The following is a 230686-nucleotide window of genomic DNA, read 5'->3' on the forward strand; positions in this document are numbered from 1 at the left end:
ACATATTGGGCCGCCACGTTGAGAGGATCGATCACCGCATCCAGCGTCTCGTTCACGCCCTGGACAATCTTGCGGAACTCGCCCTGGTGCTGGCTCGCATCCGCACGGGTGGACAAACGCCCTTCTACGGCAGCATGCACCAGCTCGTCAGTATCATTGACCAGACGCTTGATATTGGTACGCACTTGCTCAATGGCTTCGTTCACAAAGGCTTTCTTGCCTGGGAATTGCTCCAACGGCATATCCAGATTGCCATCGCCAAACGCTTTCACCACTTCAATCGCACTGCGGTTCATGGCAATATGCCCAGCCACCATTTTATTGATCCCGGCGGCCATTTCTGCGTAGCCGCCTTTAAAGCGGTTTTGATCAACAGTGCAATCAATATCGCCTTCATCATGCTGCTGGCTGACATAATTCAATGACTGTACCAGGCCATCCAAGGTACGTTGCAGTACACGGATAGAATAAGCAACACTGGTTTTGTCATCTTCAGGCAACACAATCTTCTGGGTCAGATTGCCCTCTACAAAGTTGCGTGCAATGACAGTTAAATCGGCAGGCTCCATACCCAATTGCTTAAACAGGCTGCGTTTGATATAGAAACCAATCGAAACCACGACAGCCAAGGAGAGGCCGGCAATCGCAATCAGCATCAACAATGCATTTTGCTTAACCTTCACCGCTGCAGCAGCCCCTTGTTTAGCAATCTCATTGTTGTAGGCCCGATGTTCACGAATCGCTTTCTGAACATGCTCAATCACCGCCTGATTAGCCAGCAACACATCCCTGGCCTCTGTTTTCTTGTTAGAGAGCGAAAGCGTCAGCGCGCTGCTACCTAGCTCATCATAAGACTTGATCGCCTCATAGTCTTTTTGCAGTAACTGCTTGTCTCTATCATCGCTGATCAGACTGTCGTATTTTTTAAGTGCAGCCATCAGATCACCATGCACCTCAGCAACCTGCTTTTCAATCTGCTGCATTTTGACGTTGTCTGTATTCAGCATATGCTGCCAGATCAAGCTATTTAATAGCTCAAACTCAGCGAGCGTGTCATCCAATGCCTCAATGCTGGGTGCCGCATTTTCATTGGCAACGTTGGTGTATTTAAATACACGATCAGTCTGAAAGTAGCTGAGCGTCGCTAGCGTAAATAGCCCCAGCGCTGCAACTGCAATCAGAATATACATTCTCTTCGCAATGGTCATAATTAAAACTCCAAATCCAGATTTTTATTCGCCTTTATCAGACTCTCGTTTATTTTGTAATACTCCAAACATATTTCATGCGCTAATAAACAAGCTTTTTACAGGTCTTTTCCTACTCAAGTTTTCATATATTTTGCCGGGGCTACAGCTTGGCGATACGCATAAAAAATCCCCCTTTGCAGAGGGGGATTTTCAAAGCAAGAAATGCATTACTTCTTGGTTTTTTCAGCTTCAGCAACATCTACCTTTTTCTTCGCTGCTGAAGATTCAGCCACTGCGTCACCTTTCATGTGCGCTGCAGTCAATTCTGGGCTGCCCTCTTCAAAACAGACACGGCCCATCATAGACACTTTGCACACTTCAGCCGCAAACAGCGGTGTTGCCAATGTTGATAATGCAATAATACTTAACGTTGTTTTCAAATGTTTTTTCATAAAGTCTCCATCAAATTATTAACCATGGTTTAGGTGGCTTTTCACTACCACTTATTGTTAATAACGACAGACCTTATGATTTCTTTAGTGTTGTTACAAAACAATTACAACTTTATTTTTAGCCATGCGTGCCGGTTCTGCGCATGACTTGATGCCCCGCTGTAGAACGGCCACTGTCCACTTTAAAATGGCTGATCGCTTGAGCCAAATGATTGGCTTGATCCACCAAGGATTCAGCCGCCGCCGCCGCTTGTTCTACAAGCGCTGCGTTTTGCTGTGTGGTTTCATCCATACTGGTCACCGCTTCGTTGACCTGATCAATCCCCGTGGTCTGCTCAATAGAAGCTGCGGAAATTTCACTGATAATATCGGCGACCCGCTGTACAGAACTGACGACCTCCTGCATGGTGGTCCCCGCATGCTCCACTTGACGGGTCCCTTCCGCCGTTTTATTGACAGAGTCCGTAATCAGTTCCTTGATTTCACGCGCCGCGGTCGAAGAGCGTTGTGCCAAATTGCGCACCTCACCGGCCACCACGGCAAACCCTCTGCCCTGCTCACCTGCACGGGCGGCCTCAACCGCCGCATTTAACGCCAGGATGTTGGTCTGGAAAGCAATCCCATCAATGACTGAGATGATGTCCTCAATCTTCTTGGCGCTTTCATTAATCGCGCTCATGGTTGCGACGACTTCATCTACCACTTCGCCCCCTTTGGCTGCAACACTAGAGGCTGACAGCGCCATCTGATTGGCCTGTTTGGCATTCTCGGCATTTTGTTTAACCGTAGAAGCAAGTTCTTCCATACTGGCCGCCGTTTCTTCGAGGCTGGAGGCTTGCTGTTCGGTACGGGCAGACAGATCAGAGTTACCGCTGGAGATTTCATTGGCTGCGGTAGTGATGGTTTCCACCGCCTCAGTCACCGCACTAATCGGCCCAACAATCAGATCCAGCGTATTGTTGATACCATCGATAATATTACGGTAATCGCCAGGGTGCCGCGCCGCATCCGCACGGACACTGATGCGACCATCTCTGGCGGCCTCGGCTAACATGCTAGTGTCTGTATTTAAGGCTTTCAAATTGGCACGCACCTGCTCGATGGTGTCATTGATAAAGGCTTTTTTGCCTGGGAATCTTTCCAGTGGAGTATCAAAGTTGCCTTCGCCCAGTCCCTGCATGCAGGCCATGGCTTTTTTCTTGACAGCAATGTGGCCGCCCACCATTTGGTTGATGCCACCAGCCATGGTGCGATAAGCGCCATCAAATTTGGTGACATCGATCTCAACATCAATGTCACCTGCGTCGTGCTCGGCACTCATATGGTTCATTTCAGCGATCAGGGTACTCAAGGCATCGATACACTGGTTCAGGTTGTTTTTTAAGGTATTAAAGTCACCCTGATAAGTATCCGTGATTTTTGCCGGGATATGGCCTTTGGAAATGTCTTCAACATATTTGGCGGCGACATTAAGCGGATTAATCAAGGCATCCAGAATCTGGTTAATGCCTTTACCGATTTCAAGCACAAAGCCTTCAGGCAGTTTTCCCAGATCTACACGTTGTCTCAGGTTGCCCGCAGAAGCTTCACGCACCAAGCGGAAGACTTCTTGCTGACCAATGTCTTCAGCGGTTTTATCATCCCACTGCGTCATACGGCCCAGATATTCGCCCTTGGCGGTATACACTGAAACAATGGTCGCTTGAATTTTTTTGCCATAAGCAGCAAATTCAATCACCCGAGGTATCTTGGAAACTTCGGCAAATGCCGCGCGGTAAGCCTCAGGTAAATAACTGGAAATCGCATTCCCAAACATCTTTTCCAAGGTAAATCCTGGCTGTTCTTTGGCAATCTCTTCTACCAGTTGTTGCCAAAGGCTACGGGCCGCAGCATTCATATATTGCAATTGATGTTGACTGTCGCTGTAGGAAAAGGCGGTGGCACTTTGATCCAGCGCGGTTTGCAGACGACCCGCCTCTTCAGCCATTTTCCTAGAATCGTTGACATCAAAGCCCACCTTGATTTGCATGGACTTCAGTGTCTTCATCAAACTGCCAAATTCGTCGTTGCCACGCGTATCAATCTTGAGATTCAACTCGCCACCAGCCAAGCCTTCAATCGCATGTGCCATCACAGCCATCGACTTTTTCAGTTTTAGCGAGAAAATGCCGCCAGCCACCAATGCAGCCGCGATCCCCATCCCCATGCCTACCCATGCGCCAGGATCATGACGATAAAAGCCCACTGAAGAAACAACAGCCACCGGGGTCAGCATAGCTGCTGACAGCTTGTAGAAAATCGGCAGGTCATGTACTTTTGCGGCCAGTTTTTCACCCCAGCCAGGTTGTGGAAGGTTGCCGTCACGCATCTGTTGATACAGTTTTTCAGCCTGTTCAATCTGCGCGCGGCTCACTTTGTTGCGAACAGACATATACCCTATCACCTTAGCACCTTCACGGATGGGGGCCACATTCGCTTCTACCCAGTAGTGGTCACCATTTTTACAGCGATTTTTCACCATACCGTTCCAGGGCTTCCCTGCTTTCACCGTCCGCCACAAGTCCTCAAACGCCGCTGCTGGCATGTCCGGGTGACGGATAATATTGTGATTTTTACCTATCAGCTCCGCCTCACTGAAGCCGCTGATTTCAATAAACTCACGATTGATATAGGTGATGGCCCCTTTTAAATCCGTCTTGGACACAATAGAGGCATCCTCTTTGAGTTCAATCTCTTTTTGTGTCACGGGCAAGTTGATTTTCATAATCTGATCTCTTTCGATATTTTGTATTTTCACTAGGACGAAATTACAATTTTTACTTCTGCCTGTGAGTTTATTAGATTACGACTGCAACATAGATACCGAAAAAGCATGTGATCGCGTGTTAAATAGCAGATTTGAAAAAAGAAAAAGCCGACTTTACAGTCGGCTTCAATCAGAGTTTGCTAGGTCCTAACAACACTTCCACCATTCAATGGATCAATTGTAAGTACCTGTTCGGGATAGAGGTGGTTTGGCTTTGTTTTGAGTTGCTTCATTCAGATTGAAATCAGCCACCAGATCAGACAATTGGCTGGCTTGTTCAACTAAAGACTCGGCTGCGGCCGCCGCCTCTTCAACTAACGCTGCATTTTGCTGCGTCACATCGTCCATGCTAGTGATGGCTTGGTTAACACTATCAATCCCTGAGGTCTGTTCAATCGAGGCTTCAGAAATTTCACTGATAATATCGCTGACGCGCTTGACTGACTGCACAATCTCCACCATGGTTTGACCGGCACCTTCGACCAGTTGTGTACCTTCCGTGGTTTTATTGACAGAGTCAGCAATCAGATCCTTGATTTCTCTGGCAGCACTTGCAGAGCGTTGTGCCAGATTACGCACCTCTCCAGCCACAACAGCAAACCCTTTACCTTGTTCGCCAGCACGCGCAGCCTCAACCGCCGCATTCAATGCCAGAATATTTGTTTGGAAGGCAATCCCATCAATCACTGAAATGATATCTTCAATCTTACGCGCGCTTTGACTGATCGCAGTCATGGTATCCACGACCTGATTCACGACTTCCCCACCACGCTCAGCCACTTTGGAAGCCGCCTCTGCCATTCGGTTGGCCTGCAATGCATTCTCAGCATTTTGCTTCACCGTTGCGGCCAGTTGGCTCATACTGGAGGAGGTTTCCTGCAAGCTGTGCGCTTGTCTTTCTGTGCGCGTAGATAAATCAATATTGCCCGTTGAAATTTCATTGGCTGCGCTATTGATCGTGGTGGTGGCCTCTTTGACTTGCAACAGAATTTCAGACACACGGTCCATCAAGCGATTGATACCGTTGGACAAACTAAGTATCTGATCCGTTTTACCATGCAAGTCTATGCGTGCGGTCATGTCTCCGTGCTGAGCCGCTTCCAGTAATTGCTCAGTAGATAGCACGGCCTCCATCAAGCCTGTTTCAGCACGTTTCTGCTGAGTAATATCTGTTGCATACTTCACTACCTTGATGGGTTTCCCATGCTCATCCAGCACAGGGTTATAACTCGCTTGGAGCCAAATTTCCTGGCCGTGTTTATCTATGCGTTTAAACACACCCTGCATGAATTCGCCGCGACCAAGGCGATGCCAAAAGTTTTTATACTCCATTGAATGACGCTCTTCCAGTGGCATAAACATACTGTGATGTTTGCCAATCAGTTCCGCCGCTTGATAACCCACGACTTGCATGAAATTTGCGTTCACTTTAGTAATATGACCATCCAGCGAAAACTCTATCGTTCCTAATGAGCGTTGGATAGCGGTCATTTGCCCTTGGTTATCGATATCACGCAGGCGCTGCTCAGTCACATCAATCGCATACTTGACAATTTTGTAGGGCTTGCCATTCAAGTCTAAAATCGGATTGTAGCTGGCTTGCAACCATAGTGGGTTGCCATTCGCCGCGACACGTTGATAAACATCCGCTTGTGTGTTTCCTTGAGCCAGCTTTTGCCAAAATTGCGCATACTCAGCGGATTGTTGAACGTCGCTTGGAACAAACATTTTATGATGCTTGCCCACAACAGCGCTTTTCTGATAACCAACAGTATTTAAGAAGTTATCATTGGCATCCAGAATATTGCCTTGCAGGTCAAACTCAATCACAGCCATGATTTGCCGAATGGCGGACAACTGGCTGGCCAAGTCTAAGTCTCGCGCCTTTTGCTGTGTGATATCAGTAGCAAATTTAATGATCTTCAACGGCTTGCCGTCACTGTCTAAAATAGGATTATAGGTCGCCTGTAACCAGACCTCTTGTCCATTTTTCGCAATGCGTTTGTAAATCCCCGATTTAAACTCACCTCTGGCAAGATCTTGCCAAAATCTGATGTAGTCCGAGGAGCTGGCTTCTGAGTGTGGCATGAAAATGCGATGATGTTTACCAACCACTTCAGCAGCATCGTAACCGGTCACCCGCGCAAAGTTCTGATTCAATGCCAGAATCGTGCCATCCAGCGAAAATTCAATGACTCCAAGCACCCGGTTTAAGGCATCAATTTGGCCTTGGCTCTCAAGCTCACGTGCCTTAAGCGCGGTGATGAGACTAAAGTAGTTGACGATTTTAACCACTTGCCCGTCTTGGTTTTTTAACGGGATAAAGCTGCCTTCAATCCAATCTTCGCGGTTTCCTTTGCTTAAGCGTTTAAATTGGCCCGTCAGCGCCTCTCCTTTGCAAAGCTTTTGCCAAAACTGCTTATGCTCTGGCGCATCAAGGTTTCCCAATGGCAGGAACATGCGATGATGCTGACCGAGCACTTCGTCACGCTTATAACCGGTTAAGTCAAAAAATGTTTGATTGGCATCAAGCACGTTCCCATCTAGATCGTACTCGATCATCGCCACGACGCGATGGAGGGCCTCCATCCTGTTCAAGCGTTCTAGATCCACCTCACTGAGTTGAGAATGATGAGATCCAGTCATCCATTGCTTGAGTATGCCTAGCCAGGTTCTCATTGTATTTCTACCTTCAAAATGACAAAGCCCTGCAACAGGACTTTGAAATCACAACTTTTTACCACAGAGGATAACCGCTCAATAAGGAGGCCCACAATTTCAGGCCTTCAATTATTTTTTCTATCATTGCAGGACATCTGATCATGTTGCACCTCCTTGTATTGAGCGCTCACATTAAAACTCTTCCCACTCCTGGTCATCCGTGCCGGTTTTTGCGGCTTTGACTGGCGCATGATTGACCGCAGCTACCGTCGGTTTGGCTTTGCTTACCGCAGGTGCGGCCGCCACTTTGCTTGTCATCGTCGGGCGGCTGACAGCACTGCTCTGGCTCACGCCACGTAATTTAAATCGATTCACGGTATCCATCAGCGTCGCAGCCTGCTCTACCAGCGATTCTGCTGCCGCAGCGGCTTCTTCAACCAAGGCAGCATTCTGCTGTGTGACTTCATCCATGTGATTGACCGCGTCATTCACCTGGTTAATGCCTGAGCTTTGCTCTGCTGACGCCGCGGTGATTTCACTCATGATGTCGGTCACACGTTGTACGGAAGTGACCACCTCATGCATGGTTACACCAGCACTTTCCACCAGTTTGGTGCCTTCAGTGGTTTTGCTGACAGAGTCAGTAATCAGTTCCTTGATCTCTTTGGCAGCACTGGCGGAGCGTTGAGCCAGGTTACGTACCTCACCAGCGACCACGGCAAAGCCTCTACCCTGCTCACCTGCACGGGCAGCCTCAACTGCGGCGTTCAATGCCAAAATGTTGGTCTGGAAGGCAATGCCATCAATGACAGAAATAATGTCCTCAATTTTGCGCGCACTTTCGTTGATCGCGCTCATGGTAGTCACTACATTGCCAACGACATCGCCACCACGAAGCGCCACTTGTGAAGCTGCTTCAGCCATTTGGTTGGCCTGGCGGGCATTTTCGGCGTTCTGTCTAACGGTTGATGCCAGTTCTTCCATGCTGGAAGCTGTCTCTTCCAGATTAGAGGCTTGTTGTTCAGTTCGGCTGGACAGATCATTATTGCCACTGGAAATTTCATGGGCTGCCGTATTAATCGTTTCGCCCGCTTCACGCACACGTAACAAAATATCGCTAAACGTGTCCAGGAGCTGGTTAATGGCTTCCATCGTTTTGACGGCAGAACCTTTTGCACGATTCGCATCCAGTCTTGTAGACAAATCACCATCCACGGCATTTTCAACCACAGATTTCATTTCGTTTTCAAGACGTTTTTCCTCGGTCAAATTGACCCACTCCACCACGCTGCCAATACGTTCGCCTTGCTCATCAATGAGAGGATTTGCAGTGAGTCTGAAAAACATCTCGCCAATCGGTAACTCAGCAACATGCTTGCCCTTCAGGCTTGCCAGTAAATTGCGTTGATGCGCAGGACTTTTGTGGAACAGATCAAAGTTCTGCCCAATCAACTTGTCTGGGTCAAAAGATGGGAAGATGGCTCTGAACGTATCAGCAGCCTCGCGCATTAAGCTCAAGGTTGTTGGATTCATATAGGTAATGACACCATCGTTATCCGCAACCATCAAGTTGTTAGAGGAAGACTCCAACGCTTGCTTGATCATCGAAGCTTCTCTGGACTTTTCTTTTTGCTGTTTGTCTGCCAGCACTGCTTTGGTGATGTCAGTAGCATATTTAACTACTTTCATCGGCTTACCATCTAACCCTAAAATGGGGTTATAAGATGCCTGCACCCATATATCCTTACCATTTTTAGTATAGCGATGATAAACCCCTTCATCGTACTGACCGCTACTTAACTTTTCCCAGAAAACTTTATACTCAGGGCTATTCTTGTAACGCTCACTAACAAAAATGCTATGGTTCTTACCAACCACCTCAGCCAGTGAGTACTCTGTAAGTTTTAGGAAGTTGTCATTGGCATGCAAAATATTGCCTTGGAGGTCAAATTCAATGACTCCCTGTACCTTGTTAATCGCAGCCACCTTACCCTGAAAGTCAATTTCTCGCTGCTTTTCTTCAGTAATACAGTACGAATAGACTTTGACCTTGGCTAATTGGCCGCTCGCATCTGGGATAGGCACATAGCTGGAACTAAACCAGTACTCTTTGCCAGACTTTGCCACACGGCAGATTTCCAGTTTTGCATTCTGCCCCTTGTTCAATTTTTCCCACATTTGCTTGTACTGATCGCTTTGCGCGGTAGAAGCCTTGAGCAACATGGACACATGCTTGCCGATCACCTCTTCACGGCGAAACTCAAGCGGGGTCAGAAAAACATCATTACATTCGAGAATATGCCCTTGCAAGTCACATTCCATGACACCAAAACACTGGTTGAGTGCGTGCTCTTCCTCTTGCAGGATGATGTTGCGCAGCTTGTCTGCTGTAATGTCTGTCAGGTACGCAACTACTTTGCGCAGCTGGTTGCCTTGCATCACTGGGGCGTAATACCCTTGAAACCAGACATCCTTGCCCTCTTTGTTGATCAGTTTAAAGCTACCCACTTGCGACTTGCCACTGCCTAAGGCACTCCAGAATTGTTCATATTCTGGTTTTTCTGTATCAACACCAGCCAACAGGGCGCGATGATGCTTGCCGACCAGCTCATTGGCTGCGTATTTTAAAGAGTGGCACAGATTCTCGTTCACATGGCTGATTTCACCCTTGTCATTTAACTCAACAATGGCACGTGCCTTGTTGATTTCTGACTTCAGGGCACTAAATTCAGCCACCTGATTCAACACATTCTGATAGCCCCTTGTGTTTGCTGCCAATTTGTTGATGATTGTAGAAAACATGGTTGTTACCCCTTGCAAAAGATCTCTATGAAACGAGTTGCAATTTTTATAATAATTATTGTGTCAATGCTTTAATTGCATTCTCTCTATTTAATGTACGGCAGCATCCATCAGTTGCATTTCGTCACTGGTCATGAGTTTCTCAATATCCACCAGGATCAGCATTTCCTGCTCAATAGTGGCCAGACCCACAATGTATTTGGTGTCGATACGGGTGACCAGCGTGGGGACCTCGCGCAAATGTTCATCGCGCAATTCACGGACATCAGACACACCATCCACCACGATGCCAACGATGCGGCCATTCAGATTCAGAATGATGACGACAGTAAACTCGTCATACTCCACTTTGCCCAGATTGAACTTGATACGTAAATCGACAATCGGCACAATTTTGCCGCGAAGATTGATCACGCCCTTGATAAACGATGGCAGATTGGCAATTTGCGTCACGGCATCGTAGCCACGGATTTCTTGCACCTTGAGGATTTCAATCCCATATTGCTCGCTGCCAAGCACAAAGGTCAGGTACTCGCCGGCCGCCGTTTTCAGGCTGCCGCCAGTGTTATTGGCCGATGTATTTGCTAATTCTGTTGTTGTACTCATTGCATATACTCCTTATGCATTGATATGTGTTTGTGAAGTCGAATAGTTCTGGTTGGAAAATGCCAATCCACCAGTCACATAATTGGTTGTCTGACCCATCTGGATAATGGCTGGCACATCCAGAATCAATGCCACCGAGCCATCGCCCATAATGGTGGCGCCAGAAACACCGGGAATCCGCTTGAAGTTGGTTTCCAGGCTCTTGATCACCACTTGCTGCTGACCAACCAGACGGTCTACAAACAGGGCAGATTTCTTGCCATCGGCTTCCAGAATCAGCAAGACACCATCAGTCGGATTGGTGATCTGGGTAGGATGGTTAAACAAGGCATGCAAGGCGATAATCGGCAGATACTCTCCACGGACATGCACCATCAGCCCCTCGCCTGTGACCGTTTTCAGGTCTTCTGCACGAGGTTGCAAGGTTTCGACAATCAGGTTCAATGGCACCACATACACACTCTTGTCCAGCGACACCGACATGCCATCGAGGATGGCCAGCGTCAGTGGCAAGGAAATCGAGATGGTCGTGCCATAGCCCAGCGCTGAGCGGATTTCAATATTGCCGCCCATGGCGGTGATATTCCGTTTCACCACATCCATGCCAACCCCGCGGCCAGAGACATCGGTCACCACCTCAGCGGTAGAAAAGCCTGGGGCAAAAATCAAACTATAAACGTCAGCGTCAGACATGCTTTCACTGACTGGCAAGCCGTTAGACATGGCTTTAGCCAGAATCTTGTCGCGGTTGAGGCCGCCACCATCATCGGTGACTTCAATCACGATGCTGCCGCCCTTGTGTGCCGCAGAGAGGGTCAACGTGCCATTCTCGGCTTTGCCTAGCTGTTTACGCACTTCCGGTTTTTCAATACCATGGTCTACACTGTTACGCACCAAATGGGTCAGTGGATCCACAATCCGCTCAATCAGGCTCTTGTCGAGCTCTGTCGTGGCACCGCTAGTGACAAAGTCCACTTTTTTGCCCAACTTGCCTGCCAGGTCACGCACCATACGAGGGAAGCGTGAGAATACAAAGTCCATCGGCATCATACGGATAGACATCACGGACTCTTGCAGGTCACGTGTGTTACGAGTCAGTTGGCTGACACTATTAATCAGTGCTTCGTTATCCACAGGGTCCAGTGCATTGACACGCTGTTCAATCATGGCCTGGGTAATCACCAGCTCGCCAACCAGATTAATTAACTGGTCAACTTTTTCAATCCCGACACGGATGGAGCTGCTTTCTGCATTTTGCGCTGCCGCCGGTTTATCGGACTCACGGCGTTGTTGTGACCTGCGGTCCTCTTTCACTTCTTTAGGCGCCGCTTCAGCCACTTGTGCAGGCGCCGGTGTTGCCGCAACTTGCGCTGCGACGGCAGTATCGTCACCGATCAATTGTGCTTTGGGGGCATCTGGGTGTGGCTTGAATGGGGCAAAGAAGCCGTAACCATCCTCCTGACGCTCCTCATTATTAGTGCCAAACAGGCCATAGCCCATTTCTTCAGCCACCTGAACTTTGCCATTACCAGTCACTTCTGCAGCGACCGGCTGAACCGGGGCGGCCTCCGCTGTTGCTTCAGGCTTGATAATCGGATCATCATCGAAGAAGCCATAGCCCAGATCTTCCTCAACGGGTGCGGCAACCGCGACGGCAGCGGCAGGCGCAGCCTCTGGTGCGGCGGCGGCTTCTGACGCTTTGGCGGTCTCGCTCGCAACCTGAATCACCAGTGCGTCAGGGTCTACAATAAAGGAGCAAATCGAAACAATGTCGTCTGCGCTAGAATCGGTTTTAACCAGCAGTGCATGTGAGCCTGGCGCACGCTGATACACGGCCACCTCACCTAACAAGGCTAACTCGTCTTTCAAGTTTGCCAAGTCGCGCTCAGTGACTACCGGCAAGCCGACGTCATATAAGGTGATGCCTTTGGCTTTTTCATCTTCACTGACAGACAAGGCTGGCTTTTCAGCACCGACGACCAACACTTCCGGCTCCGGTGTCGCAGCAGCAATGACAGGGTCTTCGGGAATGGCGCTTTTGCCTTCAGACAAGGACTTCAGCATCATGGAGACATCGCCGACTTGCTCAGCATCTACTGCTGAACCATGTCTATGCCCGTCCAGTTGCATCTTGATTACGTCTTTGGCGGCCAAAAAGGCGTCCACATGCTCTGTGGTCAATGCCATTTCCTGCTTGCGAATCTTATCAAGCAGGTTTTCCAGAACATGGGTAATCTCTGCCATGTCCATAAAGCCAAACGTTGCCGCGCCCCCTTTGATTGAGTGCGCAGCACGGAAAATCGCGTTTAACTGCTCGATATCAGGTGACTCTACGTCAATATCAAGCAACAGGCGCTCTGCTTCGGCCAATAACTCTTCAGCCTCGTCAAAGAACACCTCATAAAACTGGCTCATATCCACTGTCATTGTTTACTCCAGTCCCTTAACCTTGTGCCCTTAGGCACCAATTACTTTTTGTACAACTTCAATCAGACGTTTTGGATCAAATGGTTTGACCAACCAGCCATTTGCACCAGCCGCTTTGCCTTTTGCCTTCATTTCGTCTGATGACTCAGTGGTCAGCATCAAAATAGGCACCTTCTGGTAAGAAGCCAATGTACGCAGGTTGGTGATCAGCGTCAGCCCATCCATCACGGGCATGTTCTGATCCGTCAAAACCAGGTCAACGGTTTTCTCTTTTGCTTTGTTCAAGCCATCCTGACCATCGACCGCCTGTACCACATCATAGCCAGCCGCTTTCAGGCTAAAAGCCACCATTTGACGCAATGATCCGGAGTCGTCTACTGTTAAAATTGTTTTCGCCATGTTTGATTCGCCTTTTTCACTAATTTTGTAAAACGCCGCTGTGACTAAAATAAATCGATATCACCGGTTGCCAAGTCCTGCTGGTTCACTGACTTGCGTAAATTGCCGGTCAAATGCTGGCTACCCTGATCAAAATTCTGGTTCAATTGCTGAATGAAGCTTCTGATTTCCTCATGCTCGTCATCCGCTGCCATCGGAAACTGATGGCTGGATAACTCATGTAACAGCACTTTTAAGCCGTTCACCCGATTAATCGTCCGTTGCAGCAATTGATTGGTCATGTCCTGAAACTGCATGCCAGTCACCACTTTATTCACTTCCTGACCAATATTGTCCTGAAACACCTGCAACTGCTGCATTTCTTCAGGCTGCAACTTGCCGGCCTCTACCAATAACTGGAGGGCAGACTGTTGCTCCATTAACTGGGCATACACATTCATAAAGCTGGCACTGAGCTTTTCAATCGCCTCATTGAGCAAAAAGCTGGTTTGCTGTAAATCGGTTTCGATTTCGAGCAAATGCCAATCACCATGGTGCGAAACTGCAGCCAGTAACTCTCTTAGTTCTTCTATGGGCAATGTTTTCATAGTGGTCCTATCTTGCCTGATTCCCCTGATTTTCAATCAAGAAATAAGCATCATAAAAATGACTTATTTCTTGCGCTTTTACCGTTCCCTGTTTTTTTACTCCGCAGGTGTATCGGCGGTTTTCTGCAATGCATCGACTTGCGAATGGTCTTTCTCACTAACAGAAATTTTTTCGTTATCCTTGAGTAAATCCTCTTCTGCTTCTTTGTTCATCACGATCAGACTGATCCGGCGGTTAATAGGATTGAACGGATTTTCCTTGTCCATCATGATGGCCGAGCCCATGCCAACCACACGCAATAACTTGGTCTCATCCATGCCGCCGGCAATCAGTTCTCGCCTTGAAGCATTGGCACGGTCGGCTGAGAGCTCCCAGTTACTGTAGCCCTGATCACCGCTGGCATAAGGCGTGGCATCGGTATGCCCAGACAGGCTGATTTTGTTATCCACGCCATTGAGTGTTTTACCAATCTCTCGCAAAATTTTCTTGGCGTAAGGTTGCAAGTCAGCGCGTGCGTTTTCAAACATCGGGCGATTCTGTTCGTCGATAATTTGTACGCGCAGGCCTTCCGCTGTCATATCCAGTTTTAATTGGGATTTGAATTGCTTGAGCTCAGGGTTTTCATCAATCGCCTGTTCAATCTTGGCCTTGATTTCTTCCAGCTTGGCTTTTTCTGCCTTCTTGAGGACTTCTTTTAACTCTTCTTCCTTAATCGTTTTGTTACGACCAGGGTCGCCATCGACCGGCTTCACCTGACCTTGCTTAAGTGTCACATCCTTGCCGCCGGTATTTTTCAAGGCGGAATCACTGGCACCCACGCCCGGGCCCATGAGCACGACTTTGAGCGGGGTTTTAAAGTATTCAGAAATGCCTTCACGTTGTGCTTTAGAGGTGGAGCCGAGCAGCCACATCAGCAAAAAGAACGCCATCATCGCCGTCACAAAGTCGGCGTAAGCGATTTTCCAGGCACCCCCGTGATGACCGCCGCCGCCTTTCTTGATTTTTTTAACGATAATGGGGGCAATATGTTCTTCTGCCATTTTCGTGGTCCTCTAGGGTTGGTCCTGTGCTTTATTTGGATTGATCTTGTTTGCCAGGCTTATTTTTTAGCTTGCTTGACGTAATCTTCAAGCTCAGAGAAACTTGGACGCTCAGTGGAGTACAAGACCTTGCGGCCGAACTCAACAGCAATTGCAGGCGCATACCCATTCAGGCTGGCAAGAAGCGTCACCTTGATGGTTTGAAAGACCTTGGAGCTTTCTTCCAGCTTGGCTTCCAGCACCCCAGCCAGCGGGCCAACAAAGCCATACGCCAGCAAAATACCGAGGAAGGTACCCACCAGGGCATGGCCAATCAGCACACCCAGTTCGGTGGGCGGCAAATGCAAACTTTCCATGGTGTGTACCACCCCCATCACCGCAGCTACAATACCAAAAGCTGGCAAGGCGTCACCGAGCTTTGCAATACAATGCGCTGCCACATGGCCCTCCTGATGGTGGGTTTCAATTTCGTTATCCATCAGGTTTTCAACCTGGAAGGCATCCATGTTGCCGGACACCATCAAACGCAAGTAATCACAAATAAACTCGACCACATGATGGTCATGCTGAATTTTGGGATATTTGCCAAACAAGGCACTGGATTCAGGATCTTCAACATCCTTCTCGATCGACATCAGCCCTTCTTTACGAATTTTGGTCAGAATCTCGAACAGCAAAGCCAGCAAATCCATATACATGGCTTTGTTGACATGGGAGCCTTTGAAGGCATTTGGTAAGTCTTTAAGTGTGGCTTTCAATGACTTGGCATCATTGCCGACAACAAATGCACCTACAGCCCCCCCGAAAATCATCACGACTTCCAATGGCTGCCATAGGCCACCCAAGTGCCCCCCGGCCGCTGCGTACCCGCCAAAAATCGCCCCTAAAATAACGACATACCCGACAATGACTAACATGCCTACACTCCACAATGGTTTTACCAATGTTAAAAGCATAGCAACAGGCCAAGGAATTCAATTATCCAAATAAAAGGGCTTTAGCCCCTTATTAAATATGGTTAATTCTGGTTAGATTTCATGCCAGCAACGACAGGCCTAAGCGCCTGCGATGGCGGATACAAGAAAGGAATAAAGGCTGTCTACAGGCTGTAGACGTACAAGGCAGGGGCGTTTTTTTGCGGATAGATGATTCGTTGCGCCGTCATGTCTGGCACCGGAAACTCGGAGCTGACAAACAGCGTGCCAGCCGGCATCTCTGCCCTCACCTTTTGCCAGACATCGGGCATCACAGCAGGCGACAAATAAGCAAAGATGACATCAAATTTTGCAAAGTCCAGTTCGCGGTAGTCACCGAGCGTAAATCTGGCACTGGTGCCAGAAAACAAGGCTCTGACCGCACTGACCGCCCATGGCAGCGGCGCAATTTCGATACCTGAAACCTCGTCATGCACACGCTGGCTCGCCAAAAACAGGGCGAGATCCCCAATCCCGCTGCCAATATCCAGCACTTTGAGCGGAGCATCATCGCCATGCTGCTCCAGCACGTGATGCAGCGCGCGCCAGGTGGGAGGGAAAGAAGGATAAAATGGGACCCGGGTGTTGTGTACAGACCAGTACAGGGTCAAGGTAATGATAAATCCAGCCAGGTAAACCGTGGCAGGCAAGTTAATATGCTGCATGCCAAGGACAGCGACTGGAAAAATCGCATGAATCCAGCGCCACCAGACTGGCATCTGCGCGGCTTTGGCCAGCAGGCTGACCAGACAAATATGCAGGAGCAGCCAAATCCAGACATGCTCTAGCGAAATGCCAAGATGGCTTAATTCAAATGCGAATACACTGTTGATCACGCCTGGCGCGAGGCCCGCGATCAACAGTATACTCAGTGTCTGGATCAGTAATGCCTGGCACCACAACCGTTTAGGTAGCAGGCGCTGTAGCCAGGGTTTGGGCAACAGCGTCTCTACCGAAAGTTTGGCCGATGGCATGCTGAATCCTTTCACTCACAGAGTGTCGTGACACTGATCCGGCTGATCAGGCAGTCATGGAAACCAGTTTGTAGCTCAACTCTTTTGCCTTTTTGGTTTTGCCGGCACGTGAAGGCACATGGCACAAGTTGCAGACATAGTTCTGGTTCAAATCATAGCTATTGACGATGTATTGACCACCACAGCAATGACAGACTTTAGTTGTCAGCATCTTGCTTTCAATAAAACGTACCAGTGTCCAGGCGCGTGTCAGTGACAACACAGGCTCTTCTTTGGCGTCGGCATCAGGATGCTGTACTTGTTGCATATACAAGGTATAGGCTTTGATGATGGCCTGGATGCCGTCTACCCCTGCGTAATCAACCATAAAGCGATAAATGTTGTAGAAAATCGAGGAGTGAATGTTTGGTTGCCAGGTCAAGAACCAATCGGTAGAGAATGGCAACATGCCTTTTGGAGGAGAAACGCCTTTCATCTCTTTGTACAGCTTGATCAAACGCTCACGTGACAATGTGGTTTGTGATTCGAGCAACTGCAGGCGGGCGCCCAGTTCGATCATTTGCATGGCCAGTTGAATTTGTTCTGCTTCGTTTACTACACTCTTCTTTTGCATGATATCCTCTTTTCTCTTTCTAATCGCCGTGTGGTGACAACTACGCTGCTTATACGGTGGAATCTGCGGCCTGGGCTGACATTAATACCGCAGTATGCAGATGGGCTTGGGCAGGGTCTTTGGCATAGCTGGTCAACATTCCCAGGATTTCGCTGTCATCAAAGCGGAAGCGGGTCAGCAGCATGTTGGTGTTACAGAGTTTCAGTAGCTGCAGATTGGTCAAGTTTTCGAGCAGATCTGCAATTTCCTTATTAATACCCAAGCGGAAGATGGCAGTGGCTTTGTCAGCACGGATCAGTTGTTGCGCCAACATCAGGTAGTTCAGGTTGGCATCCTTGATTTCAGCGAGTAAATCGTTTTGCATGTTCATGATCTTTTCTCCGTTTTTTTGCGTAAATTTAAGTCCGCCTGAGCGTTAGGCGTACTTTGCGCGCAATCATGAACTGCAACAATCAGGGTTTGTCGGTTTATTTTGTAAGACAGACGAAAACAGCCGTGTAGGAGTTTGTCTTACAAACCCCTACACGGCATTATTCACTAACAATAATATCAATCACTTATCGCTCAAACCTAAAGTTGAGCTACAAGTTCGTTATGTGCAGTCTGTCAGCATTTTTTGATTTCCAATTCAAAAATTAATTCAAGTTTTCTTGTTGTATTCCGTAAACAATGACTTTTATTCGTTTTCAAGCCGTCTTCATGATGGCCAGATACTTTTTCAGATATTCCGGTTAACGTCCCTACTTGATAAAACTTTAGGGTGCACAATCAAAAAAAATCCAAAAATTTGATAAGTCACTGTTTATTAATAAAAAATATTTTTAGCTTTTACACCCCTTAACAACAGGCAGGCAGCAACTGTGAGAAAGCGGTCAATTCGCCCTTTTATTCCCAACTTAGAAATACATTTATCTAGCCAATAATCACTCACAAGACACACGACATGGCGTGGTGTGCAAACCCGGAACGAGTGAAAGACATGGCAGCTGAAGACAGCGATATGGAAAAGACCGAAGACGCGTCCCCCAAGCGATTGGAGAAGGCACGCGAAGACGGCGATGTTCCCAGGTCGCGCGAATTGGCCTCTTGTGCGGTTTTGTTTACCAGCGGCATTGCCATCATGATGATGAGCAAGCCGATGGGTGAGGCCATGAAGGATGTATTGCGTCAGGGCCTGAGTCTGGACAGGGCCATGGCGTTTGAGCCGCAGCTGTTGATTGTGCATATGATCAAGGTGGTGGAACAGGCGATGTGGGCCTTTTTGCCACTGGCAGTCATTGTGGTTGCCGTAGCGATTGCTTCACCGATCTTGGTCGGTGGCTGGGTGATGTCGCAGAAATCGCTGGTGCCCAACTTTGGCAAACTCAACCCGATGAAAGGCTTGTCCAATCTGTTCTCCAAGAACTCGCTGGTGGAGTTGGTGAAGTCGATTGCAAAAACCATCCTGGTTGGTTCTGTCGGCTACACGCTGGTGAAAAAGGATTTGCAACCGATGTTGGGCTTGTCCAACATGCCGCTGGAATCCGGAATTAGCACTGTCAGCGAACTTATGGTGACCGGCTTTTTAACATTGGCTTCTGCGCTGGTCCTGATCGCCGTGATTGATGTGCCCTACCAGCTGTATCAATACGCGCAAAAACACAAAATGACCAAACAGGAACTCAAGGACGAATCCAAGGAGTCCGAAGGCAGCCCTGAAATTAAAGGCCGTATCCGTCAGCAGCAGCGTGAAATGGCGCGCAGAAGAATGATGAGTAATGTGCCCAAGGCAGACGTGGTGATTACTAACCCGACCCACTATGCCGTGGCGATCAGCTATAAAGAAGGTGAAAATGCAGCGCCTGTCGTCGTTGCCAAAGGCGTCGATGTACTTGCGCAAAAAATCAAGGAAATTGCTGCAGAACATAATGTGATGACGCTGGAATCCCCCAAACTGGCACGGGCCTTGTATGCCCATGCCGAGCTGGAGCGCGAGATTCCACAAACCTTGTATGCCGCGGTAGCGCAAATTTTGGCTTATGTGTTTCAACTGCGCGTGTTCAAGCAGCATGGCGGCGTCCGTCCGGTCATCCCTACTGATGTACCGGTCCCGGACGCACTGGATCCACATGCACTGGTCGCAGCGCCTGCCACGGCAACAGATATTGAATAAGCAAGACTGAGGAGTATTTAAATGAATAACTGGCAACAAATAATGGGGAAAATGGACGGCCGCAGCATCGCCGCCCCGCTCATTATTGTTTTGCTGCTGGCCATGATGATCTTGCCGTTACCGGCCATCATGCTCGATGTGTTTTTCACTTTTAATATTGCCTTGTCCATCCTGGTCTTGATGATCGGTCTGCAAACCACCAAGCCGCTGGACTTTATCGCCTTCCCGACCGTACTGCTGATGACCACCATGTTGCGCTTGTCGCTCAACGTGGCTTCGACCCGTATCGTGCTGACCGAGGGCCATGCTGGTCCTGATGCCGCCGGTAAAGTGATCGAGGCCTTTGGTCACTTTCTGATTGGCGGGAACTATGCGGTCGGAATTGTGGTGTTCGTCATCCTCACCATTATCAACTTTACCGTGATCACCAAAGGTGCGGGCCGGATTGCAGAAGTGGGTGCACGGTTTACCCTGGATGCGATGCCAGGCAAGCAGATGGCGATTGACGCGGACCTGAACGCGGGCCTGATTGGCGAAGATGAAGCCCGTCGCCGCCGTAAAGAAGTCGGCCAGGAATCCGAATTCTATGGCGCGATGGACGGTGCAAGCAAGTATGTGCGCGGGGATGCGATCGCCGGGATTCTGATCATTATTATCAACATTGTCGGCGGGTTGATTGTCGGCATGGTGCAACATGACCTGAGCTTTGGCGATGCAGTGAAAAACTACACCCTGCTCGCCATTGGTGATGGCCTGGTCGCGCAAATCCCTTCGCTGGTGATCTCCATTGCGGCCGGTGTGGTGGTTTCACGTGTGGCCAACAATGAAGACATCGGCGGCCAGCTGATTAGCCAACTGTTTGAAAATCCACGTGTGCTGACCATCACCGCCGGCATTATTGGCGGTATCGGCCTGATTCCAGGCATGCCTCACCTGGCCTTTATCGGGTTGGGGGGCTTGTTGGGTGGTATTGCTTATTCAGTCAAACAAAAACAGGAAAAAGCCAAACAGCAGACGGTGATTGAACCACAACCAGATGATAAATTGGCCCCGGCCAGCGAGGCGGAAGAAGCCACCTGGAACGATGTGCTGCCAGTAGATACCATCGGCCTCGAAGTTGGCTACCGTTTGATCCCGCTGGTCGATAAAGGTCAAGGCGGTGAATTGCTCAAGCGTATCAAGGGCATTCGCAAGAAATTTGCCCAGGAGATTGGTTTCCTGGCACCGACGGTCCATATCCGCGACAACCTGACGCTTAAACCGAACGCCTACCGCATCACCATGAAAGGCGTGGAAATGGCGACCGGGGAATCTAACTATCATCAAATGCTGGCGATTGATCCAGGTGCGGTGACCGGTGATCTTGAAGGCACCCGCACTACAGATCCAGCCTTTGGCTTGCCGGCAGTGTGGATTGATCCCGAGCAGAAAGAATTCGCACAAAGTCTGGGCTATACCGTGGTAGATCCAGGCACCGTGATTGCCACTCATTTAAACCACATCATTTCACTCAATGCCGGTGAGCTATTGGGCCGCCAGGAAGTCCAACAGTTGCTGGATCACATGAGCAAAGAATCCAGCAAGCTGATTGAGGAAATTGTGCCCAAGATCATCAGCTTGTCCACCTTGCAAAAGGTCTTGCAAAACCTGCTCAATGAGGGCGTGCATATCCGTGACATGCGCACGATTCTGGAAACGCTGGCAGACCATGCCCAGTATTCGCAAGATGCCAATGACCTGACCGCCATGGTCCGCATCAAGCTGGGGCGTGCAATTGTGCAGGACCTGTTCCCCTACAGCAACGAAATCACCGCCATGACCTTAGATGGTCAATTGGAAAAACTGTTGTTGCAAGCATTACAAAACAACCAGTCTAGCCAGGGCGTGATCGAGCCTGGCATTGCCGAAAGACTGTCACAAGAGACCGAAATGGCCGCCAGACAGCAAGAGCAGATGGGCTTGACACCAGTCCTGCTGGTGGCTGGCCCCCTCCGCCAGGCTTTATCCAGATTTTTAAGAAGGACCGTCCCGCACCTCAGAGTGTTATCCCACGATGAGTTGCCAGACAACAAATCGATTCGTGTCACCAGTTTAATCGGAGCGCAGTAATATGAACATCAGAAGATTTTTTGGCAAAAACGCACGTGAAGCCCTGGCCCAGGTCAAGCAGGCCCTGGGGGAAGATGCCATTATTGTTGCGAATCGCAGTGTCAACGGTGGGACCGAGATCATGGCCATGCTGGAGTCGGATGTCGATGCCAGTGCGAGTCAGGCAACTGCTGAGCAAGGCAGCGAGCAAACCCGCAGCCTGCTTGATTTTGTGCATGCAAAAGAGCAACCCCGGCAAGCAACTCCAGTACCGGCACCGCGCGCCGTTCAGCCGCCGGCAGCAACGGTCTCTGAAGAGGCCAGTGTCAACGAATCGGCCATCATGGACATGCTCAAGCAGCACAGTGAACAACAAGAGCATGCGTATCAGCTGGCAACACAAACGCTGGAAGAAAAAATGCAAGGCATGATGGTGGAAATGCGCCAGATGCGCAGCCACTTTGAAACCCAGATGAGTGCCATGACCTGGCAGCATCATTTACAACATAGCCCGGCCAAATCAAAAGTGCTGGGCACCCTGCTCGCTGCCAACTTCAGTGCGTCTCTTTCGCGCCAGATTGCCGAAAAAATGCCGCAACACATTGATGTGAACAAGGCGCCAATGTGGGCCAAAGAAGTGATCAGCCGCAATTTGCATACGCTGGACGACGAAGATGCTTTGCTGGACCGTGGCGGCATCTATGCCTTGGTCGGCCCGACCGGGGTCGGCAAAACTACCACCACGGCCAAATTGGCCGCCCGCTATGTGATGAAACATGGCACCCAAAACCTGGGCTTGATCACCACGGACAGCTACCGGATTGGCGGCTACGAGCAATTACGCATTTACGGCAAGATTCTGGGCGTGATGGTGCATGCGGTCAAAGATGAAGAAGACTTAAAAATAGCCTTAAACGAACTCAAGAACAAACATATGATTCTGGTGGATACCGTCGGCGTCAGCCAGCGTGACCAGGCGGTGACTGAGCAACTTTCCATGCTGAGCCGTGCCGACAGCCCGATACAGAAACTGTTGTGCCTGAATGCGACCTCAACCGGCGATACCTTGACTGATGTGATGCGTAGCTACAAAAAGCATGATATCGCTGGCTGTATCGTCACCAAACTCGACGAAGCGGCTGCGATTGGCAATGTACTGGACGTGTTGATTCGCGAACGCATGCGCCTGTTTTATACCACCAGCGGTCAGCGTGTGCCAGAGGATATCGAGGTTGCAGACAAGCAAGCCCTGGTCGAGCGCGTGTTGACACCACACCAGGCCAGCCTGCCCTACCAGTATCTGGATGAAGAGTTACCGCTGGTGATCTCCAGCATGATGCAAACCGCCAGCCAGGAGCAGCCACATGTTTAATTACCGTGACCAGGCGGACGGCTTGCGCCGTATCATGGCCAAAACCTCTGCCCGCATTATCAGTGTGATTGGGGCCAATGGCCAGCCAGCCAGCCAGTGGATGCGTCAACTGGCGACCAGCATGCTGACGCCAGAACAGCGTTTGTTGCTGGTGCACGCGCACCGCCAACCCGCGATGACACATTCCCTGCAAGGCATCGCCGTGCAACGTCAGGCCATCCAGCGGGGCATTTTCAAACACCCGCAAGGCTATGACCTGACCTGTTTGGGCGAAAATGACCTGTTAACCTCGCCTTTATCTCACGATTTAAAAACGCAACTCAACGGTATAGTGGAGCAACTTGCGTACGATTACGACACTGTGATGATTGAAGCACAACTGGATAGCCAAGACTACAGCCTGCTGCTGCCGGTAATTGCCGCGCATGAGCTGGTGATCCAAATGGATAGAAGCGAAGCCGCCATTAAGTCTGCATATGCGACCATCAAGCACATCAGCCAGCAGCATGGGCAGATTCCGTTGGGTGTCGTCGTGACAGACGCTAACCATGATCAAGGCAATCAGTACTTTATGCGCCTGAACCAGGTGTGCAAACAATTTTTGGGCATCACGCTGGAGTTCATTGGGGCCATGCCTGCTGAAACCGCCAAGGCAGTCACTGCCAACCCTGGGCGCGCGACTGCAGAAGTGAGCAAACAGCTTTCCAGCACACTGGCGTTTAAAACCGTCGCCCATCGTCTAGAACAACAACGGATTTCCATGCCATCCATGGCTGTTGCCTAAAGTCAAAAAGGAAAAACATGTATACCGCTAAAGGCACGACTCAAAATACCGATCAGATGCTCAAAATGCATAGCGGCCTGGTCAAGAAAATGGCGTATCAAATGAAGGCCAAGCTGCCCTCCTGCGTCGAGCTGGATGACCTGGTGCAAGCGGGCATGATCGGGCTGATGGACGCGATACAGCGTTACGAAGATACGCATGGGGCACAATTTGAAACTTACGCCTCTCAGCGCGTACGCGGCGCCATGCTGGATGAATTGCGCGGTGCCGACTGGCTGCCGCGCGGTATCCGCAAAAACATGCGCGATATCGAGTTGGCTGTGCAGCAACTGGAACAAAAACTGGGTCGCCCGCCAACTGAATCCGAAATCGCCAAGCACATGAATTTTAGCCTGGAAGATTACTACGAGGTCTTGAGCGACTGCCAGGGTCACCAGCTGATTTATTACGAAGATTTTCAGGACGATGACGGTAGCGAGCACTTTCTGGATCGGTATGTGGACGATGATAGCAGCGACCCGGTGAAAGCCCTGCTCGAAAGCGACTTCCGTGAAGCCTTGATTGCCTCTATCGACAACTTGCCAGAGCGCGAAAAGATATTGATGGCCTTGTATTACGAGCAGGAGCTTAACCTCAAGGAGATTGGCGCCATCATGAATGTGTCCGAATCACGCGTTTGCCAGCTGCATAGCCAGGCGGTCGCCCGCTTGCGTGCCGCCATGCGTGAAAAAGCCTGGACCGGAGTTGCCTGATGGATTGGGGTAGCCTGGCCGGACTGCTGATTGCACTCGGCGGCCTGGTCCTGGGCCAAGTCATAGAAGGGGGCCACCTCAACTCCCTGATGCAACCTGCTGCCTTTGCCGTGGTTATTCTCGGCACGACTGGCGCCGTCTTGCTGCAAACCGAACTCAAAGTGTTTATCAAAGGCCTGCGCATGTTGAAGCTGGCCTTTGTCCACCCACAAGATGACCGTAAAAAACTCGCCGTTAAAATCAATCAATGGAGCCAGCAGGCGCGCAAAGAAAGCGTGCTGTCGCTGGAAAGCTACATCAAGCGTGAGCAGGATCCTTTCGTACGCAAGGGCTTGCAATTGCTGGTGGACGGCACCCCGCCTGACCGCATCCGCGAAGTCTGTGCCATTGATATGTATTACTACGAAATGCAACAGCGCGACGCTGTCAAAATCTGGTCAGCGGCAGGCGGCTATGCGCCCACCGTAGGCATTCTGGGTGCGGTGCTCGGCCTGATTCATGTCATGGAGAATCTGTCTGACCCAAGCAAGATCGGTAGCGGCATCGCAGTGGCCTTTGTTGCCACCATTTATGGTGTAGCGCTCGCCAACCTGGTGTTTTTACCCATCTCCAATAAACTCAAAGGCCATGTCCAGCATGAAATGTCCAGGCGCGAAATGCTGCTCAATGCCTGGGTCTCCATCGCACGGGGCGACAATCCAAAACTGGTCAGTGAGCGGCTGGAATCTTATCTGCATTTGAGACAATCGTGATGTACAGACGCCACAAGCTCGAAGATGAAGAGGAAAGCCACGAACGGTGGCTCATTTCTTATGCAGACTTCATTACCCTGCTGTTTGCTTTTTTCGTCGTCATGTATGCCACCTCCAACATTAACCTGAATAAATACCGCGCCCTCTCCAGCTCGGTCGTCAATGCGTTTCAGGGGCAACCGGGGGCTGTCGGCCAGCCGCAGAATATGCCACAGGGCTTACAAACGCCTGGTTTGCCAGTTCCTGGCGCACAGAATCAAAATGGGCAAGTTCCAAGTGCGGTGATGAAGCCTTTGCCGCTCAGCTATCTATATCAGGAAAAAAAACTGCGTGATCAGGAGAAAATTCGTGCCATGGCTCAGCAACTGGCCAACACTCTGGGGCAATGGATAGAGCAAAAACAGATCACGGTTTACCAGTCAGACTTGGGGGTGGAAATGGATATTTCCACCCATCTGCTGTTCCAGAACAACCAGGCGGCATATACACCCCAGGCCAGCCAGGTACTGCACATCATCAGCGCACAACTAAAAAATGAATACCGCACCCTCCAGGTTGAAGGGCATAGTGACAAGCACACCTTCAGTGGCATGGTTGACGCAGAAAGCAAGCGTTGGACATTGACGGCGACGCAGGCAGCACGCGTCGCGGCAACACTGGCCGCCGATGGCATCGCAGCCAAACGGCTTTCAGCCCTTGGCCTGGCAGAAACAAGGCCGGTCTCCAGCAGTGACAACAATCTGGCGCAATCGCTCAACAGCCGTATCACCCTGCGCATCCTCACCGCAGAGGCAGGTGAGCAACTCACCACCAATCTGGCGAACCGCCAGGAAGTCTCGCCAGCCGAGCCAGAAGCAACCGCAGAGATTCCAACGATGGCAACGCCAGCTACTTTGCCATCAGCAATGACAAACAAGCGCAACAGTCAGCCTTGACCTTGGCTGTGCGGCCGTAAAAGTTATTTTTTAAACCATCGCCTTTTAGGGCATCATTTCTAAACCAACGCTTGTTGCAACCAATCATTAAATGCGTCTATTGGCATGGGTTTACCAAACAGGTAACCCTGGTAGCGGCGGCAACCATTGTTTAGCAACAGTTCCAGTTGTTCTGGGGTTTCAACCCCTTCGGCAATCACGCCGAGGTACATGCTCTGCGCCATGGCAATAATGGTACGCACAATGGTGCGGTCATGACTATCGGTCACAATATCATTTACAAATGAGCGGTCTATCTTGAGTTGATACAGTGGCAATTTTTTAAGATATTGCAACGAAGAATAGCCGGTGCCAAAGTCGTCTAGGGAGAACTGGATGCCTGACTGGCTGAGCTCTGTCATGATGCGTACCGCATCGTCCACATTTTCCAAAAGCAGGCTTTCGGTTAACTCCAGACGCAAGGCATTAGGATTGATTTGATGTCGCTGTAAACAGGCTTTGACCATGGCGGTGAAATTGGCCTGACGGAACTGACGCGCGCTGATATTCACCGACAAACTGAGTTCACGTGTTTTTTGTGCCCGTTGCCAAACGGCAATTTGTGCACATGCCCGGTCGAGTACCCACATGCCGATTTCAACAATCAGGCCACTGCTCTCGGCCACCGCGATAAATTGCAGCGGTGAAATGAGGCCTTGCGTGGGGTGTTGCCAACGCAGCAAGACCTCTGCGCCAAACGGCCGGCCAGTGTGGTCCACTTGCACCTGATAATAAACCCGCAACTGTTGCTGGACGATGGCTTCGCGCAGCTCGGCTTCCAGGCGCGCTTGCGTCGCAATCTCGGTCTGCATGCCAGGCTCATACAGACAGGCATGGTTGCGGCCAGACTGCTTCGCTTTGTGCAAGGCGATGTCCGCGGCTTTCACATAGTCCGTTTCATCCATGTCTGTCCCGCTAAAACTGCACAAACCCATGCTGGCGGTCACCGGTAGCTTGAGTCCTGCCACGTTAAACGGCCGTTGCAGGGTTTTGTGCAATTTACGCTGCAAGGCCCAGACCTGTTGTACCGCCTTGTCTTTTTGAGTCGACAGCCCGGAAAGCAGAATCAGAAACTCATCGCCGCCCATACAGGCAATAAAATGCGGTTGTGCCGCCTTTTGCAGGCGCTGCGCCACTTGCTGCAACAGCGTATTGCCTGCATTGTGGCCATGGGCTTCATTCACCCATTTGAAATGGTCGAGGTCGATATAAATGAGACCGCCATGTTGCTCTGCGGCGGATTGATGATGCAAGGCATGCAATACTTCATACATTTTTTTGCGGTTAGGCAAGCCGCTCACCGGCTCAAGATAGGCCAGGGTTTGCATCGACTGCTGTGACAAATGGCGATCCACGACGATGCTGACCAGTCTGGCCGCCTGCCCGATCAGGGATTGCTCAGCGGCTGTAGGTAGTTGTACCTGACGCGAATACAAGGCAAACGCCCCGAGCACTTCCCCCGCAGCATTGAGAATAGGCTCTGCCCATCCACCCTGCACTCCCGAAGCCTGTGCTGCCGTTCGGTGGTACTGCCAGTAAGGATGGGTCATGACATTTTCAACCATCACGCGCTGGCGCGTGGCAATCGCGGTGGCAAGAGAGCCATTACCGGCCTCCAGCTTGAGTTGTTGCAAGGTTTGCAGTAGCGGGGCTGGCAAACTGGGCGCGATCACGGTTTGTACACGTTGCCCCAGATCCTGCGTCAGCACGATGGCACAAAAGGTCTCGGGATGCAGCGCTTCGATCTCGCCAGCGATCCAGGCCAGGATGTGTTCGGTATCCTGTTCTTTAAGAATCAGCTCCAGCATAGAAAACTTGAAGCGATCATAGTCTCGCACTCGTTGTTTTTCTTGCTGGTAAAGCAAGGCAGCTTGATGCAGCTGACTCACATCCCGCACCAGCAGCAAACAACGTGGCTCGTTTTGCCCATGCAAAAAATAATGCACTCGACACTCTAGCCACTGCACTCCCAGCTGGTCGCAGGCAATCTGTATGCATTGTTGGGTGGTCTGATCAGTGGCGGGCGTTAACAGGGCTTTTATCAACGCATGACTTTCGGCGGGTAAGGCTTGCCAAAGGCCGTTGCTATTCAAGACTTGATGCGCTGGTGTAGTCGCAGCTGGCCCTTGCGCTAACACAGACAAACAATCACCGGCGGCATTGGTCTCAACCGCCAGGTAATACTGGGCCGGATCAAGCAAATCAGACCACTGTTCAAGAAGCACACACAGTGCAGGATTGGCCAATATTGAAGCACTTGGCTCAGAGATTACTGAAGACATCGCAAACTTTCACAACTGCAGTGCACAATCTCTGTCCCTCCAACGCAGGTAAATACGCTGGTCATGAGATGGCACACCCCCGAAGAATATTTTTAGAATAGCACTACCAATGGATGGCTGCGCATTATATTTACAATAATGTGTCCAAAAAGCAGTGCGATGTCAAGCACAGATACCTTAACACTTGTCTGGCTGCAAGCAAGTTCGCGGGTAGAAACAGTGCGCGACCATCCCCCTCCCCGGCCTCACTTTGGGGTAAATCCGGCGATTGGAGTTCGTCCCACGTAAGATGGCTTTGCATCATAAAAAATCAAAGAAAAATCGCCCAAATCTACTTTCTACTAAAGACAGGCAAACGCAAGAGCATGATCAAGCCAAACACCCCGCTGTAAATGATCGGTTCGGTCAGGTCTTTTTTGACCAGCCACCAGAAATGCAGCAAGGCCAAGACCGCAATCACATACACCAGTTGATGCAATGTTTTCCAGCGCTGTTTAAGGGCATGCATGGCTGCCTGGTTAGAAGTAGCCGCCAACGGCACAGTCAATAATAAAGCCAATGCCCCAACCAGCACATAGGGATGCTTGACGATATCTTTGACCATGTCCGACCAGTCGAACTGATAATCCAGCCAGACATAACTGGTCACATGCAAACTGGCATAGGCAAACATCCATAACCCTAACAGGCGCCGCACGGCGATCAACCAGCCTAGACGGGTGAGAGATTTAAGCGGTGTCACACTCAGTGACAGTAACAAAAATACCAGTGCCCACGTGCCGGTCGAACGCTCAATAAATTCAACCGGATTCGCCCCCAGGTCATTGGTAACCCCCAGATAGACCAGGCGCAGTATCGGCAGTAATGCGCCTAGCCAAACCAGCATCTTCACCGCCTTGATGCGGTCTTTCACTGAAAGAGAAGGCCATGTGAATAAAGGACTCATATTAGAAATTTTTCTTCAAGTCCATGCCTGCATACAAGCTGGCGACTTCTTCATAACCATTAAACAGCTTGGTTTTCACGCGCCCGGCAAACAGTCCTGCGCCGATACGCTTCTCTGAGGACTGCGTCCAGCGTGGATGATCGACTTGCGGGTTTACGTTGGCGTAAAACCCGTATTCACGCGGACTCGCCCGCATCCAGGTTGTCGTTGGCATCTGCTCTACAAAGCGAATGGTAGAAATGGCTTTGGCCCCTTTAAACCCATACTTCCATGGCACCACCAGACGCACTGGTGCACCGTTCTGATTTGGCAAGACCTTGCCATACAGTCCCACCGCCAGAATCGTCAGTGGTTGCATGGCCTCATCCATACGCAACCCCTCCACATAGGGCCAGTCCAGTATCGGCATGCGCGCGCCAGGCATATGCCGGGGGTCGTTATACGACACAAATTCAATATACTTTGCATTGCCGGTCGGTTGCGCCCAGTCAATCAGCGCCTTGAGTGGCAACCCTATCCATGGGATGACCATAGACCACCCCTCGACACAGCGCATACGATAAATCCGCTCTTCAAGCGGTGCCAGCTTCATCAGTTGCTCAATGCCTATGGTTTTCGCTTGCTTGACCGCACCTTCTATCTTGATGGTCCATGGCGTCGGCTTGAACAGCACCGCCTCGCGCGCCGGGTCTTCTTTGCCGGTGCCAAACTCATAATAATTATTGTAATTGGTCACGTCCTGCAAAGCGGTGAGCGTCTCCTCCTTGCCATAGGCGGTTTTTTGAAACTCCAGCGTTTGCGCTGCCTGTGCCGTGGTTGGCAACCACAAACTGGCAGCGGCGATACCAGCAGCCTTGATCAAGGTCCGGCGTTGTTCAAACAGCGCTTGCGGCGTGATTTCTGAGGGTAAGATTCCGCTGGGGTTGCTGCGGTGAGGGTCAAATTGCATGTTGTTTCCTGTGTGGTGACAATTGTATGTTTGTCGCGTATGACAGGAAAACCTTACAGGGGATTCCAAATAAAAATAAATCTTTAACTGCCAGGGAAGTTTGACAGGGCTAAATGCGTCACTTGAGGCCCTTAACTGGGCCTCAAGCGCAAATCATCCAGTTTGATTGGGAATGCTTTACTTTGCCTGTGTCAACAAGGCGTCCAGTTCAGCATCTTTTAATTTGGCGGCAATGGTACGGGCTTGCTGTAGTAACTGTTGCGCAGCCGCGTGATCCCCTTGTGCTTTTTTTGAAGCGGCCCATTGAATGGCGGTCTTGGCTTCATAAAATTCGCCGCCATTTTCATGCGCATAGTCCATCAAGCGCTGGTAGGTTTTGTCTGCCCCGACAAAGTCTTTTTTATCGGTAAACAATTGCCCCAAAGTCAGGCTGGCTTCAGCATATTGGTCAGGGGTGCCTGATTTGCGCAGCATCAGGACACCTTTGAGCTGATATTCAATCGCTTTTTCAGCCTGTTTTAACTGCTGATAGGTCATGGCTTCGTGGATATAGCTATCCGCGCGCTCGTCGTCGTTCAAGGAGAGCTTTTCGCCGGCTTCAAATGATTTGAGCGCGTCAGCATACTGCTCCATTTCAAAATAGGCTTCGCCGATGAGGTTGTGGGCAACGCGGGCATAGCGGCGCATGTTTTGCTGCTCGCTAAATTTCAATGCTTGCTGATAACTCTCCAGCGCTGCGGCATGCACTTTGGCTTCCAGCTGCGCATTGCCCAACAACATATGCGCCGCAATCAGATCCAGCCCTTCCGGCTTGAGGCTGAGTGCCTGTTTAAAGCTCTGCTGGGCGGCGGTGTTATCCCCTAAACCCGATTGCGCGCGGCCTTTGCAAAGCCAAAATTCAGCCTGTTTTGCATGCTGCTCCGCAAGTTTGACGGCTTCAGCGTATTGATGTTTTTGGACGGCAGTATCGCAGGCATCTAATGCAGCATCCTTAGCCATTGATTCATTGATAATCAATAGATTAACAGCCAAAATTAAAGTTAATTTTAAGTTCATATTCAGAATAAACTCGATTGTTTTGAGAGAGGTTCGATTGAATCAGAGGGCGTTTCCGTTGTCGTGTCATCTTCAGAAGCGGCCTGTAACATGGCGAGCAATACAGCTTCATCCAGAATGGCGATATTCAGTTGCTGCGCTTTTTCAAGTTTGCTGCCCGCCTCTTCTCCGGCCACCACATAGCTGGTTTTGGCCGAGACACTGCCGCTGACCTTACCGCCCGCGGCTTCAATCATCGCTTGGGCTTGGTCACGCTTGAGCGTAGGCAATGTGCCAGTCAGCACAAAGGTTTTGCCAGCAAACGGGGTCAAAGCGGCCTTTTTTTCAATGTCGGCCCAATGCACGCCTAAATCGCGCATGGCAGCAATCACTTCGCGGTTATGCGGTTCCTGAAAGAACTGATATGCAGCTTCCGCCACAATCGGCCCGACATCCTTGACTTGCGTGAGTGCGGCTACATCGGCCTGCATCAAGGCATCAAGATTACCAAAATGTTGTGCCAGGTCTTTTGCAGTGGCCTCACCCACATTGCGAATCCCTAATGCATAAATAAATCTGGGCAAGGTCGTTTGCTTGCTTTTTTCAATGGCTACCAGCACATTTTGTGCAGATTTTTCTGCCATGCGTTCGAGGTCGCTGAGCATGGGCAGGGTCAAACGGTAAATATCATCCAGATGATGGACGAGTTCGCGTGCAACCAGCTGGTCAACCAGCTTCTCACCCAGGCCCTCAATATCCATGGCACGGCGAGAAGCAAAGTGTGTAATGGCCTGTTTACGCTGTGCCGGGCAGATCAATCCGCCAGTGCAGCGTGCCACTGCTTCATCCTGCGGACGGACCACATGCGAGCCACATTCCGGGCAGACGGCAGGCATTTCAAAGCGGCGCGCATCTGCCGGGCGTAATTCTGTTTTTACCGAAACAACCTCTGGGATCACATCCCCTGCCCGCCTGACAATCACGGTGTCGCCGATCTGGATATCCTTGCGCCTTAATTCATCCTCGTTATGCAAGGTGGCATTCGTGACCGTCACGCCGCCTACAAATACGGGTTTCAATCTGGCAACAGGTGTGATTGCGCCAGTACGGCCCACCTGCACAGAAATATCTTCAACAATGGTCGTTGCCTCTTCGGCCGGAAACTTGTGTGCCACCGCCCAGCGCGGCGCACGCGAAACGAAGCCTAGGCTGGCCTGCAAGGCAAAGTCATTCACTTTGTAGACCACGCCATCAATGTCAAACGGTAACTGGTGACGTTTTTCGCCAATCTCGGCATAGTATTCACGCAACCCCTGAGCGCCTATTTTCACCGCGCGCAAATCACTGACAGGAAAACGCAAGTCAGCCAGGTATTGCATGGCTTCAGAATGGGTATGTAATTCCGGCACGCCTATACTCGCGCCCAGGCCATAGGCAAAGAAATGTAGAGGACGTTTGGCGGTAATGTGAGGATCCAGCTGGCGCAAGCTACCTGCTGCGGCATTGCGCGGGTTGGCAAACAGTTTGCCATTAGCAGCGGCCTGTTGCTGATTGAGCTTCTCGAAGTCTCTTTTCAACATCAAGACTTCGCCGCGCACCTCAATTAAGGCTGGTGGCTGCGCAATATTCAAGCGGCTGGGAATGGCGCGTATGGTTTTGAGGTTATGGGTGACGTTCTCCCCCGTATACCCATCGCCACGGGTCGCGCCCTGCACAAATAGCCCGTGCTCATAGGTCAGGGTAATCGCCAGGCCATCAAATTTTGGCTCGACGGCATACGCCACCACGGCCTCCCCGGTACCTTCACGCACTCGGCGGTCAAACGCTTCTAGCTCGTCGTCTGCAAAGGCATTATTCAGGGAAAGCATGGCTTGCCTGTGTTGCACACTTTCAAAAGCAGCCAGCGCCTGTCCCCCCACCCGCTGGCTGGGGGAGTCCGCAGTAATCAGCGCTGGATATTGCTGCTCAATCCCGACCAGCTGGCGGTAGAGGCCATCATATTCACTATCGCTGACCAAGGGCGCGTCCAGCACATAATAGTGATAGTCATACTCGGCAATACGTTGCTTGAGCTGCTGCAACGCCAGCGCAGCCTCTTGCATGGACATCATCAGGAGAACAGGCGCTTGGCATGGCTACTACCGGGGATAATCCCCTGCGTCGCCATTGCATTAGAGATATTTTTGAGTTGCTGGCGGATTTTATCCAGCTGTGGATCACCAATCGCTTTGCGGTTGACGTCAATCAGGGCGGCATTGAGGCTAGTCGCCAGATGACGTGCAATTTCGACCATCTGGTCAAACACCTGCAAACTGTCAGGCGTAGTAGGAATATCCAGCTGGAAAGTCACCCCAGTCATCACTGCGGATTTCAACATATCTGCAGAAAATGGCTTGCCCTCGTAATTACGTACTGAAAACACTAATTGACCGTCAGCATTCAATAACTCGAAGCGGCCTTCGGCACTCAGCTGCATGCCGCAAGCTTCAGCCAAGCCACGCAGCTTGGTCGCATGAAACATGCCCTGGTTGGCTAACACATGAAATTCAACGGCTTTATCAACGTCGATACAGAAAGCATCTATCGCTTGTGCTTGCAATGCAGGCTCATATCCGCCCTGCCATACCACAGTCAGGCCCAAGGCTCTGGCCAATGTTTCCATGGACTTCTGAAAGCGCTTGAGCGTTTCCTGATCAACCGGACCGCCACGGTCAGCCAATTGCAAACTGCAAGCGACCTGACTGGCTGGCGTTTGTGTTTGCATGGCGGCAGCATCCAGAGCCAATACATCCTGCCACTCGCCTGTTGTTGCGCTCTGCGCCCAGAGTGTGGCATGTTGTGGGAACGTACGTACCTCAGCTTGCATATCTTCCAGCTCAACCAACATGACGCCTAGCGGCGCATCAATCAAGCCGATCCAATCCATAGAGGGGTGCACTTCAGCAGGCAAGTCCGGCAGTGTCGGGGACAAGGAAGCCGGTTCTGCCGATGGCATCTCTTCCAAGGCCTGGACTGGCGGTGCTTCAAAAGCAAAAGTCGGTTGCTCTGCCACCACAGCCGGCTCTGGCACTGCGACTGGCGGTTGATAAGCCGACACCTGTGGAGTGACCGGTTCTGGCTTGGTCACATTGATCACTGGCTCATGAATCGGTTGAACAGGCGCTGTTTTAACTGGAGAAGTGGCAGGCGCTGGTTTTGGTTTAAGCTTGGCGGGCTCTGCGGCTTTTGCCGGGGGGGGATTGGAAAACTCCGGCTCAACTTTAACAGAAGGTTGAGTTGAAGGCCGCACGCCGGTTTGGCGGACACGGGGCTCAGACATCCAGCCCTCTACCTCCTCGGACACAGGCGCGGTATCCACGGCAGTTTTCTTGGCAGCCTCTTTGACTTTGGCGGCAGGCTCGCCATCCAGCAAATCGCTACGGGTATGACTAAAACGGTATTCAACGTCTCTACGATATTTTTTTTCCTGCCACCAGTTAAATACAACCACTGCCAGAACGATGCTGACCCCGAGCAACACCAATATCATCCACAAATCAGACATGTGACTTAACAATCCTTTATAACGCTTGCATTATGATACAACAAAACTGGCGCTAAGCCGCATGCATGCGGATGGCCTCTTCGATATCCACATCGACAATCCGTGACACGCCCGACTCTTGCATGGTGACCCCAATTAGCTGTTCAGACATCTCCATGGTGATTTTGTTGTGAGAAACAAACAAGAATTGGGTTTTTTCTGACATCACGCGCACCAGTTGGCAGAAACGCTCGGTATTGCTGTCATCCAGCGGGGCATCCACCTCATCCATCAGGCAAAACGGTGCCGGATTTAACCTGAACAGCGCAAATACCAGCGCCATGGCCGTCAGCGCTTTTTCGCCCCCGGATAATAACTGGATGGTCGTGTTTTTTTTGCCTGGCGGTTGCGCAAAGACTTGCACGCCGGTATCCAGAATTTCATCACCCAACAGCACCAGCTTGGCATTGCCGCCATTAAACAAGGTATTAAATAATTCGCCAAAGTGACGGTTGGCTTCATCAAAGGTTGCACGCAGTTTTCCGCGGGTTTCGCGGTCTATTTTCTGGATCGCCTCTTCCAGCGTTTCGCTGGCGGTGAGCAGGTCTTGCAGTTGACTGTCCAGATACCCTTTACGCGCTTGCTCGCTGGCTAATTCTTCAATCGCAGCCAGATTGACCGCACCGAGTTGCTGGATCTGCTGTTGTAACCTTTGGGTCGTTTGCGCCAGTGTTTCGGCTTTGCTGTCATGATTTAGCCCTTGCTGAAGCAAGGCTTCATCCAGCCCCGTTTCAGACAAAGACTGCTGGCATTGCTCGACTTGCAGCTGACAGGCCTGCTGTTTAAGTCTTTGTTGCTCCACGGTGTCGCGCAAGGGATGCAATTGCTGCTCGATTTGCATGCGCTGACGCTCTTCTGTCTGCAAAACGGCTTCTTTCTGCGTCAGATCGTTACGCACATGCGCCAGCGCCTGCTCACAAGTGTGCTGCATGTCCAAGGCCTGTGCCAAATGTGCCTTCAAGGTTTCCATAGCACTGACGGCCAGTGTTTGCTCGGTTTCTTGCAGGCGTAATTGCAAATGCTCACGCTCTTGGCTGAGCTGACTCAAGCGGTGCTGCAAATCATTGACAGCATTTTGCAACAAGGTTTGCTCGAATACTTGTGACTGATGGGCTTTTTCAGCCTGCTGTACGCTGTCACGCGCATCAAAATAGGCTTGCTCTGCATGATGCTTGAGGGCCTGCGCTTCGCGCGCCGCCTGTTCCAGGCTGGCAAACTGCGCCTGATACTGCGCGATCCTGGCTTGTGCTTGCGAAAGCTCGTCATTGAGACTCTGCTGTCGCACTTGCAGCGCAGACAGGTCTTGTTGCAAGGCGGTTTGCCTGCGCGACGCGTTGTCATAGGCCTGCTGCAAGCTTGACTGTTGCATCTGCGCCTCATGCATGGCTGCAGTGTGTTGTTTGATCCGTGGATGTGCCTGTTGCTGTTGCAAGCGCAACTGTTGCAGCGCCTGTTCAATCAGTTGCACCTGCTGCTGGCTGTGATTAACCGCTGCTTGCGCGGCTTCCAAACCGGCCTGTAACTTGTCCAGTTGCTGCTGCCGTTCCAACACGCCTTGCATGGCATTCTGGCGGCCATGATAAACCACGCTATAGCGTTGATAGAGATCCCCTTGCTTGCTAAGCAGACTCACGCCTGCCGGGAGTTGCGATTGAAACTGGCCCACTTGGGCAACATCCTCAATCACGTAAATACCCATGAGCCAGTGCTGCAAGGCACCAGCCATTTCCGACTGCTTGAGCGTGAGCAAACTATATAAGCTGGGTAATCCTTGCCAATGGTCTGGCAAGCTATCGCGTGCCGTTCCAGGCATGGCTATGGCTAAAGCGGCTTGCGGATGCGGTAATTTAGCCAAGGTCGGCAAAGAATCAGTGAGCAAGGCATTCAGTTTATAGCCCAGGACCGCTTCGAGCGCGGGCTGCCATGCGGCATCCACCTGTACCGCCTGCCACAAACGCGCCGCTGATTGCAAACCGCTTTGTTGCAACCAGGGCCCTAGTTGCTGGTCTTGCTTGAGGCTTTGCTGCAACTTTTGCAAAGACTGGATTTCGGCTTCAAGCTGGTTCAGCTGGCGTTGAGCCTGCTGCCAGTCTTGCCTGGCTTGCAGCAACCATTGCTGTTGCTGCTGTTCATCTATCCGCCATTGTTGTAGCTGCTGTTCTTCTTGCTGCAACTGAGCTTGCTGTTGCGCCTGCTGCTGCTTATACCCCTCCAAGGCCTGCATATCTGGCAAGGCCCAGGCTGATAGCTCACCTTGTAACTGTTGCAAGCGCTGGTTGGATTCCGAAAGATTGCGTTGCAAAAACTGTACGTTATTCTGCTCCAGTTGCATCTGCTGGCGGCATTGCTGCACGGCTTGCTGTGCTTCACTGGCGGCTTGCTGTATACCTTGCAACTGTAATGACTGTGCAGGCAAAGCCTGTTGCAAGGCTTGCAACTGCTGCGCTTGTTCGGTCAGCGTTTGTTGTGCGGAGGCGAGTGCCGTGGTTTTTTCGTCCAGTTGCTGTTGTAATTGCGCTTGCTGCTGGCTACCACGTTCAATCTGCCCCTGCAGCTGTTGCTGCTGTTGCAGCAGTCTTAAGCGGGCCTCTTCCGATTGCTTGACTTGTAAATCCAGATTGGAAACTTGCGCGTTGGCCTCGTAAAAGGCCGCCTGTGCCGTATGCAATTCGCCTGATGCGGCCTGATGCTGCTGTCGAGCCTGCTCCAAAACCAGCTCGCAACGCCTTAACGCCGCAACTTTCTCCTCCAGCGCATTCACTGCGTGCGCTACCGCTTGTGAAGCGGCCTCGTAAGCCAGCACAGCATCTCGCTTGCGCAACCACCACCATTGCGCCTCAGCCAGTTGGTACGCAGCTTGCAGTGACTGATATTTCTGCGTCACCACGGCTTGCGCCTCCAGCTTGAGAATCTGCTTGTTCATCTCGCGTGAAATATCTTCCACGCGCGCAAGATTCTCACGTGTATCACGCAGGCGTAGCTCTGTTTCACGCCTGCGCTCTTTATATTTGCTGATCCCTGCGGCTTCTTCGAGAAATACGCGCAGCTCTTCTGGCCGGGCTTCAACAATACGTGAAATCGTGTTTTGACCGATGATGGCGTAAGCACGCCCCCCAAGGCCGGTGCCCAAAAACAAATCTGCCACATCCCGACGGCGTACCGCAGTGTTATTAATATAGTAGCTTGAGCCCTTATCGCGCTCGATTACACGCTTGACCGAGATTTCGGCATATTGATTCCACTCGCCACTGGCACCACCCAGGCTGTTATCAAAAATGAGCTCGACACTGGCCCGCGAAATAGGTTTGCGATGCGAAGATCCGTTAAAAATCACTGCATCCATGGCATCGGCGCGCATTTCCTTGGCGGAGGATTCGCCCAGCACCCAGCGGACCGACTCCATAACGTTAGACTTGCCACAGCCATTTGGCCCTACCACGCCCACACGCTGCCCATGCAGGTGGATGGTCGTTGGATCAACAAAAGACTTGAACCCCGCAAGTTTTAAATGTGTCAGACGCAAAGTAAGTAAACTGCTTATAAGAATTTGAGTGGTCGCTTAAGCGTTATAATACCCATTTTTAAGACGAAACATGCGCACAATGAACGAACATTTACTTGGTGGGAAACCCACTGCACAACCGACTAAAACACTGGAAACCTTTGAAAATCCCAATTCGCAGAGAGACTTCCATATCCATATGGAAATTCCAGAGTTTACCTGCCTGTGTCCAAAAACCGGTCAACCTGACTTTGCGGTGATTTATCTGGACTATATTCCCAACAAATTATGTGTTGAGCTCAAGAGCCTTAAACTTTACATGTGGTCATTCCGCGATGAGGGCTGCTTCCATGAAGCGGTCACCAATCAGATTCTGGATGATCTAGTCTCTGCCATAGACCCGAAATTTATGCGCGTAACCGCCAAGTTTTATGTCCGTGGTGGCATTTTCACCAATGTGGTGGCCGAACATCGTGCCCCAGGCTGGCAGCCACAACCTTTTGTCGAGCTCTCTCAGTTTTCTGCGCAAAGTAATATACGCGGATAAGCCATTTGACCATGCAGAAAAACAAAAGCCCGGCAATGCCGGGTTTTTTACTGCGTAACCTGTACGCAGCTTTACACCATAGCCTTAAAGAAACTTAAGCTTTAATAAGCAGGTGATTTAAATAAATATGAAATTTAAAGCTAGAAATCACTGAGTGATTTTTGGCGTCCCCACGGGGATTCGAACCCCGGTCGCCTCCGTGAAAGGGAGGTGTCCTAGGCCTCTAGACGATGGGGACCTAAGAAATTTAACAACCCGTGCATTATACCAGTTTTTCAAATAATTAAAATATTTATTTTTTAAAAAATTCAATATTTTCAATCACTTGGTGGAGATAAGCGGGATCGAACCGCTGACCTCTTGCATGCCATGCAAGCGCTCTCCCAGCTGAGCTATACCCCCAAATCTCTGGTATTGCAGTTCTTTGTTTTGCAGTGCAATTCAAAGAAGGCGCCATATTAATGATGCCCAGATATCTTGTCAACGACTTTGATAAGAAAACATGAAAAAAACTTTATATCGTTTTGTTTTATGAGGCCCTGCCTTGTGTTGCACAGAGCCTGCCGTGAAAAAACTTGAGAAACTTACTTGAGATGGGGTTTGATCTTGCCGAGAATTTCTTCACTTTCCGGACGTGTCATACTGTTAAAAGAATAAACCTTCTGCCCGCCTGGCAAAATCAGATATTTGTAAAAATTCCATTGTGGTGCCTGCCCTGTTTGTTTGATCAGTTGCTGATAAAGCGGATTGGCGCCACTTCCAGTCACGCTGGACTTTTCAACCATAGGAAACTTGACCGAATAAGTCAGCTTGCAAAAGTCGCCAATCTGCTTGTTGTTGCCAGGCTCCTGACGGAAATCATTGGAGGGGAAGCCAATCACCACCAGCCCTTTATCCTTATATTGCTCATACATGGCTTCCAGCGCTTCAAACTGTGGCGTGAATCCGCATTTGCTGGCAGTGTTCACTATGAGCACTGGCTTGTCCTGAAATTGACAAAAATCGACAGTTTGACCTTGCAGTGTCTTAAACTGGTGCTGGTATAACGGTAGACATTCTGCCTCAGCCATGGATACCCCCCCCAGGGTTAAAAACATCAATATAAAACTGCGCATTGCATCTCTCCAAATAGTTATGATTGTGTTATGCCTTTGTAGACAATGTGTTAGCTTGATTGTTCTCAATTAAGTTTTCATATTTTACTTTTTTTAATAGGTGCCGTTAACCTTCTTGTAAGGAACCTTTGCCATGCTTGGCACAGTCTATGCTAAAGATGTTCTAAAGCAATTTGATACTGACAGGTTTTGTTAACAGAATAACGTCATGGGAGATCATCATGTTACAAAAAGCAGCACCTAACGATAAATTCAAGAAAATTGATCAAATGCTCGAAGACTTTGCCGGCGATGAAGTCGATGATTATGACAGTGGCTATGGCAGCTATGAAAAAAGTCATAAGCACTACTCTGCCGATGAAGATGCGTTGATGAATATTGATGATTTGTATTAATGCATGCACTTGCATTTGCAATCCGTGATCGCGCATCAGCGTGAGCCGTGGTTGCTGATATAATGGCGTGATGGAAATTACTACACGCTTGGAATTCGATGCGGGCCATCGCATTCCTGATCACAAGAGTCAATGCCGTAATCTGCACGGTCATCGCTACGCAATTGAAATTACACTGTCTGGAGAGGTGATTCAGGCAGAGCATGCCTCTGAAAATGGTATGGTAATGGATTTTGCTGATGTAAAAAGAATTGCCCGCGAAACCATTGTCGATCGCTGGGACCATGCTTTTCTGGTCTACCATGGCGATACGGCGGTGCTGGATTTTCTAAATAGCCTGCCCAATCACAAGACTGTGGTGTTCCCAACCATCCCGACGGCAGAAAACATGGCTGCGGAGGCCTTTAAGCTGCTCAAGGCGCAATATCGTGATACCTTCGGCAATCAGCTCAAGCTGGTGAGAGTTCGCCTTTACGAAACGCCCAATAGCTGGACGGATGCATTCGATCAGAAATAGTCGGCGATCAGAATTAATTTTCCAGCGCACTCAACGCTGGCATGACTTGCGCAAGTGATGTGTCCCATCCCGGCAAACGCACACCAAACACCTGCTCCAGCTTATCACTGACCAGCCTTGAGTTTTGAGGGCGTCTGGCAGGCGTTGGGTATTCTGCAGTTGATATGGCTTGCAGCTCTTTAAGTAGCAAGGCGGGCCAGCCCTGTTTTAGCGCCAGCGCTTGATACTGCGCCACAATCTCACTGGCAAAACCATACCAGGTGGTTTCACCTCGATTCACCAAATGATAAATCCCGGTTTCTTCAGCGTTGCGCGGATGCCAGCGTTCAATTAATTGTGCTACCGCTTCAGCAATCGCGATATCGGCCGTGGGGGCGCCATGCTGGTCTGCCACAATGCGTAGTTGTTCCCTACTCTGTGCTAACCGAATGATGGTTTTGAGGAAGTTCTTGCCGTAGCTGCCATAGACCCAGCTGGTACGCAGGATGAGATGCGGGAGGCCAACCGCAGCAATCGCCTGCTCGCCTGCAAGTTTGCTGGCGCCGTAAACACTGACTGGATTAACTGCATCAGTTTCAAGGTAAGCTGTGGCTTTGCTGCCGTCATATACATAGTCAGTCGAGAAATGGATCAGCGCTGCATTCAGTCGTGCGGCTTCTTCTGCAATGATTTGTGGGGCCGTGGCGTTGATGGCAAAGGCCAGTTCACGCTCGGTTTCGGCCTGGTCTACCGCAGTATAGGCGGCAGGGTTAATAATCAGGTCTGGTTTGACCTGGCGGATGACTTGCCGGATGTGCGCTGGCTGACTGAGGTCCAGTTGTTGGCGGGTACAGCTGATTAGCTGTACTTGAGCAATGGGCTGTTGTTGCAGCTGTGCGGCAAGTGCATGCCCCACTTGACCATTGACGCCTGTTAACAGGATTTTTTTCATATGCGTGAGCAAGGTCCGAATCAAAGAATATGCTAATAATTAGTCAAATTTAGGCGCCTGTGCCCAGGGGAGCCCTTGCTGATCTTTGGCAGACAGGCTGGGGGGCATGTCCAGCGGCCAGTCTATGCCAATCGTCGGGTCATTCCATTTAAGGCAGGCCTCATGTTGTGGCGCATAGTAATCCGTTGTTTTATACAGAAAGTCAGCCGTGTCAGAGAGCACGACAAAGCCATGCGCGAAGCCAGGCGGAATCCATAGCTGACGGTGATTGTCAGCGCTTAAATGCACGCCTTCCCATAGTCCAAAGGTCGCTGAACTCTGGCGCAGATCGACCGCGACATCAAACACTTCTCCGGCAACCACTCTCACCAGCTTGCCCTGCGCTTGCTGGACTTGATAGTGCAGGCCGCGTAATACGCCCTTGGCCGAACGGGAATGGTTATCTTGCACGAATGTCACCTCCAGCCCCGTGGCTTGTTTAAAGGCTTGCGCATTGAAGCTCTCTATAAAAAAGCCTCGTGCATCGCCGAATACCTTGGGTTCTAGAATCAACACCTCTGGAATTTTGGTCGCAGTCACCAGCATTAAAACACCCGCTCTTTTAAAATCATCTTCAAATACTGTCCGTACCCATTCTTGGCATATTTGTCCGCCAGTTTGTCCAGTTGCTCTGCATTGATAAAGCCTTGGCGATAGGCGATTTCTTCCAGACAGGCAATCTTCAGGCCCTGGCGCTTTTCAATCGTTTGAATAAAGCCACTGGCTTCCAGCAGTGATTCGTGGGTACCGGTATCCAGCCAGGCCATGCCACGCCCCATGACTTCGACATTGAGGTCCCCAGAGGCCAAATAATGCTTGTTGACGTCAGTGATCTCGAGTTCGCCACGGGCCGAGGGCTTGAGGTTCTTGGCAATCTCAACCACGCGCTGATCGTAAAAATACAGCCCCGTTACCGCATAGCGCGATTTGGGTTGTGTAGGCTTTTCTTCCAGGCTGATGGCCGTGCCGTGCGTATCAAACTCGACCACGCCATAGCGCTCGGGGTCGTTGACCGGGTAGGCAAACACGGTGGCGCCCTGCTCGCGTTTACCGGCAGTCATGGCCATGTCACCGAGCTCATGCCCGTAAAAAATATTGTCACCGAGCACCAAGGCGCTGCTGTCGTTACCAATGAACGACTCGCCGAGGATAAAGGCTTGTGCCAGCCCATCGGGTGAGGGTTGTACCTGATACTCAATGCGCATGCCCCACTGGCTGCCATCGCCTAGCAGTTCTTTAAAGCGTGGCGTGTCCATCGGGGTAGAAATAATCAACACTTCCCGGATGCCTGCCAGCATGAGTGCGGACAGGGGGTAGTAGATCATGGGTTTGTCATACACCGGCAACAGTTGTTTGGAGACGACTTGCGTCACTGGATATAAGCGGGTGCCGGAGCCACCGGCCAATACGATGCCTTTTCTTGCCATTATGCCAACTCCTCGCCACGTTCATGGTAGTTTGTACTGAGCCAGTGCTGGTATTCACCGCTGGTGACGCGTGCCACCCATTGGGTATGCTCCAGATACCAGCGCACCGTTTTACGGATCCCGGTTTCAAAGGTTTCCTGAGGTTTCCAGCCTAAGGTCTGCTCGATCTTGCTGGCGTCAATGGCGTAACGCAGGTCATGACCGGGACGGTCTTTGACAAACGTAATCTGATCGCGGTAGCTGCCTTGTGCTTTGGGCTGCTCCTGATCGAGGATGTCGCACAGCGTATGTACAACGTCCAGATTGGTTTTCTCATTCCAGCCACCAATATTGTATGTCTCGCCAGGCAGGCCCTTGGCCAGCACTTCACGGATGGCATTGCAGTGGTCTTCGACATACAGCCAGTCACGGATATTGCTGCCATTCCCATAGATCGGCAAGGGTTTGCCAGACAAGGCGTTATGAATTACTAATGGAATCAGTTTTTCTGGGAAGTGGTAAGGGCCATAATTGTTGGAACAATTGGTGGTGAGGGTCGGCAGGCCATAGGTGTGATGATAGGCACGCACCAGATGATCTGAGGCCGCTTTTGAGGCTGAATATGGACTATTGGGCTGATAAGGGTTGGTTTCCTTGAATGCAGGATCATTGGGTTCCAGTGAGCCATAGACTTCATCGGTAGACACATGCAGGAAACGGAACGACTGTTGTGACTCTACCGGCAATGCTTGCCAATAGGCCCTGACCTCTTCGAGCAGATTAAACGTACCGACCACATTGGTCTGGATAAACGCATCCGGCCCGTGGATAGAGCGGTCTACATGACTTTCTGCAGCAAAATTAAGCACCGCCCTGGGCTTGTGGGTTTCCAGCAAAGTTTTAACCGCAGCGCGGTCACCGATATCCGCATGAATGAAGACATGGTCCGGGTCGTGGCTAATCTCCGCCAGATTTTCCATGTTGCCAGCATAGGTGAGCTTGTCCAGATTGACCAGTTTACCCAGCTTCAGCTTTACCCAGGCATTGACGAAATTGCTGCCGATAAAACCGGCACCCCCGGTCACTACAATGGTGTCTGTGTGCATAAAATCTCTGCTTAATAGTGATTACAACTTGGAAATATCTTTTGATACTACCGCAAGCACCCGGCATGTAAAGAGTGAATAAGCGCAGCAGAGCCGCATCAAATCACAACAAAAGACGGTCGTCACCAGGGTGAAGCGCCAGACTTGCTAAGACTTTCTATATATTGCTGATGGCTGGCCAACTCCTCTTCGCTCGGCGGCAATCGCTTCAGTGCAGAAAAGTCGACGTCAATATGGCTTTGCGTGGTTTGCTGCTCGGAGGTTGAGAGTTCCATCAACAGGCTCTCTTGTCCGCGCGTCATGGCAATGTAGACATCGGCGAGCAATTCCGCATCGAGCAAGGCGCCGTGCAAAGTCCGCTGTGAGTTATCAATACCGAAGTGGCGGCACAAGGCATCCAGATTGTTACGCTGGCCGGGACGCATTTCCTTGGCCATTTTCAAGGTATCAACGATACCACTGACGAATGACGGCAACGGGTCCAGGTTAAGCCTGGACAACTCCATATTGAGGAAGCCGACATCAAACGGAGCGTTATGAATAATGAGCTCTGCACCACGAATAAACGCAATGAAATCCTGTGCAATTTGCGCAAAAAGCGGCTTATCTTGCAAAAACTCCAGCGAAATGCCATGTACTTCCTGCGCACCGGCATCAATCTCACGCTCGGGATTGATATACAAGTGAAAGTGACGCTGGGTTGGTCGGCGGTTCAGCATCTCCACCGCCGCAATTTCAATAATTCGATGTCCCTGATCGGGATAGAGGCCAGTGGTCTCGGTATCGAGGAAAATCTGTCTCATTTAAGCTACACTCCTATCCTATCGCCACGGTTAATACACCTTGATTTGCCAAGGCATCCGCACGCTCGTTGCCCTCGTTGCCAGCATGACCTTTCACCCAAATCCATTCAATCTGGTGAGGCTGGGCGATGACATCCAACTGTTGCCATAAGTCCGCATTTTTAACCGGCTTTTTATCCGCCGTACGCCATTGCTTGAGCTTCCAGCCTGCCAACCACTCGGTCATGCCTTTTTGCACATAGCTGGAATCGGTATACACCCTGACATGCGAGGGTTTCTTGAGCGCCTGCAAGCCTTGAATCACCGCAGTCAGTTCCATACGATTATTGGTGGTCAGCGCTTCGCCACCGTAGAGGGATTTTTCGTGCGAGCCCGCTTTAAGCCAGACCCCCCAGCCACCGACGCCAGGGTTGCCCTTGCAAGCACCATCAGCGTACATTTCTATCCATTGTTGATTCGACATCCGCGCATTCTAACTGCTTTTGGCCGTTTTTTTGTATGCTGGAACGGCCTTTTCTGACCTGCAACGCCGGATTCAGCGGCAACATTTTCCAGTCTGGTTTTAACAAACGGATGTTGAGGACTCTTTTTTTGGCGATCAGGAAATAAATGCCACCACTCATGCCACACAAGCGTGGCCCCCACCGTTCCAGGCAAGACTGGCGCGCCAGCCAGTCAGGATCATTGAATGGAAAAGCGTGCATCAAATAACCACTGCGCACAACCTCAAATCCCAACACACCCAACCAGTCACGAATGCGCCAGGCTGTAAACAATCTGCTGAAACCGCCTGCCTGCCTGAGTTGCCCGACTCTAGCGCGCATGCCTAAACAACTGGCAGGGCTAATCCCGGTCAGCACCAAAGTACCTTCAGGCACCAGTACCCGAAACACTTCGCGTAACGTCTGCTGTGGATCCGCGCACTGCTCCAGCACATGTGGCATGCAAACCAAGTCAACTGAATTTTCGGCAAATGGCAAAAACTCGCTTTCGCATAACAACGAGGCATTGGCCGAGGCGGTTAGCTGTAGGGAGTGTTTGTAAGGAATCCGGCACTGCTCGAGCAGGTCATGCGCAGACCATCCGATCTGCAGAGCATGAAAGCCGAACACATCAGCCACGGCTTGCGCGTACAAAGGCGTTTCACGCGCGACAATATATTGACCCAGAGGCATTTGTTCAAAGAACACTGACTGGCTTGATTGCAAGATAGATTCCCTCACGCACTTAAAACACCTCTTGAATACCGTCCAGGGCATCTCCCTTGACAAGCATCATGATTTTTTCAATGATGCGTGATGGACAAAAGTTCTGCAAGTATAGAAATCATCCCCCTGCCCGCTTTTAGCGACAATTATCTGTGGTTAATTCAGTCTGGCTCGCTGGCCTGGGTGGTTGATCCGGGCGATGCCGACGTGGTTGAACAGGCTTTGAGCAAGAGAAAACTGAGCTTAAAAGGGATTTTACTCACACATCATCATGCAGACCATGTGGGCGGCGCTGCCAGCTTGCAAAAGCATTGGCGCTGTCCTGTCTATGCCCCGGACAGTTCACAGCCGTCTTATCAGGCCATGCAGCCCATCCCCGTCCACGCCGGGGACACTATCAGTCTGCTGCCAGAAGACATAATAAGCTGCGAAGTGCTTTCGCTGCCGGGCCATACACTTGATCATGTGGCTTATTATGTCAATCAGCAGCATTTGTTTAGCGGCGACGTTCTGTTTGGTGCAGGGTGCGGCCGCCTGTTTGAAGGCACGCCTGCACAAATGTATGCCTCGCTACAGCAGATTGCCGCGCTTCCCCCAGAAACACTCGTTTACCCGGCGCATGAATATACCGCGCACAATCTTGCTTTTGCGCAGACCATAGAGCCGGATAACCGCGCATTACTCCAACGTATCGCAACCACCCGCGAGTTACGCCATCAGCAACGCCCCAGCCTGCCAACGTCCTTGGCACAAGAATTGGCGACCAATCCGTTTTTGCGCTGTGAACAGTTGCGTCTGCGCCCTGAATTTCAATCGCGCTCGGCGCTGGAAGTGTTTACCGAGATCCGCACCCGTCGCAATGACTTCTGATCGCGCAACATTGATGCACAGTCTGGGCTCGCTGGCAAGGGCTTGTCTCCCCCCGAATTTAACGTAGAATGATGTCCTCCTTAAAGCGCTTGTGTGCGTTAGGCCTATCTCAAACAGATCGGCGCGGCCGCTACGGCCATCCGGATTTAGCAATCCATGTGTATCCGCCCTGCCGGATGCACAACACTCTCAGGATAAAGTATTACCGTCATGCGTTTTAAAAGATTCATCGTCTGCATTGCACTGTCAGCCTCGCCATGGTGCGGATCGGCTGAATACGTGGAACCAGCCACCTTGTCCGATGACAATGGCAGTTATGACGAAAGCTATGGAGAGACTGGCGTAGAAGGCTACACCTCCAGTTATCAGTTTGAAGATAGCCTGACCTTGCAAAACAGCTTGTGGGACCGCGTGCGCGATGGCTTTAACATGCCTGACATCGACTCAAGCTACACCAACAAACACGAACAATGGTACGCCTCTCGCCCCGACTACGTTTCACGCATGCTGGAGCGGAGTAAAAAGTATCTTTACCACATCGTTGTTGAGGTTGAAAAAAGAGGCATGCCCACCGAGATTGCGCTACTGCCCATGATAGAAAGCGGCTTTAACCCTAAAGCGCTATCTACCAGCAAGGCGTCAGGCATCTGGCAATTCATTCCCTCTACCGGCAAAGATTTTGGCCTCAAGCAGAACTACTGGAAAGACTCACGCAAAGACGTGACTGCCGCCACCCAGGCTGCGCTCAATTATCTGCAAAAGCTTTATACCATGTTTGGCGCCTGGGACTTGGCACTGGCCGCTTACAACGCGGGCGAAGGCACGGTTGCACGCGCCATCGAGCGCAATGAGCGCCTGGGCTTGCCGACCGATTACCAGCACTTGTCCTTACCGGATGAAACTCGCAATTACGTGCCCAAGCTGCAGGCCATCAAAAACATTATTTTCCGGCCTGAACAATATGGATTGACGCTCAACGAAATTCCAAACCGGCCTTACTTTACCACCGTCCAGGCCCCCAACAAGATTGATGCAAAACTGGCTGCAGAGTTGGCAGGGATTACGCTGGAGGAGTTTAGCGCACTCAACCCAAGTTTTACGCGGCCGGTCCTCATCACGGAAAACAGTTATCAAAAACTTCTGCTACCAACCTGGGCGGCCAGCAACTTTACACAAAATCTAAATGCGTATAACCGTCCCCTCTCCAACTGGCACAGCTACCAGCCCAAGCGTGGTGAGCGTCTGGGTGTGATTGCCAGCAAGTTTGATATCAGTATTTACGAATTGAGCGCAACCAATAACCTGAAGCCGAATCGCAATCTGATTGTCCGTCGACCATTGTTAGTGCCCGCCAGCGTGGAGTCAGCTGGCCTGACCAAACCGATTGATGTCGCAGCCATGGCCAAACTTTCCGTAGAAGTGCCGGTTGAAAAAGCGTCATCCAGCGAACCAACGACTTTTTCCCATAAAGTGAAAGCTGGCGAGACCTTGTCTACTCTGGCCAAGCGCTATGGCATTAGCAGCCAGCAAATCATGCAACAGAACCATCTCAAGTCTAAAAAACTGGCGGCTGGCCAGGTATTGCAACTGCAAAAACAAGAAAGCCATGCCAGCAAATCAAGTAAAGGGAACTCTGGAAAATCGCATGACTCGAAAACAAGCGTAAAATCTGGTGCTAAGAAAGCAGGCAGCCACAGTAAACATAGTGCCTCTTCATCAGATTCAGCTAAAAAGAGCACAACATCGCATCATAAGAAAAGTCAGTCCAGCAAACATTAAATCGGCCCATCATGCGCACTGCACACTCTCCGCTCAATTTGCACGTTGTGTCTCATCCGCAGAATGCGCAAGGCAAGCGCCGAGGATATGTGCGCCATGCCATGATGACCATGGCTCTGGCGGCCATGCTGTCAGCCTGTAGTCCAGAGCAAGCCAACCAGGAGACACTGGCGTTTGATCATGCCTACCCACCACAGGCCGGGGGCACCCTGATGAGCGCCATGCCCTCAGATCCGAGCAGCATGATCGGTATGGTGGCTGGCGAATCCGCCTCGCTGGCAATTGGCAGTTACCTGTTTAATTCACTGCTCAAATACGACCAGAATCTGGATTTGGCCGGCGAATTAGCCGCTTCCTGGCGAGTCGCAGACGACAATAAGACCATCACTTTCAAGCTCAAACCCAATCTGCAATGGGCCGATGGCAAGCCGCTTACCAGTGCGGATGTGCTTTTCACCTGGCAGCTGATCACAGACGAAAAAACGCATAGCCCTTATGCCTCTGATTATCAACTCGTCACCCAGGCAGAAGCGCCAGATCCACAAACGTTTATCGTGCACTATTCGCAGCCCTTTGCACCCGCGCTCGAAAGCTGGGCCAGTTTGCAAGTGCTACCCAAACACAAACTGGCAGGACAGGATATACATACCACCAGTTTTGCGCAAAAACCGTTAGGCAGTCATTATTACCAGCTTCAGGAGTGGCGACACGGCGAATACATCAAATTAAGCCGCAACCCCAAGTCTGTCATGGGAGCCGCCAATATCGAAACGCTGGTCGAACGCGTGATCCCTGATCCAGCCGCCCAATTTCTCGAGCTCATGGCGGACCATATTGATAGCATGAACATGGATCCGATTACCTATGCACGCATTATTCCTTCGCGTCCGGCACTCGCAGCCAGGCTCAACCAATACAAAGAGCTAGGCAACAGCTATACCTACCTGGGCTTTAACCTCAAACGCAAACCATTTGATGATGTGCGTGTGCGTAAAGCGATCAACTATGCCATTGATAAACAGGAAATTATTGACGGCGTCTATCTTGGCCTCGGCATTGCGATTGCCTCCCCGTACAAGCCGGGCACGCGCTGGAGCAATCCTGATCTTCACCCCTATGCCTTCGATCCGGCCAAAGCCAGACAATTGCTAGCCGAAGCAGGTTACACAGACAGCGATGGCGACGGTTATCTAGACAAAAATGGTCAAAAATTGTCATTTGAAATCCTGACCAACCTCGGTAACAAGCAGCGCGAGAAAACCTCGGTCATTATTCAGCGCAGACTCAAGGAAGTCGGGATTGATACCCGCTTGCGTACGCTGGAATGGGCCAGTTTACTGACCAATTTTATCAAACCGGGTAATTTTGATGCCGTGGTAATGGGCTGGGGACTGGGTCTGGACCCTGACCAGTACAATATCTGGCATTCCAGTCAGCAGGATCCCGGGCAATTCAACTTTATCGGCTACCACAATCCTCAAGTAGACCATCTGCTGGAGCAAGGGCGGCTTGAGTTTGACCCGGAAAAACGCATGCAGATTTATCATGCATTCGCCAAGGCCCTCTATGACGACAGTCCTCTGGTTTACCTGTCTGCCGGCTACGGGCTGACCGCCATCCACAAACGTGTGCAAGGGATTATGAATCCTATACCACCGGCGGGTGTCGGCTACGACTCACAAAAATGGTATATTCCGGCGCCGCTGCGCCGCGCGCAAATACAGGCTGAATAAAACATGCTACGTTATTTAATCAGACGTGTGTTATGGATGATCCCGATGTTGATCGGCATCAGTCTGATTTCGTTTTTTATCATGCATCTGGCGCCTGGCGATATCACCAGTACGGAATCTGCGTTCGACCCCAAATCCTCAGAAGAGTCACGGCAAAAACTGCGTGAGCTTTATCATCTGGATAAACCCATTATCGTGCAGTATGGCTTATGGCTGGAGCGCATGGTGCACCTTGATTTCGGCCATTCGTTTGCCAGCCATCAAAAACCGGTGTTTTGGTCAGAAACCGACAAAGACGGCAATACCACCAAGGGCATGATTGAAGAAGCCTTGCCAGTGACCTTGCTCATGAATTTAGTTGGTTTGTTGTTGACGCTGAGCCTTGCGATTCCGCTGGGCGTCATGGCGGCCAAAAAACATGGTCATTGGCAAGATCGCAGCATTACCTTATTTAATTTTATTGGTTTTTCTATCCCCGGCTTCTGGTTATCCCTGTTGCTGATGTACTGGCTGGGTGTGATTCACCCCTGGTTTCCGATTTCTGGCCTGCATAGCCTCAACTACGACCAACTCAACGCCTGGCAGCAAGCACAGGATCTGTTCATGCATTTGTGTTTGCCTGTGATCATTCCAGCATTGACGGGCCTCGCAGGTGTCACCATGTTTGTGAAAAACGGCATGCTGGACGTATTGAGCCAAGACTTTGTGATCACCGCACGCGCCAAGGGCTTGAGTGACCGGGTCGTGACTTATAGACATGCTCTGCGCAATGCCCTGCTACCACTGATTACTTTGGTCGGCCTGTCACTGCCCGGCTTGATTGGCGGCTCGGTGATTGCTGAAACCATTTTTGCCATTCCAGGCATGGGTAAACTGTTTTATGAAGCGGTGATGATGCGTGATTTTCCGGTCGTCATGGGCATACTCACCATAGGCTCAGCCTTGACACTGGTGTGCAACTTATTGGCTGATCTAGCCTACGCGTGGGCGGATCCGCGTTTGCGCAAAGGGGTCATGCCACAACGCTAGGCTATCCAGACATGAAAAAAGTCCTGCAAAATCCCTTAGCCCTAACCGGGTTGATCATTATCAGCATCATCTTGCTGCTGGCGCTACTTGCGCCCTGGATTGCCCCTTATGACCCGGATGCGATCCAGGTCAAGCAGATTCTGGTGGGGCCTTCGGGCCAGCACTGGATGGGCACCGATGGTCTGGGGCGGGATGTCTGGAGCCGGATGCTGTTTGGCGGCCGCGTCTCGCTATTGGTAGGCCTGGTCGCGGTGGGGATTTCGACTGCCATCGGGGTCGTGCTCGGTGCTTTAGCTGGCTACTATCGTGGTTGGGTAGATACGCTGATCATGCGACTGGTTGATTTGATGTTGTCTATTCCCAGTTTTTTCTTGATTTTAGCCGTGATTGCCTTTTTAAGTCCTTCGATCACCAACGTCATGGTGGTCATCGGCCTCACCTCCTGGATGGGCGTCACGCGGCTGGTGCGCGCTGAATTCCTGAGTCTGACACAACGTGAATTTGTCACCGCTTCCACGGCGCTTGGTGCTCTGGACAGTCGCATTATTTTCAAGCATTGCCTGCCTAACAGCCTCACCCCTATTCTAGTCAGTGTCGTGCTGGGCATCGCCAGCGCCGTGCTCCTTGAGTCTGGCCTCAGCTTTTTAGGTCTGGGCGTGCAACCGCCGCAAGCCTCCTGGGGCAACATCCTCACCGATGGTAAAGAGTATATCCAGTTTGCCTGGTGGTTATCCGTGTTTCCCGGACTTGCCATTTTAATCACGGTGTTAGGGTATAATCTGCTCGGCGAAGGACTGCGGGATGTGTTCGACCCACGTTCCAACACAGTACGCTAACCCTTCAATCAACTGACCAAACGAACTAACAACCACACAGGAACAAGCATGGCATTTCTTGCTGGAAAAAAAATCCTGATTGCCGGTTTGCTGAGCAACCGTTCAATCGCTTATGGCATCGCAGCCGCAATGAAACGTGAAGGTGCCGAACTGGCATTTACCTATCAAGTCGACAAGCACGAAAAGCGTGTACGTGACCTGGCCGCAGACTTTGAATCCGAGATCGTTCTCCCCTGTGACGTTGCTGAAGATGCACAAATCGACAACCTGTTTGTAGAGCTGGCTAAAGTCTGGGATGGCCTGGATAGCCTGGTGCACTCGATTGCTTTCGTCCCTAAAGTCGCTCTTGATGGTGACTACCTCGAAAGAATCGACCGCGAATATTTCCGCATTGCACACGATATCAGCTCCTACAGCTTCTCTGCGATGGCCAAAGCAGCCTACCCGATGATGCAAGGCCGCAATGGCAGCCTGTTGACCATCAGCTACCTGGGCGCAGAACGCACCATGCCTAACTACAACGTCATGGGCGTAGCCAAAGCCAGCCTCGAAGCCAACGTGCGTTACCTGGCACAAAGCCTGGGCCCACGTGGCATCCGTGTTAACGCTGTCTCAGCCGGCCCAATCAAAACGCTGGCTGCCTCTGGCATCGCTGACTTTGACAAAATGATCGGTTTTAACGAAAAACACGCCGCCTTGCGCCGTAACGTGACCATCGACGAAGTTGGCAATGTCGCCGCCTTCCTGACCAGCGACCTCGCCTCTGGTGTGACTGGTGAAATCACTTATGTAGATGGTGGCATGAATATTACTGCTGCCGGTCAAATTGACTAAAGCTGACCACTAGCAAAACAAAACGCCTGAGCTGTAAAAAGCCAGGCGTTTTTTATGGCTAAACGCCGAATACTTGCACTGTTTAACAACAATGCGCTAAATTGCCCAGTATCTCAAAGCAATCAAAAAAATTAATAAAGGTGCACTAAAATTTAACTCCCATTTAATTATGGTGCACTAAAAATATATAATATATTGTATTTTAATAATAATTTATTTTTTAATATTTATAGACCCTATTCAAAATAAAATTTTTGGTTCGTTTTTGGAGTCTAATCAACGTTAGATTTTGACAGCTCTTCGGACGAAGAAAAAAAGCGGGTGTATAAACTCTGGAAAAGCTGGTAAAAAACGAAGGACGAAGTATGCGTCGTCGCATAACTGAGTTGATGCGAACGCCGCATTTTAGCTCTTGGTACGTGACGCTTCCTTGTAGTTGAATGGCCAGCTGGAATAGGTGAGGAGTGATGAAGATCACAGTATTGCAAAAAGAGATTGTTTCACTAAGAGGCGCAGCAACAAAATCTAACGTCTCGTTTGAGCATACATCGTTTCCGTTGCTCACGACTCCGGCCACTTGCGCGGGTGCGGTCAATCACGAACCCCAATTGACCACTTCATCCCGCGCTGCGGGGTGGTGCTCAACTATGTAAGTTAGGTTCTCGATGATTATTGTAAAAGCACTACTCATTTTGGTCTTAACGCTCTTTTGGGCAGTTATTTCGTTGGTGGTACTACACTCTCCTTCAAGCCCATACACTCCTATAGCACTTGTATCTCTAATTTACATTCTGCTCGTTTACTTGATTTGGCCACTCGGCACTACTTACTCAGAAGTAGCATTCAATAGGTTTTATATTGTGTTTGGTATAGCCACTCTCTTGCTTGCTAGCGATGTTTTATTAAACAACCAGTGCCCATCATTTCCATTCTCTTCTGTAACTGCTATTCCTAAATCTCAGGGCTTAGCAGCAGATTTATTGTTTACCTGTATTTATCTTGGCAAAGTACCAACAACATTATTACTTTGTTTGTTTAGTGGGTGGCTTATATATCTAGGCCACACAAAAAAACCTAACCCATCACTCAAGCGGGACTGGTGATAAGATTCTTTTATGAGAAAATTATTAATAACGAGGGTTGAGCCACTAGTCTCTCCAGCCCTTACTTCAAACTTTAGAGAGTGAGTAAATGATCAAGTGGATTGGAAGCATTCTAATTAACTTTGCGGTCATCTTTCCACTCGTATGCGGAGCAGATACGTCCATAGTCGGTACGTGGGTTTTGACTTACGTAGCGCCGCAGGACGTGGAAAATACCATACCAGGCGGTATTACAAATACAAAAATGTACTTCACACACGATGGAAAGCTATTCTCTTTGAGGCCTGATGCAATATCGATTGCGAATTTCACCCCAACTGATTACACCTTCGACGGAAAGCAGTTGAAGGTAACCTTCCCGGGTGGGCAAGCGCGAGTCATGACTGTGACATTTCCTGATACTGAGACTATGATCATCACCCAAAAATATGAAAGCCAACGTACCTTCAAGCGCATCATAGGTTTTGACAAAAAGCTTGAACCAATGAGTTTACAACTGGTAAATGATAATTCGAGTAGTCCCGCAGCAACGGCATACGATGTCAGAGACTATTCAAAGTTGCCAACTATTGAACGGTTGCAAGGGGTCTGGGAAGTCATCGCTTACGAGAATGTCCTGCGTAACCAAGCTCCACCATACGGTTTTTTTAATGACATATGGACCATCAAAAAAGAAGCAGTTTCTATCTCACGTCGAGCGCCGCCGACAAGCGATTCACTACCGCTCACTTTCGTAGACGGACTACTCACCAGCAGTGGTATTGGCCTCGGCGGTCCAGTCGGATCGAAGCTACTCTGGAATGCTTCGTTCAACGAGTGGGGTAATCTTGTTCTTGATAGCACTTACTGCCGACTAATTCTTAAACTAGTTTCAAAAGACACTACTAATGTACCGGCCGTTCCGCTGAAAATAGTTTTGCTAAGTGTAAAGCAGTGAACAAGGGTTGCGCTCTCTAACCCGCTGCTCCTGAGGGACGCTACGCCGATCAGCCGGCTTCGCGCCCCTTACCTCAAACGTTAGCGGGTTATGAGAACGCTCGCAAAAGCTGCAGCCATTCTCGTCTCCTTATCTTTAGTAGATTATCAAAGAATTGCAGAGTTCATGCGCTATGAAGGCGAAACCTAGCGAGTCATATCAAACGGACTCTAACAAAGATGAATTATGAAATGCACTCGTTATCAAGGCAGAGTTACCACCTGGAAAGACGAACAAGGGTTTGGCTTTATCACGCCCAATAGTAACGGAAAGCAAGTGTTTGTTCATATCACTGCATTTTCAAACCGGCGGCGACGGCCGATTGGCAACGAGATTGTGAGTTATGAAGTCAGTAAAGATGCGAGTGGGAAATTAAAAGCCGAGCGTGTTCAATACATTGATGCACCATCGCGATCAAAGGATGGGCAGTTTCTATTGCTATTTGCCATCATTTTTCTTGTTTGCATGGCAATATCCGTTTTCGCCGGAAAACTGCCATTATGGGTGTTAGGGATCTATTTGCTGATGAGCAGTTGCACACTCATTGCTTACAAGCTGGATAAAAGTGCTGCAAGGCAGAACAATAGACGTACCCCTGAAAAAACCTTGCATCTATTGGCATTAATCGGTGGCTGGCCTGGGGCCATTATTGGGCAGAAACTGTTTCGCCACAAATCAAAGAAGCTTTCTTTTCAAGTGATTTTTTGGGCAACTATTATTCTGAACTGCGCGACATTAGCGTGGCTGCTTTCCATAGATGGATTTGCTTTTACAGAGCGCGTGATTGGCGCATTTTTAAATTAGCCAGGTGTATCAATTACAGAGTGACATCAAATAAAAAAGGAGGGCTATGCCCTCCTTTTTTCACTTCAGTTCGCTAATTATTCGTTACCTTTAGATAACAACACTTTGGCATTGAACTGAATATCTTTCTTGGCTTTGAGCGAAGCGACATAAGCATGTGACATCTCTGCCCCCAGTGCCATCTGATACACTTTAAAGGCTCTGTCCGCCACATCTGGCTGGTCTTTGAGCTTCTGGTTCACCGCAATCACTTTAATCACGGTATAGCCTTTGTTGGCCTCGTTAAAGCCATAGTACGCTGGCAGTGTATGTGTGTTGACCTTGAACACATTTCTCATCACACCATCGCTCAAGCCCTGCGCATTTCTGCGATCAACCGTCACGGGCGTAATCCAGTCTGCATTGCTTGCTTTACCGGCCTTTAGCTCAGCCAACAAGGCCTCGCCTTTTTGCTGCACCAATTTATCTGCGGCTTCAGCTTTGAGCAAGCCTTCAATACCGGCTTTAACTTCATCAAAGCTACGAGGCGCTTCTGGGCTGTACTCAACCACGCGTGCAGACACCAGGTTATTCGGTGATACCTCAACGGCTTCGGTATTGCGTTTATCTTTAAGCACGTCATCGGAGAACACCAAGGAAGCAAAACGATCGCTTTTGAAGAACTTGGCGACTTCATCTTTGCTCATGGCTGGAGAAGACTGCAATTGCAGGTTAAATTTCTTGACCGCTGGCTCCAGGCTGCCGGATTGCTCATACACAGTATTGCCAAAATCATCGGCCAATTCTGCATATTTAGCTTGTGCTTTCTGGAACAGCAATTCGGCTTTAATTTTGAGCTTCATCGAATCAAAATCAGAAGACTCGCCTGTAATGCCTGTCAGCTTGATGATATGGTAGCCGAACTCAGATTCCACCAAATCGCTGATATCGCCAACTTTCATCGAGAAAGCTGCATCCTCAAAAGGCTTGACCATCGCACCACGGCCAAAACTGCCTAAATCGCCGCCCTTGCCTGCTGAGCCTGTGTCTTGGGAGAACTCAATTGCCAGCTTTTCAAAACTCTTAGGATTGGCCTTGACTTGCTTGAGAATGGACTCTGCCTTTTCTTTGGCAGCGGCTTTTTCAGCAGGTGTGGCAGTGCTATTAAAACCGATCAAAATATGGCTGGCCTGACGTTGTTCATTGCCCTGAAATTTAGCCGCATTTTCATCATAGTATTGCTTAACTTCTTGGTCAGTCACGCTGACTTGGCCCATCAAGCCTGCAGCAGAGAGCAAAGCAAACTGTAACTTCACCTTGGCTGGTGCAATGAATTTAGTTTTATGCTGGTTGTAATACGCTTGTACCTGCTCAGGCGTCACCGTCACCTGATTCATAAAGTCAGCTACTTTAATATCGGTCACGCTGACTTCACGCTGTTCAAACTCGGACATCAGCGATTGCTCAGCGACTTTTTTCGGCATAAAGACCAGATTGCTCAGGCCTTCTCTTACCTGCTGGACCGCGAGGTCTTTGCGTATGCTCTGCTCAAATTTGGCTGGTGTCAGCTTGTTTTGTGTCAGCAACTGGTTGTAGGTTTCCTCAGAAAACTTACCGTTGCTTTGAAACTCCGGCATGCCAAGAATATGCTGGCTGAGTTGCTCGTCACTGATTTTAAAGCGGTAATCATGAATCGCACCCTCAATCAGCCGACGTGTAATGATGCCTTCCAGCACAGATTGCTTGAAAGCCGGGCTTTCGAGCAAAGCCGTATCGACTTTTTGTCCCTGGGACTGCATATAGTTACGCGCATTTTCCACGGCGTTAGAATATTCCTGCAGGGATATCTTCTGGCCATCAACTTTGGCCACTGCAACCTGCCCACCCGCCTGATTCAAATAGGAGTCGATGCCAAACAATGCAAACGGCACCACAATCAGTGCCAGAATGATTTTTGCCATCCATCCTTGTGTATGTTTTCTAAGTGCTTCCAACATTTTATCGTTTCCATTACCTGATTTTTTGCAACAGCAAACTATACCATAAAGCGATTAAAACCGCCTGAGTGCAACACCCTTCAGGCATTACACCCAAAGATTTGATCCAAAAATAAACCGTACGTTAGCCAATGCACTCGATCAAATAAGCGCTGGAGGTCTGAGAGATTAAAACGAATGGGAAAGAACAGCAGTCGATACTGACAAACATACAAGATAAACCTGATTCCAAATTTGGAATATCAAGTGAACAAATGAGAAGTGTTTTAATCGAATAAAAAGAAAAAAGCCCTGAATAATCAGGGCTTTTATTTGGCGGAGCGGACGGGGCTCGAACCCGCGACCCCCGGCGTGACAGGCCGGTATTCTAACCAACTGAACTACCGCTCCCGGTAATCGTTAAGCTGAAATTATAACATTGTTTTTTATAAAATCAACTAATTTTTTTAATTACTTATTCGGTACTTAGCATTGCTAATTAAAGTAACTTCTTAAGTACCGTGTCACTCAAAAAATTAAGAGCGCAAACTTCGCACTCTTAATTTAAATTGTTTGGTGGGTGCTAACGGGGTCGAACCGCTGACATTCGCCTTGTAAGGGCGACGCTCTACCAACTGAGCTAAGCACCCGTAACAACCACTGGTGTTGCTACTGCAGTTAAGCAACAAACGCTGCTCAACCAAAGAATGCTAGTTTACAGCATCTTTAAGGCCTTTACCAGCCCTAAATTTAGGAGATTTAGCAGCTTTGATGTTAATTGTTGCGCCGGTACGAGGATTACGGCCAGAACGGGCAGAACGCTCACCTACATAGAATGTACCAAAACCAATCAAGGTCACCATATCACCTTTTTTCAATGCACCGGAAATAGCCTCAGTTGTTGCATCCAGAGCACGAGCCGCAGCGGCTTTAGAAATACCAGCAGCACTTGCAATATGATCTATCAATTCTGATTTATTCACGTGTTTCCCCTAATAACTAGTTAAAAAGACAGGTACATCCTGTACCGTCTTTATATCAAGCCGCAAAACGAGCTGTCAAGCGGTATTCCGGCCTTTTGACAATAATTCGCATCAATTTTACTAATGCGTGACAGCTTGCTCGGCATTCCCTTCGCCAGCGGCAACAATCTCGACTGCAGGCGCTTCCACAGCCAAAGGTTGCGGTGCTCTTTCCAGCGCAAGATCCAGCACCTGATCTATCCACTTCACGCAATGAATGTCGAGATCCTTTTTGATGTTGGCAGGGATTTCAACCAGGTCTTTTTCATTGGCGGAAGGAATCAATACCGTTTTAATCCCTCCACGGTGAGCGGCAAGCAATTTCTCTTTCAAGCCGCCAATCGCCAGCACTTCCCCACGCAAGGTGATCTCGCCTGTCATCGCCACGTCTGCTCGGGCTGGAATGCCCGTCAGCACAGACACAAAGGCAGTGGTTAAGGCAATACCCGCACTTGGACCATCTTTAGGCGTCGCACCTTCTGGCAAGTGGATATGAATATCCTTCTTCTCGTAAAAGTCGGTCGGAATACCCAATCCTTCTGAACGGCTACGTACCACACTCATGGCCGCAGTGACAGACTCTTGCATCACATCGCCTAACTTACCTGTGGTGATCGTTTTACCCTTACCAGGCAAAGTCACCGCCTCAATGGTCAGCAATTCACCGCCTACCGAGGTCCATGCCAAGCCTGTCACCTGCCCTACCTGGTTATCTTTAGCGGCAACACCAAAGTCATAGCGCTTGACGCCCAGATATTGTTCAATATTCTTGCTGGTGATGTTAATCTTTTTAACGGTTTTGGTTTTGCCTTTGGCCAGCAATTGCTCTTTGACTGCTTTACGGCAGACCTTGGCAATTTCCTGCTCCAGGCGACGCACCCCCGCTTCACGGGTGTAGTAACGCACGATATCGCGCAACACACTTTCCGCCACCGAAATATCGGTAGACTTCAAGCCATGGGCTTTAAGCTGCTTGGGTAACAAGTAGCGTTGCGCAATATTGATCTTCTCATCTTCGGTATAGCCTGACAGACGAATAATCTCCATCCGGTCCAGTAACGGCTCGGGGATATTCATACTGTTAGCCGTCGCGACGAACATGACGTCACTCAGGTCATAATCAACCTCGACATAGTGGTCAGCAAAGGTATGGTTTTGCTCTGGATCCAACACCTCCAGCAAGGCGGAAGACGGATCACCACGCATGTCCTGGCCCATTTTGTCGACTTCATCAAGCAGGAACAACGGGTTTTTCACACCGACTTTCGTCATGCTTTGCAGCACTTTGCCAGGCATGGAGCCAATATAAGTACGGCGATGGCCGCGAATCTCCGCCTCATCACGCACACCGCCTAAAGCCATGCGCACAAACTTACGGTTGACCGCTTTGGCGATACTCTGTCCCAGCGAGGTTTTACCCACCCCTGGAGGGCCCACCAGGCACAAAATTGGGGCTTTGAGCTTGCCAACACGCTGCTGTACTGCCAGATATTCCACAATACGCTCTTTGACTTTATCAAGACCATAGTGATCCGCATCCAGAATCGCTTCTGCTGCCTGCAAGTCTTTACTGATTTTGGTTTTCTTTTTCCATGGCAGATTTAACAGAGTATCGATGTAGTTACGTACCACAGAAGCTTCAGCTGACATCGGTGACATCAGTTTCAGCTTCTTGAACTCGGCGGTGACTTTGGCTAATGCCTCTTTAGGCATGGCTGCGTTTTTAATGCGCTGGTCCAGCTCTTCCATCTCGGCATTTTCATCCTGCTCACCGAGTTCTTTCTGGATGGCTTTCACCTGCTCATTGAGGTAGTACTCGCGCTGACTTTTTTCCATCTGCCGTTTAACACGGCCACGGATGCGTTTTTCTACCTGCAGGATGTCAATTTCAGACTCCATCAGGTAGAGCAAATGCTCCAGACGCTCAATCACGCTGAGCATCTCAAGCACTTTCTGCTTTTCTTCCAGCTTGAGCGTCAAGTGGGCTGAAATGGTATCAGCCAAACGACCAGGCTCGTTAATTGTTGCCAGTGAAGTCAGAATTTCGGGGGGGATTTTTTTATTCAGTTTAACGTATTGATCAAACTGGGTCATGACCGTACGCATCAAGGCTTCGGCCTCTTTGTCATCCTGGTCTGTTTGCTCAACTTCTTCACCCAAGGCCATAAAGCACTCGTCAGTCTCCACAAAATCGGAAACGCGTACGCGATGCAAGCCTTCTACCAGGACTTTCACTGTACCATCCGGGAGCTTGAGCATTTGCAGCACGGTCGCCAGGGTACCGATTTCATACAAATCTTCAGCCACAGGATCGTCTTTGTTGGCTGACTTTTGTGCAACCAGCAAAATCTTTTTGTCACCCTCTGAAGCGCGCTCCAACGCTTTGACCGATTTAGTCCGGCCAACAAACAATGGAATCACCAGGTGGGGATAGACGACGACATCGCGCAAAGGCAATAAAGGGATTAAAGCGTTTTCCGGTGTCTCGGAGTCAAGCAAAGTGTGTTCTGTCATAGCGTCTTTCAATAAGTGTCAAAGGAACAAGTCCTTTGCATATAGATGGGAACATTCTTTGAGAATTCAAGAGAGCAGGCATCTCATGCTATTAGATGCTATCTTGCAATAGCCGGACGGCTATTGCAAGCGGGATTTAATGTGCGTTTTCAACGCGTTTTTGTGCATCCTGATAAATCAGAATTGGTTCGGAGGTGTGTTCAATCACGCCAGCATCTACAATCACTTTAGACAAGTTTTTGAGAGATGGCAGCTCATACATCAGGTCTAGCAAAGCGTGCTCGAGAATCGAACGCAGGCCACGTGCACCGGTTTTACGTTCCAGCGCTTTTTTAGCAATCAGACGCAAGGCAGACTCTTCAAACTCCAGCTCAACGCCTTCCATTTTGAACAGCTTCATGTATTGCTTGGTCAGCGCGTTTTTGGGTTCTACCAGAATCGTCATCAGTGCAGCCTCATCAAGAGACTCAAGTGTCGCCACGACTGGCAGACGTCCAATGAACTCAGGAATCAAACCAAACTTGATCAGATCTTCCGGCTCCACTTCACGCAAAACTTCGCCAACCGCGCGCACATCTTCTTTGCTCTTCACTTCGGCACCAAAACCAATACCGCCTTTTTCTGAACGGTGACGAATGACTTTTTCCAGCCCGTCAAAAGCGCCGCCGCAGATAAACAGAATGTTAGTGGTATCCAACTGCACAAACTCCTGGTTAGGATGCTTGCGTCCACCTTGTGGCGGCACCGAGGCAATCGTGCCTTCGATCAGTTTCAACAAGGCCTGTTGCACGCCTTCACCAGACACATCACGGGTGATTGACGGGTTATCAGACTTACGGGAAATCTTGTCGACTTCATCAATATAAACAATGCCGCGCTGTGCTTTTTCTACATCGTAATCACACTTTTGCAGCAGTTTCTGCATGATGTTTTCAACATCCTCACCCACATAACCGGCTTCGGTCAGTGTGGTCGCATCCGCCATCACAAAAGGCACATCCAGCAAACGTGCCAAGGTCTGCGCCAGCAATGTTTTGCCAGAGCCGGTTGGTCCAATCAGCAAAATGTTGCTTTTTTGTACCTCAACATCATCTTTGCCAGACTGGTTGCCGTCAGACAAAGGGTTATACCCCAGACGTTTGTAGTGGTTATACACCGCAACAGACAGATTTTTTTTCGCCTGTATCTGACCAATCACATACTGATCCAAAATAGAGCAGATTTCTTGTGGCGTCGGCAATTTTTTGTCTGCGGACTTGATTTCGTTAAGGCTCTGAATTTCTTCACGAATAATGTCATTGCATAAATCAACGCATTCATCACAAATAAACACAGAGGGGCCTGCAATCAGTTTTTTCACTTCATGCTGACTTTTGCCACAAAACGAGCAATATAACAGCTTCTCGCTGTCAGATTTGTTTGCCATGCTATTCCCCTGCTAGTTACGCGCTGATTAAGCAGCGCTACGTGCGGCAATCACCTGATCTACCAAACCATAAGCTTTGGCAGCGTCAGCACTCATAAAATTGTCACGATCGGTATCGTTGGCAATGGTTTCAATACTTTGGCCAGTGTGATGGGCCATGATGCCATTGAGTTTGTCCTTCAGGTACAAAATCTCTTTGGCATGAATCTCGATGTCAGACGCCTGCCCCTGGAAGCCACCAAGCGGCTGGTGAATCATCACGCGTGAGTTAGGCAGGCAGAAACGCTTGCCTTTCGCACCAGCGGTCAGCAGGAACGCACCCATGCTGGCAGCTTGACCGATACACAGCGTGCTGACATCGGGCTTGATGAACTGCATGGTGTCATAGATAGACATCCCCGCAGTGACCGAGCCACCGGGAGAGTTAATGTAGAGAGAAATGTCCTTGTCAGGATTCTCGGCCTCGAGGAACAGCAACTGCGCCACCACCAGATTGGCGGTCATGTCATTGACCGGCCCCACCAGAAAAATGACGCGTTCTTTGAGCAGCCTGGAATAGATGTCATATGAACGCTCTCCTCGGCCACTCTGCTCAATAACCATAGGGATATATCCCAGGCCTTGTGGCTCCATACGTTGTTGCATCATGCCTTCGTTCGCGTTCATATAATTCATGGTTTAAGCACCTGCCATCATCAATTCATCAAATTTAATTTTTTTGTTTGTTACTTTGGCTTTTTCCAACACCCAGGCAACAACATTTTCTTCGGTCGCCAAGGCCGCTGGCTCATCCAGACGTTTCACATCTGCATAATACCAGTTGACCAGCTCTTCAGGTTTCTCAAAACTTTGCGCGAAAGTATCTACCATCGCACGTACCTGATCGGCATTGGCCTGCAAGTTGTTGGTGTTGACCAACTCAGTTAAAACCAAACGCAACTTGGCATTGCGCTGTGCCTGCGTTTCAAACACAGAAGGCTCCATAGGCACTTGTGCCGGATCCACACCGCGCTGACGCAGGTTTTGTGCAGCAACCTGCATCAAACGATTAGTCTCGGCCGCAATCACCGCTTTAGGCAATTCAAAGCTGCTCTCATCGACCAAGGCCTGGAAGACAGACTCTTTAACCCGTGCCTTGATACGTTTATCTACTTCTTGCTCAAGGCTTTGCTTGATTTCAGCTTTCATGGTGTCGATGTTGCCATCTTCCACCCCGAGGCTTTTCGCAAACTCAGCATCCACTTCAGGGTAGACTGGCTGCGACACAGAAACAAACTTCACCGCATAAGACACAGTTTTACCTGCCAACTGCGCCGGATTGTGATCTTCCGGATAAGTGATCTCAAATGTTTTTTCGGTACCAGCTTTGCCACCGATCAACGCATCGTCAAATTCTTTCACACGGCCTGGTTCACCGATCACAAGATCAATACCACGGTCGCCAGTACTTTCAACCTGCTCACCATCAATAGAAGCGGTCAAAGTAATGTTAATGCGGTCACCCTTTTTCGACATGCGCTTGACCGGCTCATAGCTCACGCGCTGCTTCACCAACACATCCAATGTTTTTTCCACATCGGCATCGGTCAACTCCAACGCTGGACGCTCAATTTTGACTTTGCTCAGATCGCCCAGTTTCACTTCCGGGAAAATTTCGAAAGTAGCAATGTATTCAAATTCCTCTGCAGCATCCTTAAACGGAATGTGTTCGATATTCGGGAAGCCTGCCACACGCAGCTGATTCTGCTCTACCGCTTCACCAAAGCTGGTTTCTACCGCTTTGGAGTACACTTCATCGCGGACCTGATTGCCGTAGTGCTGGTTGACCAAACCCATGGGCGCTTTGCCCGGACGGAAACCAGCAAACTTGGCGGTACGTGAAATTTGCTGTAAACGTTGTCTGATTTGCCCTTCCAGCGGTGCCAAAGGGACTTTGATTGTCATGCGACGTTCCAAGTTGCTGACTGTTTCAACAGATACTGCTGCCATGCTGAACTTCCTGTAAAAATCGTTATTTAACGATGGGTTATGTAAGTGAGCGCCATTGAATGCGCATTTAATAATGTTTTCACACAACCTGACCACACTCTAAAGGCAGAGGCCGGCGATCAAATGATGAAAAAAGAGCGTAAAAATATAACACAAGTCTGAATTGAAATAAACTTAAAGCCAGTTTAGCGCAACTGCGCACAACACATGGCTAAAGACACTGTACTTTTAAACGACAACCCCATCAAAATGCGAAATACTCACTACATGAATCGAAGATGGGGCTAAGCACTTTAATTGCAAGCCGCCTAGCTTAGCAATGTTTACTCGCCATATTAAGCAAGCGCAACAATCGTCTCAATCTCAACCAGCACATCGCGCGGCAATTTGGCCACTTGTACCGTGGAGCGTGCCGGGGTATGCGTGCCGAACACTTCGGCATACACCTGATTCATCGCCACAAAATCATCCAGATTCTTGAGAAACACGGTTGTTTTCACAACTTGCTGCAAACTGCCCCCTGCAGCCTCGATAATGGCCTGCAAATTGGATAGTACCTGACGCGTCTGGCTCTCAATATCGCCATCATTGAGCGTACCATCAGGGCGCAAGGCGATTTGGCCTGAGGTATAAAGCATATTCCCGACGACAACACCTTGTGCGTAAGGCCCGATCGCGGCTGGTGCATTCGCTGTTTGTACAATATTCATTTTTCGTTCCTTTCAGAGCGTCATTCAAAGATGACTCGCTCAAATCACTCAAGATCATTTGCTTAGGCCGGTCTATCATGACCATTGAACGGCCGCCAAAAACAACAAAGGCCTCCGCAAAGGAAGCCTTTAATTTGTATCCTCCCCCATCGGGTGAGGTGGTGCGAAAGGAGAGACTCGAACTCTCACGCCGCGAGGCGCTGGAACCTAAATCCAGTGCGTCTACCAATTTCGCCACTTTCGCATACTGCCATCGTTCGCTGACAATTCGATAGTATACCCTAATTGCATCAGCTTTCACAAACTTGCCGAGTTCAGATTGACAAGCCAGCCGTTCAACTGCAAGATGCCAGATTAATCATCATAAAAACGTTGTTATAGGACAGGATATGCATTCAGCCGAAGAAAACATGCTTAGAGCGGAACTTGAGCTCTTGATGCGAGAGCGTGAAATTTTGCTCAAAATCACCGGGGTGGCTGCCGGACTCATTGCAGAACTCAACACACCGGATTTGCCAATTCGCACGGTGGAAGCTGCTGATTTATTGGCCACGACCATTAATCAGCTGCCAGAAGACCTGTTACAAGACGCGCTGGACGCTGTTCACGCGACCATCGTCAACTAAGTTCTGGTGAAGTGCATGTCTGACATGCGGGCTTGAGATGTGATGCGTCTGCTAGCTTTTGCTTTTCCATGGTTACTGACTGCTTGCGGCACTGCTTTTCAGCCACACCCGATTCCTCAACAAGAAAACATTACCACCATCCATGAAGCGGTGCCGGATGAAGATGGCTTCAAGACGTTTGTTCTAAGCAATGCACCCCAGACCGCCTGGCCTATCCAGACCTGGGATTTGGATAGCCTGACCTTATCTGCGCTTTATTTTCATCCAGCCCTTAAAGTTGCAAAATCCGATTACGCAGTTGCGCTCGCCAGCATCACCAGTGCCGGACTCCGGCCGCAAGTCGGCTTGAACAGCCAGTTAGCGCATAGCAACCAGGCCAATGGTGACATCAGCCCCTGGGCTTATAGCCTGCAAGTGAGTATCCCGCTGATTACTGCTAACAAGCGACAAATCAGCATTGAAATCGCGCAATATCAAGCTGACATCGCCAAAATACAGATCGCGGAAACGGCGTGGATGCTCAGGCAGCAATTGAGCGTAGACTTGATTTTGCTGGCAGAGCAGCAAGCCATGCTGGCAAACTTGAGCAAATTGCAAACAGCACAGGATCAATTGCTGGATGCTTACCAGAAACGGCTGGATGTGGGAGTCGCAGGGCAATCTGACGTGCTGCCGATTCGTTTGCAGCGTGACCAGTCAGCCTGGCAGTTGCAGCAAACCAGTGTTCAAATCAAACAGACCGAGCAGAAAATCTTGCATGATGCCGGACTGACCACACAAAACAACCCGCTGTTTAAACTGGCGCCAGTCCAGCTTTCCCAAATTCTCAAGGAGCGCTTTGCGCATGCAGCGGTATATGCCGATGCGACCACCATACAACATTATGCGCTGACCAACCGCATGGACATTCAACGCGGCTTAGCACAATATGCCAAGGCTGAGTCGCAACTGAAACTGGAGATGGCCAAGCGCTACCCCAACCTCTCGCTCAGCCCCGGCATCATGTATGAATATGGCGATAAAATCTGGTCATTGGGATTGAGCACCATGCTGAACCTGCTCAACCGCAATTCGGATTTGTGGGCACAAGCCGAGCAAGTGAGACTGAATGAAGCTGCGCGATTTTATGCCTTACAGCATCAGGTGATTCAATCTTCAGAGCAGGTGCATGTCAAATACCGCGATAGCGCACGTTTGCTGGTCACATTGACACAAACCTATGAACAGCAAATGCAGAGAAAAGCCCAGCTTGCAAAACAGTGGAGACAAGGGCTGATCGACAAAGTGGAATACTTGCAAGCCGAAATTCAATTTTACAATGCGCAGCAACGGCTCATTTTGCAGCAAGCCAATGTCATGCGGGCATTGCAAGAGATTGAAAACGTAATGCAAACACCCATCGCGCTGTCACAGCGCCCGGTGGTCACCCTAAAACAACAGCAAAAGGCAACAGCCAAATGAATAAAAAAACGCTGTGGATTATTGTGGTTCAGGTTTTACTCATTGTAGTTTTGATATGGTGCGTTGCCATTGTCGGTCGCGACGAGTATGAATCCGTCCAGAATGACGGAGATGAAACCATTGAAGGCCCGTCAAGAGTAAGCGAGCAAAATGGGTTGCAAGTGGTCAAATTAAATGCAGCCACGCAAAAAAACAGTGGCATCCAGGTGCAGCCCCTGCAAGCTTACCAATACCATGGCAATATCAAGGTGCTGGGTTCGGTGATCTCGATCCAGACACTGGTGGACTACAACAGCCAGTATCAGCTACTCAAGTCACAATTAGCACTGGCTGAAAACATGTTGCCTAACCATCAACTGCAATACCAGCGTTACAAGCAACTGAACGAAGACGACAAAAATATCTCGGACAAGGCACTACAAGAGGCGCAGTCAGTGATGATTAGCGACCAGACGCATATCAAAACGACACAAGAGCAACTCAGGGCGCTCACAGACACCATCGTGGCACAATGGGGCAAACCGCTAGCCACCCTCATCACCCAGCAACCTTCGCAAGGCCCGCTCAATGACTTGATCAAGCAAAAAAAAGTACTGGTACAAGTCAGTTTTCCGTTGAATTATGAGGTACCAGCCACCGACTCCGTTGTTTATCTGACCCCGATTCAAGATGAAGTCACCCCCATCCGGGCAGAGTTTGTTTCGCAATCGATCCAAACCGATATCAGCAATATCGGAAAAACCTATTTTTACAGTGCGCCCGCCGATTATTTGCGGGTAGGCATGCGGGTCAATGTGGTTCCGGCCGAGGCCTCGTCAAAATCACTCAAGGGCGTACTGGTGCCTAACCAGGCGATTGCCTGGCACGGGGGCATCGCCTGGATTTACATCAAGACCCAGCCAGATACCTTTTTGCGCAAACCGGTGGCCTCTGATATTGAACTCGAGCACGGCTGGTTCGACACCCATTTAACGCCCGGCACAGAAGTCGTCACCCATGGTGCACAGTTGTTGTTGTCGGAAGAGTTCAAATTTCAGATCAAGAATGAAAATGAAGATTAATCTGCAACTGTTTGAAAAAAATAGAGATTTCAAACCATGATGGCAGCCCTAGTCAGATTTTCCATCCGCTTTTACGGTGTCATCATCGGCCTGGCCCTGCTGGTAGTACTGTATGGTGTTTATAGCCTGCAGCAGAGCGACCTGAATGTTTTTCCAGAGTTTGCGCCAACACAGGTGGTGATTCAAACCGAATCGCCGGGCTTGTCCGCCAGCCTGGTAGAAAAAATGGTGACACAACCGATTGAAAACGTGCTCTCCGGATCGATAGGCATCAAAAGCTTACGTTCGCAGTCGATTCCAGGCTTGTCCATCGTCACCGTCGTTTTCCAGGACAAGTCAGACATATACCGCAATCGGCAAATGGTTGCGGAGCACCTGAATATGCTGGGCAATCTGCTACCTGCAGGCATTATTCCCAAAATGACCCCGCTGACCTCGTCCGCCAGTACCGTTCTCGGGCTGGGTATTACCTCGGAGAAGCTGTCGCTGATGGCGCTACGGACCCTGGTCGATTGGCAACTGACTCCGCATTTGATGAGCATACCTGGCGTGGCTGACGTCAATGTCTATGGCGGACAAGTGCGTCAGTTTCAAATCAAGATTGATCCGCGCAAATTGATGCTATACCAGCTGAATGTGCAAGATGTCGTCAATGCGGCCTCCCGCGCAACTGGAGTCAGAGGGGCCGGGTTTATCCAAAATGACAATCAGCGCCTCATTCTGAATATGCAAGGGCAAACCACGACACCACAGCAACTCGCACACATTACCCTGCTCCGCAAACTTGGCCGGACCATTCGCATCAGCGATGTGGCCGAAGTCGCAGAAGGTGCGGCCCCCTCCATTAGCAGTGCGGCGATCAATGGCAAGGTGGGCGTCTATCTATCGGTGCAAGGGCAATTGGGGGCCAACGTATACGCCCTCACCAAACAGCTGGAGCAAAAACTGGCAGAGATACAGCCCAGCTTGCAACGCGCGCAAGCAACCTTGCACACCGGCCTGTTCCGCCCGGCCAACTTTATTGAAACGGCGATTCACAGCCTGCGCTCCGATATCTTGATTGGTTCCATACTAGTCATCGCCGTCTTGTTTGTATTTTTGTTCAACGTGCGTACGGCAGTCATTTCTGCCACCGCCATTCCCTTGTCACTGCTAACCGCCATTGTGGTGCTCTACCAGTGTGGTGCAGGCCTCAACATCATGGTGCTGGGGGGACTGGCGATTGCATTGGGCGAAGTGGTGGATGACGCCATTATTGATACGGAAAATATTTTCCGCCGCCTGCGCGAAAACCGCCAGCTCGCACAGCCACAACCGCTGTCAACCGTGGTTTTTCAAGCTTCGATGGAGGTGCGCAGTTCGGTGGTCTACGCCACCATGATTGTCGCGCTGGTATTTTTACCGTTGCTGACCTTAACAGGGGTGGCAGGCAAATTGTTCGCGCCATTGGGCTACGCTTATATTTCTGCCATCTTAGCCTCATTATTCGTCGCGCTCACCCTTACCCCCGCACTCTGTTATCTGTTGCTGGCGAAAGCGCCTTTAGATGCGCAAGAATCACCTTTATTACACTGGCTCAAGCACCGTTATGTCGCCCTGCTCCACCGCATTGAACAGCATTATCAGCTCATTCTGCTGAGCAGCTTTGTGTGTATTGCACTCGGCCTGGCCCTGCTGCCTTTATTCAGGAGCCAATTTATTCCCTCCCTGCATGAAGGGCACTACGTACTGCACATGACTACTGTGCCGGGGACTTCAGAGCTGCAGTCACTCAAGCTGGGCAATCAGGTTACTAAAACCCTGCTGGAAATCCCCGGAGTGAAAACGGTCGCCCAATGGGTAGGCCGGGCCCCGAATGCAGCAGATACGTTTGGCACGCACTACAGCGAGTTTGAGGTCGAAACTGGCACCTTGCCCGGCGCTGAGCAGGAGCGTATTTTTCATGCCATCCGAGAGGAGCTGGCTGGCGAATCCACGGACGAAGAGGATGACGGTAAAGTGGAGGTTGGATTTGTCGGCGCCAATTTTGCCATGAATACTTTTTTAACCGAGCGGATTGAAGAAACCATCTCGGGTTACGCCGCTGGCCTGGTGATTAATATTTACGGCCAGGACCTGGATGCCCTGGACAGGGATGCACAAAAAGTCGCCAGTGTATTGGCCGGGATACGCGGCATTCGTGATGTTATGGTGCAATCCCCGCCTGAAACGCCAGAGATTGTGATTCGGCTCAAACAGGAAAAACTGGCATTGTGGGGGTTGCAGCCTATGGACGTCCTGGAGACGGTTAAAGCCTGCTATGAAGGGGTGCCGGTCAACCAGGTTTACATTGGCAATCGAGCGGTCGGTGTCAGCGTGCTGCTCAATGATGCTGCACGCGACGATATTGCCGATATGCGCAACCTGCCCATTTTCAACCCCGAAGGCCAGATGCTCAAGCTGTCTGATGTCGCTTATGTTGCGCAGGAAGGTGGACGGTCAAAAATCCTGCATTCAGGTGCCAAACGCATCCAAACTGTCACCGCCAATATGGCCGGGCGTGACCAGGCATTATTGCTTAAACAGATACAAAGCGCTTTACATGAAAAGATGACACTCAATCCCGGCAACTATCTTGAATTTTCGGGTGAGGCTGAAGCTAACGCGCAATCGCGTCAGGACCTAATTGTTCATTCGCTGGTCGCTGGCATCGCCATTTTTCTCATGCTATACATGGCGTTTGGCCGGCTGCGTAACCTGCTGCTAGCCTTTGCCAATCTGCCTTTTGCCTTGATTGGCGGCGTAGTGGTGACCTTTTTTAGTGGCGGCTGGATCTCGGTAGGCACATTGGTGGGGTTCGTCACCTTGTTTGGCATCACGTTGCGCAACTCCATCATGATGGTATCGCACTTCCAGCATCTGGTGGATCATGAAGGCTGTGAATGGAATCTGGAAACCTGCATTCGTGGCGCCTCAGAACGGCTGCCTTCGGTGCTGATGACCGCATTGGTAACGGCGTTAGGCTTACTCCCGCTCGCCATTGGCAGCGGCGAACCCGGGCGGGAGATTGAAGGCCCGATGGCGACCATTATTGTCGGCGGGCTGGTGTCTTCAACAATTCTTAATTTGCTGATTCTGCCCACGATCATGCTGCATTTTGGCAAGTTTGAGCAGACAGCCCCTCAATAATGCGCCTGGCTAAACCTGCATTACGCAGTTGAAATACTCGTCACGCCACAACGATCAAAATGGCTGGCATCAAAGCCGTGCTCGCACAGCATGTATTGACTCTGATGCACCACCCGGGTTTTAAACCGCGCCAGCTTGAGGAGCGCAGTAACTCCAGTGTCTATCATGCCCATCTCCTGCAATTGCGGCAATGTCAGCGCCTGGTCTAGGCTCAGCAAGCGTTCATCAGACTTCACCAGCAACAACTGACAAGCATCCAGTTGCAAAGCCAACCACGCGGCCAGGCTATCCGAGGTCACGTCCCAGCTGTGCGGCAGCGGATATTCCGTGGCAAATGCCTGGTTTAATGCCATTTCACTCGGCAACCAGACCAGGCCACGGTGTTGCCAGCCACGCTCTGCAATTTCAAAGGGATTACGCACCAGAGTTAGCGCGGGCATCATCGCTACCAGGCTACGTGCCATTTGATCCATGGCGTAAATTGCCAGCGCATGCGCCTGACTGTCATCGATATGTCCCTCAGGCATCGTCGCCCGCAAACGCTGGAACTCACGTACCGCATCAGCATACACACCGCCCCCGGGGACGATGATCACCTTACCATCCCCCCAGCGCACCACCAGCTTTAGCCATTGCATCAGGCTATCATAGTGGGTCACGCTACCCCCTAGCTTGATCACCCACATCGCATCTTCCTGAACATTAGTTTTTTGCTGACCATTCGTTTTTTGTTTTAAATGCCGCAACCAGCTTGAAGAACTGCGACGCCTTGTCAAAGGTTTCCTGATACTCTTTGGCGCAATCCGAATCAGCGACAATGCCACCGCCGGCAAAAAACGTCATGCGGTCTTGGGCAATGACCGCCGTTCTAATCGCAATATTCGTATCCATACAACCATCAAAGCCAATGTAGCCGATACTGCCGCAATAAATCCCACGCCGATGCGGCTCCAACTCCTCAATAATCTCCATCGCACGCAACTTGGGCGCACCGGTAATGGAGCCGCCAGGGAAGCAACCGCGCAGCAAATCCAGCGCATGAAACCCATTGGCCAGCTGACCACGAACGATGCTGACCAGATGATGCACATTGGTAAATCGCTGCAATTTGAATAACGCTTCGACCTTCACCGAGCCGACGGCACACACTTTGCCAATGTCGTTGCGCAGCAGATCAACAATCATGAGGTTCTCGGCGCGGTCCTTGATACAGCCGGATAACTCCTGAGCAATCGCCGCATCTTGCTCAGCATCTTGGTGACGCGGACGAGTGCCTTTGATCGGACGCGTTTCCACCTGTTGATCCACCACCTGCAAAAAACGCTCAGGCGACATGGAAAGAACCGAAACAGGCAAGCCCTCTCCGTCCTCCACTTGCATCAACGCCATAAAAGGCGCACGGCTCAATTGCCGGAAATGATCATACGCCTGACAGGCGTCACCGCGCACCTCCACGGCAAAACGCTGCGCAAGGTTAATCTGATAGCAATCCCCGGCACGGATGTAATCTTTGACGCGTGTAAAGGCCTGAGCATAAGCGGCTTGATCCAGATTGGCCTCTACGTTGCCGACGACTTCAAATGGTACGCTATTGCGTTCTGGCGCCGTGGATAGCAGCCTGGCATGCAGCTGCTCAAGCCCTGCTTGATCCAGATAGCGTAAATGCGAAACCAGCTTGCACTGCCGTGCGTGATGATCCACGATGATCGCCCAGTCATAAATGCCCACCATCATCTCTGGCAACGGCACGTCCTGTTGCGCCATCACTGGGATTTTTTCAATACTGCGACCCAAGTCATAGGCAAAATAGCCGAGGGCGCCCCCCGCAAACGGAACCTCAGGGGTACGTTCAACAGGATGAGAGAGCAACCATTGCTGAATGGCTTTGAAAGGATCTTCTTCCGTGCGGGTGCGCTGCTGATCAACCAGCACGTCTGTGTGCGGATGCCGATGAATTATTCTCGCCACAGGGGCAGCCACCACAATATCAAAGCGCGCGCCCAGGCTGATCTCTTCATCCACGGTCGCGACTGCATCTGTTTTCTCAATCTGCCCACTTTCAAGCAACATGGGCCAAGTGAGGTCTCTCACCTGCTTGAACCAATGCATGCCTTCAGCATACGGGAGCGTCAGCGTATTCAATGTCATTGCTGCCATAACCTCGCCACTGCATAGGCCGGAAAACACACCTCTGCATCCTTTTTTAAACTTGCCTCAGCAGCCTCTACCACAGCAGAAGCAGCGTAGTACTTCATCCCCAATTCGTCAGCCAATTGGCTGACCAGAAAGCTGCCCGCACCAAGACCCACCAAGGTCTGCGGGCGGTCTTGCCCCTGCGCGATTACTGCCTGAATACTGTGCTTGATTAAGGTGAGCTGCGCCGCTTTAAACGCCTGCGCCAGAGACTGCCAGAGGTTGTCCTCGGCTGATTCGACATCATGCCCAACCATACGAGCGATGCGCCGCATGCTTTCTAACAGCGATTTGCCTTGACCATCCGCCGTGTCTGCCAGGTCATCGCTGGCCGGCAGCTCGCCCAAAATACGGTAGACATCCGCCGTGGTGGCAAAATACTCGGCAGCGATATGCCGCTGTGCACCTTGCCATTCAATAAATGGCCCCAGCGCCATCAGCGGCGTGCGGACGACACCGGTATAACAGAGTCCAGATTGCCGCATACGTTCGGCATCTGTCCAGCCTGAGGGCAAGACCTGTTGCTGCTGACATCGTGTCAGATCGCAAGTCGTACTGCCGATATCAACCACAACCATCGCGGCATCAGGCAAGGCCATGGCAAGACATTGTGCTGAGGCATGCCAATTCATCGATGCAATCGTTTCCGCCTGGCCTGTCACATTGTCGGTAAAGGTCATGCCTGAACGCTTTGTGGCCTGATAAAACCTGGCGGCTGGCAAATAGCGATGGACCGTTTCCGCAATTGCTTGTACGCCTTGTGCCCGATTTTCAAATAAATCCACTAACTCGCCGGTCATGGTAATGACATGATCACATTCGTCCGCCGACAATTGCCAGTCATGCAACAGCTGCTTGATGGCCTCTTCCAATCTCGGCAGGCCTTTCCATAAAGCGCATGCCTGCTGTGAAACGTTGAGTACCTGCGATTGTGTATCCAGCATCACCGCTTTGACATGCGCACCGCCAATATCCCATCCAATGACAGGTTTAGACCTGGTCATATCCCCCCTCTTGCAATGTGTTCAGCGTGAGTCTTAGCGAGCTGCTAGCCACGTCTGCTTGTAACTGATTGTTTAATACTGCCTGCAGAATGACTCCTGCCGGATTGCTGTTCATTATCCTCGACAATCCAATATACGGAGTGGTTAATCGTGGATTGATTTCAACCAGAACCAAGGCGCCCGCTGCATTCAAAATCATATCCGCCCCCCAATAACCGATCAGGCCCGGGATCGCACGATGCACTTGCTCGGCCAGTCGCTGCATGGCGAGGATCTGATCCGTCGCTTCGTTGACACCAGCCCCGTTAAAAGTAAATTCACCATTGACGATTTTCACCTGCTGGCGATGCGCAGCGATCACTTTTACCTCGGTAGTGGTGGCCACCACCGACATGCTCAAGGCGATGCCAGGCACATAGGGCTGTAGCAAAAATCGCGTCAGACTCAGCAAGGAATTATTGATTAAATTATTTTTAAATTCAATCAGTTCAGAATCTTTTTTAAAGTAATATGTTGCAGTGCAACCCGCGCCATCATCAGGTTTCACTACCCAGCCATGGAACTGCCCCTGACCATACCAGGGGAGTGACTCCAATGTTATCAATTCATCCAATAAGACATGCGGCATCACTGACACACCGGCCTGGTGACAAAGCTCAGCCATGCATGCCTTGCTAGTGGTATCGGCAATAGCCTGTGCCGTGCATCCGACCCAGGGAATGCCAATGTCTTGCACCAGATGACACAACGCTTGCAGAATCCCCTGCGTTTCGGGTGCGATCACCCAACAGGCATCAATGTCTTGCTCAGCGAGTTGCTGTTGCCATACCGAATGCGCATTTTCATGCGCCTCTATAACAACACTCTGCGCCATTGCAGGCGGCATCACGCGGTAGTCATGGCTAGTGATACAATCCATGCCCAGCGCAGCCAGGTCTGCCAATAGGGCATCTCGCATCAACAGCCCTTCCTGCAGCAAACTGGCAGGCAAGGCTTCTGCAACCAAGCCGCCGGCGCTGATGTATTCACAAACCCAGATTTTGAAACGAGTGGTATTTTGCATATTATTCCCGTCATCGATTTGATGCATGGCCAGGTGGTCCAGGCCATACAAGGCCAGCGCCAGCACTACCGTCCTATTCAATCGCAACTGACGGAGAGCCATGCCCTGATCGATATCGTGGCAGCTATTTTACAAGTTTATCCGTTTGACTGCCTGTATATTGCAGATTTAAATGCCATCACTGGCCAAGGCACGTTGCCGAACCACCTGTCCTTGATCCAGCAGGCGATGGTCGAGTTCCCGCAATTAGCCTGGTGGATAGACGCAGGTTTTCAAACCGCCGACCAGCTGATTCCTTGGCAATCTGCCCGCATCACCCCTATTCTGGCCAGTGAGTCTATGCAAGATGATCAAACCTATGCACAAATGCGGCAAACGTGCCCAAACAGCCTACTCTCGCTGGACTTTTTCCAAGATGGCTTTCATGGGCCCACCCAACTGCTCTCAGCGCCACAGCAATGGACACACCCCACCATCGTCATGAGCTTGTCCAAGGTCGGGGCAAATCGCGGCCCAGACCATACACAACTGGCCACGCTCAAAGCGCAGCATCCGCAACAAGCTTTATATGCCGCTGGTGGCGTACGTGATGCGCAAGATATTGAAACCTTATCGCAGGCAGGCGCCAGCGGCGTATTGATCGCCAGTGCGCTACATCAAAAGCAACTCACAGCACATGATTTATCCAAATGGGGCGCATAAAAAAACCGGTCATACGACCGGTTTTTTATAGGCCAAGCCTAAACACTTACTCAAGGTTTGCATGCAATGCGCGCATGCCTTCTTCTGTCAGGCCTTTAGCATGAATCAATTCAGAAATCGCGCCTTCAAGGAATACCAAGGTCGACAGCTCGAACTGACCACCCATAGGCATGCCTTTGACCAGTGGGAAGCTGTCATCCTGACCAATTTGAATCACCAGGTCAGCCACATCTGCCATGGCAGAAGTTTTCTTCATGGAGATAACCACCAGTTTTGCGCCCACTTCTTTGGCTTTTTTCACAAATGGCAGCAACGTCGCTGTACCACCGGAACCAGAAACCAATACCAGCAAGTCACCTTTTTTGATGGCTGGAGTCACCACTTCACCGATCATGTAAACGCTGTAACCGGAGTGTACCAGGCGCATGGCAAAGAAACGTGAGACCAGCAGTGAGCGACCTGCGCCACCAATGAACGTAGAACCTGCCTCATCAACCAACTTGAGCAGCTCAGCTGCTTTTGATTTGTCGGTCACGTCAAGAATGCGTTTCAGGTTGTCCAGAATAAATTGTTGATGATCCATTTTTAAATCCTGTGTAAACATAAAATTGAATAAAAAACCCGACACATTACTGGGTCGGGTTTTTATGATCGCTAATCAATAATTGCTTATTGATGCTTAAATGAATTAAGCGTGAGCGATAGCAGTGATTTCTGCAGCAGCAGCAGCTGGGTCAGCAGCGCCGTAGATAGCAGCACCAGCAACGATGATAGTCGCGCCAGCGTCACGTACTTGAGCAGCTGTAGCAGCTTTAACGCCACCAGCAACAGAGATGTCAACACCCAGGTTCAAACCGGCAACAGCAGCCAGGTCAGCAAATGGAGTTTGACCAGCAGCTTGTTGGTCCAAACCAGTGTGGATACCGATGATGTGTGCACCAGCAGCAGCAACTTCTTTAGTTTTAGCAACTTTGTCTTCAACGCTGATCAGGTCAACTTGAGCTTTTTTGCCGTATTTGTTAGCCGCTTTGATTACGCCTTTGATTGTACCGATGTCGGATACGCCCAAAACTACGCAGATGTCAGCACCAGCTTTGTAGAATGGCTCAGACTCGTACTCACCAGCGTCCATAGTTTTCAGGTCAACCAGGATCTTGTTGTTTGGGAACTTAGCGCGCAGAGTTTCCAGCAATTTGATACCGTTGTGCTTGATGCATGGTGTACCGATTTCCAGAATGTCAACGTGTGGAGCAACTTTTTCTGCCAAAGCGATAGTTGCGTCGAAATCCAATGAGTCTAATGCCATTTGTGTTAATGCCATGTTTTTCTCCAAAAGTTAAAATTTAAATGCTATTGCTAGCGTACTACCAATTCAAGCTGGTCGCCCATAGTAAGCTCGCAGCCAAAATAAGTCAATGTTGCAGGCCAATTTATGCCTGACTTAAAAGCCACACGGGCAGATCACTGCCCGTGTGCATTATCGCATGGCGATATTACAGTTTTGCGGCTAATGCAGCTTCCAGTTTGTTCTGGTCAGCCACGAAACCACGGATACCTTCAGCCAATTTTTCTGTCGCCATTGGATCCTGATTCAATTCAAAGCGGAACTGCTCTTCTGTCAATTTGGCAGGCACTTCTTTGGTTTTTCCACCATCTTTCAACACTTGAGTCAATGTACCTTCAGTTGCAGCCAACTCTTGCAGCAGGTTTGGAGACACGGTCAAACGGTCACAACCAGCCAAGGCAATCAGCTCGCCAGTGTTACGGAAAGAAGCACCCATTACCACGGTTTTGTAACCGTGCTCTTTATAGTACTGGTAGATTGCGCGCACAGAAACTACACCTGGGTCAGTTTCTTGTGTGTACTCAGTGCCTGGGTTTTTCGCTTTGTACCAGTCGAGGATACGGCCAACGAATGGGGAGATCAGGAATACGCCAGCTTCAGCACACGCACGGGCTTGACCAAAACCAAACAGCAAAGTCAGGTTACATTGGATGCCTTCTTTTTCCAGAATCTCACCGGCCTTAATACCTTCCCAGGTAGAAGCCAGTTTGATCAATACGCGATCTTTGCTGATGCCAGACTCTTGGTACAGGCTGATCAATTTGCGACCTTTAGCAACCATCGCGTCGATATTGAAAGACAGACGTGCATCCACTTCTGTAGAAATACGGCCTGGAACCACTTTCGTGATTTCAGCGCCAATCAACACAGCCAATTTATCCGCTGCGTTTTCAATTTGTTGCTCTTTAGAGCCGCCTTGTGCTTTAGCATAAGCAATGGCAGTGTCAATCAATGGTGCGTATTCAGGGATTTGGCTAGCCTTCAACACCAGAGATGGGTTTGTGGTTGCATCCACAGGTTTAACACTTTTGATTGCTTCAACATCACCAGTGTCAGCCACGATGGTTGTCATTGCTTTCAACTGATCTAATAAATTTGCCATTCGATTGCTCCTAAAAATTGCAATTATCGTTTACGTATTGTTATACACAAAAACCTCGAACATTATAACTGAATTTATTTGAGTTGGTTAAGCCTCGTTTTGGCCTTGGATAAGCCCCGGGGCCAGGTCTACCTCACACACAACGCGTATTTTTTTGATTAAAATCAAATGATTGAGCCGGATTTTTACAGTGAATAAAGGCGCTTTGACTTTTCATTTACCCCCTTTTCGGGCACAATTCACCTTTTTTGCAAGTAATCTATCCGTTGGGCATATGGGCTCTGTCACCTCTTTAAATAAAGAACACCATCAGACTCGCTTCGCACAATTACCCGTAGACTGGTATCTCAACCCGGAAATCTATGCGCTGGAGCAGGCGCATTTGTTTTCCTTGCTGCCACAATACATGGGGCATACGCGCATGGTGCCTAACGCCGGAGACTACCGGGCGCTGGATTGGATGCACGACGCCGTGGCCTTGGTCAACCAGCAAGGCACGCCTCAACTGATCAGCAATATTTGCCGTCACCGGCAAGCAGTCATGCTCAATGGACAAGGCAATACGCAACATATCGTCTGTCCGCTTCATCGCTGGACATACGACCTGAGCGGACAATTGCTCGGCGCCCCGCATTTTGAGCAAACCCCTTGCCTGCACCTTGAAAAACAATCCCTGACAGAATGGCAAGGCCTGCTTTTTAAAGCGAACGAGACCACTGGCAAACAAAAAGGTCTGGAGATTAGCCAGGTGTTAAAAACGCTTGGTTGCAAGCAGGACTTTGACTTCACCGGCTATTATTTTGATTCGGCGATTGTGGATCACTATGATTTCAACTGGAAGACTTTTATCGAAGTCTACCTGGAAGACTACCATGTAGGCCCTTTCCACCCTGGCCTGAACCAGTTTGTTGATTGTGGTGAACTGCACTGGGAATTTGGCGAACACTACAGCGTACAAACCGTGGGCTACAAACCGCTGCCAGATTACAGCCTGTCGCCAGTCTACAAGCAGTGGCAACAAACGGTCACCGATTACCAACAAGGCACCGCGCCCAAATACGGCGCCATCTGGTTCGTCATGTATCCTTTCCTGATGATCGAGTGGTACCCCAATGTGTTGGTCGTCTCCCACATCATCCCGACCGGCGTCGAGTCGTGCAAAAACGTGGTCGAATTTTACTATCCAGAAGATATTGCGCTGTTTGAGCGTGAATACATCAAAGCGCAGCAAGCGGCTTATTTTGAGACCGCAGTAGAAGATAAAGAAATCTGCCAGCGTATGCAGGATGGCCGCAAAGGCTTGTATCTGCTAGGTAAAGATGAGCGTGGCCCCTATCAGCACCCGATGGAAACAGGACTGGAACACTTCCATCAATGGTATCGCCGCCAGATGGAACCGCATCTACCTGCCCACTTGCCACGCTAACCGAACACACACCTTACTGTTTCCGCTTGAAAAAACCACCTTCCCCACGCTCCTGGCACCCCCAACATTGGCAGCTGGGTAGCTACTGGATGTTGCTGGCAGGCTTGGGGTTTGCCATCATGGGCGCATTTGTCAAAGCAGGCGCAGCACGCTTCACCACCAGTGAACTGGTGTTTTACCGCTCTGCCTTTGGCTTTGTGATGATTGCCGCCATCGTTTACGGTCAAGGCAAGCAGATAAAAACACCACTACTCAATATGCAGTTACGCAGGGCCGGCGTGGGGTTCACGGCCTTGCTGCTATTTTTCTATGCCATCGCGCATTTACCGCTGGCCACAGCCATTACACTCAATTACACCTCGCCCATGTTCCTCGCGCTGCTCTCCCCCTGGCTGCTCACAGGCGACCAGCCACTGACGCGCCAACAGCGGTTGAGGCTTAATCTATGCGTGGTGGGAGGCTTTATTGGCATTTGCCTGCTTTTGCAACCTACGTTCCATCGCGAGCAATGGCTGGCCGGGGGCGTGGGTCTGCTCTCAGGCATTGGGGCAGCGCTCGCCTATGTCCACGTCAAACAACTGGGGATACAAGGCGAACCCGACTGGCGTACCGTCTTTTACTTCACACTGGTGTGCACGATTGCCAGTGGCGGCTGGATGTTGATCGACCATGTCACAGCTCTACGCTGGCAAGACCTGCCATTATTGTGCGGTCTCGGCCTGTCGGCAACCCTGAGCCAACTGGCGCTTACCCGCGCTTACCGCACAGGCAACACCTTGACGGTGGCAAGCCTGGCTTATAGCACCATCGTCTTTGCCACCCTGCTTGGGATCCTCTTCTGGGCAGAAGCCCTGAGTCTGCTTGAAACAGCAGGCATGCTGTTGATTATCGCCTTTGGTGTTTTAAGTACCCGCAGCCGCGCTTAAAGTAATCCCAAGGCCTTACCCTCCCCCAAAAATGCAATAAAAAAAGTCATTCTTATTGCTAAGAATGACTTTTTATTAAAGACCTAAGCTGGTTTTAATTGAACGCTTATGGCTCTAGCAAGCCACAACGCATCGCAATCAGCGCAATCTCGGCAGAGTTTTGTGCGTTGAGTTTTTGTTTGATGTTATACAGGTGCGTGCCCACGGTACGCGGACTCAAAAACAAGGTTTCAGCAATCTCGTTGGTGGATTTGCCTCGCGCCAGCGACATAAACACTTCAAACTCACGTTCGCTGAGCACATCGACTGGATTTTGCTCACCTGATAATTGCTGAATCGCCATTTGCTGGGCCACGCTGGCTTCAAGATACTTTTTGCCTTGTGCCACACTGCGGATGGCTTTGATCAACTCTTCCGCCGCACTGCGTTTGGTGACATAGCCCATCGCACCGGCATTTAGCACGCGCTTGGGATGCACGGAGTCTTCATGTGCAGACAGTACAAGGATACGCGCGTGGCTGTCTTTGGCGAGAATCCGCTCAATCGCCTCCATGCCGCCGATACCAGGCATGGTGATATCCATCACCACCACTTGCGGATGATGCTCCTGATAGGCCTTGATGGCTGCCTCGCCGCTTTCAGCCTCAGCAATCACCTTGATATCCTGGTCGGACTCCAGCAACATTTTAAAACCCATCCTGACCACGGCATGGTCATCCACCAGCATTACACTAATCACACTTGTCTCCCCTTTATTTATGCTGATTGTATAGGCAACCGAACTTCCAGGGTGGTTCCACGGCCAGCATCTGGCTGCGAAACTACTTTAAATTGCCCATGCAATGCTTGTACACGTTCACGCATGCCCAGCAAGCCAAAATGCTTGGTCTGGTCCACGTTGTCGATATGCATCCCCACGCCATCATCACAGATCATCAGGCGCAAGCCATCCTTATCCAGCAGCAAATGCACATTGATACATTGTGCATGCGCGTGCTTGATGGCGTTATTCACCGCCTCTTGCACAATGCGGTAAAGATTGATGTTCACATTCTCGCCCATGGGCTGAAACTCGCCAGAGACATGCAGCTGTATGCTTAATTCTGGATGCTGCGCCTGGTAACCAGATATCATATCGCGCAAGGTTTCCACCAGGCCCATATTATCCATGGCGGCCGGACGTAACTGGCGGATGATATTGTGCATGCCGTCGTAAATATGGTTGGCCGCCGCCACGATGGTCTGCGCATTGGCAGAGATATCAGGCGTGGTCGCCTTGGTTTTGTTCACAATAGCCACGGCAAAGGTTTTGATCGCGGTCACATACTGGCCGAGCTCATCATGCAGCTCACGCGCCAGGCTGCGCCGCTCGTCTTCAATATGCTGCTGTATCAGTTGCGTAAGCTGGCGGTTTTGCTCCAACTGGCGCTCGGCATCCAGCGAGACAGCCATCTGGTTCAAGCTTTGGCCAATACGGTCAAACTCGGGCAAAGAGAAGCGCTCCAGGCGCGTTGTCAAATCACCCTGCTCTATGCGGTTAATCGCATGCAAAATATGCCTGACCGGGCGCAAGGCATGACTCAGCAAGCCATACACTAGCAAGTTGAGCAGCACAAAAAAACCAATGCCCATAATCATCAATTGCCTAAAGCCGGACCAAGCCTCCCGAATCGAGCCTTCTGCACTGGAGTGAACAATCAGCACCCCATACCGCACCCGGCGCGTCACGGTTTCGACCTTGGGAGCCACCAGGCGTACAAACCATTGTGGCGGGATGACCTCAGACTTAAAAGTGGAGCCGGGGGAAAGATACAACGGGTTATTGGCGTAGTCATACAACTCAATCCGGCTGCTGCGCACATAGCCCAAAGAGCGCAAAAAGTCCTGCAACACATAATGCGTCGGCCCCAGGCTGGGATTCATGGCAGAACTGACAATCACCGTATCCAGCAATTGCACCGTCACCCGCGTAGCCGCCTCCACCCGCTCACGAATACTGTCTTTGGTGTCGCGCACCAACACCACGCCTGCCGCGACCAAAAAAGCCAGCGACAGCATGGTGACTAAAAGATTTAACCTGAAACGTAAACTCATGGAGAGTGATGATAATCGCAATTGCCCTATTAGACTTTAACTACCGCGCATTCTCACAGCGTAAAATCATTAAATTCAACCAATCCGGCGCTTAGTCTTTAATCTTCAAAGCATCCCATTCCTTGGGTTTAGGCGGGTAAGCCAATGGCAGTTGATTCAGCGTCTCCAGCAACAAACGTGAAATCAGCAGATTGCGGTTGGTTTTAGAATTGGCCGGGATCACGTACCAAGGCGCATGTTCGGTAGAAGTGGCTTGCAAGGCAGACTCATACGCTTGCATATAATCCTCCCAAAGCGCGCGCTCCTCCAGGTCTTTCGGATTAAATTTCCAATGCTTGGTCGGTTCATCCAGACGCTCTTGTAGGCGCTCTTTTTGTTCCTCTTTCGAGATATGTAAAAAACACTTGATCAGTGTCGTGCCCGTCTCGGTCAACATACGCTCAAAATCGTTGATTTGCTGGTAACGGCGCTTGCATTCCACATCATCAATCCAGCCATGCACCTTCACAATCAGCACATCTTCATAATGACTGCGGTTAAAAATCACCAACTCACCTTTAGCCGGCACCTGCGCATGCACCCGCCACAAATAATCATGCGCCAGCTCATCAGCGCTAGGCGCTTTAAAACTCGCCAGACGAATGCCTAACGGGTCACAAGCACTGAACACATGCTTGACTGTGCCATCCTTGCCGCTGGTATCCATGCCCTGCAACAGCAAAATCACCTTATGCTTGCCCTCAGCATGCAAAATATCCTGCCGCGCATTAATCGCCTCAGTCAGTTTTGCCAACTCAGCTAAATCCTGCGCTTTATCTTCACTCCGCGCAGAACGGTCATCGGGAGAATATTGCTTGAGGGAGAATTTTTTAGGGTTGACGCGGTATTTTTCCAGCTTTTCCATAAGGCCTGCCAAGATCACAAAATCACAAGCAGTGTATCTCAAGCTGAGAGGGTTGCAAAAGGTCTGATTAGCTTGGGATCACAATACGTGGGCAACGAGTTGCCCACCCTGCTCGACAGGCCTGAGAAGTCCCGTCGGATCCTACTTCCAGCTTCATAGAACGGCTAGGTGTTTTTTACATACTGAAGCCAAGCCTCATTTGCAACCACTCTGGATTGTGTGATTGGTATATTTTCACAACCCTCAATAGACAATAATGTTTCTTTAGTAGCCTCAAATAACGATGGTGCCATCCAAGGGCTAAGCACAATTGAACGAATAACATCCAATTCTATAGTAATGGTTTTATATCTAAGAAATTCTGTTTTCGATGAATAGATAACTCTGTATTCGATTTCGTCTCGATACGCCTCTGCTTTAGTGAATGGCATATCGTTTAATTCAGAATATGAGGCCAGCAACTCCGTTGGCGACTTGTAATCAACAAGCCGGTGAGAAAAGCCCTGTTTTGGAATTGCCTTTAATAGCTTGTCCTTAAAGTAGTAGATACATACTCCTGCTGAGCCAGGGGAAAATACTTTCCAATGATGATACGTCTCAATCGCTTGAGAGAAACAGGCACTCAACAAAGTTTTTAACTCTCGACGTTCTGCATAGTGCGCTAATGTTCCGCGATCATTTGTATCGTCCCAGGTCATAGGGCTTAGTAGCGTTAATTCGCGATTCCGCAATACCGCTAAAGTTGCTGGCAAATCGGTATAACGCTTTAAGAAGCTTGCCTTGATGGACTTACTAGACATACGACAACACCTAACATAAATCAGACAAAAAACCGAATACACCCTCTTATTAAAGATACTGTAATAAAAACATACCAATTAATTTTTAGCACAAAATCAATTATTAATTTTATTATATCTCACCCAAATAAGGGTTTTTATGTAAAGCATATTAAGCAAACCTTTTTAAAGTTGCTAACTTTAATTGTTGACTAATTGCGGGTTGGGCTAACAGCAATCACTCCAAAAGCTGCTGATCTCTTTGGATTAAACGCCACACTTTTAATCATGACAAGTGCGTAGCTTTCATTCATGACCACTACTGATTACTCGCAATCAAAAACGCCAGCTTTCGCTGGCGTTTTTTATCAACATATCACTTAGTCTTTAGAAGCACGTTTACGCTCGTGCTCTAACAGGTAGCGTTTACGCAGACGGATGGTTTTTGGTGTGATTTCGACCAATTCGTCATCGTCAATAAACTCTACGGCACTTTCCAGGCTCAGTGAGACTGGTGGAATCAAACGCACCGCTTCGTCTGTACCAGAAGCACGCACGTTTGTGAGTTGTTTGCCTTTGATTGGGTTAACGACCAGGTCATTGTCGCGGCTATGAATGCCGATGATCATGCCTTCATACAATCTGTCGCCTGGGCTAGAGAACATTTTGCCGCGATCTTGTAGCTTCCATAAGGCATAGGCAACGGCCTCACCTTGTTCAGCTGAAATGAGCACACCGTTACGACGGCCTGGCATGTCTGCTTTTACCGGGGCGTATTCGTCAAAAATATGCGCCATCAAGCCAGTACCACGGGTTAAGGTTAAGAACTCACCCTGGAAACCAATCAGGCCACGTGCTGGGATGCGGTATTCCAAACGTGTGCGACCGTTACCGTCAGATTCCATGTTAGTCATTTCACCGCGACGACGACCTAACTCCTCCATGACCGCGCCCTGATTTTCATCTTCAACGTCTACAGTCAGGATTTCATAAGGCTCACATTTTTCGCCATTGATTTCTCTGAACACAACGCGTGGTTTACCTACAGCAATTTCAAAGCCTTCACGACGCATGTTTTCCAGCAAAATGGTCAGGTGCAATTCGCCACGACCAGACACACGGAAAACATCGGTGTCTTCAGTATCTTCAACGCGCAAAGCAACGTTAACCAACAACTCTTTGGTTAAACGATCACGAATTTGACGTGAGGTGATGAATTTACCTTCAGTCCCTGCTAATGGTGAGGTGTTGACCATAAAGTCCATGGTCAAAGTTGGCTCATCTACGCCCAAATGTGGCAAACCAACAGGTTTGTCGCGATCACAGATGGTGAAACCAATACCGATTTCTTCGATCCCTGAGATGATCACAATGTCGCCTGCTTCGGCTTCTTCAACCGGCACACGCTCCAAACCTCTAAAACCGAGCACTTGGTTAATACGGCCTTGTGCGACTTGTTCATCTTCGCGCATCACTGCTACGACTTGGCCTGGCTTGATACGACCGTTAGTGATACGACCAACGCCCAAACGACCTGTATATGTCGAATAATCCAAGGCTGAAATTTGCAATTGCAATGGAGCATCGCTGTTGCCTTTTGGCGGCTCAACGTGACTCAAAATCGTTTCAAACAAGGCACGCATATTGTCTGAAGGATTTTTCAGGTCCAGCGTTGCAAAACCATTCAAGGCAGAGGCATAGACCACAGGGAAGTCTAATTGCTCATCCGTTGCACCCAAATTGGCAAACAAATCAAAAGTGTGGTTGATCACCCAATCCGGACGGGCACTTGGACGGTCTACCTTGTTAATCACGACAATAGGCTTCAAACCTAGTGCCAGTGCTTTCTTCGTCACGAAACGGGTTTGTGGCATGGGGCCGTCAACGGCATCCACCAACAGCAATACGCCATCCACCATACCCAATACACGCTCTACCTCACCACCAAAGTCGGCGTGGCCCGGGGTATCAACGATATTGATATGCGTGCCTTCATACGTTAAGGCGGTGTTTTTGGCCAAAATGGTAATGCCACGCTCTTTTTCGAGATCATTGCTATCCATCACACGCTCAGTCACCGCTTGGTGTGAGGCAAAAGTACCTGACTGTTGAAGTAGCTTATCGACCATGGTGGTTTTACCGTGGTCAACGTGGGCGATAATTGCGATATTTCTTAAATTGCGTGCCATGTGAACTGCCATCTGTTTGGAAAGGGCGCGATTTTATCACAAATCAACTAAATAATTGACTTTTAAAATAAAATGGATATACTGCGAGCAACTTTAAAGCGTTGCTGGTGCTCTACTAGCCCAATACGTTTTAAATTCATTGCCCTGACCTGTCGATAACTCGCGAATTTTTGAGGTTATCATCTTTAGATGAAGTCTTGATGACACCATCTTCTTTTATCGGTTAGTGGCCATGCCCAAGCGCCGGTAAAAGCAATCCATTCCTGATGTTGCTTTCGCTCAGCAAGTACTACATGCGCACTTTGTGCAATGTAATTGACTGGCTTTGCATTTGCTTTACTAGCGCCCTTTTTAATTGTTGATGAAAGGGACATTCCTTGTCTTTTGCAGATTTAAATCTCGACCCCTCCATTTTGCGCGCATTGACCGACGCAGGCTATGAAAACCCAACACCGATTCAGGCACAATCTATTCCTGAAGCATTGCAAGGCCGTGACATTATGGCTTCTGCACAAACCGGCACCGGCAAGACCGCTGCATTTACCCTGCCCGCTTTAAACTTGCTGGCAACACCACACCCGGTGCGCAGCCGTGGCCCACGTATCCTGGTACTGACACCAACCCGTGAACTGGCTGCACAAGTGAATGAAGCCGCACGTAAATACGGTAAATTCTTGCGCGCACGCTGCATCAGCATTGTGGGTGGCATGCCTTACCCATTGCAAAACAAGCTGCTGTCGCAACCACTGGATATTCTGGTAGCAACGCCAGGCCGTTTTATTGATCACCTTGAGCGTGGCCGCATTGACCTGAGCCGCCTGCAGATGCTGGTGCTGGATGAAGCTGACCGCATGCTGGACATGGGTTTTATGCCGGATGTAGAGCGTATTTGCGAAGCCTTGCCTGCTGAGCGCCAAACTTTGCTGTTCTCTGCCACACTTGACGGCATTATGGATATCGGCAAACGTTTCCTCAATAATCCACTCACTATTCAAGTGGCTGGTCAAAAAGAAAAACATGCCAACATTGAACAACGTTTGCACTTTGTGGATGACATGAACCACAAGAACAAACTGCTGGAGCACTTGCTGATTGCACCAGATGTCAATCAAACCATTATTTTCACTAGCACCAAGCGCCATGCCGATTTGTTGGCTGAAGACTTGTATGCTGCCGGCCATAGCACTGCGGCATTGCACGGCGACATGACTCAAGGTGCGCGTAACCGAACGCTGACAAAATTGCGCCACGGCGATGTAAAAGTGCTGGTAGCGACAGATGTCGCAGCGCGCGGCATTGACGTACAAGGTATTTCACACGTCATTAACTACGACCTGCCTAAATTTGCTGAAGACTATGTACACCGCATTGGCCGTACTGGCCGCGCCAACAATACCGGCGTTGCGATTTCGTTTGCTTCAAACGCTGATCGTCATTTGCTGCGCAAAATCGAGCAATATACTGGCCAGAAATTACAGGCTGAAGTGATTGCCGGTTTTGAGCCAAAACGTGCGGTACGCATGGATGATGGCGATAGCCGTCGTGGCAAGCGCCCTGGCAAACCACAAGGTAAAGGTGGCTTCCGTCGCGACGAGCGTTCAGCACAGCCAAAATCATTTGGTGAACGTGTTGCACGTGAAGGCCAGCGCGATGCGCAAAACAATAAGCCACGTGCACCGCGTACCCCAGAAGCTGGACAAAGCAAAGAAGTCAACGGTAACAGCAAGAGCTACAACAAGGATACCGACTTCCAGTTTGCCCGCGCATTGGCGGACGAGTTTGGCCAGCGCCGCCCACGTCCAACCAATAGCCAGGAACGCTTTGGCAACCCTAACGCCAGCCGTAGCAATCAAAAACCACGTCCAGCGGGAAAATCCTTTGGTGACAATGGTGGTGGCGCCGCCAAACGTCCTCGTTCATTTGCCTAAGCCTAGCCTATGACTGAGCAAACCATTGTAGATTTTCGTGCGCTCGGCCTGGCCGAGCCGCTGTTGAAAGCGATTGAGGAATCCGGGTATACCACGCCGACGCCGATTCAGGCGCAGGCGATTCCTCTTGCCTTGCAGCACATGGATTTGATGGCCGGTGCGCAAACAGGGACGGGCAAAACGGCGGCGTTTTCGCTGCCAATTTTGCATACCTTGCTGCCATTGGCCAGCACCAGCACCTCGCCAGCCAAGCATCCCATCCGGGCCTTGGTGCTGGCGCCGACACGTGAGCTGGCGATTCAGGTATACGACAACATCAAAACCTATGCCAAACACACGGCTTTGCGTAGTACTGTGGTGTATGGCGGTGTAGATATCAAGACGCAAACGCCTATCCTCAAGACAGGCGTTGAAATCCTGGTCGCGACACCCGGCCGCCTGCTGGACCATGTCGAGCAAAAAACCTTGTCGTTAAACCAGGTACAGTTTCTGGTATTGGACGAAGCCGACCGCATGCTGGATATGGGCTTTATGCCTGACTTGAAGCGCATTCTGGCCTTGTTGCCAAAACAGCGGCAAAATCTGATGTTCTCGGCGACGTTTTCTGATGAAATCAAAAAACTGGCAGATGCGTTTTTAAATAATCCGACATTGATTGAAGTGGCACGCAGCAACGCCACCAACGACAATGTGGAACAAAAAGCGTTTTTGGTGAACACTGACCAGAAACAACGTTTTTTGGTACAACTGCTCAAGCAATACCCCAATCAGCAAGTGATTGTTTTTACCAAAACCAAGCTTTCGGCCAGCAAACTGGCCAGAGCACTGGAACGTGATCAGGTGCCTTGTAGCGCGATTCATGGTGACAAGTCACAAAAAGAACGGATCGAAGCGCTTGATGCGTTTAAGGCGGGCACTATTCACGCCTTGGTTGCAACCGATGTTGCCGCACGCGGTCTGGACATCACGGACTTGCCATTGGTGGTTAACTACGAAATCTCTACTGCGCCAGAAGATTACGTGCACCGTATTGGCCGTACAGGCCGTGCAGGCGCTAAAGGCATTGCCATTTCGCTGATCGACGAGGATGAAACCAAGTATTTTGACGAGATTGAAAAGCTCATCAAAAAACAGATTCCAAAAGAAAAAGCGAATGTCAGCAGCAGTACGACCCCTGCGCGTTCACGCCCCTCTAAAGCCTCCAGCGGCAAAGATGCCTGGTTTGAGCAGCCTTACCAGCCAGCCGCCGCCACGGCCGCGCCCAAAGCGGTCACGGCAAAATCTGCAGCAAACGTAAAACGCAAAGTGGTTGCCGCGCTGCTGGGCGGATTTGGCTTTAAAGCGACGCCGCAAAACCGCACGCAAGCCAAGCGCACAACAGGCAGGTCTAAGCAGAAATCAGATCTCCCTGCTCAGCAACCTGCTGAAAATACAGCGGAGACCGCGAATATTGAGTCCTAAGCCTGCAATCCCAGAGACGACACTGAAGTCCTAGAACTGGGATCGCGATGATGACAAAGCCCCGAGATTCGGGGCTTTTTCTTTCTGCAGATGAGAGTTTGAGCTTGCGAATATTAAGGGGATTAACCCTCGCGATTGCGCATAAAATCCGCCACGCCATACAATTGATTGGCAATATGCTTCATCAGCGACTCGTCAAACTGTAAGGTATGCATGGCTTTAATCATGCAATACATCCATTGATCGCGCTCGGACTCACCAATGGAAAACGGCAAATGCCGTGCCCGTAATCTGGGATGACCATAGCGTTCGATATACAACTGCGGCCCGCCCGTCCAGCCAGTTAAAAACATAAACAGCTTTTCGCGTGCCTCGGTGAGATCTGGCTGGTGAATGGCGCGTAACCCCGCCGCTTTTGGGTCGCTATCCATGATGTCATAAAAGGTTTCCACCAGCTGTCGGATGGTCTCAGTCCCTTTTTCTGTGCCGCCCAGCCAGTCAAACAACGATTGTTTGGAAGCATTTGGCTCTTGAATTTCAGTCATTGCCACACCAGTTATCCTGCGACTTTAGGCGTGACCAGACCCGCAGCCTCTTTGGCACGCGCACGCGCGAGGTCAGTATTGTCAGCGGTCGCCAAGGCGACGCCCATGCGACGCCGCACAAAAGACTCCGGCTTGCCAAACAAGCGAATCTCGCTGTTAGGTACTGACATGGCCGCTTCCAGACCGTGATAGGCCAGTGTTTTGGTATCTGCACCGCCATAAATGACGGCGCTTGCGCCAGTCTCACGCTGAGTCACATCCACAGGCAAGCCTAAAATCGCACGCGCATGCAGTTCAAACTCATTCAGGCGCTGCGTGCACATGGTGACCATCCCAGTGTCGTGCGGACGAGGACTAACCTCAGAGAACCAAACCTGCTCACCTTTGACAAACAGCTCAACGCCAAACAAGCCCTGACCACCTAAGGCATCCGTCACTTTTTTGGCAATGTCCTGAGCATTTTTCAAGGCTAGCGCATCCATTGCTTGTGGCTGCCAGCTCTCAACGTAATCGCCCTGCTTTTGCACATGGCCAATCGGCGCGCAAAAATGCGTTTCAATCTCGCCAGCGGCATTTTTGGCACGCACGGTTAACAAGGTGATTTCATAATCAAAATCAATCTGACCTTCGACAATCACCACCCCTTGATTGACACGCCCCGCACTGGCGGCATACTCCCAGGCGCCCTTCACTTCTGAGGCTTGTGTAATGCGGGATTGACCTTTACCAGACGAAGACATGGTGGGCTTGATAAAGCATGGATAACCAATACCACCGTCAATCGCTGCTTGCAATTCAGCTTCAGAACGGGCAAACGCATACGGTGACGTCGGCAGGTTTAATTCTTCCGCGGCCAGCCGGCGTATCCCTTCACGGTTCATGGTGAGTTGCACGGCACGTACAGTAGGCACCACCGTGACGCCTGTGGCTTCAATCTCGGCCAGCGCCTGCGTATTCAACGCCTCGATTTCCGGGACGATATAATGTGGTTTGACCTGACTCACCAAGGCTTTAAGCGCATCCGCGTCAGTCATATCAATCGCATAGGCATGATGGGCAACTTGGTGACCAGGCGCATGCTCATAACGGTCAACCGCAATGACTTCCACCCCCAAACGCTGCAAGGCAATAATCACCTCTTTGCCAAGTTCGCCACTGCCCAACAACATGACTTTGGTCGCATTTGCGCTTAACGGGGTACCAATCATTTTTAGCTCCACTGTAAAAGCGTAATGATACCATGCGCGATTTATGTGCAAGAGGCCGTACGCTTGATTTACATCATGCAACAACCACGCACGGGCATAACAAAACGCCCCGCAGTTGCGAGGCGTTTTATTCAGGATGACAGAGATTCAGCGCGTTATACAGAGATGCCATGTTTATCCATACGATAGCGCATGGTCATTCTCGTGATGCCCAGCAATCTTGCGGCCTTAGAGACATTATTACGCGACTGCTCCAAGGCATTTAGCAGCATGGCCTTTTCTGCATCATCCAGCGTCACCTGGCTGTCGCCTTGCAAGACACTCGCCACCTGGTTCATGCCAACCTGAGGCAAGCCCAAGTCAAGCTCGGAAATCATAGACTGTGTGCACATCAAAACCGCACGGCTGATTTGATGACGCAATTCACGGACATTGCCCGGCCAGTGATAGGTTTGCATTGCCATCAATGCCGCGGCGCTGAACTCATGATGCGGCAAGGCGTAGCGCTTCTCAGTCAGTTGCCGGAAATAATTAGCCAGCAACAAGACATCTGCCCCACGATCACGCAAGGGAGGCATTTTCATGGTGATCACGTTCAGTCGATAATATAGATCCGAACGGAAGCGCCCCTCATTCGACATCTGGTATAAATCACGATTGGTGGCGGCAATAATACGCGCGTTCACGGGACGTTCCTTGGTAGAACCCAAGCGACGCACCATTCTGCGCTCAAGTACATTGAGTAATTTTGCCTGTAAACCCAACGGCAACTCGCCAATTTCATCGAGGAACAAGGTACCATCTTCTGCAGATTCGATCAGGCCTGGCCGCGAGGAAACTGCATTGGTAAATGCGCCTTTCTCATGCCCAAACAGCTCGCTCTCAATCAACTCAGCCGGCAAAGAGGCACAATCCACATGCACAAAAGGTTTGTCATGATTGGCACAACTGCCATGCAAAAAACGTGCAACAACGTCTTTGCCCGTCCCGGTTTCCCCTGTAATCAACACCGTCGGTTGCACGGCATCACTGAGCGCACTTAACTGGGCAATACGCGTGATCTGTTGGCGCACACTTTGCATAGGCGTACTTTCGCCTATCAGTTGAACGGAGTCATTAGCAACGGCATTGCGCTGGCGCGAGTAATCCAGGCTGGTTTGCAGTTCTGTCGTCTTCTCGTTTTTCTGAATAATGAGCAATAACTCTTCAAGATCAATGGGCTTTTTTAAGTAATCAATGGCCCCCAGCTTGATGGCATTGACCGCATCACTCACGTCACCAAACGCAGTCATGACAATCGTATTGATATTTCTGGCAATAAACTCTGATAACAGGTCTAGACCATTGCCATCGGGCAGGCGCATATCCAACAGCGCCATATCCGGTTCAAACTGCTTAATTAGCAGTCTTGCATCGCTTAAAGATTCTGCGTGCTCGCACTCAAATCCTGCTTTTTGCAAACGCTTAACCACCGCGCGCGCAAAAAGCGCCTCATCCTCTACCAGCAAGATTTTTTTCTTGAGAGGCATTAAGCTGGATTTATCCACTGATGATGAAAGTTGTGAAAGCACGCATCCTCCTCGCTTATTTAGTCTTTATCATAAGAAGCGACGGACTTTTTGACGCCAAAATCGTAACGCGCACCGATCCAGCCTGCTCTTGGCGCACCAGGGGCATAAAACGTATCGTTGGTTTCATTGCCGCTAAACTGGCCGGTAGTCGGGTCAATCGGATTCTGACCCAGCATGCCCAAGCTGTAATACTCGCGGTCAAACACATTATTCACACGGGCGAAGATGTTCCAGCCATTGTCAAAGCGGTAGTTTGTGAACAGATTGACTACCGTATAACCACGGACTTTTGCGCCAGAGCTTGTATCCTTATTGTTTTCGTTGCCACGGGAGTACTGGCTGGAGAAGGCCACAATATTGCTGCCCACATTCCAGGCAGAAGTCACGTCATAGCCCAAGCCCAGTTTAAGCTGATGTTTTGGGATACCTGCCAGGTAATCTCCCTTGTTCACCTGAATAAAGCTGTTGCCTGAAACAGGATCTACAGTAGCGCTGGTATTCACCTGATTCGCAATCTGGAAAGAAGACTCGTAGGTAGCCTGCACAAAGCTATAGCCCAGATTCCATGAAAACGCATCCATACGCCCTGCAAGACTAGCATCAAGCCCCTGACGCTTGGTTTTACTGATATTAGAGAAAAAGCCAGCACCGTTATTGAGGGCGGTCGCAGAGGTCAGAAACTGAATGTCATTAGTGTTGATCGTATGATAGGCACCCAGACTCCAGGTGACTGTGGGTGTCAGGAAGCCACGCAAGCCGGCATCATAGGTTTTGCTAACCACTTGCTTGAGTGGTGGGTCACCGGCCATTGCGTTTGGCAATTTACAAGGATTGTTTTCATCCGCACATCCCAGCTCGATAGAGGTAGGCGCACGGCTGCTTTCACTATAAGAGGCATACGCCGTCAATTGATTGCTGGGCGTAAAATTAATCCCCAAAGACGGATTCAGCCGATTGAAGGAATGCGTGCCGGTGAGCGAGCCAGAACCACTGGGGGTGATCTTGTCATCATTATCAATTTTAGTCGTGTTGTAACGCGCAGAGGCTGTCACATGCCAGTAGGGATTCAAAGACAAGGTATCCGTCGCAAAGACGCTCCAGGTGCGGTTCACACCGCTCAAATTCACTTGGTCAGTCAAGGCATTAAGTTCGCCAGTACCATCCACGCCACGGTAGCTGTTTAACAAGCCAAACTCGGTATTCTGCGAGAACTTGGTCTTACCGCGGTTGTAGCCCAAGCCGCTGATAAACTGATTTTTCAGGCCCAGTAAATCCTGAGAAAAGGTTAACTGTGAAGTAAAGCCGTAACTTTTCTGCGTTAATCTGCTGCGGTTAATCGCGCCAGAGCAGTTCTCATCAGCATCATTGCCAGCCAAGCAATCTGAATTATTGTCACCTAACCCGCCAGCAGCCAATTCAAAACCATCATTTAAGTCACCATTGAAGGTTTTGGTACGCACATCACGATAATAAACATTCCCACTTAACTGAATGTCGTCAGCAAAGTAATGGCTCAAATTAAGGTTTACAAAAGCCATGTTGTTCTTGGTCTGGTCAGGCACGGTAAAATTGCTTTTGTAGCCCAAAGAATCCAGCAAACTGCCTGCTTGCAAGCCATTGCCACGCATTTTGTTATCTGCGAGCGACAAACTGACATTGACAGCCGTTTTTTCATTTTGCCAACCGGCCTTGGTAAACAACTGCTTGACGCGGGAGGCTGAAAAACTACGCCAGCCATCCTCTTCAAAACTGTTGCCAGAGATAAAGAAATCTTTAGAACCGTCTTCGGACACGCCACCATATTCTGCATTCAACACATGACGGCCCCAGGAACCAGTGTAGGCCTCAACAGCGCCGCCCTGATTGGTACGGCCACTCTTGGTCTGCACTGAAATCGCCCCGCCTAAAGTGTTCAAACCAAACAATGGGTTAGAGCCTGGAATCAAAGTCATCTGATTAATGGCGTTCATCGGAATCAGGTCCCAGTTCACCACGTCACCAAAGGCTTCGTTCACACGTACGCCATCGACATACACGGACAATCCTTGTGGCGTGCCAAGCAAAGGGGAAGCGGTAAAACCGTGATAGTTCACATCGGGCTGGAATGGGTTGTTCTGTGTTTCATTCACATTCACCCCAAGCATATTCTGGTTCATGTAGTCGCCTAATGTCAGGCTCTTTTGCTTAACCAGCTCTTTTTGTTTCACTTGCTGCACGCCGGCAGGAATGTGCTCAAGAGGCACACCAACCCCATTCAGCGGCGTGGTGCTGATGACCTCGACTTTATCCAATTGCACCTCTTCAGCTTGCACAGCGACCACATGCGCCGCATAAGCAGAGAGAATGGCCATCAACAATGGTTTGACTGCTTGTTTATTCATAACGAATGATCCTTTTCCCGAGAATACTTAAATGAATGTCTTTTGGCTGCAAAAAACACTCAAGGTATTGAGCAAAAATCATTCCATTGGCAGGCTAAAAAAATATCTTTTTTTAATCAATGAGATAAAAATAAATCTGGTTTATTACAACCAGATTTTATCTTAAAATTGGTTTATTACAACCAATTTAACAACCACCATTGGATATATACAACCAATTACAGAAGAGAGGGAGACGGCGTCAGGCTGATTTCCAGACCGTAAGCATTGCGGCCAGGCTGCCAGGCGGCATCCACCGCCAGCCCTGCCAGTGAGACCAGCGTTTCAGAAGCACCTGGATGGGTGGTGGCCACTTGGACCAAAGGATAAAAAGCACGTTGCCATGGCGGAATGCCCAGCATTTGAAAAAGGACTTTCAATTCACGCCGAGGACGCTTGGCGTCAGGCTGCAAACTCTCACCCCCTGCCCTAGGCATCAACTTGAGCGAAGTGCCTTCAGCAAGCACCAAAGGTTGCCCATACCGCCGGTTAAGGGTAATCGCTGCCGGGGAAACCCCCAGTCTGGCCAAAGCAATCCCGCGCGCTTTCACGACTTTAAACTGCACTTGCCAGTCACCCCATTGCTGCGAGGCTTGCCCTTGCCACACCAGTGGTGTTTGTGGCAATGCGCTTGGTTTGGTAACGCAATACAGGCGTTGCTGGTAATGGTGCAAATAAGCTGACTGATGCGAGGCTTGCCCTTGTAACGGCAAATGCAGATAACGGTTAGGTTTGACCGATGAAAGCTGCTGCCAATATTCTTGCAATTGATCCTGATTGGGCATCCGTAACTGCAACTGTTGAAACCAATGACGGAGCAAGTTTTTGGCGCGGACATCGCCCAATGCATACAGCTTTGACATCGCAATCGATTGCCCCAGCCATTCGGCTTGTAAATCACATTGCGCCAAGTCCTGACTGGCCAGTATATCCAGCAAACTCTGCGCGTCTGCCATGTGCCCCGCCGTTCTCAATAACGACTGATCCACTTGCGGATAACGTTCGCGCAACACTGGCATCACTGCATGACGCATAAAATTGCGGTCGTAAGCCGTATCTGCGTTGCTTTCGTCTTCTACCCATTGCAAGTGGTGTGCGGTGGCAAACTGTAAAAGTGTGGCTTTTGGCACACTTAACAGTGGCCGATACAAGCGGCGTGCGCCATCCCACGCGGCCATGGCACTCAAGCCCTTGACCCCAGCGCCTCTTACCAGTTGCAGCATCAACGTCTCTGACTGGTCTTGCAGATGATGAGCCGTCACAATCGCATCTGCACCGATCTGCTGACGCTGTTGCTCCAGGGCATGATAGCGTGCTTCGCGGGCGGTGGCCTCCAGACCTTGTCCGCTTTGCAAATCTACGCGCACCTTGTCAGCAAAAAAAGGGACATTGTAGGTCTGGCAATGGTGTTCACATTGTTGCAACCACGCATCGGCATGGGGACTCAAGCCATGATGCACATGCATGGCTGACAGCCGAAATGGCAATTGCTGGCAGAGCTCTGCGAGCAGATGTAACAACACCACAGAATCTACGCCACCGCTCAGTGCGAGCAGCAGATGTGGTGTGTTGGCATCCGGATTTGACAGCCCAGCCAGAAAACCAGATAACTGGCTTTTCAGGCTGGTCATAAGAGAAGCATTATTTTTCACTGGCCGCTTTAAATTTACCGTAACTCATCAGGCGCTGGTAACGTGTCTCCAGCAACTGCGGTATTTTTTTGGCCTGCAATGCTTTCAGCTGTTGGCCGATCGCTTGCGAGACCTTCTCCATCACATCTTCATAATTACGATGTGCGCCACCCAGCGGCTCGTTGATAATGGTATCAATCAAGCCCAAAGACTTGAGCCTGTCTGCGGTAATGCCCAAGGTTTCGGCGGCTTCCGGGGCCTTGCTGGCGCTCTTCCACAAAATGGACGCACAGCCTTCAGGCGAAATCACCGAGTAAGTGGAATATTGCAGCATATTCAAATGATCCACGACACCCAAGGCCAGCGCACCACCAGAACCGCCCTCACCGATCACCACGCCAATAATCGGCGTTTTCAGTTCGGCCATGACATACAAATTGCGTGCAATCGCTTCTGACTGGCCGCGCTCTTCAGCCCCAATGCCGGGATAGGCGCCTGGCGTATCAATAAAGGTGATAATCGGCATCTTGAACTTTTCGGCCAGACGGAACAGGCGCAGCGCCTTGCGGTAGCCTTCAGGACGCGGCATACCGAAATTGCGGTATTGGCGTTCTTTGATATCGCGGCCTTTTTGATGGCCCATGACCATGACCGGAATGCCTTTAAAGCGCGCAATGCCGCCGACAATGGCCGGGTCATCTGCATAGGCACGGTCGCCATGCAACTCCTGGAAATCAGTAAACAAGGCATTGATATAGTCTGCAGTATAGGGGCGCTGCGGATGGCGGGCCACCTGGGAAATCTGCCAGGCAGTCAAGGCCTGGAAGGTATCCTGCAATAACTTGGTATTCTTCTTTTGTAACAAATCCAGCTCTTTGGAAATATCCAGAGAGTCATGTTCGTCATGCGAAACTTGTAGCGCGTCAATCCGCTTTTCCAGTTCGGCAATCGGTTGTTCAAAATCAAGATAAGTCAGTTTACTAGGCGTTAAACGTTTTACACTCATTGGAATTCCAATATGAATTCTTTAGAAAAAAGTTCAGGCATTATAAAGGATTTTGACGTTTTCTTTAGACAACCAGCCCTGTAAATTGTGTAGCAGATCGTCATGCAGCACGACTTGCCAGTCATCGCCTAGCATCAAACTCACCTGCGCAGACTGATTATGGTAGTCGACTTTGATCGGACAACGCTTCTGTTCCTCACCGGCGTAGCGATAAGGCGTCAATACTGTCATGAGACGCTGCACATCCGAAGTGCCATTGCAGCTCAAGGTCAGCATTTGCGCAAAACGGTTACGCACGGCGGCCAGATCATAGAGTTTACGGGCGCTGACGCGGATGCCACCGGAGAACTCATCATTACTGATGCGCCCTTCTACCACCAGCAGCTGGTCTTCCTTGATCCACTGTGCGTGCTGATTCAACAGTTCGCTACCGACGACCACATCCACGCGACCGACGGCATCATCCAGCGTCACAATCGCCATTTTCCCACGCTGCGTCATGCGGACACGTACACCCATGACCACCCCGGCCAGCAGTTTCGGCTGCTCTTGTGGCGCAAGCTCACCCAGATTGCCTTTGATAAAGGGGCCAAGCTGCGCTTTGTAGCTTAAATAAGGGTGACCACTCAAGTAAAAACCCAGCGCCGTTTTTTCTTCTTGCAAGGCCTGCTCAGGGCTCCAGGCGGCAATATCCGGTAAAGCATGCTGCGTTTCGATCACCCCGCCAAACAGGCAATCTTGCCCGGCGTGTGCCGCGCCCTGCTCTGCGACACTGATCGCCCTATCCAGGCCCGCCAGCAACGCAGCCCGGTTAGGTTCCAGCTTGTCAAAAGCGCCGGCGCGGATCAGGGATTCAATCACCCGACGGTTGACCTTGCGCAAATCCAGGCGCTGACAAAAATCGAATAAGTCTTTGAAAGGGCCTTGAGACTGACGGGACGCCATAATCAACTCAATCGCCGCCAGGCCGGTGCCTTTAATAGCGCCCAGGCCGTAAAGCACCTGCTGCGCATTGAGCGGCTTGAACTGATAGACACTGGCATTGATGTCTGGCGGCAACACTTCGATATGATTGGCGCCGCAGTCATCAAAAAACGTATGCACGTTATCGGTATTGTTCATATCGGCAGACATGGTCGCCGCCAGAAAAGCCGCCGGGTAATGCGCTTTGAGGTAAGCGGTATGATAAGCCACCAAGGCATACGCTGCCGCATGCGACTTGTTAAAGCCGTACCCCGCGAACTTTTCCAGCAAGTCAAACAAATCGTTGGACTGCTGCAAGGTCAGGCCATTTTTGAGCGCACCTTCATTAAAGATTTCGCGCTGTTTGACCATCTCTTCCGGCTTTTTCTTACCCATGGCGCGGCGCAGCAAGTCTGCACCACCAAGACTATACCCGGCGACCACCTGGGCGATCTGCATCACCTGTTCCTGATACACGGCAATACCGTAAGTTTCCTTGAGAATAGATTCGGTCGACGGGTGCGGGTATTCCACGCGCTGCGTGCCATGTTTACGGCGGCAGAAGTCTGGAATCAGATCCATTGGGCCAGGACGGTACAAGGCAACCAGCGCAATAATGTCTTCAAACAAGTCTGGCTTGGCTTGCTTAAGCATATCTTTCATACCGCGCGATTCCAGCTGGAACACCGCTGTCGTATTGGCTGTTTTCAGCAGATGGTAGCTACGCTTGTCATCGAGCGGAATCGTCTCAAAACTCAGTGGTGGCAACGTTTCTTGCGCGCGCTGCGCATTGGCGTTTTCAAGCGCCATATTGAGGATAGTCAGCGTGCGCAGGCCCAAAAAGTCGAACTTAACCAGACCGACCGCCTCCACATCATCCTTATCATATTGACTGACCAGACTGTCGCCATTGGGCTGGCAATAGACGGGCGAGAAATCTGAAATCTTGCCAGGCGCAATCAACACCCCCCCGGCGTGCATACCGATGTTACGGACCAGGCCTTCCAGCCGCAATGCCAAAGACAGTAATTCTGCGACCTCTTCTTCTTTTTCGCGGCGCTCTTGCAGTTGCGGCTCTTTTTCCAGTGCGGATTCAAGCGTGATGCCCAGCTCCATTGGAATGAGCTTAGCGATGCCATCGACAAAGTTGAACGGCAAATCCAGCACGCGGCCCACATCGCGGATCACCGCTTTGGCCGCCATGGTCCCGAAGGTGGCGATCTGAGACACCGAAGCCAAGCCATATTTGTGCTTGACGTAATCGATGACGCGATCTCGCCCTTCCTGACAGAAGTCAATATCAAAGTCGGGCATGGAGACCCGCTCCGGGTTTAAGAAACGCTCGAACAGCAGGTTGTATTTGAGCGGGTCGAGGTCGGTAATCCCCAAACTGTAAGCGACCAAAGACCCCGCACCGGAGCCCCGGCCTGGTCCGACTGGCACGCCGTTGTTTTTTGCCCAGTTAATAAAATCGGCCACGATCAAAAAGTAGCCAGGAAACCCCATCTGAATGATGATGCCGCACTCAAACTGCAAGCGCGCTTCGTATTCAGCTCGTTTGGCTTCCCGCAGCTGTTCATCCGGGTACAAATAGGCCAGGCGGTGCTCCAAGCCTGCTTTAGACTGGTCCACCAGATATTGATCCAGACTCTCACCATTAGGCGTCGGAAAATCGGGCAGGTAATTTTTCCCCAAAGTCAGCGTCAGGTTGCAGCGCTTGGCAATCTCCACCGAGTTTTGCAAGGCGATGGGCATATCGGCGAACAAAGCCTGCATTTCTGCCTGGGTTTTCACATACTGGGTGGCGACAAACCGCTTGGGTCTACGCGTATCGGCCAGCACATAGCCTTCCGCGATACAGGTGCGCGCTTCGTGCGCCATAAAGTCATCCTGCGTCTGGAACTGGATCGGATGCGTGGCCACCACAGGTAAATCAAGCTGCTGTGCAATGGCGATGGTTTGTCTGATCAATTGCTCTTGGGCATAGGCTTCGGTATTGCCGGGCACATGTACGCGCTGAACTTCCAGGTAGTAGCGGCCTTCAAATACCCCGGCCCAGTGTGCTGCCGCTTGCAAGGCTTGAGCCTGGTTGCCAGCCTGCAGTGCCTGTCCAATGTCACCGGCAGCAAAGCCCGACAGCAGCAATAGCCCTGCGTTTTTTTGCTGTAACCACTCGGGTTTGATTTCTGCCCGTTCACGGTACTGGTTCTCCAGATAGGCGCGACTGAGTAATTCACACAGATTGCGATAGCCCTGCTGCGTTTGTACCAGTAACAGCAAGCGGTGAGGCTGGTCGCGCTGGAGCGGATTCTCGATCCAGACATCACAGCCCAGAATCGGTTTGAGCCCCTTGCCACGGGCAGCCTTGTAAAACTTGATCGCCCCAAACAGGTTAGCCAGATCGGTCAGCGCAATCGCTGGCATGGCATCACTTTTTGCAGCCTTGACGTAATCATCAATGCGCACCGTGCCATCCACAATGGAATACTCACTGTGGCAACGCAGGTGAATAAATGCAGGTTGGAGAGAGGGTGTTTCAGGCGCTTCCATCACTTTATTTTAACCGCCAACCTGCTTTTTTGTACCCATGCCGACGACAAATAATGTCATTGACAGCCTCAAAAAAGCCATGCAAACCTCGTAAAAAATGGATTGTTGATAGTTGTAAAAAATTGAAACGAACCGGGATTATGTTCTATGATGGCAGGCGTTTTTGTCATAAGCGATAGATCACATGCCCAATGCCACTGCCCTGCTCGATGACCCGATACTGGTGGAGGACGAGCTGCCTGCCGTGGGGCAGCCCCTGCCGTATTTCCAGCTAGTTAACCGCGAGCTTGAGGACGTTGCGCTGGATGCCTTTGCAGGTCAGCGCAAGATACTGCATTTTTTCCCGGGCATTGATACGCCCACCAGTGCTAACAGCGTGCGTATTCTTGAGCGCATGGCGCTAGATCTGACTAACACCGCCATCCTGCATATTTCACCGGATTTACCATTCACCATGGCCCGCTTCTGCGCCATGGAAAGCCTGCCGCAATGCATGACTTTATCCACCTTGCGTGGCCGCGACATGCTCAAGAATTATGGCGTGCTCATGATGACCAGCAAACTGGCAGGCCTACCTGCACGCGCCATCATCGTCGCGGACGAAAATGACCGCGTCCTCCACGTTGAATTGGTCAAGGACCTGGTCATGGAACCAGACTACGAAGCCGTGCTTGCGGTGCTGCCCGCCTGATTCCCTTACTTTTTATGTGGTTGATTGCGTTGCGCTGACACGTTAAAGTGCTTGTTTAAGTTTTATTCATCACATTTTGGAGAACACTATGTCTAGCGTTACGCTCAAAGGAAATCCGGTCGCGGTTGGCGGTAAATTTTTAACCAAAGGCGACAAGGCTCCTGATTTTCAATTGGCAGATGCCAAACGCAACCTGCTTGGTCTGGATGCGTTTTCAGGCAAGCGTAAAGTCTTGAACATTTTCCCTAGCATTGATACGCCCACCTGCGCCACCTCAGTGCGCACCTTCAACAAGGAAGCCAGTAGCGTCAGCAACACCGTCGTGCTGTGCGTGTCTGCAGACCTGCCTTTCGCACAAAGCCGTTTCTGCGGTGCAGAAGGTCTGGAGAATGTTGTAACCCTGTCTACCTTCCGCGATACAGCCAAATTTGGCAATGATTATGGCGTCCTGATCACCGATAGCAGCCTGGCAGGCCTGACTGCACGTGCAGTGGTGGTACTGGATGAGAACAATCAGGTATTGCATAGCGAACTGGTTGGCGAAATTGCTGACGAACCAAACTATGCTGCTGCCTTGGCAGTCCTCAAATAAGTCAGCAGATTTGAGTAATAAAAAAGCCAGCATTAAGCTGGCTTTTTTATTACTGCTTTTATATTGCTAAAGACCCGTCTTAAATACTTTTAAACGCGCTTGAACAACAAGCTGCCGTTAGTCCCACCAAAACCAAAATTGTTTTTGAGGGCATATTCAATCTGCAAGTCACGTGCCGTGTTAGCACAGTAATCCAGATCGCAATCCGGATCAGGATTCAACAGATTGATGGTCGGTGGTGAAACCTGATGGTAAATCGATAACACCGTAAAGACCGACTCCAGACCGCCTGCGCCACCGAGCAAGTGACCAGTCATCGATTTGGTCGAATTGACTACCAGCTTGTAGGCATGATCGCCAAACGTTGCCTTGATGGCATTGGTTTCGTTGGTATCGCCCAGGGGCGTCGAGGTCCCGTGCGCATTCATGAACTGGACTTGGTCCGGGTTCACCCCTGCGTTTTTGAGCGCGTTGACCATGGAGCGGCGTGGACCGTCCATATTCGGTGCGGTCATGTGATAGGCATCGGCACTCAAGCCGTAACCTGCCACCTCGGCATAAATTTTGGCACCGCGTGCTTTGGCATGCTCATACTCTTCGAGTACCATCACCCCTGCACCTTCACCGATGACAAACCCATCACGGTCTTTATCCCAGGGACGGCTGGCCGTCGCGGGATCGTCATTGCGTGTAGACAAGGCTCGCGCAGAGGCAAAGCCACCGACACTGAGCTCGGTAATGGCGGCTTCGGCCCCACCTGCCACCATGACATCGGCGTCACCATACTCAATCATACGTGCGGCTTCACCAATGCTATGGGTGCCTGTGGTACAGGCAGTCACCACCGCAATATTCGGCCCTTTGAGACCCAACATGATGGACAAATTGCCCGAGATCATGTTGATGATGGTGCCAGGAATAAAGAATGGCGAGATCTTGCGTGGGCCACCTTCGTCATAACTGTCGTTGGTGGACTCAATCAAGCCCAAACCACCAATCCCGGAACCAATGGTCACGCCAATGCGTTCTGCATTTGCGTCGGTCACTTCAAGGCCGGAATCACGGAAAGCCTCCAAGCCAGCAGCCAGACCGTACTGGATAAAAGTATCCATGCGGCGCGCATCCTTGGCTGGAATAAAGTCCTCAGCGTTGAATCCTTTAACCTCACCTGCAATTTGCGAGGCAAATGGGGTAGGATCAAATTTAGTGATACGGGTAATGCCTGATTGACCAGCGACCAGATTGTTCCAAGCGGTTTGGGTACCAATCCCTACTGGAGACACCACGCCCAAGCCAGTTACTACTACTCTGCGTTTCGTCATAATAGAAAATCAGCCCTCTTGCGAGGGCTGATTGAAGAATGAAGTCAATGAATTACTTGAGGTTTGCGTTGACGTAGTCAATCGCTTGCTGCACTGTAGTGATTTTTTCAGCTTCTTCGTCAGGGATTTCGCAATCGAACTCTTCTTCCAAAGCCATTACTAATTCTACGGTGTCCAGAGAATCTGCACCCAGATCATCTACGAAAGATGATGTGTTTTTTACGTCAGCTTCGTTTGCACCTAATTGTTCACAAACGATTTTCTTTACGCGTTGTTCGATGTCGGACATCTAAAATACCCCTTTGTTGATAAGTGTCGTGTACAGTAAACCAGTATTCTAGCAAAACTTGCCCAGAATACCAAAGAAACTAAATATTAAGCGCAGTACATGCCGCCATTGACATGGATGGTTTCGCCCGTGATATAAGCGGCCGCTGGCGAAGCCAGGAAAGCCACTGTCGCCGCGATTTCATCCACAGCCCCCAAACGCCCAAGCGCAATACGCTCCAGCATTTTGGTCTTGATATCGTCAGGTAGTTCAGCGGTCATATCCGTGGCGATAAAGCCAGGCGCCACACAGTTCACAGTAATACCGCGACTGCCGACTTCTTGCGCCATAGACTTGGTAAAGCCAGTCATCCCAGCCTTGGCCGCTGCGTAGTTGGTCTGCCCGGCATTGCCCATATGACCCACCACGCTGGAAATGTTGATAATACGTCCCTGACGCGCTTTCATCATTGGACGCAATACCGCCTGACTCATGCGGAATACGGACTTCAGGTTGGTCGTCAAGACCGCATCCCAGTCTTCGTCTTTCATGCGCATGAGCAAGGTATCTTTGGTGATGCCGGCATTATTCACCAGGATGCTGACATCCCCATACTGCTCGGCAATCTGCTTTAATACCGCCTCAATTTGTTCAGGCTGTGTCACATCCAGCGACATCCCGACGCCGTTGACCCCAGCTGCTTTCAAATGGGCGGTGATTGCTTCTGCGCCACTGGCAGAGGTCGCCGTACCAATCACGGTGGCTCCCTGCTTGCCCAGGGCTTGTGCAATCGCTGCACCTATGCCGCGGCTGGCGCCCGTCACTAATGCGATTTGTTGGTCAGACATGGTCTCTCCCTTATTGCGTAATCAATGTTTGCATGGCTTCGTCATTGACGAGCGCAACACAGCTCACCTCGGCCACAATGCGCTTGGCTAAACCAGCCAGCACCTTGCCGGGGCCACATTCAGCGGCGCTCAGCACCTCTTGTGCAGCCAGCTGTTGCACGGTCTCCACCCAGCGGACCGGGCTATAGAGCTGGCGAACCAGCGCGTCTTTAATCTGCGCGGCATCCGAGTAGGCTGCGACATCGGCGTTATGCAAGACAGGCACGATCGGCGCCTGTACATTCACGCCATTGAGATATTCGCGCAGCTTTTCAGCCGCTGGCTGCATGAGGTCGCAGTGCGAAGGCACGCTGACAGGCAATGCGAGCGCACGCTTGGCCCCTTTCGCCTTGGCTAACTCCATGCCACGCTCAACCGCCGCTTTGTCACCGGCAATGACAACCTGGCCTGGTGAGTTGAAGTTAACGGGCTGCAAGACTTGACCTTGTGCCGCCTCGGTACAAACAGCACGCACGGTATCATCATCCAGCCCCAAGATCGCAGCCATGGCCCCCTGGCCTTCCGGCACGGCTTGCTGCATAACCTGGGCGCGAAATTTTACCAGTGGCAAGGCATCCGCAAATGAAATGGCATTGGCTGCAACCAGTGCAGTGTACTCACCAAGACTATGACCCGCCATCTCGGTTGGCAACTGGCCACCCAGCGCCTGATAAACACGCCAGGTAGCAATACCGGCGGTCAGCATGATGGGTTGTGTGTGTTCAGTCATATTAATTTCTTCATTTGGCTCGGTGGCCATTTTCCAGAAATCCACACCCAACACAGCAGAGGCTTCGTCAAAGGTTTGTTTGACGATGGCATGCGCTGCTAGCCCTTGCATCATGCCCACAGACTGTGAACCTTGACCAGGAAAGAAAAAAGCAAATTTAGACATATTGATTCAGTTATTTATTCAATTAAAACGGTCATGCAAGCACGGCATGCTTCATTGTAGAACCTTGGTACTGTTAGCACTGGTTAGTACTTTACCAAGACTGAGCCCCAGGTAAATCCACCACCAAAGGCCTCCATAAGCAAGGTATGTCCCCGCTGGATGCGCCCGTCACGCACAGCCACATCCAGTGCGAGTGGAATTGAGGCTGCGGAGGTATTGCCATGGCGATCCACTGTCACGACGACTTTATCCATCGGCATTTCCAGTTTTTTGGCCGTTGCCTGCAAAATACGGATATTAGCCTGATGCGGCACCAGCCAGTCAATATCTGACTTTTGCATCTGGTTAGCCTCCAGCGTCTCATCGACGATCTGATCCAGTGTATTGACCGCCATTTTGAACACAGGATTCCCTTCCATCACCACCGTGTCAGGCCCATCAGGATTGCGCGGCACATGTAAATAGGTTTCGTAGTTACCATCGGCGTGGATGTGGGTAGAAAGAATACCGGGTTGCTCACTGGCTTGCAGGATCACCGCACCGGCACCGTCGCCCCATAAAATGCAGTTGCTGCGGTCGCTGTAATCAGTAATACGGGTGAATGTATCCGCCCCAATCACCAGGACATTGCGGGACTGGCCAGACTTGATGAACTGGTTGGCGGTGGTCAGCGCATAGACAAAGCCACTGCATACCGCCTGTACATCAAAAGCGGGACAGCCGCTGATGCCCAATTTGCGTTGCACCATGGTCGCCACACTTGGGAAAATCTTGTCAGGCGTGGTTGTTGCCACAATAATCAGGTCAATCTGTTCAGCCGCGATGCCGGCCGCGTCAATCGCCTGACGCGCCGCGTGGGTCGCCAGATCGCTGGTACGCTCATCCGTGACGCGGTGGCGTTGTTTGATGCCAGTTCGGGCGTAAATCCACTCATCGGTGGTATCCACCATTTTTTCCAGATCGGCATTGGTCAAAATATGGGGTGGCAGGTAGCTTCCAGTACCTGCAATGCGAGCGTAAATCATTCGTGCGATTATGCCTTAATTGGTTTGAAACACCTAACAAAAAGGGGTTCAGGGTTGCTCGGAGGTCGTCAGATGCTCAATCTCCAACTGCGACTGAATACGCTTGAGGACACCACTCTGCGCCTCTTCCATCGCGACATGAATCGCATGGTAAAAACCGACGCTGTCTGCGCCACCATGACTCTTGACCACAATGCCACGCAAGCCCAAAAAGCTTGCCCCATTATAAAGTCTTGGATCTACCCGCTTTTTAAAGGCCTTTAGCACCGGGAAAGCGCCCAGCGCCATCAATTTGGTCAACCAGTTACGTTTAAATTCCTGGGTGAGGAATTTACCCATCATATGCGCAAGGCCTTCGGTGGTTTTCAACGATACGTTGCCCACGAAACCGTCACAAACGACCACATCTGTCGTGCCCTTGAAGATATCGTCGCCTTCTACATTGCCGTAAAAATTCAAATGACTGCCGCGTAACAACTCCGCCGCCTGCTTGACCACCTCATTGCCCTTGATATCTTCAGAACCGATATTGAGCAAGCCCACGGTTGGATTCGGCTTATTGGTCAGGCAGCTCACCACCATCGCGCCCATAATGGCAAACTGGTACAAATGCTCAGGCGTACAGTCGGCATTCGCCCCCAGATCCAGCATAAATGTACTGCCTTTTTCAGAGGGTAAAGTCGAGGCAATGGCTGGCCGGTCAATCCCGGGCAAGGTTTTGAGGACAAAGCGCGCGGTCGCCATCAATGCACCGGTGTTACCGGCACTCACGCAAGCCTGCGCTTCTCCCGTTTTCACCATATTAATAGCCACCCGCATAGAAGAATCTTTTTTGTTCTTCATCGCACTTTGTGGCGACTCATCCATCAGCACCACTTCACTGGCATGGCGGATACGCAATCGCGGCCCCGGCTGGACATTCAAGACCTTAAGCTCGGATTCAATTGCCTCTTGCAGGCCGACCAGGATAATGTTTAATTCAGGATTTTCGTTCAGAATTCGAACTGCCGCGGGCACAGTCACATGCGGACCGTGATCTCCTCCCATGGCATCAATGGCAATCACTACTTCATGTGAATGCACGTGTTGACCAGTTGTCATGTGATTTTCCAAGTTTGTTAACTTTGCGCGTTTAAGCGCAGCCATCACAGCGGCTTACGTCAGATACGCAAACGCCGCGCATTTTACTGCGCGGCGCGTTTTAAAGCGGTTCGCTTTAATGTGGCGATTATTCGCCTTTTGCAGGCATCACTTTGCGGCCACGGTAAAAACCGTTAGGGCTCACGTGATGACGCAAATGCACTTCACCTGTGGTTGGCTCAATTGCCAAAGGTGGGTTAGTCAAAAAGTCGTGGGAACGGTGCATACCACGCTTGGAAGGTGTCTTTTTGTTTTGCTGAACGGCCATTTAAGTTACTCCAATATCAAACCGCCACACCTCATGTATCGAAGCTCAATGACAGTTTATAAAACAAACTCGGTTATTAATAAATTAAAAATGCTACCTAATCCAGCATTATAAAATAACTCAGGGATAACTGCAAATAAATCATGCAAATATCGCTTTTCATTGGTTTATTTGCCATGATTCGCGGCATGAACACCCAGCTTACGGGGTTATTTGTCCAGCTTCAACTGCTTGAGCACAGCAAATGGATTCGGCTTTTCACCCGCAGACTGCTGTAATTGTGTACACGCCTCTTCATGCATGACAGAGATAGGCAGCGCCATCAACAACTCATCCTCGACCAACACTTCCAGTGACGACTCATCCGTAGATTCCAGCCAATCCACCGTTTCATCTTCTAGCAATGCTTCCGGCGGCTCATCACAAAGCGCAAATTCAAAGGTCATCTCTAGCGACTCTGGCATGGGCTCAAAGCAGCGCTGGCACACCAGCGGCAAAGTCGTCTGCAAACTTAGCGCCAGCATAGGCAGCGACACCTCACCAAAATAGCGGGATGGCAAGCCTTGCAACCGATAATGCACCTGCATGCCGTCGAGCGCGGCCGCATCCGTCACTCCTAGCGCTTGCAACGCCTCATGTAACCTGGGCATAGCGCTCAGCGCTAACACCCCCTCAACGGTTTTTTGCTGCTTTGCCAGCTCCTGAAAATGCGCCATGATCTTTACCAAACAATTCAATCAACTATTAAGCCGGCACTATAACAAACTCAATGATCATTGACGACTAAAACACGGACAAGGCCAGCACTAAAATGACAGGCCTCTGTTTAAGCGCAAGGTTTGTTGTTATAATGACACCGCATCACGCGGCGCTCTGTTCAAGGGCGCACCCATGGTGCCGGTTTGCCTGATCGGCCATTTGTTGCTGTAGCAAAGACGACTCCAAACCACAACCAAATCAACTTGAACCGTTTTATATTCAGTCTCCTGGAGATTGAAAAACTCGGTTGAGTTACTAAAAGACTCTAGTCCTTTTTTCTTGCTTTAAGGGTAATGTGTGTTTAAGAAAATTTTAGTCGCGAATCGCGGTGAAATTGCGGTGCGCATCGTACGTGCCTGCTCTGAAATGGGCATTAAATCGGTAGCTATTTACTCCGATGCTGACCGCCATGCGTTGCATGTTAAAAAGGCAGACGAAGCCTATAACATTGGCTCAGACCCTGTCGCAGGCTACCTGAACGCACACAATATAGTCAACATTGCTGTGGCTGCAGGCTGTGACGCCTTGCATCCTGGTTATGGCTTCCTGTCAGAGAATCCAGAACTTGCTGAAGTCTGCGCACGTCGCGGCATCAAGTTCATTGGTCCTGATGCCGACGTCATCCGTCAAATGGGTGACAAGATCCAGGCACGTAATGCCATGATTAACGCAGGTATTCCTTGCGTGCCAGGCAGTGAAGGCAATCTGGAATCGGTAGAGGCCGCAGTGACTTTGGCCAATAAAATTGGCTATCCCGTGATGCTCAAGGCGACGAATGGTGGCGGTGGCCGCGGAATTCGTCGTTGCGATAGCGAGAAAGAGCTGCTCAGCAACTATGACCGCGTCATTTCAGAAGCCAGCAAAGCCTTTGGCAAGCCAGAAGTCTTTCTCGAAAAGTGCGTGGTGCATCCGCGCCATATCGAAGTGCAAGTGCTGGCCGACTCACATGGCAATGTCATTCATTTGTTTGAACGCGATTGTTCCATCCAGCGTCGTAACCAGAAACTGATCGAGATCGCCCCCTCTCCACAACTGACTCAAGCCCAACGTGAATATATCGGTGGTCTGGGTGTGAAAGCGGCTAAGGCCGTCGGCTATGAGAACGCAGGCACGGTTGAGTTCTTGCTGGATTCAGACAATAACTTTTACTTCATGGAAATGAACACGCGCTTACAGGTAGAGCATACTGTGACCGAGACCATTACTGGCGTGGACATTGTTCAACAGCAGATTCGTGTTGCGGCCGGCTTACCGCTGCAATACAAGCAAAGTGAAATTGCTTTCCGTGGCTTTGCCATGGAGTACCGGATTAACGCAGAAGACCCGAAAAAGGACTTTTTGCCCAGCTTTGGTAAAATCACCCGCTACTATGCGCCCGGCGGTCCGGGTGTACGTATGGATGCGGCGATTTACAGCGGATATGTCATTCCGCCTTATTACGACTCCATGTGTGCCAAACTGACGGTCTGGGCCCTGGATTGGGAAAGCGTGATTGAACGCGGTCGCCGTGCCTTGAATGACATGATTGTCTATGGCGTCAAAACGACCATTCCATACTACCAGCAGATCATGCAGCATCCGGACTTCCGCGCCGCTGATTTCAATACCAGTTTTGTGGAGCAACACCCCGAGCTGACTGAGTACGACGTAGGATTACCCAAAGAGTTAATGGCAGCCGCCATTGCGGCTGCGATTGCCGCCCATGAAGGTATTTGATTAACCCGCATTGCAAGATATTTATTTAGATCGACAAGACTATGAGCAAAATACATGTCACCGAACTCGTTTTAAGAGATGGTCACCAATCCCTGATTGCAACGCGCATGCGCACCGAAGACATGCTGCCGATCTGCAGCAAGCTGGATGAGATTGGGTTCTGGTCTCTCGAAGCCTGGGGCGGTGCAACCTTTGACGCTTGCGTCCGCTTTTTGAAGGAAGATCCATGGGAACGCCTGCGCAGCTTGCGTAAAGCCTTGCCCAATACGCCTATCAATATGTTGTTGCGTGGCCAGAACTTGCTGGGCTACCGTCATTACTCTGATGACGTCGTGCATGCCTTTGTCAAACAGGCAGCTGATGCCGGTGTCGATGTGTTCCGTATTTTTGATGCAATGAACGACATCCGCAACCTGAAAACCGCGATTGAAGCCGTTAAATCGGTCAAGAAACATGCCATCGGCACCCTGTCCTTTACGACCAGCCCGGTGCATGATGTGGCCTACTTTGTGAGCATGGCCAAAGAGCTTGAGGCGCTGGGCTGTGACAGCATTGGTGTCAAGGACATGGCTGGCCTGCTGACACCGACCATGGCCGCCGAACTGGTCAAGGGTCTGAAGGCTGCGGTCAGCGTGCCCGTACACATGCACAGCCACGCCACCTCCGGTCTGGCCAGTATGGTCTTGCTCAAGAGCGTGGAAAGCGGCGTGGATATTATTGATACCTGCAACTCTTCATTCTCCGAAGGTGCCAGCCATCCGACCACAGAAAGCCTGGTGGCCGCATTGAAAGGCACGGAATACGACACAGGCCTCGATTTAGGCAAATTGCAGGAAATCACCGCCTACTTTAAAGAAGTGCGCAAGAAATACTGGCAATTTGAAAGCGAGTTTACCGGCGTGGATACACGCGTCTTGGTCAACCAGGTACCAGGAGGCATGATTTCCAACCTGTCCAACCAGCTGAAGGAACAAGGTGCGCTTAACCGTATGGACGAGGTGCTGGCCGAGATTCCACGTGTGCGTCAAGATCTTGGTTATCCTCCGTTGGTGACGCCCACCTCGCAAATCGTCGGGACACAAGCTGTACTGAACGTATTGACCGGTGGCCGCTACAAGTCCATTACCAACGAAGTCAAAAATTACTTGTTAGGCCAATATGGCAAAGCTCCTGCGGCAGTGAATGCTGAGGTGCGTAAACAAGCGGTCGGCGATGCTGAAGTCATTACCTGCCGTCCAGCAGACTTGCTGCAACCAGAAATGGTCAAGCTGCAGTCCGAGGCCGAGCGCTTTGCCAATAACGAGCAAGATGTATTGACCTATGCCATGTTCCCGGACATTGGTAAAACCTTCTTGCAAGAACGCAATGCAGGCTCATTAAATCCCGAGCCATTGTTGAGCAAAGACGCGGTCACCCAGCAAACAGCGGCCGCCCGTTATGCGCCGAATGAGTTCAACATTACCCTGCACGGTGAAACCTACCACATCAAACTGACCGGCAGCGGTCACGCGGGTGAAGAGCGCAGACCTTACTATGTCAAGGTAGACGGCATTTCTGAAGAAGTGTTTGTTGAGACCTTGAGCGAAATGGAAGTCAGCGGTGGCGGCAGTAACGGCAGCAAGAAAAAAGCCGCTGCAGTCGCCGCGAGTGGGCGTCCACGCCCTCACCATCCAGGCTGCGTCACCACGGCAATGCCAGGCACGATAGTGACGGTAAAAGTGAATGTGGGTGACAAAGTCAATGCCGGTGATGGCGTGTTGGTGATCGAAGCCATGAAAATGGAAAACGAGATCCAGGCCAGCAAATCGGGCACCGTGGTCGCCATTCACGTGGCCAAGGGCGACAGTGTCACGCCAGATGAAACACTGATTGAAATTCAACCTGAATAATTACAATCAACAAAAATCCCTGAAGCAATTCAGGGATTTTTGCTTTTGAGCTGCCTGATCCATGAAACAATCACTGATTCTTGCCTCCTCTTCACGTTACCGTCGTGAAGTACTGCAAAAGCTGCATTTACCGTTTACCTGCTTGTCACCAGAGATTGATGAAACCCCGTGGCCAAATGAAAGCCCCGAACAGACTGCTTTGCGCTTGGCAGAGGCCAAAGCCCGCAAAGTGGCAGAAACCCAGCCTGATGCGCTGATTATTGGCTGCGACCAGGTCGCGACCGTGGATGGTATGCAGATAGGTAAACCTGGTAATCATGCCAATGCTGTCACGCAACTCACCATGCTCAGCGGCAAAGAGGTGGTTTTTCATAGTGCCTTGTGCCTGTATGACAGCCAACGGCAGCACCTTCAAGCCACCATCGTGCCCTATTTCGTTAAATTCAAATCCTTAAGTGCCAGCCAGATCGAGACCTACCTGCGCCTTGAACAACCTTATGATTGTGCAGGCAGTGCCAAATCTGAAGGCATGGGCATCGCACTGCTGGACTATATGCGCGGCGATGACCCGAATGCGCTGATAGGACTGCCCTTGATTGCCTTGGTCGAGATGCTGCGACAAGCGGGTGTAGACGTATTATCGGCTTCAACTCGATAGCATAAAACAAAGTCGTGTGTTAACTTTTGAACGGCCAATGCGTTTAGGCAGTCTCATGCTTAAAACGCAAATAACCCATAACGAAAGGATACACATGCGACTCAGCACCCTGCTATTTTTCTCCATGGGGACGGCTGCATTGACGTATGCAGCCGCTGCACAAGCGGAAACCACCCTCACCAGCCCGCAATCTGACCAGACCAGTGTGGCGGTGACGATTTACAATGAAGACCTTGCGCTGGTCAAAGACAGTCGCAAGTTAAAGTTAAGCAACGGGCTTTCTGCCGTTTCTTTCCGCGATGTCAGTGCGCAGATCAAGCCTGAAACCGCCTTGTTGCGTAGCTTGCTCCCTAACACCAGCTTGCAGGTGCTGGAGCAGAACTTCGACTTTGACTTGCTCACCCCGCACAAACTGCTGGAAAAATATGTCGGCCAACAAGTCACCGTGATTCGTACCAACCCGAACACAGGTGCCGAAACAGAAGAAACAGCCACCGTACTCTCTGCCCAGGATGGCCCGGTGCTCAAAATAGGTAACCGTATCGAAACCGTGATCCCGGGCCGTATCGCCTATCCTAACGTCCCCGGCATGCTCAAAGACCGTCCAACCCTGACGACGCAGTTGCAATATAAAGGCGGTGAACAGTCCACTCTGGAGCTCAGTTACCTCACAGGCGGCTTGCAGTGGAAAACCGACTATGTCGCTGAGCTCAGCAGCAAAGAGGATGCGATAGATCTGTCTGGCTGGGTCACGCTCACCAATACCAGCGGCACCAGCTATCCCAACGCAAAAGTGCAACTGGTGGCAGGGGATGTCAACCGTGTGCGTGAAGTCATGCACCCCAAAACCATGATGATGCGCGCGGATGCCATGGTCGCCGAAGCCGCCATGCCCACCGAGCAAGCATTACTCGAATATCATTTATACACCCTGCCACGCCCCACCACCATTGCAGAAAACCAAACCAAACAAGTGGCCTTGCTTTCTGCGCAACATATCCCGGCGCATAAAGAGCTGGTGCTGAATGGCTCGGAGTATTATTTCCAGGGTCAGTATCCTGATATCGACAAAAAACTCAAAGTACAGGTCTTTGTAGAATTTGATAACAAAGAAAGTAGCCAGTTGGGCATTCCTCTGCCTAAAGGCACCATGCGCGTTTACAAAAAAGATCACGACGGCACGGCACAGTTTGTGGGCGAAGACCAGATCGACCATACACCAAAGAACGACAGGGTGCGCCTCAAACTTGGCAATGCCTTTGATGTGACGGCTGACCGTGTGCAAACCGATTTTAAAAACCTGAGCAAGCAAAACCAGCCACCCGTGTATGAAAGCGCTTATACCATCACTTTACACAACGCGAAAAAAGAAACGGTCACCGTCACCGTGCAAGAGCCGATTGCAGGTAGCTGGAAAATACTAAGCGAATCACAGCCACACCAGAAAACCAGTGCCCACCAGGCCAGCTGGAAAATCAATGTGCCTGCCGATGGCGATACCACGCTGAAATATCGTGTGCAGGTGAAATATTAGCCTGCCACACTCCCGCTCAACATGCTTCAAGGGCGTCAACAAAAGCATTCTTGCAAAAGAATGCTTTTTTGCTGTCTGGCCGTGGGATAATCACGCTGTTTAACTCATTAAGATTGCCATGACTGCTGGAACCCTCTACTTTATTCCCGTCCCCCTCACGGAAGACACCACGCCCCAACAAGTCGTACCGCCTGAAGTCATACAACGTATGCACAGCTTGCGTCACTTTATCGTCGAGAACGAAAAAACGGCCCGTCACTTTCTAGGCGCCAGCGGGCACCCAGTGCCTATGCGTGAAATCACGCTCACGGTGCTGACTAAAGATACACCGAATAAAGACCTGCAAAAGTTACTGCAACCTGTGCAACAGGGCATGGATGTTGGCTTGATGAGTGAAGCCGGTTGTCCGGGTATCGCCGATCCAGGGGCCGCGCTCGCCGCCGTCGCTCATCACAAAGGCATACGCGTCTCCCCGCTCATCGGCCCCAGCAGCTTGCTGCTGGCACTGATGGCCAGCGGCTTGAACGGCCAGAGATTTACGTTTTTAGGCTATCTTCCCAGCGATAAAAATGAACGTATCAGAACCATCAAAGGCATTGAGTTTGACTCAAAAAAACAGCAAGCTACCCAGCTGTTTATTGAAACACCCTACCGCAATCAGCATGTATTAGAAGACCTGATTGCTAACCTGCAAGCACAAACAAAATTATGTGTGGCCTGCAATGTGTCAGGCAAAGAAGAATTGATTGTGACAAAAACAGTGGCTGACTGGAAGAAAGCACCCCTGCCAGATTTGCATAAAAAACCGACCGTTTTTTTGCTGCTAGCCTAAGGGATCAAAAACGTACCACCCGCACACCAGAGGCAGCCTCGATATTAGAGGCTGCCTGCTGCGCCTGATCATAATCACGTTGCGCTTGCAACACCTCATCCATATGCGTCTCAGACCAGTCCCGCAATGCGGCTAGCAGGCCCACCAGCGTGTTCCCCAGTGGTGTCATCTTGTACTCCACTCTTGGCGGCACCTCAGGATACACCGTACGCGCAATCAGCCCGTCTCGCTCCAACCCGCGCAATGTTTGCGTCAGCATCTTTTGTGAAATTCCACCAATCTCGCGCTGCAAGGTGCTAAACCGCTTGGTTTCATTCTCCAGCAACCCCAATACCAGTACCGTCCACTTATCTGCTATCCGGTTCAACATCAAACGTGTCGGGCACGCTGCCTGATACGCATTCCAGCTACTGACAATCTGCAACGGTTGTTCTATCTGTTCCAGCATGGTTTTCCCTCGGTATCCAAGACGTTCAAGTGAGTAACAAGTGCATAAGTTACTTTAAGGTGCCTACTTACTAAAAGTAACCATTGAAATTATGATGCGCAACACCTACAGCACGCAAGCATTTTCAACTCACTTAAGGAAGCCATATGCATCTATTCAAATCGCTGCTTACCACCTTGCTATTCACCACCCTGTTAACCAAAGGAACCCTCACCATGGCACAAGACCAAACGCAACAAAACAAACAACTGCTGGCAGACTTTGCCACTGCCGTCTTTGTGAAAAAAGACCTGAGCCAACTGCCCAACTTCATGCAGCCAGGCTATATTCAACACAACCCGCTCGTGCCACAAGGCCTGACTGGCTTCGAGCAATTCTTTAGTGCCTGGTTTAAAGCTGTACCAGACTGGCACTATCAACTGGAAAAGCTGGTCGCCGAAGGGGATACCGTTTGGGCGTACGGCGTGTACTCCGGGACGCAAAAAGGCGACTGGTTAGGCATCCCGGCTACAGGCAAACACTACAGTATTTACGCCGTGGATATTTTCAGGATCGAGAACGGTAAACTGGCCGAGCACTGGGATGTGCTGGATGCTTATGGCTTGTTCAAACAACTAGGTGTTATTCAGTAACTTTCACCGATTAAAAAGGCCTATCCAAGATAGGCCTTTTTTGCGCCTACAGCAATATCCGCTACCGCACTGCTTAAAGCGATTTAAACTATATGATCCAACCGCGGTATTAATCAATCAGTACATCGCTGTTGAAAAAACGCATGCAACACAATCATTACCGAGAAACGGAATGAATAGGCCGCCCAAGTGGGCTATTCTTACGGCGGTTTTCATAGCGGATAAAGCAATGGTGATTGTAGAGGCCGTTTAAAAAAGCACTCTTGGACAAGAATTGTTTTTAAGTACTATCGTGGGATAATCCGGCTTTGCAATCTCCTCTATCTCTTTGGCTGCCATCCTTGATACTTCATTTTATGCGTAAATCTCTGATTGTTAATCTGCTGATCAATTAGTGAGTGCCGGACATGTCAGACCAAGAGCACAGACGCATCGCACATATTGATATGGATGCTTTTTTTGCATCTTGCGAATTGTCACGCTACCCGGAGTTGAAAGGCTTGCCCATGGTGGTGGCCGGTGGCTCCTCACATGTGCCGAGGATCAGAGAAGATGGTACACGCGAATTCTCGCGCTTGCGTGATTACGCAGGGCGCGGCGTGTTGACCACAGCCACCTATGAAGCGCGGGCGCTAGGCTTGAACTCGGCCATGCCCACCATGCAGGCAGCCAAACTCGCGCCCGATGCGGTCTTGCTACCGGTCAACTTCGAACTCTATCGCCATTACTCGCAATTGTTCAAAGCAGCGATTCGTAGCATCAGCCCGCAGGTGGAGAATATTGGGATCGATGAAGTCTACGCCGATGTTTCAACGCTGCCAGGAGACGCCACCGAGATTGCACAACAGCTGAAATCGGCCGTATTCGCTGCCACCGGCCTGACCTGTTCAGTCGGGATCGCCCCCAATAAACTATTGGCAAAGTTATGCTCTGAAATGCAAAAGCCAGATGGCATCACGGTCATCACGATGTCAGATGTCCCCAGCCGCATCTGGCCGATGGCGGCAAAAAAGATCAATGGCATTGGTCCCAAAGCCAGTGCAAAACTCGAATCGTTGCAGATTAAGACCATAGGCCAAATCGCAGCTATGAGCGAAGCCTGGCTTGTTCAACATTTTGGCAATCGCTATGGCAGGTGGCTATACCGTGTTTCTCGCGGGCAGGACGACAGACCGGTCGTGACAGAAAGCGTTCCGGTCTCCATGAGCAGGGAGACCACTTTCGAACGCAACTTGCATCCGGTGAGAGACAAACCAGCACTGAGCGAGGCATTTACCCGCTTATGTGAACGTGTCGCCAACGATCTGCAAAAGAAAGGCTATACCTGCTGCAAGGTCGGGACCAAGCTGCGTTTTGAGGACTTTAAAACGGTCACGCGTGACCTCACCTTGTCAACGGCGATCAGCGATGCGAAATCGTTACGGCTTTTTGCTGGAAAATGCCTGAAAAGGATAGATTTAGATAAGAAAATACGATTGTTAGGCGTTAAAGTCAGCGGTCTGCTGCGTGCTGATCGTATAGACCAAACAGATTCAGCGCAATTTACCCTAGACTTTGACGAGTAAGACGCACACGCGTTTAAACTCGGGGCTAGACGGCTACTGCCCCCGCATAAACATCTTGTCCAAATCGGCCAAACTCACCTGAAACCAGGTGGGTCTGCCGTGATTGCACTGCCCGCTTCTTTCAGTCGCTTCCATATCACGCAACAAGGCGTTCATTTCAGTAATGGTCAGTTGCCGGTTAGCACGAACGGCAGCGTGGCAGGCCATGGTACCCAGTACTTCATTTTGGCGTTCTAGCAGCACGCGGCTGGCGCCATATTCGTGTAAGTCGCGTAATACAGCACGGGCCAACGTGACGGCATCGGCATCTTGCAGCATGGTGGGGATGGCACGAATGGCAATCGTGGTGGGTGACAAGGTAGCCAACTCAAAGCCCAGTTGCTGTAATGTGTCGCTGCCTTGCAAGGATTGCAGCGTGGCAACTTCAACTTTTTCGGCATAAAAACTGATGGGAATCAGCAACGGCTGAGTTGCGATGGCCTGCTCGCTCAGGGCATTTTTCAGGCGCTCGTACATGATGCGCTCATGCGCGGCATGCATATCGACCACCACCATACCTTGGGCGTTTTGGGCAAGGATATAAATCCCATGCAACTGCCCCAGCGCAAACCCCAACGGGTATTGTTGCGGCAGATCTGGCGTGGGTTGTATCGGCTGATCCAAGGCCACCACCGAGGCAAAAACCTCTAAAGAATTACTTTCAAGGATGGTCGCTTGATCCATCGCGGCCGGTTTTAAGTCGCCGTAGAGTTGACCATAAAACTGCTGCGCCATGTCACCCCCGTTGCTGATATTGGGGGGGTAGCTGCCGCCAAAGGCCGGGCGATTGTGCAGTGGCATTTCCACTTGTTCGCGTGGCATGCTAAACACAGAGGCATCCGTGCCTGGGCGGAAGGGATTAAACGGCGCTTGCACAGGCTGACTGGCTTGTATCTCGGCAGATGTTTTGCCCAGGGCCTTGTGCAGGCTATGAAAAATAAAACGATGTACCGCTTGCGATTCGCGGAAGCGGACTTCGGTTTTGGCGGGATGCACGTTGACATCGACCAGGGAGGGATCCAGCTCAAGAAACAGCACAAAAGCGGGATGTTTATCGCCGTGCAACACATCCTGATAGGCTTGCTTGATGGCGTGTGCAATCAGTTTGTCGCGCACAAACCGGCCATTCACAAACACATATTGGCTATCGCGGCTGTGGCGCTGGTAAGTGGGCGAAGCGGTCATCCCCCATAGGCGCAAGCCACCGCTATGCTCTTCTAGCCAGAGGCTTTGTGCAGCAAATTCGCTCCCTAACACATCGGTGATGCGTTGCTGCGGGGTATTGGCCGCCAAGCGGCTAATGGCTTTGCCATTGTGCTGCAACAAAAAACCGATATTCGGACGCGACAGGGCGACGCGGGTAAAGGCATCTTCACAATGGCCAAACTCGGTATTTTCGGTTTTGAGAAACTTGCGCCGCGCCGGGGTATTAAAATACAAATCATGCACCTCAACAATGGTACCTGCATCCAGTGCGGCCGGGCTCAGCTGTGGCGCTTGCGTGCCTTCTGCAGCGATTTGCCAGGCATGACTGGCGCTTTGCTGACGACTGGTGAGCACAGTACGCGAGATAGAGGCGATACTGGCCAATGCCTCGCCCCTGAAGCCCAGGCTGCCAACTTGTTCGAGATCTTCAAGACTCTCAATCTTGCTGGTGGCATGCCGTGTCAGCGCCAGGGCCAATTCATCCTTGGCAATCCCGTGACCATTGTCGGTGACTTTCAGCAACTTGATACCGCCTTGTTGCAAGGCCACCTGAATCTGCGTGCTTCCAGCATCCACACTGTTTTCAAGCAGCTCTTTCAGGGCGGAGGCTGGGCGCTCAACCACCTCACCGGCGGCAATTTGAGAAATCAGTTGATCGGGGAGAAGTTTAATTTGCATCTTGGCATTTTAAACCGTTTGGTAGAATGACTGTATGTTCTCACAAGAATTTCAGGCGTATTTATCTCGCTTTACCCTCGCCCGCCAGCTGGGTCGCCAACATCATTTTTATGTCGGGCCCACCAACTCAGGCAAAACCTATCAGGCACTCGAAACCCTGCGCCAGGCTGAGTCTGGCGTTTATCTCGCGCCGTTACGACTGCTGGCAATGGAGGTCCGCGACCGGCTGATGCAGGCCGGCGTCCCTTGCAATCTGGTGACTGGCGAAGAACGTGTCATGGTGCCCGGTGCCAGACACACCGCCTCCACCATCGAAATGCTGCGGCCAGACCACGCCGTAGACGTCGCAGTGATTGATGAAATCCAGATGCTGATGGACCCGGACCGTGGCAGTGCATGGACGGCGGCGCTGGTCGGGGTCCCGGCAAAACAAGTATTTATCTGCGGGGCCAATAGCGTCACCAGCAGCTGTACCCGCGTGCTAGATGCGCTCAACGAGCCCTACACTCTCACTCATTTACAGCGCATGACACCGTTGCTGATCGAAGAACATAGTATTTGCGGTGCACGCTACCACGCCGCCAAACTACGCAAAGCACTACACACCGGTGATGCCATCATCGCCTTTAGCCGCAAAGATGTGCTCACACTGGCTGCGCGTATCCGCCAATGGGGGCTGTCTGTGGCCACCATCTATGGCGCCCTCTCGCCTGAAGTCCGCCGCGTCGAGTCTGCGCGTTTTGCCAGCGGCGAGGCGCACATCCTGGTCGCCACAGATGCCATAGGCATGGGGCTCAACCTGCCGATTCGCCGCGTGATTTTTGCCAATATCCATAAATTTGACGGCATCGCCTCGCGGCCGCTCAATGCCACCGAAATGCGCCAGATTGCCGGTCGCGCCGGACGCCATGGCTTATATGACACGGGATATGTCACCGTCCTGGAAGACGACGAGCAATGGCATTTACAGGCCATGTTAGACGCCGATGACACGGTGCCACCATTTGCCTTGCCGATTGCGGTTGGTGGCGGGGATATTGAAGCGCTGAGTTTACGCATCCCTACCTGGCGACTGGCCGAATGCATGGAGTACATGCACAAGCAATATGCCAGGTCACCCGGCCAGCATGTCTTGCAGTGGCAAGTGACAAGCCTGCAACACCAGCAAGCCATGCTGATAGACCAAACCGCACCGCAACTCTGCATGCGGGACAAATACCGCTTGATGTGCGCCCCGCTCGCGATCCAGGTGCCGATTGCACGGGACTATTTTTTGCAATGCGTACAAGCCGTCGCTACGCAACAAGCCAGGTCATTGCCGCAAATGCCAGAATGGCTGAATGGCCAACAGGCGCAATATCTGGAACAGGCCGAACTCATATGCCAGCATTTGAGCTTGTATAGCTGGTTATCGTATCAATATCCACACATCTTTGTGGATAGCGCATTGATTGATGACGCCAGGAAAAAGCTCAATGGTTTTATTGGTCGGGCGTTGAGAGTTCAGGCGGGCTATGGGAAGACGCAGCGAGAGGCGGAATTAGGGCAATACTTTTAATAGCACTTCTACCAAGAACGCTTACGGCGTCCTTTTCGCATGTAGGCAAAGATAAGCCCAATCATCGAATGACTTTTGAACCAAATAAATAACGCTTATTTTTTAGCGAAGGAAGGATTGGTCGCAATATAAGACTTCACGCCAGACAAAATCGCATTGACCAACTTATCCTGATAAGCATCATCATTCAACCTGGCTTCTTCTTCAGGATTGCTGATAAACGCCGTCTCGACCAGAATCGAAGGGATATCCGGTGATTTAAGCACCGCAAACGCCGCTTGTTCAACATACTTGGAATGGAGCGTATTGATTTTAGCGATGCGTCCCAGCACGGCTTTACCCATGCGGATACTGTCGTGAATAGTGGCCGTTTGCGACAAATCGAGTAAGGTTCTTGCCAGGTCCATATCGCGGGTATCAATCGCCACACCACCAATCAAGTCTACCGCGTTTTCCTTTTTCGCCAGGTAGCGGGCGCCAGCACTGGTGGCGCCACGCTCAGACAGGGCAAACACAGAAGACCCTTTGGCGGTGCTGTTCACAAACGAGTCGGCATGGATGGAAATAAACAGGTCGGCCTTGGCCGCCCGTGCTTTTTTGACACGGTCCCCCAGTGGCACGAAATAATCGCCATCGCGGATCAGGATCGCTTGCATGTTTTCTTCGGCATCGATCTGTTGCTTGAGCTTGCGCGCAATGGCCAGAGTAATGTTCTTTTCGTGGCTGCCATTGGAACCGCGTGCACCAGGATCTTCACCGCCGTGACCGGCATCGACGGCAATGGTAATGAGTTTTTGGCCAGGTTTTGCCTGTTTGAGTGGTTTTTCAACTGGCTTGTCGGCCACTTTATCCGCCGGTTTTTCGGCAGATTTTTCCACCGTTGGATTGGCATTGTCTGGTGTGGGCTCGGCTGCTTTTTCAGCGGGTTTGTCGTCTTGACGTGGCACTTCTTGCAATTGCCGGGAAGGTGTCAGTACCGGGCTCGCCATGGCTGACTCGACAGGACCACCCGCAGGGCCTATGCTGATGGCCAAGCGTTGTTGCGAGCTGCCCGCATTCATATCGGTGACCTGCGGTTTAATATCAGATTTGATGTCAAAAACGATACGCGCCGTTTTCTCGGTAAACGGCGCAATGCGGATTTTAGACAGGTAAGGATGTTGGGCATCCAACTGCAGCGCGAGCGCTTTCAGGGTCGGGCTGATGGCAACACCGTCCATATCAATCACCACGCGAAATGGATTATCCAGCGTGAAGACACGGTATTTGACTTGCTGGTCGAGCAAAAGCTCGACATGTGCCTGACCGCCTTGCTGCTGCAAATTGGCCAGGATGACTTCAGCGGCATGTGCGGCCTGACTCAGGATGAAGAACAGGACTGGCAATAGCCAGCCCAGGCAATGCTTACGATTTACTGGCATAGTGTTTCCAAGGCCAGCGCCTGCTGACTTGTGATGTGCAGCACGCGGCCGTGCGGCAGGATATCAAAGCGAATCTCGATGTCTGCGACAGGCAATAGCTCGGCTGCACGCTCAGGCCACTCGACCAGACAAACACTGGCAGGGTTGAAATAATCGCGGAAGCCGGCAGCTTCCCACTCTTCTGCATCCTGAAAGCGGTAAAGATCAAAGTGATAGCACGTGGCGAATGGCAGCATATAGGGTTCCACCAGCGTATAGGTGGGGCTTTTCACTTTGCCGACATGCCCCAAGGCATGCAGCATGCCGCGCACCAGCGTGGTTTTACCGGCCCCCAGATCACCGTGCAGGTAAATGACCTGCCCAGGCTGCAATTGCTTTGCCAGCACGCTTGCGGCATGCACGGTCGCTGCTTCGTCTTTTAAAATCTGTGTAGAATACGTTTCTGTCATGTCACATCAATCACATCCCGTCCCGATTCAACTGCCTGATGTTCATGTCGCTGCGCAAATGGCAGCGACCATCAAGGGCTGGGCGCGAGAACTGGGGTTTGGCAATATCGGCATTACCGATACCGACTTGTCTGCCGCGGAGCCTGAATTTTTAAAGTGGCTGGACAAACAATACCACGGCGACATGGATTATATGGCAAAACATGGGACCAAGCGAACCCGTCCGGCAGAATTGGTGCCTGGCACCTTGCGCGTGATCTCGGTCAACCTCAATTATTTGCCCGCAGATGCAGCCGACGGCTGGCAGGTGCTGGAGAGCCCTGAGCAGGCTTATGTCGCCCGCTATGCCATGGGGCGCGATTACCATAAAGTGATGCGGCAAAAATTGCAGCAATTGTGTACCCGCATCAGCGAGACCTTTGGCAGTTTTGAATACCGTGTATTTGCGGACAGTGCGCCGGTGATGGAGGTAGCACTGGCGACCAAAGCGGGTGTGGGCTGGCGCGGCAAACATACGCTGCTACTCAATCGCCAGCAGGGATCATGGTTTTTTCTGGGGGAAATTTATACCAACCTGCCGCTACCCGTGGACCCGCCCATCTCAGCACATTGTGGCAGTTGCACTGCGTGTATTGATGTCTGCCCGACCGCTGCCATCGTTGCACCTTACGAACTAGACGCCCGCCGCTGTATCTCTTACCTCACCATAGAACATCAAGGCAGCATTCCCGAGGAGTTAAGGCCACTGATGGGCAACCGGGTGTATGGCTGTGACGATTGCCAGCTAACCTGCCCGTGGAACAAATTTGCCGTCAGGACCTCAGAGCCCGACTTTGCGGTACGGCATGGACTCGACAGCTTGAGCCTGGTGACCTGTTTTGGCTGGACCGAAGCTGAATTTCAGCAAAAAATGGCGGGGAGCGCGATCTACCGCATAGGCTACACGCAGTGGTTGCGCAATATTGCCGTCGGCTTGGGTAATGCACCGACGTCGATGGCGGTGATTGCAGCACTGAAGTCACGGGCACAAGACGAAAATGCCTTGGTGCGGGAGCATGTAGCCTGGGCACTGGCGCAACACCAGGCGCACGCGCATGAAGGGTTATGCTGAGCGGGTGGTGGACTCGGCCAGCAAGGCAGCACCCAACATGCCCGCAATATCGCCAGAACGAGATAGATGAACCACGATCTTGCCTCTGAGTACCGGGATCAAGTCAGCTTCTAGCCGTTGATAAAACGCCTCAGACATCAGCGACCATGCGGCAACCACGCCACCGCCAATCAAAACGGTGCCAACATCAACCACCTTGAGTACACTCGCCAGCATTTGCGCCAGTTTGCGACCAGCATCCGCGTAGACTGCGCGCGCATGTTCATCGCCCTGCTCCGCAGCCAGCGCAATCTCCAAAGCACTCCTTGCCTGGCCAGTCAACTCGGCATAGCCTTTGCTGATGCCGGTGGCAGAAGCATATTGCTCGACGCAACCTCGGTTACCACAGCCACACAAGCGGCCTTGATGCTCGACAATAATATGCCCGGCCTCGAGCGCATAACCATGCTGCCCGGCCCAAACATGACCATTCACGACCAAGCCGGCACCCACTCCGGTGCCCAGGCCCAGATACAGCAAACCACCAGCTGGCTGACCAAGCAGGCTAAATTCCCCAAAGGCTGCAGCATTGGCATCGTTCTCGACCCGGATATTGAAACCAAGCCGGGCACCCAGATCGTGGCCCAGATTCACGTTCAACAAGCCCGGTAAATTGGGCGATTGCGCCAGGATGCCCGTGTGCGGATCAATAAAGCCGGGAAAACCAATGCCGATACTCTGAATCGTCGGATATTTTTCAAGCAATGGCTGGATGGCTTCTGCCGTAACCGCAATAATCTTTTGCCAGGCCTGTGCTGGCGAGTGCTGCTTGCAAATGGCAGAATAGTTTGCCTCAAAACGCGTTTCTTCAATCAGGCGCAGATCAGAAAACACACCTAAACGCAGATTGGTCCCGCCCACATCCAGACCCAAACGATAAACCGGAGTCACATCACGCATGGAAGCGGCCACTTTCTTCAACACTGTGTCTAAAAGACAATAATTTCTCTTCACTCAGTTGCGACCATTGCATGCGCCAACACCAGTTGCCTTCTATGGTGCCTGGCGTGTTCATGCGCGCCTGGCTATCCAGCGCGAGAATGTCTTGCATGGGGATAATTGCCAGCTTGGCCTGGCTCTCCAGGGTCAGTTTAATCAAGGCAGCAGGCATTTGCGGAGGATGTTGATTCAGGTAATCATGTAAATGATTGCGCACATGCTCTGGCGCGGTGAGGTACCAGCCCAGGGTGGTATCGTTATCATGCGTGCCGGTATAAGCGACGCTGTTTTGTTCTATGTTTTCTGGCAAGTAAGGATTGTCTTCACCGCCACCAAACGCAAACTGTAAAATTTTCATGCCAGGCAAGTCGAATCCATGGCGCAAGGCATCCACTTCTGCGGTGATGATGCCCAAGTCCTCAGCCACCAGACTCAGCTCCGGGAAGGTCTCGGTGATGGCGTTTAACAGCGCTTCACCTGGCGCCTCTTGCCAAGTCCCGTTAATGGCAGTGGGCTCTTCTGCGGGGATTTCCCAAGCGGCCTGCAAGCCCCTGAAGTGATCAATCCGTAGCACATCAAACAGCTGTGCCTGCGTATCGATACGCCCCAGCCACCATGAAAACCCATCTTTTTGCATGGCCAGCCAGTCGTAATGCGGATTCCCCCAGCGTTGTCCGGTTTCAGAGAAATAGTCTGGCGGCACACCCGCTACGACGGTCATGTTGAGGGTGTCATCCAGCTTGAACCATGCGGGATGCGCCCAGACATCGGCACTGTCGTAAGCGACAAAAATCGGGATATCGCCAAACAAGCGAATGCCGCGCTGATTGGCGTAACGCTTGAGCTGCGCCCATTGCTGAAAAAACACATACTGCGTGAATTTAATCAGCGTCAACGGCTCCTGGTGCGTGACCCGATAAGCTTGCAAGGCTTGTGGATCATGCTTGCGGTAAGCTTGTGGCCATTGCTGCCAGCTTTGATTATGGTGCTGCTCACGCAAGCAGCCAAACAAGGCAAAATCTTCCAGCCAGTATTGCTGCGTCTGACAGAATCTCGCAAACCCGGACCACGACAGACCATGGCCTTCACCATGTGTGGGGGCGCTGCCTGACTGCACGCGCGCCATGACTTTGGCCATCAATGCAGGCAAACTCAGCGTCAGCTCATTGGGCAGACACCAGCCATCAAGCTGCAATTGCTGCGCGCTGATCATGCCGCTATGTCCTGCATGCGCGGAGACACTTTGATAGGGCGACTGGTCTCCATGTGGCTGGTTGACCGGCAAGGTCTGCCAAACCGATACGCCCATTTTGACCAGGGTGTCTACAAAACGATAGGCCTCTGGGCCGAGATTGCCCTCAGGCAATGAAGTGATGTGCATCAGCACACCCGCTTGTCTATGTTGCGTCATGGATTGGCATTCAAATCAGTTGAAAGAATCAGGCATTGCCCCGGCGCATGGTGCCTGCATTTTCGGCATCGCCACCGCCCAGGCTGATGGGTTGTAACAAATGTGCAGGGGCTGTCAGGCCAAGTAATTTGTACAGGTTGCTCAAATTACGGCGATAGAGCTGGTCAAAACTTTTTACGCTTTGGGCGCTGTTGTAATCGCCAAACCACCAGAACCAGTCCGAACCTTCGCACAGGGCCAATTGCTGCTGGCACTTTTGTTTCTGTTCGGCTGAAAGTTGGTGTATCTGTTGATCATAATGCCGCTTGGCTTCGCACAACAGATCCCAGGCACGGTTTTTGGCCGGCTCCCCAATCCAGGTACTAAAGGTGCCATAGACCCAACTCCCGGCGCAAATATCATCCAGCAAGCGTGGCGCTGGCAATGTGTGTTTCTGCTGCAAGGCGAGAATATCGCTAAAAGTCGTCATCTGGATATCCGGATGCTGCGCCAGCGCCTGATAGAGCTCGTGCAAGAAATAATAACCGTTGTATGGATAGTATTCCCAGGCATTCTCGCCATCCAGAATCACGCTAACCACCGGCGTCTCTTCACTGTTGGCCAGGATATGCTCCAGCGACTGAATAAAGTCATGCACCGCTTCACTTGCGTATTGCTTGGAATACTCAAAACCAATTTTGTCAGACAGATGGTCGTCACGGAAAAAGCACACAATATCTTGCTGACCATTGGTGATCTTATAAGGCTGATACAGGTATTGCGATGGCGTGTCGTGCGGCAGCCCAAGTTTACGCAAGCTGTTGGCGAGCACACCCTGGCCAGTGGCTGCCCAGGCCACGCCCTGCTCGGCCAGCAACGATAGTGCAGGATGTGAGACCGCGCCTTCAGCAGGCCACATGCCATTGGCGGGCTGACCAAATATTTTTTCATGATAGCGCTGTGCCGCCTGCACATGAGCAATCGCACGCGGATAACCGTCTGGATAGGTGGCTGACTGCGGCAACGGCGCATCGGGCATGGCGTCACGCGCACTTTCCAAATCAATGAGCAATGGCAAGATGGGATGGTAGTAAGGCGTGGTGGTCATTTCAATGCGGCCTTTTTTCAGCAAGGCCTGATAGCGCGGCAAAATGCCTTGCAAGGTCTCGCTGATCACGTCTAACAGCGCTTGCCTGTCTTCCAGGGTAAACAACACGCCTTTTTGCATCAGGGTTTGCACAGTTTTGTTTTTGCGGCGCAAGCTCTCCCCCGTCCATGCCAGGTGATACCAGACCAGCAAGTCCACTTTATATTGTGCCGAGAGATAATGAAACTGGCCGTTTTGCATGATAGGCGCCACCAGTTCATACAGCTTGAGCAAACGCTGATAATGCGGAAAAGGACTCAACATTTTTTCATGATGTGCCTTGAAACAGCTGTCCACAATCAGGCGACACTCTTCATCCGTGATGTTTTCCAGATTGGGATTTGCCAGCAAACGCAGTAATGGGTCGCGCCACTGTCCGGACCGTGACTGCTCAGCATAATCTTCGAGCTGCTCCACCAGAATAGGTACAAAATTGAACGTTACCCTGGCGTTTGGATTTTGCTCCAGGTGAAAGGCCATATCACTGTAATCCTTGAGCGCATGCAAATACGTCCATGGCAGCACAAACTCGCCTGTCACCAGATCACGGTAATCCGGTTGGTGCATGTGCCAATATAAATTTAAGAGCAATTTTTTATCGGACATCCTTCAACCTCTTTCACTCACTCAATGACTTTTAAACTACTTCACACGGTATAAATCTTGGCCCAGCATGTCGGGTGTGACCAGTACGATGCCTTTTTCAGAGACATGAAAGCGCTTTCTATCGCGCTCCAGATCGACACCGATCTGCATGCCAGCAGGAATCTCGCAGCCGCGGTCTATCACCGCGTTGCGCATGATGACCCCCTCGTTAATTTTGACCTTGGGCAGCACTACAGCGCCATCCAGATCGGAATAATCCGCTACATGCACGCCGGAAAAAAGCACTGAGTTAGACACGCAAGAACCACTGATCAGGCAGCCCCCTGACACCAGCGAGTCTGTCGCCTTGCCCGTACGGCCTTCATCCTTGAATACAAATTTGGCCGGCGGCAGTTGTTCCTGATAAGTCCAGATCGGCCATTCACTGTCATACAGATTGAGCTCTGGAATCACCTTGGTCAGCTCCATATTGGCTTCCCAGTAGGCATCTATGGTTCCCACATCCCGCCAGTAAAAGTTGTTGCCTTGTGCACCGACGCAACTATCGGTAAATCGGTGCGCCTGTACCCGGTATTTTTTGATGATGTAAGGAATAATGTCCTGCCCAAAGTCGTGGTGTGACTTGCGGTCATAAGCATCCCGGATCAATTGTTCGTACAAAAACTTGGCATTGAAGATATAAATACCCATGCTGGCAAAAGCCACCTCGGGATTGTTCGGGCTAGGCTTGGGATGCGCTGGCTTTTCATCAAAGGCGATCACGCGGTCGGTGGCGTCCACCTCCAATACCCCAAACCCTTTGGCGTCTTCGAGCGGCACATTGATGCAGGCAATGGTCATATCGGCATTGCTGCGCGCATGCGTCGCCAGCATTTTGCCGTAGTCCATTTTATAGATATGATCGCCGGCCAGGACCAATATATATTCGCCGCCATTCTCTCGCAGCAAATCAATATTCTGATAGACCGCATCAGCCGTGCCTTTGTACCACTCCTCGCCCAGACGCTGCTGGGCAGGAATAATGTTGACGTATTCGTTAAACTCCCCACGCAAAAAGCCCCAGCCGCGCTGAACATGCTGAATCAGGCTTTGCGCTTTGTATTGGGTCGCCACATTAATGCGGCGGATGCCAGAGTTAATGCAATTAGACAAGGGGAAGTCGATAATGCGGAATTTACCACCAAACTGTACAGCCGGTTTGGCCCGCCAGTCGGTGAGGTTTTTTAACCGGCTGCCACGACCACCCGCCAGGATAATGGCAACGGTATTTTTCGTCAGGTTACTGATAAACCGGTCGGAGGGACGTTCTTGCCGCCGGTTGGCTTTACGACGTTCAACAAACTCTGCTACTTGAGACATGATGCTATTCCTGTTTTTCCTGATCCTGGGAACCAGCCTACAGTCATTATTGTCAGCGTTGCGCGTTTCAGCAGAGACGACACAAGGCTTTGCATCTGCAGGTCTGACATCCACAGTCTGCATGATAATTGGGGTAAAGACAACGAAATTCCGGGGGCGAATGACGTAAATCTTAACTTTTTTTGATAGCATGGAATCTGCTTAACCGGATACCGACAGCATGACTGCCAAAGCTTCTCATCAAATTGCCACCGACAATCATCATTTGCAACGGATTTTAGACGCCACCCATCATAATCCCTTTGAATATTTGGGGTCGCATCAGGATGCGAAAACCAAGCGCTGGCAGGTGCGTGTGTTCATACCAACGGCAGAACAAGTATGGCTCAACAATGGCAAAAATTGGCAGCCCATGCAGCAGGCGCATGCCGAGGGCTTGTTTATTTACGAGTCAGATAATCCGATTTCAACCCCTGCCCCACTGCAAGTTCAGCCCAAGGGGCAAACTAGTCGTTACGAAACCCTGGATGTCTATGGTTTTGACAGCACCGTGTCTGCCGATGACCTGTATCTGTTTGCTGAAGGTCGTTTTTACCAGGCCTACAATACCCTGGGCGCGGTCCCCATGCAGGTGAATGGGGTGGCGGGCGTCCGGTTTGCTGTCTGGGCGCCCAATGCGTCAAGGGTCAGTGTGGTCGGCAACTTTAACCAGTGGGATGGCCGTATCCATGCCATGCGTGTCATTGGTAGCACCGGCGTTTGGGAGTTATTTATTCCCCACCTGAGCGAACATGATCTATATAAATTCGAAATCCGCAACCGCGAGCATGGCTACGTCATGCTCAAGGCCGATCCCTATGGCAGAGCCTTTGAGCCTAGACCCGGCACGGCCAATCGCATCTGCCATAGCGAGTACACCTGGCAAGATGATGGCTGGTTGCAGCAACGCCAGCAGCATGACTGGCTGCATGCACCCTTTAACTGTTATGAAGTGCATTTAGGCAGTTGGCAACGAGACCCAAATGGCCACTTTATGGGCTATCGCGCCATGGCAGAGGCGCTGATTCCACATTTGCTAGAGATGGGCTATACCCATATCGAGCTGTTACCAATTGCCGAACATCCGCTGAATGAATCCTGGGGTTATCAGGTGACGGGCTACTTTGCCCCCACCCAGCGCTATGGCAGCCCGGATGATCTTAAATATTTTATTGACCGCTGTCATGCCGCCAATATCGGTGTCATTCTGGACTGGGTCCCTGGTCACTTCCCCAAAGATGACTGGGCGCTGGCGCGTTTTGATGGCACGGCGCTGTATGAACATGCAGACCCCCGCCTGGGCGAACATATGGACTGGGGCACCTATATCTTCAATTATGGCCGCAATGAAGTCCGCAGCTTTTTACTCAGCAATGCTTATTACTGGTTGCAAGAGTTTCATATCGACGGCTTGCGTGTGGATGCCGTGGCGTCCATGCTTTACCTGGATTACTCGCGTAAAGATGGAGAATGGTTGCCTAATGTCTATGGCGGACGTGAAAACCTGGACGTGATCGAGTTTCTCAAGCAACTGAACGTGATGGTGGGCGAACGCTTCCCCGGCGCATTGACGATAGCCGAGGAATCAACGGCCTGGCCCGCCGTTTCGCGACCAGTCTATGCCGGGGGCCTGGGGTTCAGCATGAAATGGAATATGGGCTGGATGAATGATGTACTGACCTACATGCAACTGGATCCGGTCTACCGCCAATACCACCATAATCGCCTGACCTTTGGTCAGATGTACGCTTATTCCGAGAACTTTGTCCTGCCTTTCTCGCACGACGAAGTGGTCCACGGCAAAAAATCCTTACTCGAAAAAATGCCTGGAGATGATTGGCAAAAATTCGCCAACTTGCGTCTATTGATGACCTTGCAAATGACCATGCCAGGTAAAAAGCTCAACTTTATGGGCAATGAAATTGCCCAGCGCCGTGAGTGGCGCGTCAACCAAAGCCTGGACTGGCATTTGCTTGAAGACACCGCCGCTGAACATGACATGCATCGCGGCATACAGCGCGTTTGCAAGGACCTCAACTGGCTCTATCGCCAACAAAGCGCACTCCATGCCCATGACTTTGATGCACAGGGCTTTCAATGGATAGACTGCGAAGATGCCGCGCAATCAATATTAAGCTACGTCAGACGCGGCAAAGACCATAGTTTTGTTATAATCCTACTTAATTTCACACCGGTACCGCGCCATCAATACCGTTTGGGCGTACCACAATCGGGTTACTATCAGGAATTGTTTAACAGTGACGCCGCTTGTTATGGTGGCAGCAATGTTGGTAATGGTTCCGGCTGTCCTAGTGACCCCGTGCCATGGATGAACCAGCCAGCCTCCATCAGCCTAAACTTGCCGCCACTTGGGGGTGTCATACTTCAGTTACAATAACTGGTTACACTGACTATATGATGTAGCCTGGCAGTAAAGATTTTTGGCCAGACAAGAAAATTCAGAGATTGCCTTGTCTGGCCCCGTAAATTTAATTGACTTGAAAAACGATAGTAACAACACGACATGGCAAAACTAACCACACATCCGAGCTGGCATGCGCTGAACCAGCATCAAATTGAAATGCGCGATGTTCAAATGCGCGATCTGTTTAACCAAAACCCCAAACGCTTCGAAGAATTCAGTTTAACGGTGGACGACATCCTGCTGGACTACTCCAAGCACCGCATCACTAAAGAAACCCTGTCCCAGTTATTCCAGTTAGCGCGCGACTCAAATATTGAGCAATGGCGTAGCCGCATGTTCAGCGGCGAAAAAATCAACATTACCGAAAAGCGTGCAGTGCTGCACACCGCCCTGCGTAACCGCAGCAATACACCGGTGTATGTGGATGGCAAGGATGTGATGCCAGAAGTGAATGCCGTACTGGCGCAAATGCGGGCCTTTACCGAGCAAGTACGCAACGGCCAATGGACAGGATTTACCGGCAAACGGATTACCGATATCGTAAATATCGGTATTGGTGGCTCAGACCTCGGTCCAGTCATGGCATGTGATGCGTTAAAACCCTACGCCAGCCCCAACTTGAAAGCCCACTTTGTTTCCAACATTGATGGCGCGCACTTGATGCGTGTATTGGAAGTCTGCGACCCTGAAACCACCCTGTTCATCGTCGCCTCCAAAACCTTTACCACCCAGGAAACCATGACCAACGCGCACTCAGCGCGCCGCTGGTTCTTGCAAGCAGCTAAACAAGACCAACATGTGGCCAAGCATTTTGTCGCGCTGTCCACCAATGCCGAGGCCGTGCAGGCATTCGGCATAGACACCAACAACATGTTTGCTTTCTGGGACTGGGTCGGTGGTCGTTACTCCCTGTGGTCAGCCATCGGTCTGTCGATTGCGCTCTATGTCGGCATGGACAACTTTGAACAGTTGCTGGCAGGCGGTCACGCCATGGATCAGCACTTCTTGTCGGCGCCACTGGAACAGAACATGCCTGTTATCATGGCCTTGCTGGGGGTCTGGTACAACAATTTCTTCCATGTTGATACGCACGCGATTTTGCCTTATGACCAGGGCATGTCTCGCTTTGCGGCCTATCTGCAACAAGCAGACATGGAAAGTAATGGCAAATTTATTTGCCGTGACGGTAGCCGCGTCAGCTACAAAACGGGCCCGGTCATCTGGGGCGAAGCTGGCACCAACGGCCAGCATGCGTTTTACCAGTTGATTCACCAGGGCACACAAATGGTTCCGGCAGACTTTTTGATGCCAGCCAACAGCCATTACAAAGTGGGTAGCCCAGACGATCAGCACCATAAAATTCTGCTGGCTAACTTCCTGGCACAAACCCAAGCCTTGATGTTGGGCAAAACCCGTGAAGAAGCACGCGCCGAACTGGAAGCACAAGGCATGAGCGGCCAGGCACTGGAAGATCTGCTGCCGCATAAAGTGTTTGAAGGCAACCGCCCAACCACGTCTATCCTGTTTAAACAGCTCACACCCTTTACCTTGGGTAAACTCATTGCGCTTTATGAGCACAAGATTTTTGTGCAAGGCATGATCTGGGACATTAACAGCTATGACCAGTGGGGTGTGGAATATGGTAAGCAGATTGCGAGCCAAATTCTGCCACAGTTGAATACCAACGAGCCGGTAAACAGCTTTGATAGCTCAACCAACGGCTTAATCAATTACGCGAAGAAAATTTCATAGCATATTGATTAATATTAAAAAAGGCCTCGATTGAGGCCTTTTTTTATTGTGCGGTGCTACGTCAAGCGCCCTTAAACCAATTGGTTTTTAATGGCGTAAGGGTGATATCCGCATTATGTTTGAGATGCATTTTTTCGAGCAGCCGCGTCCGGTACATGCTGACCGTTTTCACCGACAGTGCGAGTTTATCTGCAATCTCACTCACTGACTGCCCGGAAGCAATCATGCGCATGACCTGAAACTCGCGATCTGAAAGGGTTTCGTGCAAGGCCACCGCATAATCATTCCCCACCTGCTCGGCCAGAATCTCTGCCACATTGGGGGTAATATACTTTTTGCCTTTGGCCAGCGTGTGTATGGCGGTGAGCAATTCTTCTGACGCCGTATGCTTGCACAGATAGCCAGAAGCGCCGGAACGAATGGAGCGCACGGCATACTGCTCTTCCATGTACATGGAAAGCATCAAGATGTTGAGCGCAGCATTTTCTCGCTTGATGAGCTTTAAGGCTTCTATGCCAGTTTTATCCGGCAACGAAATGTCCAGTAGCATGACATCGGCAGCCACTTCACGTACACATTTAATCGCCTGCGCAACATTCTCCGCCTCACCGACGACATCAATATCCCCACTCGCAAGCAATATTTGCTTGATGCCAGAACGTAAGATGGCATGGTCATCTACGATAATGACTTTTATTTTTTGTATATCCAACCTGATCCCTCTGTTTTGCTGGTTGCACCATGGCTAATCCAGAAACTGCGCTGTTGATTGTAAATCGGATCAGCCATTCTGTCACGACTCTGCGGGCTTGAACGGTGCTTGCACCCGGATACAAGTGCCAGATGCGGCGCTGGAAGATTCAATCTGGCACTCGCCCCCCAGTGCCGCCGCTCTTTCCTGCATACCTCTCAGGCCAAATGCGTTCGATTTGATCTTGTCGGCAGGGGCAATGCCGATGCCATTATCCGTGATGTTCATGAATAACAGCTGATCCTTGAGGCTGAGCTCCACTTCGACCGCATTGGCCTGCGCATATTTGGCGATGTTAGAGAGCGCCTCCTGACAAATCCGGAACAACGCCATGGATTGGTCGGGATCACACTCCAAATCATGACAATTGGTGATAAATTTTGCCGAGATGCCTAATTGCTTTTTGAACTGGCTCACCTGCCACTCCAGCGCATCCACCAGCCCCAGATCGAGAATATTGGGCCGCAAATTGCCAGAAATACGATGTACGGAATCAAACGTCTGGTTGATGATCCCTTGCAATAAATGCGCTTGCTCGAGGTTGACCGGCTCACCGGCCTCAATTTGCTGGATGATGGTCGACAAGCCCAGCTTCATCGCGGTCAGGTTGCCGCCGAGGTCATCATGAATTTCACGCGCAATCGACACGCGCTCCTGCTCTTTGACCTGGTTCAAGTGCGCCGTCAGTGCCTGCAGATCTTGCCTGGCTTGCTCGATCTCCTGTTTTTCATGCTTGCTTTGGCTAATATTGAGCATAATGCCATCCCATTGCACCGCGCCCTGCCCCAAGTCTTGCACGGTAGCCCGGATATTGACCCATTTCATGTCTTGCCAGTCGGCAATCCAGATTTGTCCTTCCCAATCCAGGCGTTTGTGTTGCCGGGCGGATTTTTGCAAGTTTTGCTTGAACAGATGGGCGGAAGGTTGATCCATGGCATCAAACAGGGTGTTGGCATCCTTGAGCAATGCTGCGGCCGGGATACCCAGCAAGGCTTCGCAGCCCTCACTCACATAAGTAAAAACCACTTGAGCATCTGCAGTCATATGCATCTGGAACACGAGTCCAGGAATGCTGGAAACAATGGCGGAGAATCTGCGCTCGCTTTCATGCAAGGCATGTTGGACACTATCAATAGGAAAATGGCTGGCTGGCGTAGACACATGGCACCTCAATCAAGATGCCAGCTAGCATATCATGCCAACCCACGGCTGGATATGACAGTCAGTGATCCCGGATAAAACCGCTGTCGATCAACGAAGCGCTGACCAAGCGCACAAGCTAGGGATTGACGCTGCCAACTAGATCAGTTTCAGTCATCACCCGGTTTTTGCCGCTTTTTTTGGCCAGGTACATGGCCTGATCTGCGCGCAACAAAATGGCACTGACATCGTCCTCTTTCTGGAACAAGGCGACGCCTGCACTAAAGGTGATCAGCAGCTTTTGGTTATTACCCATGAAGTACTCTTTGGTCAGTGATCGCTGCAAGCGCGACATAATGATCACCGCCTCTTGCAAGTCGGTCTTGGGCAGAATGACAACAAACTCTTCGCCCCCCATTCTGGTCACAATATCCGTCGGCCTCACCGCACGTTTTACCACTGAAGCCAGATGTTTGAGCGCAGCATCCCCGGCGGCATGCCCATGCTGGTCATTGAGCGATTTAAAATTATCGATGTCGAGCAAAGCCACACTAAATGACTCACCGCTACGCTGAAAACGCGCAATCTCGGCCTGGAAGGCATCGTCCATACCGCGGCGATTGAGCACGCCGGTGAGTTGGTCAATTCTGACGACCTCACTCAACTGCTGCAACTCCAGTTGCAATTGATCAATACGGTCTTGCGTATCCGTTGCCTTGCGCTGTTGGATAAGCAAGTCATCGCGCGAACGCAGGATGTCGGTCTGCATGACAGAAGTATCGCGCATCAACTGGTTGACCAGCTCATTAATTTTAATCAAATCATCAGTTTGAGAGAGCTCTTTGGCATAGGTCTCGATTTTGCCACTGTAGAGTTCGCTGGCTTCACCCATATATTTGAGCTTATCAATAAAAGTACTGATTAAGGTTTTAAATGAGTTCCTCGCCTCAATCAGACTGTGCTTGACCAGCCCTTGCTTGTAAATGACTTCTTTGAGGCTTTTTTCGGCTTGTTTAAGCTTGGTTCTATCCAGCGGACCGGTAATAATCGACTGCACAGCATAAACCTGACCACTCAGCCAGCTATCTTCAGCCACCAGTTCGCCGATATTTTCCAGTAGCAAATGCAACAAGTCGATAATGTCGCCGCGCACGTCATCTTCTTGCGCGCCCATCACCTCGACCCGCATCAATAACGCTTTGAGTGACTTGGCCAAAGCCTCCCACTCTTTCAGCTTTTTGGCGCGCTCGGCAGATTCCTGCAGGGCCACCGCCTCCGCCTGCAAGTCTGGATACCCTTGCAAACGGGGAATCAAGCCCAGGTAAAGTGTTTGCTTCAATAAGGTCTGCAAAATGGTAAAAGCGCCATGGAACTGCTGTACTTCAGAGGGCAAACCTTGTTCACTGGATATATCCAAGACAGGTTGCGACGTCGAAGCTGTGGACGCGTCAGCCGCATCAGTCAAGGCAATCCCCTCAACCCGGGCTTCAGAAGGCAACCACATATTCGCCATGCCGATCAACTTGTCGGACAGGCTCTCGTCATCACCAAAATTAATGAGCACACGTTCCAGCGTCTCACGCTTTCTGGCAGTATCTATGCCACTGCGCTTGTCGTCCCAGGCTTGCAATAAAACACGAATCGCCTTGGGCCATTTGGTGGAATGACTAAGCTGCTGTTGCATGGCCTCAGTCAGCAATTCCCCCAGCCCTTGCCAGTTATCCTGTTTAAGCACTTTTTCCCAGCGGTTAATCCAGTTGGTTTGCTCCAGCGTGTCGTGGGGCAACTGCTTCAATGCCTTGCGCAACGCACTGGCAGCATCCTCCTTCACCGGTTTACCTGCAATCTCATAGTAAATCTGCATGTAATTGTCCGGTGTCGGTTCGACACGCCTGACAGCCATTTGCTTGATGGTTTCACGTGCAACTTCTGAAGCTGTCATGGATGATCCGTTTGCTGCCATCGTTTTCTGCCAAATCACACTAAAATTAATAGGATGCAAATATTATGCGGGGCGATGATTGGAATTTATTGGTGTATAAGAAGGTAAATAATTGTTTATTTCAGAAGCTTTACCTCTGCAGGTGAAATGAGGCACGGCGAAAATAAGGCGGTAAAAAAACGTTTTTGCGTTACAATAGCGTCCGCGGGCCTCCCCGCATTGTAAGGTAGCCAACCTGGTCAGGTGCGGAAGCAAGCAGCCACAACTATCAAGCAAGTGCCGGGGGTTGGGCTCGCCCCTTCTCTCCAGCCCTTCTGTTTGTCATGCCAGCGTTGATCTTAATGTTATGGTTTGTGGCAAGCATGAGTCGGCAAAATAGGCTAAAGTACAGGTTTGCCTTATTGCTTTTAATCAGTAGAGTGCGCGATGTCTTACCAAGTGTTGGCGCGTAAATGGCGCCCCAAATCTTTTGCCAGTCTGGTGGGCCAGGACCATGTGGTCCAGGCCCTGAGCAATGCTCTGAGCCAACAGCGCCTGCATCATGCTTACCTGTTTACCGGCACCCGTGGCGTTGGCAAGACCACCCTCTCCCGTATTCTGGCAAAATCGCTGAACTGTGCGACCGGCATCACCGCAACGCCTTGCGGCGAGTGCGAAGCATGCCGTGCGATTGATATCGGCCGGTATGTAGATTACGTGGAAATGGATGCGGCCTCTAACCGCGGTATTGCAGACATGGTGAGCTTGCTTGAGCAGGCGATCTACGCGCCGTCCTCCGGCCGCTTCAAGGTCTACATGATAGACGAAGTGCATATGCTGACCAAAGAGGCGTTTAATGCCATGCTGAAAACGCTGGAGGAGCCGCCTGCCCACGTCAAATTCATTCTGGCGACCACAGATCCACAAAAAGTCCCGGTCACCATTTTGTCGCGCTGCCTGCAATTCAACCTGCGCCAAATGGCCAGCAGTACCATTACCGCCCACTTGCAAGACATTCTGGGCCAGGAGCAAATTCCATTTGAGGCGCCCGCATTACAGCTGATAGCGCGTGCGGCCAATGGCAGCATGCGTGATGCGCTCTCACTGACCGACCAGGCAATTGCTTATGGCAACCAGTCCGTCCGCGAAAGCGATGTGCGCAGCATGCTGGGGGCGATTGACCAAAGCTATCTGTATGATTTGTTGCGGGCGTTGATCGCACAAGATGCAGCCAGCCTGCTCAATATCGCACAGCAAATGGAGTCGCGCAGCATCGGCTTTGAAAGTGCCCTGAACGATCTTGCAGCTTTGTTGCATGTGCTAGCTGTCGCGCAATACGCGCCCCAATCAATTGCAGACGATCACCCCGAGCGGCAGAACTTGCTGGAACTTGCCGCAGCCTTGCCCGCAGAAACCCTGCAGCTGTATTATCAGATTGCTATTTTAGGTCACCGCGATATTGGCCTGGCCCCGGATGCTTATGCAGGCTTTACCATGACGCTGTTGCGTATGCTGGCATTTAAAGCCGATGCAACGGCCCCCACACCCGCGCCCCCGTCAAGCACAGAAGGTCATGGCCGTGGCAGCGCTCCGAGTGTTGGCAGCGCGCGCGCCGCCTTGGCGCAAAGTTATCAAGCCAGCAGCGCAACCAACCCTGCAACAGCTGATCATGCGATGCGCAAGCGTGCGGTGGAACAGGCTCCCGAAAGTGCTACTGAACCAGGCGCATCTTTCACCACTGCCCCCCTGGCAGAAATGTCGCAGCCAGCGCTTTCGGCCCCAGCACCGACAGCCGTTGCCAGTGAAGCAGTACATGTTGCAATGCCTGAGACGCAAGAAACAAGCGCTGCATTGGACTGGGATGGCAACTGGCGCGCGCTGGTAGAGAACCATTTGAGCAAATTGGGCCTGGTACGCGCACTGGCACAAAATTGCGAGCTGGTCCAGTTTGAGGACGATGCCATGACATTGCGGATTAGCGAGTCACATAAACACCTGGCCAGTGCCAATTATCTCGAAAAACTCAATGCTGCTTTAAACAGCCATTTTGGCCGCCGCTTGCAACTGATCATCACCACCAGCCAGGAAGCCAATACGCCCGCCAGACAGCTGGCCGTCGAAAAAGCAGAATTACAGGATCAGGCTACACAAGCGATTATGAGTGACCGCTTTGTGCAAGGCCTGATGCAGGAAATGGGCGCAACGATAGTGCCAAATTCCATTAAACCCTTACATTAACCACACGTAACTTCAGGAGCAGACAATGATGAAAGGTGGCATGGGCAATATGATGAAACAGGCCCAAATGATGCAAGCCAATATGCAAAAAGCCCAGGCAGAACTGGCAAACACTGAGGTGGAAGGTATTGCCAGCAATGGCATGGTCAAAGTGACCATGACCTGTAGCAATGATGTGAAACGCGTACAGATTGATGACGCGGCCATGGATGACAAAGAAACACTGGAAGACTTGCTTATGATTGCGTTGAAAGATGCGAAAGCGAAAGCCGAAGCGACCAGTTCAGCGAAAATGAGTGGCCTGATGCCACCAGGCTTCAAGTTGCCGTTCTAGTGCCTGACGCCCACCCATATTATCGTCGACGCGGAGACCAGGCGTGAATCACCCGGCAGTTCTGGATCAGCTGATCAGTGCCCTGCGCTGTCTGCCGGGCGTGGGGCCTAAATCCTCCACGCGGATGGCCTATCACTTGCTGCAACGTGACCGTGAAGGTGCACAAAAGCTGGCAGCCAGTCTACAACAGGCGCTGGATAAGCTGGCGCATTGCGATTATTGCAACAACTTCAGCGAGCATCGCGTATGCAGCGTGTGCCAGGATACCCACAGAGACAAATCCACGCTATGTGTGGTGGAGATGCCGACCGACCTCATGATGCTGGAGAATACGCGTAGCTATCAGGGCCAATATTTTGTATTAATGGGAAAACTCTCGCCCATGGATGGCATTGGGCCCAAAGACATTCACCTGGATAAACTGCTCAAACGTGCACAGGACAGCGCGATAAACGAAGTGATTATTGCCACCAACTTTACCTCCGAGGGTGAAGCCACTGCACACTATATTGGGCAGATGCTCAAATCGCGTGGCATTCGCGTCAGCCGGATTGCGCGTGGGTTGCCGATGGGTGGTGAGATTGAGTATGTGGACAGTGGCACGCTGTCTACCGCGTTGCTGGAAAGAAAAGCCGTCACTTAACTGCAAAGCAATCGTCAAGCAGTCAAGATGACTGCCCGATTTGATGCCCTTTTGCCAAGACCTTAACAAGTTTTTAAGCACACTTGTCTTTTATCTTCGTTTTTTCTCTTCATAAACACTCTGTCCTGTCGTTATACAAATGACGCCCTCCCGGTTTTCAATCAGGCGAGACGTCATTATCGTGAGCTAATAAAAATAAAAGCAAGGTCGTATTCCATGGAATTATTTCTGCATACTTTTGACGCCAATAGTCATACCAACTCTGAAAGTCCGCATTTTTCAGGCATCAACACCGCATCTTTCAGTTATGAGACTGAAGCAGAACTACTGCAGATTTTAGACCGTGTCATTGCCGAGGAACCTGCACATACGCTCAGAGATACCTGGGTGCTGGTGTCACAGGACAAGCAGGCCATGCATCCAATGGAAGCCTTGCAGGCCACCATGCCATTCAATACCTTTTATGCTCGGCATAAATACCCGTGGCTGCTGTCTGAGCTGACGCCACATGTACAAATGCATTATCAACCGATTGTCGACTTTGGCCAGAGCGGCAAAGTCTTTGGCTTTGAAGCCTTATGCAGACTGAAAACACCAGAAGGCAAGTGGCTCAACGGCATGGAGGCTTTCGCCCTTGCCGCCGAGGTTAAACGCAGCCACGAGTTAGACCTAGCCTGCCAACAGTTGGCGCTGATGGGCAAGTCACAATCAATTTCTGTGGACAAGCCCCTCTTTATTAATGTGCTGCCACAAACAATCATGAGTCCAGGGTGGCTCAATTTTATTTTAAACCTCTTGAACCAGCAGCAGATTGATCGACGGGATATCGTCATCGAAATTGTTGAGAGTGAAAAAACCAATCCCGAAGTACTGGCGCGCTACTGCGATGAAATCCGTATGCATGGTCTGCGCATCGCACTGGATGACATGGGTTCCGGTTTTAACGGTTTGCGCATCCTGGCTGAGGTACGGGCTGACTTTATCAAGATAGACCGTGCCATTGTGCATGAAGCACAAGGCAGCCGTGTGAGGACAGTGTTACTTGAGGCGATTATTTCGATGGCGCAACGACTAGGATGCACCATTATCGCTGAAGGGCTGGAGCGCGTAGAGGATATTACCTATTGCCAGGATTTAGGCCTGCATTATGCCCAGGGCCATTATTTTGCCCAGCCACAAAGCACGCCGAGCGACAAGGTTGCGGCACTGCCCGTACGGGATGAAGCCCACCGTTCGCATATTCCTGATGATTTTCATATTGGTGAATATATTAGTCACGGCTTGACAATTGATGTCAGCAGCACGCTGGCTGAAGCCAGACGCTTGTTTAACGCGCATGCCGATATTGCAACGGCGGTGGTGCTGGACGGGCAAAAACCGCTGGGGGTATTGCGGCGGGGCAAAGTATTCTCCAAGAAACCCACAGGCCTGGGCGCTTGTTGCGACCCCTTGCCCAAGGTCATCAACCATAAACTGCCCTCTTCGGTGTTGGCGCGCATTTTTTATCTGGAGCGTGGCAATATCGACATCTGGATCACCGTCAATGACGAAGGCGGCTATGTCGGTATCTTGCAGCCGATGGAAATCATGGCTCAGTTGATCAGCCGCAAAACTGCTACCGGCAATCTTCACCCCTTAAGCCATCTGACGACAGGCCCCACACTCCGGCAAACCCTGGATAACAGCTTGCGTAACAATCCCAATACGCAACTGATCTACATAGATCTGGATCATTTCAAGGCCTATAACGACCGCTACGGTTTTATCCGTGGCGATGCCATGATACGACTCCTCTCCGAAATCATCCGACAGGAGTTTCAGGATAAAGCGGGCGTGATGGTGGGCCATATTGGTGGCGATGACTTTGTGCTGATCTATGATCATAAGGCGCCTACCCTTAATGACACCTTATTGCATATCATTAGCCAGTTTCAGGCCCTGGCCGTGCATCTGTATGACGCGACAGATCTGGAACGAGGATTTTTTACTACTGAAGACGGTAAGGATCACCCGGTCGCCAGTGTCTCGATTGCGGTGGTGAATGGCAAACAAGGCAAGCTCGAAAACAGCGTCATTGCCGCGGAACGCGCAGCGCTGCTTAAAAAGATAGGCAAAGCCAATATCGGCAGCATTGTGGTTGTAGAAGATACGCCGCCACAAACCATCCTGCCGAAAAAAGAATTTTATTCAGACTGGCAGCAAAAAGCACTGTCCGCCTTACAGTCGCTGCTACACACGCAACGCTCGACAGGCGCCCATGATTTGGATAGCTGCTTTGCCGAATTCCCCTTCTTTGAGGTGATCTTTGAGTTGGAGCCAAACGGTGTACAGCGCTATGCCAACTGGATAAATCCCAACATGTATGGAAAAATCAAGGCTGGCGGTGCAGGCATAGACCGGAGCCAACAAGCCTATTATCGTCGCGTGGCAGAAACTCAGGCGCCTTATATTTCAAGCATTTATCTGTCTACCGCAACCGAAGACTTCTGCCTCACGGTCTCTTTGCCAATTTTGGGTGAGGACGGCCAGCTGGCTAGTATTTTAGTCGCAGATATTAATATTGCGGCGATGGCGGTACTCAGCAGCAAGCGCAATTAGCTGAGCGGCAAGCGCAATGATAAATTGGCGCGGAATCTGCTCAGTTATAAATACGCCAGCAAGTCCTGGGGCTGCTGGATACAGCCATCCGCACCCCATGCCTCAGGCCGATCCATGTCTGACAGGTAGCCAAACAAAGCCACCAGCGTTGTCATGCCCGCTGCATTACCGGCCTGCACATCTCGCTCGGCATCGCCAACATACACCACCTGTTCAGGATCAAGCTGCATACGTTCACAGGCCAATAACAGTGTTTGGGGCGCCGGCTTGGGCTGGGGCGCATCATCCCCGCTGATGACCGCACCCGCGCGGCTATCCAGCGCCATGTGTGTAATCATAGGCAAGGTAAACCGGCGTGGCTTATTGGTGACAATGCCCCAGCGGAGCCCCCGCTGCTCAATCTCCTGTAACACCTCTGCCATGCCGTCAAACAATTGTGGCTGACGGGTCATGACTTTGGTGTATAACTCCAGATATTCAGTGCGCATCTGTTCAAACTCAGCATGATCCGGTAACAGACCAAATCCGACTTCCAGCAGCCCTCGAGACCCATGCGAGGCATAGGGGCGAATCGTCGCTTCTGGTAAAAAGGGCAATCCATGCCGTTCACGCTGCAAATTAAGTGCATATGCTAAATCTGGAGCGGTATCTACCAACGTCCCATCCAGATCAAATAATACGGCTTGCATGCGCTCAATCCTCTTTGACCGCATGTAGCATGTAGTTGACGTTGGTATCTGTTGTCAATTTATATTGTTTACTGAAAGGGTCATAAGTGACGCCAGTCTGATGCTGTAACTCCAGTCCAGATTGACGTAACCAGCTCGCTAACTCAGACGGCTTGATAAACTTGCTGTAATCATGTGTGCCTTTGGGAAGCAGATTGAGGACATACTCAGCCCCGACCACCGCCATCAGGTATGCCTTGGCATTGCGATTAAGCGTGGAAAAAAACAATTGCCCCCCCGGCTTGACCAGCGCAGCGCAAGCACGCACCACGCTGGATGGGTCGGGCACATGCTCCAGCATTTCCATGCAGGTCACTACATCAAACTGCTCCGGCATTTCTGCAGCCAACGCTTCCACGGCAATACAGCGATACGAAACCTGGGCAGCCGCTTCAAGCGCATGTAATTGCGCCACCTGCAGCGACTTGTCTGCCATATCAATCCCCATCACGTGTGCACCACGTTGTGCCATGGACTCGCTCAGAATACCGCCGCCACAGCCGACATCGAGCACCTGTTTGCCCTTAAGCAACGCGCGACTGTCAATATAATTTAAACGTATAGGGTTCAGCTGATGCAAAGGTTTGAAGACACCTTGCTGGTCCCACCACTGGTGTGCAAGTTCAGCAAATTTGTTTACTTCTGCAATTTCGACATTGTCCATGATGTTATCCTAAACAAAATTAATGTGCGGGCTGTTGCATCTTGAGCTGCCACTGCAAAGCGATAGACCGTAATGCCTCGGTCTCAATGCCTGCAAATTGTGGTTGGCCATCTGGTAAACGCTGATACCGTAATTGACCATTGACCCAGGTATGCGTGACCTGCTCGCGGCTAGCCACATACACCAGATGCGAAATGGGGTCAAAACAAGGCAAGCTATTCAGCTCATCCAGACGAACCGCTATCAGATCAGCCTGCTTACCGACGCTAATGCTGCCAATCTGTGCTTGCAACCCCAGTGCCGTGGCTCCATTAATGGTTGCCATCTGTAGCGCCTGATAAGCTGGCACAGCCTCTGCCTGTTGCGCTGATACCTTGGCAAGCAAGGCTGCTGTGCGCATTTCCTGCCACAAATCGAGCCGGTTATTACTGGCGGCACCATCAGTGCCTAAACCGATATTGATCCCCGAACGCAACGCAGATGCCACCGGCGCAATCCCACTCGCCAATTTCAGATTAGAACTTGGACAATGCGCGATATGCGCGCCTAAAGTTGCTAGGGTCTCCTGTTCATACTTTTCAAGGTGTACTCCATGCGCCAATACGGTGCTGGGACCAATTACCCCCAGCGCTTGCAAACGCTGCAACGGCCGTACACCAAATTGCTCCTGACTTTGCGCGATTTCCGCCTGGGTTTCATGCAAATGCGTATGAATCCCCAGATTCAACTGTTCGGCAAGTGTGACAACGTCGGTAAAGGTTTGATCACTCACCGTATAGGGGGCATGCGGCGCAAAAGAAAAACTGATAGAGGACTCGGATTTATACTGATCGCGCACTTCTGTGCCCAAGCGGATATATTCACTGGCAGTTGCCGCATAATTACTGGGAAACTCCATAATAGTTAAGCCAATATGTGCGCGTATCCCTGTGCGTTTGGCAGCCTCTATGGTCGCTTGCGGAAAAAAATACATATCGTTAAATGTGGTGATTCCGCCTGCCAGCATTTCCGCACATGCCAGCAAGCTGCCATCCTGTACGAAAGCGGGTGAGACCCATCTCTTTTCTGCTGGCCAGATATGCTCATTCAACCACGGCATCAACGCATAATCATCAGCATACCCCTTTAACAGGCTCATACTGCTATGAGTATGCAAATTGATCAGCCCGGGCATCACGACATGTTGTGAACAATCAACGACGGGCCAGTCAACCGCCCAATCCGGGATATCGGATTTGGGTACAATCGCCTTGATTTTTCCAGCATCCACAAGAATTGCATGCTGCTCCCGCACTTGTGGCCCTTCATCCATAGTAACGAGCCAGCGTGGTTTGATGATAAATTGGGATTCACTCATGCTTGGATTATAACTGAGGCAGGCTGGCAAATTGAAAGTCCACCTGCGTGCAGCAACAAAAAAGCCACGCAATTGCGTGGCTTTTTTAAACTCACAAGTCAGTGCTTATTGGCAACCTTCTTGTTTCGTACCTTCTGCACGGATTTCAACGCGGCGGTTAGGTTGCAGGCAAGAGATCAATTTCTTGCTTACTTTTTTACCTTCGCACTGAACCACTGGCTCAGATTTACCTTTACCTTCAGCAGTGATCAAGCTGCTGTCTACACCTTGAGCAACCAAGTAGTCCGCCACTTGTTTTGCACGGCGCTCAGACAACTTCTGGTTGTAAGCTTCAGAACCGATACGGTCTGTGTGACCAGTGACGATCACAGCTTTGATTTCAGGATTTTCTTTGATCTTGGCAGCAACTGCATCCAGTGTAACGCGGCCTTTTTCTTTCAGGTTAGCCTTGTCAAAACCAAACAACTCTTCAGCAGATACAGTCACAGTCTCATTCACTGGCTTGCAAACAGGTGCTGGTGCCGGAGCTGGTGCTGGTGCCGGAGCTGGTTCAGCCGCAGCAACAGGTGCTGGTGCTGGCTCTGGTGTTGGCTCTTCAACCACTGGTGCTGGTGCACCAAAGCGGAAGATACCACCCAAATTAACCAAGGTGTTGTTGATTGTACCATCGGCATCCACTGTGCCAGCAGCGTTACGCGCATCAGCACGGCTCCACTGGTGACGTACATCTGCCTGAACACCAAATTTGTCGTTAAACAAATATTGAGCACCCAAACCAACGTTTGCCATCCAAGAAGTGTTTGATTTGTCAGTCAAACCAACATTGCTGTAGTCAACGTTGTTGCGTGCTGCGCCAATCCCAGCCAGCAGGAATGGGCGGAATTTTTCGCGGCTAAACATGTACAATGCGTCCAAACCCAAAGTGGTTTGTTTGTACTTGCCACCTGCGCCAGCAATGCCTGTATCTTCATCAGCACGGTTATAACCCAGACGACCTTGAATGTCCCAGTGCTCGCTCAGCTCTTTACCAATGGACAAGAAACCACCACGGGCATTGTCAGCTTCGAGATCACTGTCAGTGTGCATGTAGCTGGCACCTGGAACAACATACCAAGCACCGCGGTACATGTCTTCAGCTTGCGCAGCTTGCGATGCAAAAACAAATGCAGAAGCAATTGCCAAGCCTAAAAAACTTTTTTTCATTCATTGACTCCTTTGTTATTGGGCATTTTCGCCACATCTTTGAAAATACTTACAAACCCAACTATACGCAAACAGTGCAAGAGGCGCAAGCCTAGAGAGCTACAAGCCCAAGTATTTATTGGTTTAGGCGCTCATTTTGCAACAGTTTCCTGACAGCTGCCTGACAACGCTCACAATCGATTCAGCCAACAGGTTTGATTGCCTTAACCCTTTTTCACATAAACCACTACGAAAACCCAAAAAGTCCGCCTCTAACGAACACAATTGCGCCAAATACGCCGGTCTGAGTCCGCCGGCCACCCCGACCATTAACTGCAAGCGTCTGGCCATCTCGGTAAATTTCTGAATATGCAATATAGAAACGCAGTCCAAGACTGAGCTAGACTTGTCTATCGTGTCGACCATAACCCCAACATACCCTTGTGTGGCGAGCTTGTTCAAGCGCAACTCAAGCATAGATGTTTGCAATAAACTATCAGGGCTAAACACCGCAACCATCCGCGTGCCTGTCACAAGCACTTGGCCAATCGCCGCTGTAAACAAAGGATGATCCCAAATGGCTTCCGGCAGCTTGATAATGTCCACGCCAATCTCTAGACGGGATTGGATCAACTCCAGCAATGCAGCCACGGATTCAGCAGTATCGCCCACGGTGGCACTGACCAGAATATCCGTATGGGCATGTTGCTTTTTGTAACCATTCACTGCCTGCATGATGGCAACTGACTGCGACATACTTAATGCAGAGAGCGCACCATGACTGGTGTCTTTCAAATCAATCAAGCTGACTCCAGCGGCCAGTACCAACTGCGCCTCGGCAACCGAATTTACACTGACTAATATGCGCATAGATTCCTTATGCCTGTTGCATGCCTGTTTGCTGTGCCTGGTGGTTGTTAACGCAATCCACCAGCCATTGCCAGGCTTCAAGCTCGTTGGGGCCGGCTGTTTTATCAATCGCAATTTGTAAATACTGCATTTCTTGCGTAATTTTCTCAGCAGGCAACAGATGCAGCCTGCTGACAAGCACGGCCAATTCAACCACTGCCGCCTGGGCACGGTTAAAGCCCATAAATGGCGCATGTGTCTGACTTTCAACCACTTGCATCCATAATTTTGGTCGATTTTCATCCGGCTCAACTGTATCAAGACGCAATACATGATGCGCCAGACAGTCAGTTAGCCGCACGCTGTGGCCATGCTCGACTGGCAAGGTGGAAAACATTTTTTTTCTGGCAATAGCGGCAGCAAAAACACGAACATCATCGGTCAGATTTAAGACGGCCGACCGGGTCTGTAAAATATTCTGCAAGGTAGTTGAGGGCTGGTAAGGCATGATGAGCACGCGCCCTGCCTGCCATTGGATCCCAAACGGCGCAATATGCACCTCACCTTCAGGAGAGCACGTGGTGATGATGGTTTCGTAAATCATTCTTTGTTTTCCGGGCTGGTTGAATTTCCAACGTGCTCTTTCGCTGATGCGTGAACCGTGGCACCACTGGCTTGATCAGGTTTGACCGTTTCCTGACGCTCTTTGATAGACGCCTCACGATGCGCGACTTTAGCTTGCTTGTTTTGGGCGACCGAGGCAACACCCCATTCCAGCATTTCATCCTGCACATAGCGTTTCTTCAGTTGCCAGGCAATTTGCGCGCGGGCCAGCTCTACCCCCAAATAAAACGCATGCGAAGCATCGTCTTGTACCTGCAGTTCTGGATAAAATACATAGGGATCCGTCGCTTGCTGCAGACCATCCCGATTATAGACATGTACACCCGCTTCGCTCACCATGATGCGAAAACTGGGGTCCTTAATTTGCCTGGCCATCTCAGCAATTTCCGCCGCACTGTAAGGAAATGGCTTGCGATCATGCAGGCCAAGCAAGCCGGCATCATAGCCACGGGGCAACCGTTTGTCCTGTTTGGCGCGGTACATGACACGGCGGGCAATATCAGCCTCAGCCACAGCCTCGCAGGCATGCGCGCTGACCGAGGTCGCCAGCACAGCGTTGATATTCAGCTCACTGATCATCCCGAACAGCATGGCGTTAATCCCGGTGGTGTCGGCATCTGTCAATTCGGTCAGATTGCCCACGCCCATCATGATCGCGATATCCGGATATTTTTTGCGTAGCTTGTGATAACGTACAATCGATTCGGTGAAACCAAAATGGATGGGATCCAAAATAGGATCGGCAATAAACGCAAGCTCCCGTTTAAGGCAGTGCTCGATGGCACGTTGCAAGCTGGGCATGCTGCCAGGCTTGGCTGGAATCAACACGGGGGTAGAAGCGACTTCTTCTGCAATCCAGAGACTGTTTTCATGCAGACTTAAGAGGTAATCGGCACCGGCTTTACCAGCTGCCAGCAGATCGTCTTCACGCATGGAATCTACACTTACCTGAAAACCTGCTGACTTGAGCGCACGCACGCTCTCTGTCATATGCGCAAATGCTTTTCCCGGCAGGCAGCCGAGGTCGATGACATCCGCCCCCTGCTGTTTGAAATGCTGCGCTTTGGCGATGATTTGCTCAACCGTCAGATCTGGTGCATCGACGATTTCAGCAAAAATCAGCACACTATGCTGGCTTAAATCGGGCACTTTTCCTTGCTGACCAAAATATTGTGGCAAATCCTTCAAGTCTTTAGGTCCTCGCTCTACAGGCACACCCCACTGCGACTCCAGCAGGCCGAGATCGCCCTGACAGAGACCAGGTAAAATGACTTTATCAATATTCTCGACTTTGGGTAAGCGGCGGGCGATCAGGGGCGGCGTCATCAATGCCGCAACAGACACCCCTATCTGTTTCACTTCATATTCAAACGGAGACTGTTTACTGTCGGCCTGTATCGCTTGTAATACCTGATGCAGACTGTGTTCTGCCAGTTTTCCGGTAAGGAACAGCAGTCGATTCATGGTGTTAGTCGTGAGTGTGCTCTACCTGTACGCCCTGGTGCAAATGCAACTCATGCACGGCTGCCAGACGCGCCATAATCGCATGCTGCAAACCAGCCATGTCTTCAACGACTGTGGTGTCCGCAAAGCGTTTTAACTGGGCCACATTATCCAGGTCGATCTGGCGTGGATAGACTTTGACCACATTGTCTCTGGGTGCTTCCGACTCCAACTCTGGCGCCGTATCACATGCAAACACAATGCTTTGGATCCGCGTTTTACCTGCTTGCGCGAACAGGTTGGTGACCAGGCTATCCGAAAAGCCATATGCCATTTTGGCGATAGTATTAGACGTCGCAGGTGAAATCACCAGCGTGTGATATACGCCCTCATAAAAACGCTCGACCGGGACGCTGCTTGCTGTTTTGTCCTGATAGACCTTGTGGCCAGTGGCTTCCAGTGCAGCCTGAAAGCCATATTGCTGGATAATTTCGGCCGCTGCACGGCTCAGGTAGATATCGACCTCCTGCAAGGTTTGCAGAATGGTCAACGACTCCCGCAGATAATGGCCGGAACCGGTAATTGCCCATGCCAATCGTTGTGCACGCATGTCAAGTCACCTTACTCAGGCGAAAGGATGTTGCAGCACGATGGTTTCATCCCGCTCCGGGCCAGTCGAGACAATGGCAATCGGCACGCCACAGACCGCTTCCAGACGCTTGAGGTAATGCTGCGCATTTTTGGGTAATGCATCCCAGGTTTTGACACCGAAGGTGGTTTCGCTCCAGCCTGGCACGGTTTCATAAATCGGCTCACAACGGGCGACGTCATCCGCACCGACCGGCAGCATATCAACCACTTTGCCATCCAGCTTGTAACCCGTGCAAATATCCAGTGACTCAATGCCATCCAGCACATCCAGCTTGGTAATACACAAGCCAGTCAAGCCGTTGATTCGCGCAGAGCGACGCAAGGCGGCAGCATCAAACCAGCCACAGCGGCGTTTACGTTTGGTCACGGTCCCGATTTCCTGTCCCTTGTGAGACATCTGGTAACCTGGTGCGCCTTCTGTTTCAATATCCAGCTCGCTTGGGAAGGGGCCGCCACCCACACGCGTCGTGTAGGCTTTGGTAATACCAAGCACATAGTGCAGCATGTTGGCACCAACACCGGTCCCTGCTGAGGCTTGGCCAGCGATACAGTTGCTGGAAGTCACATAGGGGTAAGTGCCATGATCCACATCCAGCAAGGTGCCTTGTGCGCCTTCAAACAACAAGTGTTCGCCACGGGCATTGGCTTCATATAACGCCGCAGAAATATCAGCCACCATCGGCTTCAACGCCACAGCGTGCTGCATGCTAGCATCGTATTGCTGCTGGAAATCTACCGCAGCAGCCCCCAGATAATTGGTCAATACAAAATTGTGATAATCCATGACTTCGCGCAGCTTTTCGGCGAAGCGCTCAGGGTGGAACAAATCATAGACACGCAGGGCGCGGCGTGCGACCTTGTCTTCATAGGCAGGGCCAATGCCCTTGCCTGTAGTACCAATTTTTTTCTCGGCGCTGCGCTTGGCTTCACGTGCCAAATCAACCGCAACGTGATGAGACAAAATCAATGGACAGCCAGGACTGACTTTGAGACGGTTTTTAACATCCAGCCCGCCTTGTTCCAGCGTGGAAATCTCATGCAGCAAATGGGTGGTATCCAGCACCACGCCATTGCCGATATAGCAATTGACGCCATCGCGCACAATACCAGAAGGCACCAGGTTTAACTTGTAGACTTTTTGCGCATCCCCTTGGCCGACGACCAGGGTGTGACCCGCATTGTGACCACCCTGAAAACGCACCACGCCTTGCGCATGGTCGGTCAGCCAGTCAACAATTTTACCTTTACCTTCGTCGCCCCATTGGGTGCCAATCACAACGACGTTCTTTGCTTGCTTAAATTGTGTCATGTTCAATCAATATCTTGTCTATACAAATTAAAGAGGCGGCGTATTACACAGCCACCACTTGCCAGCGACCATCCACCTTTTGCAGCAGACGGTCACAGGCCAATTCAGAATAATCCACCTGCGCATCAGGCAAGGCTTCAACCACCACCTGACCTTGCGCGCGTAAGGTCTCTATCAGGGCTACCAAGTCAGCATCCTGCGTTGCAGGCGCCAAAATCCCTTTGTCCATGGTCGCAGGGCCCAAGGCGAGTAAAGCACCACGCAGATCCAGGCTAAAGCCTGTCGCCGGACGTGCCCGGCCAAAGGCAGCCCCCACCTCATCATAGCGGCCACCCAGCGCAATGGGGCCAGCATAGCCTTTGGCATAGGCAGCGAAGACGATGCCGCTATGGTAGTGATATCCACGCAACTCACTTAAATCAATGGTCACCGTCACATTACGATCACCCAGCGCTTTCGCGACTGCCTCCAACTCAAGCAAAGCCTGTTCAATCTCTTCTGAGTCAGGCAATACTTCACGCGCCTGATCCAACACCTCAATGCCACCATTGAGTTGGGCCAGGGCAATAAAAGCTTGCCTGGATTTTTCGGGCAAATTCACCACCAGTTGCTCTACCAATGAAATGTCTTTGGCTTGCAAAGCCGCTTGCAGGGCTTGTTCTTGCGGCAGGCCTAATTGCGCGGTATGCGACAGGCTGGCGAAAATCGCTGCATGACTCAGGTCCACAAACAAGGTTTGCATGCCTAACAACTGCAAGGCTTTGACCATCAGCCGCTGCACTTCAATATCGCTGGCAATACCGGCATGACCATACAATTCTGCCCCGAGTTGCAAAGGCTCACGGGTGCGCGCCAGGCCATCCGGCTTGGTTCTCAAAACGGTCCCGGCATAACACAAGCGCGAGACACCGGCATGATTGAGCATATGCGCATCAATGCGCGCAGCCTGTGGCGTCGTATCAGCACGCAAGCCCATCAAGCGCCCGGTCAGTTGATCCACCACTTTAAAGGTGGCGATATCCAGATCGTGACCGGTCCCGGTGAGCAGGGATTCAACATATTCCATCATGGGCGGCATCACATACTGGTAGCCATGGACACGGAACAAATCCAGCAGTTGCCGACGGTAGGACTCAAGCCGTGCTGCTTCAGCAGGCAGCACATCTTCAATATATTCAGGGAGTAACCAATTATGCATCCCGCCATTATACCTGCAAACCCCTGCCGAAAGCACGGCTTTAGCAACCTGCCAGCAAGTCGCGTCAGCCTTGCACTCCGTTAAAATCCAAACAAAAAAGCACACCCAAGGTGTGCTTTTTTTAAAACGCTTAACCATATCAGCTTGGTGGCATTCACCCGTTAACGATTTAACCAGAGAATGAACAAACCAAACAGCATGGAAATAAAGCCAATGAAACGGATTTGACCATCCCGCAGTTGTAGCATTCGCTCAAAAGTATTGCGCCAGGCTTTGGTTAATAACAGCGGCATCAAGCCTTCAATCAGCAACACGCCGCCCAGCACACTCCACCACCAGTTCATGGCGCAAGTATTACTTTTTACCGCTGCTACGCATGTATTTAAAGAAGTCTGAACTTTGGTCAATCACCATCACGTCAGACTTGCTCTTGAAGCTGTTTTTGTAAGCTTCCTGGCTGCGGTAGAAGGCATAAAACTCAGGATTTTTACCAAACGCCTGAGCATAGACTTCTGAGGCCTTGGCATCGCCCTCGCCTTTGATTTTCTGCGCATCGCGATAGGCTTCAGCAATAATCACTTCACGCTGCTTGTCAGCATCGGCACGAATTTTTTCTGCCGCTGCTGCACCTTGTGAGCGCAACTCATTGGCCACCGATTTACGCTCGGCCTCCATGCGTTGATACACGGATTCGCTGACTTCTTTCGGCAGATCTACACGACGCAAGCGCACGTCCATAATCTGGATGCCCATTTGGCGGCTTTCCTTGTCTGCGCGTTGACGCAGGATTTCCATGATCTGCGAACGCTCGCCAGAGACGACATCGTGGATTGTGTGTTTACCAAATTCGGCACGCAAGCCGTCATTGACCATCTGCGACAAACGACGCTCGGCCTGCACTTCATCGCCACGCACAGAAACGTAGTATTTGGCCGGGTCGATAATGCGCCATTTCACAAACGAATCCACCAGTACGTTTTTCTTTTCACTGGTGATAAACCGGTCTGGTTCTTCCCAGTTCAGCGTCAGAATCCGCTTGTCGTAATAGCGGATGTTCTCCACCATAGGCATCTTGAAATAAAGACCAGGGTCTTTTTTCACCGAGACAATTTCGCCCAGACGGAAGACCAGCGCATATTCACGCTGATCGACCGTATATGCTGATGATGTCACCAAGACCAGCAAGACAAACACCCCAATTAACAAACTTCCAATATTTCTCATCATGTATTTTCCTTGAGGGGCAGACTAGCGATATTCGCGATCACGACTACGCATGGCATCCCTGGAGCGGTCTAGCACACTCGCGTCAGCCGGTGGCTCGATGGCTGGCTTATCCGCCGGGACGGCAGACCCAGCTGCGGCATTACTGCCTGCACCACTCATGCTCATGAGTTTATCCAGTGGCAAATACAGCATGCTGTTGCCATTTTTCTGATCAACCAGCACTTTGCTGGTATTGGCCAAAATATGTTCCTGCGTATCGAGATACAAACGCTGGCGGGTTACTTCTGGTGCCTTGTTGTACTGCGCCAGAATCTGCTCGAAACGGTCTGCATTACCCTTGGCTTCGTTCTCCACCCGCAGCTTGTAACCCGCGGCCTCTTCGGCCAACCGCGACGCTGTACCACGTGCTTTAGGGATCACATCATTGGCATAGGCCTGACCTTCATTTTTCTGGCGTTCCAAATCTTGCTTGGCCTTGACTGCATCATCAAATGCCGCCTGTACCTGTTCTGGGGGCTGTGCATTCTGCATGGTGACGTTAACAATATTGACGCCGGATTGATATCTGTCCAGCATGTCCTGCATGAGTTTTTTCGCTTTGGCAGCCACATCATCCCGGCCTTCATACAGCACGAAGTCCATCTTGCTCTTGCCTACCACTTCGCGGATGGCTGTTTCTGCCACACCACGCACGCTTTCTTCGGTGGAGCGGTTGCTAAACTGATAATCTTCCACCGACTTCAGGTTGTATTGCACAGCCACCTGCAAATCAATAATGTTTTCGTCATCGGTCAACATTAAAGACTCTTTCAGCTCTTTGCTACGGCCAGATTCGCCCTCATAAGAACGGTAGCCCATTTCAATGGTACGCACCTGCTCGAGGTTCACGTTTTCCACGGTCTCAATCGGAAATGGCAAATGCCAGCGCGGGCCAGGCATGGTGGTTTCCACATGTTTGCCAAAACGTAACACTACACCGCGAGAGCCCTGGTCAACAATATAAAAGCCAGAGCCCAGCCAGATCAGCGCCACCAACCCTAAAATCGGAGCCACTGGCAAGGATTGTGGCGCAGGTGCTGATCCACGCGGACCACCCTGCCCGCCTTTATTGTTGCCAAATAACCGGTTCAGCTTTTGATTCAAATCCTTGAACACCTCGTCCAGATCGGGCGGGCCTTCATTGTTTTTATTCCAAAAGCCTGGAAATTTTTTCATGCGTGTACTCCGTATGTTTTGATCTTTTTAAACGTAAGCACTTTCTTCGGTGCTGAGTTTTTTCAGGTATTGCTGATGCTCTAACAGCGCCTGGCGTAAATCCTCTATGCCTATGCCATCTCTGGCTGACACACGAACAGTTCGGATATTACCATACTCGTCGCGGTCGACTCCGGGCGGCATGCCCATGCGGTCAATCTGGTTAAGCACCAGAATCTGTGGGACCCTGGCAGCACCAATCTCGTTCAATACGATATTGACTTGTTCGATTTGTGCATCGCGGTTCGGGCTGGCCACATCAACCACATGCAGTAATAAATCGGCCTGCGCGGCCTCTTCAAGCGTAGCACCAAAGGCTTCAATCAAAGTCGTAGGCAAATGCTTGATAAAGCCGACCGTATCTGACAACACCACCGGATAACCTTCCGGCAGGTGCATTTTACGAGAGGTGGTATCCAGTGTGGCAAACAGCTGGTCCGCCGCATAGACACCCGAGTGTGTCAGGCGATTAAACAAGGTAGATTTACCCGCGTTGGTATAGCCGACCAGAGAAACGGTCATCAGGTTGGAGCGTTTGCGCGCACGGCGTTGCATGCCACGTTGCTGCTTGAGTTTATCCAGTTTTTCACGCAACTGCTTGACGCGCACACGCAGCATGCGTCTGTCCAGCTCGAGCTGGGTTTCACCAGGGCCACCCCGCACGCCAATCCCGCCTTTTTGTCGTTCAAGGTGGGTCCAGCCACGCACCAACCGCGTAGACAAATGCTCCAGTTGGGCAAGCTCGACTTGCAGCTTACCTTCGTGCGATTGCGCACGTTGGGCAAAGATATCCAGAATCAGGCCAGTGCGGTCTACCACACGTGCTTCAAGCAACTTTTCAAGGTTGCGCTGTTGCGAAGGGCTCAAGTCGTGATTGAAAGCCGCGACTTTGCTGTCATAGGCGGCCATCAAGGCCTTTAGCTCATCTGCCTTGCCAGAACCGATAAAGTATTTGGGATCAGGCGCATGACGCTTGCCCTCCAGCGTCGCTGAGATATTGAGGCCAGCAGTCCCGGCCAGGTGGCGGAGTTCTTGCAAACTTTCTGCGTAGTCAGCATCACCAAAGTTGACGCTGACCAGAACGACGGCATCTCCGCCGCTTGGTCTATCAAACATGCATTAAGATTCTTGTGCGGCGTCGTGCGATCCGAGGCTGACTGGACGTGCAGGAACGATGGTGGAAATGGCGTGCTTGTACACCATTTGTGTCACGGTGTTTTTTAACAAAATGACATATTGATCAAAAGAATCGACCTGCCCTTGCAATTTAATGCCGTTTACCAGGTAAATGGACACTTGAACGTGCTCTTTTCTGAGTGCATTCAAAAACGGATCTTGCAGCATTTGGCCTTTATTATTCATGGAATTGCTCCTTGTTTGTTTTAATCGTATTGGAGTTTTATTATCTTGAACACCAATCCCTCATAGTGACTATGATTGTACTAATTTGTTCCTTTTTCAATCCCCGCGCTTTACTTTTTTGGAAATAAAGCGCGGATGCGCTGCAGACATGCCTCTTTACCCAGAATTGACATCACCTGATCAATGCTAGGCGACTGTGCTATGCCAATCAAAGCTACCCGCAAAGGCATCGCCAGCTTGGGGAACTTGATCTGCTGCTCAGTGACCACCTGATTTAGCGCATCGTGAAGCATATCGGCAGTCCAGTCAGAATCTTGAGTTTTTTCTAAAAAAAGTTCGATATAGCCGGCGGTTTCCGGCAACACATGTTTGGTTTTATCCGCCTCATTGATCTCAGGCATCTGGTAGAAGAAGGCAATTTCCCTGGCCAGTTGATTGAGGTTATTGGCACGCTCACGGTATAAATTCAATACTGCCAGCAAATCTGGCGACTGTGTTTCTGTGACGCCTAATGCAGTCAAACGGGGTTTGACTTCATCAGCAATCCGCTCCAAGGGCAAGGTTTTAATGTAATGCGCATTGAGCCAGTTGAGTTTTTCAGTATTGAACTGTGCGGCGGACGGCGTGATATGGTCCAGATCAAACCACTCACAGAACTGCGCCATGCTGAACACTTCATCATCGCCATGCGACCAGCCCAGGCGCGCCAGGTAGTTGAGTACCGCCTCACGCAAATAACCGTCTTCATGGTATTGCATGACGCTCACGGCACCATGGCGCTTGGACAGCTTCTGACCATCATCGCCCAAAATCATGGACAAGTGCGCATACTGCGGCACCTGTGCACCCAGTGCCTTGAGCATATTGATCTGGCGCGGAGTGTTGTTGACATGGTCATCACCGCGAATCACCTGCGTGACGCCCATTTCCCAGTCGTCCACCACCACACAGAAGTTATAGGTTGGCGTACCGTCAGCCCGCGCAATAATCAGGTCATCCAGCTCGGCATTGGCAATCTCAATGCGACCCTTGACCATATCCTCCCAGGCCACCACGCCTTCGGTCGGGTTCTTGAAACGCACGACCGGTGGCACATCCTTAGGCGGCTCAGGCAACACTTTACCGGGCTCAGGCCGCCAGCGGCCATCGTAGCGCGGCTTCAATCCCTGCTGCATCTGGCTTTCACGCAAGGCATCCAGCTCTTCTTTGCTGCAATAGCAATAATAAGCATGGCCAGCATCCAGCATCTGCTGGATCATTTTTTTGTAAGTCTCCATGCGCTGCATCTGGTAAAACGGACCTTCGTCATGATCCAGTTGCAACCAGGCCATGCCATCCAGAATGGCCTGCACGGCTTCCGGCGTGGAGCGTGCAACATCCGTATCTTCAATACGCAAAATAAACTTGCCGCCATGGCGCTTGGCATACGCCCATGAGAACAAGGCGGTACGTGCACCGCCAATATGCAGATAACCGGTAGGACTGGGGGCAAAACGGGTTTTAACAGCTTGCATGATGACTCTTGAAATTAAAACAGGCGTGCATTTTAACATGCCGCCTGTCAACACCGTGTTTAGTCTGGTTAAGATTGAAGCCGTGGGCGCAGAGGACGCATTGAAGCTGGTTTAAAATCACGCTAAGATGCGCGTATGCAAACTGCTCCATTAGATACAAACTTGGAAATTCATGTAGGCGAGCTCTATGGCAAGCCAGACGCCGATGGCCACATTGCCGTCTTGTATCACGTGCTGGCTGTTCACAAACAGGGCATCACCTTGCAAAATATGGACAATCCGCTCAGTCAGTTTGAGACCACAGCAAGCAAGCTACTGCAATCCGGCTACATCCGCCTGAGTCAAACACCCTACGTCAACTTGCAACAAGCCAACAAACGTAAAAAAAATGCAGCCACCAAGCTCACACGCTGTCCGTTTACCACCGATATTTTTGCTGAACGCGCGGATAGCGAACGGCCACAGCTCGCCATTTAAAAAGACGCTAGGCAAGGCCGTTGCCTGCCCAAGCTGAAACGCGTCAACCTTTTATCTCAACACTGATTGAACACTACGACAGCGATCTGCTTAAAAACCTGCCTGATTTAAGCGGGCCTGAATCAACGCCTTGGCCCAGCAGCCCTAAAACTCCGGTGGCGCCCCGATCAAATCATGGCCTTGCGCATCGATAATCTGTACATCCACAAAATCACCCGGGTTCAAGCCATCTGCATCTTGCAGATAAACAATGCCATCAATTTCGGGCGCATCTGCCTTGGTGCGAGCAATACCGATGATGTTTCCATCGTCATCTTCAGTGAGTTCATCCACTAGCACGGTTTGCAGGCTGCCGATTTTAGCCGCCACCTTGGCGGCACTGATGCGCTCTTGCACTTCCATAAAGCGGCTCAGGCGCTCCTGTTTGATTTCTTCAGCCACCGGATTAGGCAAATGGTTGGCCGTAGCCCCATCCACTGCCGAATAGGCAAAGCAGCCGACGCGGTCCAGCTGCGCTTCTTCCATAAAGTCGAGCAGCATTTTAAAGTCATCTTCAGTCTCGCCGGGGAAGCCGACAATAAAGGTACTACGGATAGCGATTTCCGGGCAAATCTCACGCCAGGCCTTGATCCGGGCCAGGTTGTTTTCACTGCTGGCCGGACGCTTCATGGCTTTAAGCACCGCCGAGCTGGCATGTTGGAGCGGCACATCCAGATACGGCAAAATCGCCCCTTCTGCCATCAATGGGATCACGTCATCAACATGTGGGTAGGGATACACATAGTGCAAGCGCACCCAAACGCCCAGCTCGCCCAAGGCTTTACTGAGTTCGGTCATGTGCGTTCTAACTGGCCTGCCGTTCCAGAAGCCTTTGCGGAATTTCATGTCCACGCCATAGGCAGAGGTATCCTGCGAAATGACCAAAATTTCGGAAACGCCGGCATTCACCAAGCTCTCAGCCTCATTGAGCACATCACCAATCGGACGGCTGACCAAGTCGCCGCGCATGCTGGGGATAATGCAGAAGCTGCAACGGTGGTTACAGCCTTCGGAAATTTTAAGGTAAGCATAGTGCTTAGGCGTGAGACGGATGCCTTGCGGCGGCACCAGGTCGGTGTAGGGATCGTGCGGTTTGGGCAAGTGTGTATGTACATGCCCCATCACCTCTTCCAGAGCATGCGGGCCAGTCACGGCCAACACGTTGGGATGTGCGTCCGTGACCACGTCTTTTTTCGCGCCCAGGCAACCGGTCACAATCACCTTGCCGTTTTTGTTGAGTGCCTCGCCAATCGCATCCAGCGACTCTTGCACCGCAGAGTCAATAAAACCACAGGTATTCACCACCACCAGGTCAGACTGCTCGTAACTGTTGCTGATTTCATAGCCTTCGGCCCGCAATTGGGTCAGGATACGCTCGGAATCGGAGCCTGCCTTGGGGCAACCCAATGAGACGAAACCAACTTTAGGTGAACTTTGCATGATGCTTCCCTCTTAACCTTCTACCAACCATTTGGTCAGGGCAACTGAAGCCACCCCCAACACAATTAACAATAACTGATTCATGGTATCGCGCAATGCAGTACGCTTGTGCAAGCCCGGAATCAAATCTGCCACCGCCACATAGAGCATGCTGGCCGCGGCAAGACTCAAGATATATGGCACCCAGTGCTGTACCGCATGCAGCGCAAAATAAGCAATAATACCGCCAAGCAAGGTGGCCAGGCTGGAGCCGATATTAAACAAAAAAGCTTTTTGTTTGCTGTAGCCGGAATGTAACAAAATCAGAAAGTCGCCGACTTCCTGCGGAATCTCATGGGCGATAATCGCCAGTGCAGTCACCACGCCCACCTGCATATCCACCATAAATGCCGCGCAGATCAGGATGCCATCAACAAAATTGTGAAAGGTATCGCCTACCATGATCATCAAACCACTGCGGCCACCATCATGGCCGTGCGCGTGACCATGTAAATGAGGATGCCCTATCATCTGGCTAGGCTGCGCCGCGGGCAATCTGAACTTGATTGCGCCTTGCGGCTTTTTGGTAACAGGCTGGCCTGGATGTAACTCGGGGCAATGGGCCTCGTCATGCATGGCATGTATTTCACAGTGCTCGCCATGACAATGCCGCCACAGCACCAGTTTTTCCAGCGTAAAAAACAGTAGCACACCAAACAGCATGGTACCGGTCATTGCCTCGATATTGGGGCTGCTTTCAATCGCGTGCGGCAAAATCTCAAGAAACACCGCGGCCAGCAAGGCGCCAATCGCATAACTCACCAGCAAAGGCACCCAATGCTTTTGAGCATTGAGCGCAAACAGGGCTGCGACACACACACTGAGCACGCCCCCTAGCAAACAGGCCAGCATCATGCCGGTAAAAGGCGAAATATCAGTCAACAAAGGGGTCAAAGCAAGCATGCCGAGTGATTAAAGGAAGCCGCGCATTATACGTGAGTTATCAAAAAAACAAAGCATAAACAATTAGTTAACGCGTGCAGATGCCAGGTCACCTGGCTCAAATAAACTGCGCAATAATGTAGCCAATCACAATGCCGATCAGCAAGGCCATGGTCAATCCGCGGTAGGTCAACACATCCCGTGAGTAACCACGTCGAATGGCAATGTAAGACATCAGGTAACCTACGGCATTGAGCAGCCAGATAAAGCCAAAGCTGAGCACCTTGACAATGATTGGGCCAATCAATGGCACCAGGCCGATCACGCCGATCAGCCACACCAGCAACCCTGACAACAGGCCGAACAACAGTGTGACCGCCGCCAGTACCCGCGTATCCCAATGGAAATGCTGCCCCAGTAAAAACAAGCAAAGCAAAGCCACCGCGAACAATACCATTTGTGGCCAGGCGCGCAATGTACTACGCGTAGCGCTCACCTCCCCTGGTGTATTTGCCGGGTGCCGTCTGGCGCGCAATCTTTTCATCATAAGACACTGTCCGCACATAGCCCGGCCACCAAGGCAGGCAAGTCAGGCACAGCGTCGCAGCACTGCCAATGCGGTTGACGCAAGGCCACATCGCCGGCATAGCCCCAGGTCACCAGCACGAAGTCCATCAGGTTGGCCTCGGCCGACTGGCCATCTTCAAGACGGTCACCGATATACAGGCAATCCTGGATTTTTAAATCATGCTCGGCGACCACGCGCCCTATCATCTGCGCTTTAGACTTCAATGCCGGGCTGAAATAATCCAGTGCATAGACGCCCGCAAAAAAATCCTGCCAGCCCAGATAGGCCATGATTTTTTCAGTCGGATCAAAGCGTTTATTGGTCGCAATATACAGCCTATAGCCCTCTGCCTTGAGTTGCTGCAGCATGGCCGGAACACCATCAAACACCACTGACTGCTGATAACCGGTGCTGTCATAATGCTGCTTGAAAGCTGCGGCCAAGGCGTTCAACACAGCCGCATCTTCGCTGCCAGACAGCCGTTTAAGCGTTTCCATGAGCGGCGGGCCAATCACCTCATTGCCCAGTGCCATCCCGAGTGGCGTATTGGTCGAACGGAAAGCCGACTCAAAACAATGCAGAATACTGGGTGCGGAATCGATGAGCGTGCCATCGAGGTCAAAAATCAGATGTTTTTTCATTATTTAAATAATATATTGGGTTGAGCCACAGGGCACTCAGAGATCAATCTCTATCAACCAGCTTGCAATAGCGCAATATTCACATACTCCAGCGTATGAATCCTCATGAGGATCCAATACGTTCGTGCCTGACGCTGTATCCACTATGGCGAAATACACTACTCCAGCCAAATCAAGCTGGCCATACGCCCGGTATCGCCATCACGCCTAAAGCTGAAAAACGTCTCTGGTTCACGATAAGTACAGCGTCCACCGCCATAGACCTGCGTCACTCCTAGCCTGGAAAGCCGTTGTCGCGCAATCGTATACAAGTCTCCCAGCCATTTTTCACCATGCGCCTGAAATGCATGTTCTGCCTGCGCATCTTGCGCCATAAATTGCGCGCGCACTTCACTCCCCACTTCAAACGCTTGCGGGCCAATGGCCGGACCTAACCAGGCCATGAGCGTGGCGGGCTCAACCGGCATGGCTTTTACCGTCGCTTCTATCACCCCGTCACACAAACTGCGCCAACCAGCATGCACAGCCGCCACCACACTCCCCGCCTGATCACAGAGTAATACTGGCAGGCAATCGGCGGTCATGGTGACGCAGACCACCTGTTTGCGGGTGCTAAAACTGGCATCTGCGCTTTCCAGACATGAAGATAACGCAGCATCAATTACGCGCACCCCATGCACCTGGTTAAGCCACACCGGCTCACTCGGCAAATAAGGACTCAGTAATTGTCTGTTGGCCGCCACATGCTGAGGCAAATCCTTCACATGATCCCCCAGGTTCAGACTGGCATAGATGCCCTGACTGACACCGCCAAGACGTGTGGTTTGCAAGGCCTTCACGCAAGCAGGCGCGGGCCAATCAGGCAAAATAACAGGCAAATCAGCCATTATGCCCCATCCTCTTCGCCTTCTTCATCCCAGGCATCCTCATCCAGCTCAGCATCGAGATCTTCGTCAAAATCTTCATCGCCCCAATCTTCGTCATCTTCACCAATGAACAAGCCGTTTTCATCCACATTGAAATCGACAGGCGCCAGCGGCTCATCGGGCAAGTCGGTCGTGCGCATAGCGTCTAATAGTTCACGCATGTCATCAGCAAGCTCAATCTGCCATTCCATGGGCGCATTCGTCACCGGATGAATCAAGCCGAGCTTGATCGCATGCAAGGCCTGACGCTTGAAATTGCCGATGACCTCACGCAATTCCGGCGTCATCATCTTGTGCGGAATAATATTGCCTATGCCATACAGCGGATCACCGACCATAGGCGCTTTCAGATGCTGCAAATGCACGCGGATCTGGTGGGTACGACCGGTTTCCAGGTTACAGCGCAAATAGGTATTGGTGCCAAACCGCTCAAGGATCTCGTAATGCGTGATGGCGGTTTTACCTCGTCGCACCACCGCCATTTTGGTTCTGTGGTGCGGATGGCGCCCTATCGGCTGATCCACCTTACCATTACGCCACAACTGGCCCCAAACGATGGCCCGGTACTCACGTTTAACCGTGCGCGCCTGCAACTGACGCACCAGGCTGGTCTGTGCTTCCAGCGTTTTGGCAACCACCAGCAAACCGCTGGTATCCTTGTCCAGCCGGTGCACAATACCGGCACGTGGCACCTCTTTGAGCGCCGGCCAGTGAAACAGCAAGGCATTGAGCAAGGTGCCACTCCAGTTGCCGGCCGCCGGATGCACTACCAGACCAGCAGGCTTGTTAATAATGATCAGTGCATCGTCTTCGTATACAACATCCAGTGCAATGTCTTCTGGCTCAAACGCATTGTCCTGCGCATTTTTAGGGGGAGTCACCACCAGTCGCTCGCCCCCCCACACCTTGGTTTTGGCCGTGGGCGCCTTACCATCGAGCAAGACCAGACCTTCTTTTATCCAGGCCTGCAGGCGGCTGCGAGAATGGTCTGGCAACATCTGCTGCAAGGCCAGGTCCAGGCGCTGCCCGCCAAGGTTGCTGGGGACGACCAGCTGTAAGGAGGTGCTTTCTTTCATATTTTCAAACAGCATCAGTTATAATGCTTTGAGTTCCCTTGATAAAACAACATAAATCAACATGCTTCGCATTTTACCGCTTAACACCCTGTTCACGCGTGCTTTTATTTTGATTGGCGCGCTGGCCTTGAGTGCCTGTGCCATTTTCGGCAATCCGAATCCCCCTGACGAAACCAAAGGCTGGAGCGAACAACGCCTTTATGCCACGGGCCAGGAAAAAATGGTTGACCGTAACTATGACAAGGCGATTGAGTACTTCCAGAAGCTGGAGGCACGTTATCCGCATGGTGCGTATGCGACACAGTCCCAACTCGAAGTTGCTTATGCCTACTACAAAAAATCAGAACCGATTCTTTGCCTGTCTGCGATAGACCGCTTTATCAAGCTCCACCCTAATCACCCCAACCTCGATTACGCCTACTATCTCAAGGGCCTGGCCACCTTTAACGAGCGCGGCGTCATTGAAAAATATACCAAGCAAGAAATTAACGACCGCGACCCCAAAACTCTGCGTATTTCGTTTAACGCCTTTAAAGAACTGGTTGAACGGTTCCCTACCAGCCGCTATAAAAACGACGCCACCCAGCGCATGATTTACCTGGTCAATACACTGGCACTGCACGAAATGCATGTCGCGCGTTATTACATGCAACGCAAAGCCTACGTCGCCGCACTCAATCGTGCTCGCTATGTGCTTGAGACCTATCCCAATTCCAGCTCCATCGAAGATGCGCTGGTCATGGAGATCAGTGCTTACGATGCCATGGACATGACAGACCTGAAAAATGAAGCGCTGCGTGTTTTAAAAACCAACTATCCTGATAATCCTATGATTGCCGGTAAGGTTCAGGAAGAAGAAAAAGTCTGGTGGAAATTCTGGGAAAGCTTGTATTAAGCGCCTTCCATCCCCTAGAAAAACGCCAGTCTGCTGGCGTTTTTTTATTGCCCTTTCGTGATCACCGCCTGCGGCAAGCGCTTAAAGTGACGGCATTCAGCGGCCACGGCTGCCTTTTCAAACGGATGATCGTGATAGACATGGCGTCCGCGTAACAGCTGCCACAGTCCAGCCAGCAAATAGGCCGGAATAAAAAACAGGCCCCAGCATTCAGCTTGCCGCACATGCGTATGCTCATGTACGCGCAACTGCTGCAAAGCATGCGCGGAATAGCCAAGCACCACGTGACCGAATGTTATCGCAGCAAAGCCGCTATACCGGGCCAAGCGGCTGGCCAGCCAACCGCCATAGACTTCCAGCACGCCCGCCACTTGTCGCATTCGCGCGCCCGTCAGCATGAGCAGGCTGGCAAAGAGCAATCCAAGTACGGTATTAGGTGCGGCCCACAGATAGCGCAAACAATCCACGATAAATTTAGGCATAGGGCAGGAGATTGCGCAAAGAATGAAAAGATACCGGGTTAAGGGAGCCGATTTAAGCGCGATTGACGCCAGTACAGCAGCATGCCAACCAGCATATTTAGTGTCCCCTGCCAGACGGGCAAAAACAGGAAAATCAGACCGCCCTGCGCATCGGGATACATGACCACGGTCTGGAAATATAGCCAGGCGACGACAGCCACTTCAATCACGCTAAAGCTCAACCATTGTTTTTGTATGCGCGGATGCTCAAAAAAATAATAGCCTGCATGCAGCGTCAGATAAGGGATTATCGTCCATAAAGTGATCAGCAAACCGCTCGCGCTTTCCAAAAAAGCAAATCCGCGCGCAGCATATAGCTCAAAGCCAAGTGCCAACAGGGCACCTATCATAGCCGTAATCATGAGCGCTGCTTTGAACATGCGCTCACCTCACCATCCACTGCATAGCACCCACGATGTTTATAGCTCGTCACCGCTATCATTTTCGCCCCTCCTGGTTTCCCTGGTCCGTGCTATTTGGACTCAGGCGGCTCCTGCTCGGAAATCAGTAATTGATTGTGGTCGGTTTTAAGATAAAACGTCCCATTCTGGTCAATTTGGATGGCACGAATCCGGTAACCACTTAACACAGGTTCGGCATACACCAGAGTCGTGCCCTCTTTGCGCACGCGATACAACGTAGTATTACCCATGCCAGCCACAAACAAATCATGGTCCCAAAAATCATTGCGGCCAGTGGCCGGATACTTCACTAGCGGGCCGATGCCTATGGAAGGCACAAACGTCATGGCCGGTTTTTCGTAGCCTTCGTGGCTATTAAACTTGTTGCCATAATAGCCGCTCATACCGTCGCGCTCGTAAATAGTGCCATAACTGACAATCGGCCAACCATAATTTTTGCCGCGCTTGATCAGGTTGATCTCGTCGCCGCCCCTGGGGCCGTGATCCGTCAACCATAACTCGTTACTGTCGCGGTCAAAATACAAGCCGCCAGAGGGGGAGCGGAAACCACTGGCATACACCTCTGCATTCAAGCGCTGCAAGTCTATACGAATCACTTTGCCAACCGAGGTGGTCTTGTCCTGCACACGGTCGGGTTTGGAAAAATCGCCTATGCTCAGGTACAAGGTCCGCTCGTTTTCGCCCAGCGCCAGTTTGCCACCCACCTGATGCCCGAGTATCGGCTCTTTCATCGCCGGCCGGCTTATATAAATTTCGCGGTTAAAACTGACTTCGCTGTTCTCTACGTCGACCTCAAATTCGCTGACAGCCAGTCGTACGCCGTTATTGGCCTGATCCCAGGCGGTATAAGCCACATACAGGGTCTTACCCACCAGTAATGAATCCTTGACACCCGACAGTTCACGGCAATACACCAGCGATTTACTGCTACTTTCATCGGCAGAAGTTTCTTCACCCGGAATAAACTTCGCCAGCGGCTTGCCCGGCTTCACCAGCTCCATGGTTTCATTCTGGCGAACAAAATAAACCTCGCCACACTTGCTGATAAACAGGAATAGTTTTTTATCCAGGCGCTCAAACGGGCCCGTCGGGTACTGATCCTCAAACGGTAATTTATACTCTTTGAGGGCTTGCGTCCCAAACACGGACACAATCTTTGGTGTCTCCGGCTCCTGCTTTGCCTCTTTGTCGGCTTGGGCAGCATCACTGCCGGAGAGCAATAACTTGGGCACTGTCGCATCCTCTGCCTGCACCTGGCCCAACCACCCGGACAACAACAAAACAAAGAAAAAATGAATCAAAGATACGCGCGAGGCACGGCACGCGCTTTTGAGTGAATAATGCAATGAAGGCTCCCTATTAGTTTATTTTTTCGAGTAGCCTTTGCTAAAAAAGTTTAAAAATAAAATTAAAAGATATTTTAAAACAATACGTTATTTATTTTTATTAAAGTAATTTGTGATATAAATTTTAAGCAATAGTCCGGCGATCAGTACGCCCCAAGCGATCAAGGTGAGCTGAATAAAGGCGGCAAATGCGTCCTGCTGGCAAACCCCTTGCAAGGCGGCAAAAGACGCATCGCACCCAAATGCAACCACTGCAAAGGCAAAGCCTGGACCTAAATGCAAAATGGTTAACCCGTAAATTAAACCTCGCAACACAGCGTCACCCAATCCCAAATACTTAAAGCCAGCATTGTAAAGTGGGCTGCACGGATAGACTACTGCATGCCTTTAAAAATCTGGTAACTGCCGCCCGTATAATTGCCCTGAAACGAAGTCGCCCGCATGCCTGCCACTAACTCCATTTCCAGCGGGACATGTTCGTAGGAATAAAGCGCGTGCCCTTTTTGGATGCAGCGCGGGCAAGCAATATTGTCATAGCTGTATACGTCCACCTGCACCTCATCCAGCCCGACGATACGTTGCGTGTGATAAGCCCCCAGGATGACTTTCTGAATCACCACACCCGGCGCCAGCTGAATATGCCAGGTGACAGGCTCATAAGCCATCAGGCCCAGAATCATGGGTTTGCTATCGTCAGTGATATTTACAGTGACTGTGCGCTGATCACGACCCGCCAGTAAAAACGCATCGCATTCACCTGGCACAAGTGGCCCCAACTTGCCCACTGCCGCCCTGGCTGCCTGACATTGCGCCCACCAGGGCCGCTGGTCTGCCTCTGGTGGCAATGTGCCTTGGTAAACACCAACCACATGCAAAGCCACGCTGGATTCCGCGGCAGATTTGAGGGGGATAGGCTGGGTAATGCTGGTCGGCTTAGGCGTACAACATCCAGCCAACCCTAAGGCCAGGGTGACGGCAAAAGCACGGTAAAAGGACAGTGAAGATGGCATGCTGAATACTTTCAACGCTGGTTTGTTGGCTAGGCATCACGTCATCAAGCATAAAAAGCTTCATTCGCCGTGATCACCGCATGCATTTATCAATAAATTCACAGCGCAAGCAATAGCCATTTGGGGCTATCAGCCCTGGGTACAACTAACGCTTCAGGGCTAGCAGCAACACGCCTGCGGCAACCAGTGCTAAGCCCAACCACTCGCGCAAAGACAAGCGCTCACCCAAAAACAGACAGGCAAATAGTGCAACCAGCACCAGACTGAATTTATCCACCGGCGCCACTTTCGACGCATCACCCAATTGCAGGGCACGGAAGTAACACAGCCAGGAAGCGCCCGTCGCCAGCGCTGACAAGCTCAAAAACAGCCAGGCACGTCCCGGCAAACTCAAGGGATTACTCCACTTACCTGCCAGCCAGACAAAGGGCGCCAGCACCAGCGTAATCAGCACGGTACGAATCAATGTTGCAAAGTCTGAGTCTATGCCCTGAATACCGACCTTGGCAAAAATTGCCGTTAAGGCGGCAAAACAGGCCGACAGTGCTGCCCAGAAAAACCAATCGCCCGTCATTTACACCCTCCCCGTCCTATATAAACTTAAAGCGACCTAATCCACATTCTGGCCGATGCGCCACAACACGCCAGAAGGATCTGTCAGACAAAAATCGCGCATCCCCCATGGCTGTAACTGTATCGGCCAGAGCTTGATGCCATATTTTTGCACGATACCCGTTTGCTCAATCTGCTGCCACCAGGCATCCACATCCGGGACCAGCAAATGCATCATAAAGTTTTCTGCCAGATTTTCTGCACAAAAATCCTGCAATAAAAAACTCACATGCTCAAAGTGAAAATAAGCTACCCCGCCGCCCTCAGAAGCCATCTTGAAGCCTAAATCAAGATAAAACTGCTTGGATAACGCAAAGTCTTTGCTCGGCACAAACGCCTTGATTTCAGTGACCTGGAGAGTTGACATCTCAGCCCCTTTCGCTATCTAACCAGTAAATAGATCATCGCGATGGTTGTTGTCGCAGATAACCCCAACGACAAAAACAACATGGTCTTGTATGTCGTTACCTGTGTTCTGGCCTCCTCAGCGGCGTCTTCCAGAGCGAGGATGGCCTGCTGCATTTTTTCTGCCAGCAAGTGAATAGACTCGGCATTCTGCAAAGTCGCTGTCTGCAACTCCTCAATCTGCTTGGTCAATACAGGATCAACCTTTTCCGCCTCAGGCTTGGCGGTAAATGCCGGAATGGCAGCCGTTGCCACCTGCGCCAGATAAGGCGCAACGGCTTTAAGAATGGGTAAAAACTGAATGGCCACGTGTATCCTTTCTGCCTCAACGCAATACATTGATGCTCATGGTAAAGGCTATACATGCACGCGTCCAGCATGGATTTTCGGAACTCACGACCACACCCACGTAAGTTTCAGGCTAAGGTTACGGTTTAAATAACCAACCTTTGCGCATTAACAGCGCAATCACAAATGGCCAAAAGAGCGTATTGATCACATCATGCAAACTGGCATCCCAGCGCCAATATCCCAGGCTATGCAGGTCATCCTGCATATCCAGCACTTCACCGCAGCAGGCCACGATAAACACAGTGAGCAAGGGCATAAAACGATGCCCCTGCCTGCGAAAAATGCGCATCGCAGCAAAAAATACCACCAACCCAACGTAAATATGCAATGCGTCTTTTGAAAGGCCCGTGACACTCACAATCGCCAATTTCACGGCTTGAAAAGTTGAAACCGTCATACTCCCCCCTCATACTCTGGCGCGATCAGCAGCCACTAGTTGATGACTTTTGCCGAAACCTGATTGCATATTACCCAGGCTCACTGAGATATTGCGAGATCAAACTGACTTGCAATTGCTTCAATGACCTCTACCGGCCCCTCAATGCGCCACTCATCACAGGGATCCCACTCACATTTAAGCTTTATGCCAGCACGCTTTAAGCGAATGCAGTCGTAATCAATCCCCGCATCAAAGCCACCGTAACGCGCATAAACTTTCCACCCCATCTGCTCAAGCTGGGGCAAAACACAGTCAAACTCTTGAGGCCCGATATTGGCAATGGCTGAAAAAGCTCTCCTCCGAAACGGCCACATTACCAACCGGCGCATCAAATTAACGAACAGCTTCATAGCGTTTTGGAAAGAAAGTCTGGACTCTAACGTGTACCCAGTGTGCCGTTAGACAGGACCTAACCGGAGAGCTGTGACAAGGCAGCTACTTTTGATTAGAGCGCTCTTTTTCATACTCTTCATAGGTTTTCTTGTTCAAATTCTCTAAACAACGGTCAACCTCACTCGGCGGCTGATTGCGGCAATTGTTCTCAGCGCCACGCTTGACCCCCTCATACCAAGACTGGGAAGTGCAGCCTGAAATTGCCATGATCCAAAAAGAAAATGAGACAAAGTTGATGTATTGTTTTGTTTTTACTGGCAGATTCATATTTAAATGCTCAATAAGTCTAGCGTTAGTTTAATGGACTAGCGAGGATGGCAGCGCAGCCGGAATTATTAAACTTGCGCGCATCGAAGTAAGTTCTCGCCAATCCCGCTTCATGGATGAGTTAGCCAACATGCTTAACAACAGAGAGCAAATGATAGACTCTCTCTGGCGAAAGTGCATGAGTTAATAATGGGTTCGCAAGCTCGAAAAGAACCTCACTAACGACAGGTTCGGATAATGCCAAATCATCTCTGCACTCAAGAGCATTGGCCCAGCTCTCAACATCTGACCGAGTGATTGAACCCTCGGCAAATAAAGTTAAAACCCGCTCTAGGTTTTCTGGAGTTAAGACAACTACATACTCTTCACTGTCCCATGCAAATTCAGACATTCGTGCAATTGCTTGAGCAATTGGTAACTCAGCATAGACAAGAGCTTTGAGAGCATCTACGCGGTTCATATGGTTAACGTTGAGGAAGGGGCTGCGCTTTAGCGCAGTCCCAGCATAGCGAACTTGACCGTATGTTAGACATTGCTTTCCCTATGCGCAAAAAGTTTATTGATTTCCAGATGCGCAGAAATATTACGAGCATATGTTTTTTCGTTACCAGCCAGCGTAGATGTGACACTCGAAAGATATGTACTTCGTAAATTTCTGCCCAGATGATCGAAGAGCGTGTTGCAGAGCTTTATACCCGCAATCTTTTGACCATTCAAATGCAGATAACAGGCGAGAGCAAATGTATCTCTGTAGAGCACCCTTTCTGTTGCCGTTTTGCTTTCTTCATCAATGATTGAACAAAGTTTATTGATGTCGACGATCTTCATAACTACTCCTTGGAATTATGCCTAACGAAAAGTAGACCCAAAAAACGAACCTAAACTTTATATAGGCCGGTGGCTGTAAATTTAATAAAATGATTTATCATAATTAAATCAATTATTATTTGATTTTTATTACACCTTAATAAAAGGATCGCAGTATGGAAAACACACCTGAGGTAAAACCAGCACCAAAGTTGTTTCCTTTAATCGTAGAGCGATTGCGTTTAAAAAATTACAGCAACCGCACCGAAGAAGCTTATATACAGTGGATTAAACGCTTTATTTTGTTTCATGACAAGCGGCATCCCAGAGACATGGGCGCAGCCGAAATTGAGGCGTTTTTGAATCATCTGGCAGTAGAAAAAATGGTGGCGGCGAGCACGCAAAGCCAGGCTAAAAGCGCCCTGCTGTTTTTGTATGATGAGGTGTTGGAGCGGAATCTACCCAAACTTGAAAACTTGACCAAACTCCCGGCAAAAAAAGAGTTGCCTGTGGTCTTGAGCAAGCAGGAGGTACAGGCAGTGCTTTCTGGGTTGGAGGGGATGATGTGGTTGATGGTGAGCTTGTTATACGGTAGCGGCTTGCGGGTGATGGAGTGCTTGCGCTTGCGGGTGGCGGATATTGATTTTGATCGGCAGGAAATTTTGGTGCGCGACCCGCAAGGTTATAAAAACCGTACGACATTATTACCAGGAACGTTGGTGCATCCTTTAAAAACACATTTGGCGTCTATTGAGGCATTACATGCCCAGGATTTGAGTAAAGGTTTAGGGGAAGTCTGGATGCCTGAGGGATTGGCTAAACGCTACCCCAATGCGGGTAAGGATTGGCAGTGGCAATATGTGTTTCCCTCAAGCCGTTTATCGGTTGCGCAGCAATCAGGCGGAGTTTACCGCCACCATGCGGATGAAAAACCAATACAGCGGGCGGTGAAAAATGTGGCCAAGCAATTAGGCATTAAAAAAACCGTGACGCCGAATACACTGAGGCACAGCTTTGCCACACACTTGCTGGAAGGTGGCCATGACTTGCAGACCGTGCAGCGCTTGTTGGGTCATGCCAATGAGGCAAACACTAAAGTCTATGCGCAACTGGTCAACACTGGCGGACGGAGCGTGGCCAGTCCACTTGATGTGATCAAACCAATTGTGTAATCAAGTCTCGCTAAGGTGTTTGCTTTATCATCGAGAGATTTTCACAGCCGATTAATTGGGAAAATTTATCAGCAGGCATGGGTTTGCCAAACAAATACCCCTGCCCTTCTTCGCATTGTTTGCTTTTAAGGTATTGATATTGCTCTGCCGTTTCTATGCCTTCGGCAATCGACTGTAAATCAAAGCCATGGGCGATATCGAGGGTAGCGCACACCACGGAGTCGTCTTCTTTGTGTTGCAGCATACCATTGACAAAGGTGCGGTCGATTTTAATGCGTGTGAGGGGATAAGTCTTGAGCAGGCTGAGCGAGGCGTAACCGGTCCCAAAATCGTCAAAGGCAATACCGACGCCGTGCTGCTTGAGTTTGCGTAGCGTGGCTAACACAATCTCATCTTGATCCAGCGCGATATTTTCGGTGATTTCGAGTTCCAGCGCTTGCGCGGGTAGGCCATGTTTTGCCAACACCAGCATCACCTCATCGACCAACTCGCCGGTATGAAACTGCGCGCTAAATAAATTCACCCCTACCTGCAAATGCTCAGCACCTTGGCGGCGCCAAAATGCCAACTGGCTACAGGCTTCATCAAGTACCCAGCTGCCCACCGTGGCGGCCAGTGGCCCGCTCTCTAGTGCGGATAAAAAAGTAATAGGTGGCAGAAGACCGCGTAGTGGATGATTCCAGCGGATCAAGGCCTCGGCGCCAGTGATAAGGCCAGTTTGCAGGTTCACTTGAGGCTGGTAATACAACAAAAACTCGCCTTCATCGACAGCACGATGCAATTCAAGTGCATGTTGGCGGCGCGATACCGCGGCCTGGCGCAACTCAGGCACAAACAAACAGGCGCGGCCACGTCCTTGTGCCTTGGCTTTGAATAAAGCAAGGTCGGCATTGCTGACTAACTCTAATGCTTCAAGCGTATGCAAGGGCGAAAGCGCAACTCCGCAACTGGCAATCACCCTCACAGACTGGCCTTGCATTTGCATCGGTTGCTCAATGCCATCAATCAGTTGCTGCGCAAGCTGAGTGGCGTCAGTTGGCACTTGCAGGCCGGGCACGACGACCGCAAACTCATCCCCACCCATACGCGCAACCAGACCATGCGCAGGGACAATCCGTAATAACCGTTGCGCGATTTCTCTCAATACGGCATCGCCAACGGTCCCCCCCATGGTGTCATTGATATCTTTAAAACCATCCAGATCTATCATAAACACCGCGGCAGCATGTGGCTGGCTGAGTGTTTCTTCAACAAAACGGTAAAAGCGGACCCGGTTATACAGGCCTGTGAGTGTATCGAGCAACGACTGCTTGCTTTCCGCTTGCAGCGCGACTGCAGTGGCTGGCACAGGCTTGAGCACGGCTTCGAATTGCAGCTGGCCTTCGGCTTGCCAGGAAAATAACGATAGATTGACCAGAAAGCTCGTTCCCTCTTTATGAAGCCCAGTGAGCTCACACGAACTCGCCACACGGTCTAGTGACCGAGACTGCAAAATGGTGTCTATTTTCTCTTGTAAAAGCGCAGCATCCGAGCTGGAAAACAATGTTTGCAGTGGGTGGCCCTCACCCTCGATGAGACGGTAACCAAACATATCGGCCGCGGCCTGATTCCAGGCAATGATCTGCTTGGCGGCATTAAACCAGACGATAGGGGTCGCAGCATGCGCCGCATATTCTTCAAAGTGTGGCCGGGTACGGCTGGCTGAAATTTCAATGCGGCGTAACTCAAGCCGGTCAGATACCATTTGCGCCAGCGCCCGCAATCTGGCCTGGTCTTCTAAAGAAAAGTCAAAATGAGGTTGGTGGTCGACAATACACAGGGCGCCTAAGGGGAGGCCTTCTGGTGAAAGCAACCTGACCCCGGCATAAAAACGAATATTCGCCTCACCCGTGACCAGTGGATTGTCATGAAAGCGCTCATCCAGCAAGGCATCTGGGACGACCATGACCTGGTTTTCGTTGATGGCATGGGCACAAAAAGAAACATCACGGCGCATATCCATTTCGCCAGCACCGACGGCGGCGGCGAAAAACACATGGTCGCTACCTATCATATTGACGGCCGCAATCGGCATGCGAAACATGCGTGCCGCAATGTCTACTACCGGCTCCAGATTGGCAATGACTTCTGGCTGATGCAGGCCATGGTCAAATAGCGCTTGCAACCTTTGCGGTTCATTAGCAAGTATTACTGGGCATTTCATCACAACCCCCTAGGCAAAGAGCATAGATGAATGACATGTCAATTTGCTTTTATGTCAATTCATAAAATTAAATTTTTTGTAACACTACTAATTTTATGCCATCAGCGCAAGCGCGCTGATCAAAGGGTTATTGACTGTCGCCGATGTGATTTTGGCCGCGCAATCTGGCCAGCTTCACCTGCTTTTGACGCTCACGCAAAGACTCTTTCTTTTCTGCGGTCAATTTTTCGTAGCAATAAGGGCAAGAAATACCGGCTTCATATTGCTCACTTTGCATTTCCTCTGTGGTGAGTGGCATGCGGCAGGCATAACACTGGTCATGGTCCCCTACCTCCAGGCCATGCTTGACCGCCACGCGCTGGTCAAAGACAAAACACTCACCTTCCCACAGGCTTTGCTCTTTGGGCACGGTTTCCAGATATTTAAGGATGCCGCCTTGCAGGTGATACACCTCTTCAAACCCTTGTTGCTTCATGAAAGAAGAGGCTTTTTCGCAGCGAATGCCACCGGTACAGAACATGGCGACTTTTTTGTGCTTGGTTTTATCCAGGTTTTCGGCAACATATTTGGGAAACTCGCGGAAGGTGGTGGTCTTCGGGTCCACCGCGCCTTTAAAGGTGCCAATATGTACTTCATAGTCATTGCGCGTATCCAGCACAATGACGTCCGGGTCTGAAATAATGGCGTTCCAGTCTTCGGGCTTAACATAGGTGCCCACGACCAGATTGGGATCCACCTCTGGCACGCCCATGGTGACGATTTCTTTTTTAAGTTTGACCTTCATGCGGTAAAACGGGTGAGAATCGGCCCAGGATTCTTTGTGCTCGAGATCGGCCAGTCGCGGATCCTGGCGCAAGTAGGTGAGCACGGCGCGGATATCTTCCGGCTTGCCGGCAATGGTGCCATTAATGCCTTCATGCGCCAACAGCAAGGTGCCTTTAATCTGGTGTTGCTGGCAGGTCTCTAAAATCGGTTGTTGCAGGTCTTTGTAATTATCCAGCGTGACAAATTTATAGAGGGCAGCGGTGAGATATTGGCTCATGAGAAATCTGGCTTGATTGCAAAAGCGCGATTTTACCACTCTAACCTACTGATGCAAAAAGAAAAACGGGCACGCGGCCCGTTTTCATACGCACACTGATTGGCTTTAAGGCTGAATCACCAGTATCTCAGCTTTACCGAGGCCACCCATATCCCCCATCCAGCGTTGTACGCGCTGACTGCTGATTAGCGCAAAGCGGCTATCCAGCAACTTAAATGATTTATACAGAATATTGAGGAAAGGCAGCTTGTGCAAACCACAGTCTATCCAGGTCGCCTGCGGCGCTGGCGATTGTGCCAATAATAAAGTCCCGCGTTTCATACCGTAACCAAGATAGACACCTGTGCTGCCCAGTACGCCCAGCGTCCCCGCCATCATGTCCGAGCCGCAATAGTCACCGGCATCACCTTCAATCAACAGCATGCCGCGACGCATCCGGTCACCTGCACGTGCGCCAGCGTTGCCTTTGCAAATCAGAATACCGTTTTGCAGTTGCGCCCCTAAAAAGTCACCCGCATCCCCCTCAACCAATAGCTGGCCAGCCGTCATGCCGAAGCCGATGTATTGGTGCGAAGAAGTTGTGTTTTTAAAAGTCAGCTTAGTTGCCTCTGTGGCTGCGTCCACGCTCACCTCAAACGCGTCGGCAACAGACAAATTGGCGGCCAGTTTGATGGCGCCGATCTCGGTCTCGGTTTTGCCTTGCAAGGCCAGCGGCAATAAGGCACGGCAATCGACCGTGCGCGAGATTGGCTTGGCGGTTAATACTATATGGCTCATGCGGTCACCTCCCCGCTTAAAATTGGACGCAGTTTAAAGTGATGCTGGCCCAGCTTGCCGCCGTAGTTACCAGCAGAAATACGCAAGATGCCATTGTCTTTACCCAGGCTACAGGCCGCTTCAATCCCAGCTTTCATCGAAACAGCAATATCTTCAAAAGTCAGGCCATTGACCACAATTTCCATCACGCTTTCCACCCGTGGATCGAGCTCGCTCTTAACCACGCCTTTAAGGGTTGGGCAGAATGCGTCGTTGGTACTGGCAAACATTTTGGGGTACTTGCTGCCCACCTTGGAACCAGAGCGCACCACCCCGCCCGGGAAAGGCATAATCACATTGGGCAGTTTGCGCATGGCATCAATGGCGGCTTCACAGGCCGTCAATACTTGTGCCTGACTGGCCCCCAAGACCAGAAAGTTACCGCCGCCAATGGCACGTACCATGCCCGTAGTTTCTTCGGTTAAAAACTCGCCATCCATGACCGGAATACGCCAGTAGCGCTTAAGCTTGCCCGTGGCATCGGGGATTTGTTTGGAGACCTGATAACCATCGCCAAAAAAGCGCAAATGTTTGCCGAGGCTGATCATGTCTTCTGACTCAATCCCGGCAAAGGCCGCCGCGGTTGGGCAAGTGAGAATACATTGGCCCATGCGCGTTTCGAGCTGTTGCATCAGCACTTTGCTGCCCATGGCAAACATGAGCACACTAACGCCCGGACGGCCGTCCGGGGTTTCATCCTCGGACAACTCCCGCTCTATGCCCGCCTCGACGCCACAGCCAATCACACTGGTGGCAAAACCCGTCATGGCATTGGCGGCGTTATATGCCCAGCGCAAATTTTGCGCCGTAATCAGGATACGCGTGCCGCGCATATTAAATGCTTCAGCAAAGGTATCGTCTATGTCTACGCCATTTAACTGCATATTCACCCCTGGCTATGGTTAATGACATGGTTGCGGCCATCTTCCGCAATCTGGTCATCCGAAATTTTAAAGTTGTGCATTTGCATGGTGTGGTAGTGGTCAAAATACTGCTTGATGTCTTTTTCCACACCCAGATCAAAGGCTGGTTTGGCGGTATGTGTTGCGCCCCACACCACCTTGACCACTTTGCCCTCTTTCACCACCAGCTCACCGTCTTTAAACACCAGGTCTGGCTTGGCAAACATCGCCTCCTTGTCAGCCTGATCGGTATAGACGGTAATATCAGCCGCAGCGCCCACGCCCAAATGGCCACGGTCTTGCAGGCCAATCAACTTGGCCGGTGCTGAGCGGGTCATAGTGGCGATTTCATACAAGCTATATTCGCGTTCCAATGATTTCAGGTTACTCATGGCTTGCGCATCGAGGTTGAGCTTGTCAAACGCATCATTACGGAAGGTTTTATCCATGAGCAAACGGATCAAATGCGGATAGCTGGTAAACGGCGCACCGTTCGGGTGATCTGTAGTCAGGAAAATGCGCCAGGGGTCATCCACACTGAGGAATACCTCGAGGCCAATCGCCCATTGCAAGGCGTTGACATAGTTCTGGTCGCGGTATTTGAACGGGACCACGCCACAACCTGCGTCGCATTCAATGTCCATGATCACCGATTTTTTCGGGTTGGCCACTTTGGCGTTTAAATGCTGCATCATGTTGTCGCCAGACGCGGTCACGGTCTGTCCAAACAGAATCTGGCCGACATCGGCAGTGATGTGTTTGTTGTTGTTGATCGCTTCGGCAATATTGGCGGCGGCGGAAGAAAATTTCTTGTCACCCTCAGTGCCATAACTGTGAAACTGGATATGGGTCAAATGCATGGGGATGCCATCGCTGGCGCCCATGGTATCCAGCGTGGTCTGAAAATTACCAGCCACACCCAGGTTATTACAGTGCACATGCAAAGGTTTGGCAATACCTATCTCATTTACGGCACGGCTCAAAGCCTGCAAAATGCGGCGCGGCGTGATATTGTAATAACTGTGCAGTTGATCCAGGTCCTGGCGGCGCTCATTGAATTTAAATGCGGAAATGCCGCCCGGATTGACCACTTTGATGCCTATGGTTTGCGTCGCATGCAGTGTCCACGCCACATAGTCATTAATGGTTTTCTGGTCAGCATTCTGGCTCAGCAAACGCAGCAGGTAATCATCGTTACCCAGCATGGCGTAGCCGCCTTTATCAATCATCGGCGTGTCACCCATTTCCATATGCGCCTGACGCGCATTCACGGCGAGCACGGCCGGCTCAAAGGCAGCGGTATAACCCATTTCGATATAGCGCATGCCGGTATCGGTGGTATTCGGTGTCGCATGGTGGCTGCAGTTGGCGCCGCAGATGTGAGCTTCAGGCTCCTCCAGCTTGCGCATGGCCTGGTATTCAGGCAGCAGCATGCGGGCAATATTGACTTTGCCGCCACCGATATGGCTATGCATATCAATCGCCCCAGCCATGACGATCTTGCCATTCAGGTCGTACACCTGCGCAATTTTTTCACTGTCGGCCGGTTTGGCAATAATGCGGCCATCGCGGATATAAATATCCTGCACCACGCCATCCTTACCGTGCGCGGGGTCAATCACTTTCGCGTTCTTGAGTACGGTAATCATGCCGTCACTCCTTTAAGTTCTGTTTCTATCATGGCGATCACTTGTGACAAGGTAGGCAGGTCAGAAGGCTTGGCTGTGCTGAGCGGCAAGGTAACCGAGCCATCGACACGGAATTGCTGGCCGTTGCAGTCTAGCCCTGGCGTCGCAACGGGGATAAACACTGCAGGCGTCTCTTCACATTGGCTGTCAGCAGCACCGAGCACAATCACGGGTTTAGTGCCTGCAGGCGGCATCGCATCCGGGCTGTAACTATTCACCCATACCACCGCGTCATGGCTTTCCCAGTCTGGCGTATCAATAATCACGCCATTGAGCCAGGTATGTGCGTAATTGACGCTGGTATCGCCATCACTGCCGCCAAGCGACAAACCCATGGCGCGGCTCTTCTGGTTCAAGGCGACCACGGTTTCAGTGATATTTTCAATGGTTAATTCGGCATGCGCATAGTGCAGGTCTTTGGATACCCACACCAAGGTGGCGTACTTGGCTGCCTTCAGGGTCTCAGCCACGGTTCTCAAACGGCTCACGTCTACCCCGGCCACTGTTTCCGCAGTCACTGGCTTGCCCATCACCAGGGCCCTTAAGGTGGCGACCACCTCCGGTAACTGTTCGCTCGCACAAGGAATGACTTCAGGTGCGCGTCCATCGGGAGAGACGCCAGGCTTGGTATTCAGGTCATCGCCGCCCAGGTAGATGATCTTGCGGGCGGCAGGCGCGGTAAACATGGCCTCAGGCACCCACACCACGCGCTCGAAAAAACGGGTATTGTGGCTCACCACATCAGTGCCTATCATCAGGATGACATCTGCACGGTTGCGTACCTCGGTCAAGGTGGTGGTCTGCCAGCCGCGATGCTGTAATACCTGCATGTTGCGCAGCGTGCTGCTGGCATTGAGATGCGTCATCGCCGCATGCGTATGATGCGAAAGACTGACCAGGGCACGCGCACCGTGAACATCGGTACTGCTGCCGGCGATCAATGGCGTTTTGGCTTGCTTGAGCAGTTCGACGGCGGTATGTACGGCCTGGGTCAGCGACACGGGTTGCCCCGCCACCCGAGGTTGCGCACCATTACTCGTTCGCGCATAGAACTTTGCGGCTTTGCCACACGAAAACTGCTGTTTGGCAATGGCCTCCCCCGAAATGTCGTCACATAGCAAGCCGCAAGCCGGGCATGCATGCATACTGTTTTGTTGATTTGTCATGGCTTTATAGTCTCTCGTTTTGATCTTTATGTATTCAATCCTGAATATCCACCTGACCGTGGGAAACCATCACATCATAAAACATCTGCTGACAATAGATAAAAAAAATAAAGCAATGAATGCCTGCTATTTAACGCAATAAAAGCCTGTCATCAGTATCTAAGGTTTATCAATCACAGTAAAAATAGTAGAATAGTCGTTTGTTTTTCTTGTTCATTACTTTATTTGGAGTTCTCATGGCTTTAGAGCGTACACTCAGCATCATCAAACCAGACGCCGTTGCAAAAAACGTGATTGGTCAAATCTACACCCGTTTTGAAAACGCCGGTTTGAAAATTGTTGCAGCTAAAATGACCCACCTGACTCAAGCTGAAGCTGAAGGCTTCTACGCTGTGCACAAAGAGCGTCCTTTCTTCAACGACCTGGTTAAATTCATGATCTCTGGTCCAGTGATGATCCAGGCATTGGAAGGCGAAAACGCGGTATTGAAAAACCGTGAACTGATGGGTGCAACCAATCCTAAAGACGCAGCCCCTGGCACCATTCGTGCTGACTTCGCTGAAAGCATTGATGCTAACGCCGTGCACGGTTCCGACTCTTTGGAAAATGCGGCCATCGAAATCAAATACTTCTTCGGTTAATCACACCCTTCGTCACTTAACGACGATCACATTGATACCGAACTAGGAATACACTTGGTTAACTTACTGAATTTTAACCAATCGCAACTCGCCGAGTACTTCACCAGTCTCGGCGAGAAGCCTTTCCGCGCCAAACAATTGATGCGCTGGATGCATCATTTCGGGGTACTTGACCTCGACCAGATGACCGATATTGCGAAAACCCTGCGCGAAAAACTGCGTCAGGAAACCGAATTTGCGCTGCCAGACGTGCAGTTGGAACAAGTGTCAGATGATGGCACCCGCAAATGGCTGATCGGCACTAATAACTTAAGAGACGGCACGTCTAACAGTGTGGAAACCGTCTTTATCCCTGAAGATGACCGCGGTACGCTGTGTATCTCCAGCCAGGTAGGCTGTGCACTCGAATGCACATTCTGCAGCACCGGTCGCCAGGGCTTCAACCGCAATCTCAACGTCTCCGAAATTATCGGCCAACTATGGATTGCCAATCACGCCCTGCGCCAGGCGCCTGGCTATGACTTGCTGCCACCCGGTGAGCGCATTATCTCCAACGTGGTGATGATGGGCATGGGTGAGCCACTGGCCAACTATGACAACGTCGTCACGGCCATGCAAATCATGCTGGATGACAGCGCTTATGGCTTAAGCCGTCGCCGCGTCACCTTGTCGACCAGCGGCATGGTGCCAGCGATGGACAGACTCAAGGAAGACTGCCCCGTCGCCTTGGCGGTATCGTTACATGCGCCGAATGATGCGCTACGTGATGAGATCGTCCCAATTAATAAAAAATATCCAATTAAAGATCTGATGGCCGCTTGCGAGCGCTACCTAGTCAAAGCACCACGTGATTTCGTGACGTTTGAATATGTCATGCTGGACGGCGTCAATGACACCCTGGAACACGCCAAGCAACTGATGAATATCGTGCGCGATGTCCCTTGCAAATTTAACCTGATCCCATTCAACCCGTTCCCTAACAGTGGTTACGGGACGTCCAAGCCCATGCAGGTGCGTGCGTTTCGTGATATGTTAATGCAGGCAGGCTTTGTAGTCACCGTACGTAAAACCCGCGGAGACGACATTGATGCGGCCTGCGGGCAACTGGCAGGTAAAGTGCTCGATAAAACCCGCCGCACTGAGAAAACCATAGCGATACATCCGGAACAGTAAGTGATGACAGCCCCCTTTTACAAGCCTTTCGTGGTCATCTCTGCAGTGACCTTGTTACTGTGGCTGTCAGGGTGTGCGCAAAACCCTTCTTCCAACGCTCAAGCTCAACCTTATGACCAGCAGCCTATCGGACGCGAAAGCGGCGATATGGAATCTGCCCGCGTGCATACCGAACTTGGCGCGGAGTATTTCCGTCTCAAACGCTACGATGTGGCGCTTGAAGAGTTTAATACCGCGCTTGAACGCAGCGCGACCTATGCCCTTGCCTACAACGGTTTAGGCCTGGTCTATGCGGCCCTCGGTGAAAAAGCACGGGCAGAAGCCGCATTCAAGCGGGCGATTCAACTGCAACCAGCTAACTCGGAGTCACACAACAACTACGGCCGTTTTTTGTGCGACCAAGGCCAATACGACGCCTCACAAAAAGAATTTCTGCTCGCGGTGAAGAATCCGTTGTATAAAACACCGCAAATTGCGCTGTATAACGCCGGCGTCTGTGCCTTACGTGCCCAGCAAAAACCACAGGCTGAGCAGTATTTTTATCAGGCACTGCAAGTGGACCCATTGGCCCACGCCAGTGCTTATCAATTGGCCAACCTGCAATTTGCACGCGGCGAGGCACAACTGGCACTCAACACCGTGCAAAATAGTGTGAACGTTGCCCCGACACCAGAGTCCCTCTTTTTGGCAGTCCGAATTTGCCGGTCCTTACAATTGGCCGATGATGCAAATTATTACAGTGTGCAACTGCACAAACTGTTTCCGAATGCCAATGAAACTAAACAATTGCTGAAAACGGAGTAAATGCACGTGACGTCAGAAGATACCACCAACGTCAATCCTGCACCGGCAGAAAAACCCAGACGTGGCCGTCGGCCCAAGAATGCTGCCACCACGCAGACGGCAGCCAGCCATGCGCCCACAACAGACACTGCGGTGAGCCTGGAGCAAACGCCTGCAGCAGTCTCGGTTGCGCAAGCAGCGGCCGCAGAAGCTTCGCGCATGGATATCACACCTGGCGATACTAGCAATCTCAATCCAGCACCTACCGATGCGCCTGAAGAGTACGGTGCCGCCATGGGCTTGGAAAGCATCCCGCAGCAAGCAGTGAACCCGTCGATCGCTTATGGCTCTGGCTGCGGCAATGTCCTCAAAGCGGCACGAGAGGCACAGGGCTTGAGTATCCACGAAGTGTCTGGCCAATTGCGCCTGGGCGTCAAGCAAATCCAGGCCATTGAGCAGGATGACTTTGATAAGTTGCCACAACCAAGCATTGTGCGCGGCTTTATCCGTAACTACGCACGCTTGCTCAATATTGATGTGGCGCCCATCATCGAGGCCTATCAACGCATCGTGCCTAACAAGACCCCGCTGCCCTTGAGTGTCCGCTCGAATGCCAGCCGTTCGGTGATTGATAAACCGGTGCGCGTCTTGCGTCCGCAACGCTTGCTCACCCTGCTGATCTTTTTGATATTGGCCGCGATTGCCGCCTATTTTTATATCAACCATATCAAGCCGCACACACTCAAAGATGCTTCACTGGCGCTGGATGTGGAAGAAATCAGTGAAACAACGGGTCAGCAAATCGAAATTCCAGTGCCTCCGGCAACTGCGACCGCCCCCGAAGCAAGCAATAGCGCGACCGTAGAAACCGGTAATACTGCCAGTACAGCCTCAGTAGAGGCGCCCGCAGAAACCAGTCTAGCCATGCAACCGGCCGCAGGCATGCAGCCAGCAAGCCCGGCTGATACGGTTGCCAGCACGCCTACCATTGTCAGCACCCCGACACCGGCAGCCGGTCAGTCGCTTGAAACGACCACGCTCAAAGCCGTGGATCCGCAAAAGGCAAATCTGAGCTTTAAAGTGACTGAAGACTCCTGGGTGCGCATTGAAGATATGCAAGGCAAAAAATTATTTAGTGAGGTACTGCCGGCCGGTTCAGAACGTCAGGTAGTGACAGACAAACCGGTCAATATCACGGTTGGACATGCCGCAGGCACCCAACTGACCATTGATAACCAACCTTACGATTTAACCCAAGCCACACGTGGTCGTGTTGCGCGTATTCAATTGAAATAATCATGATATCCCGTAGACATACCCGTCAGGTCATGGTCGGACACGTTGCGGTCGGCGGTGGCTTATATGGTACACAGGTGTCGCCTGTGGTCGTGCAAAGCATGACCAATACCGATACCGCCGATGCGGCTGCCACCATCGCGCAGGTCTATGCCTTATGGCAGGCCGGTTCTGAAGTGGTCAGGATTACCGTCAACAGCGCCGAAGCTGCCGCGCAAGTCGCCACCATCCGCAAAGGCCTGGATGCTATGGGGTGTTCTGTGCCTCTGGTGGGCGACTTTCACTTTAACGGCCACAAGCTGTTGCAAGCTTACCCGGATTGCGCCGAAGCACTGGCCAAGTATCGGATCAACCCCGGTAATGTCGGCAAAGGCAGCAAGCGTGACGAACAGTTTGCGGCGATGATAGAAGCCGCCATCCAGTACAAAAAAGCTGTCCGCATCGGCGTGAACTGGGGCAGCCTGGATCAAGCCAAAATGGCACAAATGATGGATGAGAATGGCAAATCTGCCAACCCGCTCACGGCCGATGCATTGATGCGCGAAGCGCTGATTCAATCCGCGCTCGAAAGTGCCCAGCAAGCCGTCGATTTAGGCTTAAACCCCGATCAAATCATCATTTCTTGCAAGGTCAGCAACGTGCAGGATCTGGTAATGGTCTATCAGGCGCTGGCGCAACGCTGTGATTATCCCCTTCATTTGGGACTGACTGAAGCGGGCATGGGCTCCAAAGGCATTGTTGCCTCCACTGCCGCACTGGCGATTCTGTTACAGCAAGGCATAGGCGACACCATCCGCGTCTCACTGACCCCCGAGCCGAATGAGTCCCGCACAAAAGAAGTCGTGGTCGCCCAAGAAATTCTGCAGACCATGGGGATCCGCTCGTTTACGCCCTTGGTGACCGCCTGCCCTGGCTGCGGCCGGACCACCAGCACCTATTTTCAGGAGCTGGCGATGCAAATCCAGAGCTGGTTACGCAATCAGATGCCAATCTGGCGTAGCCAATATCCCGGCGTAGAAACCCTCAATGTGGCAGTCATGGGCTGCGTGGTCAATGGCCCTGGCGAATCCAAATTAGCCAATATCGGCATTAGCCTGCCGGGCACGGGCGAAACGCCGGTGGCGCCGGTGTTTGTTGATGGTGAAAAAACCGTCACCCTTAAAGGCGACCATATTGCTGAAGAGTTTCAACAGATCGTGGATGAGTATGTGCGCACGCATTATGCCGAAGGTGGCAAACTGCGCACAAACAAAGCGCCCGTGATCCCGATTGTGGCCGTATAAGCCATCCACCTCCCCCATTCGTACAAGATGAGTCAAACATTTCAATCCATTAAAGGTTTTTACGACATCCTGCCAGAAGCCACGCCCTTGTGGTTCAAGCTTGAAGATACGGCACGCCGGATCTTGAGCCAGTATGGTTACAACAATATTCGCATGCCACTGGTCGAGCCGACCGAGTTGTTTGTGCGCAGCGTAGGCGAGCATACAGATATCGTAGAAAAGGAAATGTACGCCTGGGAAGACAAGCTCAATGGCGACAAACTGACGTTGCGCCCGGAAGGCACGGCTGGTTGCGTACGTGCCGTCGTGGAACACAATCTCACTTACAATGGCCCGCAACGCCTGTGGTATATGGGACCCATGTTCCGTCATGAAAACGTACAAAAAGGCCGTCAGCGCCAGTTTCACCAAATCGGCGTAGAAGCCTTTGGCTTTGAAGGGCCGGATGTGGATGCCGAGCAAATCGTATTGCTGGCCAGACTGTGGCAAGCGCTGGGCATTGCCGACGTTGAATTACAGTTAAATAGCATTGGTGATGCGGAGGAGCGCGCGCAATATCGCCAAACCTTGATTGCCTATTTTGAGCAACACATGGACTTGCTGGATGAAGACGCAAAACGTCGTCTGCATAGCAATCCCCTGCGCATTCTGGATACGAAAAACCCACGCATGCAGGCCATGTGTGAGGCGGCCCCCAAGCTGATGGATTGCCTGGGTGAAACATCCAAGCAGCATTTTGCCCAATTGTGCACCCTGCTTGATCAGGCTGGCATTGCTTATACCATCAACCACAGACTGGTGCGTGGTCTGGACTATTACAACCGCACGGTCTTTGAATGGGTGACCACCAAACTTGGCGCGCAAGGCACCATTGCCGGCGGCGGACGCTACGACACGCTGGTAGAACGTATTGGTGGTAGCGCCACGCCAGCTTGTGGCTTTGGCATTGGTCTGGAACGTGTATTCCTGTTGATGCAGGAATATGGCGTCACCGCTCAGAACCAACCCGATATTTACCTGGTCAATGTGGGCGAGTTGGCGACACAAAAAGCCTTTACGCTGGCCGAAAGACTGCGTAGCATGGGACTCAAGGTGGTCTTGCACGCCGGTGGCGGTAGCTTCAAATCACAAATGAAAAAGGCCGACCGCAGTGGTGCGCGCTTTGCCGGCATTTTTGGGGATGATGAAGCAGCCGTTGACGAACTCACCTTAAAACCCATGCTGGGTCAAGGCGAGCAAGCACGTGTCAGCTATGATCGAGTCGCCTCCATCGTTAATGCGGGCTGATTGGCGGCAGTGTTCTGTTTAAATGATGACTGGTCTAAATAGCAAGGCTGGTAAATATCAACAACGGTCGCTGGCATGGCGATAAATCCGTAATTTTGTGAATCTGGTGATTGATCTATCAACATGAGCGAAATCTTAAATATCCAGGACCTCAATATTTACCCGGCCAATGCGCCAGGGCGCTACTTGGTCAAACAGGCCTCGCTCAGCCTCGCCCGTGGCAAGACTACTTGTATCGTGGGTGAGTCTGGTAGTGGCAAAAGCCTCACTGCGCTCAGCATCATGAAGCTACTTTCCCCGCAATTGCGCATGCAAGGCCGCGTGGTGTTTCAAGGCCAGGATCTCAGCCAATTAAGCGAGCGCGAAATGCAAGCCATCCGTGGCCGAAAAATCGGCATGATTTTTCAGGAGCCCATGACCTCGTTAAACCCGGTACTCACCATCGGCTTTCAGATCGGTGAGCCACTGCAAACGCATTTAGCGCTTAAAGGTGCCGCACTTAAACAAAAAGTCGCTGAATTACTAACGCAAGTGGGCATTGATCCCACGCGCGCCAACAGTTATCCCGACGAACTTTCAGGCGGACAACGTCAGCGTGTCATGATTGCCATGAGCATTGCTTGCCAACCTGCCCTGCTGATTGCCGATGAGCCGACAACTGCACTAGATGTCACCGTGCAAGCACAGGTGCTGCGCTTGCTCGATGAACTCAAGCAACGGCTGAATATGGCGATGCTGTTTATTACCCATGACTTCGGTGTGGTCGCTGATATTGCCGACGATGTCATCGTCATGTTCAGAGGTGAAATCGTAGAAGCTGGCCCGGTCAGCCAGGTATTGGATGCGCCACAGCATCCATATACCCGCGCGTTGCTCGCTTGTGTGCCCGATGCCGAGGGCAAAAAAGTGTTGCAGCCCATGCGCTATGACTGGCTGACGCCTGCGTGAGGTCGATATGACGGATTTCCTGTTACAAGCCCATCATCTAAGCAAAAGTTACCGCCAGCGGACCGGCACGCTCGGGCTGAATACCCAGACCATACATGCCCTCGACGATGTCAGCCTGCAACTCAAACGCGGCAGTACGCTGGCTGTGGTCGGCGAATCTGGCAGCGGAAAATCCACACTGGCTCGCGGCATTTTGCGCCTGTTGCCGCTAGACCAAGGCCAGGTACTGTTCGATGGTCAAGACTTTCTCGCCCTAGACCAAAGCAGCCTGCGGCATGCACGCCGCCATATGCAAATGGTGTTTCAAGACCCATTTGCTTCACTCAACCCCAGAATGCGTGTGGGTGAAATCATTGCCGAGGGCCTGGTGATCCATGGCATCGGCGATAAAAAACAACAACAAAACAGCGTCTTTGAGATGCTGGAAAAAGTCGGGCTAAAAGCTGAAGATGCCAGCAAATATCCGCACCAGTTTTCCGGCGGCCAACGCCAGCGTATCGGCATCGCGCGTGCCCTGATTCTGCAGCCTAAGTTGGTCATCTGCGATGAGCCGGTGTCGGCGCTAGATGTATCAGTGCAGGCGCAAATCCTCCTATTACTCAAGCAACTGCAACAAGAAATGGGGCTCAGTTACCTGTTTATCACGCATGATTTACGCGTGGTCAGGCATATTGCCGATGAGGTTTTGGTCATGCAAAAAGGCAAAGTAATTGAGCAAGGAAGCGTAGAAACCATTTATAATGCTCCCCAACAAAAATATACCCAACAGCTGCTCAGCGCAATTCCTGGTCAAGGCCTGCGCGGGGCTGCCGCATAATTAAGATCCTAATACAAGAATACGCAGGAAATTCAATGGCATACGATTTGGAAGAACAGGAACAACTAGACGAGTTTAAAGCCTGGTGGAACAAAAACGGTAAACTGGTCACCCGCCTGGTGATTGCAGCGGTCGTCGTCTATGGCGGCTGGCAAGGATACCAGTCTTACATGAATAGCAAGGCCACTGCCGCCTCTACCGCCTATCAGACCTTGATCAGCAGCTCATTGCTGGATGTTGATAGCAAAAAAGCCGAGCAAATTAGCAAAGAAGCGCAAGCCATTGAGCAAGACTACAGCATGACCCCTTATGCAGGCCGTGCCGCCCTGTTTGCAGCGCGCGCATTGCATGAAGCCAAGCAGTCCGAAGCCGCTGAAAAGCAATTGCGCTGGGCGATGGCTGAAGCAAAAGAACCCGCCATTAAACAGATGGCCGCCATTGAAATTGCCGGCTTGCAAATTGAACGCAATGCACTGGACGATGCCAAGAAAACCTTGGAAGGCATCAATGATCCAGGCTTTGATGGCATTAAAAACAGTTTGCTTGGCGATATCCTGATGGCGAAAAAACAGGAAAAAGAAGCGAAACAAGCCTATACCAAAGCATTGCAAGCGCTTGATCCTGAAGGAAAATTGTTTTACCTGACCCAGCAGAAGCTGGATGCTTTAGGATAATTGCTAATGAAGTTGAATGTTGCCGCCATGCCTGTCCCGTCTCACCGTCTCAAACAATGGACACTGGTTGCCTTGTGTGTCATAGGGAGCAGTTTGACTGCGTGTACGGCATTCAACGACGTTAAAACCAATTTAAGTGAAAGTATTTTTGGCGCCGAGCCTGCCAACCCGCCTGTAGAGCTTGAGGATATCAAATCCTCTTACGAGACACGCGTACAGTGGTCCACCGATGTGGGCGAGGCAGGCCGTTTCAGCTACGTGCCCGTCCTGGCTGACAACATGGTATATGCCGTCAATGCTGAAGGCAGCGTGATGCAGCTTTCTGCAGAAAATGGCAAAACGCTGTGGCAAACAGAATTAGGCGAGCCCATCAGCAGTGGTGCAGGACTGGGCGGTGGCCTGGTGTTGGTCGGGACCAGCAAAGGCCACGTCTATGCACTCAACCTGAATGGCAGAAAGCTCTGGAGCGCCGTGCTCTCCAGTGAAATACAAGGCTCCCCGCGCTATTATGATGGTACGGTGATTGTGCGTACCACCGATCACCACATTTACGGCATTGATGCGGCGGATGGCCGTCGCAAATGGTCTTATGAACGTGCCACCCCTTCCCTCTCGCTCAAAACGCATGCCGGCATCGTCGTGGATGGCGGCGCCATTTATGCAGGCTTTCCTGGTGGAAAACTGGTGGCGATTCGTGCGGACAATGGCAAACTGATTTGGGAAGCAACGGTTGCCCAACCCAAAGGCGTGACCGAAATCGAACGCATTGCAGACATCACCAGCTTGCCGTTTGTCGATGGCCCGCTGGTGTATGTGGTAGCTTATCAGGGCAAAGTCGCCGCCGTTGACCGTCAGCGTGGACAAGTGGTGTGGAGCCGCGATATTTCAAGCTATGTCGGCCTGACCGCAGAGAATAACAAAGTGTATCTGAGTCACACCATCGGCTCAGTCTACTCACTGGATGCCAGCAATGGCAAAACTTTTTGGCGCCAGGGCAACCTGGGCTACCGCAACCTGACTGTGCCTCTGCCACTCAGCAATATTGTGGCTGTTGGTGACCTGGAAGGCTATGTCCATTTACTGAGCCAGGATGACGGCAGCTTTGTCGGCCGTCTGCAATTAGGTTCCAAACCCCTTATGGCATTGATCGCAGGCACCAATGCCAACCAGTTTCTTGCACAATCGCGTGACGGTCACCTTTACGCAGTGACATATAAATAATGCTACCTACCATCGTGCTTGTTGGCCGACCCAATGTCGGCAAATCTACTTTATTCAATCGTTTGACCAAATCGCGAGATGCGCTGGTCGCCGATTTGCCTGGTCTCACGCGTGACCGGCACTACGGCCGTGGCCTGGGCGCCAGCCAGCCCTATCTGGTTATTGATACCGGCGGCTTTGAGCCCACCGCAGATACGGGCATCTTGAAAGAAATGGCCAAGCAAACCTTGCTTGCCATTGATGAAGCCGATGTCATTATTTTCCTGGTCGACGCCCGTGCTGGCCTGACACCGCAAGAATTTACCATTGCGCAAACCTTGCGCAAGGCCCAGCGGCCGGTGCTGCTGGCAGTGAACAAAACCGAAGGCATGCGCAAAGCCATCGTCAGCGCTGACTTTCATGAACTGGGCATGGGTGAACCCCTGTCCATCTCTTCCGCGCATGGCGAAGGGGTCAGAGACTTGATTGAACTGGCGCTGGAAACCATCGCCGATAAGGAAATCGAAGCTGCCGAGCCTGTGAATCCGAACAATCCCCGCATTGCAATTGTTGGCCGCCCTAACGTTGGCAAATCGACACTGGTGAATGCGCTGCTGGGAGAAGACCGCGTGATTGCCTTTGACCAGCCAGGCACGACACGCGACTCGATTGAAATCGCGCTCGAAAAGAACGGCAAGCACTATACGATTATTGACACTGCGGGCGTACGCAAGCGCGGCAAGGTCTTTGAAGCGGTTGAAAAATTCTCCGTGATCAAAACCATGCAAGCCATTGAGGACGCCAACGTGGCTATTTTGGTGGTGGATGCCCAAGAGGGCATTACCGAGCAGGATGCACATGTTGCGGCCTATATTGTCGATGCCGGACGTGCCCTAGTAGTTGCGATTAACAAATGGGATGGCTTGCAGGATGATGAACGCGAATGGATCAAACGCGAAATCGACCGCAAACTGCAATTCCTCGACTTTGCCAAATTCCACTACATCTCGGCACTGCGTAAAAAAGGCCTGAATGAGTTACTGGACTCAGTTGATGTTGCCTTTAAGGCGGCCATGGCCAAGTTAGCCACGCCACAACTGACGCGCGTGCTTGGCGAGGCCACCACCCAGCATCAACCACCCATCAGCCGTGGTATTCGCCCCAAACTGCGCTATGCACACCAGGGCGGCAGCAACCCACCGATTGTGGTGGTACACGGCAACCACATTGATGGCGTCAAAGCGAGCTATACGCGTTTTCTCGAAGGGGTGTTCCGTAAAGCCTTTCAATTGGTAGGCACGCCGCTACGCGTGCAATACCATCAGGGTGAAAACCCGTTTGATAAAGAAGAAGAGCGCAAAAAAGGCGAAGGCCTGGTCACCATGCGTAGACGTAAAAATGAAATGCGCGCCAAGCTGAAGGCGCGCAACGAGCAAAATAAAACCAAAAAATAATTGCTTGGGCGCTCAGGATGGGCTTTTGCTTTATTCCATCCTGCGCAGTCAAGCTCACACGCACTGGCAGCACGCCTCTTGAGTGCTCAACTTGAAATCAGACTTATTTCAAGCTGATTTCATAGGTTTGCCAGCCTGTATGCCTTGCCAGCTTATCATAGCAGGCACGTGCCAGCTGGTTATCCTCAGCAGTCACCCAACGGATCACCGACCATCCCTGCAGTTGTCCAATCTGCACCACTGCCTTGATCAAAGCGGTGCCAACACCTTGCCCTCTGGCAGCGGATGCTACAAACAAATCATCGAGATAACCGCCCATGCTCGCCGCCAAGGGTCTAACAAAAGCACGATAATGTGCAAATCCAATCAGGCGCCCCTGCGCATCCACTGCCACCAAAGCAAATATGGCGGGAGACGGCTGGTGTAACCACTGCCAGACCTGTTCCCGCATGGCGACAGACTGATTCACAGCATAAAACCTGGCGTAGTCAGCATACAAGGCTGACCACTCGGCATGATCTTCACCAGCGATTGGACGAATATGGAAACGGGATGGTTGTGTCATGAGAGTCCTTCAGTCATACGGCAAACAAAAAAAGGGACCTTGCGGTCCCTTTGTATCCCTTTCAAAGGTTATCGCAAGGTGGGCAGCAGATTTTTTGCGCTCACGCCCAGCTCTTGTGCCATGCTGGCCCCCAACTTCTTGGCAAAGCGATCAACAACCGTCTCCTGGTAGGTGAAATCAACAATCTCAGCCTGCTTGATCACTTCACGGGCGACGTATTCTGCGCTGCCTTGCGCATCCGCAAGACCCAGCTTGATACTTTCTTCGCCGTTCCAGAACAGGCCACTAAAGGTGTCTGCATCTTCCTTGAGGCGGCTACCGCGGCCTTCACGCACCACGGTGATAAATTGCTGGTGGATTTGATTGAGCATGCTTTGCGCAAACGCCTGCTGCTTTGGATTGACCGGTGAGAATGGATCCAGCATGCCTTTGTTTTCGCCAGCGGTCATCAAACGGCGCTCTACCCCCACCTTTTTCATGGCTTCAGTAAAACCGTAGCCATCCATTAGCACGCCGATGGAGCCAACGATACTGGCTTTATCGACAAATATTTTGTCCGCTGCGACGGCAATGTAATAGCCTCCCGAAGCGCAGATATCCTCAACCACGGCGTAAACGGGAATTTCCGGGTGCAATTTGCGCTGACGGTGAATTTCATCATTGATGATGCCTGCTTGTACCGGACTGCCACCTGGACTGTTGATACGCAAGATAATACCCTTGGTGCCCTTGTTGTCGTAAGCATCATTGAGGCTGCTGATCACCGCATCGGCATTGACTTGGCCACCGGCCTCAATCACGCCGGAAATGTCGATCAGCGCAGTGTGGGCAATAGAGGTGCTTTTACTTTGCCCGACCCAGCCCAACAACATCATGAGCAGGAAGAACAGATAGATAAACGTCAGCGACTTGAACAACACAGACCAGCGTCTGGCTGTTTTTTGCTCCTGCAATCCGGCCAGTGCAATTTTTTCTACCGTGCGCAAAGCCCAATCCTGCGAGGCAGGGCTCGGTTGTGTGTCTGAGGATGGCGTATGGTTTTCTTGCATCATTCAACTTTCGTCTATTAATTTTTAGCTATTCTAGCAATATTTGTGTGCTCGCCGTTGGCTATTTAAGCAATGAGGCAGAGGCTGTCACACGGACGAATCCTCATCACTAAAACTGATCGAGATGGACCGTGATCATGCCATCGGCTTCAGTAACAGGGATGGATGACAGGCGTTTGCCCTGGCATGGCCCCACCACACAATAGCCGGTTTCTGGCGCGTACATGGCTCCATGCGTCGCACAGATCAACCACTCTTGTGTCATGTTAAAAAATTTACCATGCTCCCAGTCCAGCTCCACCGGCACATGCGCACAGCGATTAACATACGCATAGGGCTTGCCCTCAAAGCGGACGACAAAGCCTGTGGCATGCGGACCGAACGCCGGGATATCAAAGCGTAACCCATCGCCTTTTTCAGGCAAGGCGGCACTGTCAAAAGTGACGGCGTTCAGGCTCATGTCTGCTCCAATAACCAGGCGCTTAATGTTGCCACATCATGAAACAGGTAATCCGGGGAATACTGCTGTAAATGCTCGGCTGTTTGCGACCCATAACTGACCGCAGCCGTGATCACCCCAGCGTTTTTGCCCATTTGCATATCATATTGTGAGTCGCCTATCATCAAGGTACGCTCTGGCATCACCACCAGTTCGTCCATGAGCGCATCCAGCATTTGCGGATGCGGTTTTGAAAAACACTCATCCACGGTTTTGGTGGCATTAAAGCACCTGGCCAGGCCCGATTGTTGCAAAGCAGTATTTAAGCCACGCCGCCCTTTGCCTGTCGCGACCGCCTGCTTGCAACCTTTGCGGTCGATGGCAATAATCGTTTCGGCAATGCCTTCAAACAATACAATATTGTTTTCATTGTTGTAATAGTTACGGTTGTAATTGGAGACCAGGGCCTGTGCCTGAAACTCTGGAATATCACCAAACAGTACTTCTATGGATTCGCGCAGTCCCAGGCCGATAATGCTACGCGCACGTGCTTCGGTCAGGCCGGGTAGGCCTGCCTGTTCTGCGGCCTTAATCAGCGCCTGAGAAATCAAACCGGTAGAATCTGCAATGGTGCCATCCCAATCCCAGACAATTAAATCAAACTGTTTCACTAAATCAGACTTCTTCACTCAGCAAACTTTCTTTAAAACTCAACATTGATGCGGCCAGAACACACGACCAACTTTATTTTACGGCCTGAAGTTGACGTTGTTGTTGCAAAAAGCTTTCTAATTCTGCCGGCAACGGTGCCACCAAATGCAGGGGCTCTCCCGTCAGCGGATGGGCAATCCGCGTCTCGCTGGAATGCAAAAACATGCGTTTCAAGCCCTGCTTGCTTAATTGCTTGTTCAAGGCAAAGTCACCATATTTATCGTCGCCCAGAATCGGGAAGCCCAAATGAGACAACTGCACCCGCAACTGGTGCGTACGTCCGGTGATTAATTTGGCTTGTAAAAAACTGTACTGTCCCAACACGGATTGCAGGTAAAACCAGGTTTCAGAGATTTGCGTTTCCACCTCAAACTTGCCTTTGGCCGCGTGTCGCTTGGCGGTCAAGCCACTTGCCTTGAGTGACTTTCTGCCGCCCGCTTCGTGATTGAGCAAAGGTTCATCGACGACTTGCACCCTACGCTCACCACTTTCTGTCACGTATTTTTGCAAATCCAGGGTGACTTTCTTTTTCGCCTCTGTCCACTGCCCCTGCACCAGGATTAAATAGCGTTTATCCATATGATGATGGCGCATGGCTTCGTGCAAGGCAGTCAAGGCCGAGCGTTTTTTGGCAATCATCAATACGCCGGAGGTTTCACGGTCCAGACGATGCACCAACTCGAGAAATTTGGCTTGCGGCCGCTCCAGGCGCAATTGCTCAATCACGCCCAGACTAATGCCACTGCCACCATGCACCGCCATCCCGGCCGGTTTATTCAGCGCCAGCATGGCATCATCTTCATAAATCACTTGCTCGGCTAACTTGGCCTTGACCGTGGGAGCAGCTGGCTTGGCTGCCGCTTCCGCAAGGCGAATGGGCGGCACGCGCACTTCATCGCCCAGTTGCAATCGGTATTCTGCATCAACGCGCTTCTTATTGACGCGGACTTCGCCACTGCGCAAAATCCGGTAAATATGGCTTTTAGGCACGCCTTTGAGCACCTTGGTCAGAAAGTTATCTACCCGCTGTGTTTCAGATGCCTCGTCCACCATCAAGAATGTGACGCGATCACTGGCGGGCCTGGGCTCGGAATCGAGGCTGGAAGCCATTGCGGCCGTCGCGGATGTAGATGATCGTAATTGTGAGCTCATAGTTGCAGGTCGTGCTTTGCTTTATCAGGACTTATGGATATACTGTCGAGATTCTGAATCAATGGTTTACCGGCAAAAGCGACAACATTGCCATGCCGATTTCGAGATGACAAACTGTTTTCATCTCTGACCTGAGAGCCCTGATATCCGGACTCGCCAGATTTTGGGTCTCGTCACTGCATTCAGAATCAAAAAAATTTTGGTGAATACCGCTCGCCATCAAGTAGCGATAATTAATTAGAAATGTTTTAACGCGAAGCTCACGCAGAATAAACAAAGAAATGAGCTCGGCGTTAGCCAACCCGAATTTTAACGAAATTGCCCTCTGTTTAGGGTTTTATTTTTGCAGTCTATCGCGCTGGACAATACAGGTCACACACTCCTGCCACGCACACACTGCCCCTTGCAGAAACCGAGTCTTCAGCCACATTCAGTGTTGGCTGCACTCAAGTGCATATTGATGCCTGCCTGCTGCGCTGACAATCTTGTAGCGCACCTCGCAAAAGCCATTGCACATCCCCGGTGACATCTTGGTCACTTCGTTAAGTTCTGGTGGTTGTTTACGACCACGGCCCGCCCTGCGCACATCTCTATTCTGTGGCTTCGTCTAGGAGCCCTGCATGAAAAGAATGTTGTTTAACGCAACGCAATCAGAAGAATTGCGCGTTGCGATCGTCGATGGACAAAAACTCATCGATCTGGATATTGAACACGCTGGTAAAGAACAGCGCAAAAGTAATATCTACAAAGGGGTGATCACCCGTATTGAACCGTCTCTCGAAGCCGCATTTGTCGACTACGGGACTGACAGACACGGCTTTTTGCCGTTCAAGGAAATCGCCCGCAGTTACTTCCAGGAAAAACCGGACCAAGGACGTGCCCGTATTCAGGACGTGATCAAAGAAGGTCAGGAAGTCATTGTGCAGGTAGACAAAGACGAGCGCGGCAGCAAAGGCGCTGCGCTGACTACCTTTATCTCGCTGGCTGGCCGTTACCTGGTCTTGATGCCCAACAATCCACGCGGAGGCGGTGTCTCCCGTCGCGTGGAAGGTGAAGATCGCAATGAGTTGCGCGACACCATGGCGCAACTGGAAGTGCCTAACGGCATGAGCATCATTGCCCGCACTGCTGGCATTGGCCGCAATGCAGAAGAGCTGCAATGGGATTTGAATTACCTGACCCAATTGTGGCAAGCGATTGAAGATGCCTCCAATTTCCAGCCTGGCGCTTACCTGATTTACCAGGAAAGCAGCCTGGTGATCCGCGCTATCCGTGACTACTTCAGTGCTGATATCGGCGAGATCCTGATTGATACCGCTGACGTACACGAGCAAGCCTTGCAGTTCATGAACCACGTGATGCCAGGCAATGTCACCCGCGTCAAACTGTATCAGGACGAAATTCCGCTGTTCTCCCGCTTCCAGATCGAACATCAGATCGAATCTGCGTTTGCGCGTGAAGTACGTCTGCCTTCCGGTGGCGCCATCGTGATCGACCACACCGAAGCACTGGTGTCCATCGACGTCAACTCTGGCCGCTCCATCAAAGGCGCAGATATTGAACAAACCGCGTTTAATACCAACCTTGAAGCGGCCGAAGAAGTGGCACGTCAGATGCGTCTGCGTGACCTGGGTGGCCTGGTGGTCATTGACTTTATTGACATGGAAAACCAGCGCAACCAGCGTGATGTCGAGAATGCCCTGCGCGACGCCTTGCATCACGACCGCGCACGCGTGCAAATGGGCAAGATTTCACGCTTTGGCCTGTTGGAAATGTCCCGCCAGCGCCTGCGTCCTAGCCTGGGCGAAACCAACCACATGACCTGCCCACGTTGTAACGGTACAGGTCATATCCGCGGCATTGAATCCACGGCACTGCATATCCTGCGCATCACGCAGGAAGAGGCCATGAAGGACAACAGCGCCATCATTCAGGTACAGTTGCCGGTTGAAGCCGCCACCTTCCTGCTCAATGAAAAACGTGCCGACATCCACAAGATTGAGCAACGTACCGGCGTGGAAGTGATCCTGATTCCTAATATCCATATGGAAACGCCAAATTACAACATCTTGCGTATCCGCCATGATGATGTGAACGAAGAAACCACGCAAGCCAGCTACAAGATGGTGGACTTGCCAAGCGAGTCCGATTACCAGCATCGCCTGGAACAGGCCGCAGCCCCTGCCAAAGCTGAAGCTCTAGTTAAAGGCATTACGCCTGCAACATCGGCCCCGATTGTAGAAGAGAAACCTGCGCCTGCGCCGGTACAAGTGACTGAGCAGAAAAAGTCATTCTTTGGCGTGATCAAGTCCTGGCTTGGTCTGGACGAAAAAGAAGTGCTGCCCTCAGAACCTGAAAAACCAGCGCGCGAAAGCAAAGAGCATGGCCGTGACCGGAACAAAAACCGTAACCGTCGTGACCGTCAGCGTGACCGCGGTCAAGAGCGTAATGAGCGTCCAGCCAATGAACGTACAGGCAAAGAGCAACAGGAAACGCAGCATGGTAGCAAACCTCGCCAGGAGCGTCCGGCACAGGAAAAACCTGCGCAGAGAGAACGTCAAGAGCGCCAAGCCAATCAAGAAGTCAAAGCAGAGACCAATCAGCCCGCATTGACCGCACAATCAGGCGACAACAAGCAGGAACGTGGTGAGCGCGGCAACCGCCGTAACCGTCATGGCCGCCGTGATCGCCGTAACCGTGATGAAGCACCTAACCAGAACGTTGTAGAGTCTGAAAACAGTGTGGTGACTGAAACTGCTGCATCCGTCAATCTTGCCGCTGCACCAGTTGTTGCTGACACAGTGCCTACGTTTGCGGTGGCAGAAACAACTGCCACAGTTAGCCCAGTAGAAGTAGTGGCTGCCGCACCAATCGTGGAGAGCCCGGCTGCCGCAGTGGAAGCACCCGTTGAAGACACCGCCATCCAAACCGCAGATGACAATCAGACTGAAGCGCCCAAGGCACAAAAACCTGCGCGCAATCGTTCAAGAGCAGGCAAGCCAGCAGGAAAAGCCAAAGCGAAACAGGCTGATCAGGCGGTAGACACCAGCGGGATTGAATTGGTGGAAACCGCTGCAACGTCCTCCCCTGTGGTGACTGAAACCACTGAAGCTCCAGCGGACGCGAAAAAGAAACCGGCCCGTAAACGCAAGCCATCCACGGCAAAAACCACAGAAGCCCAGGCGGACAGTGGCATTCAACTGGTAGAGACCAAAGCAGAAGTGGTGAATACGGGCGTGGAAGCCACCCAAAAAACCAAAAAGCCACGTAATGCGGCTAAATGGAAAAAAGATGAGGCCGGCACCGGTGAAGATGGACTGGTGATGGTAGAGACTCAGAAGTAAAACGCTGAGTATGATAAAAAAGAGGGCCTGTCAGGCCCTCTTTTTTTATGGCATCAATGGTATTACCAACTGGAGTGCAAACGCACGACACTCCAATAGCCGACTATCGTCAGCAAGATAGAGACCACCACATGCGAGGTGACATAAAGCAACATTCCACCGTAATTTTGCTTTTGTAACAAGCTGAAAGCTTCTGCCGAAAAGGTTGAGAAAGTGGTTAACCCGCCCAAAAAACCGGTTGTCATCAACAAGCGCCACTCCATAGACAGGGTTGGAATCACCTGCAAGATACCCAACGCAATGCCCATTAACAGGCCCCCAATGGCATTGGCGAGAAAAGTGCCGAGCGGAATCAGTCCACCTTGATTCAAGCTCAATGCCAGGCCCCATCTGATCCATGCACCAACACTGGCACCGAATGCGACTGCTAGCCATGATTTCATTTGAATATCCTTCTAAAACGTGAACAGGCAATGTATCATAAGTTTAAAAACATTCAGCTTCAACCGCCCGTTGATTTAAAGAGATTGCCTTGCGTTTACTATTCGTTACTTCAGAAGTTTTCCCGTTAATCAAAACAGGTGGTTTGGCAGATGTCAGTGGTGCACTCCCCACCGCCCTCGCTAGCAGTGACACAGAGATTCAAATTCTGTTACCGGCTTATCGTGGCATGCTGGCGCAATGTAGTTCGCCCAAACACTTGGGCAGCTTACAGCCCTTCCATGATATCCGCTGCGAGCTCTACAAAACTTTGTTACCAGGCACCAATATCCCCTTGCTACTCATAGACTGCCCTGCGCTCTATGACCGGGATGGCGGCCCTTACCATCACCCGCTTCATGGGGAGTGGGAAGATAACCCGTTGCGGTTTGGGGTGTTGTCAAAAGTGGCAGCCATGCTGGCGATGCCTAACATGCTGCAGGCCTGGCAGCCAGAGATCGTCCATTGCAATGACTGGCAAACTGGATTAACACCCTACTACCTCAAGCAAATGGGCAGTCAGGCCAAGTCCGTGTTCAGCATCCACAACCTGGCCTTCCAAGGCAACTTTCATGCTGACTGGCGCTATCGATTAACCCTCAACCTTGAGGACTATCAGGCAGAAGGCTACGAGTTTTATGGCCAGGTCTCATTCATGAAGTCCGGCCTGTTTTACGCCGATGCTTTATCAACCGTCAGCCCAACCTATGCTCGTGAAATTCAAACCGATCAGTTTGGTTTTGGTTTTCAAGGCTTGCTGCAGCATCGTGCGGCAGATTTAACCGGGATTTTGAATGGCATCGATACCGAAATCTGGAATCCCGCACAAGACCCTTACTTACCAGCACACTACACTGCCAGTGCGTTATCCGGCAAGCAAGCGATCAAGCAAGCCTTGCAGGCAGAATTAGGACTGCGTCAGCAAGCAGATACGCCACTATTGGGGGTCGTTAGTCGCCTCACCTATCAAAAAGGGCTGGATATGCTGATCGAGATTGCTGACTCACTGCTTGGCAGCGGTTGTCAATTAGCCGTGCTTGGCAGTGGTGAGGCCAGCATGCAACGGCAGTATCTGAGTTTAATGCAACGCTATCCTGGACAAGTGGCCGTGACCATCGGCTATAACGAGCCACTCTCGCACCGTATCATGGCCGGTACCGATATTTTTGTCATGCCCTCGCGGTTTGAGCCCTGCGGGCTGAACCAGATGTATGGCTTGCGATATGGCACGATTCCCGTAGTCGCCAATACTGGTGGACTGGCAGACTCAGTGCATGGCGGCGAAATCAATGCACGAGGAGTTCCCGGCACGATGACTGGATGGGTCATGGCTGACAATGACGCATCGACACTTTTGGTCACATTACAAACTGCGATACAGGTTTATGCCAATTCTGGTCAGTGGCAACAGCTGCAACGGCAAGCGATGCAACAGGATGTGAGCTGGGAAACCAGCGCCCAACACTATCAAACACTGTACCAAAACGTGCTTTCAAGCCCAAAAGCCTGATTTTTAAAGCCAGAGAGACAAAAAGGAGAAGTTGGCACGGAAGCTGCTTATTACTAATCAAGCTTCTCCAAAGCTAACTTCTCCTCCCTCAAGACGCCGAATAGGCGTCTTTTTTTTGCCTGAATTCAGACTCAGTCGCTTATTCAGCGGCCGCAGGTGGTGTCATATTCAAAAAGTGTTCACGGTAATACTTGAGCTCATCAATCGACTCATAAATATCCGCCAGGGCTTCATGACGGCTGGCTTTTTTAAATCCCGCATAAATATCCGGGCGCCAGCGACGTGATAACTCTTTAAACACGCTTACATCAAGATTGCGGTAATGGAAAAATGACTCCAGACGCGGCATGTAACGCGCCATAAAGCGTCTGTCCTGGCAGATGGAATTGCCACACATCGGCGACTTGCCTGCAGGCACATGCTCTTTCAAGAATGCCAGCATGGCATCTGTTGCCGCTTCTTCATCCAGGATCGATGCCTTGACCTTATCGATCAAGCCACTCCGGCCATGCGTGCCTTTATTCCAGGCATCCATGCCATCGAGTACCGCGTCAGACTGATGAATGACCAGCACAGGGGACTCTGCAATCACATTTAATTGTGCATCGGTGACGACGGCAGCTAATTCCAGAATGCGGTCCGTGTCAGGCAGTAAACCGCTCATCTCCATATCCAGCCAGATTAAATTGTCCTGATTAGTTGCCAATTGTGTGCCTCTCGTCATGATTTCCATTAAAATGAAACATTATATTCAGTTCAGTGAACAAGGTGGAGTTAAATCCATCAAAATAGCTAACTGAAATCATTCATCATCATTACTGTTATGTCCGGATTATTTACTCAAATTTTTGTCGCTGTGATTGTAATCAGCTTGGCAGTACGTGTCTGGCTGGGCTTGCGCCATATTCGCCATATCCAGCAACATCGTGCACAAGTGCCTGCTGCCTTTAGTCAAACAATCAGCCTGGAGGCACATCAACGCGCTGCAGACTATACGACCGCCAAGGTAAAACTGCGCCTGAATGAAACCGTCATGGAGTCATTGATTTTGCTGGCACTCACGCTAGGCGGCGTTTTACAACTGCTGGATCAGGCCTGGCAACAATGGCTGCCTGACCATGAAATCATTCGTGGTGCACTGGTCATTTGCTCGGCCATGTTGATCTCGGGTGCAGCCACCCTGCCGTTTGATTACATTCAGACTTTTAAAGTCGATGAGAAATTTGGCTTTAACAAGATGTCACGCAGCATGTTTTTTAGTGACCTGGTTAAACACACCGTTGTTGGCTTAATGCTAGGCGGACCAATCTTGTTTGTCGCGCTCTGGCTCATGCAAGGTGCTGGCGATTTATGGTGGCTATACCTGTGGCTGATCTGGAGTGCCTTTAATCTGTTTATGCTGGCAGTGTATCCCATCTGGATTGCGCCACTGTTTAACAAATTTACGCCCATGCAGGATCAATCCCTCAAGGCACGCATTGAAGCTTTGCTGCAAAAATGCGGCTTTGCCAGCCAAGGCTTGTTTGTGATGGATGGATCCACCCGCTCTGGTCATGGCAATGCCTACTTCACCGGTTTTGGCAAAAACAAACGTGTCGTGTTCTTTGACACCTTGCTTGAAAAGCTCAGTGCCGATGAAATTGAAGCGGTGTTGGCCCATGAGCTTGGTCACTTCAAACACCAGCATGTCATTAAACGCATCATCATGATGTTTGGATTAAGCCTGTTAGGATTGGCGTTATTGGGTTACCTGATCAAACAGGAATGGTTCTTTACAGGGCTGGGGATTTCGGCACCGAGTAACCACATGGCTTTGCTGCTGTTTGTGCTGGTCTCTCCCGTCTTCATGTTTATTCTGCGTCCAGTCATGGCGGCTTACTCCCGAACCAATGAGTTTGAAGCCGACCACTACGCGGCACAACAATCCAGACCACAGTTTCTGATTGATGCACTGGTCAAGCTGTATCGTGACAATGCGTCTACGTTGACGCCGGATCCACTCCACTCTGCATTCTATGACTCGCATCCACCGGCGAGCCTGCGGATTGCCAAGTTACAAACGTACGCATGAAAGCGCTCCTGCTGATCAGTTGGTCTTTATTGCTCGCCAGCCATGATGCAAGCGCAACTGAAGCCCAGCTGCAAGCAGGAAAAAAACTGGTCGACACCCATTGCATCAGTTGTCATGCCAGCAGCTATGGCGGCGATGGTAGCGGCATTTATACACGTGACTACCGCAAAGTGCGTTCTTTCAATGGTTTAAAAGCTCAAGTCACCAACTGTAATACCATGCTCAACCTTAAATGGTTCGATGATGAAGAACAGCAAGTGGTACAGTACTTGAATCATACCTACTATCATTTCTAGCATGTCGTATCCAGGCCTGATTGTCGCTGCCTATGGCAAGCGCTATAACGTAGAATTGCCCGATGGGCGTATTCTTAGCTGTGTCACGCGTGGCAAAAAAGTCGATAATGCGGCAGGTGACCGCGTCACAGTGACCCTCACTGCCAACAATGAAGGCGTCATTGAGAAAACCGCAGAACGGACCACCCTGCTCTATCGCAGCAATGCTTATAAAAGCAAAGTGCTGGCAGCCAATGTCACCCAGATATTGATTGTGCTGGCAACGCAGCCAAGCTTTTATGAAGACCTGCTTAACCGTTGCCTGGTCGCTGCAGAAGCCGCTGGCATTCGGGCTGTCATTCTCCTCAACAAATGTGACTTGCCTAATCCACAAGCCCTACAAAAGCTGGAGCAATATGCAGCGCTTGGCTACCTCACTTTGCAACTCAATGCACGGCAATCGGTAGAGGCGCTCAAACCGCTACTTGCGGGTCACACCAGTGTATTAGTTGGGCAGTCCGGCATGGGAAAATCTACGATTATCAATAGCCTACTCCCTGAAGCACGCAGCAAAACACAGGAAATCAGTACCACACTGGATAGTGGCAAACACACCACGACAGCCACCCATCTCTACCATCTTGATCAGGACAGCGCCATTATTGACTCGCCGGGCCTGCAGGAGTTTGGGCTGTATCATATTAATGAGGCCGAGCTTGAATATGCATTTGTCGAGTTCAGGCCTTTTATTGGTCACTGCAAATTCAATAATTGCACCCATACGCACGAACCAGACTGCGCAATTCTGAAGGCTGTCCAAGCAGGCAGCATCCCCCCCGAACGCTTACAAATATTCCAGCAAATCCGTAGCGAAAATAGCGTACAAGTCTACGGTTAACTCCCCCCGTTTTTTATTCATTTTTCAGTATTGAGAGACAAAAAAACACCCTGCCGAAGCAGGGTGTTTAGTCTGTTTAACCGATCAATGACTTGATCGGTTATAAGCTGTGCTTGATTACAGTGCGAACACGCTCAATGCACCGCCGCCAGGCGCAGCGTTGTACTTGGTCAACTCTTTGTAACCACCAGCAGCACCCAGTGCGTCTGTGTCAGTCGTCATGCCCAAGTTCATCGCAACACCAGCCCAACCACCGATACCAGACAAGATACCCACGTATTGCTTGCCTTTGTTACCGTAGGTGAATGCGTTACCAATCGCGCCGGAACCCACTTGGAATTTCCACAGTTCTTTACCGGTTTTCGCGTCAACCGCCTTGAACCAACGATCCAATGTACCGTAGAACACGATGTCTGAAGCCGTTGTCAGTGCACCACTCCACGCAGAGAACTTCTCTTTGTTGTACCAAACTTTTTTGTTGGTCATTGGGTCGTAAGCACCGAAACCACCCATCACGCCGTCTGGACCAGCAAACATGGTCAGTGTCGCACCAACCCATGGTTGACCAGCAACGTATTTGGACTCAACGGGCTCGTATGTCATACATACGTGGTTCAGTGGAGAGTACATCAAACCGGTTTTTGGTGAGTAGGCTGCTGGCTGTTGGTCTTTAGTCCCCAAAGCTGCTGGGCAGATACCCTTAGCATTGTAGTCCTGGTGTGTTGAGTAACGGCCATCTTTGCTTGGCACACCTGTTTTCAGGTCTACATCATTTGCCCAGTTAACGAATGGGTGTACTTTTTCAGCGGCAATTAAAGTACCGGTCAGTGCGTTCCAGGTGTAAGCAAAACCGTTACGGTCATGGTGCCATGCGTATGTTTTGCCACCTTTGTCAAACAGGATCACTTCGTTCACACCGTCGTAGTCCCACTCATCGTGTGGTGTCATTTGCATTGCCCATTTAGCAACACCAGTATCCAGATCACGTGCAGTCACAGTCATAGACCATTTGTTGTCGCCTGGACGTACATCTGGGTTCCAAACGGATGGGTTACCCGCACCGTAGTAAACCAAGTTTGTACGTGCATCATATGGCCACCAGCCCCATACGGAACCACCACCATGTTGCCAGCCGTCTTTAATCGCTTGTGGTTTCAACCAGGTACGAGTACCCAACTCTTTTTCGCCACCTTTGATTTGGTCAGCTGACAAGCGCTTGAAAGAACCACCTTCTTTGTTACCACCATTCACGTCTTGATAAACAGACAGTGCGTTGTAAAGCGGATTGTCTTTGTTAGTGTTAGCGTCGTGCAGTGTTTCAGCATCAGGACCTGTAGAGTAGGCTTTCCATGCCAGAGAACCGTCTTTCAGGTTGTATGCAGCGATAAAGCAACGTACGCCGAACTCAGCACCTGAGCAACCGGTCAGTACTTTGTCTTTGATCACATGTGGTGCGTTGGTGTTAGTTGCACCGACTTTTGGATCAGTGTTTTTAACGTCCCAAACTTTAGCACCGGTTTTTGCATCCAAAGCAACCAGCATGCCGTCGTTTTGTTGCAAGAAGATTTTACCGTCACCAAAACCCAGACCACGCGTCACGTTGTCACAGCACAATACTGCTTGTACGCTTGGGTCTTGTTTAGGAAAATAGGTCCAAACGATTTTCTGATTGTCGTTCAGGTCAAGTGCGTATACGTTGTTTGGGAAAGCAGTCACGATATACATCATGTTGCCAACAACGACTGGAGAGCCTTCGTGACCACGGTTTACACCAGTCGCGAATGTCCACGCCATTTTCAGGTTTTTAACGTTGCCCTTGTTGATTTGTGCCAAAGCGCTGTAGCCTTGGTTATTATGTTGACCACGTGGATGTGCCCAGTTGTTGGGATCTTTCATCGCAGCTTCTTGATCAGCAGCAGCGAATGCGAGCATTGGCATGGCAAGCGCAACGCTGGCAGCAATACCAAAAGCAGTTTTGATTTTCATGATAGTTATATCTCCGAGATAATCACAAGGTAGCAATTGTTAACATCAATTGCGCGGTGCTTAAGTTGCCACTGGCACTAGGATTTCCAGAGCTGAAACATCCTGTAACGGATATATGTCACTTTATTAAGCGCTTGTAACTGTAATATAAATAACCGCCCATGACAGCCAGCCAGTTTAAGGTTTTATTCATGGGCCAGAGCGGGAATTTTTCCGAAAACTTTATTGAATTGCTTTTTTTTTGTATCATCTGGTAACGGAAGGCCATGTCCTAGTGTGCCCTTCAGGTAAGCGTGCCCAATGTGATGTGCAGGCACCCTTTTCTTGAACATAAGGCAAACGCAGACGTGCTGAGACCCTGGTATTACTCACTGGTATTAGATAAGGATTCCCCTTCCTCCATACATCAGCAACTCATAGACCACTTCAGGTCGATGATAGAAGCAGGTGACTGGTTAGGCGGTAGTCCCTTGCCCAGCTCACGCGATATTGCGCAACGCCTGGGGATCAACCGAAAAACGGTTTCACGCGTATACGAAGAGCTTTCTGCACAAGGACTGATCTACACTCAACCCAAGCGCGGCACTTTTGTGGCCGAGACCGCCAAGCGCGCCAGCTCAGCAGACAAAGTGATGGCGGGCCAGAGCCAGTCATCTCTCGCACCACTCACCGAAACCAGCAACATAGAAAGCCTGATCCAAAAAAGTAGTATTCATCATCTGCGGCGGGCAGCATTGCATCTGCACAAATTGCGGCAAGCAGATTACGATGTCACGGGCTTGCATCATCTCAAGCATTTGCTGGCAAATTTGCTGGCACATGAACGGCGCTATCTGGTGCCGCCGGAACATATTGCCTGTGGCGCGCGGCATGGCCTGCAACAGGCGATCCTCTGCAATCTGGATGCAGCCCATGGTTATGTATTAATTGATGCCGAAGTCGGGACGGGGTTGGAGCGCGCGTTGAAAAAGCACGGTATTCCAGTCATGAAACTGCCTGAAATGGCATGTAACCAGACTCAGCAGTTTATTGATCAGGTTGAAAAATACTGCATCAATTTTCCGGTATCCGCAGTGTGGTGTGATAGCAGCAAGATTGTGTCACCAGACCACCTGGAAGCCGAACACACCCTGATTGCACAAAAATTGTCCGATTATGGCCTGCTGCTCATTGATGACCAGCGTAGCCGCCTCCCCCTGGGCCTTGAGCATCAACCGCCACTGGCCGCAAAGTACGCACGCAGCCTGCTACTCGGCAGCCTCTATGGAACCTTTTGCGAGATGTTCAACATTTGCTATGTGGCGAGCAACCTGGGATTCACAGACAAGTTCTTGAATGAAATGGACGCCCATTCACAATCTCCGTTGCTCTTGAATATGCTGGCGCAAAGTGACCTGATTAAACGCGGTGAGTATAAAAAACTGGTGACCACAATACATCGCACCATGGCTTAAACAAATACGCTCACCTAGCAATCAGGCACGCACCAAATTGGTTGAAAGGAACCAAACAAAGGCGAAAATCGGCTATTAATAACCACCAAATTTTCGGGAAAAAATCCTATTTACTTTAAAAATAGATTTTTAAAACATTGAGTTAAATTGAATTTATAGAGTTGGCATGAGAAATGCTAAGTTCAAGCCGGGAGTGAGCTATCACTAGGACCGATACCAGCAGACTGCATATCCGCCGGTATCGGGGTAGACACTCCCAAACTTGCATATTGATCTCAGTCAGAATAAAAAAGGCAACGCAATTGCGCTGCCTTTTTTATTCTGCCTTAGAGACTGGATCTGCCTCACTGAGAGACAGACACAACCCAATTACTCTTGACCGATTTGGTACACTTCGTAGCTGGTTTCCACAATCTTACCGGTTGTCGCATCAACTTCAACTTTGACTTCTTCATTGTCTGCTTCGAGGATATCAAATTCGTAAGAGGCTTTGCCATCTGGTTCAAGCTCATACTCCACTTCAACCACTTTACCGGCATGCGCCGCCAGAGCTGTGGCTTTGGCATCGGCCTCTGAAACTTTAGCCAAGGCTTTGAATTTCTCGTCATCCGCGGTCACTTCTTGCTCTACTTCTGTGACTTTACCTGTTTTGGCGCTACACTCGATATCCCAAGCAGTGCCGTCTTTGGACTGCACATCAAACTCGTATACCAATTGCTTGCGCTCTGATTTGGCTTCGACTTTTACAATTTTGCCATCATGCACAGACAAGGCCGCTTTTACGCACTTACCCAGGCTGTCGTAGGCTTTTGGTTTGATAGTTTCATGGTCAGCGAATGCTGGCGCTGACAATACACCGCATACAGCGGCAATGATGAATGACGCTTTGATTTGCATAATGATCTCCTAAGATTAAGTCATGAACTCATCGTGCAAGACTGCGCTAGGGACGCATCTTGACACATTCACAACGATGCAAAGGATATCAAAAACAAACAGGGGTTTTGCAAATATTACACCTTATTAACAAAATGGTTTAAATCAACCATTTCACGCCCTTCACCAGCCTCTTTAGACCGCAACTGGCGCCTTGATAGCAGGATAAGGATCGTAGTTTTCCAGTGTGAAATCTTCAAACTTAAAGGCAAAAATATCGTTAACTGCCGGGTTAATCCGCATGTTAGGCAAGGCACGTGGTGTGCGTGCAAGCTGCTCTTTGACTTGCTCCATATGGTTGCTATAGATGTGGGCATCGCCCAGCGTATGCACAAAATCCCCCAGCTGCAAATCACACACCTGCGCGACCATCATGGTCAACAAAGCATATGAGGCAATGTTAAACGGCACGCCGAGAAAAATATCCGCACTTCGCTGATAGAGCTGGCAGGACAGTTTGCCATCTGCCACGTAAAACTGGAAAAAAGCATGGCATGGTGGCAACTTCATCCGCTCAACATCGGCCACATTCCAGGCAGACACAATTAAGCGACGAGAGTCAGGGGTCTTTTTGATCTGCTCTATAACCTGCGAAATCTGGTCAATATGACTGCCATCCGGCTTGGGCCAATTGCGCCATTGATAACCATACACAGGCCCAAGATTGCCTTGTTCGTCTGCCCACTCATCCCAAATGGTAACGCCGTGTTCCTTGAGATAGGCAATATTGGTACTGCCTTGCAAAAACCAGAGGAGCTCATGAATAATCGACTTCAGGTGTACCTTTTTGGTCGTTAATAATGGAAAACCTTCTGCCAGGTTAAAGCGCATCTGATAGCCAAACACCGAGATCGTGCCTGTACCGGTGCGATCAGTTTTGACATGACCATGCGCAAGTACGTGGTTCAGTAAATCATGATACTGTTGCATAGACAGGCTCCCGCTAATTTAGGTATTGGCGACGATAAATGCTTTAATCGCATCGACACTGACGTCCATGACGGTCGAGGTTTGCGGCAAGTCTTCCAGGCCTTGCAGGCTGGCTGGCCGCTCTGGTTTTTCTCCTAGAGCTTCCACGATGGCGTCTTCAAACTTGGCCGGCAGTGCCGTTTCCAATACTAGCATGGGCACATTTGGCTTACGGTGTTCCAGAGCGACTTTCAAGCCATCGGCAGTATGCGTATCAATAGTCACGCCATATTTTTCTTTGGTAGTGCGTATGATTTGCATCCGGTTGGCATGGTTACTATGGCCTGAAACAAACCCAAAGTCAGCCACTTTCTCAAAATAACCATCTGCATTCAGGTCAAACTTGCCCCCATGATCCACAGCGGTCCACAGCTCGCGTACCCTTGCGCTGTCTTGCCCCACCAAGTCATAGACAAAGCGCTCAAAGTTGGAGGCTTTGCTGATATCCATGGACGGGCTGGAGGTATGATAAGTATTGGCTGAACCACGCGGCGCATAAACGCCGGTATTGAAAAATTCGTCCAGCACATCATTTTCGTTGGTAGCAACGATCAATTGATCAATGGGCAAGCCCATCATGCGCGCAATATGCCCTGCACAGACATTACCAAAGTTGCCACTTGGCACGGTGAAGCTGACCTTCTGGCTGTTGTTTGTGGTCACAGCCAAATAGCCTTTGAAGTAATACACAATTTGGGCTGCAATGCGCCCCCAGTTAATGGAGTTGACTGCGCCGATTTTGTATTGCGCCTTGAATGCATGATCATTTGAGACGGCTTTGACCATATCCTGTGCATCATCAAATACCCCTTTAACCGCAATATTGAAGATGTTTTTATCTTGCAGGCTGAACATCTGCGCCGTCTGGAAGCGGCTCATTTTCTGGTAAGGCGACAGCATGAAGACACGCACGCCTTTTTTGCCACGCATGGCGTATTCGGCCGCTGAGCCTGTATCACCGGACGTTGCGCCCAAAATATTGGTGGTCTGGCCAGTTTTTTCCAGCACGTATTCAAACAGGTTGCCCAGCAGCTGCATCGCCATGTCTTTAAACGCCAGCGTTGGCCCATTTGAGAGACTCAACAGGTAGAGATTATCTTCGAGCTTGAGTGTAGGTGTAATGTCTTCGGCATTTTGGCCAGCACGCGCATATTGATAGACTTCAGCCCGATAGGTTTTATCAATAATGGCTTTGAGATCTGCGTGTGGAATATCACTGTCATCAACCAAGCGTGACAAAACCGCAAACGCCAGCTCACGGTAACTCATGCCACGCATGGCATTGAGGTCAGCATCGCTGAATTGCGGATACTGCTCAGGCAGATACAAGCCGCCGTCTGGCGCCAGGCCACCCAGCAAAATCGCACTAAAATTCAAAGCAGGCGATTGCCCGCGGGTACTGATATATTTCATTGTATGACACTCATTGAATTAGGCCGGGTCAGCATTACACTGACTTAGCGCGACAAGGATTCGACGCGGATTTTTGTCACTTTACCGGTCAAGGCGGGCAAGGCCTCGATACGGGCGATCGCGGTATCCATGGTTTTTTCCTGGGTGGTGTGGGTCAGAATAACGATATCCGCTTCTGACTCCCCATCTGCCGGCTCTTTCTGCAGCATGGCATCAATCGAAATTTGCAGATCAGCCAGAATCTTGGTGAGATCGGCCATGACACCAGGTTTATCCGATGCACGCAAACGCAAGTAGTAATCAGAATGCACATCTGCAATCGGCAACACGGGCAAAGCTTGCTGCTGGTCCAACTGGTAGCCCAAATAGGCCACGCGTTGTTCGGCCTGCGTGCCCTGCAAGCGCGCGATATCGACTAAATCAGCCACCACAGCACTCGCAGTAGGCTCAGCGCCCGCACCGGCGCCGTAGTACAAGGTTGGCCCGACGGCATCGCCTTTCACCACAACGGCATTCATGGCGCCATCGACATTGGCAATCAGGCGTTTTTCCGGGATCAAAGTCGGATGCACACGCAACTCGACGCCCTCACTGGTTTTCTTGCTGATGCCCAGCAATTTAACGCGGTAGCCCAACTCTGCCGCATAGCTAATATCTTGAATGCTGAGTTGAGTGATGCCCTCAGTGTAAGCTTGTTCAAACTGCATGGGCATGCCAAACGCAATACTGGCCATGATGGTCAGCTTGTGTGCGGCATCAATGCCTTCGACGTCAAACGTCGGATCAGCCTCGGCATATCCCAGACGCTGCGCTTCTTTGAGCACATCTGCGAAGGCGAGGCCTTTGTCACGCATTTCGCTCAGGATAAAGTTGGTGGTGCCGTTGATAATGCCAGCCACCCATTCGATTTTGTTGGCACTCAAGCCTTCACGTAAAGCCTTGATGATGGGGATACCACCTGCGACCGCCGCCTCAAATGCTACGATCACGCCTTTATCAGACGCAGCTTTAAAAATTTCGTTACCATGCACGGCCAGCAAGGCCTTGTTGGCCGTGACCACGTGCTTGCCATTGGCAATGGCTTGTAGCACCAACTCCTTGGCAATGGTGTAGCCGCCGATCAACTCGACAACCACATCAATCTCCGGGTTATTGACCACGGCAAAGGCGTCGTCAGTCAAGGCAACCTGCCCATTCGTGACCTGTTTGGCGAGCTCCAGGTTGCGGTCAGCCACTTGCACAATACGGATATTGCCCCCAATCCGGCGTGCGATTTCCGCCTGGTTACGGGTGAGCACGGTGTAAGTACCACCGCCTACTGTGCCTATGCCCAACAATCCAACTTTTAATTCTTTCATACTTAATACTCACCATTGATGGCATGCCCACTGGCACACCTTTTATTTTGAATGTTTCTTTCGATACCCATCGAGGTAACGCCCTATACGTGTCATGGCCTCGGTCAGGTCATCCACATTAGGCAGGAAGACTACACGGAAGTGGTCTGGCGACTTCCAGTTAAAACCGGTCCCCTGTACCAACAGCACTTTTTCTTCGAGCAGCAAGTCCAGAATAAATTGCTGGTCATCCGCAATCGGATACATGTTGGCATCCAGCTTGGGGAACAAATACATGGCGGCCTGAGGTTTGACACAGGTCACCCCTGGCATCGCGGTCAACATGTCATAGGCCAGATCGCGCTGTTTGCACAGACGACCACCAGGGGCCACCAGATCGTTGATACTTTGGTATCCTCCCAACGCAGTCTGGATCGCCAGTTGACCTGGCACATTGGCACATAAGCGCATAGAGGCCAGCATATTCAGGCCTTCGATGTAGTCCTTGGCGTCTTTTTTATCGCCAGAGATAATCATCCAGCCGGAACGATAGCCACAAGCCCGGTAGTTCTTGGACAAGCCATTGAAGGTCACAAACAATACGTCATCGGCCAAAGAGGCAATCGAAGTATGTGTATTGCCGTCGTACAAGACCTTGTCGTAAATTTCATCGGCAAAAATCACCAGGCCGTGATGGCGGGCGATCTCAATAATGCCTTCCAGCGTCTCTTTAGGATACAAGGCACCGGTGGGGTTATTGGGGTTGATAATCACAATACCTTTGGTATTGGCATTGATTTTGTTCTCAATATCCTCAAGGTCAGGCAACCAGCCAGACTGCTCATCACACACATAATGCCTTGCGGTGCCGCCAGCCAGATTGACAGCCGCCGTCCACAGTGGATAGTCGGGCATGGGCACCAGAATCTGGTCACCATTATTGAGCAGGCCTTGCATTGCCATGACAATCAGCTCGGACACGCCGTTGCCAATAATAATGTCGTCTATGGTCACACCAGTAACATTTTTTTGCTGGGTGTAATGCATGATGGCTTTGCGCGCGGCAAACAAGCCTTTGGAATCCGTATAGCCAGAGGCCTGATCCATATTATGAATCACGTCCTGAACGATTTCCTCTGGCGCATTGAAACCGAATGGCATCGGGTTACCGATATTCAGCTTGATAATGCGCTGCCCGTCTTCCTCCATCTGGCGTGCGCGCTGTAATACAGGGCCACGGATGTCGTAACAGACATTACTGAGTTTGCTGGATTTATTGACTGGCTGCATAGCGGATTAACAAACACATCTGGCGTGTGTTAAGCTCTTAAAGTAAAACTTTCATTCTACCTGCAAACCCTTGCTACATCAATGAACCTAGTACGCGGCATCGGGTCTGGATTGGATAGTCCTTGCACATTCAGTCACCTCACAATCGAGCTTCAAACTTATGAAACTACATCTGCATACCGGTGAACAGCAATACCAGATTCATGGCGTCGATAGCGATGCGGTAACCATCAATCAGCAGCGCTATCCACAACCAGTCATTGTCAGCGATCAGACTCTGCGCACGGACTGGTTTCATGGCCCATGGGAAAAGCTGGACGCTCAAGCTTTATCACTCATTCTGGAGTTCAAACCAGAAGTCGTGTTATTGGGGACGGGAGACAAACAGCGGTTTATTCACCCCAAACATCTGCAGCCCTTTTTATCTGAACTGATCGCTGTGGAATGCATGACCACTGCAGCCGCTTGCCGTACCTTCAACATTTTAAGCGCAGAAAACAGAAAAGTCGTGGCTGCCCTGCTACTTGAAAAACACCTCTCGGACGCAAGTTAACCGCTTACTGCGGCTTGAGCGTCACGCTTAGCCCCTCCGGGGTGACTTTGAGCTGATCGGGTTGATACTTTCTACCGGCATAACTCAAATCTTCCGGCTTCACTTCATATAGGACGACCTGCTTAAACCATTGCCGACCTATGTCTTTAGCCAACTGCTGGGCGAGGTTGCTCCACTCGCTGCCGGCACCATCCAGCTGTAACGAATCCACCTCAGGCTGATCCAGCACCACCGCCTGTTGCGCCTGATCAAACCGCAACAAACCGGAGAGACCGAGTTTGCCGGTCGCAGAGTTAGCCAGCAAATCGCTACGAACATTCGCATCCATCAAGGCATGTATGCGGCCTGAGCCAGACTCGACCGACACGAGTGCATTAGAAAGCTGAAGGTGAAATATACGCATGAGCGTGATCGGTTTTTCCAGTTTTCGATTCAACTTTTGCTGTAATTGTGCCGTATTAATATGCAAGGTGCGCTCGCCCAGACTCACACAGTGCGAGAGGAGTAACGCTAGCAAAACACTGAGGCAAAGCCCGATTAATTGACGCATTTGTAAGCCCTATTTAACACTTGTAACATTCAACAAAAATCGAAAACACTTCACAGAGGATACGATAAGATCGTGCGCTATGGAAATTAAACATCGCCTCCAGCCTGGATTTACATTGGTAGAAATGATTGTGGTCATGCTGATTCTATCAGCGCTGGCTGTGACTGCCTATGCACGTATTTCTCAGGTCGACTCACAGGCCAGACAAGCCAGCTTGTCAGCCTTCAAAGCTAACGTACAAGCGACTGCCATCATGGCCAAAGGCGTATGCATGTCCGACCCGCAATGTGACAGCCAGCAAGTGGCACCGTCAACTACGATAGAGGGCAATGTTATTTACTTCAGCCAAAGCTATCCTGTCGGCTGGCTGGGCAATAGTGATGGTGCAGGCACCCTCAACCAGTTACTAGACACTGGGAAATTTGCTATCCAGCCATCCCTGTCAGATCGTGAGCATGCCACCTATTATTTGCAAGGGGCCAGAAACAGCGCACACTGCAAGCTGGAATATATCCTGACCTCTGGTGCAAACAGCACTCAGCCCCTGACAATCCAGACAGACAGTAGCGGTTGCTAATAACACCTCCAACAAGCGCCAAAAATAAAAAAGCCGTGTGTTGAAATCACACACGGCTATATACAGCTCAACCCAAACTTAAAGATGTTTGGTTGACAAGGTCAATGTGGCGTTGGTGCCACCAAAACCAAAGCTGTTAGAAAGTGCGGTTTGCACCTTGGCAGATGGAATGGCCTGACGCACAATATTCAAGCCCTCAGCCGCCGGGTCCAGATGATCAATATTGGCAGAGGCCGCAATAAATCCGTGCTGCATCATCAGCAAGGTATAAATGGCTTCATTGACACCGGCGGCCCCAAGCGCATGACCAGACAGTGATTTGGTCGAAGCAATCGCTGCCCGGCTTTGCGTGCCAAAAACAGCGCGAATGGCTTCGAGCTCTTTGGTATCGCCAACCGGGGTACTGGTCCCATGCGTATTGATGTAATCAATATCGTCCGGACTAATCCCTTGCAGGGCTTGCTGCATACAGCGCACCGCCCCTTCGCCACTAGGGGCGACCATGTCGTAGCCGTCAGAGGTTGCTCCATAACCGATCACTTCAGCATAAATCTGCGCACCGCGGGCTTTGGCATGTTCGTACTCTTCAAGCACGACAATGCCGCCTCCACCGGAGATGACAAAGCCATCCCTATCCACATCGTAAGTACGGGAAGCTTTTTCAGGCGTCTCGTTATACTTGCTCGACAAGGCGCCCATGGCATCAAACAGATAACTCATGGTCCAGTGCTCTTCTTCGCCGCCGCCAGCAAACACGATATCCTGTTTACCCAATTGAATTTGCTCTACACCGGCGCCGATACAGTGGGCACTGGTTGAACAGGCAGAACTGATGCCGTAATTGACGCCCTTGATTTTCGCCCCGGTCGCCAAGCAGGCAGCAATGCCACTGCTCATGGTTTTGGTGACCATGTAAGGTCCCACACGACGAATCCCTTTTTCAGCCAGTGTATTGGTGCCTTCCAGCATACTCTCGGTGGAGGTCCCCCCGGCACCGACAATAAGGCCGGTCCGCACACTGGACACCAGTTCCGCTGGCAGTTGCGCATCAGCAATCGCTTCCTGCATGGCCAACCAGGCATAAGCATGGCCTTTGGCCATAAAACGCAACAACTTACGGTCAATCAGGGCTTCGATATCCAAATTCTTAATCGAACCCGCCACGTGCGAGCGCAAACCGCGCTCGGCATACTCCGGCTGATAGCTTATGCCAGAGCGCCCGGCTTTCAGGCTCTCCAGCACTTCTTGTTTGTTATTACCGAGACTTGATACGATACCAAATCCTGTAATCACTACGCGACGCATTGCGCCTCCCTTAAACTTCAAAAAACGGTCACGAATACTAAAAATGATCCGTACTAAAAATTGTCTGTGGTGGTAAACAGCCCAACACGCAAATCGCTGGCAGAATAAATCTCACGACCATCCACCTCCATCCGTGCATCTGCAATCCCCATCACCAGTTTGCGCATGATCACGCGTTTTAAGTCAATGTGATAACGCACCAACTTGGCCTTGGGCAGGACTTGACCGGTAAACTTCACCTCGCCTGAACCCAGCGCGCGACCACGTCCAGGCCCACCTTTCCAACCCAGAAAAAAGCCAACCAACTGCCACATCGCATCCAGACCCAAACAGCCTGGCATCACAGGGTCTCCGGTGAAGTGGCATTCAAAAAACCACAGGTCAGGACGGATATCCAGCTCGGCAATAATTTCGCCCTGGCCATATTTTCCACCTTCATCAGAAATCTTTACGATCCTGTCAAACATCAGCATAGGAGGCAGTGGCAATTGTGCGTTGCCTTCACCAAACATTTCGCCGCGACCGCAAGACAGCAACTCCTCTTTACTGAAACTACTTTTTCTAGTCATGTATTTTTAGATTTTTAGTATAAAACAATATTTTCGCCGGAAATTGCGTTTAGTGAAAGCTTTTTGTCACGCAAAGACTATACAGACCTGTATACTTTTCTTCAAAACACAGGTAACATTCCCAAAATTGTTACTGAATTTTACATATTAAAAACCGGCTGTCTGACGGGGTTTAAAAAAGGATTCGTGATTTTTTCACCCCGTTAAAGTTACAATTTAGTTACAATCAGAATCACTTAATACATTCAAATCATCAGGAAATCAGGCATGCAAGAACAACAACTCAACGATTGGCGTACCCATGCGCTCACACTCGAGTCAGAAGTCAACAAAGTGGTCGTCGGTCAGGAAACCCCGGTACGCCTGATTACCACGGCCGTGTTTGCGCGTGGCCATGTGCTGCTGGAAGGTGATGTGGGCGTTGGCAAAACTACCTTGCTGCGCGCATTCACCCGTGGCATTGGCGGTGGCTACCAGCGAATTGAAGGCACCATCGACCTGATGCCGAATGATTTGGTGTATCACACTTATTTGGGCGAAGATGGCAAACCTCATGTCAGCCCCGGTCCGCTGCTGATGTCAGGCCAGGACTTGTCGATCTTCTTCTTTAACGAGATCAACCGCGCGCGACCACAAGTGCACTCCCTCATGCTGCGCGTGATGGCGGAACGGACACTGACCGCGTTTAACAAAGAACATCACTTCCCGCACATGCTGGTGTTTGCTGACCGCAACCAGGTAGAGCGTGAAGAAACCTTTGATATTCCTTCAGCAGCGCGCGACCGTTTCATGATGGAAATTCCAATCGTGGTGCCGCCTGCACACGACATTATGGAATCCCTGATTTTTGATACCCGCTTTCATGATGTAGACCAACTGATTTCAAATGTGCCAGCCGACATCCTCCAGTTTGACCAGCTAAACAGTTTTGCCAAGGTAATCCAGGAAAACATTCAGGCCAGCCCTGCCCTGCGCAAATATGCACTTGACCTGTGGCTGGCCACCAAAGATCCGGTTGCCTATGGCGTCAAGGTCTCCAACGTAGACATGAAGCGCCTGGTACTGAGTGGCGCCAGCCCGCGCGGGATGGGTATGCTGCTGCGTGCCGCCCGCGTCAATGCCTGGCTCAATAACCGCGCTGCAGTGGTACCGGAAGACATCCATGCAGTATTCCATGAAACCATTGCCCACCGCCTGGTCTTTAGCCCGGTCTACGAAATGCGCCGGACTGAAATCGCCCGCGAATTGCTGTCTGGTATCGTTCACGCGATTGCTGCCCCTTAATGGATGATGCACGAATTCACAAATAACGAGTACTGAAAAGTGATGCAGACAATTAAGGAATTCAGCTACCACATCGGCTGGCGCTCGCGCGCACGTCGCCCTGGCCGCCACAAGAGCAATCAGCGTGGCATGGGGATGGAGTTTCGCGGTCATACCACGCTGCTGTCCTATCCTGACCCGCGCCGGATTGACATCCGCCAAACCATACGTGACCCCATGGAGCAGGTTTATGTGCGTATTTTTAACCAGAAAAGCGCCACGCCTGTGTTTGTCCTGTGTGATATGTCGGGCTCCATGCAATACGGCACACCGCATACCAAACTGGTGACTGCGGCTGAAATCACCCGCTCGGTCGCCCAATCGGCTTGCCGCAATACGGATCCTGTTGGCTTTATCGGCTTTGATGATGATTTGCATGACGCGTGGCTGTCTACGTTGTCTTCACGGCCACACAGCATGTTTGACCTGGCTGACCGCCTTGAAAACCATTTACCCAATGAGGTCGGTGCCGCCGCCCTGCTGGAAAGCGTCAGGTTGTTGCCACGCGAGCGATCCCTGATTTTCATGGTGTCCGATTTCCATATGCCGCTGGAGCAACTGGAAGCCGCGCTGGTGCTCATGCTGCGTCATCATATTGTGCCAGTGGTGTTATGGAATAGCACTGAATACAAGCAGTTGCCGGAATTTGGCATCACCAGTATCAATGACCCTGAAACCGGCGAGCGGCGCACGCTGTTTTTACGTGCCTCCTATCGTCAACGCATCCTGGAAGCGTTCGCGGCCCGTCGCCAGGCCATTGAAGATATTTTTATGAGATTTGATATGCAGCCCTTTTTTGTGGAAGACCAATTCGATGCCGATTTACTGACCGAATACTTCCATCAATACGTGCCTGCCTGAGGAAAGCGACCCATGAAAGCGCGCCACCATCTTTTATCTTTAGTGTTAGCAGCCAGCCTGTTGTCTGCCTCACTTAGCAGCGTTGCCGATGTGATTTTGCCATCCGTTGACAATAAATTTGTCAGTGTCCAGGAAATCAACCCGACCCGCGATGCCGGCTTTTTCGTCGGTGACAAGCTGCAACGGACCATGATCCTGACCGTCAAGCAACCTTACGAATTGATCAAGGAGTCGCTACCGATTGTCGGTTATGAGCACCGTTACCGCGGCCAGGTTTCTGGCATTGAATTGACGGCAATTGACATGGAGGAAGCCCATGAGCGACAACAGACCGTGTATACGATACATCTCGAATATCAGGTCTTCAAATCTGGTCGCGTGGTCAAGCCCGCCATCCTCAGAGGTGAAATCGTCAAGCTTCGCCAGCAAGGCAGTCAGGACATCAAGCAATTCCGCATGCCCTCGTTTAACTTCAGGACCTCGCCCCTCTCTGTGTATGGCGAAGTCAACCTGAAGAATGAAATGAGCCCGTTTGTAGCCCCCTTGAAACTGCATGCCGACAAAGAATGGCTGGCGCTAAAGGTGGCGACTGGTGTGCTGGCTGTCTGTTTGCTAGGCTTAGTCTACATTTTGGCGGCCAATACTTGGTTACCGCGCATGGGTGGTGCTTTTGCCAAGGCCTACCGCAAGCTTGGCAAATTGCCGGACGACGCGCAAGGTCTGCAACAGGCAATTTCCACGGTACATGAAGCCTTGCATCAGGTGGCGGGGCACAGCGTATTTGGTAATGGTATCGAGCATTTCTTGCAGCAAAAACCTGGTTTTACCCCTGCCAGGCCAGAAATTGAACGTTTTTTTGCCTTGTCTCGCCAAGTATTTTTTGACGCCAGCACACCGCTGGAGCTGGGCATCCCACCACGTGAATGGCTGAAAAAATTCTGTAGGCACATGCGCGACTGCGAACGCGGCTTGAAGCCAGAGGTACATGCATAATGGCTTTTACCCATCCGTGGCTGTTGTGGGCACTCCCCTTGGCGCTATTACCATTATTGCTAGATCGTTCCCATAGTAAACATTACTCCTGGGTGAGCCTGTTGCCACCGGACCCGCTGTCCAAAACCATCGGTTTTTTACTCAAGGTCTTGGCCGTCATTAGCATCGTCTTCATTATTTTGGGCCTGGCCGGCCCACATAGTCTGGAGCAACAAGTGGAGCGTACCGGCATAGGTGCGCAGATCGGCCTGGTGCTGGACCGCAGCGCGAGTATGGACGACCCGTTTGCCGGAGACAAAGATGGCAATGTCGGTGAAACCAAATCGGTCGCAGCCGCACGTATCATGACCAAATTTGTGCAAAGCCGTCAGAACGACATGATGGGTCTGATTACCTTTAGTAACTCAGCCATGTATGTGTTACCCCTGACTGAAAATAAAGAAGCGATTTTGTCTGCCATTCAGGCGACTGCCGGCAACTCGCTGTTTCAAACCAATATTGGCGGCGGTTTGACCAGTGCGGTTGAATTGTTCAAGGATATGCCGGACTCCGGCTCTCGCGTGATTATCCTGATTTCTGATGGTGCAGGACGCGTCAGTGACATGGTGCAACAGAAGCTGCGTGACTGGCTGCAACGCTATAACATCGGCTTGTACTGGATTGTATTGCGCCAGCCAGGTGGCATTACCATCTTCGATCCCAAATATACGGCCAGTGGCTACGACGGCCCCATGCCAACCGAAGTGTTGCTGTATCAGTTCTTCCAGACGCTGCGTACCCCGTTTAGCGCCTATGAAGCCGCAGATCCCAAGTCACTGGAAGCGGCGATTGCCGATATCAACAGCAAAGAAAAAAAACCGATTCAATATCTGGAAAAAATCCCCGGCCATGATTACACCAATGTGTGTTACTGGGTGGCTTTCGTCATGATTGCACTCTTGCTGGCGGTTAAATATTTGGAGATTCATACATGGCGCTCAGCGTAAATAAACTTGTGATTGGACTGGTCGTTGTTGCGGTCTTGGCCGCGGGCACCATCGCCTACAGCTGGCAACGTATCAAGCAAGTCGAAGCCTTTAATCAGGCCGTGGCGACAGCTAAAAGTCCACAAACGGACCAGCAAAGTTTCGAAGCCAAGTATGCAGTCGCCTACTGGTTAGGCAAAAATGAGCGTTACAAGGAGTCCACACTTTTGTTTACCAAGCTCATCGAACAAGCCAATGCCAGTCAGCGCGCGGCCATTCTGCACAATGTGGGTAATATGTTTTTCATGCGTGCAATCCAAATGACGGGCGGCAATGACAACAGCACACGTGATGAGATTGAATACCTGTTGTCGCAAGCGGCCACCTCTTATAAATCAGCGCTCAAAGCAGATAACAGCAACTGGGGCACACGCCGCAACTATGACCGCGTTCTTGGCTTGCTGCCAGAAAAACCCACGCCAGGTGTAGGCGAATCTGACAATCCCGGGTTGATCATGGGCAACATTCCCAACGGATTGCCATAACAGGCGGCGATTTTCTCTGGCTCTGGATCTGAACATATTGACTGGCATGGCATGAAAATCTGGCTAAGACACTTTATCAAACATCGCGACACGGCGCTGCTCGCCTTGGCACTGCTCTTTCTGCTGGGAGCAATTTTACGACCCAGCATCCCGTTTAAACATAATATCTATGCCTATTTTCTGGTTGCAGATATTTCGCAAAGCATGAATGCAGAGGACATGATGCTGCATGGCAAAAAAGTCACGCGCATGGCCTATATGCAAAACATGATGCATGAAGTGGTGGCTTCATTGCCATGTGGCACCAAAGTCAGCATCGGCATGTTTGCAGGTAACTCGGTCGCCGCCATGTATGCACCGATTGAGGTATGCCGTAATTTTGCCGCAATCCAGGACACCATTGCCCATCTGGACTGGCGTATGGCGTGGTCAGGTAACAGCCGGGTGCGTGAAAGCCTGTTTGTGACCGCGAAAGTGGTGCGTGCCATGCCTGAGCCGGCGCAAGTGCTGTATTTTACCGATGGCGAAGAAGCCCCTAAACTGCACGCCTTCAACACCAAAAACCTCGATGAATTTCAAGGCGGTGATGACTGGCTGTTTGTTGGCATCGGTACCGATGAAGGCGTGGCGATTCCCAAGCTGAGCCAGGATAATCAGGTCATTGGCTACTGGTCTAATGAAAGTTTTGCCATGCAGCCTGGTATCGCACAGATCTCCGAAAGCACTTTGGGCGTGCGCGACGATAACGTCGCATTTGGTGACCATGACCGCTATGTCTCCAAACTGGCCAGCGAATATCTGGAAAACCTGACCAAAGAAATTGGCGCAAAATTCATCAAAGGTGACAGCACCTATACCGTCCTCAAAGCCATGAAGGAGCAAAAACCGGCCCGCCGCGATATTGCTCCCTTACCATTGGATTGGCTACTGGCCAGCCTAGCAGGCTTATGTATACTCGCGACCTATGCGAGCCATCACCCTTGGCGGCAAATCAAGCAGAATCTGCATCTTTACCGTCGTGAGATTCAATCCAGATTTTTTGTAAAAAGCGAGGCCGTCGCCCACGACAACCATTTTCAATAACCGTTAACGCCTCGCCCCTCTGACATCCTAGGCCAGCGATGCAGGCAAACAGAAGACCTGACCATGCACAAAAAATGGCTACCCTTTTGCCTGAAACATCGCGACACCCTGCTGCTAGGCATTGCCCTGATGCTTTTACTCGGGGCGGCCTTGCGGCCTTCAATACCGATTAAGCGGAATATCCATACTTACCTGCTGATAGCAGATATCACGCAAAGTATGAATGTGGTCGATATGTCGCTCGATCATGCCCCTGCCAGCCGTCTCGATTACACCAAACGCATGATGCATGACATCATCGCCCAACTGCCCTGTCAGACCCGCATCAGTATCGGCCTGTTTGCGGGCGATGCGGTAGCCGCCCTTTATACGCCCCTGCATGTCTGCAAACACTTTTCAGCTATACAGCAGACCATAGACCATCTCGATTGGCGCATGGCCTGGACCGGCAACAGTCAGTTACGCCAAAGCGTGCCGATGGCAGCAAAACTATTGCGGCAAATGCCTGAGGCAACCAAAGCCGTCATTTTTACTGATGGCGATGAAGCGCCCCTGTTGCATGCCTTTAACACGCGTAACCTCAAAGACTTTCAGGGCTCGGACGACTTTTACTTTGTCGGCGTCGGGACAGACCAAGGGGCTGGCATTCCCAAGCTGACAGAAAACAATCAGATGATAGGCTACTGGTCAAATGAAAGCTTCGCCGTCCAGCCTAATATCGCGCAGGTCACCGCCAGTAAAAGCAGTGGACGTGATGACAGCGTGGCTGTCTCGGACTATGACCGCTATATTTCCAGACGGGCGTCGGCCTATTTGAAAAAACTGTCTGAAGAAATTGGCGCGCAATACCTGGATGGCGATGACCCCCACCATGTATTGCAACACATCCAAAAACACAGCTCGCCACGTTATGAAATTGTGGCATACCCGATAGACTGGATACTCGCCACCCTGTCTGCGGTATGCATCGTCAGCGCCTATATCAACCAGGACTCCAAACGACAGCTCACGCATACACTACGCAAACGATTTACCAAGTTGAGGCAGACGCGCTTGTTTAAAGCTAGACACGATGTCGCACACGACAATCACTTTTAAGCATGGGCCATTCAAGCCTGTCCCCAACGCAACCAGACGCGCAAAGCCGTCAAGCTTGCCCTGTCGGCCTGGTCAGGGAGCAGTAGCATACGCTGCGTGCGCATGATGGGTTCAGCCGCAGCCTCATGCAGCAGTTGCAGCTGCATATGCAAGACCAGGCACCACGGATGCACAACGCTATCAGGGAGCACGCTGACCTGATAGACCTGTCCCGTGCGGTTCACGACCGTCATCTGCCCATAAACATCCACACGCAGTCTCTGGATACTGTGTTTCCAAGAAGTTGCCGCCAGTTGCGTCCAGTGCCAGCCACTTGCCAGTCCATAGACAGCCGTTGCACTCAACGCCCACACAAACGCTAATTTCCACCACAGGCAGGCCATCACCAGCATTGAAAATAAGCACCACCAGCCCCATAAAAGATATGATGGTCGTAAGCGCAGATCAATTTCAGTTGATAAAATAGCTTTTTTCATTGCATGAACCAGGGCAAAGCCGCGCAAGCGACTCTGGCCCAGAAGGAAAACCGAGTTATGTCCAATCCAGCCACCGCATGGCAAACGTTTTTAATCTCGCAAGGGGCGCACTTCAATTCACAAGGTGAAGCCAGCTTCCCCATAGAAAAGGCCTCTGCGCAACTATTTGACCTGTCGGGCAATGGCCTGATCGCCATCAGCGGTGCAGACAGCCAGACCTTTTTGCAGGGCCAGGTCACCAATGATATTAAACTGCTCGCTCAAGGTGCGCAATTCAATGGTTATTGCACGCCCAAAGGCCGCTTGCTGGCGCTGTTCTACTCCTTTATTGTTGAGGATGTCATTTACTTGCAATGCCCGCGCGCCTTGGTGCCAGACCTGGTGAAACGCTTGCGCATGTATGTGCTCCGCAGCAAGGTGGTGGTAGAGGATGCCAGTGAGCGCCTGTACAGCCTGGGATTGGCGAGTGATGCGCTTGCGAGCACATTGACTGGCCTGCCCGCGGATCCGCATCAACTGGCCCAAACCGAGCTGGGGACGCTGATCCGCCTCGCTGACGCTGGCACACAACAACGCGCCCAGCTGATTGTCGCTGCCGACAAGGCTGAAACCGTTTGGCAATCGCTGCGCGCGACCTTCACCCCAAGCAGCACGGCTCACTGGGAAGCGCTTGAAATTCAGGCAGGGATTCCGCAAGTTTACCCAGCCACTAAAGAACAGTTTGTCCCACAAATGGTCAATCTGGATGCATTAAATGGCATCAACTTTAAGAAAGGCTGCTATACCGGCCAGGAGATCGTTGCCCGCACGCACTATCTGGGCAAGGTCAAGCGCCGCACATTGCTGGCACAGTTGCCTAAAACCGCCCAAGTCCCACTGGCAGGCGACACCTTGCAGGATGCCCAGACACAAGACGCGGGTCAACTGGTGCGCGTTGCGCCCGATGCCTTGAGTGGCGGCTGGTGGGTATTGGCAGAATGCCGGCTGGAGGCCAAAGAGGCCGGAGAGATTCTCTGGCAAGGTCAGCCCTTGCTGTTTAAAGAATTACCGTATGCCTTGCCCTAATCTACTAGGTCAATAAAAATAAAAAAGGCGCTAGAAGCGCCTTTTTTATTGGGACGGCTGCGCCGGGATCACAGGCGCTGCATCTGCGGGCTTGGCCACAGCGTCGCTCTGGCTCTTGCTGGCTGAAGACTTGTTCTGAATCACCTGAAAAAATACTTCGTCCTGCTTCACCAGGCCCAGCTCACTGCGTGCCCGCTCTTCAATCGCAGACTGTCCCTGCTTGAGATCGCGCACTTCAGCGCGCAGTGTTTCATTGCGTTGCCGATAATAATCGTTACGCTTTTGGTGCGCCTCAATCTGCTGTGAATATTGCCATACGCGCAACCAACTGCCCTTGCCCAGCCACAACGGATATTGCAGCAGGGCAATCAGGACCACTAATACAACTGTCAGTTTACGCACCGTGGCCCAAAATCAGTTATTTGAACAACTGATAGAAAGCAGACAAGCCAGCGTAGCTGGTGGCATCGCCCAACTCTTCTTCAATACGCAGCAACTGGTTGTACTTGGCAACGCGCTCTGAACGGCACAGGGAACCCGTCTTGATTTGCAAGGCATTGGTCGCCACAGAGATGTCGGCAATCGTCGTATCTTCGGTTTCGCCAGAGCGGTGTGACACTACGGCCGTGTAGTTGGCACGTTTTGCCATCTCGATGGTCTGGAAAGTTTCAGTCAAGGTACCAATCTGGTTGACTTTGATCAGCACAGAGTTGGCCACGCCTTTCTGGATGCCTTCACGCAGGATTTTTGGGTTGGTCACAAACAGGTCATCGCCGACCAACTGTGTGGATTTACCCAAGC

The 230686-nt window shown here is 51.0% G+C and carries 206 protein-coding genes, 5 tRNA genes, 1 other RNA gene and 1 pseudogene (1 of these 213 cut by a window edge); 75 read left to right on the forward strand and 138 right to left on the reverse strand.

All coding sequences use genetic code 11. The annotated features are described in order from the left end of the window. The 14 genes from INP77_RS04190 to flhD all read right to left on the reverse strand — a co-directional run. Window positions 1-1208: MCP four helix bundle domain-containing protein (locus tag INP77_RS04190; RefSeq protein ID WP_194747577.1), on the reverse strand; the 1208-nt coding region annotated here is incomplete at its 3' end. A 209-nt stretch (window positions 1209-1417) separates the two neighbouring features. Then, the gene (locus INP77_RS04195; RefSeq protein WP_194747579.1) at window positions 1418-1642 is read right to left on the reverse strand and encodes a hypothetical protein; all 225 of its coding nucleotides are present in this window, start codon (window positions 1640-1642) and stop codon (window positions 1418-1420) included. A 118-nt stretch (window positions 1643-1760) separates the two neighbouring features. Then, the gene (locus tag INP77_RS15025) at window positions 1761-4406 is read right to left on the reverse strand and encodes a methyl-accepting chemotaxis protein (protein ID WP_194747581.1); all 2646 of its coding nucleotides are present in this window, start codon (window positions 4404-4406) and stop codon (window positions 1761-1763) included. A gap of 216 nt (window positions 4407-4622) precedes the next feature. Further along, on the reverse strand, window positions 4623-7127 hold the full coding sequence (locus tag INP77_RS04205; RefSeq protein WP_194747583.1) for a methyl-accepting chemotaxis protein: 2505 nt from the start codon (window positions 7125-7127) through the stop codon (window positions 4623-4625). A 174-nt stretch (window positions 7128-7301) separates the two neighbouring features. Further along, a complete protein-coding gene (locus INP77_RS04210) occupies window positions 7302-9911 on the reverse strand; it encodes a methyl-accepting chemotaxis protein (RefSeq protein WP_194747585.1) in 2610 nt (869 codons plus the stop codon). A gap of 90 nt (window positions 9912-10001) precedes the next feature. Further along, window positions 10002-10517: a chemotaxis protein CheW gene (locus INP77_RS04215; RefSeq protein ID WP_194747587.1), complete on the reverse strand. Its 516-nt coding sequence runs from the start codon at window positions 10515-10517 to the stop codon at window positions 10002-10004. Between the two features lie 12 nt (window positions 10518-10529). Next, window positions 10530-12944: a chemotaxis protein CheA gene (gene cheA / locus INP77_RS04220; protein WP_194747589.1), complete on the reverse strand. Its 2415-nt coding sequence runs from the start codon at window positions 12942-12944 to the stop codon at window positions 10530-10532. Window positions 12945-12974: 30 nt separating this feature from the next. Next, window positions 12975-13343 (reverse strand): response regulator, encoded by a 369-nt coding sequence (locus tag INP77_RS04225; protein ID WP_018985223.1) that lies wholly within the window; start codon window positions 13341-13343, stop codon window positions 12975-12977. 44 nt (window positions 13344-13387) lie between these two features. After that, complete coding sequence (locus INP77_RS04230) at window positions 13388-13930, reverse strand: chemotaxis protein (RefSeq protein ID WP_194747591.1); 543 nt, start codon at window positions 13928-13930, stop codon at window positions 13388-13390. A gap of 96 nt (window positions 13931-14026) precedes the next feature. Next, entirely contained in the window at window positions 14027-14971 is a 945-nt protein-coding gene (motB, locus tag INP77_RS04235; protein WP_194747593.1) for a flagellar motor protein MotB, read from the reverse strand. 59 nt (window positions 14972-15030) lie between these two features. Next, window positions 15031-15888 carry a flagellar motor stator protein MotA gene (gene motA / locus INP77_RS04240; protein WP_194747595.1) on the reverse strand — a complete coding sequence of 286 codons (858 nt, stop codon included), beginning with the start codon at window positions 15886-15888 and terminating at the stop codon, window positions 15031-15033. Window positions 15889-16070: 182 nt separating this feature from the next. Further along, window positions 16071-16919: a class I SAM-dependent methyltransferase gene (locus tag INP77_RS04245; protein WP_228518727.1), complete on the reverse strand. Its 849-nt coding sequence runs from the start codon at window positions 16917-16919 to the stop codon at window positions 16071-16073. Window positions 16920-16965: 46 nt separating this feature from the next. Then, window positions 16966-17532 (reverse strand): flagellar transcriptional regulator FlhC, encoded by a 567-nt coding sequence (gene flhC, locus INP77_RS04250; RefSeq protein WP_194747597.1) that lies wholly within the window; start codon window positions 17530-17532, stop codon window positions 16966-16968. A 49-nt stretch (window positions 17533-17581) separates the two neighbouring features. Further along, the gene (flhD, locus tag INP77_RS04255) at window positions 17582-17902 is read right to left on the reverse strand and encodes a flagellar transcriptional regulator FlhD (RefSeq protein WP_194747599.1); all 321 of its coding nucleotides are present in this window, start codon (window positions 17900-17902) and stop codon (window positions 17582-17584) included. Between the two features lie 609 nt (window positions 17903-18511). Between flhD and flhB the strand changes: the two genes are divergently transcribed. The 7 genes from flhB to INP77_RS04290 are packed head-to-tail and all read left to right on the forward strand — an operon-like array spanning window position 18512 to window position 26367. Beyond that, window positions 18512-19684, forward strand: a complete 1173-nt coding sequence (flhB, locus tag INP77_RS04260) for a flagellar biosynthesis protein FlhB (protein ID WP_194748421.1) — start codon at window positions 18512-18514, stop codon at window positions 19682-19684. 21 nt (window positions 19685-19705) lie between these two features. Continuing rightward, window positions 19706-21793, forward strand: a complete 2088-nt coding sequence (flhA, locus tag INP77_RS04265) for a flagellar biosynthesis protein FlhA (RefSeq protein ID WP_194747601.1) — start codon at window positions 19706-19708, stop codon at window positions 21791-21793. 1 nt (window position 21794) lies between these two features. After that, window positions 21795-23144 carry a flagellar biosynthesis protein FlhF gene (gene flhF / locus INP77_RS04270; protein ID WP_194747602.1) on the forward strand — a complete coding sequence of 450 codons (1350 nt, stop codon included), beginning with the start codon at window positions 21795-21797 and terminating at the stop codon, window positions 23142-23144. Then, entirely contained in the window at window positions 23137-23928 is a 792-nt protein-coding gene (locus tag INP77_RS04275) for a hypothetical protein (protein WP_194747603.1), read from the forward strand. Before flhF ends, INP77_RS04275 begins: the two co-directional genes overlap by 8 nt. A 17-nt stretch (window positions 23929-23945) precedes the next feature. Continuing rightward, window positions 23946-24680, forward strand: a complete 735-nt coding sequence (locus INP77_RS04280) for an RNA polymerase sigma factor FliA (RefSeq protein WP_194747604.1) — start codon at window positions 23946-23948, stop codon at window positions 24678-24680. Next, complete coding sequence (locus INP77_RS04285; protein ID WP_194747605.1) at window positions 24680-25432, forward strand: flagellar motor protein; 753 nt, start codon at window positions 24680-24682, stop codon at window positions 25430-25432. Before INP77_RS04280 ends, INP77_RS04285 begins: the two co-directional genes overlap by 1 nt. Then, window positions 25432-26367 (forward strand): flagellar motor protein MotB, encoded by a 936-nt coding sequence (locus INP77_RS04290; protein WP_194748422.1) that lies wholly within the window; start codon window positions 25432-25434, stop codon window positions 26365-26367. Before INP77_RS04285 ends, INP77_RS04290 begins: the two co-directional genes overlap by 1 nt. Window positions 26368-26426: 59 nt before the next feature. Here INP77_RS04290 and INP77_RS04295 read toward each other — a convergent pair whose 3' ends face one another. The 7 genes from INP77_RS04295 to smc form a co-directional block, all read right to left on the reverse strand. Next, on the reverse strand, window positions 26427-28688 hold the full coding sequence (locus INP77_RS04295) for a bifunctional diguanylate cyclase/phosphodiesterase (protein ID WP_194747606.1): 2262 nt from the start codon (window positions 28686-28688) through the stop codon (window positions 26427-26429). 331 nt (window positions 28689-29019) lie between these two features. Next, a complete protein-coding gene (locus INP77_RS04300) occupies window positions 29020-29634 on the reverse strand; it encodes a sulfite oxidase heme-binding subunit YedZ (RefSeq protein WP_194747607.1) in 615 nt (204 codons plus the stop codon). A gap of 1 nt (window position 29635) precedes the next feature. Further along, the gene (gene msrP, locus INP77_RS04305; RefSeq protein WP_194747608.1) at window positions 29636-30583 is read right to left on the reverse strand and encodes a protein-methionine-sulfoxide reductase catalytic subunit MsrP; all 948 of its coding nucleotides are present in this window, start codon (window positions 30581-30583) and stop codon (window positions 29636-29638) included. Between the two features lie 177 nt (window positions 30584-30760). Next, window positions 30761-31582, reverse strand: a complete 822-nt coding sequence (locus INP77_RS04310) for a tetratricopeptide repeat protein (RefSeq protein WP_194747610.1) — start codon at window positions 31580-31582, stop codon at window positions 30761-30763. Between the two features lie 59 nt (window positions 31583-31641). Next, window positions 31642-33726: an NAD-dependent DNA ligase LigA gene (ligA, locus tag INP77_RS04315; RefSeq protein ID WP_194748423.1), complete on the reverse strand. Its 2085-nt coding sequence runs from the start codon at window positions 33724-33726 to the stop codon at window positions 31642-31644. A 2-nt stretch (window positions 33727-33728) separates the two neighbouring features. Further along, window positions 33729-35162, reverse strand: coding sequence for a cell division protein ZipA C-terminal FtsZ-binding domain-containing protein (locus INP77_RS04320; protein WP_194747612.1), 1434 nt, complete (start codon window positions 35160-35162; stop codon window positions 33729-33731). Between the two features lie 52 nt (window positions 35163-35214). After that, window positions 35215-38724, reverse strand: a complete 3510-nt coding sequence (gene smc, locus INP77_RS04325) for a chromosome segregation protein SMC (RefSeq protein WP_194747614.1) — start codon at window positions 38722-38724, stop codon at window positions 35215-35217. Between the two features lie 79 nt (window positions 38725-38803). Between smc and queF the strand changes: the two genes are divergently transcribed. Beyond that, on the forward strand, window positions 38804-39250 hold the full coding sequence (gene queF, locus INP77_RS04330) for a preQ(1) synthase (RefSeq protein WP_194747615.1): 447 nt from the start codon (window positions 38804-38806) through the stop codon (window positions 39248-39250). Between the two features lie 162 nt (window positions 39251-39412). Here queF and INP77_RS04335 read toward each other — a convergent pair. The 3 genes from INP77_RS04335 to INP77_RS04345 form a co-directional block, all read right to left on the reverse strand. Then, window positions 39413-39488, reverse strand: a tRNA-Glu gene (locus INP77_RS04335). 88 nt (window positions 39489-39576) lie between these two features. Further along, window positions 39577-39652 (reverse strand) — tRNA-Ala (locus INP77_RS04340). A 182-nt stretch (window positions 39653-39834) separates the two neighbouring features. Then, a complete protein-coding gene (locus tag INP77_RS04345) occupies window positions 39835-40365 on the reverse strand; it encodes a glutathione peroxidase (RefSeq protein WP_228518728.1) in 531 nt (176 codons plus the stop codon). A 221-nt stretch (window positions 40366-40586) separates the two neighbouring features. On the opposite strand from INP77_RS04345, the gene INP77_RS04350 reads away from it, so the two are divergent. Together INP77_RS04350 and queD are read left to right on the forward strand one after the other, a co-directional pair. Next, on the forward strand, window positions 40587-40760 hold the full coding sequence (locus tag INP77_RS04350; RefSeq protein ID WP_194747616.1) for a hypothetical protein: 174 nt from the start codon (window positions 40587-40589) through the stop codon (window positions 40758-40760). 70 nt (window positions 40761-40830) lie between these two features. Beyond that, a complete protein-coding gene (queD, locus tag INP77_RS04355; RefSeq protein WP_194747617.1) occupies window positions 40831-41277 on the forward strand; it encodes a 6-carboxytetrahydropterin synthase QueD in 447 nt (148 codons plus the stop codon). A 13-nt stretch (window positions 41278-41290) separates the two neighbouring features. On the opposite strand, the gene rfbD is transcribed toward queD, so the two are convergent. The 7 genes from rfbD to INP77_RS04390 form a co-directional block, all read right to left on the reverse strand. After that, complete coding sequence (rfbD, locus tag INP77_RS04360; RefSeq protein ID WP_194747618.1) at window positions 41291-42208, reverse strand: dTDP-4-dehydrorhamnose reductase; 918 nt, start codon at window positions 42206-42208, stop codon at window positions 41291-41293. A 39-nt stretch (window positions 42209-42247) separates the two neighbouring features. After that, window positions 42248-42793, reverse strand: coding sequence for a dTDP-4-dehydrorhamnose 3,5-epimerase (gene rfbC / locus INP77_RS04365; RefSeq protein ID WP_194747619.1), 546 nt, complete (start codon window positions 42791-42793; stop codon window positions 42248-42250). Next, window positions 42793-43674 carry a glucose-1-phosphate thymidylyltransferase RfbA gene (gene rfbA / locus INP77_RS04370; RefSeq protein WP_194747620.1) on the reverse strand — a complete coding sequence of 294 codons (882 nt, stop codon included), beginning with the start codon at window positions 43672-43674 and terminating at the stop codon, window positions 42793-42795. The genes rfbC and rfbA overlap by 1 nt, the downstream gene beginning before the upstream one ends. Further along, a complete protein-coding gene (gene rfbB, locus INP77_RS04375) occupies window positions 43674-44759 on the reverse strand; it encodes a dTDP-glucose 4,6-dehydratase (RefSeq protein ID WP_194747621.1) in 1086 nt (361 codons plus the stop codon). Before rfbB ends, rfbA begins: the two co-directional genes overlap by 1 nt. A gap of 122 nt (window positions 44760-44881) precedes the next feature. Continuing rightward, complete coding sequence (gene dnaQ / locus INP77_RS04380; RefSeq protein WP_194747623.1) at window positions 44882-45562, reverse strand: DNA polymerase III subunit epsilon; 681 nt, start codon at window positions 45560-45562, stop codon at window positions 44882-44884. 13 nt (window positions 45563-45575) lie between these two features. Further along, window positions 45576-46025, reverse strand: coding sequence for a ribonuclease HI (gene rnhA, locus INP77_RS04385; protein ID WP_228518729.1), 450 nt, complete (start codon window positions 46023-46025; stop codon window positions 45576-45578). Continuing rightward, window positions 45991-46770, reverse strand: coding sequence for a class I SAM-dependent methyltransferase (locus tag INP77_RS04390; RefSeq protein WP_228518730.1), 780 nt, complete (start codon window positions 46768-46770; stop codon window positions 45991-45993). Before INP77_RS04390 ends, rnhA begins: the two co-directional genes overlap by 35 nt. A 90-nt stretch (window positions 46771-46860) precedes the next feature. Here INP77_RS04390 and gloB point away from each other — a divergent pair, with 90 nt between their 5' ends. From gloB to INP77_RS04430, 8 genes are all read left to right on the forward strand, one after another. Then, window positions 46861-47640 (forward strand): hydroxyacylglutathione hydrolase, encoded by a 780-nt coding sequence (gloB, locus tag INP77_RS04395; RefSeq protein ID WP_194747625.1) that lies wholly within the window; start codon window positions 46861-46863, stop codon window positions 47638-47640. Window positions 47641-47850: 210 nt separating this feature from the next. Beyond that, window positions 47851-49419, forward strand: a complete 1569-nt coding sequence (locus INP77_RS04400; RefSeq protein WP_194747627.1) for a transglycosylase SLT domain-containing protein — start codon at window positions 47851-47853, stop codon at window positions 49417-49419. Window positions 49420-49544: 125 nt separating this feature from the next. Further along, window positions 49545-51152 (forward strand): peptide-binding protein, encoded by a 1608-nt coding sequence (locus INP77_RS04405; RefSeq protein ID WP_228518774.1) that lies wholly within the window; start codon window positions 49545-49547, stop codon window positions 51150-51152. Window positions 51153-51155: 3 nt separating this feature from the next. Next, window positions 51156-52181, forward strand: a complete 1026-nt coding sequence (locus INP77_RS04410; protein WP_194747629.1) for an ABC transporter permease — start codon at window positions 51156-51158, stop codon at window positions 52179-52181. Between the two features lie 11 nt (window positions 52182-52192). After that, the gene (locus INP77_RS04415) at window positions 52193-53017 is read left to right on the forward strand and encodes an ABC transporter permease (protein WP_194747631.1); all 825 of its coding nucleotides are present in this window, start codon (window positions 52193-52195) and stop codon (window positions 53015-53017) included. A 48-nt stretch (window positions 53018-53065) separates the two neighbouring features. Beyond that, window positions 53066-53851 (forward strand): enoyl-ACP reductase, encoded by a 786-nt coding sequence (locus tag INP77_RS04420; protein WP_194747633.1) that lies wholly within the window; start codon window positions 53066-53068, stop codon window positions 53849-53851. Between the two features lie 1191 nt (window positions 53852-55042). After that, on the forward strand, window positions 55043-55891 hold the full coding sequence (locus INP77_RS04425; protein WP_194747635.1) for a hypothetical protein: 849 nt from the start codon (window positions 55043-55045) through the stop codon (window positions 55889-55891). A gap of 225 nt (window positions 55892-56116) precedes the next feature. Beyond that, complete coding sequence (locus INP77_RS04430) at window positions 56117-56734, forward strand: cold shock and DUF1294 domain-containing protein (protein WP_194747637.1); 618 nt, start codon at window positions 56117-56119, stop codon at window positions 56732-56734. Between the two features lie 77 nt (window positions 56735-56811). Here INP77_RS04430 and INP77_RS04435 read toward each other — a convergent pair whose 3' ends face one another. The 10 genes from INP77_RS04435 to INP77_RS04480 form a co-directional block, all read right to left on the reverse strand. Further along, window positions 56812-58710, reverse strand: coding sequence for a SurA N-terminal domain-containing protein (locus INP77_RS04435; protein WP_194747639.1), 1899 nt, complete (start codon window positions 58708-58710; stop codon window positions 56812-56814). A gap of 313 nt (window positions 58711-59023) precedes the next feature. Further along, window positions 59024-59100, reverse strand: a tRNA-Asp gene (locus INP77_RS04440). 163 nt (window positions 59101-59263) lie between these two features. Continuing rightward, window positions 59264-59339, reverse strand: a tRNA-Val gene (locus INP77_RS04445). A 60-nt stretch (window positions 59340-59399) separates the two neighbouring features. Further along, window positions 59400-59672 carry an HU family DNA-binding protein gene (locus tag INP77_RS04450; protein ID WP_018985281.1) on the reverse strand — a complete coding sequence of 91 codons (273 nt, stop codon included), beginning with the start codon at window positions 59670-59672 and terminating at the stop codon, window positions 59400-59402. 120 nt (window positions 59673-59792) lie between these two features. Further along, complete coding sequence (gene lon, locus INP77_RS04455) at window positions 59793-62225, reverse strand: endopeptidase La (protein WP_194747641.1); 2433 nt, start codon at window positions 62223-62225, stop codon at window positions 59793-59795. A gap of 136 nt (window positions 62226-62361) precedes the next feature. Continuing rightward, window positions 62362-63651 (reverse strand): ATP-dependent Clp protease ATP-binding subunit ClpX, encoded by a 1290-nt coding sequence (gene clpX, locus INP77_RS04460; protein ID WP_194747643.1) that lies wholly within the window; start codon window positions 63649-63651, stop codon window positions 62362-62364. 27 nt (window positions 63652-63678) lie between these two features. After that, a complete protein-coding gene (clpP, locus tag INP77_RS04465; RefSeq protein ID WP_275355305.1) occupies window positions 63679-64326 on the reverse strand; it encodes an ATP-dependent Clp endopeptidase proteolytic subunit ClpP in 648 nt (215 codons plus the stop codon). Between the two features lie 3 nt (window positions 64327-64329). Further along, window positions 64330-65640 (reverse strand): trigger factor, encoded by a 1311-nt coding sequence (gene tig, locus INP77_RS04470; protein WP_194747645.1) that lies wholly within the window; start codon window positions 65638-65640, stop codon window positions 64330-64332. 335 nt (window positions 65641-65975) lie between these two features. Continuing rightward, entirely contained in the window at window positions 65976-66350 is a 375-nt protein-coding gene (locus INP77_RS04475; protein WP_194747647.1) for a RidA family protein, read from the reverse strand. 159 nt (window positions 66351-66509) lie between these two features. Beyond that, window positions 66510-66594 (reverse strand) — tRNA-Leu (locus INP77_RS04480). A 145-nt stretch (window positions 66595-66739) separates the two neighbouring features. Between INP77_RS04480 and INP77_RS04485 the strand changes: the two genes are divergently transcribed. The 4 genes from INP77_RS04485 to INP77_RS04500 are packed head-to-tail and all read left to right on the forward strand — an operon-like array spanning window position 66740 to window position 72666. Continuing rightward, window positions 66740-66976: a hypothetical protein gene (locus tag INP77_RS04485; protein ID WP_194747649.1), complete on the forward strand. Its 237-nt coding sequence runs from the start codon at window positions 66740-66742 to the stop codon at window positions 66974-66976. 42 nt (window positions 66977-67018) lie between these two features. After that, complete coding sequence (locus tag INP77_RS04490; RefSeq protein WP_194747651.1) at window positions 67019-68437, forward strand: TolC family protein; 1419 nt, start codon at window positions 67019-67021, stop codon at window positions 68435-68437. Further along, window positions 68434-69498, forward strand: a complete 1065-nt coding sequence (locus INP77_RS04495; RefSeq protein ID WP_194747653.1) for an efflux RND transporter periplasmic adaptor subunit — start codon at window positions 68434-68436, stop codon at window positions 69496-69498. The genes INP77_RS04490 and INP77_RS04495 overlap by 4 nt, the downstream gene beginning before the upstream one ends. Before the next feature lie 36 nt (window positions 69499-69534). Continuing rightward, window positions 69535-72666, forward strand: coding sequence for an efflux RND transporter permease subunit (locus INP77_RS04500; protein WP_194747654.1), 3132 nt, complete (start codon window positions 69535-69537; stop codon window positions 72664-72666). 20 nt (window positions 72667-72686) lie between these two features. On the opposite strand, the gene INP77_RS04505 is transcribed toward INP77_RS04500, so the two are convergent. Genes INP77_RS04505 through INP77_RS04520 form a run of 4 tightly spaced genes read right to left on the reverse strand, consistent with a single transcriptional unit; the run spans window position 72687 to window position 76926 of the window. Then, window positions 72687-73352: a hypothetical protein gene (locus INP77_RS04505; protein ID WP_194747655.1), complete on the reverse strand. Its 666-nt coding sequence runs from the start codon at window positions 73350-73352 to the stop codon at window positions 72687-72689. A 16-nt stretch (window positions 73353-73368) separates the two neighbouring features. Further along, window positions 73369-74814, reverse strand: coding sequence for an aminodeoxychorismate synthase component I (gene pabB, locus INP77_RS04510; protein ID WP_194748429.1), 1446 nt, complete (start codon window positions 74812-74814; stop codon window positions 73369-73371). Further along, on the reverse strand, window positions 74811-75863 hold the full coding sequence (locus tag INP77_RS04515; RefSeq protein ID WP_194747656.1) for a hydantoinase/oxoprolinase family protein: 1053 nt from the start codon (window positions 75861-75863) through the stop codon (window positions 74811-74813). The genes pabB and INP77_RS04515 overlap by 4 nt, the downstream gene beginning before the upstream one ends. After that, window positions 75850-76926, reverse strand: a complete 1077-nt coding sequence (locus INP77_RS04520; protein ID WP_194747657.1) for an ATP-grasp domain-containing protein — start codon at window positions 76924-76926, stop codon at window positions 75850-75852. Before INP77_RS04520 ends, INP77_RS04515 begins: the two co-directional genes overlap by 14 nt. On the opposite strand from INP77_RS04520, the gene INP77_RS04525 reads away from it, so the two are divergent. Then, window positions 76921-77628, forward strand: coding sequence for a HisA/HisF-related TIM barrel protein (locus INP77_RS04525; protein ID WP_194747658.1), 708 nt, complete (start codon window positions 76921-76923; stop codon window positions 77626-77628). The genes INP77_RS04520 and INP77_RS04525 overlap by 6 nt on opposite strands. Window positions 77629-77674: 46 nt before the next feature. On the opposite strand, the gene hxlB is transcribed toward INP77_RS04525, so the two are convergent. The 3 genes from hxlB to tal form a co-directional block, all read right to left on the reverse strand. Beyond that, complete coding sequence (gene hxlB / locus INP77_RS04530) at window positions 77675-78211, reverse strand: 6-phospho-3-hexuloisomerase (RefSeq protein ID WP_091470596.1); 537 nt, start codon at window positions 78209-78211, stop codon at window positions 77675-77677. A gap of 105 nt (window positions 78212-78316) precedes the next feature. Continuing rightward, window positions 78317-78949 (reverse strand): 3-hexulose-6-phosphate synthase, encoded by a 633-nt coding sequence (gene hxlA / locus INP77_RS04535; protein ID WP_194747659.1) that lies wholly within the window; start codon window positions 78947-78949, stop codon window positions 78317-78319. Window positions 78950-79121: 172 nt separating this feature from the next. Next, complete coding sequence (gene tal / locus INP77_RS04540; RefSeq protein WP_194747660.1) at window positions 79122-80075, reverse strand: transaldolase; 954 nt, start codon at window positions 80073-80075, stop codon at window positions 79122-79124. Between the two features lie 274 nt (window positions 80076-80349). Here tal and INP77_RS04545 point away from each other — a divergent pair, with 274 nt between their 5' ends. Then, window positions 80350-81501, forward strand: coding sequence for an aromatic ring-hydroxylating dioxygenase subunit alpha (locus INP77_RS04545; RefSeq protein WP_194747662.1), 1152 nt, complete (start codon window positions 80350-80352; stop codon window positions 81499-81501). 26 nt (window positions 81502-81527) lie between these two features. After that, window positions 81528-82427, forward strand: a complete 900-nt coding sequence (locus INP77_RS04550) for a DMT family transporter (protein WP_255521178.1) — start codon at window positions 81528-81530, stop codon at window positions 82425-82427. 106 nt (window positions 82428-82533) lie between these two features. Here the strand turns inward: INP77_RS04550 and INP77_RS04555 are convergent, their stop codons facing one another. The 5 genes from INP77_RS04555 to typA form a co-directional block, all read right to left on the reverse strand. Beyond that, a complete protein-coding gene (locus tag INP77_RS04555) occupies window positions 82534-83154 on the reverse strand; it encodes a response regulator transcription factor (protein WP_194748431.1) in 621 nt (206 codons plus the stop codon). 29 nt (window positions 83155-83183) lie between these two features. Then, entirely contained in the window at window positions 83184-84521 is a 1338-nt protein-coding gene (locus INP77_RS04560) for an ATP-binding protein (RefSeq protein ID WP_228518731.1), read from the reverse strand. A 91-nt stretch (window positions 84522-84612) separates the two neighbouring features. Continuing rightward, window positions 84613-85425: a polyphosphate kinase 2 family protein gene (locus tag INP77_RS04565; RefSeq protein ID WP_194747664.1), complete on the reverse strand. Its 813-nt coding sequence runs from the start codon at window positions 85423-85425 to the stop codon at window positions 84613-84615. Window positions 85426-85589: 164 nt separating this feature from the next. Beyond that, entirely contained in the window at window positions 85590-86225 is a 636-nt protein-coding gene (locus INP77_RS04570; protein WP_194747665.1) for a DUF2971 domain-containing protein, read from the reverse strand. Window positions 86226-86584: 359 nt separating this feature from the next. Continuing rightward, the gene (gene typA / locus INP77_RS04575) at window positions 86585-88393 is read right to left on the reverse strand and encodes a translational GTPase TypA (protein WP_194747666.1); all 1809 of its coding nucleotides are present in this window, start codon (window positions 88391-88393) and stop codon (window positions 86585-86587) included. 377 nt (window positions 88394-88770) lie between these two features. Between typA and INP77_RS04580 the strand changes: the two genes are divergently transcribed. Both INP77_RS04580 and INP77_RS04585 read left to right on the forward strand, forming a co-directional pair. Continuing rightward, window positions 88771-90321: a DEAD/DEAH box helicase gene (locus INP77_RS04580; protein ID WP_194747667.1), complete on the forward strand. Its 1551-nt coding sequence runs from the start codon at window positions 88771-88773 to the stop codon at window positions 90319-90321. A gap of 9 nt (window positions 90322-90330) precedes the next feature. Continuing rightward, on the forward strand, window positions 90331-91782 hold the full coding sequence (locus INP77_RS04585) for a DEAD/DEAH box helicase (protein ID WP_194747668.1): 1452 nt from the start codon (window positions 90331-90333) through the stop codon (window positions 91780-91782). 122 nt (window positions 91783-91904) lie between these two features. On the opposite strand, the gene INP77_RS04590 is transcribed toward INP77_RS04585, so the two are convergent. The 7 genes from INP77_RS04590 to dnaE all read right to left on the reverse strand — a co-directional run bounded on the left by INP77_RS04590 (window position 91905) and on the right by dnaE (window position 103676). Continuing rightward, window positions 91905-92327, reverse strand: coding sequence for a group II truncated hemoglobin (locus INP77_RS04590; RefSeq protein WP_194747669.1), 423 nt, complete (start codon window positions 92325-92327; stop codon window positions 91905-91907). An 11-nt stretch (window positions 92328-92338) separates the two neighbouring features. Next, entirely contained in the window at window positions 92339-93535 is a 1197-nt protein-coding gene (purT, locus tag INP77_RS04595; protein ID WP_194747670.1) for a formate-dependent phosphoribosylglycinamide formyltransferase, read from the reverse strand. Window positions 93536-93690: 155 nt separating this feature from the next. Further along, window positions 93691-95106 (reverse strand): sigma-54 dependent transcriptional regulator, encoded by a 1416-nt coding sequence (locus INP77_RS04600; RefSeq protein WP_194747671.1) that lies wholly within the window; start codon window positions 95104-95106, stop codon window positions 93691-93693. A 17-nt stretch (window positions 95107-95123) separates the two neighbouring features. Then, window positions 95124-97487 carry a TonB-dependent receptor gene (locus INP77_RS04605; RefSeq protein WP_194747673.1) on the reverse strand — a complete coding sequence of 788 codons (2364 nt, stop codon included), beginning with the start codon at window positions 97485-97487 and terminating at the stop codon, window positions 95124-95126. Window positions 97488-97705: 218 nt separating this feature from the next. After that, a complete protein-coding gene (tilS, locus tag INP77_RS04610) occupies window positions 97706-99157 on the reverse strand; it encodes a tRNA lysidine(34) synthetase TilS (RefSeq protein ID WP_194747674.1) in 1452 nt (483 codons plus the stop codon). A 10-nt stretch (window positions 99158-99167) separates the two neighbouring features. Next, complete coding sequence (locus INP77_RS04615) at window positions 99168-100163, reverse strand: acetyl-CoA carboxylase carboxyltransferase subunit alpha (protein WP_194747675.1); 996 nt, start codon at window positions 100161-100163, stop codon at window positions 99168-99170. A gap of 33 nt (window positions 100164-100196) precedes the next feature. Next, window positions 100197-103676 (reverse strand): DNA polymerase III subunit alpha, encoded by a 3480-nt coding sequence (dnaE, locus tag INP77_RS04620; protein ID WP_194747676.1) that lies wholly within the window; start codon window positions 103674-103676, stop codon window positions 100197-100199. A gap of 184 nt (window positions 103677-103860) precedes the next feature. On the opposite strand from dnaE, the gene tpx (INP77_RS04625) reads away from it, so the two are divergent. Further along, on the forward strand, window positions 103861-104367 hold the full coding sequence (gene tpx, locus INP77_RS04625; RefSeq protein WP_194747677.1) for a thiol peroxidase: 507 nt from the start codon (window positions 103861-103863) through the stop codon (window positions 104365-104367). A gap of 88 nt (window positions 104368-104455) precedes the next feature. Beyond that, window positions 104456-104959 carry a thiol peroxidase gene (gene tpx / locus INP77_RS04630; protein WP_194747678.1) on the forward strand — a complete coding sequence of 168 codons (504 nt, stop codon included), beginning with the start codon at window positions 104456-104458 and terminating at the stop codon, window positions 104957-104959. A gap of 89 nt (window positions 104960-105048) precedes the next feature. On the opposite strand, the gene fabF is transcribed toward tpx (INP77_RS04630), so the two are convergent. The 8 genes from fabF to INP77_RS04670 form a co-directional block, all read right to left on the reverse strand. Continuing rightward, on the reverse strand, window positions 105049-106281 hold the full coding sequence (gene fabF / locus INP77_RS04635) for a beta-ketoacyl-ACP synthase II (RefSeq protein WP_194747679.1): 1233 nt from the start codon (window positions 106279-106281) through the stop codon (window positions 105049-105051). A gap of 52 nt (window positions 106282-106333) precedes the next feature. Next, window positions 106334-106570, reverse strand: coding sequence for an acyl carrier protein (acpP, locus tag INP77_RS04640; protein ID WP_018985321.1), 237 nt, complete (start codon window positions 106568-106570; stop codon window positions 106334-106336). Between the two features lie 86 nt (window positions 106571-106656). Continuing rightward, on the reverse strand, window positions 106657-107397 hold the full coding sequence (gene fabG, locus INP77_RS04645) for a 3-oxoacyl-ACP reductase FabG (RefSeq protein WP_194747680.1): 741 nt from the start codon (window positions 107395-107397) through the stop codon (window positions 106657-106659). A 10-nt stretch (window positions 107398-107407) separates the two neighbouring features. Next, the gene (gene fabD / locus INP77_RS04650; protein ID WP_194747682.1) at window positions 107408-108331 is read right to left on the reverse strand and encodes an ACP S-malonyltransferase; all 924 of its coding nucleotides are present in this window, start codon (window positions 108329-108331) and stop codon (window positions 107408-107410) included. 83 nt (window positions 108332-108414) lie between these two features. Next, window positions 108415-109356: a beta-ketoacyl-ACP synthase III gene (locus INP77_RS04655; RefSeq protein WP_228518732.1), complete on the reverse strand. Its 942-nt coding sequence runs from the start codon at window positions 109354-109356 to the stop codon at window positions 108415-108417. Window positions 109357-109404: 48 nt separating this feature from the next. Next, window positions 109405-110457 carry a phosphate acyltransferase PlsX gene (gene plsX / locus INP77_RS04660; RefSeq protein WP_194747684.1) on the reverse strand — a complete coding sequence of 351 codons (1053 nt, stop codon included), beginning with the start codon at window positions 110455-110457 and terminating at the stop codon, window positions 109405-109407. Window positions 110458-110584: 127 nt separating this feature from the next. Beyond that, complete coding sequence (rpmF, locus tag INP77_RS04665) at window positions 110585-110764, reverse strand: 50S ribosomal protein L32 (RefSeq protein ID WP_018985326.1); 180 nt, start codon at window positions 110762-110764, stop codon at window positions 110585-110587. 209 nt (window positions 110765-110973) lie between these two features. Beyond that, entirely contained in the window at window positions 110974-111480 is a 507-nt protein-coding gene (locus INP77_RS04670) for a DUF177 domain-containing protein (protein ID WP_194747685.1), read from the reverse strand. Window positions 111481-111820: 340 nt separating this feature from the next. Between INP77_RS04670 and INP77_RS04675 the strand changes: the two genes are divergently transcribed. The 5 genes from INP77_RS04675 (at window position 111821) to INP77_RS04695 (ending at window position 118152) form a co-directional block, all read left to right on the forward strand. Next, the gene (locus INP77_RS04675) at window positions 111821-113239 is read left to right on the forward strand and encodes an acetyl-CoA carboxylase biotin carboxylase subunit (protein ID WP_194747686.1); all 1419 of its coding nucleotides are present in this window, start codon (window positions 111821-111823) and stop codon (window positions 113237-113239) included. 41 nt (window positions 113240-113280) lie between these two features. Next, complete coding sequence (gene oadA, locus INP77_RS04680) at window positions 113281-115128, forward strand: sodium-extruding oxaloacetate decarboxylase subunit alpha (protein ID WP_194747687.1); 1848 nt, start codon at window positions 113281-113283, stop codon at window positions 115126-115128. A 61-nt stretch (window positions 115129-115189) separates the two neighbouring features. After that, window positions 115190-115786: a Maf family nucleotide pyrophosphatase gene (locus INP77_RS04685; protein WP_194747688.1), complete on the forward strand. Its 597-nt coding sequence runs from the start codon at window positions 115190-115192 to the stop codon at window positions 115784-115786. Between the two features lie 94 nt (window positions 115787-115880). Further along, the gene (locus tag INP77_RS04690) at window positions 115881-117320 is read left to right on the forward strand and encodes a DUF4139 domain-containing protein (protein ID WP_194747689.1); all 1440 of its coding nucleotides are present in this window, start codon (window positions 115881-115883) and stop codon (window positions 117318-117320) included. Window positions 117321-117438: 118 nt separating this feature from the next. Beyond that, the gene (locus tag INP77_RS04695) at window positions 117439-118152 is read left to right on the forward strand and encodes an SAM-dependent methyltransferase (protein WP_194747690.1); all 714 of its coding nucleotides are present in this window, start codon (window positions 117439-117441) and stop codon (window positions 118150-118152) included. 4 nt (window positions 118153-118156) lie between these two features. Here the strand turns inward: INP77_RS04695 and INP77_RS04700 are convergent, their stop codons facing one another. Beyond that, the gene (locus INP77_RS04700; RefSeq protein ID WP_194747691.1) at window positions 118157-118600 is read right to left on the reverse strand and encodes a helix-turn-helix domain-containing protein; all 444 of its coding nucleotides are present in this window, start codon (window positions 118598-118600) and stop codon (window positions 118157-118159) included. A gap of 146 nt (window positions 118601-118746) precedes the next feature. On the opposite strand from INP77_RS04700, the gene INP77_RS04705 reads away from it, so the two are divergent. Next, window positions 118747-119232 carry an ester cyclase gene (locus INP77_RS04705; protein WP_194747692.1) on the forward strand — a complete coding sequence of 162 codons (486 nt, stop codon included), beginning with the start codon at window positions 118747-118749 and terminating at the stop codon, window positions 119230-119232. A gap of 407 nt (window positions 119233-119639) precedes the next feature. Beyond that, window positions 119640-120797 (forward strand): DNA polymerase IV, encoded by a 1158-nt coding sequence (gene dinB / locus INP77_RS04710; RefSeq protein WP_194747694.1) that lies wholly within the window; start codon window positions 119640-119642, stop codon window positions 120795-120797. A 33-nt stretch (window positions 120798-120830) separates the two neighbouring features. On the opposite strand, the gene mutL is transcribed toward dinB, so the two are convergent. Further along, window positions 120831-122720 (reverse strand): DNA mismatch repair endonuclease MutL, encoded by a 1890-nt coding sequence (gene mutL / locus INP77_RS04715; RefSeq protein ID WP_194747696.1) that lies wholly within the window; start codon window positions 122718-122720, stop codon window positions 120831-120833. A gap of 34 nt (window positions 122721-122754) precedes the next feature. Here mutL and INP77_RS04720 point away from each other — a divergent pair, with 34 nt between their 5' ends. Further along, entirely contained in the window at window positions 122755-124278 is a 1524-nt protein-coding gene (locus tag INP77_RS04720; RefSeq protein ID WP_194747698.1) for a helicase-related protein, read from the forward strand. A 95-nt stretch (window positions 124279-124373) separates the two neighbouring features. On the opposite strand, the gene INP77_RS04725 is transcribed toward INP77_RS04720, so the two are convergent. Together INP77_RS04725 and tsaE are read right to left on the reverse strand one after the other, a co-directional pair. Further along, the gene (locus tag INP77_RS04725) at window positions 124374-125699 is read right to left on the reverse strand and encodes an N-acetylmuramoyl-L-alanine amidase (RefSeq protein ID WP_194747700.1); all 1326 of its coding nucleotides are present in this window, start codon (window positions 125697-125699) and stop codon (window positions 124374-124376) included. Then, the gene (gene tsaE / locus INP77_RS04730; protein ID WP_194747702.1) at window positions 125690-126148 is read right to left on the reverse strand and encodes a tRNA (adenosine(37)-N6)-threonylcarbamoyltransferase complex ATPase subunit type 1 TsaE; all 459 of its coding nucleotides are present in this window, start codon (window positions 126146-126148) and stop codon (window positions 125690-125692) included. The genes INP77_RS04725 and tsaE overlap by 10 nt, the downstream gene beginning before the upstream one ends. On the opposite strand from tsaE, the gene queG reads away from it, so the two are divergent. Further along, a complete protein-coding gene (gene queG, locus INP77_RS04735) occupies window positions 126147-127259 on the forward strand; it encodes a tRNA epoxyqueuosine(34) reductase QueG (protein ID WP_194747704.1) in 1113 nt (370 codons plus the stop codon). The genes tsaE and queG overlap by 2 nt on opposite strands. Here the strand turns inward: queG and INP77_RS04740 are convergent. Genes INP77_RS04740 through glgC form a run of 4 tightly spaced genes read right to left on the reverse strand, consistent with a single transcriptional unit; the run spans window position 127251 to window position 132739 of the window. Next, complete coding sequence (locus INP77_RS04740; RefSeq protein WP_194747706.1) at window positions 127251-128198, reverse strand: ROK family protein; 948 nt, start codon at window positions 128196-128198, stop codon at window positions 127251-127253. The genes queG and INP77_RS04740 overlap by 9 nt on opposite strands. Continuing rightward, window positions 128191-129648: a 4-alpha-glucanotransferase gene (malQ, locus tag INP77_RS04745; protein WP_194747708.1), complete on the reverse strand. Its 1458-nt coding sequence runs from the start codon at window positions 129646-129648 to the stop codon at window positions 128191-128193. Before malQ ends, INP77_RS04740 begins: the two co-directional genes overlap by 8 nt. Window positions 129649-129676: 28 nt before the next feature. Further along, complete coding sequence (locus INP77_RS04750) at window positions 129677-131380, reverse strand: glycoside hydrolase family 57 protein (RefSeq protein WP_194747710.1); 1704 nt, start codon at window positions 131378-131380, stop codon at window positions 129677-129679. A 36-nt stretch (window positions 131381-131416) separates the two neighbouring features. Beyond that, on the reverse strand, window positions 131417-132739 hold the full coding sequence (gene glgC, locus INP77_RS04755; protein ID WP_194747711.1) for a glucose-1-phosphate adenylyltransferase: 1323 nt from the start codon (window positions 132737-132739) through the stop codon (window positions 131417-131419). Between the two features lie 220 nt (window positions 132740-132959). On the opposite strand from glgC, the gene glgB reads away from it, so the two are divergent. Together glgB and pgi are read left to right on the forward strand one after the other, a co-directional pair. Then, window positions 132960-135176 (forward strand): 1,4-alpha-glucan branching protein GlgB, encoded by a 2217-nt coding sequence (gene glgB, locus INP77_RS04760; protein ID WP_194747713.1) that lies wholly within the window; start codon window positions 132960-132962, stop codon window positions 135174-135176. Window positions 135177-135302: 126 nt separating this feature from the next. Further along, window positions 135303-136955: a glucose-6-phosphate isomerase gene (gene pgi / locus INP77_RS04765; protein WP_194747715.1), complete on the forward strand. Its 1653-nt coding sequence runs from the start codon at window positions 135303-135305 to the stop codon at window positions 136953-136955. A 71-nt stretch (window positions 136956-137026) separates the two neighbouring features. Here the strand turns inward: pgi and INP77_RS04770 are convergent. The 3 genes and pseudogenes from INP77_RS04770 to INP77_RS04780 form a co-directional block, all read right to left on the reverse strand. After that, window positions 137027-137667 (reverse strand): annotated as a pseudogene (locus tag INP77_RS04770) (response regulator). Window positions 137668-137748: 81 nt separating this feature from the next. Beyond that, window positions 137749-138867, reverse strand: a complete 1119-nt coding sequence (locus INP77_RS04775; RefSeq protein ID WP_275355396.1) for an ATP-binding protein — start codon at window positions 138865-138867, stop codon at window positions 137749-137751. A 118-nt stretch (window positions 138868-138985) separates the two neighbouring features. After that, the gene (locus INP77_RS04780) at window positions 138986-140788 is read right to left on the reverse strand and encodes a GGDEF domain-containing protein (protein ID WP_194747721.1); all 1803 of its coding nucleotides are present in this window, start codon (window positions 140786-140788) and stop codon (window positions 138986-138988) included. A 203-nt stretch (window positions 140789-140991) separates the two neighbouring features. On the opposite strand from INP77_RS04780, the gene ffs reads away from it, so the two are divergent. The 5 genes from ffs (at window position 140992) to INP77_RS04805 (ending at window position 146580) form a co-directional block, all read left to right on the forward strand. Continuing rightward, window positions 140992-141088: signal recognition particle sRNA small type (gene ffs, locus INP77_RS04785), an RNA gene on the forward strand. Between the two features lie 126 nt (window positions 141089-141214). Continuing rightward, the gene (gene dnaX, locus INP77_RS04790) at window positions 141215-143005 is read left to right on the forward strand and encodes a DNA polymerase III subunit gamma/tau (protein WP_194747723.1); all 1791 of its coding nucleotides are present in this window, start codon (window positions 141215-141217) and stop codon (window positions 143003-143005) included. 25 nt (window positions 143006-143030) lie between these two features. Continuing rightward, the gene (locus tag INP77_RS04795; RefSeq protein WP_194747725.1) at window positions 143031-143339 is read left to right on the forward strand and encodes a YbaB/EbfC family nucleoid-associated protein; all 309 of its coding nucleotides are present in this window, start codon (window positions 143031-143033) and stop codon (window positions 143337-143339) included. 43 nt (window positions 143340-143382) lie between these two features. Next, on the forward strand, window positions 143383-143982 hold the full coding sequence (recR, locus tag INP77_RS04800) for a recombination mediator RecR (RefSeq protein WP_194747727.1): 600 nt from the start codon (window positions 143383-143385) through the stop codon (window positions 143980-143982). A gap of 216 nt (window positions 143983-144198) precedes the next feature. Further along, a complete protein-coding gene (locus INP77_RS04805; RefSeq protein ID WP_194747729.1) occupies window positions 144199-146580 on the forward strand; it encodes an EAL domain-containing protein in 2382 nt (793 codons plus the stop codon). A 44-nt stretch (window positions 146581-146624) separates the two neighbouring features. Here INP77_RS04805 and INP77_RS04810 read toward each other — a convergent pair whose 3' ends face one another. From INP77_RS04810 to gltX, 16 genes are all read right to left on the reverse strand, one after another. Next, a complete protein-coding gene (locus INP77_RS04810) occupies window positions 146625-147269 on the reverse strand; it encodes an HAD family hydrolase (protein ID WP_194747731.1) in 645 nt (214 codons plus the stop codon). A gap of 4 nt (window positions 147270-147273) precedes the next feature. After that, window positions 147274-147972 carry a bifunctional 2-polyprenyl-6-hydroxyphenol methylase/3-demethylubiquinol 3-O-methyltransferase UbiG gene (gene ubiG, locus INP77_RS04815; RefSeq protein WP_194747732.1) on the reverse strand — a complete coding sequence of 233 codons (699 nt, stop codon included), beginning with the start codon at window positions 147970-147972 and terminating at the stop codon, window positions 147274-147276. 19 nt (window positions 147973-147991) lie between these two features. Then, on the reverse strand, window positions 147992-149329 hold the full coding sequence (locus tag INP77_RS04820; protein WP_194747733.1) for a TRZ/ATZ family hydrolase: 1338 nt from the start codon (window positions 149327-149329) through the stop codon (window positions 147992-147994). A gap of 105 nt (window positions 149330-149434) precedes the next feature. Continuing rightward, on the reverse strand, window positions 149435-150532 hold the full coding sequence (locus INP77_RS04825; RefSeq protein ID WP_194747734.1) for an OmpA family protein: 1098 nt from the start codon (window positions 150530-150532) through the stop codon (window positions 149435-149437). A 123-nt stretch (window positions 150533-150655) separates the two neighbouring features. Then, window positions 150656-151381, reverse strand: a complete 726-nt coding sequence (locus tag INP77_RS04830; RefSeq protein ID WP_194747735.1) for a (5-formylfuran-3-yl)methyl phosphate synthase — start codon at window positions 151379-151381, stop codon at window positions 150656-150658. A gap of 7 nt (window positions 151382-151388) precedes the next feature. Continuing rightward, window positions 151389-151964 carry a DUF447 domain-containing protein gene (locus INP77_RS04835; RefSeq protein ID WP_194747736.1) on the reverse strand — a complete coding sequence of 192 codons (576 nt, stop codon included), beginning with the start codon at window positions 151962-151964 and terminating at the stop codon, window positions 151389-151391. Beyond that, window positions 151961-153448 carry a DUF6513 domain-containing protein gene (locus INP77_RS04840; RefSeq protein ID WP_228518733.1) on the reverse strand — a complete coding sequence of 496 codons (1488 nt, stop codon included), beginning with the start codon at window positions 153446-153448 and terminating at the stop codon, window positions 151961-151963. Before INP77_RS04840 ends, INP77_RS04835 begins: the two co-directional genes overlap by 4 nt. Window positions 153449-153452: 4 nt before the next feature. Beyond that, window positions 153453-154037: a flavoprotein gene (locus INP77_RS04845; protein ID WP_194747737.1), complete on the reverse strand. Its 585-nt coding sequence runs from the start codon at window positions 154035-154037 to the stop codon at window positions 153453-153455. Between the two features lie 15 nt (window positions 154038-154052). Further along, entirely contained in the window at window positions 154053-155387 is a 1335-nt protein-coding gene (locus INP77_RS04850; protein WP_194747738.1) for an adenylosuccinate synthase, read from the reverse strand. Between the two features lie 43 nt (window positions 155388-155430). Then, the gene (locus tag INP77_RS04855) at window positions 155431-156585 is read right to left on the reverse strand and encodes an ATP phosphoribosyltransferase regulatory subunit (RefSeq protein WP_194747740.1); all 1155 of its coding nucleotides are present in this window, start codon (window positions 156583-156585) and stop codon (window positions 155431-155433) included. Window positions 156586-156746: 161 nt separating this feature from the next. Then, window positions 156747-156929, reverse strand: coding sequence for a DUF2065 domain-containing protein (locus INP77_RS04860; protein ID WP_194747741.1), 183 nt, complete (start codon window positions 156927-156929; stop codon window positions 156747-156749). Window positions 156930-156939: 10 nt separating this feature from the next. Next, window positions 156940-157809, reverse strand: a complete 870-nt coding sequence (gene hflC, locus INP77_RS04865; protein WP_194748434.1) for a protease modulator HflC — start codon at window positions 157807-157809, stop codon at window positions 156940-156942. 24 nt (window positions 157810-157833) lie between these two features. After that, on the reverse strand, window positions 157834-159027 hold the full coding sequence (gene hflK / locus INP77_RS04870; RefSeq protein WP_194747743.1) for an FtsH protease activity modulator HflK: 1194 nt from the start codon (window positions 159025-159027) through the stop codon (window positions 157834-157836). 27 nt (window positions 159028-159054) lie between these two features. Then, window positions 159055-160182, reverse strand: a complete 1128-nt coding sequence (gene hflX, locus INP77_RS04875) for a GTPase HflX (RefSeq protein ID WP_194747745.1) — start codon at window positions 160180-160182, stop codon at window positions 159055-159057. Window positions 160183-160185: 3 nt separating this feature from the next. Further along, entirely contained in the window at window positions 160186-160428 is a 243-nt protein-coding gene (gene hfq, locus INP77_RS04880) for an RNA chaperone Hfq (RefSeq protein ID WP_194747747.1), read from the reverse strand. Window positions 160429-160538: 110 nt separating this feature from the next. Beyond that, entirely contained in the window at window positions 160539-161942 is a 1404-nt protein-coding gene (gene gltX, locus INP77_RS04885; protein ID WP_194747749.1) for a glutamate--tRNA ligase, read from the reverse strand. Between the two features lie 135 nt (window positions 161943-162077). On the opposite strand from gltX, the gene INP77_RS04890 reads away from it, so the two are divergent. Next, window positions 162078-162419, forward strand: a complete 342-nt coding sequence (locus INP77_RS04890) for a hypothetical protein (RefSeq protein ID WP_194747751.1) — start codon at window positions 162078-162080, stop codon at window positions 162417-162419. A gap of 144 nt (window positions 162420-162563) precedes the next feature. On the opposite strand, the gene rimO is transcribed toward INP77_RS04890, so the two are convergent. The 6 genes from rimO to rluD all read right to left on the reverse strand — a co-directional run bounded on the left by rimO (window position 162564) and on the right by rluD (window position 168045). After that, window positions 162564-163898 (reverse strand): 30S ribosomal protein S12 methylthiotransferase RimO, encoded by a 1335-nt coding sequence (rimO, locus tag INP77_RS04895; RefSeq protein ID WP_194747753.1) that lies wholly within the window; start codon window positions 163896-163898, stop codon window positions 162564-162566. Window positions 163899-163910: 12 nt separating this feature from the next. Next, entirely contained in the window at window positions 163911-164840 is a 930-nt protein-coding gene (locus INP77_RS04900) for a ZIP family metal transporter (protein ID WP_194747755.1), read from the reverse strand. 97 nt (window positions 164841-164937) lie between these two features. Next, window positions 164938-165366 carry a hypothetical protein gene (locus INP77_RS04905; protein WP_194747757.1) on the reverse strand — a complete coding sequence of 143 codons (429 nt, stop codon included), beginning with the start codon at window positions 165364-165366 and terminating at the stop codon, window positions 164938-164940. After that, the gene (locus INP77_RS04910; protein WP_194747759.1) at window positions 165363-166028 is read right to left on the reverse strand and encodes an HAD family hydrolase; all 666 of its coding nucleotides are present in this window, start codon (window positions 166026-166028) and stop codon (window positions 165363-165365) included. The genes INP77_RS04905 and INP77_RS04910 overlap by 4 nt, the downstream gene beginning before the upstream one ends. A 158-nt stretch (window positions 166029-166186) precedes the next feature. After that, on the reverse strand, window positions 166187-166915 hold the full coding sequence (gene pgeF, locus INP77_RS04915; RefSeq protein ID WP_194747760.1) for a peptidoglycan editing factor PgeF: 729 nt from the start codon (window positions 166913-166915) through the stop codon (window positions 166187-166189). Next, window positions 166915-168045, reverse strand: a complete 1131-nt coding sequence (gene rluD, locus INP77_RS04920) for a 23S rRNA pseudouridine(1911/1915/1917) synthase RluD (RefSeq protein WP_194747761.1) — start codon at window positions 168043-168045, stop codon at window positions 166915-166917. The genes pgeF and rluD overlap by 1 nt, the downstream gene beginning before the upstream one ends. A gap of 46 nt (window positions 168046-168091) precedes the next feature. Here rluD and INP77_RS04925 point away from each other — a divergent pair, with 46 nt between their 5' ends. Next, the gene (locus INP77_RS04925) at window positions 168092-168925 is read left to right on the forward strand and encodes an outer membrane protein assembly factor BamD (protein WP_194747762.1); all 834 of its coding nucleotides are present in this window, start codon (window positions 168092-168094) and stop codon (window positions 168923-168925) included. Window positions 168926-168969: 44 nt separating this feature from the next. On the opposite strand, the gene INP77_RS14865 is transcribed toward INP77_RS04925, so the two are convergent. The 12 genes from INP77_RS14865 to INP77_RS04985 all read right to left on the reverse strand — a co-directional run bounded on the left by INP77_RS14865 (window position 168970) and on the right by INP77_RS04985 (window position 175519). After that, window positions 168970-169407, reverse strand: a complete 438-nt coding sequence (locus tag INP77_RS14865; protein WP_228518734.1) for a hypothetical protein — start codon at window positions 169405-169407, stop codon at window positions 168970-168972. A 38-nt stretch (window positions 169408-169445) separates the two neighbouring features. Beyond that, entirely contained in the window at window positions 169446-169826 is a 381-nt protein-coding gene (locus tag INP77_RS04935; protein WP_194747763.1) for a hypothetical protein, read from the reverse strand. 92 nt (window positions 169827-169918) lie between these two features. Beyond that, window positions 169919-171142, reverse strand: coding sequence for a PQQ-dependent sugar dehydrogenase (locus INP77_RS04940; protein ID WP_228518735.1), 1224 nt, complete (start codon window positions 171140-171142; stop codon window positions 169919-169921). Window positions 171143-171588: 446 nt separating this feature from the next. Further along, window positions 171589-172224 carry a hypothetical protein gene (locus INP77_RS04945; RefSeq protein ID WP_194747764.1) on the reverse strand — a complete coding sequence of 212 codons (636 nt, stop codon included), beginning with the start codon at window positions 172222-172224 and terminating at the stop codon, window positions 171589-171591. A 145-nt stretch (window positions 172225-172369) separates the two neighbouring features. Beyond that, window positions 172370-172798, reverse strand: coding sequence for an EamA family transporter (locus INP77_RS04950; RefSeq protein ID WP_194747765.1), 429 nt, complete (start codon window positions 172796-172798; stop codon window positions 172370-172372). 36 nt (window positions 172799-172834) lie between these two features. After that, on the reverse strand, window positions 172835-173203 hold the full coding sequence (locus INP77_RS04955; RefSeq protein WP_194747767.1) for a VOC family protein: 369 nt from the start codon (window positions 173201-173203) through the stop codon (window positions 172835-172837). A 14-nt stretch (window positions 173204-173217) separates the two neighbouring features. Beyond that, entirely contained in the window at window positions 173218-173550 is a 333-nt protein-coding gene (locus INP77_RS04960; protein ID WP_194747769.1) for a hypothetical protein, read from the reverse strand. A gap of 118 nt (window positions 173551-173668) precedes the next feature. Continuing rightward, complete coding sequence (locus tag INP77_RS04965) at window positions 173669-173989, reverse strand: hypothetical protein (protein ID WP_194747771.1); 321 nt, start codon at window positions 173987-173989, stop codon at window positions 173669-173671. An 80-nt stretch (window positions 173990-174069) separates the two neighbouring features. After that, window positions 174070-174381, reverse strand: a complete 312-nt coding sequence (locus tag INP77_RS04970; RefSeq protein WP_194747773.1) for a hypothetical protein — start codon at window positions 174379-174381, stop codon at window positions 174070-174072. A gap of 85 nt (window positions 174382-174466) precedes the next feature. After that, window positions 174467-174691 carry a hypothetical protein gene (locus INP77_RS04975; RefSeq protein WP_194748488.1) on the reverse strand — a complete coding sequence of 75 codons (225 nt, stop codon included), beginning with the start codon at window positions 174689-174691 and terminating at the stop codon, window positions 174467-174469. 121 nt (window positions 174692-174812) lie between these two features. Continuing rightward, window positions 174813-175151 (reverse strand): hypothetical protein, encoded by a 339-nt coding sequence (locus INP77_RS04980; RefSeq protein WP_194747774.1) that lies wholly within the window; start codon window positions 175149-175151, stop codon window positions 174813-174815. Window positions 175152-175216: 65 nt separating this feature from the next. After that, window positions 175217-175519, reverse strand: coding sequence for a hypothetical protein (locus INP77_RS04985; RefSeq protein ID WP_194747776.1), 303 nt, complete (start codon window positions 175517-175519; stop codon window positions 175217-175219). A gap of 155 nt (window positions 175520-175674) precedes the next feature. Between INP77_RS04985 and INP77_RS04990 the strand changes: the two genes are divergently transcribed. Further along, the gene (locus tag INP77_RS04990; protein ID WP_194747777.1) at window positions 175675-176670 is read left to right on the forward strand and encodes an integron integrase; all 996 of its coding nucleotides are present in this window, start codon (window positions 175675-175677) and stop codon (window positions 176668-176670) included. Between the two features lie 10 nt (window positions 176671-176680). Here INP77_RS04990 and INP77_RS04995 read toward each other — a convergent pair whose 3' ends face one another. From INP77_RS04995 to INP77_RS05020, 6 genes are all read right to left on the reverse strand, one after another. Beyond that, window positions 176681-178873, reverse strand: coding sequence for a bifunctional diguanylate cyclase/phosphodiesterase (locus tag INP77_RS04995; protein ID WP_194747778.1), 2193 nt, complete (start codon window positions 178871-178873; stop codon window positions 176681-176683). 127 nt (window positions 178874-179000) lie between these two features. Then, the gene (locus tag INP77_RS05000; protein ID WP_194747779.1) at window positions 179001-179915 is read right to left on the reverse strand and encodes a rhodanese-related sulfurtransferase; all 915 of its coding nucleotides are present in this window, start codon (window positions 179913-179915) and stop codon (window positions 179001-179003) included. 105 nt (window positions 179916-180020) lie between these two features. After that, window positions 180021-180692, reverse strand: coding sequence for a formylmethanofuran dehydrogenase subunit C (locus tag INP77_RS05005; RefSeq protein WP_194747780.1), 672 nt, complete (start codon window positions 180690-180692; stop codon window positions 180021-180023). Beyond that, window positions 180689-181615, reverse strand: coding sequence for a formylmethanofuran--tetrahydromethanopterin N-formyltransferase (fhcD, locus tag INP77_RS05010; RefSeq protein ID WP_194747781.1), 927 nt, complete (start codon window positions 181613-181615; stop codon window positions 180689-180691). Before fhcD ends, INP77_RS05005 begins: the two co-directional genes overlap by 4 nt. A 2-nt stretch (window positions 181616-181617) precedes the next feature. Then, complete coding sequence (locus INP77_RS05015; RefSeq protein WP_194747782.1) at window positions 181618-183282, reverse strand: formylmethanofuran dehydrogenase subunit A; 1665 nt, start codon at window positions 183280-183282, stop codon at window positions 181618-181620. Beyond that, window positions 183279-184487: a formylmethanofuran dehydrogenase gene (locus INP77_RS05020; RefSeq protein WP_194747783.1), complete on the reverse strand. Its 1209-nt coding sequence runs from the start codon at window positions 184485-184487 to the stop codon at window positions 183279-183281. The genes INP77_RS05015 and INP77_RS05020 overlap by 4 nt, the downstream gene beginning before the upstream one ends. A gap of 236 nt (window positions 184488-184723) precedes the next feature. Here INP77_RS05020 and ndk point away from each other — a divergent pair, with 236 nt between their 5' ends. The 11 genes from ndk to der all read left to right on the forward strand — a co-directional run bounded on the left by ndk (window position 184724) and on the right by der (window position 196043). Then, window positions 184724-185128 (forward strand): nucleoside-diphosphate kinase, encoded by a 405-nt coding sequence (gene ndk / locus INP77_RS05025; RefSeq protein WP_194748437.1) that lies wholly within the window; start codon window positions 184724-184726, stop codon window positions 185126-185128. A 54-nt stretch (window positions 185129-185182) separates the two neighbouring features. Then, the gene (rlmN, locus tag INP77_RS05030) at window positions 185183-186301 is read left to right on the forward strand and encodes a 23S rRNA (adenine(2503)-C(2))-methyltransferase RlmN (RefSeq protein ID WP_194747785.1); all 1119 of its coding nucleotides are present in this window, start codon (window positions 185183-185185) and stop codon (window positions 186299-186301) included. A gap of 3 nt (window positions 186302-186304) precedes the next feature. Beyond that, window positions 186305-187105 (forward strand): type IV pilus biogenesis/stability protein PilW, encoded by an 801-nt coding sequence (gene pilW, locus INP77_RS05035; RefSeq protein ID WP_194747787.1) that lies wholly within the window; start codon window positions 186305-186307, stop codon window positions 187103-187105. After that, complete coding sequence (locus INP77_RS05040; RefSeq protein WP_194747789.1) at window positions 187106-188380, forward strand: helix-turn-helix domain-containing protein; 1275 nt, start codon at window positions 187106-187108, stop codon at window positions 188378-188380. A 2-nt stretch (window positions 188381-188382) separates the two neighbouring features. Continuing rightward, a complete protein-coding gene (ispG, locus tag INP77_RS05045; RefSeq protein ID WP_194747791.1) occupies window positions 188383-189663 on the forward strand; it encodes a flavodoxin-dependent (E)-4-hydroxy-3-methylbut-2-enyl-diphosphate synthase in 1281 nt (426 codons plus the stop codon). Window positions 189664-189690: 27 nt separating this feature from the next. Beyond that, entirely contained in the window at window positions 189691-190950 is a 1260-nt protein-coding gene (gene hisS, locus INP77_RS05050) for a histidine--tRNA ligase (RefSeq protein ID WP_194747793.1), read from the forward strand. Between the two features lie 123 nt (window positions 190951-191073). Next, window positions 191074-191898 (forward strand): ABC transporter ATP-binding protein, encoded by an 825-nt coding sequence (locus INP77_RS05055; RefSeq protein WP_194747796.1) that lies wholly within the window; start codon window positions 191074-191076, stop codon window positions 191896-191898. A gap of 7 nt (window positions 191899-191905) precedes the next feature. Continuing rightward, window positions 191906-192715 carry an ATP-binding cassette domain-containing protein gene (locus tag INP77_RS05060; RefSeq protein WP_194747797.1) on the forward strand — a complete coding sequence of 270 codons (810 nt, stop codon included), beginning with the start codon at window positions 191906-191908 and terminating at the stop codon, window positions 192713-192715. Between the two features lie 35 nt (window positions 192716-192750). Beyond that, entirely contained in the window at window positions 192751-193389 is a 639-nt protein-coding gene (locus INP77_RS05065; protein ID WP_194747799.1) for a tetratricopeptide repeat protein, read from the forward strand. 6 nt (window positions 193390-193395) lie between these two features. Next, a complete protein-coding gene (gene bamB / locus INP77_RS05070; protein WP_228518736.1) occupies window positions 193396-194610 on the forward strand; it encodes an outer membrane protein assembly factor BamB in 1215 nt (404 codons plus the stop codon). Continuing rightward, on the forward strand, window positions 194610-196043 hold the full coding sequence (gene der, locus INP77_RS05075; protein ID WP_194747801.1) for a ribosome biogenesis GTPase Der: 1434 nt from the start codon (window positions 194610-194612) through the stop codon (window positions 196041-196043). Before bamB ends, der begins: the two co-directional genes overlap by 1 nt. Before the next feature lie 103 nt (window positions 196044-196146). Here der and INP77_RS05080 read toward each other — a convergent pair whose 3' ends face one another. From INP77_RS05080 to INP77_RS05100, 5 genes are all read right to left on the reverse strand, one after another. Further along, window positions 196147-196608, reverse strand: coding sequence for a GNAT family N-acetyltransferase (locus INP77_RS05080; RefSeq protein ID WP_194747803.1), 462 nt, complete (start codon window positions 196606-196608; stop codon window positions 196147-196149). Between the two features lie 68 nt (window positions 196609-196676). Further along, window positions 196677-197657, reverse strand: coding sequence for a S49 family peptidase (locus tag INP77_RS05085; protein ID WP_194748439.1), 981 nt, complete (start codon window positions 197655-197657; stop codon window positions 196677-196679). A gap of 109 nt (window positions 197658-197766) precedes the next feature. Beyond that, the gene (locus INP77_RS05090; protein ID WP_194747804.1) at window positions 197767-198117 is read right to left on the reverse strand and encodes a Rieske 2Fe-2S domain-containing protein; all 351 of its coding nucleotides are present in this window, start codon (window positions 198115-198117) and stop codon (window positions 197767-197769) included. Then, window positions 198114-198767: an HAD-IA family hydrolase gene (locus INP77_RS05095; protein ID WP_194748440.1), complete on the reverse strand. Its 654-nt coding sequence runs from the start codon at window positions 198765-198767 to the stop codon at window positions 198114-198116. Before INP77_RS05095 ends, INP77_RS05090 begins: the two co-directional genes overlap by 4 nt. Before the next feature lie 73 nt (window positions 198768-198840). Then, window positions 198841-199959 carry a pseudouridine synthase gene (locus INP77_RS05100; protein ID WP_194747805.1) on the reverse strand — a complete coding sequence of 373 codons (1119 nt, stop codon included), beginning with the start codon at window positions 199957-199959 and terminating at the stop codon, window positions 198841-198843. A gap of 620 nt (window positions 199960-200579) precedes the next feature. On the opposite strand from INP77_RS05100, the gene INP77_RS05105 reads away from it, so the two are divergent. Then, window positions 200580-203303, forward strand: coding sequence for an Rne/Rng family ribonuclease (locus INP77_RS05105; RefSeq protein WP_194747806.1), 2724 nt, complete (start codon window positions 200580-200582; stop codon window positions 203301-203303). A gap of 62 nt (window positions 203304-203365) precedes the next feature. Here the strand turns inward: INP77_RS05105 and crcB are convergent, their stop codons facing one another. Then, window positions 203366-203746, reverse strand: a complete 381-nt coding sequence (crcB, locus tag INP77_RS05110; protein WP_194747807.1) for a fluoride efflux transporter CrcB — start codon at window positions 203744-203746, stop codon at window positions 203366-203368. An 89-nt stretch (window positions 203747-203835) separates the two neighbouring features. On the opposite strand from crcB, the gene glgA reads away from it, so the two are divergent. Further along, window positions 203836-205293 (forward strand): glycogen synthase GlgA, encoded by a 1458-nt coding sequence (gene glgA / locus INP77_RS05115; RefSeq protein ID WP_194747808.1) that lies wholly within the window; start codon window positions 203836-203838, stop codon window positions 205291-205293. A gap of 139 nt (window positions 205294-205432) precedes the next feature. On the opposite strand, the gene orn is transcribed toward glgA, so the two are convergent. Next, window positions 205433-206017 (reverse strand): oligoribonuclease, encoded by a 585-nt coding sequence (gene orn / locus INP77_RS05120; protein WP_194747809.1) that lies wholly within the window; start codon window positions 206015-206017, stop codon window positions 205433-205435. Between the two features lie 99 nt (window positions 206018-206116). Between orn and INP77_RS05125 the strand changes: the two genes are divergently transcribed. Genes INP77_RS05125 through rsgA form a run of 3 tightly spaced genes read left to right on the forward strand, consistent with a single transcriptional unit; the run spans window position 206117 to window position 208537 of the window. Then, window positions 206117-207364, forward strand: coding sequence for a M48 family metallopeptidase (locus INP77_RS05125; RefSeq protein WP_194747811.1), 1248 nt, complete (start codon window positions 206117-206119; stop codon window positions 207362-207364). Next, window positions 207361-207660, forward strand: a complete 300-nt coding sequence (locus tag INP77_RS05130) for a cytochrome c (protein ID WP_194747813.1) — start codon at window positions 207361-207363, stop codon at window positions 207658-207660. The genes INP77_RS05125 and INP77_RS05130 overlap by 4 nt, the downstream gene beginning before the upstream one ends. A gap of 1 nt (window position 207661) precedes the next feature. Continuing rightward, window positions 207662-208537 carry a ribosome small subunit-dependent GTPase A gene (gene rsgA / locus INP77_RS05135; RefSeq protein ID WP_194747815.1) on the forward strand — a complete coding sequence of 292 codons (876 nt, stop codon included), beginning with the start codon at window positions 207662-207664 and terminating at the stop codon, window positions 208535-208537. 117 nt (window positions 208538-208654) lie between these two features. Here the strand turns inward: rsgA and INP77_RS05140 are convergent, their stop codons facing one another. Further along, window positions 208655-210523 carry a PQQ-dependent dehydrogenase, methanol/ethanol family gene (locus INP77_RS05140; RefSeq protein ID WP_305076186.1) on the reverse strand — a complete coding sequence of 623 codons (1869 nt, stop codon included), beginning with the start codon at window positions 210521-210523 and terminating at the stop codon, window positions 208655-208657. Window positions 210524-210870: 347 nt separating this feature from the next. Between INP77_RS05140 and INP77_RS05145 the strand changes: the two genes are divergently transcribed. Further along, window positions 210871-211977, forward strand: coding sequence for a GntR family transcriptional regulator (locus INP77_RS05145; RefSeq protein ID WP_368667910.1), 1107 nt, complete (start codon window positions 210871-210873; stop codon window positions 211975-211977). Window positions 211978-212346: 369 nt separating this feature from the next. Here the strand turns inward: INP77_RS05145 and INP77_RS05150 are convergent, their stop codons facing one another. From INP77_RS05150 to INP77_RS05170, 5 genes are all read right to left on the reverse strand, one after another. Continuing rightward, window positions 212347-212874, reverse strand: a complete 528-nt coding sequence (locus INP77_RS05150) for a PepSY domain-containing protein (protein ID WP_194747819.1) — start codon at window positions 212872-212874, stop codon at window positions 212347-212349. 174 nt (window positions 212875-213048) lie between these two features. Continuing rightward, complete coding sequence (locus INP77_RS05155) at window positions 213049-213843, reverse strand: thymidylate synthase (protein WP_194747821.1); 795 nt, start codon at window positions 213841-213843, stop codon at window positions 213049-213051. Between the two features lie 18 nt (window positions 213844-213861). Then, a complete protein-coding gene (thrC, locus tag INP77_RS05160; RefSeq protein WP_194747823.1) occupies window positions 213862-215295 on the reverse strand; it encodes a threonine synthase in 1434 nt (477 codons plus the stop codon). A gap of 44 nt (window positions 215296-215339) precedes the next feature. Further along, window positions 215340-216653, reverse strand: coding sequence for a homoserine dehydrogenase (locus tag INP77_RS05165; RefSeq protein ID WP_194747824.1), 1314 nt, complete (start codon window positions 216651-216653; stop codon window positions 215340-215342). A 42-nt stretch (window positions 216654-216695) separates the two neighbouring features. After that, a complete protein-coding gene (locus INP77_RS05170; protein WP_194747826.1) occupies window positions 216696-217922 on the reverse strand; it encodes a pyridoxal phosphate-dependent aminotransferase in 1227 nt (408 codons plus the stop codon). 160 nt (window positions 217923-218082) lie between these two features. Here INP77_RS05170 and INP77_RS05175 point away from each other — a divergent pair, with 160 nt between their 5' ends. Next, window positions 218083-218475 carry an Mth938-like domain-containing protein gene (locus INP77_RS05175; RefSeq protein ID WP_194747828.1) on the forward strand — a complete coding sequence of 131 codons (393 nt, stop codon included), beginning with the start codon at window positions 218083-218085 and terminating at the stop codon, window positions 218473-218475. Between the two features lie 4 nt (window positions 218476-218479). Here INP77_RS05175 and INP77_RS05180 read toward each other — a convergent pair whose 3' ends face one another. Beyond that, entirely contained in the window at window positions 218480-219025 is a 546-nt protein-coding gene (locus tag INP77_RS05180; RefSeq protein WP_228518737.1) for a DUF1439 domain-containing protein, read from the reverse strand. A 79-nt stretch (window positions 219026-219104) separates the two neighbouring features. Here INP77_RS05180 and INP77_RS05185 point away from each other — a divergent pair, with 79 nt between their 5' ends. Continuing rightward, window positions 219105-219602, forward strand: coding sequence for a type II secretion system protein (locus INP77_RS05185; protein ID WP_194747830.1), 498 nt, complete (start codon window positions 219105-219107; stop codon window positions 219600-219602). 78 nt (window positions 219603-219680) lie between these two features. Here INP77_RS05185 and fabB read toward each other — a convergent pair whose 3' ends face one another. Then, window positions 219681-220907 carry a beta-ketoacyl-ACP synthase I gene (gene fabB / locus INP77_RS05190; protein WP_194747832.1) on the reverse strand — a complete coding sequence of 409 codons (1227 nt, stop codon included), beginning with the start codon at window positions 220905-220907 and terminating at the stop codon, window positions 219681-219683. A gap of 53 nt (window positions 220908-220960) precedes the next feature. Then, window positions 220961-221476: a 3-hydroxyacyl-[acyl-carrier-protein] dehydratase FabA gene (fabA, locus tag INP77_RS05195; RefSeq protein ID WP_194747833.1), complete on the reverse strand. Its 516-nt coding sequence runs from the start codon at window positions 221474-221476 to the stop codon at window positions 220961-220963. Between the two features lie 267 nt (window positions 221477-221743). Here fabA and INP77_RS05200 point away from each other — a divergent pair, with 267 nt between their 5' ends. The 7 genes from INP77_RS05200 (at window position 221744) to INP77_RS05230 (ending at window position 228344) form a co-directional block, all read left to right on the forward strand. Continuing rightward, window positions 221744-222760 carry a MoxR family ATPase gene (locus INP77_RS05200; RefSeq protein ID WP_194747835.1) on the forward strand — a complete coding sequence of 339 codons (1017 nt, stop codon included), beginning with the start codon at window positions 221744-221746 and terminating at the stop codon, window positions 222758-222760. 42 nt (window positions 222761-222802) lie between these two features. Further along, window positions 222803-223660, forward strand: coding sequence for a DUF58 domain-containing protein (locus INP77_RS05205; RefSeq protein WP_194747837.1), 858 nt, complete (start codon window positions 222803-222805; stop codon window positions 223658-223660). Window positions 223661-223672: 12 nt separating this feature from the next. Then, window positions 223673-224653, forward strand: a complete 981-nt coding sequence (locus INP77_RS05210) for a hypothetical protein (RefSeq protein ID WP_194747839.1) — start codon at window positions 223673-223675, stop codon at window positions 224651-224653. After that, window positions 224653-225639, forward strand: a complete 987-nt coding sequence (locus INP77_RS05215) for a VWA domain-containing protein (protein WP_194747841.1) — start codon at window positions 224653-224655, stop codon at window positions 225637-225639. Before INP77_RS05210 ends, INP77_RS05215 begins: the two co-directional genes overlap by 1 nt. Further along, complete coding sequence (locus INP77_RS05220) at window positions 225624-226163, forward strand: hypothetical protein (protein ID WP_194747843.1); 540 nt, start codon at window positions 225624-225626, stop codon at window positions 226161-226163. Before INP77_RS05215 ends, INP77_RS05220 begins: the two co-directional genes overlap by 16 nt. Window positions 226164-226214: 51 nt before the next feature. After that, complete coding sequence (locus INP77_RS05225; protein ID WP_194747845.1) at window positions 226215-227246, forward strand: vWA domain-containing protein; 1032 nt, start codon at window positions 226215-226217, stop codon at window positions 227244-227246. 63 nt (window positions 227247-227309) lie between these two features. Further along, the gene (locus tag INP77_RS05230) at window positions 227310-228344 is read left to right on the forward strand and encodes a VWA domain-containing protein (protein WP_194747847.1); all 1035 of its coding nucleotides are present in this window, start codon (window positions 227310-227312) and stop codon (window positions 228342-228344) included. An 11-nt stretch (window positions 228345-228355) separates the two neighbouring features. Here the strand turns inward: INP77_RS05230 and INP77_RS05235 are convergent, their stop codons facing one another. Beyond that, window positions 228356-228820, reverse strand: a complete 465-nt coding sequence (locus tag INP77_RS05235; protein ID WP_228518738.1) for a hypothetical protein — start codon at window positions 228818-228820, stop codon at window positions 228356-228358. 57 nt (window positions 228821-228877) lie between these two features. Here INP77_RS05235 and INP77_RS05240 point away from each other — a divergent pair, with 57 nt between their 5' ends. Next, window positions 228878-229885: a folate-binding protein YgfZ gene (locus INP77_RS05240; protein ID WP_194747849.1), complete on the forward strand. Its 1008-nt coding sequence runs from the start codon at window positions 228878-228880 to the stop codon at window positions 229883-229885. Window positions 229886-229930: 45 nt separating this feature from the next. On the opposite strand, the gene ftsB is transcribed toward INP77_RS05240, so the two are convergent. Both ftsB and eno read right to left on the reverse strand, forming a co-directional pair. Beyond that, on the reverse strand, window positions 229931-230287 hold the full coding sequence (gene ftsB, locus INP77_RS05245; protein ID WP_194747851.1) for a cell division protein FtsB: 357 nt from the start codon (window positions 230285-230287) through the stop codon (window positions 229931-229933). A 16-nt stretch (window positions 230288-230303) separates the two neighbouring features. Continuing rightward, window positions 230304-230686, reverse strand: the final stretch of a protein-coding gene (gene eno / locus INP77_RS05250) for a phosphopyruvate hydratase (protein WP_194747853.1). Its footprint extends 904 nt past the window's final position; 383 of the gene's 1287 nt are visible here — the last part of the coding sequence; the start codon falls outside the window, past its right edge; it ends in the stop codon at window positions 230304-230306.

It is taken from the genome of Methylophilus sp. 13, from assembly GCF_015354335.1.
Classification (GTDB): domain Bacteria; phylum Pseudomonadota; class Gammaproteobacteria; order Burkholderiales; family Methylophilaceae; genus Methylophilus; species Methylophilus glucosoxydans.

Bases quoted from the DNA above. Each gene is read 5' to 3' on its own strand.
- INP77_RS04505 (WP_194747655.1), bottom strand. From the start codon at position 73,352: ATGTGGGTGATCAAGCTAGGGGGTAGCGTGACCCACTATGATAGCCTG.
- glgC (WP_194747711.1), bottom strand. From the start codon at position 132,739: ATGTCTCAAGTAGCAGAGTTTGTTGAACGTCGTAAAGCCAACCGGCGG.
- motA (WP_194747595.1), bottom strand. From the start codon at position 15,888: ATGTTAGTCATTGTCGGGTATGTCGTTATTTTAGGGGCGATTTTTGGC.
- INP77_RS05215 (WP_194747841.1), top strand. From the start codon at position 224,653: ATGGCTTTTACCCATCCGTGGCTGTTGTGGGCACTCCCCTTGGCGCTA.
- INP77_RS05015 (WP_194747782.1), bottom strand. From the start codon at position 183,282: ATGATTACCGTACTCAAGAACGCGAAAGTGATTGACCCCGCGCACGGT.
- INP77_RS04565 (WP_194747664.1), bottom strand. From the start codon at position 85,425: ATGGAAAAGCTGGAAAAATACCGCGTCAACCCTAAAAAATTCTCCCTC.
- INP77_RS04945 (WP_194747764.1), bottom strand. From the start codon at position 172,224: ATGCCATCTTCACTGTCCTTTTACCGTGCTTTTGCCGTCACCCTGGCC.
- INP77_RS04300 (WP_194747607.1), bottom strand. From the start codon at position 29,634: ATGAGTCCTTTATTCACATGGCCTTCTCTTTCAGTGAAAGACCGCATC.
- rluD (WP_194747761.1), bottom strand. From the start codon at position 168,045: ATGCTGTTTGAAAATATGAAAGAAAGCACCTCCTTACAGCTGGTCGTC.
- INP77_RS05020 (WP_194747783.1), bottom strand. From the start codon at position 184,487: ATGACAAATCAACAAAACAGTATGCATGCATGCCCGGCTTGCGGCTTG.
- mutL (WP_194747696.1), bottom strand. From the start codon at position 122,720: ATGCAAATTAAACTTCTCCCCGATCAACTGATTTCTCAAATTGCCGCC.
- INP77_RS05225 (WP_194747845.1), top strand. From the start codon at position 226,215: ATGAAAATCTGGCTAAGACACTTTATCAAACATCGCGACACGGCGCTG.
- INP77_RS05220 (WP_194747843.1), top strand. From the start codon at position 225,624: ATGGCGCTCAGCGTAAATAAACTTGTGATTGGACTGGTCGTTGTTGCG.
- flhD (WP_194747599.1), bottom strand. From the start codon at position 17,902: ATGAACATGCAAAACGATTTACTCGCTGAAATCAAGGATGCCAACCTG.
- INP77_RS05230 (WP_194747847.1), top strand. From the start codon at position 227,310: ATGCACAAAAAATGGCTACCCTTTTGCCTGAAACATCGCGACACCCTG.
- gltX (WP_194747749.1), bottom strand. From the start codon at position 161,942: ATGCAAGCTGTTAAAACCCGTTTTGCCCCCAGTCCTACCGGTTATCTG.
- INP77_RS04905 (WP_194747757.1), bottom strand. From the start codon at position 165,366: ATGATGAAAAGATTGCGCGCCAGACGGCACCCGGCAAATACACCAGGG.
- malQ (WP_194747708.1), bottom strand. From the start codon at position 129,648: ATGACGCAACATAGACAAGCGGGTGTGCTGATGCACATCACTTCATTG.
- fabD (WP_194747682.1), bottom strand. From the start codon at position 108,331: ATGTCTAAATTTGCTTTTTTCTTTCCTGGTCAAGGTTCACAGTCTGTG.
- hflC (WP_194748434.1), bottom strand. From the start codon at position 157,809: ATGAGAAATATTGGAAGTTTGTTAATTGGGGTGTTTGTCTTGCTGGTC.
- msrP (WP_194747608.1), bottom strand. From the start codon at position 30,583: ATGCAATTTGACCCTCACCGCAGCAACCCCAGCGGAATCTTACCCTCA.
- INP77_RS04475 (WP_194747647.1), bottom strand. From the start codon at position 66,350: ATGAATATTGTACAAACAGCGAATGCACCAGCCGCGATCGGGCCTTAC.
- INP77_RS05130 (WP_194747813.1), top strand. From the start codon at position 207,361: ATGAAAGCGCTCCTGCTGATCAGTTGGTCTTTATTGCTCGCCAGCCAT.
- INP77_RS04925 (WP_194747762.1), top strand. From the start codon at position 168,092: ATGCTTCGCATTTTACCGCTTAACACCCTGTTCACGCGTGCTTTTATT.
- INP77_RS04695 (WP_194747690.1), top strand. From the start codon at position 117,439: ATGACTGCTGGAACCCTCTACTTTATTCCCGTCCCCCTCACGGAAGAC.
- ubiG (WP_194747732.1), bottom strand. From the start codon at position 147,972: ATGGACAATGTCGAAATTGCAGAAGTAAACAAATTTGCTGAACTTGCA.
- INP77_RS04590 (WP_194747669.1), bottom strand. From the start codon at position 92,327: ATGACTGAAATTCAAGAGCCAAATGCTTCCAAACAATCGTTGTTTGAC.
- INP77_RS04860 (WP_194747741.1), bottom strand. From the start codon at position 156,929: ATGAACTGGTGGTGGAGTGTGCTGGGCGGCGTGTTGCTGATTGAAGGC.
- INP77_RS04805 (WP_194747729.1), top strand. From the start codon at position 144,199: ATGGAATTATTTCTGCATACTTTTGACGCCAATAGTCATACCAACTCT.
- INP77_RS05180 (WP_228518737.1), bottom strand. From the start codon at position 219,025: ATGCGTCAATTAATCGGGCTTTGCCTCAGTGTTTTGCTAGCGTTACTC.
- dnaQ (WP_194747623.1), bottom strand. From the start codon at position 45,562: ATGAGACAGATTTTCCTCGATACCGAGACCACTGGCCTCTATCCCGAT.
- flhB (WP_194748421.1), top strand. From the start codon at position 18,512: ATGGCAGCTGAAGACAGCGATATGGAAAAGACCGAAGACGCGTCCCCC.
- tpx (WP_194747677.1), top strand. From the start codon at position 103,861: ATGCCCAATGCCACTGCCCTGCTCGATGACCCGATACTGGTGGAGGAC.
- bamB (WP_228518736.1), top strand. From the start codon at position 193,396: ATGAAGTTGAATGTTGCCGCCATGCCTGTCCCGTCTCACCGTCTCAAA.
- INP77_RS04515 (WP_194747656.1), bottom strand. From the start codon at position 75,863: ATGACCAGGTCTAAACCTGTCATTGGATGGGATATTGGCGGTGCGCAT.
- queD (WP_194747617.1), top strand. From the start codon at position 40,831: ATGGAAATTACTACACGCTTGGAATTCGATGCGGGCCATCGCATTCCT.
- INP77_RS05090 (WP_194747804.1), bottom strand. From the start codon at position 198,117: ATGAGCCTGAACGCCGTCACTTTTGACAGTGCCGCCTTGCCTGAAAAA.
- INP77_RS04215 (WP_194747587.1), bottom strand. From the start codon at position 10,517: ATGAGTACAACAACAGAATTAGCAAATACATCGGCCAATAACACTGGC.
- cheA (WP_194747589.1), bottom strand. From the start codon at position 12,944: ATGACAGTGGATATGAGCCAGTTTTATGAGGTGTTCTTTGACGAGGCT.
- motB (WP_194747593.1), bottom strand. From the start codon at position 14,971: ATGGCAGAAGAACATATTGCCCCCATTATCGTTAAAAAAATCAAGAAA.
- INP77_RS04295 (WP_194747606.1), bottom strand. From the start codon at position 28,688: ATGTCTTCAGTAATCTCTGAGCCAAGTGCTTCAATATTGGCCAATCCT.
- clpX (WP_194747643.1), bottom strand. From the start codon at position 63,651: ATGGCAAACAAATCTGACAGCGAGAAGCTGTTATATTGCTCGTTTTGT.
- INP77_RS04995 (WP_194747778.1), bottom strand. From the start codon at position 178,873: ATGAAATGCCCAGTAATACTTGCTAATGAACCGCAAAGGTTGCAAGCG.
- INP77_RS04890 (WP_194747751.1), top strand. From the start codon at position 162,078: ATGCAAACTGCTCCATTAGATACAAACTTGGAAATTCATGTAGGCGAG.
- INP77_RS04970 (WP_194747773.1), bottom strand. From the start codon at position 174,381: ATGAAGCTGTTCGTTAATTTGATGCGCCGGTTGGTAATGTGGCCGTTT.
- purT (WP_194747670.1), bottom strand. From the start codon at position 93,535: ATGATTGGTACCCCGTTAAGCGCAAATGCGACCAAAGTCATGTTGTTG.
- INP77_RS04500 (WP_194747654.1), top strand. From the start codon at position 69,535: ATGATGGCAGCCCTAGTCAGATTTTCCATCCGCTTTTACGGTGTCATC.
- hfq (WP_194747747.1), bottom strand. From the start codon at position 160,428: ATGAATAATAAAGGCCAAATGCTGCAAGATCCGTTTTTGAATGCACTC.
- INP77_RS05150 (WP_194747819.1), bottom strand. From the start codon at position 212,874: ATGCAAATCAAAGCGTCATTCATCATTGCCGCTGTATGCGGTGTATTG.
- INP77_RS04855 (WP_194747740.1), bottom strand. From the start codon at position 156,585: ATGCATAATTGGTTACTCCCTGAATATATTGAAGATGTGCTGCCTGCT.
- INP77_RS05100 (WP_194747805.1), bottom strand. From the start codon at position 199,959: ATGAGCTCACAATTACGATCATCTACATCCGCGACGGCCGCAATGGCT.
- dnaX (WP_194747723.1), top strand. From the start codon at position 141,215: ATGTCTTACCAAGTGTTGGCGCGTAAATGGCGCCCCAAATCTTTTGCC.
- INP77_RS04845 (WP_194747737.1), bottom strand. From the start codon at position 154,037: ATGCGTGCACAACGATTGGCATGGGCAATTACCGGTTCCGGCCATTAT.
- typA (WP_194747666.1), bottom strand. From the start codon at position 88,393: ATGGCACGCAATTTAAGAAATATCGCAATTATCGCCCACGTTGACCAC.
- INP77_RS04820 (WP_194747733.1), bottom strand. From the start codon at position 149,329: ATGAGTGAATCCCAATTTATCATCAAACCACGCTGGCTCGTTACTATG.
- oadA (WP_194747687.1), top strand. From the start codon at position 113,281: ATGAGCAAAATACATGTCACCGAACTCGTTTTAAGAGATGGTCACCAA.
- INP77_RS05000 (WP_194747779.1), bottom strand. From the start codon at position 179,915: ATGAGCCAATATCTCACCGCTGCCCTCTATAAATTTGTCACGCTGGAT.
- INP77_RS05210 (WP_194747839.1), top strand. From the start codon at position 223,673: ATGAAAGCGCGCCACCATCTTTTATCTTTAGTGTTAGCAGCCAGCCTG.
- INP77_RS05205 (WP_194747837.1), top strand. From the start codon at position 222,803: ATGCAGACAATTAAGGAATTCAGCTACCACATCGGCTGGCGCTCGCGC.
- INP77_RS04415 (WP_194747631.1), top strand. From the start codon at position 52,193: ATGAAAAAAGTCCTGCAAAATCCCTTAGCCCTAACCGGGTTGATCATT.
- INP77_RS04285 (WP_194747605.1), top strand. From the start codon at position 24,680: ATGGATTGGGGTAGCCTGGCCGGACTGCTGATTGCACTCGGCGGCCTG.
- INP77_RS04850 (WP_194747738.1), bottom strand. From the start codon at position 155,387: ATGACACAATTTAAGCAAGCAAAGAACGTCGTTGTGATTGGCACCCAA.
- INP77_RS04345 (WP_228518728.1), bottom strand. From the start codon at position 40,365: ATGCGCAGTTTTATATTGATGTTTTTAACCCTGGGGGGGGTATCCATG.
- INP77_RS04230 (WP_194747591.1), bottom strand. From the start codon at position 13,930: ATGAAAACATTGCCCATAGAAGAACTAAGAGAGTTACTGGCTGCAGTT.
- INP77_RS04980 (WP_194747774.1), bottom strand. From the start codon at position 175,151: ATGAACCGCGTAGATGCTCTCAAAGCTCTTGTCTATGCTGAGTTACCA.
- INP77_RS04310 (WP_194747610.1), bottom strand. From the start codon at position 31,582: ATGGCTAAGGATGCTGCATTAGATGCCTGCGATACTGCCGTCCAAAAA.
- INP77_RS05055 (WP_194747796.1), top strand. From the start codon at position 191,074: ATGAGCGAAATCTTAAATATCCAGGACCTCAATATTTACCCGGCCAAT.
- INP77_RS04840 (WP_228518733.1), bottom strand. From the start codon at position 153,448: ATGAATCGACTGCTGTTCCTTACCGGAAAACTGGCAGAACACAGTCTG.
- acpP (WP_018985321.1), bottom strand. From the start codon at position 106,570: ATGTCCGACATCGAACAACGCGTAAAGAAAATCGTTTGTGAACAATTA.
- INP77_RS05170 (WP_194747826.1), bottom strand. From the start codon at position 217,922: ATGCAGCCAGTCAATAAATCCAGCAAACTCAGTAATGTCTGTTACGAC.
- ndk (WP_194748437.1), top strand. From the start codon at position 184,724: ATGGCTTTAGAGCGTACACTCAGCATCATCAAACCAGACGCCGTTGCA.
- tpx (WP_194747678.1), top strand. From the start codon at position 104,456: ATGTCTAGCGTTACGCTCAAAGGAAATCCGGTCGCGGTTGGCGGTAAA.
- INP77_RS04685 (WP_194747688.1), top strand. From the start codon at position 115,190: ATGAAACAATCACTGATTCTTGCCTCCTCTTCACGTTACCGTCGTGAA.
- hflK (WP_194747743.1), bottom strand. From the start codon at position 159,027: ATGAAAAAATTTCCAGGCTTTTGGAATAAAAACAATGAAGGCCCGCCC.
- INP77_RS04570 (WP_194747665.1), bottom strand. From the start codon at position 86,225: ATGTCTAGTAAGTCCATCAAGGCAAGCTTCTTAAAGCGTTATACCGAT.
- INP77_RS04520 (WP_194747657.1), bottom strand. From the start codon at position 76,926: ATGCAAAATACCACTCGTTTCAAAATCTGGGTTTGTGAATACATCAGC.
- clpP (WP_275355305.1), bottom strand. From the start codon at position 64,326: ATGAATTATATGAACGCGAACGAAGGCATGATGCAACAACGTATGGAG.
- INP77_RS04830 (WP_194747735.1), bottom strand. From the start codon at position 151,381: ATGCGCATATTAGTCAGTGTAAATTCGGTTGCCGAGGCGCAGTTGGTA.
- pilW (WP_194747787.1), top strand. From the start codon at position 186,305: ATGACAGCCCCCTTTTACAAGCCTTTCGTGGTCATCTCTGCAGTGACC.
- rfbB (WP_194747621.1), bottom strand. From the start codon at position 44,759: ATGCACACAGACACCATTGTAGTGACCGGGGGTGCCGGTTTTATCGGC.
- crcB (WP_194747807.1), bottom strand. From the start codon at position 203,746: ATGAAATCATGGCTAGCAGTCGCATTCGGTGCCAGTGTTGGTGCATGG.
- INP77_RS04485 (WP_194747649.1), top strand. From the start codon at position 66,740: ATGCATTCAGCCGAAGAAAACATGCTTAGAGCGGAACTTGAGCTCTTG.
- INP77_RS04210 (WP_194747585.1), bottom strand. From the start codon at position 9,911: ATGTTTTCTACAATCATCAACAAATTGGCAGCAAACACAAGGGGCTAT.
- INP77_RS04320 (WP_194747612.1), bottom strand. From the start codon at position 35,162: ATGTCTGATTTGTGGATGATATTGGTGTTGCTCGGGGTCAGCATCGTT.
- INP77_RS04350 (WP_194747616.1), top strand. From the start codon at position 40,587: ATGTTACAAAAAGCAGCACCTAACGATAAATTCAAGAAAATTGATCAA.
- fabF (WP_194747679.1), bottom strand. From the start codon at position 106,281: ATGACGAAACGCAGAGTAGTAGTAACTGGCTTGGGCGTGGTGTCTCCA.
- INP77_RS04290 (WP_194748422.1), top strand. From the start codon at position 25,432: ATGTACAGACGCCACAAGCTCGAAGATGAAGAGGAAAGCCACGAACGG.
- INP77_RS04700 (WP_194747691.1), bottom strand. From the start codon at position 118,600: ATGCTGGAACAGATAGAACAACCGTTGCAGATTGTCAGTAGCTGGAAT.
- INP77_RS04810 (WP_194747731.1), bottom strand. From the start codon at position 147,269: ATGCAAGCCGTATTATTTGATCTGGATGGGACGTTGGTAGATACCGCT.
- INP77_RS04555 (WP_194748431.1), bottom strand. From the start codon at position 83,154: ATGCTGGTGGATGACCATGCCGTGGTCAGGATGGGTTTTAAAATGTTG.
- INP77_RS05125 (WP_194747811.1), top strand. From the start codon at position 206,117: ATGTCCGGATTATTTACTCAAATTTTTGTCGCTGTGATTGTAATCAGC.
- INP77_RS04435 (WP_194747639.1), bottom strand. From the start codon at position 58,710: ATGTTGGAAGCACTTAGAAAACATACACAAGGATGGATGGCAAAAATC.
- INP77_RS04605 (WP_194747673.1), bottom strand. From the start codon at position 97,487: ATGAATAAACAAGCAGTCAAACCATTGTTGATGGCCATTCTCTCTGCT.
- INP77_RS04725 (WP_194747700.1), bottom strand. From the start codon at position 125,699: ATGCCAGTAAATCGTAAGCATTGCCTGGGCTGGCTATTGCCAGTCCTG.
- hflX (WP_194747745.1), bottom strand. From the start codon at position 160,182: ATGTTTGATAGACCAAGCGGCGGAGATGCCGTCGTTCTGGTCAGCGTC.
- flhF (WP_194747602.1), top strand. From the start codon at position 21,795: ATGAACATCAGAAGATTTTTTGGCAAAAACGCACGTGAAGCCCTGGCC.
- tal (WP_194747660.1), bottom strand. From the start codon at position 80,075: ATGGCAAATTTATTAGATCAGTTGAAAGCAATGACAACCATCGTGGCT.
- INP77_RS04935 (WP_194747763.1), bottom strand. From the start codon at position 169,826: ATGTTCAAAGCAGCGCTCATGATTACGGCTATGATAGGTGCCCTGTTG.
- pabB (WP_194748429.1), bottom strand. From the start codon at position 74,814: ATGACATTGAATACGCTGACGCTCCCGTATGCTGAAGGCATGCATTGG.
- INP77_RS04985 (WP_194747776.1), bottom strand. From the start codon at position 175,519: ATGAAGATCGTCGACATCAATAAACTTTGTTCAATCATTGATGAAGAA.
- INP77_RS04655 (WP_228518732.1), bottom strand. From the start codon at position 109,356: ATGATTTACGCTCGCATTGCAGGTACTGGAAGCTACCTGCCACCCCAT.
- INP77_RS04835 (WP_194747736.1), bottom strand. From the start codon at position 151,964: ATGATTTACGAAACCATCATCACCACGTGCTCTCCTGAAGGTGAGGTG.
- fhcD (WP_194747781.1), bottom strand. From the start codon at position 181,615: ATGCAGTTAAATGGCGTAGACATAGACGATACCTTTGCTGAAGCATTT.
- tsaE (WP_194747702.1), bottom strand. From the start codon at position 126,148: ATGACAGAAACGTATTCTACACAGATTTTAAAAGACGAAGCAGCGACC.
- INP77_RS14865 (WP_228518734.1), bottom strand. From the start codon at position 169,407: ATGCCTAAATTTATCGTGGATTGTTTGCGCTATCTGTGGGCCGCACCT.
- plsX (WP_194747684.1), bottom strand. From the start codon at position 110,457: ATGACAACTGGTCAACACGTGCATTCACATGAAGTAGTGATTGCCATT.
- INP77_RS04795 (WP_194747725.1), top strand. From the start codon at position 143,031: ATGATGAAAGGTGGCATGGGCAATATGATGAAACAGGCCCAAATGATG.
- INP77_RS04430 (WP_194747637.1), top strand. From the start codon at position 56,117: ATGAAATGCACTCGTTATCAAGGCAGAGTTACCACCTGGAAAGACGAA.
- rfbC (WP_194747619.1), bottom strand. From the start codon at position 42,793: ATGCTGGTGACTGCGACCAAAATTCCAGAGGTGTTGATTCTAGAACCC.
- INP77_RS05040 (WP_194747789.1), top strand. From the start codon at position 187,106: ATGCACGTGACGTCAGAAGATACCACCAACGTCAATCCTGCACCGGCA.
- INP77_RS04205 (WP_194747583.1), bottom strand. From the start codon at position 7,127: ATGAGAACCTGGCTAGGCATACTCAAGCAATGGATGACTGGATCTCAT.
- INP77_RS04585 (WP_194747668.1), top strand. From the start codon at position 90,331: ATGACTGAGCAAACCATTGTAGATTTTCGTGCGCTCGGCCTGGCCGAG.
- INP77_RS04195 (WP_194747579.1), bottom strand. From the start codon at position 1,642: ATGAAAAAACATTTGAAAACAACGTTAAGTATTATTGCATTATCAACA.
- INP77_RS15025 (WP_194747581.1), bottom strand. From the start codon at position 4,406: ATGAAAATCAACTTGCCCGTGACACAAAAAGAGATTGAACTCAAAGAG.
- rimO (WP_194747753.1), bottom strand. From the start codon at position 163,898: ATGCAAAGTTCACCTAAAGTTGGTTTCGTCTCATTGGGTTGCCCCAAG.
- pgeF (WP_194747760.1), bottom strand. From the start codon at position 166,915: ATGGCTGATTTGCCTGTTATTTTGCCTGATTGGCCCGCGCCTGCTTGC.
- INP77_RS04245 (WP_228518727.1), bottom strand. From the start codon at position 16,919: ATGCCATCGGCCAAACTTTCGGTAGAGACGCTGTTGCCCAAACCCTGG.
- INP77_RS05185 (WP_194747830.1), top strand. From the start codon at position 219,105: ATGGAAATTAAACATCGCCTCCAGCCTGGATTTACATTGGTAGAAATG.
- hxlA (WP_194747659.1), bottom strand. From the start codon at position 78,949: ATGGCATTAACACAAATGGCATTAGACTCATTGGATTTCGACGCAACT.
- rsgA (WP_194747815.1), top strand. From the start codon at position 207,662: ATGTCGTATCCAGGCCTGATTGTCGCTGCCTATGGCAAGCGCTATAAC.
- INP77_RS04950 (WP_194747765.1), bottom strand. From the start codon at position 172,798: ATGACGGGCGATTGGTTTTTCTGGGCAGCACTGTCGGCCTGTTTTGCC.
- INP77_RS05155 (WP_194747821.1), bottom strand. From the start codon at position 213,843: ATGCAACAGTATCATGATTTACTGAACCACGTACTTGCGCATGGTCAT.
- INP77_RS04910 (WP_194747759.1), bottom strand. From the start codon at position 166,028: ATGAAAAAACATCTGATTTTTGACCTCGATGGCACGCTCATCGATTCC.
- rfbD (WP_194747618.1), bottom strand. From the start codon at position 42,208: ATGAAAAAAATCCTGTTAACAGGCGTCAATGGTCAAGTGGGGCATGCA.
- INP77_RS04490 (WP_194747651.1), top strand. From the start codon at position 67,019: ATGCGTCTGCTAGCTTTTGCTTTTCCATGGTTACTGACTGCTTGCGGC.
- INP77_RS04750 (WP_194747710.1), bottom strand. From the start codon at position 131,380: ATGTCCGATAAAAAATTGCTCTTAAATTTATATTGGCACATGCACCAA.
- queG (WP_194747704.1), top strand. From the start codon at position 126,147: ATGTCACATCAATCACATCCCGTCCCGATTCAACTGCCTGATGTTCAT.
- INP77_RS04740 (WP_194747706.1), bottom strand. From the start codon at position 128,198: ATGCGTGATGTGACTCCGGTTTATCGTTTGGGTCTGGATGTGGGCGGG.
- flhA (WP_194747601.1), top strand. From the start codon at position 19,706: ATGAATAACTGGCAACAAATAATGGGGAAAATGGACGGCCGCAGCATC.
- INP77_RS05200 (WP_194747835.1), top strand. From the start codon at position 221,744: ATGCAAGAACAACAACTCAACGATTGGCGTACCCATGCGCTCACACTC.
- dnaE (WP_194747676.1), bottom strand. From the start codon at position 103,676: ATGGAAGCGCCTGAAACACCCTCTCTCCAACCTGCATTTATTCACCTG.
- INP77_RS05140 (WP_305076186.1), bottom strand. From the start codon at position 210,523: ATGAAAATCAAAACTGCTTTTGGTATTGCTGCCAGCGTTGCGCTTGCC.
- INP77_RS04405 (WP_228518774.1), top strand. From the start codon at position 49,545: ATGCTGTCAGCCTGTAGTCCAGAGCAAGCCAACCAGGAGACACTGGCG.
- INP77_RS04965 (WP_194747771.1), bottom strand. From the start codon at position 173,989: ATGACGGTTTCAACTTTTCAAGCCGTGAAATTGGCGATTGTGAGTGTC.
- INP77_RS04825 (WP_194747734.1), bottom strand. From the start codon at position 150,532: ATGAAAAAAAGTTTTTTAGGCTTGGCAATTGCTTCTGCATTTGTTTTT.
- INP77_RS05065 (WP_194747799.1), top strand. From the start codon at position 192,751: ATGGCATACGATTTGGAAGAACAGGAACAACTAGACGAGTTTAAAGCC.
- fabB (WP_194747832.1), bottom strand. From the start codon at position 220,907: ATGCGTCGCGTAGTGATTACAGGATTTGGTATCGTATCAAGTCTCGGT.
- INP77_RS04955 (WP_194747767.1), bottom strand. From the start codon at position 173,203: ATGTCAACTCTCCAGGTCACTGAAATCAAGGCGTTTGTGCCGAGCAAA.
- INP77_RS04400 (WP_194747627.1), top strand. From the start codon at position 47,851: ATGCGTTTTAAAAGATTCATCGTCTGCATTGCACTGTCAGCCTCGCCA.
- INP77_RS04990 (WP_194747777.1), top strand. From the start codon at position 175,675: ATGGAAAACACACCTGAGGTAAAACCAGCACCAAAGTTGTTTCCTTTA.
- INP77_RS04410 (WP_194747629.1), top strand. From the start codon at position 51,156: ATGCTACGTTATTTAATCAGACGTGTGTTATGGATGATCCCGATGTTG.
- INP77_RS04690 (WP_194747689.1), top strand. From the start codon at position 115,881: ATGCGACTCAGCACCCTGCTATTTTTCTCCATGGGGACGGCTGCATTG.
- fabG (WP_194747680.1), bottom strand. From the start codon at position 107,397: ATGTCTGACCAACAAATCGCATTAGTGACGGGCGCCAGCCGCGGCATA.
- glgB (WP_194747713.1), top strand. From the start codon at position 132,960: ATGACTGCCAAAGCTTCTCATCAAATTGCCACCGACAATCATCATTTG.
- INP77_RS04280 (WP_194747604.1), top strand. From the start codon at position 23,946: ATGTATACCGCTAAAGGCACGACTCAAAATACCGATCAGATGCTCAAA.
- orn (WP_194747809.1), bottom strand. From the start codon at position 206,017: ATGACGAGAGGCACACAATTGGCAACTAATCAGGACAATTTAATCTGG.
- lon (WP_194747641.1), bottom strand. From the start codon at position 62,225: ATGACAGAACACACTTTGCTTGACTCCGAGACACCGGAAAACGCTTTA.
- INP77_RS04670 (WP_194747685.1), bottom strand. From the start codon at position 111,480: ATGGCGCATTTTCAGGAGCTGGCAAAGCAGCAAAAAACCGTTGAGGGG.
- INP77_RS04425 (WP_194747635.1), top strand. From the start codon at position 55,043: ATGATCAAGTGGATTGGAAGCATTCTAATTAACTTTGCGGTCATCTTT.
- INP77_RS05165 (WP_194747824.1), bottom strand. From the start codon at position 216,653: ATGAAAGAATTAAAAGTTGGATTGTTGGGCATAGGCACAGTAGGCGGT.
- INP77_RS05085 (WP_194748439.1), bottom strand. From the start codon at position 197,657: ATGCAAGAAAACCATACGCCATCCTCAGACACACAACCGAGCCCTGCC.
- ligA (WP_194748423.1), bottom strand. From the start codon at position 33,726: ATGTCCATGCAAGAGGCTGCGCTGGCGTTGCAGCAGCTCAAGCAACGT.
- INP77_RS04420 (WP_194747633.1), top strand. From the start codon at position 53,066: ATGGCATTTCTTGCTGGAAAAAAAATCCTGATTGCCGGTTTGCTGAGC.
- rpmF (WP_018985326.1), bottom strand. From the start codon at position 110,764: ATGGCCGTTCAGCAAAACAAAAAGACACCTTCCAAGCGTGGTATGCAC.
- hisS (WP_194747793.1), top strand. From the start codon at position 189,691: ATGAGTCAAACATTTCAATCCATTAAAGGTTTTTACGACATCCTGCCA.
- INP77_RS05080 (WP_194747803.1), bottom strand. From the start codon at position 196,608: ATGACACAACCATCCCGTTTCCATATTCGTCCAATCGCTGGTGAAGAT.
- ispG (WP_194747791.1), top strand. From the start codon at position 188,383: ATGATATCCCGTAGACATACCCGTCAGGTCATGGTCGGACACGTTGCG.
- INP77_RS04705 (WP_194747692.1), top strand. From the start codon at position 118,747: ATGCATCTATTCAAATCGCTGCTTACCACCTTGCTATTCACCACCCTG.
- INP77_RS05240 (WP_194747849.1), top strand. From the start codon at position 228,878: ATGTCCAATCCAGCCACCGCATGGCAAACGTTTTTAATCTCGCAAGGG.
- pgi (WP_194747715.1), top strand. From the start codon at position 135,303: ATGGCAAAACTAACCACACATCCGAGCTGGCATGCGCTGAACCAGCAT.
- INP77_RS04275 (WP_194747603.1), top strand. From the start codon at position 23,137: ATGTTTAATTACCGTGACCAGGCGGACGGCTTGCGCCGTATCATGGCC.
- INP77_RS04615 (WP_194747675.1), bottom strand. From the start codon at position 100,163: ATGAGTGTAAAACGTTTAACGCCTAGTAAACTGACTTATCTTGATTTT.
- INP77_RS05060 (WP_194747797.1), top strand. From the start codon at position 191,906: ATGACGGATTTCCTGTTACAAGCCCATCATCTAAGCAAAAGTTACCGC.
- flhC (WP_194747597.1), bottom strand. From the start codon at position 17,532: ATGCAAAAGAAGAGTGTAGTAAACGAAGCAGAACAAATTCAACTGGCC.
- der (WP_194747801.1), top strand. From the start codon at position 194,610: ATGCTACCTACCATCGTGCTTGTTGGCCGACCCAATGTCGGCAAATCT.
- fabA (WP_194747833.1), bottom strand. From the start codon at position 221,476: ATGACTAGAAAAAGTAGTTTCAGTAAAGAGGAGTTGCTGTCTTGCGGT.
- hxlB (WP_091470596.1), bottom strand. From the start codon at position 78,211: ATGGATCATCAACAATTTATTCTGGACAACCTGAAACGCATTCTTGAC.
- INP77_RS05105 (WP_194747806.1), top strand. From the start codon at position 200,580: ATGAAAAGAATGTTGTTTAACGCAACGCAATCAGAAGAATTGCGCGTT.
- gloB (WP_194747625.1), top strand. From the start codon at position 46,861: ATGGACAAAAGTTCTGCAAGTATAGAAATCATCCCCCTGCCCGCTTTT.
- INP77_RS05005 (WP_194747780.1), bottom strand. From the start codon at position 180,692: ATGAGCCATATAGTATTAACCGCCAAGCCAATCTCGCGCACGGTCGAT.
- tilS (WP_194747674.1), bottom strand. From the start codon at position 99,157: ATGACCAGCCTGAAAAGCCAGTTATCTGGTTTTCTGGCTGGGCTGTCA.
- INP77_RS04780 (WP_194747721.1), bottom strand. From the start codon at position 140,788: ATGACAGCTTCAGAAGTTGCACGTGAAACCATCAAGCAAATGGCTGTC.
- INP77_RS04720 (WP_194747698.1), top strand. From the start codon at position 122,755: ATGTTCTCACAAGAATTTCAGGCGTATTTATCTCGCTTTACCCTCGCC.
- INP77_RS04975 (WP_194748488.1), bottom strand. From the start codon at position 174,691: ATGAATCTGCCAGTAAAAACAAAACAATACATCAACTTTGTCTCATTT.
- rnhA (WP_228518729.1), bottom strand. From the start codon at position 46,025: ATGTCGAATCAACAATGGATAGAAATGTACGCTGATGGTGCTTGCAAG.
- INP77_RS05235 (WP_228518738.1), bottom strand. From the start codon at position 228,820: ATGAAAAAAGCTATTTTATCAACTGAAATTGATCTGCGCTTACGACCA.
- tig (WP_194747645.1), bottom strand. From the start codon at position 65,640: ATGGCAGCAGTATCTGTTGAAACAGTCAGCAACTTGGAACGTCGCATG.
- rfbA (WP_194747620.1), bottom strand. From the start codon at position 43,674: ATGGCAAGAAAAGGCATCGTATTGGCCGGTGGCTCCGGCACCCGCTTA.
- INP77_RS05175 (WP_194747828.1), top strand. From the start codon at position 218,083: ATGAAACTACATCTGCATACCGGTGAACAGCAATACCAGATTCATGGC.
- INP77_RS04225 (WP_018985223.1), bottom strand. From the start codon at position 13,343: ATGGCGAAAACAATTTTAACAGTAGACGACTCCGGATCATTGCGTCAA.
- queF (WP_194747615.1), top strand. From the start codon at position 38,804: ATGAACGAACATTTACTTGGTGGGAAACCCACTGCACAACCGACTAAA.
- INP77_RS04900 (WP_194747755.1), bottom strand. From the start codon at position 164,840: ATGCTTGCTTTGACCCCTTTGTTGACTGATATTTCGCCTTTTACCGGC.
- thrC (WP_194747823.1), bottom strand. From the start codon at position 215,295: ATGAAATATATCAGTACCCGCGGGCAATCGCCTGCTTTGAATTTTAGT.
- INP77_RS04545 (WP_194747662.1), top strand. From the start codon at position 80,350: ATGGGCTCTGTCACCTCTTTAAATAAAGAACACCATCAGACTCGCTTC.
- INP77_RS04495 (WP_194747653.1), top strand. From the start codon at position 68,434: ATGAATAAAAAAACGCTGTGGATTATTGTGGTTCAGGTTTTACTCATT.
- INP77_RS04560 (WP_228518731.1), bottom strand. From the start codon at position 84,521: ATGAGTTTACGTTTCAGGTTAAATCTTTTAGTCACCATGCTGTCGCTG.
- dinB (WP_194747694.1), top strand. From the start codon at position 119,640: ATGTCAGACCAAGAGCACAGACGCATCGCACATATTGATATGGATGCT.